164 protein-coding genes, 2 tRNA genes and 1 pseudogene (1 of these 167 cut by a window edge) are annotated in these 180,267 nt (G+C 31.8%); 80 read left to right on the top strand and 87 right to left on the bottom strand.

The window, feature by feature from the left end; genetic code table 11:
- Positions 1–35 precede the first annotated feature (35 nt).
- The 4 genes from rnr (at position 36) to ACKTSU_RS14140 (ending at position 3,853) form a co-directional block, all read left to right on the top strand.
- Positions 36–2,231, top strand: a complete 2,196-nt coding sequence (rnr, locus tag ACKTSU_RS14155; RefSeq protein WP_408037161.1) for a ribonuclease R — start codon at positions 36–38, stop codon at positions 2,229–2,231.
- Between the two features lie 15 nt (positions 2,232–2,246).
- Entirely contained in the window at positions 2,247–2,870 is a 624-nt protein-coding gene (locus ACKTSU_RS14150) for a hypothetical protein (RefSeq protein ID WP_408037160.1), read from the top strand.
- Between the two features lie 74 nt (positions 2,871–2,944).
- The gene (locus tag ACKTSU_RS14145; protein WP_408037159.1) at positions 2,945–3,622 is read left to right on the top strand and encodes a head GIN domain-containing protein; all 678 of its coding nucleotides are present in this window, start codon (positions 2,945–2,947) and stop codon (positions 3,620–3,622) included.
- A 33-nt stretch (positions 3,623–3,655) separates the two neighbouring features.
- The gene (locus tag ACKTSU_RS14140) at positions 3,656–3,853 is read left to right on the top strand and encodes a Sec-independent protein translocase subunit TatA/TatB (RefSeq protein WP_408037158.1); all 198 of its coding nucleotides are present in this window, start codon (positions 3,656–3,658) and stop codon (positions 3,851–3,853) included.
- Between the two features lie 55 nt (positions 3,854–3,908).
- Here the strand turns inward: ACKTSU_RS14140 and ACKTSU_RS14135 are convergent, their stop codons facing one another.
- Both ACKTSU_RS14135 and ACKTSU_RS14130 read right to left on the bottom strand, forming a co-directional pair.
- Positions 3,909–4,226: a heavy metal-binding domain-containing protein gene (locus tag ACKTSU_RS14135; RefSeq protein ID WP_408037157.1), complete on the bottom strand. Its 318-nt coding sequence runs from the start codon at positions 4,224–4,226 to the stop codon at positions 3,909–3,911.
- A gap of 2 nt (positions 4,227–4,228) precedes the next feature.
- Complete coding sequence (locus ACKTSU_RS14130) at positions 4,229–5,155, bottom strand: SPFH domain-containing protein (protein ID WP_408037156.1); 927 nt, start codon at positions 5,153–5,155, stop codon at positions 4,229–4,231.
- Between the two features lie 127 nt (positions 5,156–5,282).
- Between ACKTSU_RS14130 and ACKTSU_RS14125 the strand changes: the two genes are divergently transcribed.
- A complete protein-coding gene (locus ACKTSU_RS14125; protein WP_408037155.1) occupies positions 5,283–5,681 on the top strand; it encodes a DoxX family protein in 399 nt (132 codons plus the stop codon).
- A gap of 143 nt (positions 5,682–5,824) precedes the next feature.
- Here ACKTSU_RS14125 and ACKTSU_RS14120 read toward each other — a convergent pair whose 3' ends face one another.
- From ACKTSU_RS14120 to ACKTSU_RS14105, 4 genes are all read right to left on the bottom strand, one after another.
- A complete protein-coding gene (locus ACKTSU_RS14120; protein ID WP_408037154.1) occupies positions 5,825–6,682 on the bottom strand; it encodes a class I SAM-dependent methyltransferase in 858 nt (285 codons plus the stop codon).
- 119 nt (positions 6,683–6,801) lie between these two features.
- A complete protein-coding gene (gene mnmG, locus ACKTSU_RS14115) occupies positions 6,802–8,679 on the bottom strand; it encodes a tRNA uridine-5-carboxymethylaminomethyl(34) synthesis enzyme MnmG (RefSeq protein WP_408037153.1) in 1,878 nt (625 codons plus the stop codon).
- A gap of 29 nt (positions 8,680–8,708) precedes the next feature.
- Positions 8,709–9,125, bottom strand: a complete 417-nt coding sequence (gene ybeY / locus ACKTSU_RS14110) for an rRNA maturation RNase YbeY (protein WP_408037152.1) — start codon at positions 9,123–9,125, stop codon at positions 8,709–8,711.
- A gap of 89 nt (positions 9,126–9,214) precedes the next feature.
- On the bottom strand, positions 9,215–12,499 hold the full coding sequence (locus tag ACKTSU_RS14105; protein ID WP_408037151.1) for a DUF4175 family protein: 3,285 nt from the start codon (positions 12,497–12,499) through the stop codon (positions 9,215–9,217).
- A 234-nt stretch (positions 12,500–12,733) separates the two neighbouring features.
- On the opposite strand from ACKTSU_RS14105, the gene gltX reads away from it, so the two are divergent.
- Positions 12,734–14,257 carry a glutamate--tRNA ligase gene (gene gltX / locus ACKTSU_RS14100; RefSeq protein ID WP_408037150.1) on the top strand — a complete coding sequence of 508 codons (1,524 nt, stop codon included), beginning with the start codon at positions 12,734–12,736 and terminating at the stop codon, positions 14,255–14,257.
- A gap of 51 nt (positions 14,258–14,308) precedes the next feature.
- Here gltX and ACKTSU_RS14095 read toward each other — a convergent pair whose 3' ends face one another.
- Both ACKTSU_RS14095 and ACKTSU_RS14090 read right to left on the bottom strand, forming a co-directional pair.
- Positions 14,309–14,902 (bottom strand): hypothetical protein, encoded by a 594-nt coding sequence (locus tag ACKTSU_RS14095; RefSeq protein WP_408037149.1) that lies wholly within the window; start codon positions 14,900–14,902, stop codon positions 14,309–14,311.
- Positions 14,903–14,959: 57 nt separating this feature from the next.
- Positions 14,960–15,394 carry a TerB family tellurite resistance protein gene (locus ACKTSU_RS14090; RefSeq protein WP_408037148.1) on the bottom strand — a complete coding sequence of 145 codons (435 nt, stop codon included), beginning with the start codon at positions 15,392–15,394 and terminating at the stop codon, positions 14,960–14,962.
- A gap of 351 nt (positions 15,395–15,745) precedes the next feature.
- On the opposite strand from ACKTSU_RS14090, the gene ACKTSU_RS14085 reads away from it, so the two are divergent.
- The 7 genes from ACKTSU_RS14085 to ACKTSU_RS14055 all read left to right on the top strand — a co-directional run bounded on the left by ACKTSU_RS14085 (position 15,746) and on the right by ACKTSU_RS14055 (position 24,335).
- Positions 15,746–16,246, top strand: a complete 501-nt coding sequence (locus ACKTSU_RS14085) for a YybH family protein (RefSeq protein WP_408037147.1) — start codon at positions 15,746–15,748, stop codon at positions 16,244–16,246.
- Positions 16,247–16,648: 402 nt separating this feature from the next.
- Positions 16,649–16,948 carry a GIY-YIG nuclease family protein gene (locus ACKTSU_RS14080; protein WP_408037146.1) on the top strand — a complete coding sequence of 100 codons (300 nt, stop codon included), beginning with the start codon at positions 16,649–16,651 and terminating at the stop codon, positions 16,946–16,948.
- 772 nt (positions 16,949–17,720) lie between these two features.
- Complete coding sequence (locus tag ACKTSU_RS14075) at positions 17,721–18,386, top strand: hypothetical protein (protein ID WP_408037145.1); 666 nt, start codon at positions 17,721–17,723, stop codon at positions 18,384–18,386.
- A gap of 22 nt (positions 18,387–18,408) precedes the next feature.
- On the top strand, positions 18,409–19,308 hold the full coding sequence (locus ACKTSU_RS14070; protein WP_408037144.1) for a hypothetical protein: 900 nt from the start codon (positions 18,409–18,411) through the stop codon (positions 19,306–19,308).
- Between the two features lie 31 nt (positions 19,309–19,339).
- The gene (mfd, locus tag ACKTSU_RS14065; protein ID WP_408037142.1) at positions 19,340–22,708 is read left to right on the top strand and encodes a transcription-repair coupling factor; all 3,369 of its coding nucleotides are present in this window, start codon (positions 19,340–19,342) and stop codon (positions 22,706–22,708) included.
- Positions 22,709–22,719: 11 nt separating this feature from the next.
- The gene (locus tag ACKTSU_RS14060) at positions 22,720–23,277 is read left to right on the top strand and encodes an RDD family protein (protein ID WP_408037141.1); all 558 of its coding nucleotides are present in this window, start codon (positions 22,720–22,722) and stop codon (positions 23,275–23,277) included.
- 197 nt (positions 23,278–23,474) lie between these two features.
- Positions 23,475–24,335: a DMT family transporter gene (locus ACKTSU_RS14055; protein WP_408037140.1), complete on the top strand. Its 861-nt coding sequence runs from the start codon at positions 23,475–23,477 to the stop codon at positions 24,333–24,335.
- On the opposite strand, the gene ACKTSU_RS14050 is transcribed toward ACKTSU_RS14055, so the two are convergent.
- The gene (locus tag ACKTSU_RS14050) at positions 24,332–25,420 is read right to left on the bottom strand and encodes a hypothetical protein (RefSeq protein WP_408037139.1); all 1,089 of its coding nucleotides are present in this window, start codon (positions 25,418–25,420) and stop codon (positions 24,332–24,334) included. The two genes, ACKTSU_RS14055 and ACKTSU_RS14050, sit on opposite strands and share 4 nt — an antisense overlap.
- A 57-nt stretch (positions 25,421–25,477) precedes the next feature.
- Between ACKTSU_RS14050 and ACKTSU_RS14045 the strand changes: the two genes are divergently transcribed.
- On the top strand, positions 25,478–27,763 hold the full coding sequence (locus ACKTSU_RS14045) for a hypothetical protein (RefSeq protein ID WP_408037138.1): 2,286 nt from the start codon (positions 25,478–25,480) through the stop codon (positions 27,761–27,763).
- Here ACKTSU_RS14045 and dprA read toward each other — a convergent pair.
- Complete coding sequence (dprA, locus tag ACKTSU_RS14040; RefSeq protein WP_408037137.1) at positions 27,760–28,857, bottom strand: DNA-processing protein DprA; 1,098 nt, start codon at positions 28,855–28,857, stop codon at positions 27,760–27,762. The two genes, ACKTSU_RS14045 and dprA, sit on opposite strands and share 4 nt — an antisense overlap.
- 94 nt (positions 28,858–28,951) lie before the next feature.
- Between dprA and ACKTSU_RS14035 the strand changes: the two genes are divergently transcribed.
- Together ACKTSU_RS14035 and ACKTSU_RS14030 are read left to right on the top strand one after the other, a co-directional pair.
- On the top strand, positions 28,952–29,851 hold the full coding sequence (locus ACKTSU_RS14035) for an HU domain-containing protein (RefSeq protein WP_408037136.1): 900 nt from the start codon (positions 28,952–28,954) through the stop codon (positions 29,849–29,851).
- 60 nt (positions 29,852–29,911) lie between these two features.
- Positions 29,912–30,424 carry an acyl-CoA thioesterase gene (locus ACKTSU_RS14030; protein ID WP_028891640.1) on the top strand — a complete coding sequence of 171 codons (513 nt, stop codon included), beginning with the start codon at positions 29,912–29,914 and terminating at the stop codon, positions 30,422–30,424.
- A gap of 6 nt (positions 30,425–30,430) precedes the next feature.
- Here ACKTSU_RS14030 and ACKTSU_RS14025 read toward each other — a convergent pair whose 3' ends face one another.
- The 6 genes from ACKTSU_RS14025 to ACKTSU_RS14000 are packed head-to-tail and all read right to left on the bottom strand — an operon-like array spanning position 30,431 to position 37,272.
- On the bottom strand, positions 30,431–31,465 hold the full coding sequence (locus tag ACKTSU_RS14025; RefSeq protein ID WP_408037135.1) for an AI-2E family transporter: 1,035 nt from the start codon (positions 31,463–31,465) through the stop codon (positions 30,431–30,433).
- A gap of 34 nt (positions 31,466–31,499) precedes the next feature.
- Positions 31,500–32,714, bottom strand: a complete 1,215-nt coding sequence (locus ACKTSU_RS14020; protein WP_408037134.1) for a murein hydrolase activator EnvC family protein — start codon at positions 32,712–32,714, stop codon at positions 31,500–31,502.
- Positions 32,714–33,481, bottom strand: coding sequence for a DUF4292 domain-containing protein (locus ACKTSU_RS14015; protein WP_408037133.1), 768 nt, complete (start codon positions 33,479–33,481; stop codon positions 32,714–32,716). Before ACKTSU_RS14015 ends, ACKTSU_RS14020 begins: the two co-directional genes overlap by 1 nt.
- A gap of 24 nt (positions 33,482–33,505) precedes the next feature.
- Entirely contained in the window at positions 33,506–34,480 is a 975-nt protein-coding gene (locus ACKTSU_RS14010) for a tetratricopeptide repeat protein (protein WP_408037132.1), read from the bottom strand.
- Positions 34,481–34,538: 58 nt separating this feature from the next.
- Positions 34,539–35,555, bottom strand: coding sequence for a sugar nucleotidyltransferase (locus tag ACKTSU_RS14005; RefSeq protein WP_408037131.1), 1,017 nt, complete (start codon positions 35,553–35,555; stop codon positions 34,539–34,541).
- 55 nt (positions 35,556–35,610) lie between these two features.
- Positions 35,611–37,272 carry an ABC transporter ATP-binding protein gene (locus ACKTSU_RS14000; protein ID WP_408037130.1) on the bottom strand — a complete coding sequence of 554 codons (1,662 nt, stop codon included), beginning with the start codon at positions 37,270–37,272 and terminating at the stop codon, positions 35,611–35,613.
- Positions 37,273–37,578: 306 nt separating this feature from the next.
- On the opposite strand from ACKTSU_RS14000, the gene ACKTSU_RS13995 reads away from it, so the two are divergent.
- From ACKTSU_RS13995 to ACKTSU_RS13985, 3 genes are all read left to right on the top strand, one after another.
- A complete protein-coding gene (locus ACKTSU_RS13995) occupies positions 37,579–40,275 on the top strand; it encodes a GEVED domain-containing protein (RefSeq protein ID WP_408037129.1) in 2,697 nt (898 codons plus the stop codon).
- 221 nt (positions 40,276–40,496) lie between these two features.
- A complete protein-coding gene (locus tag ACKTSU_RS13990; protein WP_408037128.1) occupies positions 40,497–44,744 on the top strand; it encodes a GEVED domain-containing protein in 4,248 nt (1,415 codons plus the stop codon).
- 77 nt (positions 44,745–44,821) lie between these two features.
- Positions 44,822–46,690, top strand: coding sequence for an ABC-F family ATP-binding cassette domain-containing protein (locus tag ACKTSU_RS13985; protein ID WP_408037127.1), 1,869 nt, complete (start codon positions 44,822–44,824; stop codon positions 46,688–46,690).
- 108 nt (positions 46,691–46,798) lie between these two features.
- Here the strand turns inward: ACKTSU_RS13985 and ACKTSU_RS13980 are convergent, their stop codons facing one another.
- The 3 genes from ACKTSU_RS13980 to ACKTSU_RS13970 form a co-directional block, all read right to left on the bottom strand.
- The gene (locus tag ACKTSU_RS13980; RefSeq protein ID WP_408037126.1) at positions 46,799–46,996 is read right to left on the bottom strand and encodes a hypothetical protein; all 198 of its coding nucleotides are present in this window, start codon (positions 46,994–46,996) and stop codon (positions 46,799–46,801) included.
- 105 nt (positions 46,997–47,101) lie between these two features.
- Positions 47,102–47,818 (bottom strand): 3'-5' exonuclease, encoded by a 717-nt coding sequence (locus ACKTSU_RS13975; protein WP_408037125.1) that lies wholly within the window; start codon positions 47,816–47,818, stop codon positions 47,102–47,104.
- Positions 47,808–49,568: a DUF4153 domain-containing protein gene (locus ACKTSU_RS13970; RefSeq protein WP_408037124.1), complete on the bottom strand. Its 1,761-nt coding sequence runs from the start codon at positions 49,566–49,568 to the stop codon at positions 47,808–47,810. The genes ACKTSU_RS13975 and ACKTSU_RS13970 overlap by 11 nt, the downstream gene beginning before the upstream one ends.
- A gap of 173 nt (positions 49,569–49,741) precedes the next feature.
- On the opposite strand from ACKTSU_RS13970, the gene ACKTSU_RS13965 reads away from it, so the two are divergent.
- A complete protein-coding gene (locus ACKTSU_RS13965) occupies positions 49,742–50,440 on the top strand; it encodes a response regulator transcription factor (RefSeq protein ID WP_408037123.1) in 699 nt (232 codons plus the stop codon).
- A gap of 57 nt (positions 50,441–50,497) precedes the next feature.
- On the top strand, positions 50,498–51,544 hold the full coding sequence (locus ACKTSU_RS13960; protein ID WP_408037122.1) for a sensor histidine kinase: 1,047 nt from the start codon (positions 50,498–50,500) through the stop codon (positions 51,542–51,544).
- Between the two features lie 38 nt (positions 51,545–51,582).
- Here ACKTSU_RS13960 and purD read toward each other — a convergent pair whose 3' ends face one another.
- The 4 genes from purD to rnpA all read right to left on the bottom strand — a co-directional run bounded on the left by purD (position 51,583) and on the right by rnpA (position 56,723).
- Positions 51,583–52,857, bottom strand: a complete 1,275-nt coding sequence (purD, locus tag ACKTSU_RS13955; RefSeq protein ID WP_408037121.1) for a phosphoribosylamine--glycine ligase — start codon at positions 52,855–52,857, stop codon at positions 51,583–51,585.
- A 147-nt stretch (positions 52,858–53,004) separates the two neighbouring features.
- Positions 53,005–54,684, bottom strand: a complete 1,680-nt coding sequence (locus tag ACKTSU_RS13950; protein WP_408037120.1) for a DUF6909 family protein — start codon at positions 54,682–54,684, stop codon at positions 53,005–53,007.
- A gap of 40 nt (positions 54,685–54,724) precedes the next feature.
- Positions 54,725–56,350, bottom strand: coding sequence for a S41 family peptidase (locus tag ACKTSU_RS13945; RefSeq protein WP_408037119.1), 1,626 nt, complete (start codon positions 56,348–56,350; stop codon positions 54,725–54,727).
- The gene (gene rnpA, locus ACKTSU_RS13940) at positions 56,340–56,723 is read right to left on the bottom strand and encodes a ribonuclease P protein component (RefSeq protein ID WP_274635111.1); all 384 of its coding nucleotides are present in this window, start codon (positions 56,721–56,723) and stop codon (positions 56,340–56,342) included. The genes ACKTSU_RS13945 and rnpA overlap by 11 nt, the downstream gene beginning before the upstream one ends.
- Before the next feature lie 78 nt (positions 56,724–56,801).
- On the opposite strand from rnpA, the gene ACKTSU_RS13935 reads away from it, so the two are divergent.
- Positions 56,802–57,974 (top strand): acyl-CoA dehydrogenase family protein, encoded by a 1,173-nt coding sequence (locus tag ACKTSU_RS13935; RefSeq protein ID WP_274635110.1) that lies wholly within the window; start codon positions 56,802–56,804, stop codon positions 57,972–57,974.
- Between the two features lie 163 nt (positions 57,975–58,137).
- Here ACKTSU_RS13935 and ACKTSU_RS13930 read toward each other — a convergent pair whose 3' ends face one another.
- From ACKTSU_RS13930 to ACKTSU_RS13895, 8 genes are all read right to left on the bottom strand, one after another.
- On the bottom strand, positions 58,138–58,275 hold the full coding sequence (locus ACKTSU_RS13930) for a hypothetical protein (RefSeq protein ID WP_408037118.1): 138 nt from the start codon (positions 58,273–58,275) through the stop codon (positions 58,138–58,140).
- A 119-nt stretch (positions 58,276–58,394) separates the two neighbouring features.
- On the bottom strand, positions 58,395–58,670 hold the full coding sequence (locus tag ACKTSU_RS13925) for a hypothetical protein (RefSeq protein ID WP_408037117.1): 276 nt from the start codon (positions 58,668–58,670) through the stop codon (positions 58,395–58,397).
- 28 nt (positions 58,671–58,698) lie between these two features.
- Positions 58,699–59,241, bottom strand: coding sequence for a pyridoxamine 5'-phosphate oxidase family protein (locus ACKTSU_RS13920; RefSeq protein WP_408037116.1), 543 nt, complete (start codon positions 59,239–59,241; stop codon positions 58,699–58,701).
- Between the two features lie 10 nt (positions 59,242–59,251).
- The gene (gene glpK / locus ACKTSU_RS13915; RefSeq protein WP_408037115.1) at positions 59,252–60,736 is read right to left on the bottom strand and encodes a glycerol kinase GlpK; all 1,485 of its coding nucleotides are present in this window, start codon (positions 60,734–60,736) and stop codon (positions 59,252–59,254) included.
- 656 nt (positions 60,737–61,392) lie between these two features.
- On the bottom strand, positions 61,393–62,070 hold the full coding sequence (locus ACKTSU_RS13910; protein ID WP_408037114.1) for a response regulator transcription factor: 678 nt from the start codon (positions 62,068–62,070) through the stop codon (positions 61,393–61,395).
- Positions 62,063–64,003, bottom strand: coding sequence for a tetratricopeptide repeat-containing sensor histidine kinase (locus ACKTSU_RS13905; protein ID WP_408037113.1), 1,941 nt, complete (start codon positions 64,001–64,003; stop codon positions 62,063–62,065). Before ACKTSU_RS13905 ends, ACKTSU_RS13910 begins: the two co-directional genes overlap by 8 nt.
- Before the next feature lie 97 nt (positions 64,004–64,100).
- Positions 64,101–64,229: a hypothetical protein gene (locus ACKTSU_RS13900; protein WP_408037112.1), complete on the bottom strand. Its 129-nt coding sequence runs from the start codon at positions 64,227–64,229 to the stop codon at positions 64,101–64,103.
- Between the two features lie 111 nt (positions 64,230–64,340).
- Positions 64,341–64,871 carry an RNA methyltransferase gene (locus ACKTSU_RS13895; protein ID WP_408037111.1) on the bottom strand — a complete coding sequence of 177 codons (531 nt, stop codon included), beginning with the start codon at positions 64,869–64,871 and terminating at the stop codon, positions 64,341–64,343.
- Positions 64,872–64,975: 104 nt separating this feature from the next.
- Between ACKTSU_RS13895 and mutS the strand changes: the two genes are divergently transcribed.
- The 5 genes from mutS to ACKTSU_RS13870 all read left to right on the top strand — a co-directional run bounded on the left by mutS (position 64,976) and on the right by ACKTSU_RS13870 (position 70,545).
- Positions 64,976–67,585: a DNA mismatch repair protein MutS gene (gene mutS / locus ACKTSU_RS13890; protein ID WP_408037110.1), complete on the top strand. Its 2,610-nt coding sequence runs from the start codon at positions 64,976–64,978 to the stop codon at positions 67,583–67,585.
- 5 nt (positions 67,586–67,590) lie between these two features.
- A complete protein-coding gene (locus ACKTSU_RS13885) occupies positions 67,591–68,925 on the top strand; it encodes an MATE family efflux transporter (RefSeq protein WP_408037109.1) in 1,335 nt (444 codons plus the stop codon).
- A gap of 21 nt (positions 68,926–68,946) precedes the next feature.
- Positions 68,947–69,714, top strand: a complete 768-nt coding sequence (locus ACKTSU_RS13880; protein ID WP_408037108.1) for an enoyl-CoA hydratase/isomerase family protein — start codon at positions 68,947–68,949, stop codon at positions 69,712–69,714.
- Between the two features lie 3 nt (positions 69,715–69,717).
- On the top strand, positions 69,718–69,903 hold the full coding sequence (locus ACKTSU_RS13875; RefSeq protein ID WP_408037107.1) for a hypothetical protein: 186 nt from the start codon (positions 69,718–69,720) through the stop codon (positions 69,901–69,903).
- A gap of 192 nt (positions 69,904–70,095) precedes the next feature.
- On the top strand, positions 70,096–70,545 hold the full coding sequence (locus tag ACKTSU_RS13870; RefSeq protein ID WP_274635196.1) for a 6-pyruvoyl trahydropterin synthase family protein: 450 nt from the start codon (positions 70,096–70,098) through the stop codon (positions 70,543–70,545).
- Positions 70,546–70,590: 45 nt separating this feature from the next.
- On the opposite strand, the gene pth is transcribed toward ACKTSU_RS13870, so the two are convergent.
- The 3 genes from pth to ACKTSU_RS13855 form a co-directional block, all read right to left on the bottom strand.
- Positions 70,591–71,157, bottom strand: a complete 567-nt coding sequence (gene pth, locus ACKTSU_RS13865; protein WP_408037167.1) for an aminoacyl-tRNA hydrolase — start codon at positions 71,155–71,157, stop codon at positions 70,591–70,593.
- A 139-nt stretch (positions 71,158–71,296) separates the two neighbouring features.
- The gene (locus tag ACKTSU_RS13860; RefSeq protein ID WP_408037106.1) at positions 71,297–71,875 is read right to left on the bottom strand and encodes a 50S ribosomal protein L25/general stress protein Ctc; all 579 of its coding nucleotides are present in this window, start codon (positions 71,873–71,875) and stop codon (positions 71,297–71,299) included.
- Positions 71,876–71,891: 16 nt separating this feature from the next.
- Positions 71,892–72,833, bottom strand: a complete 942-nt coding sequence (locus ACKTSU_RS13855; protein ID WP_408037105.1) for a ribose-phosphate pyrophosphokinase — start codon at positions 72,831–72,833, stop codon at positions 71,892–71,894.
- 110 nt (positions 72,834–72,943) lie between these two features.
- Between ACKTSU_RS13855 and ACKTSU_RS13850 the strand changes: the two genes are divergently transcribed.
- A tRNA-Leu gene (locus ACKTSU_RS13850) sits at positions 72,944–73,027 on the top strand.
- A 763-nt stretch (positions 73,028–73,790) separates the two neighbouring features.
- Here ACKTSU_RS13850 and ACKTSU_RS13845 read toward each other — a convergent pair.
- The 16 genes and pseudogenes from ACKTSU_RS13845 to ACKTSU_RS13770 all read right to left on the bottom strand — a co-directional run.
- Positions 73,791–74,570, bottom strand: a pseudogene (locus ACKTSU_RS13845) (recombinase family protein); the annotation flags it as partial.
- 122 nt (positions 74,571–74,692) lie between these two features.
- On the bottom strand, positions 74,693–75,505 hold the full coding sequence (locus tag ACKTSU_RS13840) for a MerR family transcriptional regulator (protein WP_408037104.1): 813 nt from the start codon (positions 75,503–75,505) through the stop codon (positions 74,693–74,695).
- A gap of 80 nt (positions 75,506–75,585) precedes the next feature.
- Positions 75,586–78,048, bottom strand: a complete 2,463-nt coding sequence (locus tag ACKTSU_RS13835) for a S8 family peptidase (protein ID WP_408037103.1) — start codon at positions 78,046–78,048, stop codon at positions 75,586–75,588.
- A 5-nt stretch (positions 78,049–78,053) separates the two neighbouring features.
- Positions 78,054–79,049, bottom strand: coding sequence for an AAA family ATPase (locus ACKTSU_RS13830; protein WP_408037102.1), 996 nt, complete (start codon positions 79,047–79,049; stop codon positions 78,054–78,056).
- Positions 79,050–79,203: 154 nt separating this feature from the next.
- Positions 79,204–80,457: an OB-fold protein gene (locus ACKTSU_RS13825; RefSeq protein ID WP_408037101.1), complete on the bottom strand. Its 1,254-nt coding sequence runs from the start codon at positions 80,455–80,457 to the stop codon at positions 79,204–79,206.
- A gap of 295 nt (positions 80,458–80,752) precedes the next feature.
- On the bottom strand, positions 80,753–81,436 hold the full coding sequence (locus tag ACKTSU_RS13820) for a recombinase family protein (RefSeq protein ID WP_408037100.1): 684 nt from the start codon (positions 81,434–81,436) through the stop codon (positions 80,753–80,755).
- 115 nt (positions 81,437–81,551) lie between these two features.
- Positions 81,552–82,286, bottom strand: coding sequence for a hypothetical protein (locus tag ACKTSU_RS13815; protein WP_408037099.1), 735 nt, complete (start codon positions 82,284–82,286; stop codon positions 81,552–81,554).
- Positions 82,287–82,563: 277 nt separating this feature from the next.
- A complete protein-coding gene (locus ACKTSU_RS13810) occupies positions 82,564–83,037 on the bottom strand; it encodes a hypothetical protein (protein ID WP_408037098.1) in 474 nt (157 codons plus the stop codon).
- Positions 83,038–83,059: 22 nt separating this feature from the next.
- The gene (locus ACKTSU_RS13805) at positions 83,060–83,893 is read right to left on the bottom strand and encodes a TRADD-N-associated membrane domain-containing protein (protein WP_408037097.1); all 834 of its coding nucleotides are present in this window, start codon (positions 83,891–83,893) and stop codon (positions 83,060–83,062) included.
- Positions 83,894–84,092: 199 nt separating this feature from the next.
- Positions 84,093–84,623: an OB-fold protein gene (locus tag ACKTSU_RS13800; RefSeq protein WP_408037096.1), complete on the bottom strand. Its 531-nt coding sequence runs from the start codon at positions 84,621–84,623 to the stop codon at positions 84,093–84,095.
- Entirely contained in the window at positions 84,620–84,976 is a 357-nt protein-coding gene (locus tag ACKTSU_RS13795) for a hypothetical protein (RefSeq protein WP_408037095.1), read from the bottom strand. The genes ACKTSU_RS13800 and ACKTSU_RS13795 overlap by 4 nt, the downstream gene beginning before the upstream one ends.
- Before the next feature lie 338 nt (positions 84,977–85,314).
- On the bottom strand, positions 85,315–86,064 hold the full coding sequence (locus ACKTSU_RS13790; RefSeq protein ID WP_408037094.1) for a hypothetical protein: 750 nt from the start codon (positions 86,062–86,064) through the stop codon (positions 85,315–85,317).
- Positions 86,065–86,363: 299 nt separating this feature from the next.
- The gene (locus ACKTSU_RS13785; protein ID WP_408037093.1) at positions 86,364–87,527 is read right to left on the bottom strand and encodes an alpha/beta hydrolase-fold protein; all 1,164 of its coding nucleotides are present in this window, start codon (positions 87,525–87,527) and stop codon (positions 86,364–86,366) included.
- A 32-nt stretch (positions 87,528–87,559) separates the two neighbouring features.
- Positions 87,560–87,886 carry a nuclear transport factor 2 family protein gene (locus ACKTSU_RS13780; protein ID WP_408037092.1) on the bottom strand — a complete coding sequence of 109 codons (327 nt, stop codon included), beginning with the start codon at positions 87,884–87,886 and terminating at the stop codon, positions 87,560–87,562.
- A gap of 142 nt (positions 87,887–88,028) precedes the next feature.
- A complete protein-coding gene (locus tag ACKTSU_RS13775; RefSeq protein ID WP_408037091.1) occupies positions 88,029–89,057 on the bottom strand; it encodes an MBL fold metallo-hydrolase in 1,029 nt (342 codons plus the stop codon).
- A 19-nt stretch (positions 89,058–89,076) separates the two neighbouring features.
- Positions 89,077–89,454, bottom strand: coding sequence for a hypothetical protein (locus ACKTSU_RS13770; protein WP_408037090.1), 378 nt, complete (start codon positions 89,452–89,454; stop codon positions 89,077–89,079).
- A gap of 474 nt (positions 89,455–89,928) precedes the next feature.
- Between ACKTSU_RS13770 and ACKTSU_RS13765 the strand changes: the two genes are divergently transcribed.
- Positions 89,929–90,393: a nucleoside deaminase gene (locus ACKTSU_RS13765; RefSeq protein WP_408037089.1), complete on the top strand. Its 465-nt coding sequence runs from the start codon at positions 89,929–89,931 to the stop codon at positions 90,391–90,393.
- Here the strand turns inward: ACKTSU_RS13765 and ACKTSU_RS13760 are convergent.
- From ACKTSU_RS13760 to moaA, 6 genes are all read right to left on the bottom strand, one after another.
- Complete coding sequence (locus ACKTSU_RS13760) at positions 90,390–90,953, bottom strand: Crp/Fnr family transcriptional regulator (protein WP_408037088.1); 564 nt, start codon at positions 90,951–90,953, stop codon at positions 90,390–90,392. The genes ACKTSU_RS13765 and ACKTSU_RS13760 overlap by 4 nt on opposite strands.
- Before the next feature lie 196 nt (positions 90,954–91,149).
- Positions 91,150–92,259, bottom strand: coding sequence for an NTP transferase domain-containing protein (locus ACKTSU_RS13755; RefSeq protein WP_408037087.1), 1,110 nt, complete (start codon positions 92,257–92,259; stop codon positions 91,150–91,152).
- On the bottom strand, positions 92,252–92,728 hold the full coding sequence (gene moaC, locus ACKTSU_RS13750; RefSeq protein ID WP_408037086.1) for a cyclic pyranopterin monophosphate synthase MoaC: 477 nt from the start codon (positions 92,726–92,728) through the stop codon (positions 92,252–92,254). The genes ACKTSU_RS13755 and moaC overlap by 8 nt, the downstream gene beginning before the upstream one ends.
- Positions 92,725–93,129: a hypothetical protein gene (locus ACKTSU_RS13745; protein WP_408025995.1), complete on the bottom strand. Its 405-nt coding sequence runs from the start codon at positions 93,127–93,129 to the stop codon at positions 92,725–92,727. Before ACKTSU_RS13745 ends, moaC begins: the two co-directional genes overlap by 4 nt.
- A gap of 3 nt (positions 93,130–93,132) precedes the next feature.
- Entirely contained in the window at positions 93,133–94,323 is a 1,191-nt protein-coding gene (locus ACKTSU_RS13740; protein WP_408037084.1) for a molybdopterin molybdotransferase MoeA, read from the bottom strand.
- Positions 94,324–94,495: 172 nt separating this feature from the next.
- On the bottom strand, positions 94,496–95,485 hold the full coding sequence (moaA, locus tag ACKTSU_RS13735; protein WP_408037083.1) for a GTP 3',8-cyclase MoaA: 990 nt from the start codon (positions 95,483–95,485) through the stop codon (positions 94,496–94,498).
- 66 nt (positions 95,486–95,551) lie between these two features.
- Here moaA and uvrC point away from each other — a divergent pair, with 66 nt between their 5' ends.
- Positions 95,552–97,348 carry an excinuclease ABC subunit UvrC gene (uvrC, locus tag ACKTSU_RS13730; protein WP_408037082.1) on the top strand — a complete coding sequence of 599 codons (1,797 nt, stop codon included), beginning with the start codon at positions 95,552–95,554 and terminating at the stop codon, positions 97,346–97,348.
- Positions 97,345–99,534 carry a patatin-like phospholipase family protein gene (locus ACKTSU_RS13725; protein ID WP_408037081.1) on the top strand — a complete coding sequence of 730 codons (2,190 nt, stop codon included), beginning with the start codon at positions 97,345–97,347 and terminating at the stop codon, positions 99,532–99,534. The genes uvrC and ACKTSU_RS13725 overlap by 4 nt, the downstream gene beginning before the upstream one ends.
- A gap of 60 nt (positions 99,535–99,594) precedes the next feature.
- Here ACKTSU_RS13725 and ACKTSU_RS13720 read toward each other — a convergent pair whose 3' ends face one another.
- Together ACKTSU_RS13720 and ACKTSU_RS13715 are read right to left on the bottom strand one after the other, a co-directional pair.
- Positions 99,595–101,136 carry an Rne/Rng family ribonuclease gene (locus ACKTSU_RS13720; RefSeq protein ID WP_408037080.1) on the bottom strand — a complete coding sequence of 514 codons (1,542 nt, stop codon included), beginning with the start codon at positions 101,134–101,136 and terminating at the stop codon, positions 99,595–99,597.
- A gap of 295 nt (positions 101,137–101,431) precedes the next feature.
- Complete coding sequence (locus ACKTSU_RS13715; protein ID WP_028891679.1) at positions 101,432–101,722, bottom strand: HU family DNA-binding protein; 291 nt, start codon at positions 101,720–101,722, stop codon at positions 101,432–101,434.
- A gap of 133 nt (positions 101,723–101,855) precedes the next feature.
- Between ACKTSU_RS13715 and mutY the strand changes: the two genes are divergently transcribed.
- From mutY to gldD, 4 genes are read left to right on the top strand one after another with little or no spacing between them, the layout of a single operon-like run.
- Positions 101,856–102,902, top strand: coding sequence for an A/G-specific adenine glycosylase (gene mutY, locus ACKTSU_RS13710; protein WP_408037079.1), 1,047 nt, complete (start codon positions 101,856–101,858; stop codon positions 102,900–102,902).
- A gap of 37 nt (positions 102,903–102,939) precedes the next feature.
- Complete coding sequence (locus tag ACKTSU_RS13705; protein ID WP_028891681.1) at positions 102,940–103,371, top strand: single-stranded DNA-binding protein; 432 nt, start codon at positions 102,940–102,942, stop codon at positions 103,369–103,371.
- 19 nt (positions 103,372–103,390) lie between these two features.
- Positions 103,391–104,719 carry a gliding motility-associated protein GldE gene (gldE, locus tag ACKTSU_RS13700; protein ID WP_408037078.1) on the top strand — a complete coding sequence of 443 codons (1,329 nt, stop codon included), beginning with the start codon at positions 103,391–103,393 and terminating at the stop codon, positions 104,717–104,719.
- The gene (gene gldD, locus ACKTSU_RS13695; protein WP_408037077.1) at positions 104,712–105,272 is read left to right on the top strand and encodes a gliding motility lipoprotein GldD; all 561 of its coding nucleotides are present in this window, start codon (positions 104,712–104,714) and stop codon (positions 105,270–105,272) included. Before gldE ends, gldD begins: the two co-directional genes overlap by 8 nt.
- Before the next feature lie 46 nt (positions 105,273–105,318).
- Here the strand turns inward: gldD and ACKTSU_RS13690 are convergent, their stop codons facing one another.
- A complete protein-coding gene (locus ACKTSU_RS13690; protein WP_408037076.1) occupies positions 105,319–106,359 on the bottom strand; it encodes a COX15/CtaA family protein in 1,041 nt (346 codons plus the stop codon).
- 86 nt (positions 106,360–106,445) lie between these two features.
- Positions 106,446–106,925, bottom strand: coding sequence for a cation transporter (locus ACKTSU_RS13685; protein ID WP_408037075.1), 480 nt, complete (start codon positions 106,923–106,925; stop codon positions 106,446–106,448).
- Positions 106,926–107,017: 92 nt separating this feature from the next.
- On the opposite strand from ACKTSU_RS13685, the gene ACKTSU_RS13680 reads away from it, so the two are divergent.
- A complete protein-coding gene (locus ACKTSU_RS13680) occupies positions 107,018–107,890 on the top strand; it encodes a DMT family transporter (protein WP_408037074.1) in 873 nt (290 codons plus the stop codon).
- Between the two features lie 149 nt (positions 107,891–108,039).
- Here ACKTSU_RS13680 and ACKTSU_RS13675 read toward each other — a convergent pair whose 3' ends face one another.
- Positions 108,040–110,094 (bottom strand): M16 family metallopeptidase, encoded by a 2,055-nt coding sequence (locus ACKTSU_RS13675; protein ID WP_408037073.1) that lies wholly within the window; start codon positions 110,092–110,094, stop codon positions 108,040–108,042.
- A 19-nt stretch (positions 110,095–110,113) separates the two neighbouring features.
- Complete coding sequence (locus ACKTSU_RS13670) at positions 110,114–111,430, bottom strand: M16 family metallopeptidase (protein WP_408037072.1); 1,317 nt, start codon at positions 111,428–111,430, stop codon at positions 110,114–110,116.
- Positions 111,431–111,641: 211 nt separating this feature from the next.
- Here ACKTSU_RS13670 and rplU point away from each other — a divergent pair, with 211 nt between their 5' ends.
- The 4 genes from rplU (at position 111,642) to ACKTSU_RS13650 (ending at position 115,433) form a co-directional block, all read left to right on the top strand.
- Positions 111,642–112,124, top strand: coding sequence for a 50S ribosomal protein L21 (gene rplU, locus ACKTSU_RS13665; protein ID WP_028891689.1), 483 nt, complete (start codon positions 111,642–111,644; stop codon positions 112,122–112,124).
- Between the two features lie 22 nt (positions 112,125–112,146).
- Positions 112,147–112,407: a 50S ribosomal protein L27 gene (gene rpmA / locus ACKTSU_RS13660; RefSeq protein ID WP_028891690.1), complete on the top strand. Its 261-nt coding sequence runs from the start codon at positions 112,147–112,149 to the stop codon at positions 112,405–112,407.
- 362 nt (positions 112,408–112,769) lie between these two features.
- Positions 112,770–113,504 (top strand): LytR/AlgR family response regulator transcription factor, encoded by a 735-nt coding sequence (locus ACKTSU_RS13655; RefSeq protein ID WP_408037166.1) that lies wholly within the window; start codon positions 112,770–112,772, stop codon positions 113,502–113,504.
- Between the two features lie 6 nt (positions 113,505–113,510).
- Positions 113,511–115,433 (top strand): tetratricopeptide repeat-containing sensor histidine kinase, encoded by a 1,923-nt coding sequence (locus ACKTSU_RS13650; RefSeq protein WP_408037071.1) that lies wholly within the window; start codon positions 113,511–113,513, stop codon positions 115,431–115,433.
- Here ACKTSU_RS13650 and dinB read toward each other — a convergent pair.
- The 4 genes from dinB to trhO all read right to left on the bottom strand — a co-directional run bounded on the left by dinB (position 115,430) and on the right by trhO (position 119,094).
- The gene (gene dinB, locus ACKTSU_RS13645) at positions 115,430–116,512 is read right to left on the bottom strand and encodes a DNA polymerase IV (RefSeq protein ID WP_408037070.1); all 1,083 of its coding nucleotides are present in this window, start codon (positions 116,510–116,512) and stop codon (positions 115,430–115,432) included. The genes ACKTSU_RS13650 and dinB overlap by 4 nt on opposite strands.
- Positions 116,513–116,585: 73 nt before the next feature.
- Positions 116,586–116,816 carry a ferredoxin gene (locus tag ACKTSU_RS13640; protein WP_281980141.1) on the bottom strand — a complete coding sequence of 77 codons (231 nt, stop codon included), beginning with the start codon at positions 116,814–116,816 and terminating at the stop codon, positions 116,586–116,588.
- Positions 116,816–118,063 (bottom strand): peptidase U32 family protein, encoded by a 1,248-nt coding sequence (locus ACKTSU_RS13635; protein ID WP_408037069.1) that lies wholly within the window; start codon positions 118,061–118,063, stop codon positions 116,816–116,818. The genes ACKTSU_RS13640 and ACKTSU_RS13635 overlap by 1 nt, the downstream gene beginning before the upstream one ends.
- Complete coding sequence (gene trhO, locus ACKTSU_RS13630; protein WP_408026017.1) at positions 118,063–119,094, bottom strand: oxygen-dependent tRNA uridine(34) hydroxylase TrhO; 1,032 nt, start codon at positions 119,092–119,094, stop codon at positions 118,063–118,065. Before trhO ends, ACKTSU_RS13635 begins: the two co-directional genes overlap by 1 nt.
- Positions 119,095–119,323: 229 nt before the next feature.
- Here trhO and ACKTSU_RS13625 point away from each other — a divergent pair, with 229 nt between their 5' ends.
- Together ACKTSU_RS13625 and ACKTSU_RS13620 are read left to right on the top strand one after the other, a co-directional pair.
- Entirely contained in the window at positions 119,324–120,331 is a 1,008-nt protein-coding gene (locus ACKTSU_RS13625; protein WP_408037068.1) for an aspartate-semialdehyde dehydrogenase, read from the top strand.
- 65 nt (positions 120,332–120,396) lie between these two features.
- Positions 120,397–121,050: an HD domain-containing protein gene (locus ACKTSU_RS13620; RefSeq protein ID WP_408037067.1), complete on the top strand. Its 654-nt coding sequence runs from the start codon at positions 120,397–120,399 to the stop codon at positions 121,048–121,050.
- Positions 121,051–121,243: 193 nt separating this feature from the next.
- Here ACKTSU_RS13620 and ACKTSU_RS13615 read toward each other — a convergent pair whose 3' ends face one another.
- The 4 genes from ACKTSU_RS13615 to ACKTSU_RS13600 are packed head-to-tail and all read right to left on the bottom strand — an operon-like array spanning position 121,244 to position 125,122.
- Positions 121,244–122,026, bottom strand: a complete 783-nt coding sequence (locus ACKTSU_RS13615) for an enoyl-CoA hydratase/isomerase family protein (RefSeq protein WP_408037066.1) — start codon at positions 122,024–122,026, stop codon at positions 121,244–121,246.
- An 8-nt stretch (positions 122,027–122,034) separates the two neighbouring features.
- Complete coding sequence (locus tag ACKTSU_RS13610) at positions 122,035–123,447, bottom strand: sensor histidine kinase (RefSeq protein ID WP_408037065.1); 1,413 nt, start codon at positions 123,445–123,447, stop codon at positions 122,035–122,037.
- 50 nt (positions 123,448–123,497) lie between these two features.
- Positions 123,498–123,965 carry a hypothetical protein gene (locus ACKTSU_RS13605; RefSeq protein ID WP_408037064.1) on the bottom strand — a complete coding sequence of 156 codons (468 nt, stop codon included), beginning with the start codon at positions 123,963–123,965 and terminating at the stop codon, positions 123,498–123,500.
- 5 nt (positions 123,966–123,970) lie between these two features.
- Positions 123,971–125,122 (bottom strand): DNA polymerase III subunit, encoded by a 1,152-nt coding sequence (locus ACKTSU_RS13600; protein WP_408037063.1) that lies wholly within the window; start codon positions 125,120–125,122, stop codon positions 123,971–123,973.
- Between the two features lie 123 nt (positions 125,123–125,245).
- Between ACKTSU_RS13600 and ACKTSU_RS13595 the strand changes: the two genes are divergently transcribed.
- From ACKTSU_RS13595 to ACKTSU_RS13585, 3 genes are all read left to right on the top strand, one after another.
- On the top strand, positions 125,246–125,470 hold the full coding sequence (locus tag ACKTSU_RS13595) for a FeoA family protein (protein ID WP_408037062.1): 225 nt from the start codon (positions 125,246–125,248) through the stop codon (positions 125,468–125,470).
- A gap of 3 nt (positions 125,471–125,473) precedes the next feature.
- Positions 125,474–127,579, top strand: coding sequence for a ferrous iron transport protein B (feoB, locus tag ACKTSU_RS13590; protein WP_408037061.1), 2,106 nt, complete (start codon positions 125,474–125,476; stop codon positions 127,577–127,579).
- Between the two features lie 215 nt (positions 127,580–127,794).
- Complete coding sequence (locus ACKTSU_RS13585; RefSeq protein ID WP_408037060.1) at positions 127,795–128,298, top strand: DUF3575 domain-containing protein; 504 nt, start codon at positions 127,795–127,797, stop codon at positions 128,296–128,298.
- Positions 128,299–128,387: 89 nt separating this feature from the next.
- Here the strand turns inward: ACKTSU_RS13585 and brnQ are convergent, their stop codons facing one another.
- Positions 128,388–129,671, bottom strand: a complete 1,284-nt coding sequence (gene brnQ / locus ACKTSU_RS13580) for a branched-chain amino acid transport system II carrier protein (RefSeq protein WP_408037059.1) — start codon at positions 129,669–129,671, stop codon at positions 128,388–128,390.
- A gap of 39 nt (positions 129,672–129,710) precedes the next feature.
- On the opposite strand from brnQ, the gene ACKTSU_RS13575 reads away from it, so the two are divergent.
- Positions 129,711–130,484: an alpha/beta fold hydrolase gene (locus tag ACKTSU_RS13575; RefSeq protein WP_408037057.1), complete on the top strand. Its 774-nt coding sequence runs from the start codon at positions 129,711–129,713 to the stop codon at positions 130,482–130,484.
- 43 nt (positions 130,485–130,527) lie between these two features.
- Positions 130,528–131,181, top strand: a complete 654-nt coding sequence (gene upp, locus ACKTSU_RS13570) for a uracil phosphoribosyltransferase (protein ID WP_408037055.1) — start codon at positions 130,528–130,530, stop codon at positions 131,179–131,181.
- A gap of 4 nt (positions 131,182–131,185) precedes the next feature.
- Here the strand turns inward: upp and ACKTSU_RS13565 are convergent, their stop codons facing one another.
- A complete protein-coding gene (locus tag ACKTSU_RS13565; RefSeq protein WP_408037054.1) occupies positions 131,186–132,091 on the bottom strand; it encodes a DUF6427 family protein in 906 nt (301 codons plus the stop codon).
- Between the two features lie 42 nt (positions 132,092–132,133).
- On the opposite strand from ACKTSU_RS13565, the gene ACKTSU_RS13560 reads away from it, so the two are divergent.
- The 20 genes from ACKTSU_RS13560 to ACKTSU_RS13465 all read left to right on the top strand — a co-directional run bounded on the left by ACKTSU_RS13560 (position 132,134) and on the right by ACKTSU_RS13465 (position 151,245).
- A complete protein-coding gene (locus tag ACKTSU_RS13560) occupies positions 132,134–132,355 on the top strand; it encodes a DUF6341 family protein (RefSeq protein WP_408037053.1) in 222 nt (73 codons plus the stop codon).
- A 12-nt stretch (positions 132,356–132,367) separates the two neighbouring features.
- The gene (gene trmB, locus ACKTSU_RS13555; protein WP_408037052.1) at positions 132,368–133,039 is read left to right on the top strand and encodes a tRNA (guanosine(46)-N7)-methyltransferase TrmB; all 672 of its coding nucleotides are present in this window, start codon (positions 132,368–132,370) and stop codon (positions 133,037–133,039) included.
- A gap of 82 nt (positions 133,040–133,121) precedes the next feature.
- Complete coding sequence (locus tag ACKTSU_RS13550) at positions 133,122–133,445, top strand: MGMT family protein (protein WP_408037051.1); 324 nt, start codon at positions 133,122–133,124, stop codon at positions 133,443–133,445.
- The gene (locus ACKTSU_RS13545; protein WP_408037050.1) at positions 133,442–133,987 is read left to right on the top strand and encodes a DUF4269 domain-containing protein; all 546 of its coding nucleotides are present in this window, start codon (positions 133,442–133,444) and stop codon (positions 133,985–133,987) included. Before ACKTSU_RS13550 ends, ACKTSU_RS13545 begins: the two co-directional genes overlap by 4 nt.
- A gap of 161 nt (positions 133,988–134,148) precedes the next feature.
- Positions 134,149–135,279: an Mrp/NBP35 family ATP-binding protein gene (locus ACKTSU_RS13540; protein WP_408037049.1), complete on the top strand. Its 1,131-nt coding sequence runs from the start codon at positions 134,149–134,151 to the stop codon at positions 135,277–135,279.
- 6 nt (positions 135,280–135,285) lie between these two features.
- Positions 135,286–135,522, top strand: coding sequence for a NifU family protein (locus tag ACKTSU_RS13535; RefSeq protein WP_099214828.1), 237 nt, complete (start codon positions 135,286–135,288; stop codon positions 135,520–135,522).
- Positions 135,523–135,713: 191 nt separating this feature from the next.
- Positions 135,714–136,769: an NAD(P)/FAD-dependent oxidoreductase gene (locus ACKTSU_RS13530; RefSeq protein WP_408037048.1), complete on the top strand. Its 1,056-nt coding sequence runs from the start codon at positions 135,714–135,716 to the stop codon at positions 136,767–136,769.
- Positions 136,770–136,849: 80 nt separating this feature from the next.
- Positions 136,850–137,668: a sterol desaturase family protein gene (locus ACKTSU_RS13525; protein ID WP_408037165.1), complete on the top strand. Its 819-nt coding sequence runs from the start codon at positions 136,850–136,852 to the stop codon at positions 137,666–137,668.
- Position 137,669: 1 nt separating this feature from the next.
- Positions 137,670–138,200, top strand: coding sequence for a hypothetical protein (locus ACKTSU_RS13520; protein WP_408037046.1), 531 nt, complete (start codon positions 137,670–137,672; stop codon positions 138,198–138,200).
- 9 nt (positions 138,201–138,209) lie between these two features.
- Positions 138,210–138,542 (top strand): 2Fe-2S iron-sulfur cluster-binding protein, encoded by a 333-nt coding sequence (locus ACKTSU_RS13515; protein ID WP_408037045.1) that lies wholly within the window; start codon positions 138,210–138,212, stop codon positions 138,540–138,542.
- A 204-nt stretch (positions 138,543–138,746) separates the two neighbouring features.
- Complete coding sequence (locus ACKTSU_RS13510) at positions 138,747–139,904, top strand: homogentisate 1,2-dioxygenase (RefSeq protein WP_408037044.1); 1,158 nt, start codon at positions 138,747–138,749, stop codon at positions 139,902–139,904.
- An 84-nt stretch (positions 139,905–139,988) separates the two neighbouring features.
- Positions 139,989–141,149 (top strand): 4-hydroxyphenylpyruvate dioxygenase, encoded by a 1,161-nt coding sequence (hppD, locus tag ACKTSU_RS13505; RefSeq protein WP_408037043.1) that lies wholly within the window; start codon positions 139,989–139,991, stop codon positions 141,147–141,149.
- Between the two features lie 171 nt (positions 141,150–141,320).
- Entirely contained in the window at positions 141,321–142,238 is a 918-nt protein-coding gene (locus tag ACKTSU_RS13500) for a tryptophan 2,3-dioxygenase family protein (RefSeq protein ID WP_408037042.1), read from the top strand.
- A 101-nt stretch (positions 142,239–142,339) separates the two neighbouring features.
- A complete protein-coding gene (locus tag ACKTSU_RS13495; RefSeq protein ID WP_408037041.1) occupies positions 142,340–143,116 on the top strand; it encodes a DUF3108 domain-containing protein in 777 nt (258 codons plus the stop codon).
- A 98-nt stretch (positions 143,117–143,214) separates the two neighbouring features.
- A complete protein-coding gene (locus tag ACKTSU_RS13490; protein ID WP_408037040.1) occupies positions 143,215–144,495 on the top strand; it encodes a peptidoglycan DD-metalloendopeptidase family protein in 1,281 nt (426 codons plus the stop codon).
- 2 nt (positions 144,496–144,497) lie between these two features.
- Positions 144,498–146,069, top strand: a complete 1,572-nt coding sequence (pgi, locus tag ACKTSU_RS13485; RefSeq protein WP_408037038.1) for a glucose-6-phosphate isomerase — start codon at positions 144,498–144,500, stop codon at positions 146,067–146,069.
- A gap of 216 nt (positions 146,070–146,285) precedes the next feature.
- Positions 146,286–148,826 carry a TonB-dependent receptor gene (locus ACKTSU_RS13480; protein ID WP_408037036.1) on the top strand — a complete coding sequence of 847 codons (2,541 nt, stop codon included), beginning with the start codon at positions 146,286–146,288 and terminating at the stop codon, positions 148,824–148,826.
- Positions 148,827–148,930: 104 nt separating this feature from the next.
- A complete protein-coding gene (locus tag ACKTSU_RS13475) occupies positions 148,931–149,353 on the top strand; it encodes a hypothetical protein (RefSeq protein WP_408037164.1) in 423 nt (140 codons plus the stop codon).
- A gap of 142 nt (positions 149,354–149,495) precedes the next feature.
- Positions 149,496–150,224 carry a lysophospholipid acyltransferase family protein gene (locus ACKTSU_RS13470; protein WP_408037034.1) on the top strand — a complete coding sequence of 243 codons (729 nt, stop codon included), beginning with the start codon at positions 149,496–149,498 and terminating at the stop codon, positions 150,222–150,224.
- Between the two features lie 40 nt (positions 150,225–150,264).
- On the top strand, positions 150,265–151,245 hold the full coding sequence (locus tag ACKTSU_RS13465; protein ID WP_408037032.1) for an acyl-ACP desaturase: 981 nt from the start codon (positions 150,265–150,267) through the stop codon (positions 151,243–151,245).
- A gap of 31 nt (positions 151,246–151,276) precedes the next feature.
- Here ACKTSU_RS13465 and ACKTSU_RS13460 read toward each other — a convergent pair whose 3' ends face one another.
- Entirely contained in the window at positions 151,277–152,062 is a 786-nt protein-coding gene (locus ACKTSU_RS13460; protein ID WP_408037030.1) for an amidohydrolase, read from the bottom strand.
- Positions 152,063–152,130: 68 nt separating this feature from the next.
- Here ACKTSU_RS13460 and ACKTSU_RS13455 point away from each other — a divergent pair, with 68 nt between their 5' ends.
- Positions 152,131–154,887: a PD-(D/E)XK nuclease family protein gene (locus tag ACKTSU_RS13455; protein WP_408037028.1), complete on the top strand. Its 2,757-nt coding sequence runs from the start codon at positions 152,131–152,133 to the stop codon at positions 154,885–154,887.
- Here ACKTSU_RS13455 and ACKTSU_RS13450 read toward each other — a convergent pair.
- From ACKTSU_RS13450 to ACKTSU_RS13435, 4 genes are all read right to left on the bottom strand, one after another.
- On the bottom strand, positions 154,884–155,417 hold the full coding sequence (locus ACKTSU_RS13450; protein WP_408037027.1) for a GNAT family N-acetyltransferase: 534 nt from the start codon (positions 155,415–155,417) through the stop codon (positions 154,884–154,886). The two genes, ACKTSU_RS13455 and ACKTSU_RS13450, sit on opposite strands and share 4 nt — an antisense overlap.
- Positions 155,418–155,431: 14 nt before the next feature.
- Positions 155,432–155,505, bottom strand: a tRNA-Ala gene (locus ACKTSU_RS13445).
- A gap of 59 nt (positions 155,506–155,564) precedes the next feature.
- Positions 155,565–155,987 carry a molybdenum cofactor biosynthesis protein MoaE gene (locus tag ACKTSU_RS13440; protein ID WP_408037163.1) on the bottom strand — a complete coding sequence of 141 codons (423 nt, stop codon included), beginning with the start codon at positions 155,985–155,987 and terminating at the stop codon, positions 155,565–155,567.
- Complete coding sequence (locus ACKTSU_RS13435) at positions 155,987–156,448, bottom strand: hypothetical protein (protein WP_408037025.1); 462 nt, start codon at positions 156,446–156,448, stop codon at positions 155,987–155,989. Before ACKTSU_RS13435 ends, ACKTSU_RS13440 begins: the two co-directional genes overlap by 1 nt.
- Before the next feature lie 110 nt (positions 156,449–156,558).
- Between ACKTSU_RS13435 and ACKTSU_RS13430 the strand changes: the two genes are divergently transcribed.
- Entirely contained in the window at positions 156,559–157,746 is a 1,188-nt protein-coding gene (locus ACKTSU_RS13430) for a phosphoglycerate kinase (protein ID WP_408037023.1), read from the top strand.
- A 128-nt stretch (positions 157,747–157,874) separates the two neighbouring features.
- Positions 157,875–158,915: an NADP(H)-dependent aldo-keto reductase gene (locus ACKTSU_RS13425; protein ID WP_408037021.1), complete on the top strand. Its 1,041-nt coding sequence runs from the start codon at positions 157,875–157,877 to the stop codon at positions 158,913–158,915.
- Positions 158,916–158,989: 74 nt separating this feature from the next.
- Here ACKTSU_RS13425 and ACKTSU_RS13420 read toward each other — a convergent pair whose 3' ends face one another.
- The 4 genes from ACKTSU_RS13420 to trpS all read right to left on the bottom strand — a co-directional run bounded on the left by ACKTSU_RS13420 (position 158,990) and on the right by trpS (position 161,200).
- A complete protein-coding gene (locus ACKTSU_RS13420) occupies positions 158,990–159,178 on the bottom strand; it encodes a hypothetical protein (protein WP_408037019.1) in 189 nt (62 codons plus the stop codon).
- 282 nt (positions 159,179–159,460) lie between these two features.
- The gene (locus ACKTSU_RS13415) at positions 159,461–159,766 is read right to left on the bottom strand and encodes a DUF6370 family protein (RefSeq protein WP_408037017.1); all 306 of its coding nucleotides are present in this window, start codon (positions 159,764–159,766) and stop codon (positions 159,461–159,463) included.
- Between the two features lie 77 nt (positions 159,767–159,843).
- Positions 159,844–160,098, bottom strand: a complete 255-nt coding sequence (locus ACKTSU_RS13410) for a hypothetical protein (RefSeq protein WP_051435862.1) — start codon at positions 160,096–160,098, stop codon at positions 159,844–159,846.
- Positions 160,099–160,231: 133 nt separating this feature from the next.
- Positions 160,232–161,200, bottom strand: coding sequence for a tryptophan--tRNA ligase (trpS, locus tag ACKTSU_RS13405; protein WP_408037015.1), 969 nt, complete (start codon positions 161,198–161,200; stop codon positions 160,232–160,234).
- A 148-nt stretch (positions 161,201–161,348) separates the two neighbouring features.
- Here trpS and ACKTSU_RS13400 point away from each other — a divergent pair, with 148 nt between their 5' ends.
- Both ACKTSU_RS13400 and trhA read left to right on the top strand, forming a co-directional pair.
- Positions 161,349–162,119 (top strand): lysophospholipid acyltransferase family protein, encoded by a 771-nt coding sequence (locus tag ACKTSU_RS13400; RefSeq protein ID WP_408037014.1) that lies wholly within the window; start codon positions 161,349–161,351, stop codon positions 162,117–162,119.
- Positions 162,112–162,753, top strand: a complete 642-nt coding sequence (gene trhA / locus ACKTSU_RS13395) for a PAQR family membrane homeostasis protein TrhA (protein ID WP_408037012.1) — start codon at positions 162,112–162,114, stop codon at positions 162,751–162,753. Before ACKTSU_RS13400 ends, trhA begins: the two co-directional genes overlap by 8 nt.
- On the opposite strand, the gene ACKTSU_RS13390 is transcribed toward trhA, so the two are convergent.
- Positions 162,750–163,226: a CYTH domain-containing protein gene (locus ACKTSU_RS13390; protein ID WP_408037011.1), complete on the bottom strand. Its 477-nt coding sequence runs from the start codon at positions 163,224–163,226 to the stop codon at positions 162,750–162,752. The genes trhA and ACKTSU_RS13390 overlap by 4 nt on opposite strands.
- 92 nt (positions 163,227–163,318) lie before the next feature.
- On the opposite strand from ACKTSU_RS13390, the gene recO reads away from it, so the two are divergent.
- The 3 genes from recO to ACKTSU_RS13375 are packed head-to-tail and all read left to right on the top strand — an operon-like array spanning position 163,319 to position 166,841.
- Positions 163,319–164,041, top strand: a complete 723-nt coding sequence (recO, locus tag ACKTSU_RS13385) for a DNA repair protein RecO (protein ID WP_408037009.1) — start codon at positions 163,319–163,321, stop codon at positions 164,039–164,041.
- Positions 164,042–164,044: 3 nt separating this feature from the next.
- Positions 164,045–166,549, top strand: a complete 2,505-nt coding sequence (locus ACKTSU_RS13380; protein ID WP_408037008.1) for a TonB-dependent receptor — start codon at positions 164,045–164,047, stop codon at positions 166,547–166,549.
- A 10-nt stretch (positions 166,550–166,559) separates the two neighbouring features.
- A complete protein-coding gene (locus ACKTSU_RS13375) occupies positions 166,560–166,841 on the top strand; it encodes a DUF3817 domain-containing protein (protein WP_028891743.1) in 282 nt (93 codons plus the stop codon).
- Positions 166,842–166,923: 82 nt separating this feature from the next.
- Here ACKTSU_RS13375 and ACKTSU_RS13370 read toward each other — a convergent pair whose 3' ends face one another.
- Positions 166,924–167,166, bottom strand: coding sequence for a MoaD/ThiS family protein (locus ACKTSU_RS13370; protein WP_408037007.1), 243 nt, complete (start codon positions 167,164–167,166; stop codon positions 166,924–166,926).
- Between the two features lie 451 nt (positions 167,167–167,617).
- On the opposite strand from ACKTSU_RS13370, the gene ACKTSU_RS13365 reads away from it, so the two are divergent.
- The gene (locus ACKTSU_RS13365; protein ID WP_408037006.1) at positions 167,618–168,199 is read left to right on the top strand and encodes a hypothetical protein; all 582 of its coding nucleotides are present in this window, start codon (positions 167,618–167,620) and stop codon (positions 168,197–168,199) included.
- An 83-nt stretch (positions 168,200–168,282) separates the two neighbouring features.
- Here ACKTSU_RS13365 and ACKTSU_RS13360 read toward each other — a convergent pair whose 3' ends face one another.
- Entirely contained in the window at positions 168,283–170,748 is a 2,466-nt protein-coding gene (locus tag ACKTSU_RS13360) for a DUF5686 family protein (protein ID WP_408037005.1), read from the bottom strand.
- Between the two features lie 129 nt (positions 170,749–170,877).
- Positions 170,878–173,478, bottom strand: coding sequence for an AsmA family protein (locus ACKTSU_RS13355; protein ID WP_408037004.1), 2,601 nt, complete (start codon positions 173,476–173,478; stop codon positions 170,878–170,880).
- Between the two features lie 119 nt (positions 173,479–173,597).
- On the opposite strand from ACKTSU_RS13355, the gene queG reads away from it, so the two are divergent.
- Positions 173,598–174,524, top strand: coding sequence for a tRNA epoxyqueuosine(34) reductase QueG (queG, locus tag ACKTSU_RS13350; RefSeq protein ID WP_408037003.1), 927 nt, complete (start codon positions 173,598–173,600; stop codon positions 174,522–174,524).
- A 32-nt stretch (positions 174,525–174,556) separates the two neighbouring features.
- Here the strand turns inward: queG and ACKTSU_RS13345 are convergent, their stop codons facing one another.
- The gene (locus tag ACKTSU_RS13345) at positions 174,557–175,195 is read right to left on the bottom strand and encodes a PAS domain-containing protein (protein WP_408037001.1); all 639 of its coding nucleotides are present in this window, start codon (positions 175,193–175,195) and stop codon (positions 174,557–174,559) included.
- A gap of 296 nt (positions 175,196–175,491) precedes the next feature.
- Positions 175,492–176,109, bottom strand: a complete 618-nt coding sequence (locus ACKTSU_RS13340) for a PAS domain-containing protein (RefSeq protein ID WP_408037000.1) — start codon at positions 176,107–176,109, stop codon at positions 175,492–175,494.
- A gap of 227 nt (positions 176,110–176,336) precedes the next feature.
- On the opposite strand from ACKTSU_RS13340, the gene ACKTSU_RS13335 reads away from it, so the two are divergent.
- From ACKTSU_RS13335 to sov, 3 genes are all read left to right on the top strand, one after another.
- On the top strand, positions 176,337–178,637 hold the full coding sequence (locus ACKTSU_RS13335; RefSeq protein ID WP_408036999.1) for an NADP-dependent malic enzyme: 2,301 nt from the start codon (positions 176,337–176,339) through the stop codon (positions 178,635–178,637).
- Between the two features lie 68 nt (positions 178,638–178,705).
- The gene (gene ruvA, locus ACKTSU_RS13330) at positions 178,706–179,287 is read left to right on the top strand and encodes a Holliday junction branch migration protein RuvA (protein WP_408036998.1); all 582 of its coding nucleotides are present in this window, start codon (positions 178,706–178,708) and stop codon (positions 179,285–179,287) included.
- 21 nt (positions 179,288–179,308) lie between these two features.
- A protein-coding gene (gene sov / locus ACKTSU_RS13325) for a T9SS outer membrane translocon Sov/SprA (RefSeq protein ID WP_408036997.1) crosses the window boundary here: on the top strand, positions 179,309–180,267 show its 5' end (the start). 6,163 nt of this gene lie beyond the right edge of the window; the window shows 959 of its 7,122 coding nt (coding positions 1–959); its start codon is at positions 179,309–179,311; its stop codon lies off the right edge, out of view.

Raw genomic sequence — 180,267 nt, 5'->3', positions numbered from 1 at the left:
TACTTTGGTTGAAAATTAAATAAGACGAAAGATTAATGACTAGAAAGAAAAAAATCTACAAAAAAAAGGGTAAGGTAATAAAAGATCTTACCCGAAACATTTTCAAAATACTTAACGAAGACAGCAAAAAGAAGTATAATTATAAACAAATTGCTGCTAAAATGGGAATATCAGATACTGACGGTAAAACTCAAATTATTCAAAAATTAGCTGAGCTAACATCTCAAAAAAAGATAAAAGAAGTAGATAGAGGAAAATTTCAGATTAATGAAGATCGTAAATATCATGTAGGAACCTTAGATGTAACTTCTAATGGAAACGCTTACTTTATTTGTGATGATTTTGAACACGATATTTTTGTACCTTCAGTAAACTTAGGTAAAGGTTTACAAAACGATACTGTTAAAGCCTATGTGTATAACAAACGTAGAAGTAATAAACAAGAAGCAGATGTTGTTGAAATTATAGACAGAGCAAAAACTGAGTTTGTTGGAGTTTTGCAAATGAATAAAAACTTTGGTTTTGTAGTACCCGACAGTAACAAAATGTATGCTGATATTTTTATTTCACAGAGTAAATTAAATGGTGCTGAAGATGGAGACAAAGTAGTTGCAAAAATCACCGATTGGCCGGAAAACTCTAAAAATCCATTCGGAAAAATTACTCAAGTTCTTGGTAAACCAGGAGATCATGATACTGAAATTCATTCTATTTTATTAGAATATGGTTTACCTTATGAGTTTCCTACTGAAGTTGAAAAAGAAGCTTCAGAATTACCAATAGAAATCACTCAAGAAGAAATTGCCAAACGTAGAGATATGCGTGGTGATTTAACGTTTACTATCGACCCAAAAGATGCAAAGGATTTCGATGATGCTTTATCATTTACCAAGCTAGAAAATGGAAACTATGAAATAGGTATTCATATTGCAGATGTTTCACATTATGTGCAGCCTAAAACTATTTTAGATGATGAAGCTTACGATCGAGCAACTTCTGTATATTTAGTTGATAGAGTGGTACCAATGCTACCAGAAATGTTGAGTAACGGAGTTTGTTCTTTACGACCAAATGAAGAAAAATTGACGTTTTCAGCTGTCTTTGAAATGAATGAAAAAGCGCAAGTTGTGAACCAATGGTTTGGTAGAACAGTTACCTACTCTGATAAACGTTTTGCTTATGAAGAAGCACAAGCAATAATAGAAACAAAAGGTAATATAATTCCTGAAGATGTTTCCTTAACAGGTGAGTCTTATGAAGTTGATGAAACTATTGTTGAAGCTACGCTTAAATTAGATGAATTAGCTAAGAAAATGCGTAAAAAGCGTATGAAATCAGGAGCTATTTCTTTCGATAAAATTGAGGTGAAGTTTCATTTAGATGAAAATGCAAATCCTACAGGGGTATTCTTTAAAGAAGCGAAAGATGCTAATAAATTAATTGAAGAATTTATGTTATTAGCGAATAAAAAAGTAGCTGAATTTGTAGGGTTATCAGGTGGAAGACCAAGTAATAAAACCTTTGTGTATCGTGTACACGACGAACCAGATGTTGAAAAATTAGCCTCTTTACAGAATATTGTGAGTAAGTTTGGTTATAAAATCAATACTGAAACACGTCAAAAAACATCGGATAGTTTAAACAAGTTATTATCTGATGTTCACGGTAAAGGTGAAGCTAATATGGTAGAAACTTTAGCCATTCGTTCGATGAGTAAAGCAGAATATACTACGCAAAATATTGGTCACTACGGATTAGCATTTGATTATTATAGTCACTTTACTTCACCAATCCGTCGTTATCCTGATGTAATGACACATCGTTTATTACAGCACTATTTAGATGGTGGTAATTCTCCAAAAGCTGAAGTATATGAAGAAAAGTGTAAACATTCTTCAAAAATGGAAGAATTAGCTTCTAAAGCTGAAAGAGATTCTATCAAGTATATGCAAGTTAAATACATGCAAGATCACAAAGATGAAGAATTTGAAGGTGTTGTTTCTGGTGTAACTGAATGGGGAATTTATGTTGAGATAAAATCGAATAAATGCGAAGGTATGGTGCGTATTAAAGATATAAAGGATGATTATTATATCTTTGATGAAAAACAATATGCTGTGGTTGGTCAGTCGACTAAAAACATGATTCAATTAGGAGATGAAGTTGTAGTGAAAGTGAAACACACTGATTTAGAACGTAAACACCTTGATTTTAACTTAATATCACATTAATTATATATAATAACTATGAAAATTTGGATTACTAACGAAGAAGAAAAAACAAACAAGTATTTAATTGCAACAGAAAACTCAATTTGGATAACAGAAGAAAGTAAAGAAGTTAATATTACTGAACTTATAGAGAAAAATGAACTTTCTAATATGTCCATTTATAAAACCAATGACATTAAAGAGGTTCTTTTCAACGAATCTGATTCTCAAATTACTATTGAATTTAAAGATAGTAAGATTAGTGACATAGAAATAAATACAAATACTGAGGTCTTTACCGATGTTAATAATTTCTTCGTTTCAAATTTAAAAGGAGTAGAAATTAAAAATTATTCACTTTTAAAACAGGTTAAACCTTCTTTATTCGGTACTGTTCTTTTTGGCGGTATTACTTGGGTATTATACACAACTGCATTAAGCATTGAAAATGGTCAACATCTTGATACTGGAGGTAGAAGAAGCTTGATTAAAAAAATTATTGTTGGAATTGCTGATTTTTTAGGATCTACAGGTTCTTTAATTGTAGGTGGCTTACTTACTTTACTTTTTGTATATACTTTTATAAATACAATACGTAAACCAAAAGAAGGAAAAGTTATTAAAACTTTAAAGAAACAAGAAATTAAGTTTAGCTTCTAACAATAATTTTCAATATTTGTCTTTATTGTATTGGTATAATTATTGTTTTAATACAATAAACTAATGGATTTATTATGAAGAATTTAGTATTTATAAGTTTGTTTTTGATGACTGTTATAGCGTCAGCACAAACAACGATGACTAAAGAATTAGGTAGCTTTTATCAAGTAAAAGTGTACAATGGTATCGATTTAGAATTAGTTAGATCTAACGAATCTAAAATTGTTGTTACTGGTGAAAAAACTGATAAAGTAAAGATCAAAGTTGAAGGATATACGTTAAAAGTATTATTAAAATTTCCTGAAACTACTGCCGATGGAAAGGTAAAAGCAACCTTGTATTACAAAGAAGACATTGATGTAATTGATGCTAATGAAGGTGCCACTGTAACTGGTAAAGATATTCATCAGCAAAAAGTTGAAATAAAGGCTCAAGAAGGAGCTTTTATTAATCTTTCAGTTAAGGTTAAGCATTTAAAGGTAAAAAGCTCTTCAGGAGCTGTTATTAGGCTTTCTGGAACCACAAAGAACCAAAATGTTGATGCAGATTTAGGTGGTATGTACCACGGATATAAATTATCAGTAGAAGAAATGACTATTGTTAAAGCAGGTTCTGGATCTAAAGTAGAAGTACAAGCAGGTGAAACTTTAGATGCAAAAGTATCGTTTGGTGGTTCTATTTTTTACAAAGGAAAACCAGAAGTTTTTAGAGATAAAAAAGTAATTGGTGGTGTAATTGAATACAGAGGTTAATTTTGTATCTTTGTAACGCAAAATTTAATAAAAATGAATTTACTTACTATATTTTTAGGAATAATTGGACCTTGGCAAATAGCTATTGTCGTTGCATTAGTATTATTATTATTCGGAGGTAGAAAAATTCCAGAATTAATGAGAGGATTAGGTACTGGTATCAAAGAATTTAAAGATGCTACCAAAAATGATGATGAAGATACTACCGATAAAGTAGAAGACAAGAAATAAGTATATATTTATCAATAAAAAAACCGAAACATTTACGTTTCGGTTTTTTATTTGTTTATAGTTTTATGGCGGTTCCAGAGGCTGTTACCATTAACATACCTCCACTTCCACCTACGGTTTCGTAATCTAAATCGATTCCAACTATTGCATCAGCTCCAAGTCTTTGAGCTCTTTCAGTCATTTCTTTTATAGCTATTTCTTTCGCTTCTCTTAGCACTTTTTCATAAGAACCAGACCTACCTCCTACAATATCTCTAATACTTGCAAAAAAGTCTTTAAAAACGTTTGCACCTATAATTGTTTCACCAGAAACAATACCTAAATATTCTTTAGCTGGTTTACTTTCTAACGATGGTGTGGTTGATAATATCATAATTATTCGTTGTCTTTATCTTTTTGTGCTTTTTTCATAGCCTCTCCTATTTGATTACTAGCGGTAAAACTAGCCACCATATCATTTAACATATTACTTCCTACTTGTGGTGAATTCGGCAATAAAATTAAGTTACTATTTGTTTCTTCCCCTAATGATTGTAAGGTATCATAATGTTGTGTTACAACAATTAAAGCAGATGCTTCTTGACTATTAATACCTACACGGTTTAAAACTTCAACAGATTCTTCTAAACCACGAGCAATTTCACGGCGTTGATCAGCAATACCTTGTCCTTGCAAACGCTTACTCTCAGCCTCAGCTTTTGCCTTTTCAACAATTAAAATACGTTGTGCATCTCCTTCATACTGCGCTGCTGTTTTTTCTCTATCAGCTGCATTAATACGGTTCATAGCCGCCTTAACTTGTGCGTCAGGATCAATATCAGTAACTAAGGTTTTTATAATATCATAACCATAATCCATCATCGCGTCGTTTAATTCTGTTTTTACAGCAATTGCAATATCATCTTTCTTAACAAATACGTCATCTAAGCGCATTTTAGGAACTTCTGCACGAACAACATCAAAAACATACGAAGTAATTTGATCGTGCGGATAATCTAGCTTATAAAAAGCATCATATACCTTATCTTTTATTACTTTGTATTGAACAGATACTTTTAATTTTACAAATACATCATCCAATGTTTTTGTTTCAACTATTACATCTAATTGTTGGATTTTTAAACTTAATTTTCCTGCAATTCTATCCATCAAAGGAATTTTTAGTTGTAATCCTGAATGACGAATACTTTGATAACGTCCAAAACGCTCAATCACAGCAGCAGTTTGTTGTTTAACAATGAAAAAGATTGATAAGAATACAAAAAAACCGATAACGATAACCGGATACATGTAAATAGGCATAGTTTTAATTTTTAAATGTTAGTAATTTTTTTGATAAAGATACTATTTATATAGCTATCTATATGACGAACTTTTTTTGAATTGTTACAGTCCTTTTTAAAATATATATTTGTAAAAAATCAACTTTATGGAACTTATACAACAAAGCATAACAGAAATCTTGTTATTACTTTTTTTAATCGTTACTTTTTTACAATCTGGAATAGATAAGGTAAGTGATTGGAAAGGAAATTTATCTTTTATAAAAAATCATTTTCAAAACTCACCATTAAAAAATTCAGTACCACTATTATTAGCTATTATTTTAGTTTTAGAATTATTAGCAGGTGCTTTAATGTTTGTAGGAATTTTCCATTTAGCAACTACAGGAAATAATACCTATGCTTCAATTGGAGCAGAACTATGTGCATTAACTTTAATCTTTTTATTAATTGGTCAACGATTGGCAAAAGATTATGCAGGAGCAATGACATTAGCAGTTTACTTTTTAATAGCTATTTTTGCAGTGTATTTATTAAATAGTTAAAATTTATAATAAATTAAATATTTAATAATTTTAATTTATTAAAAAACCTCTTAAAAAATCAATTTTAAGAGGTTTTTTATTTTTCTTAAGGTATTTCTATGTTTTATTATTTTAAATAGAAATAACTATCCTTAAATTAAGTTTTACTTGTTTTTTAGGATATAAATCAAAGAAGAATACTCTCCGTTACTTTTTGCTTTTAAATTTGATTGTAAACCAACCAAAAATGCCTTTATGGGTTGTGATTTTTTTGTTTTGTATTTTTCTGATAGAAGTGAAACATAATATGAATCAAATTTCATTGGAAGTATTTTTTCAACATTCATATCAACTAAAGAAAATAGTTTTGAAATTGCTGTTTTAGAAAAATGCCACAAATGTCTCGGAACATCGTAAGCTGCCCAAAACTCTTTATAATGTTTTGCATCAAAACTTTTATGATTCGGAACAGCGATAATTAATACTCCGTTTGGTTTTAATAATTTTTTTAACTGTTCAATATATTCAACCAAATTAGGTATGTGTTCTAAAACATGCCAAAGCGTAATTACATCAAATTGGTTATTTTCAACTTGAGTTAAATTTTCATGTAAAATTATACTTTTACTTTCAGCAAATTCTCGCGCTTTATCTGATGGTTCTACACCTGTAATTTTCCAACCACCATTTTTACATACTTTTAAAAAATCACCTGTACCTGCTCCTACATCTAAAATAGTTTTTTCTTCTGTTTTAAATGAGTTGATTAATTTAAGTTTTTTCTTAAGGGTATGATTTTTTACTATTTGATAAACTTTATCAAATAGAGATTTTTTACTATCTGTATGTGAAATGTAATTTTCACTTAAATAGTATTTATCTAAATTATTAGGAACAGGAGAAGTTACGAGCATATCGTAAGCTTCGTTTTTCATTACTTCATAACTCTCCTCCGAAACTGTATAATCAATACAATTTAAAAAAGGTTTTAAGTTCTTATAGAACTCTTTTTCTGTAATCAAACTTTATGTGTGTTGAGTGTTCCATGTGGAACATTGGTTTTTGGTTAAACAATTATACATAAAAAAATAAAACGTTCCACATGGAACATTTTATTTTTTATGGTTCTAAATACGGTAAGTTATCTTCCCATGTATACAAGTAGTACAGAAATATCACTTGGTGATACTCCACTTATTCTACTTGCTTGAGAAATGGATGTAGGTTGTATTTTAGATAATTTTTCTCTAGCTTCAAATGATAAAGATTTTACTTTGTTGTAATCAAACGTTGAAGGAATAGGAACATTCTCTAATCTGTTTAATTTATCAGCATTGCTTTTTTCTTTTTCTATATAGCCAGAATATTTTAAATGAATTTCTACTTGTTCAATAATTTCTTGATCAATATTATTCTCTTGAATATAGTTTTCTAGTTTATCTATTGATCTAAAATCAGTAAAACTTAACTGAGGTCTCGCAGCAATTTTAAACAACTTCATCGACTGATTAATTGTTGCTAAATTTTTACTTTCTAAAATCGGATTTACTTCTTCTTTTGTAATACTTAAATCACTAATAAAATCGATTAAGTTCTGAGTTTTGTTTTTTTTCTCTTCTACTCTATCCATTCTTTCTTGAGAAGCTAAACCTAATTTATACGATTTTTCAGTTAATCGTAAATCAGCATTATCTTGTCTTAAAAGTGTTCTGTACTCAGCACGAGAAGTAAACATACGATATGGTTCTTCAGTTCCTTTGGTAATTAAATCATCAATTAAAACACCTATATAAGCTTCACTTCTTTTTAAAATGAAAGGCTCTTTTTCTTGAACTTTTAAAGCGGCATTTACACCTGCCATTAAACCTTGTGCAGCTGCTTCTTCATAACCTGTCGTTCCGTTTATTTGACCTGCAAAAAACAAGTTGTTAATTAACTTCGTTTCTAAGTTATGTTTTAATTGTGTTGGTGGAAAATAATCGTATTCGATTGCGTACCCGTATCTAAAAAACTTTACATTTTCAAATCCAGGAATAGAACGAATAGCTTTATCTTGAATATCCTCAGGAAGCGATGTTGAGAATCCATTTACATAAATTTCTACGGTATTCCATCCTTCTGGTTCTACAAAAACTTGGTGACGTTCTTTCTCTGCAAAACGATTGATTTTATCTTCTACGGAAGGACAATAACGTGGTCCTGTAGATTTAATTCTACCATTAAACATAGGTGAACGATCGAATCCTTCACGAAGTAAATCATGTACCTCTAGATTGGTATATGTTAAGTAACAAGAACGTTGTTTTGTCAATGGTTTTGTAACGGGTAAATACGAGAATTTTTCCGGATTTTCATCTCCTGGTTGTTCAGTCATTTTAGAATAATCTAAAGAGCGTCCATCTACACGAGGAGGAGTTCCTGTTTTCATTCTACCAGCTTCAAATCCTTTTATAACTAAATCTTCTGTAATACCTGTTGAAGCACCTTCTCCTGCTCTACCTCCACCAAAAGTTTTTTCACCAATATGAATCAATCCATTTAAAAAAGTACCTGCGGTAACGATTACAGTTTTAGCTTTTATTTCTAAACCCAAAGCAGTTTTTACACCTGTGATGGTATCTCCATCAAACAACAATCCGTTAACAGAATCTTGATAAAAATCTAAATTTTCTGTCTGCTCTAACATGGTTCTCCAGCACTCTGCAAATTGCATTCTGTCAGATTGTGCTCTCGGACTCCACATAGCAGGACCTTTCGATTTATTAAGCATTTTAAATTGTATAGCAGTCTTATCAGTTACAATACCACTATAACCTCCAAGTGCATCAATTTCACGTACTATTTGCCCTTTTGCAATTCCACCCATAGCAGGATTACAACTCATTTGAGCAATGTTTTGTAAGTTCATTGTAATTAACAAAGTGTGTGCTCCCATGTTTGCACTTGCTGCTGCTGCTTCGCTACCAGCATGTCCACCTCCTACTACAATTACATCGTATGTTGTATTAAATAAACTCATTTTTTAATTCAGTTCCACGTGGAACGATTTTAATTTTTATCTAAAATTTCTAAACATTCGTTTTCTTTCGAACGCATTAATTCTTTCTCTCCTTCTGTCTTATCCTTGTATTTCATATAGTGTAAAATACCGTGAATAATTACGCGGTGCAATTCGTTTTCAAAAGAAACATTAAACTCTTTAGCATTCTCTTCTACTCTTTCTACAGAAATAAAAATATCACCTCCTACTAATTTACCTAATGTATAATCGAAACTAATGATATCGGTTAAAGTATCGTGCTGTAAAAACTCAACATTTATTTTGTGTAAATATGCATCATCACAAAAAATATAGTTGATTTCTCCTAGCTCAAAACCTTCCTTTTCAATACACGTTTCTATCCATTTAGACGTGTTTTTTTCATTGTGTAATTGAAACTCGGTTTCGTAATTAAATGCAATCATTTCTTTATATTAAATACTATATGTTCTTAATCTTAAACTGTCAATTAAAAAGCTATAATATTTACTATTATCTAAGGCTTTTTAATATGTTATTTTTTGTCTTTTGGAAGACTAAAGTACTCTTGTACCTTCTTTTTGTAATTTTGGCGCAAAGGTAGTGATTGTCTGTTTAATATCTCTGTTTGGTTATAAAACAACTTTTTAAATTTTAGTTCTTTGCTAGTATTGTTGTTAAACTCTTGTAAATTGGTGTTCGATTTACGTTGTTTTTCTCTGTTTTGTTCAAAGGTAGCTTTGTCTAGTTTTAGCAATTCATAATTTAATTGCTGCATTCTATTAATGCTTTCTTGAGTAAAACCTTTTTCTAAAATCTCATTTTCTAGTTGTTCCATTTTTTTCAATGCTTTTTTAGCTTCCTTATTTTCTCCGTTTCCTTCTTTAATAGCATTTTCTAATTGCTCTCTTAACTGAGATTGCTCTTTATAAATTTGATATAATTCACCATCTAAATCGTCGCTTTTTTCGCCTTCACCCTCACCTTCTTTTTGTCCATCTTTACCGTCTTTAGGTTTACCTTGGTTTTGTTTTTGCATACCTTCTTTCATCTTTTCTGTTAGTTTATTTTGTTGTTGAATGATGTCTGGTAAGCTAAACGATTTACCTTTTCCTTTCCCCTTTCCATTCCCTGGTTTTGGATTTTGCATAGCATCTAATGTATTGCTTAACATATCTGCTAAAGTGTTTGCAGAAGTCATTACATACTGTTGGTTTGATATTCCATTCTGGAAATAATTATCTGCAAAGTTTTCTAATGATTGATCTAAATTATAATGCGCTTGTGCTAATTGATCTTGTACTTTAGATGAGATACTTGGTATACGCATAGAAAGCACAAATAAGCTATCGTCTATGTGTTCAAAATAAGTTTTAAGCTGGTGCTGCTTTTGAAGGTTTTTACCAAAGTTTGGATGTGATGAGTTGGTTGAAGAAAACTCATCCATCAGTGCTTCTTGGTCAAAAGAAAACGTAATTAGGTTTTCTAATATTTGACGTAAACCTTCCATATTCTCCTCTTCCATTTCAGCACTCATCGATTGCATTGCTTGTTGCATTTTCTGACTCATTTGCTGCATCTTCTCAGAAGCTTTTTTCTGATTTTCTTTAGCTTTTTGTTGCTGATTATTTTCTAAATTTTCATCAGCTTTGTTCAGTTCTTCTTGAGCTTTTTTTTCTAAATTTTCCATAGAAGGAATTTCCATGGGTTGTTTTAAATTTTCATTGTCTTTATGAAGCTCATTTAATTCTTTTTTTGCTTTTTGAAATTCAGTATTGATTTCTTTTTGCTTTTCTTTTGTTGTGTTTTGCTTACTTAAGTCTTCTTGTTTTTTTGATAATTCATCCAATTTATTTGCTAACTGAGACATTTTTTGCTCAACATAAAAACGCTTTGTCATTTCTAAAATACGTTCTAAACTACGTTCTTGTTGTTTGTTTTGTTCAGCTAGTTCTTTGGTCTTTTTTATGAGTTCTTCCTTATTTAGTTTGTCTGCTAACTTCTTTAACTCATCTAATAACTTTTGTTGCTTATCAAGTTTTTTAAGCTCTTCTATACGCTTTTGTAGATTTTCTTTTTTCTCCTGAAGTGTTTCATTTTCCTCTTTCTTTTCAGAGAAATTCTCTTGTAATTTTTGCGTTTGACGTTGCATCATTTCTTTATACTGCTCTTGACGCTTAACCAAATTCTGAATTTTCTTCTGGTCGTTCCAGTTGATGTTCTTTTTATTCTGTAAATCGAACTGTATTTTCTCTAATTCTTTTTTACTTTTTTGCTGTTGATCCAAAGAATTGTTAATGTTTTCAATGTAGTTTTTTTGCTCTAATAAAAATTCTTCTTCAATTTCTTCTTCAGATTTTTGACGATAACTAAACTTTTTACTCAGGGCTTTTTTACTGCCATTTACAATGTCGTTATCGTACACTTGAAAGTACATTTCATAATTTATTCCTTCTTTTAAATCTAAACTACCAGGGAATTCAAAATAAAAAGTTTGTATATTTTCCTTATTAATAGTTATTGATTTACTCTGAATAGTCTGAGTATTGTTTTTATCGTAATAGACTATTTCTAGTTTTTTAAAACCATAATCATCGGAAATTTGACCCGCAAATTGAGCATTGCCTCGAGTAATACTATCGATGTTTGAATTTACTGAAATGGTTGGATATTCATCTTTAACTACATCAATTGAAAACTGCAATTGTTCGTAATCTTTTAGGTTTTTATTAGATGTGGCAATTTGATAGTGTAAACTTTCATTCAGTTGTTTTTTAAACTCAAATTGATCGTTTTCTTTTTGTGTAAAAATTTCTCTTTTTTCTTTATTGATGAAGGTAACTGTATCGGTTTCAGAAGTTTTAATCTCCCAAGTAATGAATGTTCCTTGTGGAACATTTAAATTTCCTGTGTTACGAATAGTCTCATTCCCTTTTTTTGTGTACGACGGATATTGTAGGTGTAATGAAATGTTTTGAATCGAAGGAGTATTGATTATCGTAAGTTTATATTCTTGCGAATTAATTCCGTTTGCACTAGCAAAAAAAGAAATAGGTACTTGTACTTCTGAAAAAGTATAAGAGAACAATCCGTTTCCTTCATTTTCTAAAAAGTACTGTTGATTGTTGAAATGAATTTTTGCTTCACTAGGAATAACTTCCCCTTTCGTTTGAAAATATATGGTAATATCTTTTCCTTTAATTACACGCAAATCTTTAGCTGTTAAATCGAAATAAAATGGCGCAGGAGGATCGTAAGCCACAGAATGATTCACTACACGATTTAAACTTTGAGAAAGCTTTTCAGAAGTTCCTGTAAGTAGAGAAAGCATCCAAATAAAAATAGGAATTAATATATATTTCAAATATTTTTTATTGTTGCTAAAATCGATGGCTTTATTAAAAGAAATAGGTTGTAGTTCTTTCGATTTTTGCTCAATACTTGCAGCTAATAAATCTGATTGCAGATTGGTTTGTTGCAATTGAAGTACGTTTAATAATTTGTCTTGTACTTCAGGAAAATGGTTTCCAATAATTTTAGAAGCTTCTTCAAAAGAAATTCCTTTTTGTAACCCTATAATTTTAAAAATTGGGAAACAGATAAAACGGAATAGTAAAAACAATTCAACAGCAATAAACAACCAAAATAAAATGGTTCTAGCAGTAGGTTGTAACCAAAGAAAATATTCAATAAATAAGGTGAAAAATAGATATATCAATCCTAACGAAACAAATAAAATGCTTCCTTTTATCAATTCATTGGTGTAGTATTTTCTACTGAATTGCTGTAGCTTTTGCTGTATTTTACTAAACTCTCCCATAAGTAATTATAAAAATACGTGTTTTAAAAGGAATTCTAAGTTAAGATTTGTGTAAACATATCATTTTAGGGTGAAAACGCTTGAAAAGCGCTAAAAACTGGTTGTAAGAAGTCATAAATTAACAGAATTAGATGACTGCCTATAATTATCTTTTTTTCTTTAAGCGAAGCGATCTTGATTCTCTTTTCTATTTCTAAACATAAAACTATCTTTGCGTTTTCAAATCAATAAAAAATGACTGAGAACGTAAGAGTACGCTTTGCTCCGAGTCCGACAGGACCTTTACACATGGGTGGTGTAAGAACTGCTTTATTCAATTATTTATTTGCTAAAAAACATAACGGAACTTTTGTATTACGTATTGAAGATACCGATCAAACTCGTTATGTAGCCAATGCAGAACAATACATCATCAATTCGTTAGAATGGTGTACTATTCCTTTTGATGAAGGTCCAGGGAAAAACGAAAAATTTGGACCATATCGTCAGTCAGAGCGTAAAGAGTTATACAAACAATACGCTGATGAGTTGATTGAAAAAGGGTGGGCTTACTATGCATTTGATACTGCTGAAGAATTGGATGCACATCGTAAAGATCATGAAGAGCAAGGAAAGACATTTATTTACAATTGGCACAATCGTGAAAAAGGAAGATTGGTAAATTCATTAGTATTATCTAAAGAAGAAGTTGATGCTAAAATTAATGCTGGAGATAAATATGTAATCCGTTTTAAAACACCACAAGACGAAACGTTGATTTTACAAGATGAAATTCGTGGTACGATTAAAGTTGAAACAAATACTTTAGATGATAAAGTTTTGTTTAAGTCAGATGGTATGCCAACGTATCACTTAGCAAATATCGTTGATGATCATTTAATGGAAATTTCGCACGTAATTCGTGGTGAAGAATGGTTACCTTCTCTCCCACTTCATGAATTATTATACCGTGCTTTTGATTGGCAAGCACCAAAATTTGCACACTTACCGTTAATTTTAAAACCAGTAGGAAAAGGAAAATTAAGTAAGCGTGATGGAGATAAATTAGGTTTCCCAGTTTTCCCATTAGAATATACCAATGAAGAAACAGGTGATGTTTCTCGTGGATACAGAGAAGACGGATATTTTGCAGATGCTTTCATTAATATGTTAGCTTTCTTAGGATGGAATCCAGGAACGGAACAAGAAATGTTCAGTTTAGAAGAATTGGTTGAAGCGTTCGATTTAAGTAGAGTAAGTAAATCAGGAGCGAAATTCAGTCCAGATAAAACTAAATGGTTTAATCAACAGTATTTACAACAAAAATCAGACAAATTTTTAACCGATTTATACTTACCTATTCTTGAAGAAAAAGGAATTAAAACGGACGAAGCTTTTGCTGAAAAAGTAGTTGGATTAATAAAAGAACGTGCTACGTTTGTGGCAGATTTCTGGGAGTTATCAAATTTTTTCTTTGAAAATCCTTCAGAATACGATGAGAAAGCAGCAAAGAAACAATGGAAACCAGAAACTGGAGCTTTAATGCAAGAGTTAATTGAAGTGATTTCTAAAATTGAAGATTTCTCAATTGAAAATGCTCAAACAGAAATTAAAGGATGGATTACTTCTAAAGAAATTGGTTTTGGTAAAGTAATGCAACCACTTCGTTTAAGTTTAGTAGGTAAGTTAGCAGGACCAGATTTGTTTGATATTATGACAATGATTGGTAAAGAAACTACCATTACAAGAATACAAAATGCAATAAACGCATTATCATAACACAAAAAAAGCCGCTAATTAAGCGGCTTTTTTTATTTTATATTCTGAGGTTTAAATCATACAACCTCCTAAGTGTTTAGCTGAACTACGTCTTCCTGAAGCACCACTATTACTCCAATTTAATTTGAAAACAATACCTAAAGTTCCTTGAATATGCGAACGCATACTTTCGTATCCTTCAAAAGAGTGTTTGTAATATAATTGAGGATTGATACCTACTTTATCACTCACCCAGTAAATTCCACCACCACCAATATTCAATGTTGGAGTCATTTTACGTTCAGAATCTACTAAACTTCCTCCAACAAAAACATACGGAGCAAGTTTATCTAATACAGCATCAAAATTATAACGAAAAGAAGCATCCATAGAAAAATACTTTACTGAATTAGAGATAAAACCGATATCATCAATTGTATTGAATGACATGGCTCCATCTAAAGAAAAACGATCGCCAATAGGCATAGTTAAACTTAAGGTTGGTACTTGAAATAAGTATTGATCGCCAATAAAAGCGGCATCGCTTTCACTAAATTTTGTTATTCCCGCTCCTATACCTATTTGCCAAGAATCGTTTAAGTTTTGAGAAAAAACAGAGGTTGTTAAACAGGTTAAGATTGCTATGAATAATATTTTATGTTTCATTTGGGAGGATTTGTTTATGAGTAATAACTAGTTTAAAAGGGTTTTAGTATATTAAGTTTAATTGATATTTACATTTTTAATAGCTGCAGTAAAGTCATCTAAATCATTATCGTTTAAAACTAAATGGATGGCTTCATCACAAACTTTTTCTACATTTTTATCAGAAAAGTTTAAAGCGAGTGCTATTTTACGTAATATTCCCACTTCTTCTTTTGCTACTTCTTCATCAGCAAAAATCATTTTAGTTAAAAGATATAAACGTTCAATACGCTCATCGTAACTTACTGGTGAGTTTACAGGAAATTTTTCAGGAGTTTTTAAAATTAGTGTATACTCTTCTTCACTAATGTTTAATTTTTTAGAAGCTCTATCTAATAATTCTTGTTCACCTTCAGAAATGATTCCATCAACTTTAGCAATTTTTACGATGCTGGCAAAATGCCCTATTTCTTGTTTGTGTTTTCCGCTCGAATATAAATCTGATATCGACATAATTTTATTTTTATAAATACTATCAACAGGCAAGTTTAAAGCCCGCCAACTTTCGTCGAAAGTTAACAATTCTACCCAAAAACAATGTATTATTTTTTCTTATAGTTATTTTGTTTTATATAAAAACGAGTAATAAAACATGGTTATTTAATTGATGATTTAAGGCGTTTTTTAAAAACAGCAATACAAACACCTATGTCTTGTTATAATCGTTGTTTAAAATGGTTTTATGAGGTTTTTAGCTCTGTAAAACCAAAAAAAGAAGACCAAATAGGTATTTCTTATCATTTTGTAAAAAAGCATAAAAAAATAACTAACTTGTTGTCGAGCAAATTTTAATTGTGGTAAAAAATGAAATTAGCAGCTACTCTTTGTTTTTTTCTATTTTCAATTTTGTTTGGTTTTTCACAAAATCAACAAGACATAGAAAATGAAATTAATGCACAAGTTTGGAAACCATTTAAAACTTCTTTCGAAGCTCGAGATTGGAAAACGTTTAACAGTTTACATACTGATGATGTTTTAAGAGCAAACAAACATGGTATTCGAATAGGAGCAGAATATAAAAAATCTATTGAAGACTCTTATCAGAAACCAATTAACAGAAAACGACAGATTGATTTTTGTTTCGATCAAAGAATTTATAAGGAAGATACAGGTTATGAAGTAGGTTATTACCGAATTATTTCTACAGAAAAAGATAAAAAACCGACTATTTCTTATGGAAGGTTCCACGTGGTGTTGAAAAAAATAAACAATCAATGGTTTATAGCTCAGGATTGGGATACCAATACTATCAACGAAAAATTAATTACCAAACAAGATTTTGAAACAGGAAATTGTTTAAAGTAAAAGAGTTGTTATTTCGACCGCAGGGAGAAATCTCATTCATAAGAGTCACGACGACTCTAAAAAGTACCTAACACACGATTGTAAGATTTTTCACTTCCGTTGCACTTCAGTTCGAAATGACGTTTAGTTTATGTGTTCCGTCATTCCGAACGAAGAGAGGAATCTCAATCATGAGAGTCAGAAGCATCCTTGAAAGTACCCAACATACAACTATAAGATTTCTCACTTCCGTTGCACTCCTGTTCGAAATGACGTATAACTTGTCATTTCGAGTGATAACGAGAAATCTCATCTATGTGAGTTAGAAATATCGTTGAAAATACCTAACAAGTAACAATAAGATTTCTCAGTCGTAGCTCCTTTGAAATGACGTTTATAATTTTTTATATCTTTAAAAGAAAAATGCTAGAAAATTACGTTGTATACATAATTACAAATAAGAATAAGACCACGTTATATATTGGTGTTACCAACAACCTTCAAAAACGATTATCGCAACATTATTTTGATAGTGAACATGCTAAAAAATCCTTTGCAGGAAAGTACAACTGCTATTATTTAGTTTACTATGAAACTTTCGAGAGCGTAAAAGAAGCAATTCATCGAGAAAAAGAATTAAAAAAATGGCGCAGAGAAAAGAAAGAAAACTTGATTAATAGTTTTAATCCTGAGTGGCATTTTTTGAATAATGAGGTTTTTTAAGCAATACTTTTTTATTACTACTGTCATTTCGACCGCAGGGAGAAATCTCACTCATGGGAGTTACAAATACTCTTGAAAGTACCTAACACACGACTGTAAGATTTCTCAGTCGTACCTCCTTCGAAATGACGTTGAGGTTGCATGGTGTCCTGTCATTTCGAGCAATAGCGAGAAATCTGCTTAATTTTAGTTAGAAACACTCTTTTAAGTATCTAACACACGACTATAAGATTTCTCACCTCCGTTGCACTTCAGTTCGAAATGACGTTGAGTTTGCATGGTGTGATGTCATTTCGACCACAGGGAGAAATCTGTTTAATTTGAGTTGAAAATATCCTTTAAAGTACCTAACACACGACTATAAGATTTAGCTACGCTGAACCTTGCGGTTTCTCACTTCCATTGCACTCTAGTTCGAAATGACGTTAAGGCTGCATGGTGTCCTGTCATTTCGACCGAAGGGAGAAATCTTTTTATTTATAGTTACAAATACTCTTAAAAGTCAAAAATACCCTTACAAACTCACACACAAATAAATAACCCTTGCCTCCCTCTTCTTTTTTTACTATGTTTAACACGCTAAAAAAAGTAAAAAGTAGTACTACCCCTTATCTCAACTATTTTTTATAAACAACAAGTAAAAACATACACTTCTTTATGGGTTACCGTAAAGGTTTGTGGTTGTGTGTATTTAGTTTAGTGCCTAAAAAAGAAACATAAAATATTTTTAATAGAAGAAAAAAATTATGTGTAGTTATAATAGAAAAATAATATGGTAGAGACCTTTTGGAATTTTATTACTTCAAATTCCAGTAGTATAATAATTTCTATATCAGTAGGTTTTTTGTTTTTTGTTCTTGGTCCTTTAGGACTTTGGTTTTCTAAAAGAAAAATTAGAAGAGAAAAGACAAAAAAAGCTAAAGAGAATTTACTTGATTTGGTTGAAGGAATGTTAGTTAATAGAGAGAATATAACAGAAAGTAGATTATCTTCTTTATTTTATGCGATTAGCCGTGAAAATGGAATTAACTTAGAGATTGATAACGATATATCAGATTTAATAGAAGATTTGATTTTAAGATTTCAAAGGAGTAAACATTTATCTGCTGAACAAAAAGACGCATACATAAAGAACCTAGAGGATTTAGAAAAAACAATTTTTCAATCTGAAGAATTAGAAGAGGAACAAAGGGAAATTCCTAAGTCTTATGTAAGAATACTGAAAGAATTAGAAGAATACATTGATAATAATAATAAAGAAAAGGCTAAAAAGGAATTAAATTTACTTAAAGAAAAATTATTGGTACCAGCAAATCCTTTAGATAGGGTTTTTGGTATCTATCATAAAATGTATAAACGAAACCCTGTTTTCTTTATTTCAACTGTAATTTCTGTTGTTATAGTGTATGTTTATTTAATAATAAAATTCACAAAATAAAAAGTACTAACACAAAAATTGTATGAGTTTTATAGATAATTCTGATAGACTACAGTTTCATTATTATTTCAGAGATGAAAGCCACAGTATAGATTCTATTTTAAGAAATGAATGTGAAAAAGAAATACTTTATATATTTAAAGAAATATCTGAAACCTTAGCTCTTAATTTAGATTTAGAGTCTTTGCCCACAGAAGAAGGGGGGTTCATAGAAACATGGAAGTTTTTAGGAAAAAATTCTGCTCAAATTACATTATTGGTAAGTATAGCAGCAATAATAATTTCAAGATTTCCTGCTGAGAATAAAGAATTAACTAAACTTCAAATTGAAAATTTGAAATTAGATAATGAATTAAAAAGAAAGGAGCTAGAGAAACTTAACTTAGAATTTATTCAAGATGAAGATAAAATAAATACTAAGGTGTTAATTGATTCTGTGGAATTAGTAAACAAAAATTACAAAATTGCTTGGAGAAAATCGAATTTGTATAAAAAATTGAATACTTATAAGAAAATAGATTCTGTAGAGGTATTGAGACATAAAGAAGATAAACCCATTGGAAAACCTAGAAAAATTCCTAAAAGTCACTTTTCTAAATTTGTTTTAAAAACCGATGAGCTTCCAGATTTAGAAAAAGAAAATGCTAAAATTGATGTTATATCCCCAGCAATTAAAAACGGAAAGTTTAGATGGAAAGGATTTTATAATGAAGAGATAATAACATTTATTATGAATGATATTAATTTTAAACAATTAGTCCTAAAGGGGAATGTTCATTTTTCAAATAAATTTTCAATAGAAGTAGAAATGACACAAGAGAGAAAGATAAATTATGATGGTAATATTAAAACTACTAATACAATAGTTAATAAAGTAATAGCTTCTATTGAAGACGGTAAAAGAATAGAATACAAAAAATAATCCTCGTACATTTGCACAAAATTTTTGTACGTTGAGCAAGCAAGCAATTGTAAATCACTATCAACAATCTGAGAATGTAAAACAGATTGTAAATCAGCTTCAACAAGATCCACACCATTTTCAAATCACGAATTTGGTCGGTTCTTCGTTGTCTTTTGTCATTTCCGAAACTTTTAAACAAGCCGATAAACCTTACTTGTTAATTTTTAACGACAAGGAAGAAGCTGCTTATTATCTTAATGATTTAGAGCAGTTATTGGGCGATAAAAACGTGCTGTTTTATCCGGGTTCGTATCGCAGACCCTATCAGATAGAAGAAACCGACAATGCCAATGTATTGCTGCGTTCAGAGGTGTTAAACCGTATCAATTCTCGTAAAAAACCTGCGATTATTGTTACCTACCCTACTGCCCTGTTCGAAAAAGTGGTGACCAAAAAAGAATTGGAAAAAAACACGCTAAAAGTGGTAGTGGGTGAGCAAGTATCGCTCGATTTTGTCAACGAAGTACTGTTCGAATACCATTTTAAACGTGTCGATTTTGTGACCGAACCAGGAGAGTTTTCGGTACGTGGTGGAATTATCGATGTGTTTTCGTTTTCGCACGACGAACCCTACCGTATAGAGTTTTTTGGGGATGAGGTAGACAGCATCCGAACGTTTGATGTAGAAACGCAACTTTCTAAAGAAAAACTGAAGAAAGTGAGCATTATGCCCAATGTAGAAAACAAAACATTGCAGGAATCGCGAGAAAGCTTTTTAAAATACATCTGGTCTAAAACGGTTGTTTTTGTGAAGAATGTAGACTTATTAAGCGATTCGTTGGATAAATTCTACCGAAAAGCAGAACTATCGTTTAACGAATTATCAACCGAAATCAAACACGCAAAACCCGAAGAATTGTTTTGCAACGGCGAACTGATTCGAAATCAATTACAAGATTTTACAACGGTTGACATTGGTAAAACGGGTCATTCCGAACGTAGTGAGAAACCGCAAGGTTCAGCGGAGCTAAATCTCACCGAAATAAGTTTTAATACCCACCCACAGCCCTCTTTCAACAAAAAATTCGACCTGTTAATTCAGAATTTCAACGAGTTTTCGGCCAAAGGATTTACCAATTATATATTATGTTCTAACGAACAGCAAGCACAACGTTTCCACGATATTTTTGACGACCACGAAGAAGAGGTTTCGTATGAAACCATTGTGTTTCCGTTGTATCAAGGGTTTGTAGACATTGATAGTAAAATTGTTTGTTATACCGATCATCAAATCTTTGAACGTTATTACAAATTCCGACTCAAAAACGGATACGCGAAAAAACAATCTATTACCCTGCAAGAATTGACCAAATTAGACGTAGGCGATTATGTAACACACATCGACCACGGTATTGGAAAGTTTGGCGGACTTCAAAAAATTGATGTAGAAGGTAAAAAGCAAGAAGCCATCAAGTTAATTTATGGCGATCGTGATATTTTATACGTGAGCATTCACTCACTACACAAAATTTCCAAATTCAACGGAAAAGACGGGAAACCGCCTAAAGTATATAAACTAGGGTCGAATGCTTGGAAAAAAGTCAAGCAAAAAACCAAAGCCCGTGTAAAACATATTGCGTTCAACTTAATTCAGTTATACGCAAAACGTAAGTTACAAAGGGGATTTGCTTTCGGACCCGACACGCATATGCAACATGAGTTGGAAGCGAGTTTCTTATACGAAGACACGCCCGATCAGTTCTCTTCTACCCAAGAGGTAAAAGCCGATATGGAAAAAGAACAACCCATGGATCGTTTGGTGTGTGGTGATGTTGGTTTTGGAAAAACAGAAATTGCCATTAGAGCAGCTTTTAAAGCGGTAGATAACGGAAAACAGGTAGCGGTGCTCGTGCCAACTACAGTTTTGGCATTTCAGCACTTTAAAACCTTTTCTAAGCGATTAAAAGACTTTCCGGTTACGATTGATTACCTAAACCGTTTTAGAACCACAAAACAACGCAAAGGCGTGTTAGAAGGGGTTGCTGATGGAAGTGTAGATATTGTGATAGGAACGCATCAATTAACCAATAAAGCAGTTCAGTTTAAAGATTTGGGATTGTTGGTTATTGATGAAGAACAAAAATTCGGGGTAGCAGCAAAAGACAAACTAAAAACCATTAAAGAAAACGTAGATACGTTGACCTTAACAGCAACGCCGATACCGCGTACTTTGCAGTTTAGTTTGATGGCAGCGCGAGATTTATCGGTGATTAAAACACCACCACCCAACCGTCACCCCATAGAAACCAATGTAATTCGCTTTAGTGAGGAAACCATTCGCGATGCGATTTCGTACGAAATTTCTCGTGGTGGTCAGGTATTTTTTATCCATAACCGTATTGAAAACATCAAAGAAGTAGCAGGATTGTTGCAACGTTTGGTGCCAAGTGCAAAAATTGGCATTGGACACGGGCAAATGGAAGGAAAAAAGTTAGAAGAACTGATGCTTGGTTTTATGAATAATGAGTTTGATGTACTGGTGTCTACCACAATTATTGAAAGTGGATTGGATGTACCGAATGCGAATACGATTTTTATCAATAATGCGAATAATTTTGGACTGTCAGATTTACACCAAATGCGTGGTCGTGTAGGACGTTCGAACAAAAAAGCCTTCTGTTATTTTATCACACCACCGTATCATCACATGACCGATGATGCGCGTAAACGAATTCAGGCATTAGAATTGTTTTCTGATTTAGGAAGCGGATTGAACATTGCTATGAAAGACTTGGAAATTCGTGGTGCGGGAGATTTGTTAGGAGGTGAACAAAGTGGATTTATCAACGATATTGGTTTTGATACCTACCAGAAAATCTTACATGAAGCGATTGAAGAATTGAAGGAAAATGAGTTTAAAGACTTATATCCTACGGATGAAAATGCACCGAAAGAGTATGTAAAAGAAGTACAAATTGATACCGATTTTGAAATTCTTTTCCCAGATGATTATGTGAACTCAGTAACCGAACGTTTGAGTTTATACAACAAATTAGGAACCTTAACTACAGAAGAAGAATTGCAAACTTTTGAGACTGAAATTATCGACCGTTTTGGAGAGTATCCAACCCAAGTAGCCGATTTATTAGATAGTGTTCGTATTAAATGGTTGGCGAAAGAATTAGGTTTAGAAAAGGTGATTTTAAAGCAAAAACGATTAATTGGATATTTTGTAGCCGATCAACAAAGTGCTTTTTATCAAACCGAAGCATTTACCAAAATGTTGAGGTACGTACAGCAAAATCCGAAGAGCTGTGTAATGAAAGAAAAGAAAACCAAAAACGGATTGCGTTTACTCATCACATTTATAAAAATTGATAGTGTACACAAGGCATTAGAAACCTTACAGAAAATTTAAAAACAGTTAGGATGGACAAAGTAGAACATAAAGGGCTTTTATATGAGGAAATTGGTAAAATTCCACATAGTAATCCGAGGGTTCGTCGCATTTTGAGTATGTTATTGGATCATTTAATAATATGCTTGTCAATAGTTCCATTAGTTATTATAATTTCAGAGGTTGTTTCTCAATTTGAACATGATTCTGATAAGTTGAAAGGAAAAGGTTTATTTTTTATCCTGATGTTTATCTACATGAACAAAGATTTACTTAGAGGAAAAAGTCCTGCAAAACGAATTATGGGGTATCAAATAATTGATATTAAAACAAACAAACCAGCGAGTGAATTTCAATGTTTTATAAGGAACTTAACGATAATTGGTTGGCCTTTAGAAGTAATTTTCGCACTAATAAACCCTCAGAGACGTTTAGGAGATTTTCTTGCAAATACAAAAGTTATCACATCAGATAAAGAAAAATTAAAATTCATGTGGGATGATCTAAAAAATATAAAAATGAAAATAAATTTTATTGGAATTTTAATATTAGGAGGATTGTTTTTTTATGAGTTAAGTAAGCTGATGTAAAGAATGAAAAACGCTATATTGAAGTAAGCGAAGCAATCTGCTTGTCAGGAACTCATGACTTAGAGATTGCTTCACTTTGTTCGCAATGACGAAACAAAGAAACTGTCATTTCGAGTGAAATGAGAAATCTCACTCAATGTAGTAACTCATTTTCTTAAGATTTCTCCCTCTGGTCGAAATGATATACTTTTACTCTCATGCAAAACAACCACATCAAAAACCTATCAGGAATTATTTTAGCAACCCTGTTTATAAGCACTTCAGGAGTATTAGGTAAATATATTGCAATGCCTTCGGAAGTTATTGTATGGTTTCGATCGGTATTTGCCATGGTGATTTTGTATGTGTTTTGTCGATTTAAAAAGATTGATTTAACCATACAATCAAGAAGACATTTGTTTCCGTTTTTAATGGGTGGAATTTTAATGGGTGCACATTGGATTACCTATTTCTACGCTTTAAAACTATCGAATGTAGCTATTGGAATGTTGTCGTTGTATACTTTTCCAGTGATGATTGCTTTTTTAGAACCCTTGTTTCTAAAAATTAAATTCAATCCGATTCATATTGTGTTAGGATTATTGGTTTTGCTAGGCTTGTACATTTTAGCTCCTGATTTCGATATTAAAAACACACAGGTTCAAGGAGTGTTATTTGGTTTACTTTCCGCTTTGTCGTATGCGATTCGTATCTTAATTTTAAAACAATATGTACAGCAATACAACGGGGTAATGCTCATGTTTTATCAAACGGTAATAATTACGGTTTTATTAGTTCCAGTATTGTTTTTTATGGATGTTTCAGGATTTCAAGAGCAACTCCCCTACTTGTTGTTATTAGCGTTGTTAACCACAGCTATCGGACATAGTTTAATGGTGCATTCACTACAATTTTTTACCGCATCAACTGCAAGTATAATTAGTAGTGTTCAACCTATTTTCGGAATTATTTTAGCCTTTATTTTTCTAAAGGAAGTTCCCACGTGGAACACATTTATTGGCGGAAGTTTAATTTTGGCAACGGTTGTTATTGAGAGTATTCGAAGTAGAAATCGTTAATACAATTTTTGCTGTTGCTGTATAATGGTTTTCATACTAACATCTTCGTAATTTCTACGAACAAATGTGAGTGCACTGTCTAGTATTTCTCCCATTCCATCACTATCTCTAAAGTTGATATCTCCTGTAAAATCAAAAATCTCTGCTTTTAATCGTTCAATGTTTTTAGGAATCGAAATATTATCAGCTTTCATCGCTTTTATCAAGCGATTTAAACGAGCTCGAGACCCTAAAATTCTTTTGGCTACAATTGATCGTTCTTCTAACTGATATTGTTCTATAGATGATGAGGTAAGTTTATCTGCTACTAATTGAACCATTTTTAGGTTTTCTTTAAAAAACTGCGGATAATACACTTTAAATTTGCCCTCGTAACATTGTTGGTCAAAATCTATCGGACGGATTTTATACACGACATTTTCAAAATCGTGTGTAGGCACCACAACGTAGTTGTACGAACGCATATCACCCAATAAACGAATCATACAACGTTCGTTAAACTTAACAAACTCTTTGGCTATTTGTGCTTTTTCAATTTCAATGCAATTATCTAAATAATCATTGATAAAGACATCACCCGGAATTCCTGAAATATGCTCTTCTATCAAGGTGTCTTGATACACTAAAAAGTTCAAGTTATACGGCGATAAAATATCTTCAAGTTCTAAACCGTAAATACGAGATGCATCCGTTTTTTTTACGTAAAAATAGGTGTAGTTATCGTTTAAAATGTTTCGAACTTTTACTCGAAAAGGTTTTGAATTCCCGAAGGTGCAATAATCAACAGCATCAACATTTAAGTGCTGTATACTGGCATCAGAACCGTTAGAATGCAGAATATTATAGATTTTTTTAAGGCTTAAGTCTATTTCTTCTCGCTCAAATTCGTTGTAATATACACGTACCCACAAGGTATCGTTTTCGTGTTTATCATAGACTACAATCGATCCTTGAAAGCGTAGCAAATCATCATAAAAAATAGGAATTTGAATCGTACGATTATGTCTTTTCAAATAATTCCCTAGCTTTTTAGTAACGGGAAACGCTGGTTTTTTTTGTGATATGAGTTTGTTTTCTGTTTGCAAAAAATAAAGAAAGTAATATTAAATCCAAAAATACTAATTATTTGTTATTTTAGAGACATGAAAAAGATTCTACTTGTATTCTTAATATTGAACACCTTTCAATATTTAATTGCACAGAATAATTTTGTTTCAGAAGTAATAAACCCTTTGAAAGATAAGCCTCTTTTGTTTGAAAAAGTTTTTGTACATATTAATAAACAAAACTATTCTTTTGATGATACAATTTGGTTTAAAGCATATGTTGTAGATAATGAGAATTCCTTTTCTAGTTATACAACATTACTCTATGTAAATTTATTAAATGATGAGGGGGAAATAGTTACATCTCGCAACGTTCTAATTAATAAAGGGGTAGGGGTTAATCAAATTAGGCTAAAAGGTAATTTAGAAACAGGAAATTACTTTATACAGGCCTACACTAACTACATGAGAAATTTTGGAGAAAAAAATTATTTTCTTCAGAAGATAAAAATTGAAGGAGACATAATCAAAAGGAAAAAAAGGAAAAAAAAGAAAATTTTTTCAATAGAGTTATTTCCAGAAAGTGGTGTTATAACTGAAAATAGTTTAAATACAGTTGGGGTTTTGGTTCAATCTAATAATAGGGATAATAACTACTATGGAGAAATAGTTGACAGTAAAGGACGAAAAGTTGCAGAACTTAAAGATCGAATTAAGACTATTTCTAAAGCTACATTTTTATGTAAACCAAAGCACAGTTATTATGTTAAGGTTTACATAAACGATACTATCTTAAGAAAAAAAATAGAAGTTAGAAAGAAAAATAAAACCTCACTAAGATACCTTAGAAATAAAGACTCTATTGAGTTCATAGTTTATAAAGATTCTAATAAATTGAATAATTATAGGCTCTTTTTTCAACAAATGAATAAAAGCCTTAATCATTATTTTGAACTTTCAAAGAACAGTTCTAGCAATAACATAAAAGTAAATAAGAATATTTTTCAGCCAGGAGTAAATACCGTTACCCTATTTGAAAATAACAAACCTATTTTAGAACGAAAGTTTTTCATCTACGACAATCCAAGTTCCTTAGAAATAAAAAAAATAAGAGAAGATACTGACTCCATAACATACAAACTAAAGCTTAAAAACAGTAAAAACAAAGGTATAAGTGCAAATTTAAGCATGTCTGTTTTATTAGAGAATGAGAAAAAAGTTATTGTTAATAATAATATTAAAAACGCTTTTTTATTATCGCCTTACTTAAGAAAGCTTAAGCATGAGTCATTTTATTTTTTAAAGAACAGTGAAAAAGCATTAGACTACTTGTTGTTAGTACAAAAAATGAATTATGAAAACTTAAAAGAAATGATTTCTAAAACTAACCCAAGAAGTAATTTTAATTTTGAACTTGGCTTTAATCTTCATGGGACGGTTTCTCCTGTTTTAGCAAATGAATTGATATTGCTTTCAAACGAGGATGTGTTAATGGACAAAGTTTCATTAAGGGGTCAAAAGAAATTTAATTTCAAAAGACTGCTTGTTTATAAAGGTGATACATTAAAGATTTCCTTTTTAAAGAATGAAGATGTTTTAGTACCAAAAAAAATTATTATTGATTCTGTAAAAAGTAATATCAATTCAGATAATGTTATATTTTTAAATACTGAAAATGATTGTTTTATAAGAGAAAACCATCTGCGTTTTGATTCAAATAATATTAATTTAGATACAGTTGTAATAAAAGGAAAAAAAAGAAGCGTTAGAAGTAAAGAAAAAAAAGAGCTTATTAAAAAATACAAATCAATTGTTAAAGATATAGGAAAGTATTTTCCTTTGAAAATTGACAAGAAAGATCGAGAAAATCAATTAAGCTTAATGTTTTATCTTTTCCGAGAAGAAGGGGTTGTACTTAAAAGATGGAAAAATGTAGAAAATTACTTGAGTGTTGGGGTTAATAAAGAGGCTATTTTGTTAATTGATGGTAAAAGAATGACTTCAGACGATTTATTAGGAATTAGTTTAAAGGTAAATGATATAAAAGACATAGCTGTACAGCCTATTGGCAGAGGAAATATTATTGTTCAGGTTTTTACTACAGAAAACTACAAAAATAATGTTATAGAAGAATTTATAACCGTAATTATTAAAGACGGTTATGATAGGGAAGAAAAATATATGGTTTCTGGACTCAATTTATTTGATACAAATGAAATTCAAGAAATAGATTGGAAACCAATACTAGAGACGAATTCTTCAGGGGAAGTTCTAATCAAAATTAAAAAAAATAAGATTTTTGATAAAAAGAACATAACTTTTCTGGTTGAAGGTATTTCTAATCAGGGGTATCTAATAAGTGAAAAAATAATAACAAACTAAATCTCAAACATTTTTCCTGGTAAGGGTTTTACAACACCTTTTAATTCCAATTGAATTAAGATAGAAGAAAGTTGATAAATTGGCAATTCACAGTTAATAGCAATATCGTCTAGTAATTGCTTACCGTTTTGTTGTAAATAATCATAGATTTTTTGTTCGGAAGAATTAAGCTCAACAAATAACTTTTCTTGCTTGGCTACGGCAGCTTGCCGTATGTCCCAATTAAGCATTTTTATAATATCTTCAGCAGAAGTTAATAAATGCGCCTGATTGTTTTTGATGAGATTATTACAGCCTTTGCTATAGGTATCGGTAGCTCTTCCTGATAAAGCGAACACATCACGATTGTATGAATTGGCGATATCGGCAGTAACTAACGAACCTCCTTTTTCAGCAGATTCGATAATAATAGTCGCTTTGGAAATTCCCGCTACAATACGATTTCGTTTTAGAAAATTTTCTCTCATAGGCTGTTCATCGTGCCAGAATTCGGTGATAAAACCACCATTATTATTTACTTCGTGAATATATTTTTTATGTGTCTTCGGATAAATTTCTTCCAAACCATGTGCTAAAACAGCGATGGTTTGTAAATTGTTTTTTATAGCGGCTTTATGGGCACAAATATCTACTCCGTAAGCAAATCCGCTTACAATTATTGGGTTGTATTCTTTTAACTCTTCAATAAGTTGATTACAAAAATCACGTCCGTACGAACTCATGTTTCGAGTACCTACTATTGAGATGATTTTATCATTGTTAAGGTTTAGGTTTCCATCTTTAAAAATCAAGATAGGAGCATCGACACAATGCTTTAAGTTTTGCGGATAATCATCCTCTAAAAAATAAGAAAAAGCAATGTTGTTTTGCTGGATGTAGTTGAGCTCCTCCTCTGCCCTTTTCAAGTTATTGTCATCAAAAAGATGCTGAGTTACCTGTGTTCCAATTCCGTTGATTTTATGTAATACATGAGGCTTTTCTTTAAACACATTTTCAACACTTCCAATAGCAGTAATTAACTTTTTTGCTAAGATATCACCTACATTTTTAGTAGCCTGTAATCGTAGTACAGCAAGCAGTTTTTCAGAATTCATATAGCAATAATTTGATTATCAATATACAAAAAACTGTTAATAAAAATTGTACAATCACTTGAAACTATACATTGAAAAAGCTATATTTGTTCTTATGACATTAGCCAACTACATCAACGATTTATTATATAGATACGACTGCGTAATTGTTCCTAATTTTGGAGGATTTGTAACCAACACCATTGGTGCAAGGGTAAATACTAATACTCACACTTTTTATCCACCAAAAAAACAATTGACATTTAATGCGTATTTACAGCATAATGATGGGTTATTGGCTAACTATATTGCTTCTGATAAGAATATTTCTTTTGAAGAAGCTACTACTTTTATTGCAAGTGCAGTTGTAGAGTGGAATAAAAACTTAAAAACGACTTCAGTAGAAGTTGCGTCAGTTGGAAGTTTAGCATTAAACGAAGCTGGTCAAGTAGTTTTTGAACCAAACCTTACAAGTAATTTCTTAACAGCATCTTTCGGATTAGCAGAGGTTGTTACTCCTTCAGTAGAGAGAGTAAAAGAAGTAACTGTAAAACCATTGTCTGTTGTTTCTGAAGAGAAAAGCAAAATGATTCCTTTATATATCAGAAGAGCTGCTGCAGCTGCAGTATTTGTTGGAGTTGCCTATGTAGGTTGGAATGGAATTCAGAATCAACAACAGCAAGAATTATTGGCTAATCAGGAAGAGTCGGTACAAAAGAAAATTCAATCGGCTACTTTTGTGATTGAGAATCCGTTACCAACGATTAATTTAAACGTTAGCAAAGAGGCTAAGAATTTTCATATTATTGCAGGCGCTTTTCAAGATGTACACAATGCTGAAAACAAATTAGCAGAGTTAGAAAGTAAAGGGTATGAAGCTACAATTCTTGGAAAAAACAAGTATGGATTAACTCAAGTAGCTTTTGCTAGTTATGCAACCAAAGAAGAAGCTAGAAAAGCCTTAGAAATCATCAAAGAAAAGGTAAGCGAAGACGCTTGGTTGTTGGCTAAATAAACCCAATTTATTATTAGGTAGGTTTTTTTCTTGCTGTATCTTTGCAACAAAATGTAATTGATGAGAGCAAAAACACCTAGCGAATCGTTAACGGTACTTACCGATCTTGTATTACCAGGAGAAACCAATTATTTAGACAACCTTTTTGGAGGAGAGTTATTAGCTCGTATGGATAGAGCTTGTAGTATTGCTGCACGCCGTCATTCGAGAAGAATTGTAGTAACAGCCTCTGTAAATCACGTAGCTTTTTCAAAATCAGTTCCTGTAGGAAGTGTAGTTACCTTAGAAGCAAAAGTTTCTCGTGCGTTTAAATCTTCAATGGAGATTTATGTTGATGTTTGGATTGAAGACCGTCAATCTGGTGAGAAAACAAAAGTAAACGAAGGAATTTACACGTTTGTAGCAGTTGATGAAACGGGAAAGCCTGTACCAATTCCACAAATTGAACCAGAAACAGAATTAGAGAAAAAACGATATGAAGCTGCTTTACGTAGAAAGCAATTAAGTTTAGTTTTAGCAGGTAAAATGGATCCTAAGGAAGCCATAGAGCTAAAATCTATTTTCATGGATTAAAACCACTTATATATCATCTACATTGCCACTTTCAGATAAGAAAATGGCAATGTTTTTTGTATTTTCAAACTGAGAAAAGATAATAATCATAATTACGGTAATAGGTACCGAAAGTATCATACCTGTAATTCCCCATATTTCTCCCCAAACAGCTAGTGAAAGAATGGTAACTAGCGGGCTTAAGTTTAGCGATTTTCCAAAAACTTTAGGTTCTACAACATTTCCTACGACTACTTGTATAGCTCCTACTCCAACTAAAACAATTAAAAAAGGAGTAAACTCACCAAACTGTATTAAGCTAAATATTGCAGGAAAAGCCGTTGCTACTAAAGAACCGATAGTTGGTATATAATTCAGTAAAAAGATAAGAAATGCCCAAAAGGGTGCACCATCTACACCCACCATTAATAAAACAAAATAACTTAAGATACCAGTTAATAAACTTACATAGGTTTTCAATCTTAAATAGCTAGAAATTGAGGTCTCTACTTTTTTTAAGATAGACTGGAAACTTTTGGAGTTACCTTCTTGATGTGTAAAAACACGTTGTAGTTTTAGTTTGAAATTACTTTCTTCTAAAAAGATAAATAAGGCATAAATAATAATCATAAAGGTATCACCCAACAAACTACTAATTCCGTTCGCTATATCACCTAAAACTGACCCGTAATCGAAATCTCCAACAACCGATTGTAATGATTTAATAATATCTATATGAAAATAGGCATCTAAACGGTTTATAATAGCACCTATATTAGGTTCGTATTTTGAATACGAAGTGGTTAAATTCGAAATACTATTGGTAATAATTTCAGAAACAAAACCAAAACCTAAAACTATTAGTGTAAACACAAAGACATTGCTCAACCAAAAAGGAATAAAACGTTTTGCAAAAGGAATTTTGTAGATAGTTTTTCGAATTTCACGTGTTAAAAACCAAAAAATAAGCGCAAAAATAAACGGAATTAAAATCCCTTTTCCAATAACCAGTGTAGTTAAAATAGCTACGGTTACAATGATAAAGTTGGCTGCGTTTTTCACACGTTTAAATTTTTAATGTTCGTTTCATAAATTACTATGAACGAATCCACTGTGAAGGATTCAATCGATCTTTGTTTTTATACAGCATAAAACTAAGCTGTGTTTTACCCGTAACTTTATCGGTAAAAACTTTTCCTAATTTATCGCCTGTTTTTACAGCATCACCTTTGTTAACATACACTTCTTTTAGTTTGTTATAAGCAGAAATATAGTTACCGTGTTGTACTAAAACAGATTTTTTACCATCAGGATGTATTTGAATTACTAATACTTTTCCGTTAAAAATACTTTTTACATCGGTACCAGCTTTGGTTGCGATATACAATCCGTGACTGTTAATTTTGATTCCAGGAAATGTTGGGTGTGGTTGCACTCCATATTTTCTGGTAATAATACCACTAACTGGCCAAGGAAGATTTCCTTTGTTTTGTTCAAAATTAGCTAATAAGGCTTTTTCTTCAGCATTTAAAATAAAGCCAGAACTACTCGTTTTACCTTTATCGGTTTTTTTACCTTCATTGGCTTTGGCAATAGCGTCTCTAATTAACTTGTCTATTTTAGCAGCAATTCTTTTTTCTTCTTTTTGCTTTTGTTGTAGTTCGTTTTTATATTTTTTCTCTTCCTTTTTAATTTTTGAAATCAGTTGTTCTTGATCTTTCTTGTCTTCTTCAATTTCTTTTTTCTGATTTTTCTCATCAGAAAGTAAAGCCTCTTTTGATTTTTTTTGTACAATTAACGAATCGTTTAATTGCTCTATTTCTTTAGCTTTTACAACAATTTCTTCACCTTGTTTTCTTCTAAAATCACTGTATTGTTGCATGTATTTTAAACGCTTGTAAGCTTGATAAAAGCTTTCAGAAGAAAGTAAGAACATGGTTTTACTTTGTTGCGATTTACTTTTGTATGATTTTACAACCATATCAGCATAATCAGCTTTTAATTTAGCCAATTCATCGTTGTATTTTTTAAGCTCTTTTTCGTTTGATCTTATCTCTAAAGACAAAGCTTTCGACTCTAACTCTATTGTTTCAATTAAGCGCTCACGTACTGTAATTTTTTGGCTTAAATCTTTTAAATCGTCTAAAGCGTTGCTTTTCTTCTTATTGGTTTTAATTATAAGACTGTTAACCTGCTGTATTTCATTTTGAAGTTTTTTTCGCTTATTCTCAAGTTCTTTTCTACTTTGACCAAAAGAAGAAAGTCCCATAAAAAACAGGCATAAAAAGATGTAATAAACAGTGTGTTTCATTATAATTGAATTTCTTTATATCCGTTAGGAATAGTAAAATCTACATTTAATTTCGTGTTGTATTCAACCGAACGCGTATGAATATCAATAATAGTAAACTTATTATTTTCTTTGGCTTGTATGTTGATTTTTTCAGGGAATAAAGTACTATTTTTTTTAGAATATTTAGGATAACTAATATCTAAGCGTTGGTTTTTTAGCGGATTTATAACCGATTGTTTGTTCAGTTTGAAATGTAAAGGGTTGATGTAAAAAAACAAATCGAACAATTCCGATTGTTTTTTTGGTGATAATTGATATGAATTATCGTGAATAGCTACTTCTTGACGTTCCGATTTTACATCAACCAAAGCTTCGCCTAACAACATGTTTTGTAATTGCTGAAAGTTAATATCGGTACCTAACAGTTCTTTCAACATGGAAAAATCTCCATCAAAAAAGTTCTTTTTGTAAGGAGAATAAAATTGTACTCTAGTTGGGGTAATTTTAGCTTTAAAAACAGTAATCATTTTAGATCCTTTCAACCAAATAACCTCATCTTTTTTAATTTTCATACGAACAGAAAAACCAACATTTTCTCTGTTGTCTTTATAGTTAACCTTTAACCTAGCGTCTACCGTTTCTTTATCAAAGTTTGCAGAGCTATGTTTTTTAGCAACTTTTCGCGCAGAAAGTTCTTTAATAGCAGTGCTACTAGTAACGTTTTTTGTAGACTTACATGAAGTAATACTTAATAATACGATAAGTAAAAGAGTGATATATCTCATAAATTTATACTAACGATGTTAGTTTTATTTTAAAATTTTGGCAGCTTTATTCTTGTAAGAATTTGATTTTTTAATATCGTTCAACCCATGATAAGACCTTGCCATTTCTAAATAAAACTTTGCTTCTATTTCGTTATTGTCAATAACAAAATCAATGCCGTTTTGTAAGCTTACCAATGCTTTTTTAAAGTTTTTGTTGTCATTGTATGCTTTACCATTCATTAAGTACACGAAAGGTTGCGCTGGAAAAAGGGTTAATCCTTCTTCACTGTACTTTAATAAATCAGAATTTTTTTCGGTAGCCAATTCATCTAGTAAGGTTTTTAAATTAACAAATGACTTTTCTTTTTCAAAAAGCGATTTAGCATCGATATTTTCAGATATTTTATTTGAGGCAACTACTTTTACCGTACGAGCAGTTAAGTTTTCCTCTATTTTACGCAATTGAGCGTTTAATAATTTTGCCTCTCTTAATTCAGATAAGACAGTTTTTGCAGCTTCAACATCTTTGTTTTGAAGATGTAAATAAACCAATACTTGTTTTTTCTTAGGATGCTTTTCTACAATTTTTTGTTGTGTGATTATAGCATCTTCAAAATTAGCAAGCTTTCTTAAAATGGTGACTTTATGTTCTAACATCCATAAATTACTAGGATCGTTAGTTAAAGCCATATCAATGTAGTTTAAAGCCTCAGGGTTTCTGCCTAATTGTGTATAGTTTTTTGAAAGCTCAAATAAAACAGCGGTATTATTAGGAAGTATTTTATTACACTTTTCTAAATGTTCAATCGCATTTTTATAATTGAAAATAGCCTTATCTGAAAGAGCTCTGAAAAAGTGTTGTTGAAACTCAAAATTGTTCCTTTCATTAACATCCACAGCAGCAGGAATACTGTCTTGAGCGTTAAGGTGTTGAGGTGAAAGGTAAAAGGAGAAAGTAAAAAGAAGAAAGAAGAAAGACAGAAAAACTCTCTCTTCTCTCTTTTTAATAAAAGGCACATTATAACAAAGGTTATCCCATTTGCCTAAAACCTTTAACCTTTCCTCTTTTAAAAATTTATGTAAGCTCTGTATAATCACCTATACTTACCGATGTATAATTTGCATTGTATTTCGCATGATTTCCAATCATGGCATTATCTAAATTTGCATTTGAAATATGCACATTTGTTTGAATTAGTGAGTTGGTAATAGTTGAGTTTTCAATCACACTATTTTCACCAATTGAAACATAAGGACCAATTTTAGTATTTTTCAACACTACATTTTTTCCAACATAACAAGGTTGAATAATTTCAGCATTCTCTAATACAACGTCTTCTGATACTAAATTGTTGCCATCAGCTTGTTCAAATCCTAATACAAGTTTGTTAGTATCTACTGTTGGATCTTTTTTACCACAATCCATCCAAGTACTTACTTTACCAGGAATAAACTTAGCTCCTTTTTGTTTTAACGCTTCTAAAGCTTCTGTTAACTGATACTCACCAGAAGGTCTAATGTCGTTATCAATTAAATAGTTAATCTCATCTAGTAATTTATTAGCATCCTTAAAATAGTAAATACCTATAATAGCTAAGTCTGAGACAAATTCTTTAGGTTTTTCAACAAAATCAGTAATAAAACCATCTTTTAATTTTACTACTCCAAAAGCACTAGGATCTTCTACTTGTTTTACCCAAATAGCTCCATCAGCATTAGCATCTAAAGTAAAATCTGCTTTAAATAAAGTATCTGCAAAAGCGACTACGCACGAACCGCCTAATGATTCTTTAGCACAGTAAATAGCATGTGCTGTTCCTAATGCTTCTTCTTGAACATATACTGAACCTTTAGCACCTAAATTTTCAGCTATTTTTATTAATTTATCTTTAGTATCTGCAGGAAAACCTTTGGCAGCAGGTCCGATTATAAAAGCAATTTCTTCAATAGGTTGATCTACAACAGAAGTAATATCTTCTACTAATCGTTGTACAATTGATTTACCAGCTATAACCGTTAGTGGCTTAGGAGTTGTTAAAGTATGTGGTCTTAAACGAGACCCAATTCCAGCCATTGGTACTATAATCTTCATAATTTTCTTTTCGTTTTAACGGTGCAATATACCATTAATAACGCAGTGAAAAAAGTTATAATCCTTTTGGTATGGCGTTAATTAGCGTTTGTGTGTATTTTGTCTTCGGATGTTGGTAAATCTCATCAGCATCAGCTATTTCTTCTACTCTACCTTTGTTCATCACTACTAATTGATCTGCCATATATTTTACAACGGATAAATCATGAGAAATAAAAATATAAGTGAAGTTAAACTCTGTTTTTAACTGATTCAATAAATTCAAAACTTGTGCTTGTACCGATACATCCAGAGCTGAAACCGATTCGTCACAAATAATTAGTTTTGGTTGTAAAGCTATAGCACGAGCAATTCCTATACGTTGACGTTGTCCACCAGAAAATTCATGTGGATAACGATTAAAATGCGTTGCCTCCAACCCTACTTTTTCTAACAAGTTACATACGTATTCTTTTCGCTCTTTGTTAGAGTTTAAGATGTTATGAACTTTCATCGGTTCTAAAATTGCATTTCCAACAGCAATTCTAGGATTTAATGAAGAAAAAGGGTCTTGAAATATAATTTGAATTTCTTTTCGAAGTTTTTTAAAGTCGCTTCTAGAGAGTTTAGTAATATCTGTTCCGTTATATAGAATACTTCCCGAAGTGGCTTTTTCTAGCTGTAAAACTGTTCTGCTCAAGGTCGTTTTTCCGCAACCGCTCTCTCCTACTAGCCCTAAAGTTTCACCTTCATAAATTTTAAATGACACATCATTTACTGCTTTTACTACTGTTGGTTTTGACCACCATAAAGCATTGCTGATAAAATCTTTATGTAAATTGACAATTTCTAATAATGGGGGTCTGTTGTAAATTTTTTGATGAAAAGTAGTGCGCTCTTCATCTGTATACACTGTTGAATCAATCGTATCGTTGATAAAATCGCTAACCGTAGGTAAGGTTTTTAGTCGTTTTTTTGTGTTGGGTTTCGAATTGATTAAAGCTTTTGTATAACTTTCCTTTGGATGCAAAAAAACATGATTAGCACTCCCTTTTTCAACCAATTTTCCTTTGTGCATTACCACGACATTATCTGCAATTTCAGAAACTAACGCTAAATCGTGAGAAATAAAAATAATACCCATACCGAATTCTTGCTGCAACTCTTTCAGTAATAAAATTATTTCTTTTTGCACCGTTACATCCAACGCTGTGGTAGGTTCATCTGCAATTAAAAGTTGAGGTTTACAAGCAATTGCCATTGCAATCATAACCCGTTGTTTTTGTCCACCACTTATTTGGTGCGGATACGAATTGTAAATAGCTTCTGGTCTTGGAAGTTTTACTTTTGAAAATAAAGAAATCACTTCTTCTTTAATTTCTTTGGAAGATAGTTGCGTGTGCTGTTGCAAAATTTCAGCCACTTGAACGCCACAAGTTAACGTCGGATTTAAAGAACTCATTGGTTCTTGAAAAATCATAGCGATTTGATTTCCTCTTATTTTTTGAAAATCTGCTTCGTTAAACTCTAGTACATTTTGTTGATTAAAAAACAATTCGCCTTTTATAGTAGCTGTTTTAGGAAGTAATCCTAAAATAGCCAAAGAACTTATCGATTTTCCACTACCACTCTCTCCTACGATACCCAATGTTTTATTTTTTTTGAGTTCAAAAGAAATACCTTGAACAACTGAAGGTGTATTTTTAAAAGAGATTTCTAAATTTTTAACAACAAGCATCTATCCTAAATTTTAATAAAAGTACAATTAAAATTTTTCAAATCTTTCTAGAAAAGTAAATCATAAGTTAATTTGTTGATAATGAAAGCAAAATAAATAGTTGATACTAAGCCTAGTGTTTTACTAGGAAAAATAAGGGTTTAGGCTTTATAATATAAACAAAAACAGCAAGTTAATTATTTTAAATGTATTATTTTTTATGTTTTTTTATATATTTGTCAATGATTTAACAAAAAATTAAGAGTTATTTTTAGAGTAATTAAATAGCTCTCAATTAGTTTAATTAACATAATAAACCCTTCAAAAATGAAAAACAAAATTACCCTAGCACTTCTGTGCTTATTTTTTGTTGGTGCTTCGTATGCCCAAGAAAAAAGAAACTGTCACTCAATGGAAAATCTTGAGTACAGACAATCTCTTAATCCTTCTTTAAAAAACAAAATGCAAGAAATTGAGTCTTTTACTCAAAAAAGAATTGCAGAAAAGAAGAACTACCAAGGAAAAATAGTAGGAAATACTATTCAAATTCCAGTAGTTGTACATGTTATTTACAACAGTTCACAAGAAAACATCAGTGTAGCACAAATTCAGTCTCAAATAGATGTTTTAAATGAAGATTACAGAAGAACCAACCCAGACAAAACAACAAAATGGTCTCAAGCAGCTGATACAGAAATAGAATTTTATTTAGCTCAGGTAGATCCAAGTGGTAATCCAACCAATGGTATTACAAGAAAATCATCATCTAAAACTTCATGGGGAACCAGTGATGCGATGAAAAAATCATCACAAGGAGGAGTAGATCCATGGGATACTTCGGAATACCTTAATATGTGGGTATGTAATATTGGTGGAGGTATCTTAGGATATGCTCAGTTTCCTGGAGGTAGCGCAGCTACTGACGGAGTTGTTATGAGTCCACAATATTTCGGTAGTTCAAGTAAAGGTTCAGGATTCTATTTATCTGCTCCATTTGATAAAGGAAGAACAACAACACACGAAGTAGGCCACTTTTTAAACCTTAGACACATCTGGGGTGATGGTGCTTGTGGTGTTGATGATTTTGTTTCTGACACTCCAGAGTCAGACGCTGCAAACTACGGTTGTGCTACAAGTCATTCTTCTTGTGGATCATTAGATATGGTTGAAAACTACATGGATTACTCAGATGATACTTGTATGAACCTATTTACTTTAGGACAAAAAAACAGAATGCGTGCTGTTTTAGAATCGGGAGGAGTACGTAGAAGTTTAGCGTTATCTGATAAAACAGGAGGATCTACTTCATGTACAGCAACAGTACCAACAGGAGTAACTGTTTCTAGTGTTACTTCTTCAGGAGCATCAGTGTCTTGGACAGCTGTTTCAGGAGCAACCTATGATGTAAGGTACAAAGCAACTTCATCATCATCATGGACAACCAATGCGGTTTCTGGAACTTCAACCTCTTTAAGTGGATTATCAGCTTCTACTCAATACGAAGTACAAGTACGTAGTAAATGTTCAGACGGATCAAATTCAGCTTATAGTACCTCTTCAACTTTTACTACTCCAGCAGTTACTATTACTTATTGTTCTTCAAAAGGAAATAGTGTTTCTGATGAATATATTGGAAGAGTACAATTAGGAACTATTGATAATAGTACTGGAGGTGGAAATGGTTATTCAGACCATACAGCTATCTCAACAAATTTAGCAAAAGGAACCTCTCATACTATTACTATTACACCAACATGGACAGGAACAACATATAACGAAGGATATGGTGTTTGGATTGATTATAATCAAGATGGAGATTTTGCTGATTCAGGAGAAACTGTTTGGACAAAAGCAGCATCAAAAGATACACCAGTTAGTACATCTTTTACAGTACCAGCTTCTGCTACAGATGGAGCAACAAGAATGCGTATAGTTTTAAAATACAATGCAACACCAACAGCTTGTGAAGCTTCATTTTCTTATGGTGAAGTAGAAGATTATACAGTAGTAATCGGAGCAGGAACACCAGATACAACTGCACCAACAGCACCAACAAGTTTAGCTGCATCTAGTGTAGCACAAACTTCGTTAACATTAAACTGGTCAGCATCTACTGACAATGTTGGAGTAACAGGTTATGATGTTTACCAAGGAGCTACAAATATTGGTTCTGTAACAGGAACTACAACTAATGTAACAGGATTAACAGCAGCGACTACCTATACTTTCTCAGTAAGAGCAAAGGATGCAGCAGGAAATATTTCAGCTTCTAGTAGTGCAATAAACGTAACAACTTTATCGAATTCAGTTTCATACTGTGATTCAAAAGGAAACAATTCTTCATACGAATGGATTGATAATGTTGAATTAGGAGGAATGACTAATGCAACAGGAAACAATGGTGGATATGCTGATTTTACTTCAAAAACAGCAACATTAACTCAAGGAAGTTCAAATCAAATGGTTGTAAGCGCAGGATTTAGCAGCTCTTCATATACAGAATATTGGGCAGTTTGGATTGACTTTAACCAGAATGGAACTTTTGAAAGTAGTGAGAAAGTAGTTACAGGTTCTTCATCAAGTGCAGGAAACTTAACGTCAACAGTAGCTGTGCCATCTGGAGCTACATTAGGAACAACAAGAATGCGTGTATCTATGAAGTATAATGCTTCACAAAGTTCATGTGAAACATTTACTTATGGAGAAGTAGAAGATTATACGGTAAATATTGTTTCAAGTGCAAGACTAGAAAACCCTGTTAGTGTTGGTGGAGAAAGATTAGGAAATGAAAGTAATTCTAATTTATCTGTATATCCAAACCCAGCTGCTGACTTTGTACAAGTTAAATTAGCTTCTCAAGCTGAAAATATGACCTATAAAATTGTAAACTCTATTGGTAGAGTTATTAAAACAGGTCGTTTAGATTCATCAAATATTAACACTTCTAACTTGAAAAAAGGAGTGTACATTTTAGAAGTAAATGATGGTCAAAAAGTCTTAAAAACTAAGTTACTTAAAAAGTAAGTTTTTTTAAATAATAAAAATAATAGTCTGAGTGATTTATTCACTCAGGCTTTCTGCGTAGTTTAAATTTAATAGAACTCCTTAATCAATCAAACACACTTTACAAAAAACTAAATGAAAAGTGATAACTAAAAGTTCAATGATAATTTATTAAGAAAGAAAAGGTAAGGTGAAAAAATGCTAGAAAGGAAACAACAAATTATTTAATTAAATTAACTCAAGTGAACAACAAATTTAAATTTTTAATTGGAGGTCTGTCTATAGCAGCAGTTTCAATAATTGGTTCAGACTACCTTAAGAAGCAAGATATTGCTGATAAGTTAGCTGAAAGACGTAAAATACATAGTACTTTTTTAAATGAAAGTCCTTTAAATGAATCGTTAAAATGGGGAAAAAAAGAAAGAAAACTTAGAGGGTTACCACCTAATAGGTATTTTGATCAAATGCAATTACTTACCATGAATCCAGCTACAGGAAAAATGGAAGATGGAAGTTTAGCAGGATTGAGAGAAGACCTGTTGAAAAAAAGAGCACAACAAAAAAATCCTGGAGACAATGGAAATTCATGGACAGAAAGAGGACCTAATAATGTAGGAGGTCGTACAAGAGTTGTTTTATTTGATCCAAATGACGCTACAAACAATACCGTATATGCTGGTGGAGTAAGTGGAGGTTTATGGAAAAACACTAATATTAGTAATGCCAACTCGCAATGGACAAGAGTACAAAATGTACCAGGAAACTTATCTGTAACTTCTATTACTGTAGACCCAAGAAACTCAAATAGATGGTATGTAGGTACAGGAGAACAATATACAGCTGGTGATGTAGTAGGAAATGGAGTATATGTGACTACTGATGGAGGTACAACATGGAATGCAGTTAATATACCAGCTGCAGGAGATGCAATTATTAACTACAATGCAAGTAATGTTTTTTTATCTGGAATTCATTATGTAAACGATGTGTTAGCATGGGATAATGGGGCTTCAACAGAATTATTTGTTGCAGTTGGAGCACATGTATATGGAGACTCTTCTAGTCCTAGAAACTGGTTAGGGTTACAGTCTGCAGGATTGTACCGCTCTACAGATAATGGAGCTACATGGAACAGAATAGAATCTGCCAATATGAAGTATGCCTTCGGTGGAAAAGACTATTATTATATAGCTAATGACTTAGAAGTAAGTGCAAATAATACGCTATGGATGGGAACCATTGCTTCTGCTCTAGGAGAAGGTGGAGGTAGAGTATTTAGCTCTACAAATGGAGGTACTTGGACAGAAGCAGCAGCTTCACCTCTAACAGAATCTAATAGAGTTGAAATTGAACCTTCTGCTACCGATGCAAATAAGATTTATGCATTAACACAAGGGACAACAAGTACTGCACCTGTTCATATTTATAAAACAACGAATGCTTTTTCAACAGCAAGTGCAACATCATTACCAAATGATGCAGACACAGGAATTGCAGCAAATGATTTTTGTCGTGGGCAAGCATTTTATGATTTAGTAATTGAAGCAGACCCAACAAATGACAATATAGTGTATGTTGGAGGTATCGATTTATTTAAAACAACAAATGGAGGTTCTTCTTGGTCTCAATTATCACATTGGTACGGAGGTTTTGGTCATCAAAATGTTCATGCAGATCAACACTCGATGGCTTTTGGAAATAATGACTCTTCTAAAATATTATTCGGTAACGATGGAGGAATCTATTATTCAGGAAATGCTGGAAGTACAATTAGCGTAAGAAATAAAGGATACAATGTAACTCAGTTTGTAAAAGCAGGAATTGGTCCTGACGGAGCAGGTGATGTTAATGGAATTTTTAGTGCAGGAGCGCAAGATAACGGTACACAAGCATTTAGAAATGCAGTAGCAGGAGTTAATAGTTCAACTGAATTAAGCGATGGTGATGGGTTCTATACTTTCGTTGATAAAGATGGAGACTATATGATTGCAACCTATGTAAACAACGTAATATATAGATTCAGCTTACCTTGGAATGGTTTAGGTAGACAACAAGGAGGAGCAACAACATTATCAAGTGACCAAAACACAGGAGATTTTGTAAATCCGATGGGGTATGATAATGATGCTAATCGCTTATTATCTAATGCATCTACAAGTACAGCTAACTCAATTTTAAGTATTAATGTAGCATCAAATTCAAAAGGAAACATAACAAATGCATTATTAGATGCAAGCCCAACAGCTTTTCAAGCATCTCCTTTTACAAATAATGCATGGTTTGTAGGATTGGCAAACGGTAAACTATTAAAGTTAACAAACGTTACTAATTCTAATGCTACATGGTCAAACATAAATACACCTTTTGTTGGTTCAGTATCTTCAGTAAGATTCGGAGCTACAGAAAATGATATTTTTGTAACAATACATAACTATGGAGTAACAAGTGTTTGGGCTACTTCAGATGGAGGAGCGAATTGGGTGAGTAAAGAAGGAAACCTACCAAATATTCCTGTAAGAGATATTTTACAAAATCCATTAGATAGAACAGAAGTTATTTTAGCAACACAATTAGGAGTTTGGTCAACATCTAACTTTAATGATGCAAACCCTAATTGGAATCAAGCTTATAATGGAATGAGCGATGTTAGTGTTACTTCATTTGATTACTGGAACGTAAGTGGAGACCATGTTACTAATAAAGTAATTGCATCTACATATGGTAGAGGAGTGTTTACAGGTTCATTTACAAGTAATGCAGCTGCCGATACTGAAGCACCAACAGCTCCAACTAGTTTAGCTGCAAGTTCTATAACAGCAACAAGCTTAACGTTAAATTGGACAGCATCAACAGATAACTTAGGTGTTACAGGGTATGATGTATATCAAGGAACAACTAAAATAGGAAGTTCAACAACAACTTCATATAACGTAACAGGTTTAACAGCAAGTACAGCATATGCATTTACTGTTAAAGCAAAAGATGCTGCAGGAAATATTTCAGCAGTAAGTAATACAGCAAATGCTACTACTACAGCAGCAACAGTTACGTATTGTACCTCTAAAGGGAACAGTGTTTCAGATGAATATATTGGAAGAGTTCAGTTAGGAAGTATCGATAATTCTTCAGGAGGAGGAAATGGATACTCTGACCATACTGGAATTTCTACCGATTTAGAAAAAGGAAAATCAAACACAATTACGATCACACCAACTTGGACAGGAACGAAATACGACGAAGGGTACGGAGTTTGGATTGATTACAACCAAGATGGTGATTTTTCTGATGCTGGAGAAACGGTTTGGACAAAAGCTAAATCGAAAGATACTCCTGTAAGTACATCGTTTACGGTACCTAGTTCAGCGGTAGATGGAGCTACAAGAATGAGAATCGTTATGAAGTATAATGCAACACCAACAGCTTGTGAGGCATCATTCTCTTATGGTGAAGTAGAAGATTACACAGTAAATATTACAGCTGCTGTAGCTGATACTCAAGCACCAACAGCACCTAGTAGTTTAGCTTCATCAAACGTTGCACAAACTACATTAACTTTATCTTGGACAGCATCAACAGATAATGTAGGTGTTACAGGATATGATGTATATCAAGGAGCAACTAAGTTAACAACTGTTACAACAACATCTTACAACGTAACAGGGTTAACAGCTAATACAGCTTATACATTCTCAGTAAAAGCAAAAGATGCTGCAGGAAATATTTCTTCAGCAAGTAATACAGTAAATGTTACTACATTAGATAATGTTGTTACTTATTGTACTTCAAAAGGAAATAGAGTTACTTACGAATGGATAGATTATGTTTCTTTTGGAGGAATGACTAATACAACTTCTGCAAATGGAGGATATGGTGATTTTACGAACAAAATAGCAACAGTTACTCAAGGAACAACGAATCAAATTATTGTAAGTGCAGGATTTAGTGGTTCTTCATATACTGAGTATTTCACGGTTTGGATTGACTATAACCGTAATGGAACTTTTGAAAGTACTGAACAAACTTCTTTAGGTTCTTCTAGTACAGCAGCGAATAGATCAGCAAATATATCTATTCCAGCAACTGCATTATTAGGTCAAACAAGAATGCGTGTTTCTATGAAATATAACGGAGCATCAACAGCTTGTGAAACTTTTGCAGATGGAGAAGTGGAAGATTATACAGTTAATATTGTTAATTCATCGTCTTCAGTAGCAAATTCAGGCACAAGTGATGCGTTTGCTGAGCCATTAGATAAAGAAGCAAAATCGAGTTTAACAGCATATCCAAACCCAGCTGTAGATCATGTTACTGTAAGATTCGGAAGTAACGAGAATGTGAATTATAGAATAACCAACGCAACTGGTAAGGTTATTTTGAAAGGTAAAACAAATAATGGTACTATAAATGTCTCTAACTTAAAGAATGGAGTTTATTTATTAGAGGCTAATGATGGTAAAAAATCGGAAACGATTAAGTTAATGAAGAAGTAAAAGAAGATTCTTTTATTCTGATAAAACCCAAGCTATTTTGCTTGGGTTTTTCGTTTCTTTGCATAAAATTTTAGAGGATGAATTACCTATCAGTAGAAAATATAGCAAAATCATATGGTGAAAAAGTGTTGTTTGAAGATATTTCCTTCGGAATTAATAAAGATCAGAAAATAGCCTTTGTTGCAAAAAACGGTAGTGGAAAAACCTCTATTTTAAACATTATTGCTGGAAAAGATACACCAGATGAAGGACAAGTTATTAGCCGAAAAGGAATTAACATTGCGTATTTAGCGCAAGACGATGACTTGAATCCTGATTTAACTATTGAAGAAACTATTTTTTCTACAGAAAGTACAATTCTTCCTATAATTCAAAAGTACGAAAGAGCTCTACAAAATCCAGATGATGCTGAAGAGTATCAAAAAGCATTTGAGTTGATGGAGCAACACAATGCTTGGGATTTTGAAACGCAATACAAACAGATATTGTCTAAGTTAAAACTAGATGATTTATCACAAAAAGTAGGGAAGCTTTCTGGTGGACAAAAAAAGCGATTATCACTAGCAATTATTCTGATTAACAAACCAGATTTACTAATTTTGGATGAGCCAACGAACCATTTAGATTTAGAAATGATTGAATGGTTAGAAGCTTTTTTTGCAAAGGAAAAAATCACCTTATTTATGGTAACGCATGATCGTTATTTTTTAGAGCGTGTATGTAATGAAATCATCGAACTAGATAACGGAAAGCTTTATAAATACAAAGGGAACTATTCATATTATCTTCAAAATAAAGAAGAGCGTTTAGCTTTAGAAGCTACCAATTTAAGCAAAGCGAAAAGTTTGTTTAAAAAAGAGTTGGATTGGATGCGTCGTCAACCAAAGGCACGTACTACTAAGTCAAAATCGCGTATTGATGACTTTTTCCAAATCAAAGAAAAAGCACATCAACGAAGAAAGGAGCACGAAGTTCAGTTAGAAATTAATATGGAACGTTTAGGAAGCAAAATAGTAGAGCTTCATAAACTGAAAAAGAATTTTGGCGACAAGGTTATTTTAGACGGATTTGACTACGTTTTTAAGCGAGGAGAACGTATTGGGATTATTGGAAAAAATGGAACAGGAAAATCCTCATTTTTAAACATACTAACGGGTAAAATTCCTGTTGATGGAGGGAAGGTAATTGTAGGAGAGACTGTAAAATTTGGGTATTATACGCAGAAAGGAATCCAAATAAAAGAAGGACAGAAAGTTATTGAAGTCATTAAAGAATTTGGAGAAGAAATACCGTTAACGAAAGGAAGAAGAATTTCTGCAGCCCAGTTATTAGAACGATTTTTATTCGACCGAAAAAAGCAACACGATTTTGTAGAGAAATTAAGTGGAGGAGAGCAGAAGCGTTTGTATTTATGTGCGGTGTTAATTCAAAACCCTAACTTTTTAATTCTTGATGAGCCTACCAATGATTTAGATGTGGTAACGCTAAATGTATTAGAAAGCTTTTTACTGGATTACCCAGGGAATTTAATGGTAGTATCGCACGACCGTTATTTTATGGATAAAATCGTAGATGGATTGTTTGTTTTCAAAGGAGAAGGAGAAGTAGAGAATTTTCCAGGAAATTACTCGGATTACAGAGCATATGAGAGTTCTTTGCCACCAGAACCTAAAGAAGAGAAAACAGTTGCAGAAAAGCAAGAAAAAGCACCTCAAAAAGGAAAGCTGAGTTATAATGAAAAGCGTGAGTTTGGTCAGTTAGAGGTTGATATTGAAAAGTTGCAGAAAAAGAAGGTGAAGTTAGAAGAACAATTTACCAATGGAGAAATAGCAATGGACGATATCAATGAAAAATCGCTTGAATTACAAGAAATTATTGAGAGCTTAGAAGAAAAGGAAGACCGCTGGTTTGAACTTTCAATGAAGTTGGAGGGATATAATTATTAGAAAGTGCGTGAGTTTTTCTTATTAAAACATTCAAAAAAGATGCTTAGTTACAAAAATAGTAGTTTCTAAGCATGTTAAGATAGAAACTACTATTTACCTCATTGGATGTTAATAACATCTTAGCTCTCCCGGAACGCAGACAGATTGTTGACAACTAAATATTGTATAACAACCAGAACCATCATCTTCTACGGTATGATCATAACAATCATCAGCTGTTTCGCAATTATTAGCATAACCACCATTAATTGATTTTTGTTCCACTTTGCCTAAAATTCTCCAGTTTTTAACATCGATTTTTTTCATTATGTTATTTATTTTTAAAATTAGTTAATGTTTTAAATATAAGTTATTTAAATAGTATGTTATATGATTCTTAAAAGAAATAATCAATAAATAAGTAATATATAGTTAAACTTTTATAATATCTACATCATCTATCAAAGGCTTGTTCAAAAATCGTAATAAGAGTTGTGCAACTGCTACGGTATCGCGTTCGCAATATTCAACAATTCGAGATAAGTCTTTTTCTAGGTAATAAACATTAGCAACTTCACTGCCATCAATATCTTGTTTTGGTGACGGTATTCCTAAAATAGCAGTGAGTAACTTTAAGGATGTGTAATGTTTATAATCGCCGAACTTCCATAAATCCATGGTGTCTAAATGCGGAACTTCCCAAGGTTTTTTACCAAATAAATTGAGTTTGTTAGGTAGTTCAATTTCATTGATAATCATGCGTCGTGCGATGTACGGAAAATCAAATTCTTTTCCATTATGCGCACATAATAAATGGTTTGGATGGTTGAAATGTGTGTCTAGCAGGTTTTTAAAATCTAGTAAAAGTTTATGCTCATTATCGCCATAAAATGAAGTAACTCGTAGTTGATTTACGCCTTTTCGTTCTACAAAATAACCAACAGAAATACAGATAATTTTTCCAAACTCTGCCCAAATACCTGCTCGATGGTAAAACTCTTCAGGAGTAAATTCATCTTTTCGCTGATACTGCGTTTTTAACGCATACAACTCTTGCATTTCAGGAGATAAATCGGTAAATAATTCTACTTCTGGAACGGTTTCAATATCTAAAAACAAAATGTTTTGTAAGTTGAGTTTATTCAGCATCTTTTTCTTTAATTAAAACATAAATAGTAGCGTTAGATAAATATTCTTCTAAGGTATTATCATCAATTTTGGATAAACTAATACTTTGAAAAACAAGCTTTACATTCAACATTTCAAAATGTTGTTCAATGGTCATTAAATCAAGGGGTAAATTATAATTTAGTTCTTGATTTTTAAGATTTTTAATCATTTCAGTACAGTCGATTTCACCTATTAAATCTTCTCCTGTAGAAATTTTTAGAATATTACTTCTTTCAGTTAAAGTAAGTTGGTACTGATTTATAGAGTTTTTATTTTCGTGAAGATTGATGTACAAACGTTTTAAAAAATCATAGTTTTTAAGATCTAACGTTATATTAAAATCATCCAAATTATAATAATAGGCTCTATAAGGTTTCTCAGGATTATCTGTTACCTTAATATCTAAACTATCCATTAATTTTTCTTGTAGTTGCCAATGACTTTCAGTTTTAAATGTTGTTTTAGGGTTGTAGCCTATGGTTGTTGCAACCTTCTCTAGCTCGTCTTTTTCATTTAGGTAACGAATAATAGAACGGAGTTGATTCTTCTTTTCAAAAGTGGTTGAAAAATCAGTATTTTTAATATCGGTGTACACTTTTTCAAATCGTTGAACTTGACTTTTAGTAGATATAGAAAAAGCACCCCAAAATCCGAAGGAAACTAGCAAGGTTATAATTGCTAGATTTAGTGGGAATATTTTAATTCTTTGTTGTTTGCTAAAAATCATGTACAATGTCATGGCTAAAATCCAGAAAGCAAGCACAAGTACGAAATAGCGATTTTCGGTAATTCCATATTCATTAACACGTCTAAAAATAGCCACAAAAAGTAATCCGATTAAAGGTAATAACAAGTAATAAAACCAAGGGTGAAATCTTCTAATAGCACGTGAGTTAATTGTTTTTTGAATAGGATTGATAAGTGTTTGAACAATAAAACCTAAAAAAGACAAAGCAATTACCAAGTATGAAACCCATCCTTTAGGTAAATTCCAATTAATAACAATTTTTAAACTGTATGCATATAAAATGATGAGGTATAAAATAACCAATGGAATTAAAATATACTTTACTAAAACTTCTAAAGCCTTGGTGTAGTTAATAGCAAGTTGATTGTGAATATCCTTTGGAAAATCAGAAAGGTAAATCCATGTGTTTACAATACCTATACAAATTACAAAGACTTGTAAAAAACGGTCACCCTTAACATCAACATTGAACAAATGTTTAACAGCAAGCAAAGCTAATACAACTCCTAAATAAAGAATTAGTGAAAAGAATAGGCTTCTAACAATAGATATAAAAACAGCTTTTAAATAATTAAAATACGCCGATTTATTCCATTTTGTTATAAAAGGAGCAATCATCAGAAACAAATGACCTGCTATAAAATAAAGAAAGAATCGTATGATTGAAGTTTTATCTATCCGATATGTATCAATATCAATACTAAAATAAAAACCTATTAAGAAGCCAAGAGTAATTAAAAATACCCAATAATTTTTCTTTTTAAATTGTTCTAGAAAAAAACGTGTGGCTATCAACCAACTAATTCCTAAAGCAAAAATTAGAATAATTATTCCTGTAGAAATATTATCAAAAGTATCATTTTCGATTACAAATAAAGTAAATAATGTACCGACAATTGCCCAAGAAAGTGTTATGGGAAAACGTTTAAAAGCTTCTTTTGTCTTAGAAGTTATTTCACCAAGCGAGGGTATGAGTTTCATAGAATTTCTTTTTATAAATATACAAAAACAAAGAAAAAATGGAAAGTATTGTGCTTTATGAGGCGTTTTTTTAAGGAAAAGTTTATTAAATATTAAATGAACGTTAAGTTAAGCATGTGTATCAAGGGTTTATTATTTTATGATTACTTTTGGGTAACATAATATAAAGAACTATGAATACTAGCGATATTAAGATTCTACTAGTAGATGATGAACCAGATATTTTAGAAATTGTAGGATACAATTTAAAATCGGAAGGATATCAGGTATTTACTGCCAATAATGGGGCAGAAGCTGTAAAAACAGCAAAGAAAGTGACTCCACATTTAATTTTACTAGATATCATGATGCCAGAAATGGATGGTATTGAAGCTTGTGAAAAAATTAGAAATATAAAATCTTTGGAAGATGTTTTAATTTCTTTTTTAACTGCTAGAGGAGAGGATTATTCACAAGTAGCAGGATTTGATGCAGGAGCAGATGATTATATTACTAAACCTGTAAAACCTAAAGTACTTATAAGTAAAGTAAAGTCACTATTACGTCGTTTAAAAACAGAAGAAAAAGCAGATACAACTACTAAAATTGGAGATATTATTATCAACAGAGACGAGTATGTTGTTTTTAAAGGAGATGAAAAAATAGCGTTACCAAGAAAAGAGTTTGAACTATTTTCTTTACTAACTTCAAAACCAGGAAAAGTATTTAAAAGAGAAGTAATTTTAGATAGTGTTTGGGGAAATGAAGTTGTGGTTGGAGGTAGAACTATTGATGTACATATACGTAAACTACGCGAAAAAATAGGAGATAACTATTTTAAAACGGTTAAAGGAGTAGGATATAAGTTTGTGCTAGACGAAGCAGATAAATAATTTTAAAACTCAAAAAATAATAAGTAGATTGCTAGCTAGCAATCTATTTTTTTATCTATGGTAAAAATAAAAAAAACATACAGATACGCCCTTTGGTCGGCATTTTATTCTACGTTATTATCGTTGATAATAGCAGTATTATCGTACCTGTTTTTAGTTAATATTTTAGGAATTGGCGCAGTTATCGTTTTTGGTATTGCCATGTTTATTGTGTCGTTTTTTGTAATACAATATCGAGCAGAACACTTTATTTACCAACGAGTAAGAAAGATGTATGAAGATATTTCTATTTTAGATATCAACGATTTAAAAAGAAAGAAAGTAACGACAGATGTTGAAGAGCTTACTAAAAGCGTACAAGAATATGTTGAAGGAAAGAGTGAAGAAATAGCTCATTTAACGCAACGAGATTCTTTTCGTCGTGATTTCTTAGGAAATGTAGCACATGAGTTAAAAACACCATTATTTACGGTGCAAGGATATATTTTAACGCTATTAGAAGGTGCTGCAGATGATAAAGAAATTCTTGCTAAATATTTAGATAGAGCTAATAAGGGTGTAGAGCGATTAACCTCTATTGTAAAAGACTTAGATATGATTGCTAAGTTAGAAACAGAGGGAATGAAAATGAATATACAAACATTCAACATTATTGAGTTGATTCAAAATGTGTTTGATTTGTTTGAAATGAAAGCTAAAAAGAGAAACATCACACTGCGTTTCGATCGTGTGTACGATTTTCCTCACTTAGTAAAAGGAGATGTTGAGCGAATTGAACAAGTACTAATAAACTTGGTCGTAAACTCAATAAAATACGGTAGAGTAGGTGGTGTAACCACCGTTAGTGTTGAACCGTATAATCAGAACAAGTTTATCATTAAAATAAACGATAATGGCGAAGGAATTAAGCAAGAACACCTTTCTCGTTTGTTTGAACGTTTCTATCGTGTAGATCAAAGTAGATCTCGTGAACAAGGAGGATCTGGATTAGGGCTTTCTATTGTAAAGCATATTATTGAAGCGCATAACGAAACCATTCTTTTAAAGAGTAAATATGGAGAGGGTTCAGAGTTTTCGTTTACCTTAGAAAAGGCAATGAAATAAAAAAAGGAGTTGATTATCAACTCCTTTTTTTATTACTATTATTTTAAATCGAATCCAATGTCTCTTCGATAATTCATTTTATCAAAGGTTATTTTATCGATGCTCATATATGATTTTTCTAAGGCTTCTTCAATAGAATCTCCAAAAGAAGTAATTGCCATCACACGCCCTCCATTTGTAACTACTTTTCCTTCTTTTAAAGAGGTTCCTGCATGAAAAACAATCGAATCTTCTACTGTATCAAAACCTAAAATTTCTTTTCCGTTTTCGTAAGCTTCAGGATATCCACCAGAAACTAACATTACAGTAGTTGCAGTTTGTGGAGTTACTTCGTAAGATTTTTCTCCTAAAGTTTGCGTAGCTACCCCTTCAAACAACTCTAGTAAGTCTGATTGAATACGAGGTAATACTACTTCCGTTTCAGGATCTCCCATACGAACGTTGTATTCAACCACAGATGGATTTCCATTATCATTCATCAATCCGATGAAAATAAATCCTCTGTAATCAATTCCGTCTTTTTGTAAACCGTCAATTGTTGGTTTAACGATCAATTCTTCCACTTTCGTTAAAAAATCATCCGTAGCAAAAGGAACAGGAGAAATAGCGCCCATACCGCCTGTATTTAGCCCTGTATCACCTTCTCCAATACGTTTGTAATCTTTAGCAGATGGTAAAATTTTATAATTTTTTCCGTCAGTTAAAACAAAAACAGATAATTCTATTCCTTTTAAAAACTCTTCAATAACTACAGTTGATGAAGCACTTCCAAATTTTTGATTGGAAAGCATTTCTTCTAATTCTGCTTTAGCTTCTTTTAAATCGTTTAAGATTAAGACTCCTTTTCCAGCAGCTAATCCATCTGCTTTTAATACGTAAGGAGGATCTAACGTTTCTAAGAATTTTTTTCCTTCAGCTAAAGTTTCAGTAGTAAAAGATTGATAACGAGCTGTAGGAATATTGTGTTTTTCCATGAACTGTTTCGAAAAATCTTTACTTCCTTCTAATAAAGCACCGTCTTTTTTAGGTCCGATTACTGGAATGTTTTTCAACTCTTTATCAGCTAAGAAAAAGTCATGAACTCCTTCAACTAAAGGTGCTTCAGGACCTACAACTACCATATTGATATCGTGTTGTAAAACGGTTTCTTTTACCTGTACAAAATCAGTTGGGTTGATAGCTATATTTTTAGCAATTGCATCAGTTCCTGCGTTACCAGGAGCTACAAAAAGGTTGTTGATTTTTGTGCTTTCTGAAAGTTTTTTAGCAAAGGCGTGTTCTCTACCGCCCGATCCTAAAATTAGAATATTCATTGTGTGTGTTGTTGTATTGTGAGTGCAAATATAAAATAAAGAAAAAAGGCTATGAGCAAAACCAGTCTTTAAAATTGCATAAAAAGTAAAAAAGACCTCTTTTTAAACTAAAAGAAGCCTTTTTTATTTTTGATAGTCGTTCAACGACTAGAATATTTGCTCAAGTATTTTTTGTGTAATAGCGTAAGTTGGTGTTACTCCGCTCATTCCAAGCCCACCAGAAGCAAGTGTTGCACCAGTTTCTAACGGATTATCAGATGCGTAATATGCGTAGCGCACTTTTACATTTTCTGAAATATTCCCTCTAATTCTTGAAGCTGATTGAATGGCTTTTTGGTAGTGTGCACCTTCCATTTCTAATCCGATTACATTCCAGGTAGAATCGTGGAAGAATTTTAATAAGTCTTTGTTTTGAAGCGATGTTCCAAGTACAGTAATCATAGCTCCATCAAAAACTTGAACACCAAAACCTTCTAAATCTTCTTTTGATAATTCATTTTTAAACGGATAATTATCAGCAGTTCCTTCAAAAATATGTGAAGAAGGAATCATGATATCTCCTTTTCCGCCTTCTAAAATACCAGCTTTCCCCATAATAGAAACCGATTGAACATCTAAATGGATTGTTTTACCTCCTGTTTTATAGGGTTTTAACAATTCATCCATGGTTTCAAAAGCTTGCTCACCAAATGCGTAATCCATCACGATAATTACAGGTTTTTCTCCAACTGAATTTACTTTGTTAAAAGAGTTGGTGTCAAAATCAATTTTATCAGTGTCGATCACTTGTACATTGATATTGGTTCCTGAAGTATCTTTAATATAAATCAACCCGTTTTCCGAAGCATAATTTTTTACAGCAGATTGTAAAGCACTACTGTTAGAGTTACTTAATAATTCAAATAACTGAAAATCTTTGTGTTTTTTTGCTTCTTTAGGCAACGCGTTTTTACCATAAATACTATTCATTACACTGTGCATGTTTGCACTGATGATATGGATAGGACGTTCTATCAATCCGTTATCTAACAAGACTTTTTTGATGCTATTCGCCCATAATTCACCGTAATAATGATGACCGATTTCTTCAGTTAACACAGAGCTGAATTTTATAGAACGTTTTTGATCGTATAAAGATTCGTTAATGGCTAGTTTACCTAACCAGTAAATTAAATGGAAAAATCTATTCGGATTTTCTTCTGTAGAAAAGGTGTTATATGCGTCGTAAATTTCGTCGTAGGTTCTCCCTAAAATGTTACCAAGATGGACTACAATTACATCTTTTTCTTCATCAGTAAGAGTTTTGTTATGTAGTACGATATCTTCTAAGAGTAACCATTCGCGAATGAAGCTTTCTCCGTTGTTAATTACAACACGATCTTTTATTTTATGAGACTCGATAAATAAAAATGTCAAGTGTGTTAGAATATCATAAATTTCTGAACGACCACGCGTAATTTCGATATTCATTTGGTTTTTATCAATACGATAGCAGTTTCTCCTTCTTTTAGGAGGTACAATCGCTTTGAATTTAGAATTTCGATAGCCTTCGTCGGCGGTTAAGTAAATAAATTGACATTCTTCAATTCCTTCAGGTAAACGTTCAATAACGTACACCAATCCGTTTAATTCGGTTTTGTCTTCAGCAATCGACCCATAAATTTCTGGGCGTAATGATAAAAGTGATTTACGTAAAGTTTCACCTGAAACTCCCATCGGTTTATAAAAACCACGACTAAAGAGGTGTCGCATTGAGATGTATAAACGCTCAATAGCGCTTGTAGATTCGTGTGCTCTTGTACGTTCTTTTTGGATAGGTTTTGACATATGTTTTTAAAGTACAAATATACAAATTATATTCTGGAAGCTATTTTTCTAAAATACTGTTGTACTTTTTGGTATCGTTTAACAGCGTAACAGCATTTTTAATAGTGATATCATTTTTAAATAAATGTTTATACATTCCTTCTTTGTAGGTGTAGCGCTCAACTATTTCATTTTCAATTTCCTTTGAAAGCAAATCTTGATTTTCTACAATCTTTGCAACCTTTATAGCTTTTAATTGTTGAATGATTGTAGTGTATTCTGGAGTAATAATTTTATTGTTTTCTACCGACTTGTATGCAGACTGAAATAACCTTTCTTCATTAGAAACAAAAGCGGTGTCTTTACGAAGTAAATATTCTTTAAAGCTATTAAAATCCTTAGATGTAAACGTGTAGTTTTCGGCAGATAAATTAGGGTTTTGATAAGTGAAATCGGTTACAAAATTAAAGATGGTTCTTGATTTAAGTAATTCATCAGTCTCTTCAGTTTTTTTAGAAAAGTCATTAATAATATCAGGAGTTACACCGCCCCCATCGTATACTTTTCTTCCGTTTTTAGTAGTAAATTCATTAAGAGTAGTATCTGAAAACTTAGGCACTTTACCTGTTTTAGGATCTCTATTAGCATAATCTAATTCTTGAATACAACGCCCGCTAGGAGTGTAGTATTTAGAAATAGTAATTTTCATTTGAGTTCCGTAACTTAAATCAAAGTAACGCTGAACTAAGCCTTTTCCAAAAGAACGTTCTCCCATAATTACTGCTCGGTCATAATCTTGTAAAGCTCCTGAAACAATTTCTGAAGCTGAGGCAGAACGACCATTTATCAACACTACAATAGGAATATTGGCATCTAGCGGATCTTTGTTAGTTTTATAAGTTCTATTATTTTTTTGACTTTTACCACGAGTGTCTACAACTTTTAATCCCTTAGGTATAAAAAGGTTTGTAATATTAACAGCGTCATATAAAGATCCACCAGGATTGTATCGTAAATCAAATACGAGTTTTGTCATCCCTCTTTTTTTAAGGTCGGCAAAAGCGTTTACAACACCTTCTGTAGCTTTTTGACTTATAAATCGTGTTAAAACAATGTATCCGGTTTCAGCATCAATCATGTCGTAAAAAGGAACTGGATTTATAACAACTTTATCAAGTTCTACTGATATGTTTTTTGTTGCTCCGTTTCTATTTATTCTTAAAGAGAGTTTTTTACCAGGAACTCCTTTCAGCATTTGTGAAAATTGGCTTCTTTCTGTGCTAGATAACTCCACGTCGTTTACAGTAGTAATAATATCACCTACTTTTAATCCTGCTTTATCGGCGGAAAAGCCTTTGTATACTTCAGAAATAACAATTCCTTTGTTTGTAGTAAAAGAAGAAATACCTAAACCACCATATTCACCTTCACGACTAATACGAGCATCTTCTACATCTTGTTCGTTAAAGAAGTTTGTGTAAGGATCTAAGTTTTGAAGCGTGTTTTTTATTGCCTTATCAGTAAGATCCCCAGGATTAATTTCATCAATATAATTGATGTTTAATTCTTTAAAAAGGTTGTTATAAATTTCAATTTGTTTAGCGATCTCAAAAAAACGAGATTGAAAAGAAAAGAAAAGAGAGATGATAATGAGGGAACCTAAAATAAGTATTGTTCTATTTTTCATCTTGAGTAATTTCTGTAATAAACTGTGTTAATAATTTCTTCATTTTATGCTCAATATCAGCATATTTCCATTCATCTCTTGCAAGATAAGAAATCATAAACACATATTGTTTATCTACAGCCTCATAAATTGTATGTTTTTCTTTTCGGTAAGTTTCTCGTAATAAACGTTTAATTCGGTTTCTGTCTACTGCTTTTTTAAAATTACGTTTTGGAACAGAAACCCCTACTTGTGCAGGAAATTTAGAGGTGTGTTCGGCTTGTATATATACCATTCGAAGCGGAAAAACTTTAATAATTTTTCCTTCTTCGTAAAGCCTACCTATCAGCTTTTTACTCTTTAACCGTTCCTCTTTTCCTAAAGTAAATCTCATCGGTACAAACATACGGAAACCCTAGAAAAAAATCATTTTTTTAATTACATTTGAAAGAATTCTAAAACTCGACTAACTATGGATTTATTTCAAGCTCCAGATTATTATAACATTGATGATTTATTAACTGAAGAACATAAGCTTGTCAGAGACGCTTCTAGAGAATGGGTAAAACGTGAAGTTTCTCCTATTATTGAAGAATACGCACAAAGAGCAGAGTTTCCTAAGCAAATAATTGGAGGGTTAGCAGAAATTGGGGCATTTGGACCGTATATTCCTGAAGAGTATGGAGGAGCAGGATTAGATCAAATTTCATATGGTTTAATTATGCAAGAAATTGAAAGAGGAGATTCAGGAGTGCGATCTACTGCCTCTGTCCAATCTTCATTGGTAATGTATCCAATTTATAAATACGGAAATGAAGAGCAACGTAAAAAATACTTACCAAAATTAGCTTCAGGAGAATGGATGGGGTGTTTTGGTTTAACAGAACCAAATCACGGAAGTAATCCGGGAGGAATGGAAACTAAGTTCAAAGATATGGGTGACCATTATTTATTGAACGGAGCAAAAATGTGGATTTCTAACGCGCCGTTTGCACAAGTAGCTGTGGTATGGGCTAAAAATGAAGAAGGACGTATTCACGGACTAATTGTAGAGCGTGGTATGGAAGGTTTTACAACTCCAGAAACACATAACAAATGGTCGTTAAGAGCTTCTGCTACTGGAGAGCTAATTTTTGACAATGTAAAAGTTCCTAAAGAAAACTTGTTGCCAAACAAATCTGGTTTAGGAGCTCCGTTAGGATGTTTAGATTCTGCTCGTTACGGAATTGCTTGGGGTGCTATTGGTGCTGCGATGGATTGTTACGACACAGCGTTGCGTTATACGAAAGAACGTACTCAGTTTGGTAAGCCTATTGCACAATTTCAACTGCAACAAAAGAAGTTGGCAGAAATGATTACTGAAATAACGAAAGCGCAATTATTAGCTTGGAGGTTAGGTGTGCTTCGTAACGAAGGAAAAGCTACATCAGCACAAATATCTATGGCGAAGCGTAATAATGTAGATATGGCTATTAATATTGCCAGAGAAGCGCGTCAAATGTTAGGAGGTATGGGAATTACAGGAGAATATTCAATAATGAGACACTCAATGAATTTAGAAAGCGTAATTACCTACGAAGGAACTCACGATATACATTTATTAATTACGGGATTAGATATTACCGGATTAAATGCTTTTAAATAAAAAAAGAAGAAGAAGCACTCAAACGTTAAACCACTAACACATTATTATAGAGTGCTTCTTCAATCAACTATTAAAACTAAAGTTTACCCACTTTAAGGGTTTTAAAATACTTCCACCTTTCAAATGAAGCTATTTTATAGCTTTATTTATTTTTAGAAATAATCTAATTATCTTTTTTCTTCCCTCCGTTAACAAGAATTAAAAGAGCGGTAACTAAACCGATACAAACCAATCCGAAAACAACCATCATAATGGTTCCGTTTGTCCAAGATACTAATGGAATATTTATTAATTGTGTCATTTTTCCTTATTCTTTGTTGTCTCAAAAATATAGGGAAGAAGGAAATTAAAACATGATATTTATCAGGATTTTGAAAAAAGCGGTAAGATTACAGTAAAATAAAACTTAATTAACTTTACTTAATTAGGCCATAAAAAATAAGCTATTATAAAGAACAGTACTACTTCAATAAGGTTTAACAAAATTTTGTCCTTAACAATTTTAAATAGAATATAATCGATAAGTAAAATGAACAAACCGATTAAAATAATTGCTATAGCAATTAAAGGCCACAACCCAAAACGATCATCTTTTGTATCATAATCTACGAAGTGTATAAAAGGCACAAATGCGATAAGTATAAAAGAGAGTATTAAGAAGAAGGTAATACGTTTTGCAGAAAGTAACTTTTTCATGTCATCATAGCTAAAAATAAAGGTTAGTTTACTTTTTAAGTAGTGTATCTAATCCGTCAATGCTCGTTTGATTTTTATCGTTCCAATATTGTTCGATTCCTTCTTTACCTTTTTCAGAAGCCCAATCATTTAGTTGGTTTCGCTCTCCTTGGTATTCATAAAATGGAAGCGACATTCCGCAAGAGGTTTGTACACTTTCAACTGAAACAATAAATATTTGACGTGTACCAGGAAGGGAAGGAAACAAAGAGATATAATCATCCCATTCATCATTAATTGGAAGGACTTCTTTAGCTTTTCCGTATAGTCTTAGTATGTTAGGAGCATCTTCAAAAGCACAAAACATAATTGTTATTCGATTAGTGTCTAATAAATGAGCTGAGGTTTCATTTCCACTACCAGTAACACTTAACCAAGCTACCGTGTTTTGATCAATCACTCTAAAAGTATCCATTCCTTTAGGAGAAAGGTTAATTCTTCCATTTTTAGGGGCTGTAGCAACAAAAAATAGTTTTTGTGCTTCGATAAATTGTTGGATTCTGGTAGTTATTTTATCGTAAAATTTAGCCATGATTCTTTTTTTAGTCAATCCAATCTTTGGTACGTTCAACAGCTTTTTGCCATTTTTTGTACAATCGTTCTCTTTTTTCTTTAGTGAATGAAGATACAAATTTTTGGTCTATTTTTCTTCTATTTATAATGTCATCTTGTTTCCATAAACCCACACAAATTCCTGCTAAATAAGCAGCTCCCATCACTGTTGTTTCTATTTCTTCAGGACGTTCTACGGTCACATTTAAAATATCTGCCTGAAACTGCATTAATAAATTATTAGCGCAAGCACCGCCATCAACTTTTAAAGAAGAGAGGGGTAAAAGGCTGTCTTTTTGCATTACATCTAAAATATCTTTGGTTTGATAGGCTAAAGATTGCAGTGTGGCTTTAATTAAATGGTTTTTTCCAGTATCACGAGTTAATCCAAAAACAGCTCCTCTAGCATACATATCCCAGTATGGAGCACCCAAACCAGCAAAAGCAGGAACTACATATACAGGATTTTCATCAGTAACTTGTTCAGCAAACAGCTCGCTTTCTTCCGCGCTGTTTATTATTTGTAAACCATCACGTAACCATTGAATAGCAGAACCAGCTACAAACACACTTCCTTCGAGTGCGTAATACACTTTATCGTTAATTCCCCAAGCAATGGTAGAGATTAAACCATTTTCAGAATATTCTAGATTTTCACCTGTATTCATTAACATAAAGCAACCAGTTCCGTAGGTGTTTTTAGCTTCTCCTTTCTTAAAACAAGCTTGTCCAAATAATGCAGATTGCTGATCGCCAGCAATTCCAGCAATCGGAATTTGAACTCCGTCCAACTCATAATTTCCGAAGTGAAAAGAAGAAGGTTTTACTTCAGGTAACATAGAAAAAGGAATGTTCAACTCGTTTACAAGTGTTTTATCCCAACAGAGGTTTTTAATATCGTACAACATAGTACGAGAAGCGTTGCTATAATCGGTAGCATGTACTTTGCCATTGGTTAAATTCCATAGTAACCAGGTATCAATAGTTCCGAAGAGTAAATTTCCTTTTTCTGCTTCTTTTTGAGCTCCTTCAACATGATTTAAAATCCAGTTAATTTTAGTGGCAGAAAAATAACTATCAATAACTAATCCGGTTGTCTTTCTAACATAGTTTTCTAGCCCCGTTTCTTTTAATTGTTCACAAATATTAGCAGTACGTTTATCTTGCCAAACAATGGCATTATAAATAGGTTTTCCTGTGTTTTTATTCCAAACAACAGTAGTTTCTCTTTGGTTTGTAATTCCGATTCCTGCAATTTCAGAAGGCGAAATTTTAGCTTGTTGAATAGCTTTTTGCAGGGTGTAAAGTTGTGTTTGTAAGATTTCGGCAGCATCGTGTTCTACCCAACCAGATTGAGGAAATAATTGTTGAAATTCTTGTTGAACTTTAGCAACAATTTTTTCTTCATTATTAATAATTACGGTACGACAACTTGTGGTTCCTTGATCTAAAGCAATAATGTATTTATGAGTCATTTAAACGTAAAATGATTAAACGCCTAATTTACAATTTTACCCATAGTAACAAAAAAACCTTCTAGATTTTCTAGAAGGTTTTACACTTGTTAGTTTGGTTAGCAAACTTTTAGTGTCTCAAAGCATATCCAGCCCCTTCACCGAATTTGGTTAATACTGAAAGAATAGTAGTTAACCCTTTGCTTGTTTTACGTAGTAATAGTTTCCCCATTTTTAAAATTTAATTAATTCCCCTTTAATTAATTGTCATTAAATAATGAACACTACAAATGTATATGAGTAAGTTGTGTTAAAAAAAGGTATTTCCGCAGGAAGAAATGCAATATTCCGAAAAGACATAAAAAAAACCTTCTAGATTTTCTAGAAGGTTAGTTTTCCCCTTAAATGTCTTTTTTCCAATTAATTTTGAAAAGAAGATGTCGCAAATTTAAAAAGGTATTTTGTGTTAAAAAAAGGTATTTCCGCAGAAAAAAATGCAGATTTATGCAAACGAGTTATTTAAAATAAAAAAAAGCCTCTAGGGAACTAAAAGCTTTTACGTTTTTTCTCTTTTTCAAAATTCTCCCAACAAGATCTGAATTCTCCTGCGAAATTATAGGTTCGTTTTAAGGGAGAAAAGAGGAAAACCGTAAAATGAAATGTATTTTTCCGCAAATTTAATCTACGATACCAAGTTCTTTGGCTTTAAGAACTAAGTCTGTATTGTTATTTGCTTGTAAATCAGTTCTTAACTTTGAAAGTTTACTTTCTATAGATCTAACTTTAAGTAAAGAACCATCGTTCTTTTTTATGAGTCCTTCTAGGTTAGAAATTTTAGCATGCCTAGGAAGTTCTTTTAAAATTTGAATGGCAACATCGTCCATTTGAATTTCAACTAAGGCTCTTTTTAAGAGTTTTTGGTGTATTTCATGTGTATAATACACCTCACCTTTAAGCATTTTTTGAATAGCAAAATTTAGTTCATCTGTGCTGCAATTTCCTTTTAAAATATACGCAGAAGGATTTAAATTGTGAATTACATTAAAAACTCTGTTTGTTTCAGAGTGCCCTGTTATTACACCAACTTTAATAGATATTTCTTCTTCTTGAATTGCTTTTATCAACGCTTCACCACCATCTAAATTGCTGTTTTGACTTTGATTGTCGAAACTTAAATCAGTAAAAACAAGTTGAAAAGGGGTTATTTGTATGTTCGATTTTATTTTTGAAAAAGCCTCATCACAAGAGTTAGCTGTTTCAATTTCTAGACCATCTATATTCTTTAAACACGAAAGAATACCTTCAATTATTAATTGATGGTCATCAACTAAGAGGATTTTTGTTAGTTCAGACATTTAAGGGTATTTGAATATGGGTTTGGGTTCCTTTACCTACTTCACTAGTTATGGTTAACGTTCCGTCTAACTCTTCAACACGTTCTTGTAGGTTTTGTAAACCGATACCTTTTTTACTGATTTTGGTATTAAAACCAACACCATTATCAGTAATATTCAAATGTACATATTTTTTGTGTACCGAAAAATCGATAGTTATAGTACTTGCCTTAGCATATTTTTTACAGTTTTGAATGCTTTCACGAGTACTTAAATACAGTAATCGTTTTATAGAATTGTCAATAGTAGTCCAATCATAATCTCGAATACCGTAGACTTTTATTTTAAAATCTAACTCAAAATAATCGCTTACTAAATTGATAATTTGATCTTTAAAAGATACTTTATCAAAACTTATACTACTTAATTGATGTGATAAGTTTCTTACATTTTCTTTTACAGCGTTTAGCTTTACAGCTTCTTCTATTAAGTTTGATTTTTCTAGCTTTCTGTGTAATAAACGTAAATCACCAGCTACTTCGTCGTGTAAAGATTTAGCAATTTGTTGACGTTCTTGTTCCCTTGCTTCTACTTTTTGTAACTGGGCTTGATACAATATTTTTCGTTTACGTTGAAAGTAAAACAACACACTAAACCCTGATAATAAAAGACCACTTAAGGCAGCTAACCAACCAATGGTTTTTTGTTGTTTTTGGTAAGTAATTTCTGCTTGCTTTTGTTGGCTTTCTGTTTTTAAAACAACATTTTCTTTTTCTTTTTTATCTGTTTCATACCTGATTTTAGCAAACTGATTTTTTAACTGCCTTTCTTTTTGAAATAAACTATCGTTTAGGCTAATGTATTCTCGTAAATATTGTTTTGATTGTTCTCCTGTAGTAAGCTCGGAAAGGTTTTCCAAGGCTTCTAACCAACGTTTGTTGTTATGAGCTTGTTTAGCATATTGTAAAGCTTTATAATTATGAAATAAAACTTTATTTTTATTACCTAGCACTTTATAATAATCAGCTAAATTTACATGAGTTGTACTTAGTCCTCTCAAATTATTTTGTTTAATTCGAAAATCTAGAACTTCATTATATTGTTGTAATACCTCTTGGTTGTGATTTCCTAGTAAAAAATTACTTGAAGCAAGGTTTTCTAACAATAGAGCATGTTGAGTTGGATATTTGTATTTGATACTATCAAAAGCCAATCCTTTTTTAAAATAGCTAATAGCTTTTTGGTGTTGCTTTTGTCTTTGATAGAGAAGGCCAATATTATTAGTTATATATAAATAACCAATATTATTTTTATTGAGTTCATTGTAAGAAAGGGCTATGTTATAGTAATCTAAAGCTTCTTTTGGTTGACTTAGTTCTTCCGCTACTAAACCCAACGCGTTGTACGTTCTCTCTAAATATATATAAGAGTTTATAGGCTCTAAATATTGTAAAGCTTCAATTAAGCTAATTTCAGCTCCTAAATAGTCTTTAGTTTCTTTTTGTATGAAAGCGATGCTTAATAAACGGTTTCCAACAGCTAAAGAATCATTTAGTTTTTTTGAAATATCTCTAGATTGATGGTAATAAAAATAAGCACTATCAATATTTAATTTTACTCTTTGTTCTAAGGCTTTAAAATGTAGGTGTTTAGCTAATAAGGTAGAGTCTTTAGTATTATAATATAAATTGTAAATATTTGTGTTAGCATTTAAAATATCTTGAACAGAATTGTTATAAAAACCTTGCACTCCTAGTTTTATGTTTGTTTTCTTTATTAAAGAGTCTATTTTAGTCTTTTGTGCTAAACTGACAGCTTTTTTAAGTAAAGGTATTTTATCGCTTCCATAAACAGCATCTGCTTTTTTTAAATAAAAAGATATTGAATCTTGTTCCTTTTTTTGAGCAAGAACCAAAGAAGAATAAAGTAAAACACAAAAGAATAATTTATTCATTATAAAGTATAAAAACCATAACTTTTCAAAAGTAATGGTTTTTATTTTAAATTATTTTGTTATTTAAATCTAATAGAGTAAAAGAATAGTAGTATAACTACTTTCCATCATCACCTCCTTGGCCACCACCATCTCCTCCAGTGTCATTACCACCGCCAGTTGTAGGGTTGTCTACGGTATCAGGGTTTAAATTCATAGCCATTTCTTGTAAGTTTTTGTTTTCCATGTTATATAGTTTTTTAATGAAACAATTTTTTGGGCGGGGGATATCCAAATGCCTAAAATACTAGGTTTTTGGCAAAAGGGCAAATAATTAACATTACTTTTCGTAATTACATTATTTCTTCATCTTGGTAAACAAATCCCATAACACCACACCACAACTTACTGAAATATTCAACGAGTGTTTAGTTCCTAATTGCGGAATTTCAATACAAATATCTGAAGCAGATACCACTGCTTGCTGCACCCCTTTTACTTCGTTGCCAAATACTACTGCATATTTCTGATTGGTTTCTGGAGTAAAAGTATCTAACATCGTGCTATTTTCAACTTGTTCAATACTTAAAACATTTACGTTTTCGGCTTGTAGTTTTTCAACCAAATCCATAGTGTTTTCAATATGTTCCCAATCTACCGATTCAGTAGCGCCTAAAGCAGTTTTATGAATTTCTTTGTTAGGTGGTGTAGCAGTAATACCACACAAGTATATTTTTTCAATTAAAAAAGCATCCGAAGTTCTAAAAACAGATCCTACATTATTCAAACTACGAATATTATCCAATACTACAATGATTGGAGTTTTGTTAGTTTGCTTAAACTCTTCAATGGTTTTTCTACCTAGTTCGCTGTTTTTTAATTTTCTCATAAAATGGTTTTCAGGTTCAAAAGTTTAAAGTTGTGGATAACTTGAAACAAAAGAAACTCTAAACTTTTATATCTTCGCAAAACTAACCCAAAAAATCCATAAACTTGGCAAAAACAAAGGCAAAAAAGGTAACTCCATTAATGCAACAGTATAACGGAATCAAGGCAAAATATCCTGATGCAATGTTGCTCTTTAGAGTAGGCGATTTTTATGAAACCTTTGGAGAAGATGCGGTAAAAGCATCCGAAGTTTTAGGAATTATTTTAACCAAAAGAGGAAGTGGTAGTGAAAGCGAAACGGCCTTAGCAGGTTTTCCACATCACTCTTTAAATACCTATTTACCCAAGTTAGTAAAATCTGGGTTACGTGTGGCAATTTGTGATCAGTTGGAAGATCCAAAAATGACCAAAACGATTGTAAAAAGAGGAGTTACGGAGTTGGTAACACCAGGAGTCGCTTTGAATGATGAGGTATTACAATCGAAATCGAACAACTTTTTAGCGGCAGTTCATTTTGGGAAGAAATTATTAGGAGTTTCTTTTTTAGATGTTTCTACAGGAGAATTTCTCATAGCTCAAGGGAACGAAGAGTATATCGATAAACTCTTGCAAAACTTTACGCCAAGTGAAGTATTGGTTGAAAAAAAGAACAAACAACGATTTTTAGAAGTTTTTACTAACCGTTTTCATACCTTTTATTTAGAGGATTGGGTATTTCAAAAAGACTATGGAGATGAATTACTCCGAAATCATTTTAAGGTGAAAAACCTAAAAGGATTTGGAGTTCAGGAGTTAGAATACGGAATTGTAGCCGGTGGTGCTGCGATGTATTACCTATCGGAAACTCAACATAACAAAATTGAACACATACAGTCTATTAGCAGAATTGCCGAAGATAATTATGTGTGGATGGATCGTTTTACTGTAAAAAACTTAGAATTATACGGTGGTAATTCGGTGAACTCTGTCTCACTATTAAATGTGATTGACAAAACGATTTCTCCAATGGGAGGACGTTTGTTAAAACGTTGGTTAGCACTTCCACTAAAAGATTTAGAGCAGATTCAGCAGCGACATGAGTTGGTAAAATACCTAATTGACAATGATGTTTTCTTTGAAACGGTAAGCTACCAATTGAAACAAATCTCCGATATCGAACGATTGATATCAAAAGTGGCTACGGGGAAAGTGTCTCCAAGAGAAGTTGTCTTGTTGAAAAATTCGCTTAAAGCCATTCTTCCTATAAAAACTTCCGCAGAGAAAAGCGAAAATACTGCCGTTAAGTTATTGGGGGAACAAATTAACACTTGTGAAGCTTTAATTACAAAAATTACAGAGACCGTTTTAGAAGATGCTCCTGTAAATATCAATAAAGGAAATGCTATTGCAAGTGAAGTTTCAGAAGAATTAGATGAATTGCGCAATATTTCTAATTCAGGAAAAGAGTATTTAGATAGTATGCTGGCTCGTGAAACGGAACGAACAGGAATTCCGAGTTTAAAGATTGCTTTTAACAATGTATTCGGTTATTATATTGAAGTTAGAAATACACATAAAGATAAAGTTCCAGAAGAGTGGATTCGTAAGCAAACTTTAGTAAATGCAGAGCGTTATATTACGGAAGAGTTAAAAGAATACGAAGCGAAAATTTTAGGTGCAGAAGAGAAAATTCAGCAGTTAGAAACGGAGATTTTCGCCAAATTAGTACAATATATTATTGGTTTTGTACAACCTGTACAGCAAAATGCACAGAATATTGCAAAGATTGATGCATTATTATCGTTTGCTACGTTGGCAATGGAGAATAACTATGTGCGTCCGATGTTGGACGAAAGCACCGATATTGAAATCAAAAACGGACGCCATCCAGTTATTGAAAAACAATTACCTATCGGTGAAGAATATATTGCCAATGATGTAGTGTTAAACTGTAATCAGCAACAAATTATTATGATTACGGGTCCGAATATGTCGGGTAAATCGGCTATTTTACGTCAAACCGCATTGATTGTACTGTTAGCTCAGATGGGAAGCTATGTACCCGCACAAAATGCTCGAATAGGAATTGTAGATAAGATTTTTACTAGAGTAGGTGCTAGCGATAATATTTCGATGGGGGAGTCGACATTCATGGTTGAAATGAATGAAACCGCATCGATTTTGAATAATATTTCCGATCGTAGTTTGGTGTTGTTAGATGAAATTGGACGAGGAACTTCTACTTATGATGGAATTTCAATTGCTTGGGCGATAGCAGAATATTTGCATGAACATCCATCAAAAGCTAAAACTTTATTTGCGACACACTATCATGAATTGAATGAAATGACTACAACTTTTGAGCGTATCAAGAATTTTAATGTGTCGGTAAAAGAATTAGATCACAGTATTATTTTCTTGCGTAAATTGGTAAAAGGAGGAAGTGACCACAGTTTTGGTATTCATGTAGCGAAGTTGGCGGGTATGCCGAATATGGTAATTCACAGAGCGCAAAAAATATTAAAAGAGTTAGAAGAAAGTCACAAGCATCAAGAGGTAAAAGAAACCTTGAAAGAAGCACAGCATCAAGATATGCAAATGAGCTTTTTTCAGTTAGACGACCCGTTGTTAGAAGATATTCGAGAAGAAATTTTGACTACAAATATTGATACACTAACACCAATTGAAGCCTTAATGAAACTGAATGAAATAAAACGAATGTTGACGAAAAAGTAAACGCATTGCAACACGATATTAGCTTTAAACATATCAATAAACTAGCATTTCCTGCATTAGTAGCAGGTGTTGCAGAGCCTTTACTTTCTACAACCGATTTAGCCATTGTGGGGAATATTGAATACAATGCTACTGAAAGTATTGCTGCGATTGGTATTGTAGGCGCTTTTCTATCAATGTTAATTTGGGTATTCGGACAAACACGTAGCGGAATTTCTTCCATCGTTTCTCAATATTTAGGAGCTAATAAGCTTGAGGAAATTAAAAATTTACCTGCACAAGCCATTGTTATAGTGTTAGGGGTAAGTGCTCTTATTTTAGGATTGAGTTATCCGTTTGCTAAAGAAATTTTTGAGCTATATAATGCTTCTGGAACCATATTAGACTATTCGGTAGATTATTATAAAATCCGTGTTTTCGGGTTTCCGTTTACGCTCTTTACCATTGCCATTTTTGGTACATTTAGAGGTTTGCAAAATACCTATTATCCGATGATCATTGCTTTAGTAGGTACTGTTATAAATATAGTGTTAGATGTTGTGCTGGTTTATGGAGTTGAAGGATACATTCCTGCAATGCACATTCAAGGAGCAGCGTATGCAAGTGTAGCAGCTCAAGTTACCATGGCAATAATTTCTGCCGTATTGTTGTTGAAAAAGACAGATATTTCATTAAAATTCACACTACCATTTAATTCTGAAATTCCGAAGTTTATCAATATGGTGTTGAATTTATTTGTTCGAACTTTAGCACTAAATGTTGCCCTATATTTCGGAACATCCTACGCTACCGATTATGGCGATGCCTATATTGCAACGTATACTATCGGCTTTAATTTATGGCTTATGGGTGCTTTTATGATTGATGGCTATTCTTCCGCAGGAAATATTTTATCAGGAAAACTTTTAGGCGCAAAAGCATATAAAACCTTGGTCATTCTAGGAAATAGATTAATTAAATATGGTTTTTTCTTTGGATTGTTTTTAGCGTTGGTCGGATTTGTTTTGTATCAGTTTATTGGAAGAGTTTTCACCAAAGAAGCTGAAGTTTTAGAACAGTTCTACAATACTTTTTGGATTATTTTAATCATGCAACCTATATGTTCTATTGCCTTTATTTATGACGGAATGTTTAAAGGAATGGGAGAAATGAAATATTTACGAAACGTTTTGTTGTTAGCAACAGGATTGGTTTTTATTCCGACACTCTTATTTTTTGATTCTCTAGACTATAAATTATATGCAATTTGGATTGCTTTTTATCTATGGGTGATTGCCAGAGCAGTTCCATTAGTTGTTAAGTTTAGAAGTAAATTTTTACCGCTTGCTCAAAAAACGTAATTTTGAACAAAGAATAAACAAATGACTACAACTAGAGAAAACGGAAGTTTATATACGCATATTGAAAATAAAATAGCAACAGTTGAATTCGGGCACCCAGCAAGTAATTCTTTTCCAAGTGTATTGTTAGAGCGTTTAGCCAACGAGTTTGATAAATTATCAATAAACGATGAGGTTTCAATAATCATACTAAAATCGGAAGGAGACCGAGCTTTTTGTGCAGGTGCTTCGTTTGATGAATTGGTTGCAATTGATAACTTAATAGATGGAAAAGCATTTTTCTCAGGATTTGCGAATGTAATTAATGCAATGCGTCGTTGTTCAAAATTAATTATAGGGAGAGTACAAGGAAAAACCGTAGGAGGTGGAGTTGGATTAGCAGCTGCTTGCGACTATGTGTTAGCTACAGAGCAAGCCGCTATTAAACTTTCTGAGTTTACGATAGGTATTGGTCCATTTGTAATTGCACCTGCCGTAGAACGCAAAATAAGCGTAAGTGGATTAGCAGAATTAACCTTAGATGCTACTAGTTGGAAAAATGCGTATTGGGCGAAAGAAAAAGGTTTATACGCTCGTGTTTTTGAAACACAAAATGAATTGGATAAAGAGGTAGAAATTTTATCAGAAAAATTAGCATCGTATAATCCAGAAGCGTTAGCAGAAATGAAGAGAGCATTATGGAAAGGAACCGAACACTGGGAAGAATTATTAATTGAAAGAGCTGAAACTTCAGGAAAATTAGTCTTGTCAGATTTCACCAAAAAGGCTTTAGAAAAATTTAAAAAATAAGCTATGTTTTTAGTACAAGAAGAAAAAGGTTCTGCAGCTTACAATGCAGGATATGAAGTTGGGTATGAAGTAGGAAAGTGGGTAGCACAAAATCCGATATTAACGCTATTGATTGGAGTCGTAGTTTCAGTAGGTTTTGTGTGGATATTAACAAAAGTTGTAAAACAAATTCGTACTTTCGGCGAATAAAAACAAAATAGTATGGGCGGAGATTATTTATTTGCCATTTTAGCAGCAGGTGTAGCGGTAGTGTATTTCTTTAACAAATACAGAGCAAACAAGAAGTTTAAAAGAAAATAACGTATTACAATCTTTTAGTTGTCGCTTAAGACAAGCTAAAGTGAAGTAATCTTTCATCACTTCTTTTAAAATAGAGAACTTATGGGCAAGATTAGAATTACCAAGCAATTTAACTTCGAAACTGGGCATGCATTGTATGGTTATGACGGAAAGTGTAAAAATGTTCACGGACATAGTTACAAACTTTCGGTAACAGTAATTGGCTCACCAATTAGAGATACATCGAATGTTAAATACGGTATGGTTATCGATTTCGGAGATCTGAAAAAGATCGTAAAAGAAGAAATTGTTGATGTATTTGACCATGCAACAGTATTCAATAAAAACACACCTCATATTGAATTAGCCAAAGAGTTAAAAGATAGAGGGCATCATGTGATTTTGGTAGATTATCAACCAACCAGTGAAATGATGGTGATTGATTTTGCTCAAAAAATTCAATCGCGTTTACCAGAAAACATTAAACTACACGCAATTAAGTTACAGGAAACAGAAACTAGTTTTGCAGAGTGGTATGCAAGTGATAATTAATTAAAATAAGTAGTTATCATTGAAGAATAATTGTTCTTCAATGATTTACTTTCCGTTAAATTCATTCATTGTATTTGCTAATCCTGCATTGATAAATGAGGTAATAGCATTAACAGAAGTTGGAATGCGTTCAATCATGGCGCTTTCTTCTTCAGAAGACCATTCTCCTAAAACATAATCAACTTGTCTTCCTTTAGAGTAGTCAGCACCAACCCCAAAGCGAAAACGTGGATAAGCACCTGTGTTAAACTTGTCTTGGATGTCTTTTAATCCGTTATGACCACCTGAACTACCTTTTCCTTTTATACGAATCTTTCCAAAGTCGATATTTAAATCATCGGTAATAATCAGTAAGTTTTCAATTTGAATATTTTCTTTTTGCATCCAGTACTTAACCGATTTTCCGCTTAAATTCATATAAGTATTCGGTTTTAGAACAATGACTGTTTTTCCTTTAATTTTAAGTGTAGCAACATCACCTAGTTTTTCAGATTCAAAAGATCCATCGTATTCTTTTACGAAAGCATCTACTATTTTAAAGCCAATATTATGACGTGTGTTGTCATATTTCTCACCAATATTACCTAAACCTACTATTAAAAATTTCTTCATTGTATCGTCTTCTGTAGCTGTTGAATGTGTTTTAGAAAAACCAAATAATCTTTTCCAAAGTGTATTAAAAATCATAAGCCAAAAATAAAAAAAAGCGCTACACTTGGTAACGCTTTTTAAAAACTTAACGAGGTAAGTCTTATTTCTTTTCAGCTTCAGCTGCTGCTTTTGCCGCGTTACGAGACATACGAACTTGAGCAACTACTGTGTTATCTGGGTGTAAAATTGTGAAGTTATCGTTTTGTAACTTAGTTACATATAACTTGTTACCAATTTCTAACTCAGTAATATCAGCTTCGATAAAATCAGGTAAGTTAGCTGGTAAAGCTTTTACTTTTAATTTACGTAAGTTGTGACGTAATGCACCCCCTATCATAACACCTTTAGATTTTCCTACTAAACGTACAGGAATTTCCATAGTTACAGCTTTGTCTTCAAATAATTGATAGAAGTCAATGTGTAAGATATCATCACTTACTGGGTGAAATTGAGTGTCTTGTAATACAGCGTTATATGTAGCTCCTTCTAATTCAATCGTAGCAGTAAATACTTCTGGAGTATAAATTAATGATTTGAACGCTTTTTCATCTGCTGAAAAGTGAACAGGCTTGTCTCCTCCGTATAATACGCAAGGAACCTTTCCAGCATTACGTAAGGCTTTTGTTGCTTTTTTACCTACGCTTTCTCTTTGAGATCCTTTGATTGTAATTGATTTCATTACTTTGTTTATTTATTTACATTAAAAATTGATCGCTAATAGATGTATTGTCTTGAACTTTATGCATCACATCAGCGAATAAAGCGGCGCAAGATACAACTTTTATTTTAGAAATGTTCTTTTTTAAAGGAATTGTATCTGAAACGATTAGTTCTGTTAATTGCGAATTTTGAATTCTTTCATAGGCATTACCTGAAAGGATAGGGTGAGTACAAATAGCACGTACACTTTTTGCACCACGTTCCATCATTAAATCAGCAGCTTTAGTTAATGTTCCTCCTGTATCAATCATATCGTCTACAAGAATTACATTTTTGTCTTTTACCTCACCAATAAGCTCCATGTGCGCAATTACATTGGCTTTTTGACGTTGCTTATAACAAATAACTACATCACTTTCTAAGTATTTAGAATATGCGTAAGCTCTTTTAGAACCACCCATATCTGGTGAAGCAATAGTTAAATTGTCTAAACCTAAACTTTTTACATAAGGTAAAAAGATGGTAGAAGCAAATAAATGATCTACTGGTTTTTCAAAGAAACCTTGAATTTGATCAGCATGTAAATCCATTGTCATAATTCTAGTTGCTCCAGCAGTTTCTAATAATTTAGCCACTAATTTAGCTCCAATAGCTACACGAGGCTTGTCTTTTCTATCCTGGCGAGCCCAACCAAAATAAGGCATTACAGCAGTAATGTGTCTTGCAGATGCACGTTTAGCAGCATCACACATTAATAACATTTCCATTAAATTATCAGTAGAAGGAAAGGTTGATCCTACGATGAAAACTCTTCTTCCCCTGATTGATTCTTCGAAAGCAGGTTGAAATTCACCATCGCTAAAGTGAGTGGTAGTTACATTTCCGAGTTCAACTCCGTATGCATTAGCGATTTCCTCTGCTAATTCAATACTTTGTGAACAAGCAAATATTTTAGGGCTTAATTGATTTGTAGCCATTTAGAAAAGGATATTTTAGTTAGTGTTGTTGTTGGGGCAAAAATAAAACTATTTTAAGAGTTTAAAAGATATTTTAAGCGAAATATTTTATAGATTTGCACTCACTATAAGCCAAAGTGGTGGAATTGGTAGACACGTCGGATTCAAAATCCGATGCTCGCAAGGGCGTGTGGGTTCGAGTCCCACCTTTGGTACTGACTGGGAACTAATTAAGGAATTAGTTCCCTTTTTTTTTTTAGAACCTTTCAAGCCCTTGTTATATCTATTCATAAGGAGAATAGCTTCGTTTAATTCTACGGTTCGAAATTTCCCATCTGAAAAAGTTAACTTACCCGAAAAGTTCGAACTCAGTATTTGTCTTTTAATTTTAGTTGAAGCAGCATTATATAGTCTGTCTACATTTGAAATCATTGTAACTCCAAATGATAATAGTTTATCTATATCGCTTTGAAAATCTCCTAAATCTAACTTGCGTTGTTTTAATTTTATTTCTTCTAACTTAAACTTTTCACAAAAGGTGTTGTAGATATCATCTTCTATTTTTCCTGAAATGTATTTGTCTGTTAAAGATATTTTATCACTGTGTACCTGTTTTAGCCTGTTTTCAATATCCTTTATAGCTAATAGTCTATCAGATGTACTCTTTTTATATTCTTCTATCAAAACATCTTTAAAAAGGCTTATGATTTCTTCCGAGGGCTTTATCTTCTTCAATAGCTTATTAAATTCATGATGGATTATTTCAGCTTGATACCTTTCTTCACATTTACAATCTGATTTACATTCATAATATTTATAATATTTTGTATTCTTTCTCTTTTTCCCATTATTTGAGTTAGAACCGTAAAAAGGGTTACCGCATTTATCGCAAATGATGTAGCTGGTTAATGGAAAATTTTCATTTACTGTTCTAGTACTTCCTTTTTGATTGGTTTTACCATTTTTTATAAGTTGTACTTTTTCAAATATATCGTAAGGAACTATTGCTTCGTGCTGAGCTTCTATAACAGAATAAGGAGGGATATTATGTTCCTTTAAATCTATGTATCCTTTATATAAAACATTATCTAACATTCTACTAATTTGAGATTTAGATATCTTAAGTCCTTTTTCTTTATATTTCTTAACAAGATCTTTCTGGGTGTATAACCCTAGAGAATAATCATAAAATAGTTGCTTAATAAGTGGAGCTTTTTCATTTGGCTCAATATAAGTTTTTCCTTGAGAGTTTTTTGCCAAACTAAATCCTAATGGAGGTGTTTTAGTGTATCTTCCATCGCTTAGCGATGCTCTTTGTCCCATTGAGGTTCTTTGTCGAATTTTTTGTCTTTCTACTTCTGCAAAGGTAAAGCGTAAAGTTTTTATTATTTTAGCATCTGTTGAGTTTACATCTTCTTGCCACTCACTTACAAAGTTTACTTCTACACCTAAATTATTTAACTTTCGTGTCATAGTTAGAGCGCTTTCCGTATCTCTAGAAAATCTATCGTGTCTATCTACAAGAAGAACATCTATTTCTCCTTTATACTTTTTCAAATATTCTAATAGTTCAATAAACTTTGGTCGTTCAAAATTTGCTGCTGAGGCATTTTCTTGAAAGATTTTCATTAAAAGAATTGATTCTCTATCACAAAAATTATTGATGTTGTCAACTTGATTTTTAAGACTATTTCCAAGTTTTCTTTGCTCAGAAGTGCTTACTCTTGCATAACCAATAGCGCGTTTATACTTTTTCATCTACTTTATTTTGTTCAAAACAATCTATTATAATCCTAGCCTGAGAACGAAGAAAGTCTCTAATTTTCTTTTTATCCTCTTCAGTAAGCTTTTCAGAGGGGGATTCTACTATTTTTCTCCTCTTATTTCCCATTAGTTGTATTACCAGTATTAACTATATCAACTTCAATATAATCATCTATTATAATAGTCATATTAGAAAAGTTCCAATTGATAAGTATTTCTTTTAATTTACTGTTGTTCTCTAGTTCACTAGACTCTGTAATTAATCTAGTATCTCCTTTTTCCACAGTAATTCTAATTTCTTTGAAGGAGTTTGTTTTTAAGAAGAATAATAGTTTTGTTCTTTCAATATCATTGATGTTTTCTAGATAATTAAAATCAATACTAAAAGAATTATTTTTAAATACTTTAGTTACGTATTCTGTAAAGTTTACTGTGAGATGAATAGGGAATTTCCCTCTCTTAGTTAGTCTTTGATATGTTTCTATAGAAATAAAGGAAATTTCACCAGTTTCAAAAATTAACATATAATTTTCTTCACCAAATATTGTTTTTAAAACATTGTACTTGAAGTAAGTAAAATTTTTTACTTTGAAGTCTAATTGCTCACGTATGTGTTTGATTTTTTCGAGAGGAAAACCAAATTTCCTTAAATCTGCAATTAGATGCAGCCAAATGCTTTCTAGTTTATCAAACCTTTTGACTTTTCCTTTATCATCTTCTGAAATATGGACTATACCCTTTTTTATCCAATCATTTAAAAGTTTGGGTGTTATATTAACTTTTATTCCAGATTTATTTTCATGTAAGCAATAATTAAGAAGTTTGCTGTTAGCTAGCTCATAAAGGTTTTCAGAAGTATTATTAAGGATTTCATTTATTGCCTTCTCTTGAATTTTTGGAGATAGATCTTTTAGTTTGTTAATATCCATGTCTAGTAATATTTTATACAAATATATAAAATATTACCTTAGAGTAACAAAAAAATAAAAAAAGAAACCTTTAGGTAAAATTAAACTTCTATTTGAATCTCGTTCTCTATTCTTATTTCATTATAAATGGGTATGTTAGCACCTAAAATTTCTAAAGAAACGGTTAAGGCATAAGGGATTTCTTCTTTGTTTTTATCCCATCCTTTATGACCTAATACTGCAAAACTTATATCTTCTGAAAGATCATATGATTTAATTATTGCCCAATCCTTTTGAACAGTACTATTATTTCTGTTTATCCCCTTAGCATCTCCATAATCTGATCTATTATGTATTTTCCAACCGAAACTACTTAAACTGCCTCTAGCGTCTTTATCATATTCAGTATTTCTTTCTTCAATTTGTTTTAGGGCAAATTCTTTAAATTCTTCATATGACTCATTAATTTTAGAAGTTTTCCAATCTAACCATGTTGAAAGGTAAGACTTTGTTCTCTGTCTGGTTCTTCTAATTTTAGCAGTATATGCTAAGGTAACTTCAATTAAAATATCAAACTCATCACCTTGATTTCTGATTGATTCGGGTATTTTTAAAGAATAGATTTGACCTTCTTCTGCACTAATTAAGTTTGTGCTATAAAAAGTGATTCTGTGTTCTGTGTTTTTAGTAACCCTTTTCAACGAAGGTATGCCATACCCATAAAACCTTATTGCTTGCTCTGTAGGGCTTTTATATAAATCATGAGGTAATCTAGCTCCTTGTATAACCAAAGCTCTAAGAAGATTAACATTTTCTGTAGGATATAGTTTTTTTAATTGTCCAACTATATGACTTACTTTAGGTGCAGCAAAAGAAGTTCCTACTGAATCACTTCCAAAGGCAGAGCCTCCATGTAATGTTGAGTTAATTAACTCAATAGAAGTGCCATTAGAACTAATCATAAAATTTCCATCTTTTGAAACTTTATGAGTACCACCGTATTCTACTATCTCAGGTTTAATTTTTCCCCATATCCCTGTTCCAATTCTAGAAAAAGAAGAAATATCATCTTTATCACCAATTGAAGCCCAATTATCATTCTCTAGTGATAAGTGATTAATAGATCCAACAGATAAAGAAAAACTACTTTGAGCAGGGTTAGCAATTCTATAGTTGTTTTTTTCCAGATATTTTGGATAAGTATTACCGCTAGTGAATTGATGTTTTATTTCTATTTCAGGAATATTTCCTACTGAATTTATAAATAATACTCCTTCTTCATGGGTTAGTGTATCTAGCATTGCTGCCCAAGTACTCATATGTTTTAATCTATGGGGAGATGAAGAATTAATTGACAAGTTAAAAATTTTACAATCTTTATTTTCTTCAACTATACTTTTCATTAGTTCAGCAGGAAACTCATTACAAAGCATATTGTTTTTATCTAAAACTCTTAGGTTTCGTATAAAAAAAGGAAGTTGATATGGTTCTTCAAGATGTGTTATACCATCAGGATATAAAATCGCACCAGCTACTTTTGTACCATGTCCTCCTCCTTTAACTTCATCAGCTGTAGAGGAAGTTGAATTAACATAAGACTTTGAGTTTTTAGGGATTATAGATTGCTCTATATACTTATGGTTTTCCATTACACCACTATCAATAACCCCTATTTCTGGACTATCTTCATTAGGGCTTATTATTTCTAGATCGTAATTTGGTAAATCTGAAAAATTTCCTTTATTGCCTTTGATTTCATCTACTTCAGTTACTTCAAAAACAAATTGATAATTTATAACTAGGTCTTTTAATCCCTTTCCACTTATTTCTACTTCACAAGCAAAGCTATCTTCTAATTCAACAATTGTACTGGTTATATTTCCATAGTGGTTTATAAACTCTTCGAAGTGGTCTTGTCTTTGCAGCATTAAGACATCTCTATCAATAAGACTTTTTTCATATGCTTCTAGTTTTTTTTCATACCCTCTTTTTTCTGGGTTTGGAGCTTGGCCAATAGGCTTATCAAATGCGATAGAGACTTCAAGTTTATAGTTACTTTTATTGTCTATATTTCCCCACTTAGCATATAATTCTTCCGATAGTATGTATTTTGGTTTCCAAACATCTCTATTGCCTTCATAAATTTGCCAGAAATCAGCTATTTTAGCTGAGCCATAAGTGTTTTCTGCAAAATCGTTTATCTTTTCTTTTAATGTTCTAAAGTTATCCAGAGACGCACCAATTATGAAACCATTTTCTTCTTCGGAGATTATTTCAATACCAAAGCTTTCAAGGTTAAACCCTGTGTTAATTATATCAGGGTTTATTTGAAGAAAAATTGGTTGAATTTCAAGATTAATTGATGCGAGATCTAGTTTTTTTCTATTTTCATAGCTTTCACTCCAGTCTTGTTGGTAATTTGTGACCCAGCGTTGTAATTTTCCGCTATGTTCTTTACGGTTATTTTTATTCTTACGTGTTAGATCATTAGTCTCTCCACCTCCAAAGTTTCGAGCTGTACCAATTATTTTTTCTGAAAATTTTAAATGAGGAAATTTTTCCATCTAAATTACATATTTATAGCTTGATTTTCTTCTAAAGCTATATCTAGGTAATCAGTTGAAATTTCTTTACTTGAATTAATAACTGCTTTTTTAGCAGCATCGTTAGCTATCTTTACAATGATAGCATAAGATAATCCTAACATTTTTTTAGCATAATTCTTTAGGTTTATAGATTTACCTAATTTTAATGCTGAAAAAGTTTTAATTAGGAGTTCCGTAATTTCTTTTTCTGTAGGTTTAGGTAGTTCAATAAAATCATCAAATCTCCTAAATAAAGCTTTATCTAAACTTCCTTCTAAATTTGTTGTAGCAATTATTATACCTTCTCCGTCATATTCTTCCAATAAACCTAAAAGAATATTGACTATTCGATGTATTTCACCAACATCATTAGAAGAGATATTTCTTTGTTTTCCAATAATATCGAATTCGTCAAGTAAAAGTACGCATGGGTAACTTTCAATACTTTCAAATAACTTTTGAAGGTTTGAAGCAGATTCTCCTAGATAAGATGACATTATGGTATCAAACCTAACTTTATAAAAAGGAAGCCCTAAATTCCAAGCTAACCTCTCAGCGGTCATACTTTTACCACACCCCGATGAACCATAGAGCAAAATCTTTTTTCTAGGTTTAAGACCATATTTGGCTAATCTTTCTCTAGCCAGATATTCTTTTTCAATTCTTAGAATTTTATCTTCGATTTCTTGAGATAAAACCATATCTCTCCTTAAATAATCCCTTTCTATATGAGTAGCTAAAGGTAGCCTATATCTTCTGTCTAAAGGCATTTTATATACCTTTTCCTTAGCTAATTTTAGTTTAGGTTTTTTTTCTTTGGAAATGATATTTTCACTAATAATTGCGTCTAATTTATCAGCTAATCTATTATGACCTTTCCTTTTCTCATCCTCAATAATACTATAGGCAATTTTAATCAATGAAGTATTAGAATCTCCATCAATGGATTTAAACAGTCTTGTTAATAATGCCTGATTCATATTATTTTTAGTAAATGAAATTTATTTTAAATTATCACAAAATTACCACATTCTTATATAAATGACACCGTATAGATAGTGATTTTTTTCTTAAAAACCAAAAGCCTTTATTACATGTAATAGAGGCTTTTAATTTTTTAGATAAATTATAAGCTTAATTATACGATACCTTACAATTTTTAACTACAACGAGCATGTTTAAAGACTTTCCTTTACAAGTTCCAGCTATCGTTATTTTTTGCCCTTTCTGTAATTTGGATATTATCTTATTGTTTTCAGAACTGAAATAGCATGTAACATTTTTCAAGAAGTCTACTTTCAAGCTTACATAAGGTGCATTAGTAATGTCTTTTCCTATCTCGTTAATAATACCAGTAACAGCTATTTTTTTGTTTTTGTATTTTTCATCAGCAGCTACTTCATTTTTTTCGTAAGTGTCGAAAAGCTGTTTAGCAGTTACTTCAAAATCTACATTTAAAACATATGGACTATCTGGATATACTTTCTTAACATGTTTTTTATATTCTTTTAAGCTCGATATAGAAGGATAGAGAAATGTTTGGTCTTTTTTTATAGTAAACCACGAACTAACAGAATTATTAGCTTCAAAGAGCTTATTTAGAAAGGTCTCATTATTAGGATCTAATAAATTGAATATTCCTGTCATATCATATGGTTTATTAATTTCTTCTGTATCCTTATTTTCAGGATTATATATCTTACTAGAATTTCCAAAAAGATTATATTTTTTTCTATACCTCTCAAAAACATCTATAATTTCAGTTGGAATACCACCTTTTGTTTCTGTTGCCAATTGTATTGAAGAAACAGCAAAGCTCATTTTGTCTGAACTATTTTCTGATTTTTCAACATCTATAACCAAAGGTTCTTCTATTGTAAAGCGTTCTTGTCCATTAGGATTTGTATAGATGGATCTTACACCGTTATTTATTACTGTTAATAAAGGTAAATACTCGGAAGAAACCACCTTATTGATAACTAAATCGTTGTAGGTTTTGGTGTTTTTTATGTCATTTATGGTTTGTTCTCTATTCTGTAAGTTTTCTCTTGATAGTTTTTCTACTGAATTTTTGACCTTTTGTGCATATTCATAGTATTTAGAAGGTTTTTTTTCAGAATCAGAGGTAAAAGAATTGTCATTAAAAGAAGATCCATCATGTGTTTTAATAAATGCTCCTGAAATTAGTAATAGGAATAAATAGAAACCATAACGAATTACTTTATTATTCCACAGTTTAAAGTTTTCTTTAATTTTTAAAGAAATACTAGGAAAAATAACTAGACCTAAGAAGATTAAGAGTAGAGAAGGAATAAATTCTTTACGGATAAACCCACTTAAACCTGATAGGATTAATAAGATTGAAACAATTTTTTTAAAGATGTTCATTTGACTGAAATTTTTAAGAGCTTTCAGTCCCAAAAAGCTAAGATTAAAATTCACAAAAAAGCGTGGGTACTGTAACTTAAGGCTTAAGAGGTACCGCCAAGCACCCTGCACACAATAAGAACAGCCCACGCCGAAACGTGAGCATTAGTCCTAATCTTGTGTGCTTTTTAAAATTGGCGGTTTTCTCAAGCAAGATTCAAGCTAACGCTAATCTATATTTTTATTAAAATTATTTTATACTCTTATATTTCAATTTTTTGTTTTACTACAAAAAAAATTTTGTTGAATATCAAAATTACAAATTAATTGCTAACGAATGAGTTTTATATCTGTCATAAAGTATTAAAACTTGTGAAGCTGTAAATTCTTTGCCTCTTCGAGTCTTGTAGCCATTCTCATTAAGTTGTTTAGCAATCTTTCGATAGCTAAATTTTTGATTTTCTCGCATTCCTACTATTGCTAGTGTAGCCATTTTGTTTTGAGGGTTGTTTAAAGCGTTTTGTTTTATAGCTTCCGTTCCTTTTTGTCTTGCTTGTATGGTTAAATTTTGAGGAGAGCCAAGTTTTACCCCTTTTTTGCGAAGTTCTGTAAGTGCTAACTTTGTTCTTTTACTTATAAGCTCTCTTTCTTCCTGCGCCAATACAGCAAGTATTCCGATAGTTAAAGAATTAGCATCAGGCATATCGGCACAAACAAAATTTACATTACTTTCTTTGAGCATATAAATAAATTGTACGTTTCTAGAGAGCCTGTCCAACTTCGCAATTAAAAGAGTTGCATTTTCATTTTTGCAATGTTGTATAGCTCTAAGTAGTTCAGGGCGTTTATCCAGCTTTGCACTTTCAACTTCTTGGTATTCGAATAGTAATTTGTCGCTAGAGTTAAGAAAATGGCTCACAGCTGATTTTTGAGCTTCTAGTCCTAAACCTGAATTACCTTGTTTAATAGAGCTAACTCTATAGTAACTTATATATTTCATTTTTTGTAACGTTTCTTAATGGGACGTTTAAGAGTTTTAACGGGTATTGCTACTACCTTTAGTTTCTCTTATTTCTCCTTTTTTATGTGTTGAATTTTTGTAGAATTATTTTGTATTACTCCAAAATTTTCCTGTTGATTAAAATTACTTCCTCATTCAATACATCACAAGGGTGCTCCCAGTATTTGTAACCATTATAATAAAATACTCTATATAAAACACCTTCAAAGATTTCAGGATTACCAAAAAATCTGATATGGGACACTATTTGTAAAAAGAGTTCATTATTGTCAAAATCCTTTTTCAAAGTATAGTAATGAGGATTTTTAGGTGTTGTTTTAGCAAAAATCCATTGACTTTTTTCTAATGTTTTTCCTACTAACTCATCGGTCAAGTTATAATGTCCTCTAGCTTTATATTCATTGTGTTTCCAAAACTCTTTTTGGGCTTTTATAGAGCTTTTAATGTACTCGGTAGTCTTGATGTTGTTTTGATTAAGAAAATCGCTTAGAATATATCTATAACAAAATTCGTTAGCGATTCCGTAACCTAAAAGAGCTACTTTTGACTTACTGTGTTTGTTTAGGAGGGAGGTAATGGTAGTTTTTATTCTTTCTATCCCTAATCTTTCAAGATTGTCTCTGTATAAAAGATAGCAAGCAAAGTAATCTTTTGCTTTTTGGTTATGATAGAATCTATAAGTGTTTAAGCCTCTGATTCTTTCTATTTCTTCTTTTTGTTTGTAGTTACCGTAAACTTTACCTGTTACGCTAATACATAGGTAATTTTGAATTAACAGCTCCGATGTATACACAAACGGAGCTGTAATGATAGTTGTATCTTTTGTCATTACTAAAGATACGAAAAAAGAAGGTTTTAGAAAAGATTATTTGTGAATAAAATTGATAGTTTGTAAGCCTTCTAGTAGCTATTTAGTAACTTAAATTACTAATCTATCGGTTCTTCACTTAGAATTGAGATAGATTAAGGTGTGATCCCTCGCCTCCCTTATAATCCCTTTATAACCGTTTACTTTTTTTCTCTATACTTAATGTGTCAAAAAGACTAAGATTTTTATTTCAGGATCATATTTTTAATTTTTTATAAGTGTTCTTGATAAATTGATTTTAGTTTAAATTGTCAAACAACTCATAGTATCGTTCTATGTTTATTTCCCTATCAACATTTTCTTTTGTTTGAGTTCCTTCAAGAAGTATTTTCTTGTAAAAGGTATTAAGTTTCTCTAATAGCTTATCTAATTTTACTTGCTCAATCGGGTCAAAAGATTTTTTCTTCAGTTTAAGAATAGCTTGTAAGCTAAGTATTTTACCATCTATTTCAAATTCTTTAAACTTATTGTTTTTGTGGATAATACTTTTTATAGAACCAATGCTAACGTCCGTTTCATTATTTTTATCAACACAATCGGGATTTGGGTACATTGAGTCAACTTTGACTCTTAAAGATGAGTGTGTTACACCAATTATTTCAGAACTGTGATCAATATAATTTCCACAATATGAATTACTAAATAAAATTTCATCTCCTTTAAATGTTTTTAAAAAGGAGACTACATTAGAGAATGTTAGGTCTTGGTACATAATATTTGTTTTTAGGTATAGTTTATTTTTTTGAATTAAAATCTAATATTTTACTAACGATTTCTTTTTTAGCTCCGTCAGAGTCTTTCATTGTTTGAGCAATTCTAAAAGCAAAAAGGGAGTTATGAATAAATATTTGCCTACTGTAGAAATAATTTAATTGAGTTATCGAATTTTTATAAACCCATAAAAAGAGCCCAGAAACTAATTCTATAATTACACCACTTGAAATTGTTATAAGCTTGATTTTTTCAGAAACTTCTGTATTATTTATTTCGAGAATATCAGACGGAATAAGATAAATAATTATTCCAAAAATTATTAAAACAAATCCTGCCCACATAGCTATAATACTGTATTTATAACTTTTTTGCGTTTGACTTAGACCTAATTTGTAGTATGTTTCAAGTTCAAGTTTACTGTAAGTAATTAACGGGATTAAAAGTTCTGAATCAGTTTTTTCAAGTTTATCTTCATATGTAAGTCTTTCTTTATTAATTTCGTCAAGTTTTTTCTGAAATTCTTTTTGAGCATCGTTTGCATATATATCAAAAACATCTTCAATCCATCCAAAAAAACCACTTAATAAAGGTATAGGGATCATAATTAGCATTAATGCTCCATAAATCGCAAAAAATCCACTCCAAAAGCCGCCATTTGTAAAGCCCCAGTTCCAAAGTTTAATAAGTAAGTAGTAGCATAAAAAATAGGAAGCAGATATTATAATAGTTAAAAATAATACTGTTGTTAATATAATAGTGATTAATCTAAACCACTTGTTAGTGTATTTTAACCAAATAACAAAAGCAGATGGTTTGTTCTCTTTCTCTTTTTTCTTTTCTATTTCGTCTATCATTTTTTTGAACTCTAAATTGTACTTAATATGTTACAAAGCAATAAATATAATTCTTATCAAGTTAGTTTTCTTGTGATAAATAGAATATTTGTGCTATAACCTTATTAGACAATTAGTAAAAAATTATAGAGTTTCAAAGACTTTACCATTTGTTATTTTGATAATTACATATTATGTACTTAGTTTCAAGCGATTCTTATCATTTTTTTAAATCAGATAAATTTTTAACTACTTTACATTTCTTCATCAAAACGTTCATCATTAATCCACTACATTTACCATAGACAGTAATTCGTTGTCCTTTTCGTAATTGAGAGGCAACATTAGCATCATCAAGAAAACATTGTACACTTCCTATTATTTCGCCTGTTTTCAATGTTACATAAATGTTATCCATAAAATCTTTTTTGATATCATCAACTATTCCTTCAACATAAAACCATTTATTTTTGAAATCGTTATCTGCACTTACCTCATTTTGTTGATAAGAATAGTATAAACTTTTAGCAGAAACAGTTTGATTTTCTCTTGTTTCGATTTCTTTTTGTCTTTCAATTAATAAAAGACTGTCTTTTTGAGCTTGATTTAGACTTTTATCTGCTTGTATTTTTTCAGAAGCTGATGGCTGGTTAGAAGCTTCTGATTTATTTTCATCCATGCTACCAAAGGCAATGAATAAGAATAAAATTAAAACAGAAGTAGAAGCAAGGTGAAGTAGAATTTTTTTCATGAAATTTGAAGTTTATAATTAATTGATTTTTTAAAAAATATAAAAGGTAAAGTCATTCCGAAAGAGTAAAGTACTAAGTCGGTAAAATCGAAAGTTCCTTTTATGAGACTAAAAAGCTGACCTAACTCTGAACAGACTGCCAAAACAGGAATTATTAATATCCAAAAAATATTTTTTAAGGAAACATAATTTTTCCAAATGAATAATATTAAACAGATGTAAGAGAATATCCAAAGTCCATCAGGAAGTGAAAATAAAACCCATCTAGGAATATTTTCAGCATAAGGAATTGTATATTTTCTTAAGTTATTTAAAGCTTCGTTTATACCAATAACTTTGTACCAATTAAACATTAAAAGAGATGAAGATCGAAAAAGGATATAAATAAGCCCACCGATTAAAAGTGTGGTTATATGCCAAAAAAACAACTGTTTCCTCATTTAGTTTAATAATTTGATTAACAAATAAAATATAAAAACATATAAACTCTTTATGGTTTCCCGTATTCTGGATATCTTTTAGAATTTATTATAAACAGTCTATATTTTTCTTTGTAAATAAGTTATTACTTCTAATTATCAAATGTTTTTAATTTTTAGTGTTAGACTTTCTTATTGTCTTTAGAGAATTGAATCTCATGACTCTTATTTTCCCTTAGATCCCTTTATTACCGTTTCCTTTTTTTCATATACTAATACTTCTTAGATTTAATAATTATATTAGACTTAATAAGGTCTGCTTCTACATATCTCAGGTATTTTTTACCTTTTCTGACTCTGTTTAAATTTATATCCATTATCATCTGTAAAGAGTTCTTATGATCATTTGTTAATTTGACCCCATCAATTTCTAAAGGATTAATGTTTTTTCGAATCTCTATGTATCCATAAGCTTTAGCAAGTTGTTTGTATGTATATGCCGTTTTTTTACTAACACCAATACATTTAGCGAGATATAAACAAGGAAGAGAATAATAACCTTTGTTTCTTTTATAGGAGCGAAGTCTGGTATGACCTTTTTTTGATACCGACTTTCTATCGCACCATCTTTTGTAGTTTCTGTAATAGATTATTAAAACAGCACAACAAAAGTTTTTTAAATCTTCAAATGTATTATTCTCGTAAATTGAAGCTCTCTTAGTTTTAATATCTAAAGCTCGACATAACTTAGTATAGCTTATTATTCTTATGGATTTTATAGAGGAAAATATTACAATCCAACTTTCTTTAATTAACCAATTAAGACAGTTTTTAATAGTCTTTTCATTGAGGTTTAAGTACTCTGCAATTTCTTTAGTTTTTTCAAAAGGATTACTTATGTACTTCACATGACCGCTTGAAGTAAATTTTAAGTATAGGTATACTTTAAGATGATTTATCTTTCGGTTGTATATACAATATTGGCATAAGCCTACGGGTATGGAAGTATAAAGTTCTTTCATACCTTAAGCTTGTTTTCTGCTGTTATTTGATATTATGGACAGTAATCCAGCCTCTTTTAAAACAGGCTTTAACTCATATAATTTTTTAAAGCCTAAGTAAACTTGGTTCGAAAGTAGTTTCGGGCTGGGTACTAATACTTCGCAGTAAGTATATTCAGTATAATTATCTTAAGTAAAAATAAAAAGCTAAGAAAAAATTGAGACATAAAACCCTTTCTTTCAAAAAATTAAAAAAAGAAGGATGAAAAATGTTAAATTCTCTCAAACTCCACTAGTAAATTTATAAATTATTGTGAAATCTAATTTTCATTTAGACTTTCTATTTTCATCGTTGCGTTTTCGTTATTAGGATTTAGTGATAAAGATTTTTTGTAATTATTAATAGCATTTATTTTATCTCCAAGTACTTCATAAGCCTCCGCTAAACTATCAAAAGCATTATACGAATTAGGGAAGCTTTCTGTATTCAAAAGAAAAAAAGATAATGCTTTTACTTTATCTTTTTTATTGCTGCTTTGAAGCATACGGTAACCAACTCGGTTCACGAGAGCTTCTGGTGGTTTGAAACTCCAAGAAAGTTGCTGGGAAAGTATCTGGAAGTGTTGTTTAAGTTGTTCTACAGTTTCTATATTTCGATAGTAAATTCTATATCCATCAAAAATAGTAGAGATACCATTGTAAAAAGCAATCAGTGAAATTGAACTATGGTTTTCATTTTCAAAGTATTCTAGTTTTGCAGGGAAATAGCCTTCACATTTACGATTTAATGACTCATATAACCTCATATGACGATCTCTGTTTGTAATATTTCTTTTCCCCCAATTGGCAGTAGCTATATATAAAAATCTTTTAAACGATTTTTGAGTTATGGCATCTAATTTAGTATCCATGGTCTTGGAATCCCACGTTCCAAAGCTAGGGTCAACGACAATGAAGGAGTTAAAAACAGTATTTTTTTTCATGTAGGCATGTGTGGTTATTAATCCACCTAAAGAATGCCCAAACAATATTCGATAAGATGCTGTCCTATAATTTTCATCTAGTTCTTTTATGAGTTCATCTTCTAGAAAACGTAAAAACTTTTCGCCACCGCCTGTATTGTTTTCTCTTACGGTAATTATTTTATCTGGTGTAAAATCTCGCCTTCTATCAATATTTATGACACCGACTACAATCATTTCCGGAATTTTAAGGTTATAAGCAGAGCTCATATAATCTACCATACCAGTTATAGCCTTAAAATGTATGTTACTATCTAGTATAATAAGTAATGGATATTTTTTGTGTGAAGATGCTTGGTCATTGTAAGACTCGGGAAGGCTAACCCAAAACTTCCTATCTTCATTTAGAATATTGGAATGGAGGCTATGTTTAGTGCCAACAATTACTTGTTTAGCATCTTGTGATGTAGCTTGTTTAAAACAGAAAATTAAAAGTAGTGTTGAAATAATATATTTATTCATGTTGCTTGATTTTATCGCTTATTGAAAAGCTATTACCAATATTCTTCTATACAATAAATTTTACCATTCCTAAATTTAAAAAGAGTCATTTGCAATTTGCTTTCTACAATCATACCATCCTTTTTTTCTACGAATCTTTTTTGAACAGCTGCCGCTTTTAAACCTATCATTTTACTTTCGATTTTAAAGCCTGTAACCCGACCATCATAATTGCCTTCATTTAGGTTTCTTAAAGCACTTTTATACAAGCTCTCACGAGTATAAAACCCATTAAATTTTGAATGTGTATATGTAAAATCATCAGTAAATAGATTGAATGCGTTATCAACATCTTTAACAGTAGAACCTGCTTGAAACATTTTTAAGTTAAGATCGTAATATTTGGTTAGTATTGTGTTTGTTGAATCTATATGTGCTTTGGTAACTTCTTGAGCAACAATAGTATTGATTTTAATAAAAATTATTAAAATGAATGAAAAATAGATTCTTATACATGGATAGTTAGTTGTTTTGTGAATTAGTTTTAGTAGAAGCTTTGTTTTGTAAAGAATACATATGTTTGACATATCGTTCAATTTCTGTTGTATAATTTTTGTATAAAGACTCATATTTAGGTTTTAATTCAGTCTTAATTCTTAAAAGTGTTTTGTCAGGCTTATTTCCATTTTTATAATCAAGTATTACCTGCTCCCATAAACTAGATAATAAAAAGACATCCCGTTCAATTGATTTTACTGTGGTTGTATTACCATGCCCTGTTAATACTTTGTTTGGATTTAATTCAGTGATAGAATTAAGTGTATTGATTAAACTTGGGATATTTACCTCGTCAGTGATTATCGGCATCCAGTCTGAGCTTAAAACATCTCCTCCAAAAATAATTTTTTGTTTTGGTAGCCACATTATAATGTCTCCAGACGAGTGACTTCCGTTGACTAAAATAAACTCAACTTCAATACCTCCAAAATTGCGTTTTAGAATTTGGTCTAATACTAAGGTGGGTAATATGAGTTTAGTCGAACCTATTTCACCTTTAGTAACTTTATTGTAAAAAGCAATATCATCTTTTCCGTTTTTTTTCATTTCAGTTAATGCGTGTCTACTTGTGATAATTTCAGTTGCAGTATCAGTAAAGGCGGCATTACCTAGCCAATGATCTGCATGACTATGGGAGTTTACCACCCAACGAACAGGAAGGTCAGTAACAGATGCAATAGTTCTTTTTATTTTGTGTCCTATTGATTCAGACGAACCCGTGTCAAAAAGTAAAACACCATTTTTGGTAATGATAAAATGAGCATTAGAATTCCATCCTTTGTTTTCGGGAGTTGGTAACCCAAATGATGGCGAAATAATGCTGTAAATATTTTCTGTTATACGAACAGCATTAAAGATTTCAGAGTTTATTTCTTTTTTAGTCGATTTTTCTGTTTTTGAACTTTTGTTATTGCAAGAACAAAGCAGTAAGCAAATAATTAAAATTCCTAGATTGTTCTTAAACAATAAAAACTTATTTAATATTAGTGTCATTTATTTGATTTATAATGTTTTAATAATGATGTCTGTTAACTATTTGACTAAGGGTTAAGTGCTCTTTTTCCCAGTTCCAAACAGACATCCCAAAGTTTCCTGAGTCTTCAATAACTTTCATTTGTACTTCACTTATTATTTCAATAATTATTCTACCATTTAAATTGTCGCTACCAATAGGTATATCTGCCCATTCTAAAGTTATTAGGTTATCCTTTATTTTTCCATTCCCAACATGGCACCAATTTTCAGCTAATTCAGTTTCAGGTGTTTTGTTGTTCATTCCTAACCAAAAAACGTTTTCATTAACAATATTAATCCAAAAGAGGTTTCCTCCAGTAGATTTCCACGCCCCTTTTTTGGGTAAAATTTTTTCCTTTTTTACTTCGTCTTTCATAAGAGTGTTGTTATAATATCTTTGTTTATAGCTGAAAATAGAAATAAGAAAACCAAGAATCATTATTTTTTTTAAATAGGTCATTTTTTTAATCTAAGTTGTTATTAAGCTTATTTATAGCCTTTACTATATGACTTAAGTTATGACAGATTTCCATTCTAAATGTATCTCCTAACTTTAGTTTAAGTAATTCACATATACTAATTACTGTTTTAGTTTTGTTTTATGGTTGATGAGTTTAATATTATCTATTTCAATTATAAAGTCAATTTGTTATTTTTTTATGACATCAGAATAATTTTAAATTTCGAATAAATTACAAAATTCAATCTTTTAAAGTTTATCTAAAAGGACAATTGTCCTTTGTCAAAAAATCTAAAACTATTTCATTTGCTTTAAGAAATTAAAACAATGAAAACACAAAAAGGTTTTTTGAGTTATTGATTATTTTGGTGACATTAACAAATTGTAGTTATGCCTTTATATAAAAATGGAATTGAGAGAGCAATTATAGTAGCCCAACAAGCAAAAGAAAAAGGGAATTTACCTTATGGGTGTATTTTAACAGATGCGGACGGAAAAGTTTTACTAGAAGGAGAAAATACAATTAATACGGATAATGATTGTCTGGCACACGCTGAAATAAACTTAATTAGAGAAGCTTGTAAACTTTATGATTATAATGTTTTAAACACATGTGTTATATACACCAGTGACGAGCCATGCGCAATGTGTTCATCAGCAATTTATTGGAGTGGTATTGGTAAACTAGTTTTTGGATTAAGTAAAAAAACTTTCTATGATAACGTAGGTAGAGAAAATCTTAATTGGGTCTTTGAACTTGGTTCGCGTGAAGTACTTAGTAAGGGAGGTCGTGAAGTAAAAGTTGTTGGTCCAATATTAGAAGATGAGGTCTTGAAGATTCATGAAAAAAATTAAGATTGAATTTGATTTTTTAAAGCTCTGTTTAGACTCCTTAATGTTACTCCTAGATAATTAGCAATATCTTTTTTAGATATGACTTGTGTTAATTCAGGAAAAATCTTTTTTAGTCTTATAATATTAGAGGATATAGAATTAAATTGATTATAAGAATGCCTATGCGCTTTATAAGCAATTTTATTAGTAAGTGTTTTTAAAATTAAATCATTAAAATTCTTGTCATTACTTAAAAGTTTTTTAAAATAACTTTTATTTATTGCATAGACTTGAACTTCATTAATACTTTCTACAGAACAAACACTTATAATGTCATGTATAGCTTCTACCTCTCCAAATAGTTGGCCTTCTCCAAAAAATTCTTGAATATAAACATTTCCGTCTTCAGTAGTTAAATAACATTTACAAATCCCACTTTTTAATACATAAACATGAGATGTGTTATGATCTTGCTTTACAATCTTATTTCTTGGTTCGACTTGCTGCAAAATAATATATTCACTCGATTTTTTTTCTAAAGATAAAATATAATTTAAAATATTTTTGTCTACTCTAATCATATAGATGTTATGTTTTTTTTACTAAAGAGACAAAATTAACTGATTTAAAATTTAGGTTTTTTCATGACGTGAAGAATTACACACAACGGTCTCGTATAAGAATAGTAGCGGATTTTTACGTATTAACTTTTCGGTCAAACATAGACTTTTTATTTACTTACATTTTTTTTAAGCTTATTGTTATAAACAAAGCAAATCAATATTCTATCTTTTTCTTAACCTGTTCAAACTCTTCAGGGGTATTAATATTTCTAATTAAATTATCATCAACTTCAATAATCTCAATATCAGAATTAATTAACATTTTACGAGGACAAGAATAACCTTGTGCTAAATAGGCTAATAATTTCCCGTAAGCTTTTGGTTCGTAAATTGTAATTAAAGGTTCAGGAAATTCTTTGTTTTTCCCTTTTACAGTAGTTGCTATTTTAGACGGATTTCTCTTTTGTAATAACAATTGAATAAGCTCATTATTTACAAACGGAACATCTGTAGCTATAACAAACCATGCTGAGTTTGGGTCTTTTTGAAAAGCAGAGCAAATACCTCCAAAAGGTCCCAAGTTTAAGAACGTATCATGAATTTCATTCTCTTTTTCTGAGGAGGCTTGAACAGAATAAAAAGTTTTTAAAGAACAGCTTTCTAACAACTCTTTTACATGTTCTTTTTGAGGTTTTTTATAGTACACTAACTCTGATTTGTCACGTCCCATTCGAGTGCTTTTTCCGCCTATTAAAACCAATCCTTTTACGGGTGCAATATTTTCTTTAATGAGATTATGTATATGATTAGATATTTTATCAACCTCATTAATTGTATAAGAGGTTATATTTTTGATGTTTGGAAAACGTTCTAGTAAACAATCAAAATACCTTGAGTCTTCATTCAACTTAATTATAAACTGGATGTTTGTTAATTGGTCTAACCTTTTTTTTACAGAAGCTTCTTTTTCGTCATCTAAAATCAAAATTTGTTTCGCTCCTTGGTAATGATTTCCATTAATAAAGACAAAATCGTGATTGTAAAACTGTAAACGTTGTTCGTATTTGTTTACAGGTGATGAAGTGTTTATTTGTAAATTTCCTTCATGATGAAAGGTATATTCAGCTAACGTATTTTGCTCGACATCTTTAGCATGTGAAGCATCAAAATACCCTAAGTTATAGTTCGATAATCTTTTTGAAACTTTATGAACTAAATTAGCAATAACTCCGCATTTTGTACCCAAGAATGCAATTTCATTAGGCGCAAAATTATCATTATACTTCTTAACTAGATTCGTATGCTTAGTATGTTTTTTATCCATTTTTAATATCCGATTTACCACCAGTTTTCTCTACCAATTTCACTTCTTGAATCACCATTTTTTGACTGATAGCTTTACACATATCGTAAATGGTTAAACAAGTTGCTGAAGCACCTGTAAGTGCTTCCATTTCTACTCCTGTTTTTCCTTCAATGGTCACTTTACAAAAAACCTCTACATGCTCATCGTCTACAACATTGATGTCAATATCCACTCCGTTGATTAACAAAGGATGACACATTGGGATGATATCTGAAGTTTTTTTTACTGCTTGAATTCCAGCAATGATAGCGGTTTGAAAAACAGGTCCTTTTTTAGTAATGAGTTCATCGTTGGTAAAATGACTCACAATTTCTGAACCTAAAAACATAGTTGCTTTGGCAATAGCGGTACGTTTCGTGATTTTTTTATCAGAAACATTTACCATTTTAGGTTGGTTTTGTTCGTTTATGTGGGAAAAGTTGCTCATTTATTCTTTTGCTTAAAACCTTTAAAAATTATTATAATAGCTAATAGACTTAAGATAGTACCAGATGTGAAATTGTTGTTTTTTTCAATCTCATCTAAAAAAATAAAACGACTTAGTTGCTTATTGCTTAACATTATAATTTCTTCATTTTTGGAAACACTATTACAGTAATAAGCTTTAGTTCTTTTTGTAAATGTTTTTTTATTGAATTCAAATTTTAAAAAATAATTATTATTTGTCGTTTTATAACAATCAATTACTTTAACTTTTACTTTGTTGCTTTCTTGAGCTATTTGTTTTTCTTTTAGTCCGTTATTTATAATTAAAAGGCCGATTATAAGTATTAAGGTTCCTCCGGTTATTAAGCCACGGTCATGCAAAAAACTAAAAAACCTATTCATATTTTATCTGAATTTAATAATCGGAAAGACACTTCCTTCTTTAAATGCTACTTCTTCGGTTTTCGGGAACTCGATAAAACCATCTGCTTCTACTAAGCTAGCCAAATCTCCTGAGCCATTTCCTTGTATTGGAGTTGCATATACTTGTCCGTTTTCAGAAGTTAATTTTACTTGTAAAAAACAGCTTAGATTAGGTTTAAAAGTAATGTCTTTTACTAAAATTGCTGTTTTTTCTTCGGAAGAAACTGCAACAGATTTATAATACCAAGGGTAAAAATAGACCAAACAATTTACAAAGGTTGAAACTGGATTTCCAGGGAATGCAAACACATTGCAGTTATTTGTAGTGCCGAACCAAAATGGTTTCCCAGGTCGTTGCGAAACTCTGTGGAATAATTTTTTAACACCCAATTCATCTAAAACTTCAGGTAAAAAATCAAACTTCCCCTTGCTAACAGCTCCACTAAATAATAGCACATCATATTCTTTTAAGTAAGATTCTATTTTTTCTTTTAAGATTTGTTTTTCATCAGTAATATGGGCTGTTTCTGCTGGAATTTTTAAATCGTTTAATAAGGAAACTAATGTGTATACATTACTTCTACGAATTTGATGATCTAACGGGTTTTCATTTACATCAACCAATTCATCACCCGTAGAAACAATCATTACTTTAGGTTGTTTAGCTACTTTAACTATAGCTTTGCCTACAGTTGCTAAAACCCCTATTTCAGCAGCAGAAATTATAGTGTTCTTTTTTATTAAAATAGTATCCTTGCTTTTATCAGAACCTTGTACATGAATATTTTGCCCTTCAGTAATTTCGTCAATATTGATGGTAGCCATTAAGGTATTAATATCAACATCTTCATAGCGAATTACTGTATCAGTATTGTTAGGTAATACAGCTCCTGTCATAACCTCATAACAGTTGGCTGCATTATCTAGTGTTTGTTGCGGACTTCCAGCAGCTTGGATTCCTTCAATTTTAAAATCGCGAACACCATATTCAAAAAAACGATGATTGATAGCAATACCATCCATAGCCACTCGGTTGAATGGAGGAAAATCTCTATCAGCAACAATATCTTCCTTTAAAACTCTTCCGGCAGCTTCTAAAAAAGGAATTTCTTCAATTCCGAAATTTTGCGTGTTTTCTAAAATTATATGTTTAGCATCTTCTACTGTAATCATTTCCATCCTTTAAATAAAGTTATTAAACCTACAGTGATAAGAACTAACCCACCTACAAGACCTTTCAATGAAGTTGAAATATCCCATAGATTATCGTCTTTTTTGTGGAGTTTAAAAACAAAAAGTAAAGTTATAACTCCAATTAATATAGAAAGTAAACTATATATCATAATTATCCGCCTATTGTACTCATACTTTCGGTTACATTGCCTTTTCTACTAGCCTCAGCCACAAAACCATTTTCAGGCTTTTCCTTTATGAGTGATAAAAACAAGGCTTTTAAATCTTCATTGTTGGCACCATTTCTAATAAAATCTCGTAGGTTGAAAACACCATCATCAAACAAACAGTTTTTAAAAGTTCCTGTAGAGGTAATTCTAATTCGGTTACAATCATTACAAATAGTACGAGTGAATGCAGGTATTATCCCTATAGTTCCCTTATGATTCTCTATAGAAAAGTTTCTAGAAGTAGATGATTTTTTTGAGGGAAGTTCAGTAACAGTAAACTTAGATTGTATCTTATCTAAGATTTTGTTATAGTTCCAAACCTCTTCTGCATTTCGTTGTCCTTTTCCATTAAAAGGCATTTCTTCAATAAAACGAACTGCAATATTTTTATCTTTAGTAAGCTGTACAAAATCGTTAATCTCATCAGTGTTAAAACCAGATTGGACTACTACATTCAATTTTAAATTCAACGAACTTTTTTCTAGTAATTCAAATGTTTTATATACTTCGGGAAATACATCACGACGTGTAATTTTGGCAAACTTATCGGCATGTAAACTATCAATACTTAAATTGATGGTTTTTATTTTTTCAAGTTTTTCTAGGTCTTTGATGTGTTTAGAAACAAGCGCTCCATTGGTGGTAATATTGATAGCATCTAGTAAATCGTTGTACGATAACATCTCTAAAAACGACATAAAATCTTTACGTGCAAAAGGCTCGCCACCTGTTAAACGAACTTTGTTCACCCCTAATTCTGTAAGCACACGAATTATACGGTACATTTCTTTGTAGGTAAGCAGTTCTTTACGAGGCACAATATCAATACCGTGTGCAGGCATACAATATTGGCAACGCAAGTTACAGCGGTCAGTTACCGCTAACCGAACATAACTAATTTGTCTACCAAAATTATCAATAAGTTTACCCATATCGTAAAGGTACTAAAACTAGCGTTGATACCTTTTTAAAAGGCTAAAAAATCGTATTTTCGTTGTATGCCAACACCGCTAGAACTTCAAATACAAACACTGCCTAATTCACCCGGAGTTTATCAATATTTTGATAAAGAAGATGTGATTATTTATGTAGGAAAAGCTAAGAACTTAAAGAAACGCGTTTCGTCGTACTTTACCAAGAATCATGAGAATGGAAAAACACGTGTATTAGTTAAAAAAATTGTTCGGATTGAACATGTGGTGGTTGATACGGAAACAGATGCATTATTGCTTGAGAATAATTTAATCAAGAAATATAAACCACGATACAATGTGTTGTTGAAGGATGATAAATCGTATCCGTGGATTTGTATTAAGAAGGAGCGATTTCCACGTGTGTTTTCTACACGAAGAGTTGTGAAGGATGGTTCAGAATATTTTGGTCCATACACGAATATGCGAACGGTACATGCTTTATTAGATTTAATTAAAGAACTGTACCCACTGCGCACCTGTAATTACGATTTAAGTCAGGATAAGATAGATGCTGATAAATACAAAGTCTGTTTGGAATATCATTTAGGGAATTGTAAAGGACCTTGTGAAGGATATCAAACTGAAGAAGATTATCTAGAAGACATAAGAGCTATTCGAAACATCATCAAAGGAAATTTCAAAGAAAGTTTACAGCAATTTGAAAAATTAATGCTCGATTTTGCTGCCGATATGCGCTTTGAAGAAGCACAAAAGATTAAAGAAAAATTAGCGTCGCTACAGAATTATCAGGCGAAATCAACGATTGTCAACCCGTCGATTAACAATGTAGATGTGTTTTCTATTATTTCTGATGAATCGCATGGATATGCTAATTTTTTCAAGGTGATGAACGGTTCCATAGTACAGTCATACACCACAGAAATTAAGAAGAAATTAGACGAAACCGATAAGGAGCTATTAGAGTTATTTATTATTGAAACTCGACAACGTTTTAATTCTTTGTCGCGAGAAATTTTTGTGCCTTTTAAAGTTAGTGTTGGTAACGATGTTAAGGTTACTATTCCAAAACTAGGAGATAAAAAGCGTATTGTAGAACTGTCTGAACGCAATGCAAAATTCTACCGTCAAGAACAGTTTAAACAAATAAAAATTGTAGATCCTGATCGTCATGTAAAAAGAATTATGGCACAAATGCAAAAGGATTTGCGATTAGGAAAAGAACCACGTCATATTGAATGTTTTGACAACTCCAATATTCAAGGAACGAATCCTGTGGCTGCTTGTGTGGTTTTTAAGGATGGAAAACCAAGTAAGAAGGATTATCGTCACTTTAATATCAAAACAGTAGAAGGACCTGACGACTTTGCTTCGATGGAAGAAGTCGTATACAGAAGATATAAACGATTGTTAGATGAAGAGCAACCATTGCCTCAATTAATAGTTATTGATGGAGGAAAGGGACAATTATCATCTGCTTTAAAAAGTTTAGATGCTCTCGATTTAAGAGGGAAAATAGCTATTATAGGAATTGCAAAACGCTTGGAAGAAATTTATTATCCGGGAGATTCAGTTCCCTTGTATTTAGATAAAAAATCAGAAACACTTAAAATAATTCAGTATTTACGTAACGAGGCGCACCGTTTCGGAATCACTTTCCACAGAAATAAACGAAGTAAAAGTGCTATTCAATCAGAGTTGGAGCAAATTCCTGATATTGGAAAGCAAACAATCACCAATTTATTGCGTAAATTTAAATCAGCCAAACGAGTTAAGAGTGCTAGTTTAGAAGAATTGAAAGAAGTTGTAGGAAATGCAAGGGCTCAAAAAATATATCAATATTATCAAAAAAAAGAAGAATGAAAAAGTTGCTAATTTTATTATTATTTCCAGCACTGATGCTGGCCCAAGAACAACCTAAAGTAGGTTTGGTGCTTAGTGGTGGCGGTGCAAAAGGTATTGCCCATATAGGAGTGCTAAAAGAGCTTGAAAAAGCAGGCGTTCAGGTAGATTATATTGGAGGTACAAGTATGGGGGCAATTGTAGGAGGTTTATATGCTGCCGGTTATACGGCCGATCAAATAGAAGAAGCTGTTTTCGAAACAGATTTTATGAGTTTGTTACAAGATAAAGTTCCAAGAAAAGAAAAACCTTTTTTCAGCAAACTTCATGGTGAAAAATATGCGGTATCTCTTCCGATAAAGAAGGGTAGTTTAGGATTGCCTTTAGGTTTATCTAAAGGACAAAACGTCTTAAATTTTTTAACTGAATTATTAGCGCCAGTAGATGAAATTAGTGATTTCTCTAAATTGCCAATACCTTTTTATTGTATAGGAACAAACATAGAAACAGGTGAAGAGGAAGTTTTAGAAACAGGTTCGTTACCGCTAGCACTTAGGGCAAGTGCCGCCTTCCCATCTTTATTAAACCCTGTAGATATTGAGGGGAAATTATTGGTTGATGGAGGTGTTGTAAATAACTTTCCTGCCGACGTTATGAAAAAAAAGGGAGTTGATATTATTATTGGAGTTAGCGTTCAAGGAGAATTATTAAAAAAAGATGAGTTAGTTTCTGTAGCCTCTTTGTTGTTACAGATTATTAACTTTCAAATGTATAAGAAATCTGACGAGCAAATTGAGTTGCTAAATGTTTATATACGTCCAAATGTTATAGATTATAGCGTTATAGGTTTTGATCAAAAAAATGAAGTTTTAGCTGAAGGATATAAAGAAGCAAAAAAGTACAGAGTGGTTTTTGATAGCATTGCAAAAATGCAGCCTATCAAAAGAAAACTGCCTAAGGTAGAGCTAAAAGAAAAAAAGTTTATTGTTGATAGAATTATTATTAAAGGAAATAAAAACTATACCAATAATTATATTTTAGGAAAGTTGCAATTACGTGAAGGAGATAGTGTTTCTTATAAGGAGATTTCTAAGAAAATAAACACTCTAACGGCGACTAAGAATTTTAATAGAATTGATTATCATTTTGATAAATCTTTCCATGGAAAAAAGCTAGAACTAACAGTAAAAGAAGAAAAAATTCAGTCTTATTTACGTCTTGGTTTACATTATGATTTATTATACAAATCAGCGGTTTTGTTGAATTACAATCATAAAAAACTGCTTTTTCAAAACGATGAACTTTCTGTTGATGTTGGTATTGGTGATAAAATCAGATATAACTTAGAATATTTTGTGGATAATGGATTTTTAACAAGCTATGGTTTTAGTACAAGATACAATTCTTTTAATAGTGATTTTATTTATGATACAGGACTTATAAATGGAAAGTATTCAGACTTTTCAAGCTCTTTATATTTCCAAACGACCTTTGATAAAAAGTTTGCAATTGGTATTGGAGCAGAGCATAAAAATATTGAAGGAAGTACTCAAAACATATCAACAGACGGAAAAGAAGATTTTTTTGATAGAAGTAATTACATAAATGCTTACTCATACTTAAAATTAGACACCTACAATAAAGAAATGTTTCCAACTAAAGGTTTTTATGCTGATATAGGTTTTAAATGGTTCCTATGGTCTGATAGGAATAGTAGGCTAGATGGATTATTGCCAAATAGCGAGCCATTTCATCAATTTTCGCAGTTGGGAGGAACGATAGGATTTGCTACTACTTTTTATGATAAACTGACTTTTCAATACACATCACAAGCAGGATATACTTTAGGTAAAAAGTCGTTTGAAATTTTTGACTATCACTTAGGTGGCTACAATCAAAACTATATTAATAATTTCATTCCTATGTATGGTTATGATACAGGAGGTTTAAATAATCAGTCTTATCTAAGGTCAGAATTTAATTTGCGTTATGAGGTTTTAAAAAATCATTACGCAATGTTTATTGCAAATTATGCTCGTGTAGAAGAAGATGTTTTTGAAAATGGAGATTTATTTAAGGATACAAAATCAGGTTATGCTTTAGGGTATAGTATAGAAACTTTTATGGGGCCTGTTGAATTAAAATATACATGGTCACCAGATCACTCTGAACATTATTGGTTATTTAACCTAGGATTTTGGTTTTAAACATAAAAAAACCCGTATCAAGTGATACGGGTTTTTTATTTCATAATAAGATTGCCTTACTTACTTTTTTTTCTTCTTTTTAAAATAGAATTTATATTGTAAGTACTGGTAAGCATCTCTGGGTAATACTTTAATCCACTTTTTGTGTTGCACAAACCATTTAAAACGGATAGAATTCACGCCTTTTGTTAAATAAGCAGCTATAAAAGGATGTACATTTAAAGTAATATCCTTGTAGTTTTTACCGCTATTTATCAGACGTTCAAGTTCTGCTTCTATTTTATCTAATAAAACAATAGGAGCTTCTACTTCTCCATTTTTATTTGGATTTGGTTCACGCGTTTTTATCTCTAACTCAGGTCGTACACGTTGTCTTGTAATTTGTACTAAACCAAATTTACTCGGAGGTAAAATTTTGTGTTTAGTACGATCTAAAGCCATCGCGTCTTTTAAGTGCTGATATAATTTCTGTCTGTTTTCGGCAGATTTCATATCAATAAAGTCAACAACTATAATTCCTCCCATATCTCGCAATTGTAATTGACGAGCAATTTCACTGGCAGCAATTAAATTAACTTCTAAAGCAGTTTCTTCTTGGTTTAAAGACTTATTAGAGCGGTTACCACTATTTACATCAATTACGTGTAAAGCTTCGGTATGCTCTATAACTAAATAAGCCCCTTTACTCATAGAAACTGTTTTACCAAACGATGTTTTAATTTGACGTTCTATACCATATTTTTCGAAAATAGGTACTTCAGACGCATGAAGTTTTACAATGTTTTCCTTTTCAGGATATATTTCTTGTAAATACTCTTTAATTTCAACTTTTAAAGTTTCATCGTTGGTTACAATGCTTGTAAAAGAATCGTTCATTACATCTCTTAGAATTGAAGATGCTCTGTTTAACTCACTTAATATTTTAGTTGGGGTGTTATTATTAGCAATGCGTTTACACATTGTTTTCCAACGGTCAAGTGAGTTTTGTAAATCTTTGTCAAGTTCTGCTACCTTTTTACCTTCGGCAACAGTACGTAAAATAAGTCCAAACCCTTTTGGTCTGATACTTTTTGCTAATTTTTTTAAACGCTCCTTTTCTTTCGGATCTGCTATTTTTTGTGATACCGATATACGGTTAGAAAAAGGAACTAAAACTAAAAACCTACCTGCTATTGAAAGTTCCGAACTAATACGCGGACCTTTGGTAGATATTGGTTCTTTTACAATTTGTACTAATAAATTTTGACCTGATTTTAGTACATCGTTAATACTTCCGTCTTTGTTGATGTCTTCTTCAAAACGAAAGTTTTTTAAAGTGAACTCTTTGTAATTACCTGTGCTTACTTTCTTAATGAATTTGTTTAAAGATTGTACTTGTGGTCCTAAATCGTGATAGTGTAAAAAACCATCTTTAGGATAACCAACATTTACAAAAGCGGCATTTAAGCCAGTCATTACTTTTCCTATTTTAGCAAGAAAAATATCACCGACTGAAAAATTATGGTCGCTTGTTTCTTTGTTTAATTCAATAAGTTTACCATCTCTTAGTAAGGCGAAATCAATATCAGAAGAATTGGAACGAATTATTAATTCTGTTTTCATTCTGAATATGGTTTTATGCCGTCGTAATTGCTTACGAAGACGGATTAAAATTTGTAAACAGGTATAATTTATACCATTTTAAGGTGTTAAAACCTTAATGTCAATGAACGTAGCTTATAAAAGCAACGAAAAAGTAAGCTACTGCTTACTTTTTCTTCTTATGACGATTTGCTCTCGCTCTTTTCTTTCTTTTGTGTGTAGAGATCTTAGCTCTCTTTCTTTTTTTACCACTTGGCATAGTTAAAATGTTTTGTAAAACCTTAGTTAATAAGGCTTTTGGTTAATACTTTTTTAATTATTTTACGGCTACTTTAGTTTTTACACCTTCAGTAAATACCTTAGAAGGTTTAAAAGCAGGTATGTTGTGTGCAGGAATCTTGATAGTAGTATTTTTAGAAATGTTTCTACCAGTTTTTTCTGCTCTAGTTTTAATGATAAAACTACCGAAACCTCTTAAATATACATTATCTCCATTCTCTAATGCATCTTTTACTTCGTCCATAAATGCTTCAACAGTCGCTAAAACATCTGCTTTTTCAATTCCACTCTTATCTGAAATTTTAGATACGATATCTGCTTTTGTCATTCTATATATTTTTTTGAAATTACTTTTTGAAATTTTGAGGGTGCAAATATATGATAATTAATCTATTCCGAAAAAAATAAGAATAAAAATATCTAAATAAAATATGTTAATTTTGCTGGCACAATTTACATAAATGTCTTTATCTAAACAATTAATTTTCTGGTATTTACAAAATAAAAGAGAACTTCCTTGGAGAAAAACTAAAGATCCGTATCGTGTTTGGTTAAGTGAAATTATGTTACAACAAACCCGTGTTGCACAAGGGTTGCCGTATTTTTTGAAGTTTACAGAAACTTTTCCAACAGTATTTGATTTAGCAAAAGCTGAAGAAAGTGAAGTGTTAAAATTATGGCAAGGTTTGGGTTACTATTCAAGGGCGAGAAATTTACATTTTACAGCTAAATATATTTCGGAAGAGTTTAAAGGCGTATTTCCTAAAAGCTATAAAGAATTATTACAATTAAAAGGAGTAGGCGATTATACCGCCTCAGCAATTGCATCTATTTGCTATGATGAGCCTGTTGCTGTGGTAGATGGTAATGTATATAGAGTGTTATCTCGCTATTTTGGGGTTGCTACACCTATTAATTCGACTAAAGGAATTAAAGAGTTTAAAGAGTTGGCACAAACTGTAATTGATGCAACACAACCAGGAGTGTACAATCAAGCTATCATGGATTTTGGTGCATTACATTGCAAACCTCAAAATCCGCTGTGTGATGAATGTCCGCTAGCTGAAAGTTGTGTAGCGTTGGCAAGTAATAGCCTAAAAGAATTTCCTGTAAAAGAAAAGAAAATCAAAATCAAGAAACGTTATTTTAATTATTTGGTGCCAGTTACAGAGGATAATCAAACAGTATTAGAAGAGCGCGTAGGAAAAGGAATTTGGCAAGGATTGTATCAATTTCCACTTGTGGAAACCAAAAAAGAAACGGATGAAAAAGAGTTGATAGAGCATGATCAATTCGTAAAATTATTCCCTGAAGAAACCACCATATCGCTTTTTAATAAAGAAGATATTGTTCATAAATTGTCACACCAACATTTAGTTACGAAGTTTTGGGTAGTGAAAACGACCAATGTTAGTGAGAATACAATGAGTTGGTCAAAAGTAAAAGAGCAACCTGTGCCAGTGCTGATTGATAAGTTTTTGGAGGAATATTTAAACGAGGAGTTCTAATTTTTGTATATTTGATTTTACACTAAACTATAATGCTATGGCAGGAACAATAAACAAGGTTATTTTAATAGGACATTTAGGTGATGAGGTTAAAATGCACTATTTTGAAGGAGGAAATTCGATAGGGCGTTTTCCATTAGCTACTAATGAAACATATACCAATCGTCAAACCGGAGAAAAAGTAACCAATGTAGAATGGCATAATATTGTAGTGCGTAATAAATTGGCTGAAATTTGTGAGAAATATTTAACCAAAGGAGATCGTGTGTATTGCGAAGGTCGTATAAAAACGCGTCAGTATGAAGTAGATGGTCAAAAACGATATGCTACCGAAATTCATGTACAAGACATGACGTTTTTATCTACTAAAAAAGACCCAAATAGTCCTCAACCAGACGTACAGCCAATGCAAGGAAATCCTACACCGCCAAGTGTAGCTCCAGAAGAAGATGACGATTTACCATTTTAGTATAATTAAATTTTAAAAATTGGATCCAGAACCCGAACCTTTATTTTTATTATTATCAAGTTTTGATTGGTTAACAACCGTTAACCTTTTGCTTTTACTGCTTTTATTAATTTGTTCTGCACTAGTTTCAGGAACTGAAGTAGCGTTTTTTTCAATCTCTCAAACTGAGTTAGATGAGTTATCATCAAATTCGAAAGAAGAAAATACAGTAGTAAAACTATTAGATGATCCCAAAAAATTATTAGGTACAATTTTAATTACCAATAACTTCATTAATATTCTTATTGTTTTGTTATTTGCCAATATTGGTAAGGTATTGTTTACGGGGTTAGATTATGAGCTGGATTTTTATTTCTTCAATGTTTCTGTACTTTTTTTGATTGAAATTGTACTGATTACCTTTTTAATTTTATTGTTTGGAGAAGTACTTCCAAAAGTATACGCAAGTAGAAAATCATTGCAGTTTGCCGAAATGATGGCAAAACCAATTCAGGTTTTAAACACCTTGTTAACTCCGTTAAGTTTTCCGCTTATAAAGTTAACTAGTGTTATAGAAAATAGATTAGGAAACAAAAACAACAACCTTTCAGTTGAGCGTTTATCACAAGCGTTAGAGCTAACTTCAGATGATGCTACAACTAAAGAAGAACAAAAAATTTTAGAGGGAATTGTAAGTTTTGGAAATACTGAAACAGTGCAAATTATGAAACCTCGAACCGATGTTTGTGCCATTTCAGAAGATGCAAGTTATGAAGAGGTACTGCAAATGATTTTAAAGAACGGTTATTCAAGAAATCCTGTATATCGTGAAAATATGGATACCATTGTTGGGGTGTTGTATGCAAAAGATTTATTGGAGCATTTGAATAAGAAGACATTTAAATGGCAAAATCTATTAAGGGAAGCGTTTTTTGTGCCTGAAAACAAAAAGTTAGACGATTTATTAATTGAGTTTCAAGAAAAGAAAAAACACCTAGCCATTGTGGTTGATGAATACGGAGGAACAAGTGGAATTGTAACCTTAGAAGATGTTATTGAAGAAATTGTAGGTGATATTAATGATGAATTTGATGATGAAGATTTGACCTACTCGAAACTTGATGAAAATAATTATATTTTTGAAGGAAAAATAACCATCAAAGATTTTTGCCGTGTCTTAGATGATGAAGATGAAGAGAAATTTGAAGAGGCTAAAGGAGAAAGTGAAACCCTAGCAGGTTTTCTTTTAGAAGTCTCAGGAAAATTCCCTAAAAAAGGCGAAAAAATAAACTTCAGTAATTATACGTTTACTATTGAAGCGTTGGCTAAAAAACGTATAAAACAAGTAAAAGTTACCCGAAATGCGTAAATTCTTTTTGCTGGCATCAGCAATATTTTTGATAAGTTGTAATGAAGAAATCTTACCTAAACCTAAAGCATATTTAAGTTTAGAGTATCCTAGTAAAAGGTATAGTAAAATGCCGCTTCAAAAACCATATTCTTTCGAAACAACTCAAATAACACAATCTAAAAACTTACAAAAAAATTGGATGAAGATTGAATATCCGACCTTAAAAGCTTCTGTTGATATTACGTATCGTCCAATTGAAGGAAATTTAAGAGAGTTGTTAATGGAGTCGGAAAAATTAGTGTTTGAACATGCAATAAAAGCAGATCAAATTACAGCACCTGTAGAATATGTAAATCCAAATACGAAAGTTTATGGGAGTTTATATCAAATTTTAGGTGATGCTGCTTCGCAAGTGCAGTTTCATGCAACAGACAGCTCTAAACACTTTTTAAAAGGTTCTTTATTCTTTTATACCAAACCCAATTACGATTCTATTTTACCAGCAGTTGAATACATTAAAAAAGATATGATTCATATGATGGAAACATTGGAGTGGAAAGATAATCAATAAGTGAATTAAGTTAATGAGCGAATGATATAATTAGCTCATTAGACTACTAATTCATTATCTTATTAGAATCATTGTTTCTCCTCGATTGCAACCACAAATAAAACTGCAATCCGAATAAAATAGCACCCGATAATAAATGTACAGCTTGGGTTCCTAAAGGGAATTCAGCATAGTACATTAAAATACCTGTAATCGTTTCTAAAAAGATTAAAAAGATCACCCAGTTTACCAGTTTATATCCTAAATTCTTTACTTGATTTAAGTAAAATAATCCCAAGTTTACCAATACAATTGCTATGGTAAACGAGCGATGAATGTAAAATTTAAGGTTAGGATCCATTAAGCTGTAGTGCTTGTTTTCAAATCCGTGTAATTTTACTTGCTCGTCGATAAATTGACGTACTTGTGTTCCTAAAGCAATTTGAATTAAAGAAAATACAGCAGAAAGAATAACTAATTTACTGAATAGTGAATTGTATTTATATGATGCTTTTTTACGATCAGAAACGATGTAAAGTAACCATAATAACAAAGCAATAATAACTAAACCTCCAACCATGTGAATGGTGATAATTGTAGGTTTTAAGTTTGAGTCTACCACCGTTTTTCCAAGCCACGCTTCAAAGAGCATTAAAAAGAAAGCTCCAAATGATAAAAGGGTGATTTGTTTATTTTCTTTCCAAAATTTAACAGAAACAAAAATTAAAAATAGAAAAGGAATTCCAGCTAAAGCAGAGCTTAATCGGTTGATGTACTCCGTCCAAGTGTGAAATTTGTTAAACTTAGCGTAATCGTGTTTGGTGTACTTTTCCCAGTTGTTAGCGTTAAATTCATCCGTGGTTTTAATGTTATGACCCGCAACAAATAACGCTTCATCTTTTACGATAATCATTCCTTTTTTGTACTCGTAATTAGGTTGCCAAGTAATTTCTTCTTCAGAAGTTGGCGGAATGTAATATCCGAAACACTTTGGCCAATCAGGACAGCCCATTCCAGAACCTGTCATACGAACAACAGAACCAGCTAAAAAAATAACATATACAGCAATTAACGAGATTTTTACAATGAGAGGAAAATGTTTCTTCATCTGATGAAAAGTTTTAGCAAAGATACTTAAAAGCCATAAAAAAAGCTCCTAATTTAGGAGCTTTCAATATTGTTTAAAATAAGCAATTATGCTTTTTTTGTTTCAGCACAACAAGCCATAGTGCAATTTTCTTTGCAAGTAGCTTTTTCAGCTTCTGTTTTTGTACAGCATTCTTTTTTGCAATCAGCCTCACAAGCTTTCTCATCTGCTTTTTTAGTAGCTTCAGCAGCTTTGTACATATCACCGCTACCAATTCCTTCAACAAAAGCAATTAATTCAGCTTTGTTAGTTTTGTTAGCATCGTATTTTATAGTTGCAATACTGTCGTTAAATACAACGTTAGCTTCTAAAACGCCATCCTTTTTATTTAAATCAGAAGCTATTTTTCTAGCACAACCTATTTCACAAGTCATTCCTGAAATGTTTAATGAAAGTTCTTGCGGATTAGCTTCAGCTACTGTTTCGGTTTTTTGTTCTTGAGTTCCTTCTTTTTTAGCTTCATTTTTACAAGAAACCATTGCTAAACTTACAAAAGCAACCACAAAAAATATTTTTAAAAATTTCATCATTTTTATTTATTGGATTATTCAGCAAATTTATTAATAAAATCAAAATTTAAAATATAAATAAGCGACTTTTGTTACTAAAATACTTGATAATGAATAAGCAACAACAAAAATGGTTGTTTTTAATTGTGCTTTCGCTAGTTTGGGGAAGCTCTTTTATTTTGATGAAAAAGGCGCTTATTGGTTTAACCCCAGTACAAGTAGGAGCTTTACGAATGTTAATTTCAGCAGTTTTTTTATTGTTAATTGGGTTTAGAAGTATTCGGAAAATTGAAAAAAGACACTGGAAGTATATTGTTATAACCGCCGCTTTAGGAACTTTTTTTCCAGTCTTTTTATTTGCTTTTGCTATTAATGGAATTGATAGTTCTATCGCAGCTATTTTAAACTCCTTAACGCCTTTCAATACATTTATGTTTGGAGCATTAGTGTTTGGTTTTGCTTTTAAAAAGAAACAACTTATCGGAATCTTAGTCGGATTAATAGGTACGTTGGTGTTGATTTTAAAAGGAGCAGAACTAAATCCAAATCAGAATTATTGGTATGCTTTGTTGGTAATCATTGCTTCTGTAGGGTATGCCTTTAATGTAAATATGATTAAAAAATACTTGTCAGATTTAGATGCTTTGGCAATTACGACAGGACATTTTCTGTTGTTATCGGTTCCAGCATTATTGGTATTGACTTTTTCTGGTTTTTTCTCAACGTTTGAAGTAACTCCTATCACGACAAGTTCCTTAGGTTATGTAGCTGTTTTAGCCATTTTTGGAACAGGAATAGCTAAAGTGTTATTCAATAAATTAATACATATTTCTTCACCTGTGTTTTCTTCTTCAGTAACGTATGTAATACCTGTTGTAGCAGTTATGTGGGGCGTTATTGATGGTGAAAAATTAAGTTTTATACAGTTCTTTGCTGGCGGAATAATTTTATTAGGTGTTTGGTTGGTGAATAAGGCGAAGTAAGGTTTCTTAGTAGTCAGTAGTCAGTAGTCAGTAGTCAGTAGTCAGTAGTCAGTAGTCAGTAGTCAGGTGTAAGGGGTTAGTTTTTACAAAAAAAGAGAACCAAAACTTGCGTCTTGGTTCTCTTAATTTTAAACTAAAAAGTTTACTTATTATTGAAAATCAGCGTCAGTAACTCCTTCGTTGATTTTAGCCTCTTTTAAAATGAATTGTACTTTTTGTGGACCTAAACTTCCTGTTTTTTTAGTAGCAAACTTTACTCCACCAAAATCTTTATAATCACTGTATAAAGCTTCTTGATTTTGTGTTTGTCCACCCATGTTAATTGTTTGGGTTTCTTTTAATTTTAAACCATTATTAACATCATAATAAAAAGAAGTAGAAACAACAGCTCCTTTTTTAGCAACTACATATACTTCTTTACCGTTAATAGTTTCGATACCTGTTAATTTAGCATCAGCATTAGCTAATAAACCAATTTCAGGAAAAACTCCTAAAAGTTGTGTCATATCATTTGCCATAGCAGGAGGTAACGCTTGTCCGTTCATTTTTACAGCACTTTTATCCATTACAACTTTCATCATAATGCTTCCATTCATTGCTGTTGTATTAGCATAATGTGTAGCATTTCTTTTTTCAGTGCTTTCAATTTTTGTCCCTTGCATTTCTGTACCATAAACAACCATAGTTGTTTTTAAACTCTTAATTTTATCAGCACCACCAATAGCATCAAAATACTTGTTAAGTACAGTTTCTTTAGTTACACCAGCAGGAACTGTTTTTTTCATCGCAGGCTTTTCAGTAGGATTTCCGTTTTTATCAAAATAAGTGATTTTGTAATCAGCTGTTTTTTCTAAATTCTTTAAAACATCAATTCCTTTACCAGTAATGATAATACGAGCTTTATCTCCTTTAAAATATTTAATAGCTGCATTTTGAACATCGTCTAAGGTTACAGCGTTAATGTTTTTTAAATAGTTTTGGTAATAATCTTCAGGTAAGTTATTCGTTAAAATATTTAATGCATAATTCGCTACAGTTTGAGGTTTTTCAACATTACGAACAAAGCTTCCAATGTATTTTGCTTTAGCAATATCTAACTCTTCTTGAGTTGCTTTTTGATAACGAATTTTGTTGATTTCTTTCATCGCTTCAACCATAGCACTATCCGTAACCATGTTTCTTACCGATGCTGAAGTTTTAAAACGAGACGCATATCTATCAGCTCCAATTCCTGAGTAAGCTCCGTAAGTATATCCTTTATCTTCACGAAGGTTTTTGTACAATCTACCAGTACCACCACCACCAAGAATTTGGTTAGCTAATAAAGCAGCATAGTAATCTTTATCACCCATTTTTAAATTAACAGCATTTACAACGGCTAATTCTGACTGAACAGCATTTGGCATATCGATAAAGTTGATTTCAGTAGTTGTAGGGTTCTCAACTTTTGGTAAAGTTTGAGCTGCTAACTCTCCTTTTTTCCATCCGTTGAATAAGTTTTCAACTTGAGACTTAGCATCCTTAAAAGTAATATCACCAATAATGATTAAATACGCATTGTTTGGTTTATACGTGTTGTTGTATAAATCTTTTACATCTTGAAGCGTAACATTTTTTAACGTTTCTTCTGTTGTAAATTCTCCATAAGGATGGTTTTTACCATAGGTTAAAGCACTTTCTACTCTACCAGCAATAGCAGAAACATTGTTTTCGTTCGATTTAATCCCGTCAAGTGTTTGCTTCATTTGCTTGTCAAACTCCTCTTGAGAAAAAACAGGGTTAAAAGCAGCATCTGCCATTAAACCTAATACTTTTGGAAAGTATTTAGATAAAGAGCTTGCTCTTGCACCTTCATTCCAAAAAGAGATGTTTGCTCCTAAAAAGTCAACTTCTTCGTCAAATTTAGCTTTTGGAGTATTTGTAGATCCAGTTCCTAACATTCCGCTTAACAAACCTTCAACGCCTTTTTTATTTCCGTAAGACATTGGTGGATTGTCAATTGTTAAAGTTGCAGTTACTCTAGGTAATTTGTTGTTTTCAACCACTAAAACTAGCAACCCGTTAGGTAACGTAAATTTCTTAGGAGTTCCTAAATTAATTTTAGGAGCAGGTCCTGGTTTTGGTTGTTGGGTTCTATCAATCTGCGCTGAAACAGTTAATGATAGAAATAATATTGTGATTATTGAAAATATTTTCGTTTTCATTAAAATTCAGTTTAGATGATTATTTCTTTTTTGGTAAATATTCGATAACAACACGACGATTTTTAGCTAAGTATTTTTTAGCTACGTCTCTAATTTCTTCTTTGGTGATAGAGTTGATAACTTCTAACTCTTTGTTAATTTGATTGGTATCACCTACTAACATGTAGTTTCTTGCTAAAGAGTTTGCAATACCTTGAATGCTTGAGTTTGAAGCAACGAATTGGTTTTCGAACTTGTTACGTACCTTTTGTAAGTCTCTGTCAGAAATTAATTCAGTTTGTAATTTTTCAATTTCTTCATCCATTTCTTTAATTAAATCATCTAAAGAAGTTTCTCCTAAAGGAATGGCGCCGATATTGTACACACTATAATCTTCTAAAGTTCTTGCAAAAGAGAATACTTGTAACGCTTTTTTCTTATCGTCAACTAACTTTTTGAATAAACGAGAGCTTTTCCCATTGCTTAAAATAGTAGAAATAACGTCTAATACCTTAGCGTCTCTTTCTTTCATTGAAGGAGTTTTGTGTGCTAATAAAATAGCAGGTAACTGAATGTTAGAATCGTATTCTTTTACACGCTTTTCTTGTGTTCTTTCTGGCTCAACAACTTTTACACGTTTAGCAAGTGTACGTGCAGGAATTGGTTCAAAATAATCTTTAATCATTTTTTTAGTACTAGCTTTTTCGAAATCACCAGCTACTACTAACACTGCATTGTTAGGCATGTACCATTTGTTGTAAAAATCTTGAAATTCTGCTAAAGTAGCAGCATCTAAATCTTTAATGTAACCAATCATTGGTCTACCGTAATTGTGCTTGTCAAAAATGTGGTTGTAAACATCTCCGTAAATAATTTTTCCATAAGGAGCATTATCCATACGTTGACGCTTTTCTTCTTTTACAACCTCGTTTTGTGTATCAACTGCTTTTTGGTCGATAATTGGGTGTAATAAACGTTCAGACTCCATCCATAACCCTAATTGTAAGTTGTTAGAAGGGAATGTTTCGTAGTAATATGTTCTATCCCAGTTGGTATTTGCATTTCCAGTTCCACCGTTGGCAGCTTCAATTTTATTCCATTCACCACGACCAATATTTTTTGTTCCTGTGAATAATAAATGCTCGTAAAAATGCGCCATTCCTGTCTTACCAGTTTCTTCATCTTTCGATCCAACATGGTACATTACAGCTACAGTAACTACAGGAGCAGAATTGTCTTGATGCAAAATAACATGCATTCCATTGTTTAAATCGTACTCTTCAAACTCCACTTTTTGTGCATTAGCAGAAAAACCTACTAATAAAGCCGAAGCTAGAGTGATAACCCTTTTTCTCATTGATTGAAATTTAATTTTGAATTGTTTTAATTAGCCTATGTGACGTTAAATTATTTGTTTTGTTACAGAATTAGGATGAGAAATGAGAAAAATTACGTTAAGAGAGTAATTTTCTGATGAATAGATTGTTTCTTGAAGTAAAAAACGTATATTTGCACCCGCATTTTCAATAAGAAAGTGTGAATAAAAGTATAAACGCAAAACAAATAGTATGTACGCAATCGTAGAGATAGCAGGGCAACAGTTTAAAGTAGCTAAAGACCAAAAAGTATACGTACACCGTTTACAAGAGGCAGAAGGATCAAAAGTAACTTTTGATAAAGTAATGCTTGTTGAAGATAATGGAAACGTTACAATTGGCGCCCCAGCTATAGAAGGTGCAGGAGTAACTGCAAAGATTTTAGGTCACTTAAAAGGTGATAAAGTAATCGTTTTCAAAAAGAAAAGAAGAAAAGGTTACAAGAAGAAAAATGGACACAGACAGTATTTAACTGAAATCCAAATTGAAGGAATTGCTACTTCTGGTGTTAAGGCAGCTGCTAAAAAAGAAGCTCCTAAAGCAGAAGCAAAGACTGAATCTAACGATTTAAGTTCTATGACTGTTGCAGAATTAAAAGCTTTAGCTAAAGAGCAAGGTATTTCAGGATACACTTCTTTAAAGAAAGCAGAATTAATTGAAGCATTAAGTAAATAATTAACTTTAAAAACTTACAAAGATGGCTCATAAGAAAGGTGTCGGTAGTTCGAAGAACGGTCGTGAATCGGAATCGAAACGATTAGGAGTAAAGATTTTTGGAGGACAAGCTGCTATTGCAGGTAATATTATTGTTCGTCAAAGAGGAACTCAACACAATCCAGGTGAAAACGTTTACATGGGTAAAGATCACACTTTACATGCTAAAGTAGATGGTGTTGTAAAATTCCAAAAGAAAAGAGATAATAAATCATACGTTTCTGTAACTCCATTCGAGGCTTAAGAAACTAACTGATTAGATAAGATAAAAGCTCAACTATTTTTTAGTTGAGCTTTTTTTGTATATAAACCGAACATTAAAATTTATACAAAAAAACACCGCTTATAAAGCGGTGTTTCATAACTTAATATCATTATTGATTAATCCCCCAATTTATCAATATGATTCCCCTTGTGTATTACGCAACAAATATCAGGGTAAAAAAGCAGTTTTATGAAGGTAGATGTATAAATGGTTGTTTTTTTTGTGTAAATGGTAATTATTTTGTGATTCTGTAAATGTTTAGTTACACATTGTTTAAATGATAACCTATGGATTTTATTTTTAAGATATTATCTGTTACATTTGGTACAAATCTACATACAATGTTAAGAGCTGTAATAGTTGATGATGAACCAAAAGCGATACAAGGCCTTTCGTGGGAATTGTCAAATTTTAATGAAGATATAGAAGTTATCGAAACATTTACTGAGGCAGAGAAAGCAATTAAATATATTAATGAAAATGATATTGATTGTCTTTTTTTAGATATAGAAATGCCTACGATGGATGGATTTCAATTGCTAGAAAAATTAGATAACAAAGATTTTGCTATTATAATTACCACTGCATATAATGAATATGCTATTAAAGCATTAAAAAATCAAGCAATAGACTATCTTCTAAAACCAATTGATTCAGATGATTTAGAAGAAACCATAGGAAGAATAAAACTTCACCACAAAAAGTATAACAATACAGAAAAGGTTGAAAAGATATTATCGAGCTTCAATAAAAAATTCAATAGAAGAAAGATTACGATAAACACCGATGGAAAACTGGTTTTTTTATCTGAAGATGAAATTCTGTTTGTAGAATCTGACGGAAATTATTCAACCATATATACTTCAGGAAATAAAAAAATTGTAGTAACTAAAAAATTGAAAGAAATTGATTCGTTACTTCCTGAAGATCATTTTTTTAGAATACACAATTCCTACATTATCAACTTAAATAAAATTAAAGAATTTTTAAAGTCTGATGGTTATGTTGTGTTAGAGAATAATCATAAAATTCCCGTATCTCGTCAGAGAAAATCAGATTTCTTAGAAAAATTTTAGTTGTAAATGAAGCAGTTAGTAATTATCCCTTTTCTTTTTTTTATAATTTTTTCCAGCTATGCTATAAATGATAGAGGAAGCAAAGATAGTCTCATTCATATAGCAGTAAATAAAAAAATTGATAATTATTACGAGCTGTATCGTTTTTTTGAAAAAGGTAGATTTGATAGAGAAGAAATAGACTTACTTTTAGAAGAAAGTAAAAAAAACGAATACAAATTAGGAGAGGTTTACGCGTATAATCTATTGGGGAGAAGTTATAGAAATAACTCTTTTTTTGATAAGTCTATAGAAAATCATTTAAAAGCTTTAGAGCTTGCAAGAAAAATAAATGATGTAAATGCTGAGATTGTTACTCTTAATCAAATAGGTGTAGTTTACAGGCGTCAAGACAAGGTTAGAAGTGCTTTAAATTATCATCAAATGGCTTTGGAGTTAGCTGATAAAATAGAGAGGCCAGATATTGATACTAAGATAAGTATAAGTATTTCTAACAATAGTATTGGTAATATTTACTTGGCTTTAAAACAATATCAATTAGCATTAGAAAAGTTTAAAAAATCAATTTTAATACAAAGTAGAACGGGAGATAAAAGAGGGCTCGCAATAAATCATCAAAATATAGGGCTTGCTTTTCAAAACTTAGGAGAAATTGATGCAGCATTAGAGCACTACAATAAGTCATTAGAGTATAATATTCAAAATAACTCAAGTATAGGAAAGGTTATTTGTCATACTAGTATTAGTAATGTTTTATTGTTACAAGGAAAATATAAAGAAGCATATGAATATATAAACGAAATAGTACCCCTTTCGGAAAAAATAGGTAATCAGTATTACACTTCAGAGGTTTATGTTACTTTAGGAAACGTACAGTTAAAGTTAGATAGTTTAGACAAAGCAGAAAAGTATTTAAATGAGGGTTTAACAATAGCAAAAAAACATAAAATTCCGTCAGGAATTAACCAGTCTAATCTTTACTTATCTGAGTTGTATGAGAAAAAAAAGGATTATAAAAAAGCGTATACTTTTTATAAAAAATCAATAGAAGGAGAACGTAAAACATTTAACGACAAAAATATTTCATATGTAAATAACCTTATTAATAAGTACGATAATGAAGTAAGTAAAAATAAAATAAAAGGTTTAGCAAAAGAAAATGAGATTGCTAAACTAAAACTGCTTCGAAATAGAAACGTTTTAATTATTGCCTTAGTTTCTATAGCATTATTAGGGGTGTTGTTGTATTCTATGTACAGACAACGTTTGTTAAATAACGATAAAAAAATATTGAAACTAGAACAAGAAGCATTGAGAATTCAAATGAATCCACATTTTGTTTTTAATGCTTTAAATTCAATAAAGTTATATGTTATCAATAATGAGCAAAAAAATGCTGTACATTACTTAAATAAATTTTCAAAACTAATTAGAAGTATTTTAGAATCTTCATCAGTAAAAGAGGTGACTCTTAGTGAAGAGCTAAAAACCATGAATTTATATATGAGTATTGAAAATATCCGATTTTCTAATGAGATAAACTATATAGAAAAGGTTGACCCTAGTGTAAATATTGAAAGAATTAAAATACCACCATTAATTTTACAACCCTTCTTAGAAAATTCAATTTGGCATGGTTTATCATCTAAAAAAGGTGAAAAAGAAGTGACTTTATCTGTAAATAAAATATCTGATGAATTCATTCAAATAGACATTATTGATAATGGGATTGGAAGAGATGCAGCGTTGAAAATTAGAAAAAATAAATCGTTAAATAGAAAATCTATAGGAATTGATTTGACAAAAGAAAGATTACAAAACTTTGCTAACGAATACAAAAATAATTTTTCATTGGTTTACTCAGATGTAATTGACGAAAAAGGGAACACAAGCGGAACTAAGGTTACATTAAAGATACCTATAATTTAAAAATCGAATTTTAATTGAACCCAAACGGGTTCTTTTTTTTCTGTATTCAAATTACTAAAAGAAATTCCTAATAAGCGAACAGAATTATTAAGAGTGTCTTGATACAATAACTCTTTTACGATAGGATAGAACTCTTTTTTTAACTGTAGAAAGTGATTGGTAGTTTTACTACGGGTTTGTTGTGTAAAATCGCTGTATTTGATTTTTAAGGTAACTGTTTTTCCTTTGGTGTTAGATTTTTTCATTCGACGCTCTAGCTCATCAGCAATTTTATCAAGCCGCTCTAACATAAATACTTCGGAAGATAGATTTTCACGGAAAGTAGTTTCAGCAGCAATTGATTTTCGAATACGGTCAGGTTTTACAGCAGAGTTGTGAATTCCTCGAACAATGTGGTAATAATGCACTCCAGATTTTCCAAATAATTTAGAAAGTTCTTCCAACGATTTCTGTTTTAAATCTAAGCCTGTAAAAATGCCTAAATTATGCATTTTAGCAGCGGTAACTTTACCTACTCCATAAAATTTATTAACAGGTAATTGTTCTAAAAACTCAAGAACTTCTTCTGGATTGATGGTTTTTTGTCCATTAGGTTTATTAATGTCAGAAGCAACTTTGGCTATAAATTTATTAATAGAAATTCCAGCCGATGCTCGTAATTCCAGTTCCTCCCAAATTCGCTGACGAATTTCTTGAGCAATCATACTAGCCGATGGATTTCCTTTTTTGTTTTCAGTAACATCTAAGTAGGCTTCGTCCAACGATAAAGGTTCTACCAAATCGGTATAATCGTAAAAAATCTTTCTAATTTTAGATGAAATTTCTTTGTAGCGATCAAACCTTGGAGGGACGAATATAATATGTGGGCACTTTTGTTTTGCCAAAACACCACTCATGGCGGAACGTACTCCAAACTTTCGAGCTTCGTAACTAGCAGCAGAAACTACGCCTCGTATTTCACTACCACCAACAGCAACTGGTTTTCCTCGCAATTCAGGATTATCCAATTGCTCCACAGATGCATAGAAAGCATCCATATCTACATGAATAATTTTACGAAAAGGAGGTTGTAATTCCATTCTGTAAAAATAATAAAAGCCCTCTTAAGATTAAGAGAGCTTTATAATATGTCTTTGTTCTTTTGGTATAAAGTTATACTTGTTTTACCTCAATAATTTTAACTGGACATGCTTTCTTGGCTTCGTGCGAAGCTTCAAAAATACTGTCGTCGTGTGATTTTATGGTAAAGAAACCTTTTTTTTCAGAAGAATGTAATAAAACCGATTTCCCATCCTTTTTTGACATTTGAAATTGTGCAGGAGCTAGCTCCACGCAATAATTACAGCCAATACACTTGTTTCTTTGTAACGTAATTACAACCATTAGTTTTTAGCAAATTCGGTTTTTACAATTTTGTATAATTTATCTGATGGACGAATCCTGAAATCTAGTTTCATAGTAACTTCATCACCCTTGGTAGCAGTTTGTGCTTCCTTATCATTTACAAACATGCTTTTTAATTCCATTTCTTGAGCACCTGTGGTAGGTCCTGTAATTAAAATAGTATCACCTACAGCTAAATCATATGCTTCAATTTTAAATTCTCCAATTTCAGCTTTAGGGAAATAGTGTATCCCCTTTCCTAAATATACTTTCTTTTGAGTAGCATGAGAACCAGGTTCTTTACTCCATTCCCCTAATTTCTGACCTAAATAATATCCATTCCAGAAACCACGATTGTATACTTTTTCAAGTTCTTGCATCCAGCTAATTACTTTCTCTTTGTCGTAAGTTCCATTATATAAACTGTCAATAGCATCACGATAACACTTGATAACTTTGGCAACATATTCTGGTGCGCGACCGCGTCCTTCAATCTTCAACACTTTAATTCCAGCATCCGCAACTTGATCTAAAAAATCGATGGTGCATAAATCTTTAGGAGACATAATGTACTCATTGTCTAATTCCATTTCAAAACCAGATTCCTGATCAATTACCGTATATTTTTTACGACAATTTTGTTTACAAGCTCCTCTGTTTGCAGATGAATTATGCGAGTGTAAACTCATATAGCATTTTCCGGAAACGGCCATACATAAAGCACCGTGACCAAAAATTTCAATTTCTAACAAACGACCAGATGGTCCTTTGATTTCTTCTTTTTCAATTTGCTCAGTAATCTTTTTTACCTGACGTAAACTCAACTCCCTACTCAATACTACGGTATCAGCAAACATGGCATAAAACTTAACCGTTTCGATGTTGGTAATATTAATTTGCGTAGAAATATGTACTTCCATACCCTCTGCTCTTGCCATGGCAATTACAGCTTGATCCATTGCAATCACAGCAGTAATGTTCGCTTCTTTAGCTCTTTTGATTAAGGTTTTTACAATAGATAAATCATGATCGTAGACAATCGTATTTAAGGTTAAATACGTACGAACATTTTTTTCAGAACACCTACGAGAGATTTCTTCTAAATCATCTAAGGTAAAATTAATAGATGCTCGAGCACGCATATTTAATTGCTCTACACCAAAATATATTGAATCACATCCGTTATCTAAAGCTGCCTGTAACGATTCAAAATTACCAGCAGGAGCCATTAACTCAATCTTTTGCATTACTTTTTAAATTTTAAAGCTTCTGAACGTCCTTTTTTAAATATTTTATTGCTTGCGTGTTTTCCTTTACGCAATTCTTTTTGCTCTTCGTAGGGTAAATGAATGATGTCTTGGCATTCAGGAGAACAGGTGTTTTCCATTTTTTCAGCACAGTCATCACACTGAATGAATAATAAGTGACAACCTTCGTTGGCGCAGTTGGTATGTGTGTCACAAGGTTTTCCACATTGATGACAATTGGCAATTACATCATCAGAAATTTTTTCAGCTCTTCGGTGGTCAAAAACAAAATTCTTTCCTAAAAACTTGTTTTCTAAACCTTCATCTTTTACCTGACGAGTATATTCAATAATTCCTCCTTCAAGTTGGAAAACATTTTTAAAACCTTTGTGTTTGTAGTAGGCAGATGCTTTTTCACATCGAATTCCACCTGTACAATACATTAGTAAGTTTTTATCTTCTTTATGGTCTTTTAAATCTTCTTCAATAATATCTAATGAATCTCTAAACGTATCAACATCTGGAGTTACTGCACCGTCAAAATGTCCAATTTCACTTTCGTAATGGTTACGCATATCTACACAAACCGTATTCGGATTTGCTAGCATTTCATTAAATTCCTTTGCATTTAAATGTACTCCTTTGTCGGTAACATCAAAAGTGTCGTCATTTAATCCGTCAGCAACAATTTTGTTACGAACTTTTACTTTTAGTTTTAAAAACGATTTATTATCGTGCTCAATAGCTACGTTTAAACGAATTCCATTTAAAAAAGAAATACTATCTAGTTGTTTTTTTAAAGCTAGAAAGTTTTCTGAGGGAACAGATATTTGAGCGTTGATTCCTTCGTATGAAACATATGTTCTTCCTAAAACATCTAATTCATTCCATTCAAGGAATAATTTATTTCTAAATAAAGTAGGATTTTCTATCTTATGATATTGATAGAATGAGATTGTAATACGGTCTTTACCCGCATCATCAATTAATTTAGCGCGTTCTTCTGCGCTTAACTTGTTGTACAGTTGCATGCTATACTTTTTTAAGTTAAACAAACATGTTGAGGTTTTTCCAGAAAACCGGTGCAAATGTACTGATTTTTTGAGTTTTACTGTTTAAAACAATACTATTTAAGCCTAAATGGTATATTTTTTAAATTTTAACGTATTTTTTCTAACAAATGAGATACAACCAATTTGTTTTTTTTAAACCTTTGTAGCTGACAAACAATAAATTTTATACTCAAATAGCAAAAAAAAAATGAGAGTAGCAGTGGTAGGCGCTACCGGAATGGTAGGTAATGTAATGTTACAAGTATTAGCAGAACGTAATTTTCCAGTAACAGAATTAATTCCTGTTGCTTCAGAGCGTTCAGTGGGAAATCAAATTGAATTTCAAGGAACAAATTATACAATTGTTGGTTTAGAAACCGCAGTAGCTATGCGACCAGACATTGCGTTGTTTTCTGCTGGAGGAGAAACTTCTTTAGAGTGGGCACCGAAGTTTGCAGCTGTTGGAACAACAGTAATTGACAATTCTTCTGCTTGGAGAATGGATCCAACAAAGAAGTTAGTAGTTCCAGAAATTAATGGAGATGTATTAACTAGCGAAGATAAAATTATAGCAAATCCAAACTGCTCTACTATTCAGTTAGTAATGGCGTTAGCTCCGTTACATAAAGAATATACAATGAAACGTGTGGTGATTTCAACTTATCAATCTGTTTCTGGAACTGGTGTTAAAGCTGTTCAGCAATTAGATAATGAACAAGCAGGCGTTAAAGGAGAAATGGCGTATCCGCACCCTATTGGAAGAAATGCATTGCCACATTGTGATGTGTTTTTAGAAAATGGTTACACTAAAGAGGAAATGAAGCTGGTAAAAGAGCCTAAAAAGATTTTACGAGACGATTCTTTTAGTGTTACAGCTACGGCAGTTAGAATACCAACTGCTGGAGGACATTCTGAGGCTGTAAATGTTCAATTTGAAAATGATTTTGAATTAGACAAAGTACGCGAGTTACTTACACAAACTGATGGTGTTGTTGTACAAGATGATGTACAAAATAATGTATACCCAATGCCTATTTTAGCAAACAATAAAGATGAGGTTTTTGTAGGTAGAATTAGAAGAGATGAATCTCAACCTAATACTTTAAATATGTGGATTGTTGCTGATAACTTACGTAAAGGAGCAGCAACTAATACCATTCAAATAGCAGAATATCTAGTAGCTAACAATTTGGTGAAACCATCGGTTACTGCTTAAAAATATTTAATAATAATACTTTAAAAATCCTGTGCTTGTAAGTGCAGGATTTTTATTTTTGGATTATGAACAAAGAACAAATAATACAAAACACAATTGAGTTTGTAAAAGACACCTTAAAAGGAGCAGAGGGAGGGCATGATTTTTTTCACATTGAACGCGTATACAAAAATGCATTGTTGATAGCAGAAGATGAATATGTAGATATGTTTGTGGTTTCTTTAGGAGCTTTACTACATGATATAGCGGATAGCAAATTTTACAATGGAGATGAAACTGTTGGTCCGCAAAAAGCCAGAGTGTTTCTTGAGAGTCAGATGGTTCCTGAAGAAATAATTACTCATATAGAAAAGATAATTACTAACATTTCTTTTAAAGGAGGAAATTTTGAGCAAAAGTTCACTTCTCCTGAACTAGATGTAATTCAGGATGCAGACCGATTAGATGCTATAGGAGCTGTTGGAATAGCTCGTTGTTTTAATTATGGAGGATTTAAAAATAGGGAATTGTACAATCCAGAGATTCGTCCGAATTTAAATATGACAAAAGAAGAGTATAAAAAGTCTACAGCACCAACTATTAATCATTTTTATGAAAAACTATTGTTATTAAAAGATAAAATGAACACGCAAGCAGGTAAAGCTATTGCAGCAGAACGACATGCGTACATGGAGGGCTTTTTACAACAGTTTTATAATGAGTGGAATGGAAAGGTTTAATGTTTTTTAAGGTAATAATGTAAAAATATCGTTATTTTAATAAAAAATTTACGTTAAAATTTGGCTATTATTGAATTTAATATATATTTGCCTCAGTTAATAACCCCCTAGCTTATTAATGTAATCCCCTTATTGTAAAAAAAAGCATCTAAACTCAGGTTAGATGCTTTTTTTGTTTGTATGATATAGCTTATTATTTCCCAGGAAAATCTGGTTTACGCTTTTCTAAAAACGCAGTAGTTCCTTCTTTAAAATCTTCGGTTCCAAAACAGTTTCCAAATTCAGTAATTTCTGTTTCAAAACCATTAACTCCATCTTTAAAATTATCGTTTACAGCTTTAATTGCTGCACTGATTGCTACAGAAGAATTTCGCATAATTTTAGAGGCAATTTTTTCAGCTAGAGAAAGTAGTTCTTCTTGTGAAGTTACATGGTTAACTAAACCAGCGTCTTTTGCTTCATCAGCAGAAATCATACCTGCTGTCATAATTAATTCCATAGCTTTTCCTTTACCTACTAATTGTGGTAATCGTTGTGTACCTCCGTATCCGGGAATAACTCCTAAAGATACTTCAGGTAAGCCCATTTTAGCATTGTCTGAAGCTACTCTAAAATGACAAGCCATTGCTAATTCTAATCCACCACCTAAAGCAAAACCGTTAACAGCAGCAATAACAGGAGTAGATAGGTTTTCAACAAAATCAAATAAAATTTCTTGTCCTTTTTTTGCTAACATTCCTCCTTCTTCAATAGAAAAATGAGCAAATTCAGAAATATCTGCACCGGCAACAAAAGCTTTTTCACCACTTCCTGTAATGATAATTGCTTTAACAGCTGAATCATTCTCTAAAGCTTTAAAAACACTGTGTAATTCTTCAATTGTAGCTTTGTTTAAAGCGTTTAATTTCTTTGGTCTGTTAATGGTTACAGTTGCTAATCCGTTAGCTTGTTCAACTAAAATATTTTCAAAATTCATGATACTATTTATGTTTTTGGTAAAATTACGGTAAAAACGGTTCCTACTCCTTTGGTTGAAGTAAAGGAAATAGACCCGTCATACGCTTCAATTATATTTTTTATCATCGATAAACCTAAGCCCATTCCACTTGTTTTTGTGGTGAATTTAGGTTCGAAAATAAGTTCTTTGTTTTTATCACTAATCCCCTTACCGTTATCAGAAACCGTAATTTTTACACTGTTTCCTTCTGAAGCCACTTTTACTTCTATTTTAGGGTTTTTATCAGTTTCTTTTATTGCTTGTATTGAATTTTTAACCAAATTGGTAACAATTCGTATTAATTGTGTTTTATCAAGACTCGCATAAAGTTCTTCTTCTTGCGGAAGGTATTCTATATAATCTTCCGTAAAAATATCTAATGAATGCTTAACAACATCAACAACATTCATTTTTTCACGACGCTGTGTTGGCATTTTAGCAAAGTCAGAAAAAGCAGAGGCAATAGAGCTCATCACATCAATTTGCTGAATAAGAGTTTCACTGTATTCAGAAAGCTTTTCTTTTATATTTGGATCGTTGGGGTCAAATTTTCTTTCAAAACTTTGTACCGATAAACGCATAGGAGTTAGCGGATTTTTAATTTCATGCGCTACTTGTTTTGCCATTTCTCTCCAAGCTTGCTCACGTTCACTTTTAGCAAGTCTAGCAGCACTATCTTCTAGCTGATCTATCATATTGTTGTAGGCAGCTACTAACGAGTTAATCTCTGAACTAGCAGAGTTCAACGTAATTTTTTCGTTGCGCTTGTTTAAGCGTGTTTCTTTAATTTTTTCTGAAATTGTCTGAATAGAACGCGTAATATATGTTGATAAGAAATAGGCCAAAACAATTGCGATGATGAGCATTAATAAATACACCAATGACAAACGCGAAATAAATTCGCGAAGTTCGTGCTGTTGTTCTTCGTTGTCTTGAGCAATTTGTAATTCTAAAATTCCAATTCGTTTAAAACGAGGATCATTAATATATGAGTATGAAGATTGGTAAGTAATTCCTTTTTCTGTTCTACTTTTTAAGATTTTATGATTAGAATTATTTGCAAGATCCTTTATGGTTTCTTTAGGTAGATTTGAACCTTCTTTTTTGTCGAAATTATAAGGAATAGAGGACTTTAACAAGTTACCACCCATATCATACATCGAAACAGTAAGTTTATGTACATAAGCAATGTCATAAATTCTGTCTTGAAATATTTTAGATAAATTTTGAGTAGTTACAGGATACGTTGTTCTACGTTTTAACTCTATTTCTATATCTTGTTTTGTAGATGCTTCTTTACGTTCAAACCTTGAGATGTTATAATCTTTAGTTTGTTCATCGTACTGGTAAATTGTGACTAATACAATTAAAATAGAAGCCAATAATACTAAAAGTATCATTGACAAGAATATTCTAATTCGTAGCGATATGTTGTTGAAAATGCGCAATTTTATAGCTTAATTCTTTTTGTTTTCATTAATAGAGTATCGTCCTTTTCACCATCGTTGTCCCAATCGTATGTAGAGGTAGCTTCAAAACCATTTTCAGCTATTTTTATTGTATACCAAGCTTGTACCTGATTTCCTAAATATAAATAATCTACGAACAAACTATCTCCTTTGGTTTCCCATTTTCCGGTCGTTTCACCTACTTTTTGTCCATCAGGCTGTACGAACCAAGCAACAAAAGTTCCATTATTTTTATAAGAAGATTGTGCTTTTCCTGACGATGGCTTGCTAAAATCGTCTTCAAAAACAGATGTGCTATCCGTTTCGTTAGCTGTTAAATATTCTATTTTTAAATAAGTGGTTTCCCAATTACCAATCAAATAATCTTTCAATAAAGGTTCTTTTTCTTGTTTACAGGCAACAAAAAATATTCCGAAAATTAACGCAGCAATAAAATATTGTGTTCTCATAATTCTTATGATTGAAGTTTTTCTTCTTTAGTATGCAACAAACGTGTTAGTTTTATTGATAAATCTAATAAAATAATTTTAGCGTTTCCGTTTCTTTCAATGTGGTATTGGGCATCACTTACTTCTTTTTCAATAGTCATGATATTTCCACTATGGATAAACGGAGCAAATTTTGATAACTCGAAATTGGCTGATTGCGTTTCTAAAAAAACTAAATCTGGAGTTCCGTAATTAAGTAATAAGGCTTGTCTGAAAAACTGTAAACAATATTGTAAAAACTGCTTTTGTGTTTCACGACCTGTTTTTGAAATCTCTTCTGACCAACCAATTAAATCTTGAATAATAGCAGCATTTCCTTTTGCTCTAAAGGCAGCACGAATCCAAGTAATAAACCATTGTTCGAAAATTAAATCGTTAGAGTCGTTGTTTAACAGAAGTAAAGCTTTGTTGTAATTTCCTTCAGATTGATGGGCAATTTTAATCGCTTCATTTTCTGAAATTCCTTTTTGTTGCACTAAATTGGTTGCAATGTCGCTTTCACTTAACGCAGGAAAATGTAAAGCTTGACATCTAGATTTTATAGTGTTTATAATTTGCTCTTCATCTTCAGTAACTAAAATAAATACTGTTTTACTTGGTGGTTCTTCTATTAGTTTTAATAATTTATTTGAAGCTGCAACATTCATTTTTTCAGCCATCCAAATAATCATCACTTTAAAACCTCCTTCGTACGATTTTAGTTGTAGTTTTTTTACGATGTCTTCTGCCTCGTCAACTCCAATTTGTCCCTGTTTGTTTTCTACGCCAATGTATTGTAGCCAATTAAACAAACTTCCGTAAGGTTGTTTTTCGATAAAAGATCTCCAATCATCTAAAAACAAATTACTAACAGGATGTTTTTTTACCGAATCGTTTGTAGTAACAGGAAAAGCAAAATGTAAGTCAGGATGTTGTAATTTATTACATTTAATGTTGCAAGCTTCCGTATTGTCTGAAAAACTACACAACAAGTATTGAGCATAGGCTATTGCCATAGGTAAGGTTCCGCTACCTTCTTTACCAACAAAGAGTTGCGCGTGCGGAATTCTGTTGTTTTCAGCGGATTGCTGTAAGTGTTTTTTAATGTGTTCTTGCCCAATAATTTCGTCGAAAGTCATACCACAAATATAAGACAACAAACAAAGAGAACAATCGATTGTAAGTAAATGATATATTGTATTGATATATTGTTTAGAATGATTCTATTTTGGTATATTTGCTAGCTAAAAATACGTGTTTTTTTGAGTACAATTGCATCATTACAAATCGGAGAAAAAGGAATTATATCTGAAGAGTGTTTAGATAAGATTCCGTTAAAGTTGTTAGAAATGGGATGTTTGCCAGGAGCAGAGGTTGAATTACTTCAAGTAGCTCCGTTAAAAGACCCTCTGTACATCTGTGTAAATGGGAGTCATTTAGCAATTCGAAAAGAAACAGCTTGTCAAATATCAATACTTAAACTATAGCCGATGAGCAATCGTATTAAAGTAGCATTAATTGGGAATCCGAATACAGGAAAAACATCATTATTCAATCAACTTACAGGGTTAAACCAAAAGGTAGGAAACTATCCAGGTGTCACCGTTGATAAAAAACAAGGGGTCTCTAAATTACCCAATGGTAAAAGCGCTACGATTACTGATTTACCAGGTACATATAGTATTAATCCAACTTCTTTAGATGAAAGTATCGTTTTAAAAACTTTGATGACAGCGCATCGAGATGATAAACCTGATATGATTGTTGTGGTTGCTGATATTGAAAATTTAAAGCGAAACTTATTGCTGTTTTCTCAAATCCAAGATTTAGAAATTCCGACGGTTTTGGCTTTAAACATGGCAGATCAGCTACAACGTAAAGGAATTTCGATAGATATACCTGCTTTAGAAAAAGAATTGCACACCAAAGTAGTGTTAATGTCGGCAAGAAATAATGAAGGGATTGATGATTTAAAAAGTGTAATTGCCAATTATGAATCGTTACAAGTTCATTCTAACTTTAATGAGTTAGCAGAAAAAATAGATGTTACTTATTTTAATAAGTTATCTTCAGTAAGTGATGAATTTACAGCTTATGAAATGTGGATGTTGCTTACCAAAAAACACATTTCATTACTTTCTGACGAAGAAAAGGAGAAAATAAAGGAGTTTGAAAGTGAAGAAGCAACACAAAAAAAGCATCAACATAAAGAAACAATTTACAGATATCAGAAAATAAATAACATCTTAAAGAAAACATATCAGGTAGATAAATCAAAAGCTAGAGATGTACGTAGTAGGCTCGATAGAGTTTTTACACATAAAATATTTGGGTATGTAATTTTCTTCGGATTATTACTACTGATATTTCAATCAATTTTTGATTGGGCGTCTACTCCAATGGATTTTATAGATGGTTTATTTGCTGAAATTGCTGAATTTACCAAAGCACAATTACCTGCAGGAATGTTTACCGACTTACTTACCGATGGTATTATTCCAGGAGTTGGTGGAGTAGTAATCTTTATTCCACAGATTGCCATTTTATTCCTGTTTATTTCTATTCTTGAAGAGACAGGTTATATGAGTAGAGTAGTGTTTTTAATGGATAAGATTATGCGTAAGTTCGGAATGAGCGGTAAAAGTGTAATTCCATTAATTTCAGGAACTGCCTGTGCAATACCAGCAATTATGGCAACTCGTACTATTGGTAGTTGGAAAGAGCGTTTGATTACCATTTTGGTAACACCCTTTACAACTTGTTCGGCACGTTTACCTGTATATGCAATCTTAATCGCATTAATAATTCCTGATACTAAATTGTTCGGTTTTTTAAGTTTACAAGGTTTTACTTTGTTAGCGCTGTATATTTTAGGGTTTGCAGCGGCGATCATAGCGGCATATGTTTTACACAAAACATTAAAAATTAAAAACAATTCACTTTTTGTAGTTGAAATGCCTAATTACAAAATACCATCGGTAAAAAATGTGTTTTTTGATGTGTTAGATAAAACAAAAGCATTTGTTTTTGGAGCAGGAAAAATCATTTTAGCAATCTCAATAGTATTGTGGTTTTTAGCATCTCACGGACCGTCAGCTTTTGAAAATGCAGAAAAAAATGTAGTTGAAAATGTAGCGAATCAGCAATTGTCAGAAGAAGAATTATCGAAAAAAGTAGCTTCAGCTAAGTTAGAAAATTCGTATATTGGAATAGCAGGTAAAACTATTGAACCTATTGTTAAACCGTTAGGTTATGATTGGAAAATAGGAATCGGATTGATTAGTTCTTTTGCTGCTCGCGAAGTGTTTATTGGTACACTGGCTACTATTTATAGTGTTGAAGATGATAGCGAAGATTCAACTACGATTAAGCAAAAAATGGAGTCAGAAATAAATCCAGATACTGGTGAAAAACGATTCAATTTTGCAACAGGAATGTCGTTATTGTTGTTTTATGCATTTGCAATGCAATGTATGGCAACCTTGGCAATTGTAAAACGTGAAACAAAAAGCTGGAAGTGGCCATTGGTTCAATTAGTGAGCATGGGTATTTTAGCTTACTTATCTGCTTTTGCAGCCTATCAAATTTTAAGCTAATGCAAGAAGTTTTAACATATTTAGTTGTTTTAGGGGCGGTTGTTTTTTTAGTTAAAAAGTTTTTCTTTAAGACTAAAAAAGATAAATGTGATACCAATTGTAATTGCTCTTAATAACGTTTAACAATACCTTATTACTGCAATTTTAGCAGAAGGTGTAAGTTTGTGGTATTATACTTGATATATACAAAAGGGAAGTAATCAGTAAAATTTAATATGAAAAAAATACTTTTAGTAGCTGTAGTTTTTGTCAGCTCTTTTGCACAGGCACAACAAGAAATTAAGGCAGATTTATTTGATGCTTTAGCTTTTAAAACATTAGAATTATCGTACGAGTATTATACAACAGAAAGGTCGTCAATCGGTATTTCAGCATTATTCAATTTTGAAAAAAGATCGGTTGATTTTAAGTACAACGAAAAGCAAATGTTTACTCCTTTCTTCCGTCATTATTTTAGTGATAGTAGTAACTGGAATTATTTTGGAGAAGTTTTTATGGGAATAAATACAGGAGAAAGAGAAGTTACAGTAGAAGGAACAATGCTTAAACAATATAAAGAATATACGGATGGAGCTTTGGGTATTGCATTCGGATCAAAATATGTGTCGTCAGGAGGTTTTGTACTTGATATCTACGGAGGTTTAGGTAGAAATTTATTTACTTCGGAATCTCGTGCAGTTGTACCTAGGGTAGGAATAAATTTAGGATATCGTTTTTAAGATATTCAACTTAGATAAACTAAAAAAGCTCGCAATCGCGAGCTTTTTTAGTTTATGATAATGTCATTCAAAAAGCGTAATTAAATAAACTACTCTGTTAGAACAGGTTTTTTCTTTTGAATCAAATTAGCGATTACAAAACTTAAAATAGCAGGTAATACCCATCCTAAATTTTGGTTGGCAAACGGAATGGTGTTTTTTATTCCAGATAAATATTCAGTATCAACAATATATCCTAAAAAGTCTGGAATACTGAATAGAAAAGTAACTGCAACCACAATTTTAAATACGGTAGTTGAAGTGTATCTTTCTGGAAGTACATTCAATATAATTAAAATGATGGTTATTGGGTAAATAAACATCAATGCAGGTAAAGCAATATTTATGATATATTTTACATCAAACTGTCCAATAGCAATTCCTAATAAGCAACCAATAATAGCAGTGATTATAAAAATTTTTTGAGAATTGTTATTAATTCCTTTAAAATAATCAGCAGTACCTGTAATAATTCCAACTGCTGTTGTAAAACAAGCTAAAGCAACTAAAACACTTAAAAAAACACTACCTATATTACCAAGTGTTTGGTAGCTTAAAGAGTTTAAAATTTCTGTTCTCGTAGCATCTTCACCAAAAGTAGAACTAAATAAAACTCCGTTATAAATAAGTCCAGCATATATAATTAACAAGCCGAAACCTGCTATTAATCCAGCTTTGGTAATTAATTCTTTTTTCTCTTCAAACGAAGTATTGGTGTTAAAGTTCATCGAAACAACTAAAACTCCACCAACGACTATTGAAGCGATAGCATCAAAAGTTTGATACCCTTCTAGCAAACCATCTACAAAAGGCATTTTAAAAGATGATGGGTTTACAGCTTCAGGAGCGATGAAAATTCCAACAAAAATAATCGCCAATAGAATAAAGATGATGAGTGGAGTTAAGAACTTACCTAACAATTCTAATACTTTTGAACGGTTTATTGAAAAGATAAAAACCAACCCAAAGTAAACAGTACTAGTAAGTAAAGAACTACTATCAAAATAAGGAGCAATAGCCATTTCATGAGTTACAGATGCTGTTCTAGGTGCAGGTAAAGCAAGACAAATAGCATACATAACAAAGCAGTAAACAAGGCTAAAAGGATGAGATACTTTTTTACCAAAATCGTACATGGTACCTTGTAACTTAGCATGTGCTAAAATTCCTAACATAGGAATAAATACTGCTGTAACAAAAAAACCAAGTGTAACCCAAATCCATAAATTTCCTGCGTTTTTACCTAAAAGAGGAGGTAAAATTAAATTTCCAGCTCCGAAAAACATTGAAAATAAAGCAAACCCGTTTATAAATATCTCCTTAGTTTTGTGCATCGTTTAGCAAATTAATAGGCGACCAATATACATTAAAAAATGATTGTAAAATTTAAGGAAACCACGGTTTTTTACACAGATACTGGTAAAGGGAATAGTGTTGTTTTGTTACATGGATTTTTAGAAAATAATACCATGTGGGATGCTGTTGTTGAGGAAATTTCTAAAAGAAACCGTGTGATTTGTATCGATTTGTTGGGGCATGGAAAAACAGGGTGTATTGGATATATTCATTCGATGGAAGAAATGGCAGAAGCAGTAAAAGCTGTGTTACAAGAATTAAAAATTCGCAGAGCTATTTTTGTAGGGCACTCAATGGGAGGCTATGTTGCCCTTGCTTTTGCAGAAAAATACCCGAAGAATGTAAAAGGATTGTGTTTGCTAAATTCTACTTCTCAAGCAGACAGCGAAGAAAGAAAAAAGTTACGTCTTAGAGCTAATAAGATGGCAAAAGAAAATTATGAAACTCTGGTAAAAATGTCTATAGGCAATTTATTTGCTGAACAAACTCGAGAGCAATTTTCCGAAGTAATAGAAAAAGTAAGGGAGGAAGCATTAAAAACTACTGTGAGAGGATATATTGCTGCAAGTGAAGGAATGCGTTTGCGTGAAAACAAAGAAGCAGTTTTACAAACAATTGATAAACGATTGATGATTGCAGGTAAACAAGATTCAATATTAAATTATGATGCTGTTGTAAAAGAATCGAACAGAACAAATACACCTTTGGTTGAATTACCCAACGGTCATATGAGTCATATTGAAGCAAAAGAAGAACTGTTAAAAGCGTTAGCTAACTTTGTGAAATCCTAATAATTTTCTGTTACTTTTGTAAAGTTTTAAAAGATTTAAGTTAATGAAAGTTCATCATTTAGCAAAGCAAAATTCTATTCTTAATAAATTCTTAGCAGAACTTAGAGATGTTACGGTTCAAAAAGATTCAATGCGTTTTCGTAGAAATATAGAACGAATAGGTGAAGTTTTAGGGTATGAACTTAGTAAAAAATTGAATTATGATACTAAAGAAATAACAACTCCTTTAGGTACAAAACAAACAAACTTACCAACTAATAATATTGTATTGTGCTCAATTCTTAGAGCAGGGTTACCGTTACATAACGGAATGCTGAATTATTTTGATGATGTAGAAAATGCCTTTATTTCGGCGTATCGTCACCATCCAAACAATGATGAAGAGTTTGAAATAGTGGTAGAATATTTTGCTGCACCATCAATTGATGGGAAAACATTATTGTTAGTAGATCCTATGTTAGCAACAGGTCGCTCAATGGTTGAGGTTTACGAAGGAATTAAAAAATATGGAACACCTAAAGAAATAATAATCGTATCGGTAATTGGGTCAGAAGAAGGTGTTGAATATGTAGGGAAACATTTTCCTGAAGGAACAACTTTATGGATTGGTGATATTGATGAAAAGCTAAACGATAAAGGATATATTGTTCCAGGTTTAGGTGATGCAGGAGATTTAGCTTATGGAGCAAAGTTGTAGAACTTTACATAAATGCACTTACAGCAAAAGAAGCAAGTAAAAACAAAGCAATAATAGCATCTGCATACCATTTTTTCTGAAAAAACTCAATTCCGTTAGCTAGAATAACAGATACAGGGAAAAACACATATAAAAACTCAGTTCCAGAGCCATCTTCAACTAAAAGAAAAATTATAGTTGAAATTACAAACTGTGTCAGTACTAAAATCCAGTTTTTTCTAAATTTATTAGGTACAGAAAGAGCTCTTGGACTTTTTAAAAGTATAGAGGCAATTAAAAAGAAACTAATAAAAAGTATAGGGAATAATGATTTTTGATGCGAGTAAAAACTCAAATCAGGATATAAATTCCAGTTAAAAAGAGCCGTAAACTTTTCAGTTTTATCATACCAAAAACAATAGGTAAAGTATAAAAAAACAGGTCCAAAAATTCCGATTACAGGAATCAACAAGGTTTGATACGTAAATCGTTGGTGTAGAAAAATTGATAGGTAAAGCAGTATGATTAACAAAGCTGTGTAAGGCTCTATCAAAAAAGAAATACCTAGCCACAAACCACCATCAAACAATTTATGGAAAACATTCTTAGATGATTGCAAGCTATATACTTTTCGTAAGAAGAGTAGTACAGTTAAATTCGCATAAAAAGTTTTGTTTATGTTAATAACATCAGGAAAAAAACCAATTAGTATTACAAAAAACAGAAAAGCAAAAGAGTTATCGTAGGTTAATAAGTTTTTGGCAATGATAAAATTATAAACAGAAAAAACGACTAAAAACCACCCTAGTTCTGTAAGAATGTTCAATGACAATTCTTTAGAAAAAATACTTAAAACAAAATACCCTAAAAAAAGTACAAAGAGTACAATAAAATTTATGGGTTTAGATTTACCGAAAAAATTGGCTAACATTGTTTCTTTTTATATTTTTGCAGCTGTAAAGATACTTAAGATATGATAGCAGGCAATATTTTTAAATGGATTGGTAGTTTATTTACCGACTTTTTATTCGCTCCATTCAACTGGTTACGTTTAACAATCGCTAAATCAGATGGTGGTTGGTGGACTTCTAACGCTGTAAACTGGTTCTTTTTATTAATCCTATTAGTGTTATTTGCTTATTGGATGAAAGAAGCAGCACGTTTCAAAAAAGAAGGAACAGAAGATAGAGCCTAATTTCTATACACTTTGGGAAGTAAAAACAAATTAAAACGTTTCAAAGAAAATGAAACGTTCGCTAATGTTATTCAGCCAACTAGAGAAGAGGTTGTAAACGATTTTCAACATAAAGGAAAGTGGAAAGACTTCTTTAAAAACGACAATCCGATAGTTTTAGAATTGGGTTGTGGTAAGGGTGAATATACGATTGCGTTAGCAGAAAAAAATCCTGATAAAAACTTTATTGGTATTGATATTAAAGGAGCACGTTTTTGGCGAGGAGCTAAAACCGCTCTTGAAAACGACATGAACAATGTTGCGTTTATCAGAACCCAAATAGAGTTGGTCGATTATATTTTTGCTGAAAACGAAGTTTCTGAAATTTGGATAACTTTCCCAGATCCACAAATTAAGTATAAACGTACTAAGCACCGTATGACGAATTCTGAATTTTTAAAGAAATACCATGGTATTTTAAATTCAGAAGGAACAGTCAACTTAAAAACAGATAGTGAATTCATGCACGGTTACACTTTAGGTTTATTACATGGAGAAGGACACGAAATTTTACACGCTAATCACGATGTTTATAAAAATGTGTATAGCCCAGAAGAGGTAACCGGTACGCAAACATTTTACGAAAAACAATATTTAGAAATCGGAAAACCGATTACCTATATAAAATTCAAACTAAATTATTAATCCTGCTAATTAGCAGGATTTTTTGTTTTAGGTGTTCTTTATACATTCCAATTTAATTCTAAAAGAAAGCTATCTTTACCAAATGACAGATAAAAATTTCTTCGAAAAAGTGTATGAAGTAGCTCGTTTAATACCACATGGAAGAGTAACAAGTTATGGAGCCATAGCTACCTATTTAGGAGCAGCTCGTTCGGCAAGAATGGTTGGTTGGGCAATGAATAATTCTTCAGAAAAAGAAGTGCCAGCACACCGAGTAGTTAATAGAAAAGGATTGTTAACAGGAAAACACCATTTTGAAGGGACAAACCTCATGCAACAATTGTTAGAAAGCGAAGGAATAGAAGTTATTGAGAACCAAATTCAAAATTTTGAAAAGGTGTTTTGGAATCCAAGCGAAGAGTTGTGATAAACTTTAAAGATATAACATACTTAAAAGAAGGAACTGTCCGGCAAAAAGAAGCTCTTAAAGTATTATTAGAGTTAAATCTTTTTGAACTATTAAAAAACTTTAACCCTATTTTGGTAGGTACAATACCTATTAATATTGATATAGAATCAAGCGATTTAGATATTATTTGTCAAAGTAAAAATCATGAAGACATTTTAAAAGTTGTGCGTGAGAAATATGAAAAACTTCCAGAGTTTGAGGTAAAGACAATTCCATCATATAAAAACTTAAAAACAACTATCATTACACTTGAATATAAAACCTTTCCAATAGAGATTTTTATACAAAATAAACATCCAGAAAAGCAAGACTCTTACCTGCATATGCTTGTTGAGTACCAAGTGCTGTTAGAGGAAAGAACAGAATTCAAATCAAAAATAATAGCCTTAAAACAACAAGGAATTAAAACAGAACCTGCTTTTGCACAACTCTTAGGATTGGAAGGAGATCCGTATCAGGGTTTATTAAATTATGGATATGAGAAAGGCTATATTTCTTAGTTTTTAAATGAGATTATGTTTATAGATCAAGCTTATGAGTTCATAAATATTCACTATCTAAACACTTTATTTTCTGCGGTCTAAAATGTATCTTTGCAGTTAGGATTAAATACAAATAAGTAGAAGGTTTATTATTAGCTACTTAAAGCATATAGCATAACATGAGTTTTAAAAAACAAGATATATACAAAGCGTTAGAAACAATTACAGCGCCAGGAGAAGGTAAAAGCTTAATTGAAAACGAAAATATAACTAACGTGGTGAGTTTTGGTGATGAGGTAATTGTAGATGTAACAATTTCAAATCCTTCACTACAAGCAAAAAAGAAAGTTGAAGTTGAGATTATGAAAGCAATTCACGAACACGTTGATCAAAAAATCGATGTAAAAGTGAATGTGAAGGTGGAGGTTCAACAAAAAGAAAACCCAAATCAAATTAGAGGAAAAGAAATTCCTAATATTCAAAACATTATTGCGATAGCTTCAGGTAAAGGAGGAGTAGGAAAATCTACTATTACTTCAAATATGGCGGTTTCATTAGCAAAAATGGGCTTTAAAGTTGGAGTGTTAGATGCCGATGTGTACGGACCGTCACAACACTTAATGTTTGATGTAGAAAGAGAAAAACCATTAGCGGTAAATGTAAATGGACGCTCAAAAATGAAGCCTATTGAAAGTTACGGAGTAAAATTATTATCATTAGGGTTCTTTACAGATCCTAATCAGGCAGTAATTTGGCGTGGACCAATGGCTTCAAAAGCATTAAATCAACTAATATTTGATGCAGATTGGGGAGAGTTAGATTTCTTATTAATCGACTTACCTCCAGGGACTGGTGATGTGCATTTATCAATAGTGCAAGCAGTGCCAATTAACGGAGCAGTTGTAGTAAGTACACCACAAAACATTGCCTTAGCAGATGCTAAAAAAGGAGTAGCAATGTTTAAACAAGAAAGTATTAACGTACCTGTATTAGGTATCGTTGAAAATATGGCGTATTTTACACCAGCAGAACTTCCTAACAATAAATATTATATTTTTGGAGAAGGAGGTGCTAAAAATTTAGCAGAAGATATTGAAACAAGTTTCTTAGGAGAAATACCATTAGTACAAAGCATACGTGAAGCAGGAGATGTTGGACATCCAGTAGCTTTACAAGAAAACACACCACTAGCAGAAGCTTTTACAGAGGTAACCAAAGAAATGGTTTCACAACTATTAAAAAGAAATGCAAACTTACCACCAACAGAAGTAGTACGAATTACTACTATGAGTGGTTGTAGCTCAAAATAAGCAGTTATGGCAACAGCAGACATAAGAAATAATGTAGAAAAAGCGTTGGAAGAAATCCGACCTTTTTTAGTAAGTGATGGAGGTAATATTAAATTATTATCTATAGAAGACAGTACAGTAAAAGTACAATTAGAAGGAGCTTGCAGCGGTTGTTCAGTCAATCAAATGACCTTGAAAAACGGAGTAGAAGCAACGATTAAAAAATACGCACCAGAAATTACAGAAGTAATTAACGTAGCTTAACTGATAAAAGTCAGGTTTTAAGTAAAACAATTGCTTTAATTTTGGGCGTTCGGGCGTGCTTTCGTTACTCGCTTCCCAATTAAAAAAATTGGGAGAGCTCAAACAAGCCACTCAATCACTAACGCATAAATATTCCTGCCTTACTTCAAAAGGTGGGAATCTCAGTATAAATAAGAGAATTTTGTTACAAAATGATACAAACAGACATATTAATTATTGGAGCAGGACCTACAGGATTATTTACGGTTTTTGAAGCAGGATTATTAAAATTACGTTGTCATTTAATTGATGCCTTACCACAACCAGGTGGGCAGTGTTCAGAAATTTATCCAAAGAAACCTATTTACGATATCCCAGCTTATCCAGAGATTTTAGCAGGAGATTTAACCGATAAATTACTAGAACAAATTAAACAATTTGAGCCAGGGTTTACCTTAGGAGAACGTGCAGATACTATTGAAAAACAAGATGACGGAACGTTTATTGTAACAACTAACAAAGGAACAAAACATCAAGCACCTGTAGTTGCTATTGCAGGAGGATTAGGAAGTTTTGAGCCTCGTAAACCACCTATTCCTAATATCGCAAATTTTGAAGATAAGGGAGTGGAATACATGATTAAAGAACCAGAAATTTATCGTGGTAAAGACGTGGTAATTGCTGGAGGAGGAGACTCTGCTCTAGATTGGTCTATTTTCTTAACCGACGTAGCAAAATCAGTAACCTTAATTCACAGAAGAAATGAGTTTAGAGGAGCCCTAGATTCTGTTGATAAAGTACAAGAGTTAAAGAACGAAGGAAAGCTAATGCTAATAACACCAGCAGAAGTTAAAGGAATTATTGGTGATGATAAAGTTGAAGGTGTATTAGTAGAGCAAAAAGATAAAGAACCATTTACATTACCTTGTGAGCATTTTATTCCATTATTTGGTTTGGCACCAAAGTTAGGTCCGATTGCTAACTGGGGGTTAGAGATTGAAAAAAATGCCATTAAAGTAAACAACGCTTTAGACTACCAAACCAATGTTGAAGGAATTTATGCAATTGGAGATGTAAATACCTATCCAGGGAAGTTAAAGTTAATTTTATGCGGATTCCACGAAGCAACGTTAATGTGTCAGAGCGCTTATAAACGTATTCATCCAGACAAGAAATATGTGATGAAATACACAACGGTTGGTGGAGTTGATGGATTTGATGGTACTAGAAAAGAAGCGCCTAAAGCTGTAGTTAAAGCGATTAATTAAGCGTGACATTAACCGAATACATACAACAATTATCCGAAGACAAATTATTGTACTTCGCCTTGCCTATATTTTTCATTTCCATGTTCGTGGAATACCGAGTTGCAAAAGAAAAATATCATGGTAAAGACACTGGAGTATCAATGTTAATGATGGTGTTTTCGGCTATTGTTGAGTTTATTCCAAAGGTTTTAGCATTTGTTGCTTTTTTCTATTTATATGAAATAAGTCCGTTAAAAGGTATAGTGCAACGTCAATGGTGGGCTTGGATTCTATTATTACTTGCAGATGATTTTGCGTATTACTGGTTTCATCGATTAAATCACGAAGTACGCTTGTTTTGGGCAGGTCATGTACCACATCACTCGTCGGTACACATGAATTTAGGAACCGCATTACGTCAAGGAGTTGGTGAGCGTATTCATAAATTTTTCTTTTGGATGTGGATTCCGTTATTAGGATTTGATCCATTAATGATGTTTACGATGATGGGAGTTAGCTTAATTTATCAGTTTTTTGTACATACAGAATTGGTAGATAAATTGCCAAAACCAATCGAATTAATTTTCAATACACCATCGCATCACCGAGTGCATCATGCTTCCAATATTCGATATTTAGATTGTAACCATGCGGGAATTTTAATTATTTGGGATCGTATATTTGGTACCTTTTCAGAAGAATTAAAAGAAGTTGATAAACCTGTATATGGTCTTACAGTTAATATTGAAACTTTTAATCCAGTGAAAGTCGCAACGCATGAATACGCTGCTATCTGGAACGATGTCAAAAGAGCTGATAAATGGAGTGACAAACTGAATTATATATTCAATTCACCGGGTTGGACGCATGATGGAGAAGATAAAAGAGCAAAAACACTTCGAAAAAAAATGAATTTGTAAGATGAATGTTTTAGAGTTAAGAAAAGAAATAGGTATCTATAACAAAACCTTAAACAATTATCTAAAAACATTTAATTTTTTTCCTTTATCAAAAGAAAATATACCTGAAGGTTCTAATGGGAATGATTTGAGAGATTACCATTTAATTTCAAAAAAACTTTATGATTCCATTTTGGTCAAAAGAAAGTCGATTATTGAGTACGAAAAAGATTTTTATGAATGGAAAACAATAGAATATATCTCAAAAAAAATAGGTTTAAAGACACTGGATGTCATCGATTTTTTTAATCAAGATAAATTATCTTTAACTATAATTAATTCCAAAATTAAATTTAAAAGTAGAGAAAAAAATATTTCAGAATTTATTTATGGAGAATGGTCAGGTGAATTGTATGGTAGTGAATTCGTTTATAATAAAATACCAGAACTTTATAAATTGTATGAAGGAAAACAATTATTTAAAAAAGATACAGAATTAAAATATATTTCATCTTATCAATTGCATAAAGAAATAGTTGAGTTTAAATATTAATATTTAAGTATGGAACAAGATATTACTATAAAAATTACCGATCGTGACGGAGTTACTCACGAGGTACAAGCACCAACAGACATGGCAATGAACTTAATGGAAGTAGTTCGCTCGTACGAATTAGCCCCAGAAGGAACTATTGGTATTTGTGGTGGAATGGCAATGTGTGCTTCTTGTCAATGCTATGTGAAATCTGATCATGTATTACCAGAAATGGGAGATGAAGAAGAAGCCATGTTAGCAGAGGCCTTTTATGTAGAAGACAATAGCCGATTGGGTTGTCAAATACAAATGACTCCTGATTTAGATGGATTAGAAGTAGAATTAGCACCTGAGAGTTAGTATTTCAGCCTTACTTTTCTTATATTTGTTGGGCAACAACTAAATCTCTAAAAATAAATGTATTGGCTAGGTCTTTTAGCTCATTTAAAGTTTATGATAAAGCGCAATCCTGAGTGATTGTTTTAATGTAATTATTACACAATTGCTGAATGCGACAATTTATTTGTTGTTGCGTTATTACATTAACCTATTAAATTAGAACATATGCCTTTTTATCATAAATTAGGAAAAATTCCACATAAACGACATATACAATTCCGTAAAGAAGACGGAAGTTTATATTACGAACAATTATTTGGTACAATTGGTTTCGACGGAATGTCAACCAACAGCTACCATGAATACAGACCAACAATGGTCAAAGAAATTCGTAAGCAATACTCTATTGCGCCTAAAGTAGCGAAAGAAAACAATATTCAATCGTATCGCTTCAGAGGATTTCAAGTTCCAGCAGAAAATGATTACTTAAAAAGTAGAAAAGTAGTTCTTACCAATTCTGATTGTAATATCATTTTATCGGCTCCCAAAGAATCTACCAAAGATTACTTTTATAAGAATACAGATGCAGATGAGGTAATTTTCATCCACAAAGGAACCGGAAAATTACGTACGATGTTAGGTAATTTAGATTTCAAATATGGTGATTACTTAGTAATTCCTCGTGGAATCATTTATAAATTAGATTTCGATACGGAAGATAACAGGCTATTTATTGTAGAATCATATCGTCCGGTATATACTCCGAAAAGATACCGTAACTGGTTTGGACAATTATTAGAACATTCACCATTTTGTGAGCGCGATATCCGTAGACCAGAAGAGTTAGAAACGCATGATGAAAAAGGAGATTTCATTATCAATGTAAAAAAACAAGATGAAATTATTGAGATGGTATACGCAACGCATCCATTTGATGTTGTTGGATACGATGGATATAACTATCCGTATGCATTTTCAATTCACGATTTCGAGCCTATAACAGGACGCATACATCAACCGCCACCAGTGCATCAAACTTTTGAAACAGATGCTTTTGTAATCTGTAGTTTTGTGCCAAGGTTATACGACTACCACCCGCAGGCTATTCCAGCACCATACAACCACAGTAATATTGATTCTGATGAAGTGTTATATTATGTAGACGGAGATTTTATGAGTAGAAACGATATTGCTCCAGGGCATATATCGTTACACCCAGCAGGAATTCCTCACGGACCGCATCCTGATGCTACTGAAAGAAGTATCGGTGAAACTGTAACTGAAGAACTAGCCGTAATGGTAGATACTTTTAAACCGTTAAAAGTAACCGAAGAAGCTATGAAAATAGCAGATGAAGATTATTACAAATCTTGGTTAGAATAGTTCAAAGTATCAATGTGACAATTTGAAAATGTATTTATTCAATTTTCAAATTAACTAATTATCAAATTTTCAAAATAGAGAGACATGTCAAAAGAAATAAAATCAGTAAACTACGGTTTAGAAAAAATATTTGAAGGAGCTCAAGACTTCTTACCACTTTTAGGAACAGATTATGTAGAGTTTTATGTAGGAAATGCGAAACAAGCAGCGCATTTTTATAAAACAGCATTTGGATTTCAATCCTTAGCCTATAAAGGACTTGAAACTGGTTCAAAAGAAGAAGTGAGTTATGTGTTAGTACAAGATAAAATCCGATTAGTATTAACGACTCCTTTAAACAGTAAGTCACCAATTAATGAGCACATTGTAAAACATGGTGATGGTGTTAAAGTGGTAGCGCTTTGGGTTGAAGATGCAAAAAAAGCTTATGAAGAAACAACTTCAAGAGGGGCAAAATCTTATATGGAGCCTACTGTTGAAACAGATGAGCACGGAGAGGTTGTAAGAGCAGGTATTTACACATACGGAGAAACAGTTCATATGTTTGTAGAGCGTAAAAATTACAACGGAACATTTTTACCAGGCTTCCAAAAATGGGAATCAGATTATAATCCACCAACAGCAGGATTAAAATATATCGATCATATGGTCGGTAATGTAGGTTGGAATCAAATGGATGTTTGGGTAAAATGGTATGAAGATGTAATGGGATTTGAAAACTTCTTATCATTTGACGACAAGCAAATTCATACAGAATACTCTGCTTTAATGAGTAAAGTAATGTCTAACGGAAACGGAAGAATCAAATTCCCAATTAACGAGCCAGCTGAAGGAAAAAAACGTTCTCAAATTGAAGAATATTTAGATTTTTATGAAGGAGCAGGAGTACAACATATTGCTGTAGCTACTGATGATATTATAAAAACAGTAAGTCAATTAAGATCTCAAGGGGTAGAGTTTTTATCGACTCCACCAGAAGAATATTATAAAGCAGTTCCAGGAAGATTAGAAGAATTTAGTCACGAGTTAAGAGAAGATATTGAAAAGCTAAAATCTCTAGGAATTATGATCGATGCTGATGAAGAAGGATATTTATTACAAATCTTTACAAAACCAGTAGAAGATCGTCCTACGTTATTCTTTGAAATTATCCAACGTATGGGGGCTCGTGGTTTTGGAGCAGGAAACTTTAAAGCGTTGTTCGAATCAATCGAAAGAGAGCAAGAATTAAGAGGAACGTTATAAAATAATAGTTATAAGAACAGCAAATTAAATACCAAGATTCAAGACAATTCATGCCTTGTTTCTTGGTTTTGTTTTATATGATGGATAGGTATTTACATATAAAATCTCCTTTCTCATAAGTTTACTTTGTAGCAAAGTGAATTTAAATTAATCATAAAAGAATATTCAAAAATGAGTAAAGAAGAAATATTAAAAGCAATAGAAGAAAAATACGATAAGTTAGGTGTTCCTGTAGAAGCAATGCTTGAAGGACTGCTTTGGAGTGAGCCAATAACCTATTGGGATTATATACAAACAGATGCACTTTTAGGGTTACAAATTCCTAGAACAACATTACCTGATGAAATGGTGTTTATCATGTATCATCAAGTAAACGAATTATTGTTCAAAATGATTTTGTGGGAAATTGATCAGGTAGCTAAATCTTCTGAAATTACTGCTGAAAAGTTCTCAAAGCATCTAATGCGCATTAGTCGTTATTTTGATATGTTGTGTAGTTCGTTTACGGTAATGGGTGAAGGAATGGATGTAGAGCAATACTTAAAATTCCGCAATACACTTACACCTGCAAGTGGTTTTCAAAGTGCACAATATCGTAAAATTGAGTTTGCATCAACAGATTTAATTAATTTGATAGATGCTCGTTACAGAGATACGATTGATAGAAATTCATCATTTAAAAATGCTTACGATCATTTGTATTGGCAAGCAGCAGGAAAAAACTATACAACAGGTCAAAAAACCACCTTATTAACGTTGTTTGAAAAGAAATACATGGGGGATTTCATCGATTTTATGGAAGATTACAATGATTGTAATCTTTCAAAAAAATTCAAACAATTACCTGATGATGTTCAAAAAGATGAAGTGTTAATTAAAGCAATGCGTCATTACGATTATACAGTAAATGTAAAATGGGTAATGGCTCATTACAATGCCGCAGGAAAATACCTTGGAGGAGAAGAAGGCGATATAGAAGCTACTGGTGGTAGTAACTGGCGTAAGTATTTACATCCTAAATATCAAAGAAGAATTTTCTTTCCATACCTATGGAGCCAAGAAGAATTAGAAAACTGGGGAACTTTTTAACCAGTATAACAATAAAATAAAAGCTGTTTAATGTTCTGTTAAACAGCTTTTTTGATTTTTGGAATAGTAATTGTTTATCAATTTTCATAAGTTTGAACATTATGAGAAAAAGAATATTATTTTTTACGTTTTTGATTATAGCACAAAGTTTCTTTGCGCAAGAAAATCCTGTAGCATACAAGAGTGGTGAGTGGTTACGATTCGATATGAGTTATAGCGGATTTTTAAAAGCAGGAACGGCTGTTTTACAATTAAAGGAGAAGAACTTAAATAATAAAAAAGTGCTTCATGCAGTAGGAACTGGAAAAACAACAGGAGTTATTAGTTGGTTTTTTAAGGTTGAGGACAGGTATGAGAGTTATTTTGGAATCGATAAAGTTCAACCTTATTTATTTAAAAGAAAAATAGATGAAGGTGGACATAAAAAGAATCGTCATATAACTTTTAATCACCAAAAAAATACGGCATATGTTCAAGATTTTCGTAAACAAAAAGATACACTAATATCAGTGAAGTCTCCTCAAGATATGATTTCTACTTTTTATTTTTTAAGAAGTCAAAACACAAAAAACATGAAAAAAGGAGAAGAAATTAAGCTTGATATGTTTTTTGATAATAAAAGTTATCCATTTAAATTACGTTTTTTAGGCAACGAAACGGTTAAAACAAAGTTTGGTAAAGTAAAAACCCAAAAGTTCAGGCCATTAGTTCAAGCAGGTAGAGTTTTCAAGGAAAAAGAGAGTGTAACCATTTGGATTTCAGCAGATGATAACAAAATCCCAATAAAGATGAGAGCTTCTTTAGCAGTAGGTTCATTACGTGCAGATTTAGACGCATATAAAGGTTTAGCAAACCCTTTTGAAATTGTTGTAGATTAAAAAAGTAATATATGCTGTTTATGAATTGTTAAAGTGTAAGAAAAAATACTATTTATTTGTACTTTTGCGCATAAACTCAAATTTAAAGCAGCTTTTTTTTGAAAAAAATAATCCTTCCATTTATTATCGCCTTACTTCTGTTCTCTTGTAAAGAAGAAAAGAAAGCAGTTATAACAGAACCCGTTGAAATAAAAGAGCCAGAGCCAGTTATAGCTTTTGGGTTTAATTTAGATAATTTTACTGTTATTAACGATACGATTAAGGAAGGTGAAAGTTTTGGAGTAATTATGGATAGACATCGTGTGATGTATCCTAAAATAAATGAAATCGCTACAAAAATTAAAGACACCTTTGATGTAAGAAGAGTTCGATCTGGAAGAGCATACACTATTTTAGCATCTAAAGATACCTTAGAACAAGCCAAAGTTTTTATTTATAAACATAACAGAGTTGAAGCTACAATTATTGATTTTAAAGATTCTATAATTTCAGCGTACAAGTACAGAAAACCGATTAAAACGGTACAGAAAGAAATAGCAGGCAAAATTTATTCAAATCTTTCGGTTACGATGGATAGTTTACAATTAAAACCTACGCTTACAAATACGGTTGCAGATATTTATGCTTGGACATTAGATTTTTACCGATTACAAAGAGGAGATAAGTTCAAGTTAATTTATGAAGAAAAATTTATAAACGACACTGTTTTTGTAGGTTATGGAGAAGTAAAAGCAGCTGTTTTTAGTCATGGAGGAGAAGATTTATATGCGTATAAATTCGTTGCTGATTCAATTAAACAAATTCCTGAGTATTACGATCAAGATGGGAATATGTTGCGTCGAGCTTTTTTAAAATCTCCAATTAAATTTCAATACAGAATTTCTTCACGATATAATTTAAGAAGGAGAATTAAGTTGTATGGTAATAAAGTAAGAGCCCACAAAGGAACTGATTTTGCGGCACCTTATGGAACAGAAATTATGACCACCGCTAGCGGAACGGTTGTAGAATCTGCCAGAAGAGGGGGTAACGGTAATTATGTAAAAGTAAAGCATAATAGTACCTATACAACTCAGTATTTACACATGAAGAGAAGGAATGTACGCGTTGGAGATTACGTAAAACAAGGAGATATAATAGGTTGGGTAGGAATGACAGGAAATACGAGTGGTCCGCATGTATGTTATCGTTTCTGGAAAAATGGTAGACAAGTAGATCCGTTTAGAGAAAAACTACCTTCAGCAGAACCTTTGGCTGCAGAAATTAAACCTACGTATTTAGAGTTTATAAAACCATTGAAGAGACAATTAGATAGCATAAAGTTTCCTCAACCAGAGCCTCTTTCATTTAAAGAAAAAGAAATATTAGCTACGAATTAACTATGCCTTTACTTAACATAAAGCCAACTGAAACTGTTGCTTGGGAAAAATTAACAAAACACTTTCAACAAGCCAAAGAGTATGAGTTGAAAGAATTGTTTCTTGAAAATAAGAACAGAAAAGAAGAGTTTTCTATTAGTTTAGATGAATTACAAGTTGATTTTTCTAAAAATAGAATTACTCAAGAAACGATAGACTTGTTAGTTTCATTGGCTAAAGAAGCAGAGCTAAAAGATGCTATTGAAAAATATTTTTCTGGAGATAAAATTAACGTTACTGAAAATAGAGCAGTATTGCACACAGCTTTAAGAAGTAGTTCTGATTTTTCGGTTTTTGTAGAAGGAAAAGATGTAAAGCCTAAAATCCAAACGGCTTTACGTAAAATGAAAGCCTTTAGTAATAAGGTTATTTCAGGGAAATGGAAAGGTTTTACAGGAAAACCTATTACAGATATTGTTAATATAGGCGTTGGAGGATCAGACTTGGGACCTCAAATGGTTGTTGAAGCACTTCAGTTTTATAAAAATAAGTTAAACACTCATTTTGTATCTAATATTGATGGAGATCATGTTTTTGAGATTTTAAAAAAAGTTAACCCAGAAACCACTTTATTCATTGTTGTTTCAAAAAGTTTTACGACTCAAGAAACAATGAGTAATGCAAATACCATTCGAGATTGGTTTTTAAAATCAGCCACAGTTTTTGATATTTCTAAACATTTTGTCGCAGTTTCATGTAATATGAAAGCTGTTGATAGTTTTGGAATTGATAAGAAAAATGTATTCCCGATGTGGGATTGGGTTGGAGGCAGATTTTCTCTTTGGTCTGCAGTAGGTTTGTCAATTTGCTTATCTGTTGGATTTGATAATTTTAAAGAGTTATTGAAAGGAGCAGAAAAAGTTGATGAACATTTTAGAATAACTGATTTTGATGAGAATATTCCGGTTTTACTGGCTTTACTAAGTATTTGGTATAACAATTTTTTTTATGCTGAAACAGAATTGGTATTGCCTTACAGTCAATATTTGGCAAAATTTCCAGAGCACTTGCAACAAGCTATAATGGAAAGTAATGGTAAAAATGTAGATAGAAATGGAGAGGAGATTGATTACCAAACTGGAACCATTATTTGGGGAGGAACAGGTGTAAACTCTCAACATGCGTTCATGCAATTACTACACCATGGTACCAAATTAATTCCAACTGACTTTATTGGTTTTAGAGAACCATTATATGCTTTGGAAGATCATCATGAGAAATTGATGGCAAATTATTATGCTCAACAAGATGCACTAGCTTTTGGAAGAACAAAAGAAGAAGCTCATCTGGAGTTGAAATTAAATGGTCAAGCAGGTCAAATAAATCAACTTTTACCGTATAAGGTTTTTAAAGGGAATCATCCAAGTAATTCTATGTTGTTCAATAAACTGTCGCCCTATACTTTGGGAATGTTATTAGCTATTTACGAACATAAAATTTTTACTCAAGGAGTAATATGGAACATTTTTTCATACGATCAGTTTGGAGTTGAATTAGGAAAAGAATTGGCTCAAAAGAATCTAGTTAACGATTAAACCTCTGTTAATCGTATTGATTTTTATTTCTTTAACTTATAATTAGGTTTTGTTAACAACTCTGTTGATGTGTAATAAACTGATAATCAGTTTTTTTTTGATTTATGTTAACTTAAAGCGTCTTAAATTCTTGTTAAAACTTAACATTAATTTAATATTAGAGATGTGTAAAAGCAGGATATTTGCACCTGCATTTAATAACAATTAGATTAAAAAATGAAAACATTTAAAAATGTATTACTTGTAGCTTTGTTTTTTGCAACAGCTACGGTTTTAGGTCAAACAAAACTTACTGGTAAAGTAGTTGACGAAATGGGGGAACCATTACCAGGAGCTAACGTTGTAGTTAAAGGAACTACAAATGGATCAGCTACTGATTTTGATGGAAAATTTATACTAAACGCTAGCTCAAATTCTGGAGCAGTAGTAGTATCGTTTGTTGGATACAACAAAAAAGTTGTTTCTTTTTCAGGAGCTTCTGATTTAGGAACTATTGCTCTAGCCCCTTCTAACGTTTTAGAAGAAATCGTTGTTACTGCATCAGGAGTAATTGATTTAGCTGAAGATAGAAAGACTCCAGTAGCAGTATCTACTATTAAAGCTTCTGAAATTCAAGCTAAGTCGGGAGCATGGGACTTACCTGAAGTATTAAAATCTACTCCTTCTGTTCAGAATATTAAAGCGGGAGGTTTTGGAGATGGTCAAATGTTCTTACGTGGATTTGATCAAACTAATACGGCTTTCTTATTAAATGGACAGCCTATTAATGGAATGGAAGACGGTAAAATGTACTGGTCTAACTGGTCAGGAGTTATGGATGTTGCTAACGCAATTCAAGTTCAACGTGGTTTAGGTTCTTCTAAATTAGCTATTTCTTCAGTTGGAGGTACTGTAAACATTGTAACAAAGACTATTGATAATAAAGAAGGTGGTTATGTGAGACAAACAGTAGGTAACAATGCTTATACAAAAACAACTGCATATTATTCTACAGGAGTGTCTGAAAAAGGATGGTCTTTCTCAGGAATGTTTGGGCACTGGCAAGGTGATGGTTATGTAGATAATACTCATGGTCAAGGTCAAACATATTTCTTATCAGTAGGATACCAACCAAACGAGAACAATACATTCAATTTCTTATTAACTGGAGCTCCTCAATGGCACGCTGCTGCTGGAAGAGGAACTATACAAACATTCTTAGATAATGGAATTAGATATAACGACTGGAATACAGATAACGTAAATAGTCCTAATACATTAGGTGGTTCGAAAGTTTATCCTGGAGGACGTAACATATACCACAAACCAGTAGCGAACCTTTCTTGGGACTGGACAATTAACGAAAAATCATCTTTGTCTACAGTATTATACGGATCATTAGGTAGAGGTTCTTTCGCTTCTTTAATTACAGATAGAAATACCGGAGAAGCATTATATGCTAGAGGTTCATATAATAACCATAACTGGTATGGTTTAGTATCTAATTATTCTACAAAGTTAACTGAAAACCTTGATTTTAACGTAGGTGCTGATGTAAGAGCATATAATGGTATTCATTTTAGAGGTGTAAATGAGTTTATAGGAGTTTCTTCATTAGACCAGTCTAGTGTTTTCTCTGGTAACTATACAATTACAAACTCTTACGGAGGTATCAACCCTTGGTCTGCAGTATTTAACCCAAATTCAGATCATGATCAAAGATTAGGGTATGATTATGAGGAAGATATTACTTATTATGGATTATTTACACAATTAGAATATTCTAAAAATGCATTCTCTGCTTTCTTCCAAGGAGCTGTTTCTAATCAAGATCACGTAAAAACTGATTATTATAACTTTACTGAGGCAACTGATTCTGAAAAAGTTTCTAATTTTGGATACAATTTAAAAGTAGGAGCAGCATACGAAATAAATGAAAACCATAAGGTTTTTGCTAACGCAGGTTATTATTCTCGTCAACCATTCCATGATGATCTTTTTGATAATATCAGAAACTCTAATGATTTAATTATTCCAGCAGTAGATAATCAAGAGATTACAGGGTTAGAATTAGGTTACCAGTTTGGTAGTGAGTATGTTTCGGTTAATTTAAACGGTTACTATACAAAATGGGCAAACAGAACATTATTAGATAATAATGGTGAAGTTTTTGATACTCCTGCTTATGAGTCTTACCAAACATTTGGTGTAACACAGCTTCACTCTGGAGTTGAGTTAGAAATAATGACACGTCCTTTACCAGGTTTAAAACTAGATGGTTATGTGTCTGTTGGAAACTGGGAGTTTGATGGTAATGGAAATCAAAGAACTTTTAACTCAGATGGAAATCAAATTGGTACAGAACAAGAAGTAGTATTAGATGGATTTAAAGTTGGTGGAGCAGCTCAAACAACTGCAGGTGTTATGGCTAGCTATAAAATTTTACCTACTTTATCTATAGATGGTAACTGGAATTTTTATAAAGATATGTATTCTATAGGTTCTTTAACACAAGCAACATTTAAATTACCAACTTATAATTTAACTGATTTAGGTTTATCTTTTAGTCCTAAATTAAAAGAAGGTACTTATTTAAAAGGTATTAGCTTTAGAGTTAATGTAGATAACGTATTTGATGAATTATATTTAGAGTCTGTAAATGGAAATACTCAAGCTTCTAGTAATCCATCAGAAAACTGGAAAGGTGTAAATACAAGCAATAATGGACGTTTTGGTTATGGTAGAACATGGAACGCATCTGTTAAATTAAGCTTTTAATATCTATAACAGATTAAAATAAATTTAAAAACCACCTCATATGAGGTGGTTTTTTTATGCAGAAAATTCAGTATTTTTACACAGACAAAACTTTAAAAATCATGATGAAAACATTACACTCTTATTGGGCATACGTTGTATTAGCAGTTTTAATATTTGCGGTGGTAAATGCTATTATAGGATTAGTACAAAAAAAAGAATTTACCCATAAAGAGTTCCGTTTAGGACTATTCACGTTAATAACAGCTCATATTCAATTATTAATAGGTTTAGGATGGTATTTTATGTCTCCTTGGTATAAAGCTCTAAAATCGAATGGAAGTGAGGTTATGGGAGAGCCAATGGCACGCTTATTGGCAGTAGAGCATCCATTAATGATGATTATTGCTATTGTATTAATAACCATAGGATGGTCAAAACATAAAAAACAAGTAAAAAGCGAAGCTAAGTTTAAAACCTTTGCCATCTTTTACGGATTGGCTTTGTTGCTAATTCTCTCAAGAATTCCTTGGAATAATTGGTTTTAAGATAAAATTATAGTCCCGCTTCCGCGGGATTTTCTATTTTTGCGCACTAGTAAAGTTTTAATAATGAAATCAGTATGTTTTAATAACAGGTTTTTAATTATTAAATGACAAGACTAAGCAAATAACAAAACAACTAAATAGAATGAAAATCTTAAGCTATTTACTTTCATCAATCTTTGGATTGGTGTTTTTCTCTTTACTGTTAATTTTCCATCCATTACAATGGTTAGGGCTAAAACTTTTTGGTCAAGAAGGACATCAAAAAGTAGTAAACATCATGAACTGGTTTCTGATAAAATCACTTTTAATACTAGGAATTCGTGTTCAATTTGAGAGCAAACAAGAGTTACCAGAAAATACTACACTAATTTTTGTAGCAAATCATCAAAGTACATTTGATATTCCGCCAATTATTTGGTATCTTAGGAGACACTACCCAAAATTTGTATCAAAGAAAGAACTAGGAAAAGGAATTCCTAGTATATCTTTTAACCTAAAACACGGAGGTGCTGCTCTAATCGATAGAAAGGACGCTAAACAAGCATTATCTGAATTAGGAAGATTCGCCAAAAGTATTAATAAAAATAAATGGTCTGCAGCGATTTTTCCTGAAGGAACGAGAAGTAGAACCGGAAAACCTAAACCGTTCTCTGTAAACGGGCTTAAAATGATTGTTAAGTACAATCCAGAAGCCTTTGTAGTCCCTATTTCAATTAACAACTCATGGAAAGTATTTAAATACGGAAAATTCCCATTGGGAATTGGAAGTCCGATAAAAATAAGAACTCACAAACCAATAAAAGTAGACAGCTTACCGTTTGATGAGTTAATTACCAAAGTAGAAACAACTATAAAAGAAGCAATTTACTAAACAAAACAAACAACAATAAATATAACCTTTAAATTAAATTATGTCAATACAAAACATTAGAAAGGAAGTAATGCAAACGCTGGAAAAAAACATTGACAGTTTTGTAGACAGATTCTTGATGCCAATAGAAAAAATTTGGCAACCGACCGATTTTTTACCAAACTCACAACAAGATTCTTTTATTGATGAAGTAAAAGAAATTCAAGAGCTTTCAAAAGAACTTGATGATGATTTTTGGGTAGTTTTAGTTGGAGATACTATTACTGAAGAAGCTTTACCAACGTATGAGTCATGGTTATTAGACTTAGATGGAGTTACACAACAACCAGATAATGGTTGGGCAAAATGGGTGCGTGCTTGGACAGCGGAAGAAAACCGTCATGGAGATGTATTAAACAAGTATTTATATCTTTCAGGAAGAGTAAATATGCGAGAAGTAGAAGTATCTACGCAGCATTTAATTGCTGATGGATTTGATATAGGTACAGCTACTGATCCGTATAAAAACTTCGTGTATACAAGTTTTCAAGAGTTAGCAACGTATATTTCGCATAATAACGTAGCTAAAATTGCAAAAAAACAAGGGCATAAAGCTTTAGCAAAAATGTCTAAAATCATCGCAGGAGATGAAATGCGTCATCACTTAGCTTATACTGAGTTTGTAAAAGAAATCTTTAAGATAGATCCAAGTGAAATGATGTTGGCTTTTCAACATATGATGAAACACAAAATAGTAATGCCAGCAATGCACTTAAGAGAATCATTTGGTGAAAAAGGAAGTTTATTTGATGATTTCTCTACAGTAGCGCAAAGAATAGGGGTATATACTGGTTTTGACTATGTTGACATCCTTAAAAAATTAAATGAGACTTGGGAGATTGATAAAATAACCAATTTAACTCCAGAAGCAGAAAAAGCACGTGATTTCTTAATGAAATTACCAGACAGAATGTACCGAATCACCGAACGTATTGTAGTACCAGATACAAAGTTCAATTTTAAATGGATGATTCCTGCATAAAAATAAAAAAGCAACCAATTTGGTTGCTTTTTTATTGTAATATAAACGTGTCTTGATCATCCAAAAAACGAAATCGATCACGTGTTTTTATTTGTGCTTCTTTGTCTAACTCAACAAGTAATATTTCTTCGGTTCCTTGATTGTTTTTAGCCAAACAGTTTCCTAAAGTATCATAACAAACTGTGTTTCCAGTATACTCATAGTCGTTAGCATCAACACCTACTCTATTCACACCAATGGCATAGCTCATGTTTTCGATAGCACGTGCTTTTAATAGGGTATCCCAAGCTTCAATACGAGGTTTAGGCCAACTGGCTACGTACAACAATAAATCATAATTTTCAGTATTTCTAGCCCACACAGGAAAACGTAAATCATAACATATTAACGGGCAAATTTTCCATCCTTTATAGTCAACGATGATTCTTTCAGTTCCTGCAGAAAATACTTCATGTTCACCTGCCAGTGTAAAGGTGTGTTTTTTGTTATACGAATCTATTTTTCCTGAAGGATGCACAAATAATAAACGATTATAAAAACAATCATTTTCACGAATAACAATACTTCCAGTAATTGCAATAGCCTTTTTTTGAGCCAAATCTTGTAGCCATTGTATCGTTTCACCTTCCATAGTTTCAGCAACAGCTGAAGCATTCATGGTAAATCCTGTAGTAAACATCTCAGGTAAAACGACTAAATCAATTTCACTTGATAAACTATTGATTTTTTCTTCAAATTGTTTTCTGTTTTCTGTTGGGTTTTCCCAAACCAAATCCGATTGAATCAAAGCTACTTTTAAAGTATTCGTTGTGTTCATGACTAAAGGTTGTTTGTACTATCAAAAGTAGGATAAAAATTGTACTTTGCTTACAAGAAAACCAAGGTATGCAGTCTTTTATTTCAGAAACGTTAGATACTATTTTACAAAACACCAAATCGTTTGAAAATGTTGTCTTTATATTGCCTTCACAAAGGGCAGGAGTTTTTGTAAAAGAAACATTTAAAAAGAAAATTTCGGCAGGTTTTTTACCGGAGATTATCAATATTGGTGATTTTGTTGAAGAAATTTCTGAAATGAAAAAGATTGATGCAGTTCAGCTCCTTTTCCATTTTTATACCATTTACAAAGAACAAGAAGAGAATCCAGATTCGTTTGATGTGTTTTCGTCGTGGGCATTCACGCTTTTACAAGATTTTAATGAAATCGATCAACATTTAATTAATTCGAGAGAAATCTTTGTGTATTTGCGAGATATACATCGTTTACGAAAATGGTCGGTAAAAGGAGAGTTTAAAGAAACCGAATTGATGAAAGATCACTTTTCATTTATGGAAAAGTTGAATAAGTATTACGATGCTTTTTATCAATTTTTGGTTGAAAACAATATCGGATATCAAGGGGTTTTATATCGAGAATCAACTAAAAAAGTAGCGGATTTCATCCATAGAAATCAACAAAAGAAATACTTTTTTATAGGGTTTAATGCGTTAAATGCTGCGGAAGAATTGTTATTCGAACAATTTTTGTTGAATGGAAATGCAGAAGCCTATTGGGATATTGACAAAACGTTTTATGAAAGCCAACACCAAGCGGGAAGCTTTTTAAGAAAGTATAAAACTCGTTGGAAATACTATCAGCAGCACCCAATTCAAACGATTAAAGACTACTTTTCAGAAAGTAAACATATTGAGGTGATTGGAGCTTCTAAAAACATCACGCAAATAAAGTATGCAGGAGAAATTCTAGAAAAACTTCCTAACTATAATAACACAGCGTTGGTTTTGGCAGATGAAACCTTATTGCCAATTACGTTGAATTCATTGCCGGCAACTGTAAATGCGATCAATATTACAATGGGATATCCATTAAAAGATATTCCAACAACGAGTTTAATCTTTGCCATTTTTCAATTATTCCTGAATCAAGAAAAGTTAGAAAAGAAGGAAGAAAACTTTTTTTATCATAAAGATGTGGTTCGCTTGGTAAAGGATGCTACTATTTATCGATTATTACAGGTAGATGATCAAACAAACATCGCGGACGTACTTTCAGAAACGATAGCTAAAGAGAATAATACCTTTATTAATCAAGAAGAAATCATAACATTTCTTTCTCCAGTTAGTAAGGAGATTAAAGAAAGAATAGTCACTATTTTCAATTCATTTGTATCAATTAGTGAGTTTTTAAACAGAATTATTGAGTTAATCAACTTGTTGAAAGAAAATGCTAACGAACTAGAAAAAGAATATTTATTCCGTTTTTACACAGCCTTTACTCAGTTGCAAAATTTACATAATGAGTTTGGTTATGTACAAGATTTAAAAACGTTGCATCAATTTTTTAGGCAACTAATACAATCAGAAAGTTTATCATTTCAAGGAGAACCGTTACAAGGATTACAGTTAATGGGAGTATTAGAAACACGTGTGCTAGATTTTGAAAATGTAATCATCACTTCAGTAAATGAAGGAGTTTTGCCAGGAAATCATCAACAGAACACATTTATTCCGTTTGATGTAAAAATAGAGTTTGGTTTACCAACATACAGGGAGAAAGATGCACTGTTCTCCTACCACTTTTTCCGATTGTTACAACGTGCCAAAAACATTTACATTTTATACAATACCGAGCATGATGTGTTTGGAAGTGGAGAAAAAAGTCGTTTTGTAACACAGCTAGAAATGATGCGAGATGATATTACTGAAAAAATCATCAGCCCAAAAGTAGTTACGTCACCTATTCAATTAAAGGAAATTCAAAAGGACGAAAAAGTGTTGGAGCGTTTACAAGAATTAGCTCAAAAAGGAATTTCTCCATCGGCATTGACCAATTATTTATACAACCCGATTGCTTACTATAAACAGAAAATTTTAAAAATAAATGAGCTAGAGGATGTAGAAGAAACAGTTGCAGCGAATACAATGGGAACAGTAGTACACGATACATTAGAAGAGTTGTACAAACCATTTATAGGGAAGTTTTTGCAAGCGAATGATATTGAAGACATGCAGCAAAAAACTAAAAAACTCATCACTTTTTACTTTTCGAAACATTTTAAAAATGGTGATGTAACCACAGGTAAAAACCGATTGATTTTTGAAGTAGCCAATCGTTTTGTAGAGAATTTTCTATTGAAGGAAAAACAATTGCTGAAGGATGAGAATAACCAACTAAAAATAATTGCTACTGAGCAGGAGTTATCTTCAGAAATAAAGGTGGAAGGAATTGATTTTCCTATAAAAATAAAAGGAATTGTCGATCGAATTGATGAGCTCAACGGTGTTACTCGAATTATCGATTATAAAACAGGGATGGTTGATAGTACAAACTTAAAAGTAATCGACTTTGAAGTGATACGTGATTTAAAATACCACAAAGCTATTCAGGTAATGTTGTATGCATTTTTGTATACCCAACACACACAATTTAATTTTGAGAAACCCTTAGCAGCTGGAATTATCTCATTTAAAAATTTAAAAAGTGGCTTTTTACAAATGAATTTTTCATCCAATTATCGAAAACCTGATAATGCTATTACAGAGGAAAGGTTAGAAGAGTTTATGACCGAAATAAAAACAGTGTTAACAGAATTATACAATCCTGCACTCAGCTTTGTAGAAGCTACTAATTTACCTTATTAAATAGCTAAATAAACAATTTCCCAATCTTGGTTGTTACTCGTGTAGGTTTTTAAAGTTTTAAAACCAATCGCTTTATGTGCATTCACAGATCGAGTATTCTTTTTGTCAATTTCAGTAATAATAGAGTCGTATATTCCAGAGAATTCTTCTTTCATTTTTGCATACAAACCTCTAAAAACACCCTTACTTCGGTAATGTTTGTCTATACAAACCTGTCCCATTAAAATATAAGGTTTAGTACCTTCTGAAGTAGTATCTATTTCATCAAACATAGGAATGAGAATAGGGATGTCATTTCTGAAAATTTTAGACATTGATAGAGCATAACCCACAACAATGCCATTGCTTTTTGCGATGATATGCGGGTGTATCTCGTTCATTTTTTTCAATAACTCAAAATCATGACGAACCGTAACAAAACCTTGTTCTTTTTTATCAATTTCTGATAAACTTTCAGGTAAATTTTGTTGTTGTAGCTCTAATATTTGAAGCAGTTCTGTTGGGTTGGTTGTGGTAGTGAACTCAAGCATAGTTTTAAAAATAGTGGAGCATATCGGAGTCGAACCGATGACCTTTTGACTGCCAGTCAAACGCTCTAGCCAACTGAGCTAATGCCCCAATAAAGATTGTTATATATTTACATTATTAGAAATGACTTAATACCAAATATAGTATTTTTAAGGATGCGCATTCACCCAAACTTCACCATCTTCAAAAAATTCTTTTTTCCAAATAGGCACCGTTTCTTTTAAGGCGTCAATGGCATACTGACAAGCTTCAAAAGCGGCTTTTCTGTGTGGAGAAGAAACCGTAATAATTACGGGAATATCACCAATAGTTAACAAACCCTCAGCATGATGAATGGCAATCTTTTTTACTCCAAATTTTTCCAAAGCAGCATCCGCAATTTTTTGCATTTCCTTAATTGCCATAGGCTTGTAGGTAGAAAAATCAAGCTGAGTAACCTCTTTGTTTTGAGTAGCATTTCTTACAGTACCTACAAAAACAGCGATTCCACCACAAGATGGATCGGCTACAAAATCATAACATTCTTGTATATTAAGTTTATCTGAAGTTATTTTTATAAATGTAGACATAATCACTTAAATCTTAAATAAATAGTTTTATTATTAGTGTTTGACCACTTAATTTTTAAGGTGTCTTTGTTTTTTGCCGTAACAATTCCTGTTTGAATAAAATCGTTATAAAAAACAGTTAACTTATTTTTGTTTAAAGTATAAGGCATATCTCCATCCCCATCATAATCAACTATAAAAAAAGAGTTTTTAGATATTTCGAAATCAGCATGAGGAGAATCTAGGTCGCTTACCCATATACCAAAAAGATTAATTGTGTCAATTTCAGAATTTCTAATAACTGATTTTTCTGGTCTTTTAATATTTTCAATTTCTGGATTATCTGTATTATATTCTGAGATTGGTAATATTTTTTTTTCAGAAGGATTTGATAGCTCATTATATTTTGTGTTATGAACACTTTTTTGCTTTTTACAAGATAAAATAACTAGTAATGCTATAAATACAAATAAACCCTTTTTCATAAAGACAAAGATATAAGATTGAAAGCTCAAAAAGAATAGAAACCAATCAGATTTAAATAATTATTTTTGTTTGCTGAAACAAAGAACACAACTATAGAATACAACTTAAAATGAAAACATTGAACGATTTCAATTTCGAAAATAAAAAAGCATTAATCCGTGTAGATTTTAACGTGCCTTTAAACGATAGTTTTGAAGTAACAGATGATACAAGAATTCAAGCGGCAAAACCAACGATTATTAAAATATTAGAAGATGGAGGTAGCTGTGTGTTAATGTCGCATTTAGGGCGTCCGAAAGGTAAAGAAGATCAATTTTCGTTATGTCATATTGCTAGTAAAGTAACAGAAGTGTTAGGTGTACAAGTGAAATTTGTTGATGACTGTATTGGCTCAGCAGTTGAAGAAGCTGTAACTAATTTAAAAAGTGGAGAGATTTTACTACTAGAAAACTTACGTTTTTACTCAGAAGAAAAAGCAGGAGATGTTGCCTTTGCTGAACAATTATCTAAATGGGGTGATATGTATGTAAATGACGCTTTTGGTACTGCACATAGAGCACATGCTTCTACTGCAATTATTGCACAATTTTTTCCAGAAAATAAATGTTTCGGAAATTTATTAGCAACAGAGATTGAGAGTATAGATAAGGTATTAAACAATTCAGAAAAACCAGTAACTGCTATTTTAGGAGGTGCGAAAGTGTCGTCTAAAATTGGTGTGATTGAAAATATTATTGAGAAAGTAGATCACATTATTGTTGGTGGAGGTATGACGTTTACGTTTATCAAAGCTTTAGGAGGGGAGATTGGAAACTCCTTAGTTGAAGAGGATAAATTAGCCTTAGCGTTAGAAATTTTAGCAAAAGCAAAAGAGAATAATACAGAAATTCATTTACCAGTAGATGCAGTTATCGCAGATGCTTTTTCAAACGATGCTAATACGCAAGTAGTAGACACAAATGAAATTCCTGATGGATGGATGGGGTTAGATTGCGGACCTAAAACCGTTGAAAAGTTTGCTGAAGTTATTGCAAAATCTAAAACTATTTTATGGAATGGTCCTTTAGGAGTTTTTGAAATGGAAAAGTTTGCACAAGGAACCATTGGTTTAGGAAACGCTATTGAAGAAGCAACTAAAAATGGAGCGTTTTCGTTAGTAGGTGGAGGAGATTCGGTTGCTGCGGTAAAACAATTCGGATTTGCTGATAAAGTGAGTTATGTGTCTACAGGTGGAGGAGCAATGTTAGAAATGTTAGAAGGACGTACTTTACCAGGAATTGAAGCGATTTTAAAATAATTTGTCATTTCGAGCGGTAGCGAGAAATATCATTAAAGGGAGTAACTTTTCAAATTAAAGATTTCTCAATCGTGCCTTTTTCGAAATGACCTTTGGTTTATAGTAAACCTATAAAAATTACATAATAAATGAAATATACAACACTACCCAATACCGATGTAAAAGTTTCTAAAATTTGTTTAGGAACGATGACATGGGGGAGACAAAATACAGAAGCAGAAGGTCACGAACAAATGGATTATGCCTTAGAACAAGGTGTGAACTTTTTTGATACTGCGGAACTGTATTCTGTGCCTGCAACGCCAGAAACATATGGAGCTACTGAGAAAATTATAGGTTCTTGGTTCAAAAAAACAGGAAATAGAGATAAAGTAGTGTTAGCATCTAAAATTGCTGGAGGAGGTGATTATACTGCACATATTAGAACAGGAGGATTTAATAGAAAGAATATAAGTGAAGCCATTGAAGGTAGTTTAAAACGTCTACAAACCGATTATATTGATTTGTATCAGTTACACTGGCCAGACCGTGGAGTGAACTGTTTTGGAGTACGTGATTATCCGTATAAAACTTCTGCTGAAGAAGCTGAAAAGCATTTAGAAATTTTAGAGACCTTGAATGACTTCGTAAAAGAAGGAAAAATAAAGCACGTAGGTTTGTCTAACGAAACGCCTTGGGGAACGATGAAATATTTGCAAACAGCTGAACAACATGGTTTACCAAGAATGGTTACGATTCAAAACTCATACTCGTTAATTCACAGAGGATATGAAGTGGGGATGTCTGAAGTCTCTATGAGAGAAAATATTGGTTTACTGGCTTACTCTCCTCTAGCACAAGGAGTATTAACGGGAAAATATATTGATGGGAAAACTCCAGAAGGAGCGAGAGGAACATTATTTCCAAGGTTTATAGCTAGATATAAAAATGAAGGTTCAGAAAAAGCAGTTTTAGAGTATCAAAAAATAGCAACTAAACATGGACTGACATTAACAGAGTTATCATTAGCATACATTAACCAGTTACCATTTGTAACGAGTAATATTATTGGAGCGACTAAAATGAGTCAGTTAAAAGAGAATATCAATTCTATTAATATTGAATTGTCAGAAGATATTTTAGCAGAGATAGAAGCGGTACATACAATGATTCCTAATCCAGCACCGTAGTTGAATTAAAAATAAAAAGTAAGCCGCCTGAAAAATATTTTCCAGGCGGTTTTTTATATCAATATATTTCAATACTAACAAACACAGTGAGACCAATCTAAACCATATTTTTCCATTTGATCCTGAATGTAAAAATCTCTATCGCCTTCACGCCAAGCAGTTCTACAAAAGTCTGCACAATCATAAAACATTCTTCCTCCTTTAATTTCTTGTTGGTCTTTTCTGTTTAATCTTTTTCCTAGATTTAAAATTTGTTTTTTCATAATAATAACGATTTAATTAAATTGATTAAATCCCTGAACATTTTTATAGACACTCAAGGTTTATGTCTGTTTTCTCGCGAAAGAATTTTAATGAGCTTAAAAATACTGTTTTTATTAAAAAGTTTCACGAAATCAGTGATTTAATTCTGTTGAAATGTCGTTTAAATAGGATGGTAAAGGAAGTTAATATAAAAATGAAAGGTTTTTTAAGGAGCAAAAAAAATCCGAAGTAGTTCTTTACTTCGGTTTTTTTATTTCTTATTAGTTTTTAAAACTTTGATTTTATTCTTCAACTATTTTAAAAGAAGAAGCCTTAAATCTTCCGTCTTCAATTTTTCCTGTAACTTCTGCTTTTCTAACCACATTACAAAAGCCAGTATTTAGATCATGAGAGTCTCCATAGTCGTCTATATGAGCGCCATCAACAAAATAGGCTTGTCCGTCTATTTTTATGGCTAAATCACATCCATTTTGACTATCTAAACCATACAAACACTGTCCACAAGAAGCTTCAACTATTTGTGTTTTTTCTTTTGGAGTATTACAAGCAACAATTCCTAAGAATACTAAGATTAATATTTTTTTCATGTTGTCAATTTATAAAAAATAAAAATAAAAAACCAGAGTAATTTTTACTCTGGTTCTTAGTTTACTATTTTTATATTCTAACTTTCCTCTTCACCAACAGGCTCTCCTTGTGTGGTAACAGAACCAGTACTTGCGTTTCCGTATACTGGTGTTTCGTTTCTTAGAATATCAATTACTCTTGCAAAGTTATCTGCCGTCATGTATGGGGTTTCTTCTCTTTTTCCTTGAAATGTTGTAAAGTAAAATTTACCCAAATCAATTTTAGGGTCCCATAATGCTTGGTAACTCTTAAGTTTTGTCCATCCTGTTGTTCCTTGTGCATAATGTGGCATAATGATTTTATTTTGAGGTTAATAGTTGTGTAAAACTATTAAAAGCTAAAATCAAAATATTATCTCAATTCCCTATTTCTAAACGGGAGATACTCCTAAATTTTTCAGGATAGAAAAGCTCAATTTAATAAGACTAATATCCTATTTTACCACGTACTCTTTGCAAAACATCTTTAGCAATTACTCGTGCTTTTTCAGCTCCTACGGTTAAAGCTTCATCAATTTCATGACGGTTTTCCATGTAGTGGTTATATTTTGCGCGTACGTCAGCAAACTTATCAATAATTAGTTCATAAAGTGCTTGTTTAGCATGTCCGTAACCATAACCTCCATTTTTGTAATTAGCACGCATTTCGGCAATCTGTTCTTCCGAAGCTAATAATTTATATATAGCAAAAACATTGTCAGTATCTGGATCTTTTGGGTCTTCTAACGCTTTACTATCCGTTTGAATAGCCATAATTTGCTTACGTAGCTTTTTGTCTGGTAAGAAAATATTGATGAAGTTATTTCGAGATTTACTCATCTTTTCACCATCAGTTCCAGGAACTAATTTGGTGTCTTCATTTATTTTTGCTTGAGGCGGAACTAAAGTTTCACCTACAATGTTATTAAATCTGTTTGCAACATCACGCGTCATTTCTAAGTGCTGTAACTGGTCTTTTCCTACAGGAACAACTTCAGCATCGTACAATAAAATATCTGCAGCCATTAACATAGGATAGGTAAATAAACCAGCATTTACATCAGCTAAACGATCGGCTTTGTCTTTAAAACCATGTGCTAAGGTTAAGCGTTGATAAGGAAAGAAACAACTTAAATACCATGTTAATTCAGTAGTTTCTGGGATGTCGCTTTGACGATAAAAAACGGTTTTGTTAATGTCAATTCCACAGGCAAGCCAAGTAGCTGCTACACTATAGGTGTTTTCGCGCAATTCGTTACCGTCTTTAATCTGAGTTAAAGAGTGCATATCTGCAATGAAAATAAACGATTCGTTTTTTGAATCATTAGCCATTTCAATAGCAGGTAAAATTGCTCCTAATAAATTTCCCAAATGTGGGGTTCCTGTACTTTGTACACCTGTTAAAATTCTTGACATAAATCTGTTTTGAAAATTTTTTACTTAAGTAAGCAAAAATAAGCTTAAAATTCATCAAACAAAAGAAATTACTACATTCGCACTTCTATTTACTCTCCTTTGTTAAGTTGATGAGAAAAAAGAGTTATCCATTTTTAATTTTAAAGGCTTGAAGTATATTTTTTTTCCTATTCGATTTATTTGGCGTGTTTGGTTTTACGTGTTAATTATCGCTTCAATTTTGTTAATGGCTCCTTTTATGTTGATTTTAACATCAGATGAAAAGTACTATCCAGTTTTTTGGAAAGTTGTTAGAGCTTGGGCTTTCTTTTTAATTTACGGGATGGGTTTTCGATTGAAAGTTGAAAAAGAGCAAGAGATTGATCGAAATAAAAGTTATATGTTTTGTGCAAATCATGCATCGTTTTTAGATCCTTGGGTGTTAATAGCCATGAGTAAAAATCCAATTGTTTTTGTAGGAAAAAAAGAATTGGTAAAGTTTCCTGTTTTCGGTTTCTTTTACAAAAAAGTGGTTATTATGGTTGATAGAAGTGATGCAGAAAGTAGAAGAAAAGTATATGAGCAAGCACATAGTAGATTGAAAAACGGAACAAGCGTTGCTATTTTTCCTGAAGGATTGGTTCCTGATGAAGATGTTGTTTTAGCTCCGTTTAAAAATGGAGCGTTTAGTTTAGCAATTGAACATCAGATACCGATAGTTCCTCAAGTATACTACGATGGAAAACGTTTGTTTTCTTGGGATTTTTTCAAAGGATCTCCAGGAACATTTAGAGTAAAACAATGCAGTTTTATTGAAACAGCAAACTTAGTTCAAGAAGATAAGAAAAAACTTAAAGAGCAAACTTACAGTGTTATATACAATGAATTGATTAATGATGAGTTGTATATGAAAGATACAAACCGATTAAATAATGAGTGAGAAATTAAATCATCGTTATAGTGATAAAGAGGAAAGGCTTAATGTGTTTTCACATGGTTTAGGATTATTGCTAAGTATTATTGCTTTTCCTGTGTTACTGCAAAAATCATTTGAATATAATGCTTTTTGGAAAGGTATTAGTTTGGTGATTTATGGAATAAGTATGATTGTTTTATACGCGGCATCTACTTTTTATCATGCTGCTAAAGAGCCCAAGCTTAGACGAAAGCTTAATATTTTTGATCACGCTGCTATTTATGTGCTCATAGCTGGAACATATACTCCCTTTTGCTTGCTGGTTTTATCACCGAATTTAGGTTGGTATTTATTTATTGTTGTTTGGAGCTTTGCGTTAACAGGAGTCATTTTAAAATTGTTTTTTACAGGGAGGTTTGACAAATTATCAACAGCGTTATACTTATTAATGGGTTGGCAAATAGTCTTTTTAATTAAACCGTTAATTGATAGTTTTTCTAGCGAAGGTTTATTCTATCTTTTTTTAGGAGGAGTTTTTTATACTGTTGGCGCTGTTTTTTATTCGATTAAAAAGCTAAAATACAATCATGCAACATTTCATGTCTTCGTATTATTAGGAAGTTTAAGCCACTTTATAGCTGTTTACTTCTGTATTTAAGAAGTCCAACTAATAAAAGGATGTTTGCTTAAGTTTGAGTTGTAATATTTTGCGATACCTGTAACTTCTTCTCCTAACCATTCTGGTTTTTTGAAATTTTCATTTTCATTTTTTAGTTCAACTTCGGCAATTAGTAAACCGTTATTTTCTCCTAAAAACTCATCTACTTCAAAAGTATGATTATCAATTTTTACTAAGTATCGGTATTTTTCTATAATCCCTTTTTCACAAAGATTGAAAAGACTTTTAGCCTCATTTTTGTCAATTTCTTTTTCCCATTCAAAACGGGTTGTTCCACTAGTATTTGAAGCTCCTTTTATAGTCAAAAAACCTTTGTCGTCTTTTATTCGAACTCGAACTACTCGTTCTTTGTCTGAATTTAAAAACCCTTGTTTTATATAATTTTTTTGAAATGAACTTTCTTTAAAAGCTTCTGATTTTACTAAGAATTTTCTTTCTATTTCTACAGCCATACCAAAGTGCGTCAAATTTGTACGAAAGTACCATTTTTATAGTCAATATTAAATATCTTTGATTGATGATTTTAACTGATAAATTCGATTAAATGGCGGTTGTTGCTACCAAAGCTATTGTTTTAAGTTCGCTAAAGTATGGTGATACAAGTTTAATTGTAAAGTGTTTTACGTTACAAGAAGGGGTAAAATCGTATATGTTAAAAGGGATTTTAAAAGCTAAAAAAGGAAAATTAAAGGCAGCTCACTTTCAACCATTAACACAATTACAAATCACAGCAAATCATAGTACTAAAAGTTCTTTACACTCTATTAAAGAAGTGCAGGTAATTCATCCGTATGAAACAATACACACTTCAATAGTAAAGCAATCTATCATATTGTTTTTGTCTGAAATATTATCAAAAATCATTCAAGAAGAAGAAGAAAATATTTCATTGTATCAATACTTAGAAACCTCTTTAGTTTGGATAGATACTCATGATGAGGTAGCTAATTTTCATCTATTGTTTTTATTAAATTTATCAAAGTATTTAGGGTTTTATCCAGATACTTCTGAATCTGATAAAAAAGCCTTTAGTTTGTTAGAAGGAAGTTTTACCGATTTGGTATATGAAAAAGGGAATTTAACAGGAAAAGAAATTAATCTTTTTAAAAGCTTGTTAGGCATAAATTTTGATGCAATAAATTCAATTTCCTATTCAAAAAATGATAGACAAATTATTCTTCGAATTATCATAAAATATTATGAATTACATTTGGAAGGATTTCGGAAACCTAAGTCGTTAGACGTGTTAGAAACTGTTTTTAGTTAATTTATGAAACAAATAATTACTGTATTTTTTTTACTAATTGTAACCACAAATTTTTCACAAAACCTTACTGTTATTGATGCTGAAACAGGAAAACCTGTTGAATCAGTTACTGTATTCAATAAAAATAATACAACATATGCTGTGAGCGATGAGTTAGGAAAAGTTGATATTTCAGCTTTTTCAAAAAATGAAGTGCTAATTTTTTCGCATGTTTCGTATGCAGAATATCAAGAGAAAAAATCAGCTTTAAAGGCAAACAACTATCATGTGTATTTGTCAAAAAACTCAGAACAATTAGATGAGGTGGTCGTTTCGGTATTTAAGAACAGAGAAAAAACAAATCGTATAGCAGAGCAAATTGCTGTAGTTTCATCAAAAGAGATAGAAAAATTATCACCACAAACATCAGCAGATTTATTATCGAGCGTACCTGGAATAAAAATTCAAAAATCACAATTTGGAGGAGGAAGTCCAGTAATGCGGGGGATGGAAAGTAATCGAGTATTGTTGGTGGTTGATGGTGTTCGTATGAATAATGCAATTTATAGAAAAGGACATTTACAAAATTCAATTACAGTAGCTCCAAATTTACTAGACAGAACTGAAATTGTTTTTGGTCCGTCATCAGTAATTTATGGTTCAGATGCTCTAGGGGGAGTAATTCACTACTACACAAAAACACCAAAAATATCAGAAAAAGGTAGCGAAATTAAAGGAAGTATTTTTTTACGATACAGCTCTGCAAATAATGAGGTAACCAATGTGGTTTCTACCGAGCTTAGATTTAAAAAATGGGCTTCATTTACCAGTGTAGCTCACAGTAATTTTGGTGATTTACGAATGGGAAAAAATCGCTCTCATGGTTTTGATGACTGGGGCAAAGTACCTTTCTACTCTAATAATACTGATAGTTATTACAACGATACACCAGTTGCAAATTCTAATTTAAATATTCAGAGAAATACTGGTTACAGTCAAACAGATGTATTGCAGAAGTTTTATGTTCCTTTTTCAAAAGACACCGATTTTAAGTTAAATATCCAATATTCAAACTCTTCAAATATTCCACGTTTTGATAAGTTAACAGAGTTAAAAGGAAATGGAGATTTAAAATTTGCAGAGTGGTATTACGGGCCGCAAGAAAGATTATTAGTTTCGCCACAATTACTTATCAGTCCGAAGAAAAAATGGATGGATAAAGGAACAATTACCTTAGCATATCAAAACATAAAAGAGAGTCGTGTTCAACGAAAATTTGGAAGTTTAGACAGATCGTATAGAAAGGAAGCTGTAGATGTTTTTAGTTTGAATGGAGATTTTACAGTTCCGTTAGCAGCGCATAGAAACTTAGGGTATGGAGTTGAGCTTGCTTATAATGATGTGGCTTCTAATTCTTACGGAAAAACATTGCGATTAAACGGAAATGAAATTATCGGATTTGATGGTGATTTTGCAGTGCAATCTCGTTATCCTGATGGAGGAAGTAGTTATTTAAGCTCTGCTTTTTATGTAGATTATCGTCAAGATATCAATGCTAAATCTACTTTGAATACAGGGATTAGAGGTACACATACAGTATTAAAAGCTAAGTGGATCGATGAAACATTCATAGATATTCCACAAAACAATATTCGATTAGATAATCAATCAATTACTGCAACGATAGGTTATGTATATAAGCCAACAAGAAATTGGCAATTAAACGGAGTTATTTCTTCAGGGTTCCGTTCTCCAAATATTGATGATGTAGGAAAAATTAGAGAAAAAAGTGGTAGGTTAACGGTTCCTAATACGAAGTTAGGACCTGAATACGCATATAATTTTGAAATAGGACTTCAAAAGTATTTTAATAATAGAAAGTTTAGAGTAGGAATGAATGCCTATTACACAATACTAGATCAAAATATCACTCGAATTCCGTATGAATTTTTTGGACAAAGTACTGTGTTCTACGATGGAGATGAGTACAATACTGCTGATGGAGAAATTTTAACGAATTATAACAGAGGAAGAGCTTATATAACAGGATTTACTGCAAGTTATGAAGGTAAAATCTCTAAAAATTGGAAAACATCAGGATCAATAACGTACACAAAGGGAAATACTATCGATTCTGGTAAAGGAGAAGATATTCCAGATGAACCACTATCATCTATTCCACCATTATTTGGTCGTTTCGATTTAAGTTACGTAAATAAGAAGTTTGAAGGAGGAGCTAACCTAGTTTTCAATGCTAAAAAAGATATTTCTGATTATAACCTAACCGAAGGCATAGATAATCACCAACAAACACCAATTGTGAACCCTGATGCAACAAATGATATTGATATGTACTACGGAACTCCTAGTTGGATGACTGTTGGATTGTACGGAAAATATCAGTTCACTAAAAACATAGCAATACAAGCGCAATTGTCTAATTTATTTGACGAACATTATAAAGAATTTGCCTCTGGAGTATCTTCTGCAGGACGCAATATTTCAGTATCTTTGCAAACGAATTTTTAAGCGCAAACAAATGATTAATTTTTTCAGATTAGTAAGTTTATTAGAAGGATTATCTTACATTTTATTGCTTTTTATAGCAGTTCCAATTAAATACATGCAAGGAAATCCTGAATATGTAAAAATGTTAGGAATGCCTCACGGATTACTATTTGTAGGGTATATCGTATTAGCAATTATGTTGAAATACGAGTTAAACTGGAATGGAAAAACTTTCGGAATCGTTTGTTTGTTATCTATTTTACCTTTCGGAACCTTTTTCGTAGGGAGGTATCTAAAAAAAGAAGTAGCATAACAAGCTAATAATTTAATGGTATGATGTAAAAATGGATTGTAAACGAATGTATTCTATTTTACATCATATCTTATAACTACAATTACCCTCCGCTTACTGGAGGTATAATGGCTATTACATCATTTTCTCGTATGAGTGTATCATCGCTTGCATAACTCTCATTAATAGCCACAGCATACGAACTCATTTTTCGAAATTCAGGAAACTCATTAAAAAGAAATTCTTTAAAACTAGCAACAGAGCTTTTGTTAGGTAGTTCTAGGGTTAATGAAGAACTATCAGCTAAATCTGTGGCGATACCAAAAAGTAATAAGGTTGTTTTCATAAAGTAAAAGTAGTCTTATTTTTATAGAAAAGCTTCAAAATTTATTTTTAACAAAACCTTAACACTTGTTTTAAGTTGTTGATTATCGGTGTTAAAAAAACTAAATTAGGGAAAACCCTGAGAATAAAATGCTATCAACTCAGGGTTATCCCTGATATACTTTAACATTTGTAAAAAAACAAAATCATACGTTTGTCGCAAGTAATAAGGGGAGTCTGATCACTTTTCTTAATTATGTACTAGCTAGTAAAAAAGAAAAAAATGTTTAATTAAAAATTAAAAAAATGAATATTATTTTATGGCAAATTTTGAACTTAGTAGGAATTGTCATTATTGTATTTTTACTATTGAAAATTTTAAAAAAAAGTAAGAAATGAAAAAGAAATTAAACCGATTTTTATTGTCTTTATTGACAATATTATTCTTATCCTGTTCTCAAAGCGAAACGGCTATGCAAGAAGAAGATTTGCGTAAAGAACTAGGCTTAAGGCCTAATTCTTTATCAGTTGCTGAAATCAATAATATAGAGGAAAATACAGAACCTATATATTTTAATAGTATAGAAGAAGCAAAAAAATTCTTAGATAATTCTTTGAAAGGATTCGAAAACTCTAATAAAAACTACGTTTCAAAAAACGCTGTAAACTTAAATAAATCTTCGAAGAGTTTTTATGAGCCTTGTGGACAAGGGAGTGTTAATCTGCAAACAGGTAATATGTCTATTAATATGCACCTTAATATGTCATTTAATTATGATGGTAGCAATATAAGTAATGTTAATTCTCATTTATCTGGTTTTACTTTAGGAGTAAGCTATAGTCATATATCATCTACACACAATGTAGTAGGTAATACTATAAATGTTACAGTTAGAGGAACTCTTAATTACAACCTTTTTGTAGAAGGAGTGGGTACTTATTATAAAGAAAATGTTACGTTAGTAGGAACCTATGATCCTTGTTCAGGATCAGGAGGAGTGGCTTATTGTCCACCTTCTAAATGTGCAGAAGAGGAAATAAGAGATAGAGAATAATTTAACATATATAATGATTACAAGGTAGTTGAGAAACTACCTTGTAATTGTATTAAACTTTATAAAAAAGGTATTGCATAAGCTTACAATTTTATCCCGAAAACTACTCTGTTTTCAGATTTTCCATTAAAGTAAGAGCGAGCAAAATCGACACGTAAAAAACGCCATTTTCCAATACCAACATTATCTAAACCAATAGCAAATTCAGAATAGGGTTTGTCGTCTGCTGTAAATAATCCTTTTGCACCTGTAACTAGATGAAAGTTAAGCTTATTTAACAAAGGAACTTTGCTTAACAATGCTCCTTTGAAATTGTATTCTCCATGAAGTTCAGCGTATTTATCATTAGAATTTAATTTATAATATGGAAGCATGTAAAAGTTGTTTAAATAATTGTCTTTTGGAGTTATTAATAAGCGATTTCCGTTAAAATGAGCATAATCGATAAACGGAATGTCTTTTTGCTCTAAAAACATGCCTCCTCTTGCTTTGTAGGAAAATTCTCCCCAGTTGCTTAAATTAACATGTTGATACAGTTGTGAGAATATGATATCTGAATTCCACTCAGAATTTCCAGACCCGAAGTTTTTTTGATAACCAATATACAACGATGGATATTTACGACTGGTAATATTGTATTTTCCATCAGGGTATGATAAATACTTTTGACCAAAATTGATGTTAGCTCCCACCGAAAATGTCCACATATGATGCGGAGTAAATCCTGAAGTAAAATTGTTTGATTCTTGTGGATTGTTAGAAGTGTAATCAACATCTTTTTTAGGAAACATTACATAGTCTGAGGTATTGAACAGCGGTTTTCTGTCGGCAAATTCTAGAGAAGAAAACATACGAATTCCGTTGGTTACTTCTTGTGAAAAAGAAGCTTTTGCATAGGTTTTTTCGTAGATTTTCAGGTAATTTCTTTCAAAACCAATTGAACTTATGGTATTCCAAAACTTAGAAATAGGTTCTTTTTGGTTGAATTGTGGTGTGGCAATTCCTCCAGAAACATGCAGGTATGGTCTTGTTGTATTATTCCACTGGTAGTTGAAGTGGACGGTAGGACGTGCTTTTTTTTCTGAAAAACCATAATTAACATTGGCTCCCATACCAAATCGTTTTCCTTTTTTATTTAGAGTTTTTCGGTAGTTAATTCCTAAAGAAGAATTCCAGCCTTGTACGGTGTTAAAATTGATGTTTTCAATGGGAGAAGAAATGCTTAACGACCATTTGTTGTAAGAATCTCGGTAGGTATAACCAGAAAGAATATCTAGCGGTTTAAATTTGTTGTTTTTGGTGTCTATTGAATCTAAATATTTTTCTGATTTTCGAATAGTTTTAATACTGTCTTTCAGTTTGTAATCTGATATCTCTTCTACTGTTAGAGCTACTGGACGAATAGTGTTCCAATATGTAGAATCTTTTTCTGTAGCATTTTCAGCAAAGGAAAGTATTTCGTTATTGAAAGTTTTTTCATTAAAATCAGGAGAAAAATTATAATTTGAATAAGCAGCAAAAAAGCGTCCGTTAAAATGAAATCCGAACATACCTGCTTTAAAATCGATAGTTTGAGTTGTGGGAACCCACGCTTTATTTTTTGTTGAAAAATTATAGTTCTGTTTAATATGTAAAGAATCAACCATTGGCAAGCTTATTTGCGCTCCTGTTACAATAACATCGGCTCCATACACAGCCCAATCATCTTCAACGATATAAATATATCCACTAAAAACACGGTCATTTTTACGTTTAGGTAGTAGTTGAATTTTGTTAATTAATTTTCCGTTTTCATTGTAAAATACTCCTGCTAGCTTGTAATTATAATACCCGAAAGCTCCGTTTGCAATTGGAGAAATTATACGAACATCCGCTAGATTAAAAGAATTTTCATAAAAATTAAAGTTAACATCTTCAGCTTGGTTAAAGCTAATGCCATTGTCTTCACCACTAACTTTTGAGGCTATAATGTGTTCTTTAAAATTTTTAGGTCTTTTTTGAAATGCAATTTTAGAAACCGTTTCAGAAAGATATACTACCCCACTTCGGGTAGAATCCAATCCACCACCCATATCACCAATATCTTGCCCTAAAAACTTTTTAGGAAGATCTTTTACTTTAAACAAACCTCTAGAGTAAAAATCGGCAGTATATTCAGCAAACTTATCGGTGTTTTTACTTTTGCTATCGATAGCATTTCTAATAATTTTGTTGGCGGGGTTTTCTTCTGAAGAAACCACAACTTCATCTAAAACCACTTCTTCTTCTGTTAAAGAAACATCTAATGTGAAAGGAAGAGAATTAATTTCAACCGTTTTTTTTATGGTTTTGTAACCTAACATTTGAAAAATTAGGGTGTAATTTCCTGTTTTGGAGAGTGCTAATTCATAATCTCCATTGGTGTTGGTAGTTGTACCTGTAATCGTGTTTTCTAAGTAAACACTTACAAAAGAAATAGGTTGTTTTTTTGTGTCTGTAACTCTTCCTTTAACTTGAGAAAAGGTTATTGACGAGCATATTAGAAATAAAAAAGTAGTTATATTTTTCATAGTCAGTTAGTTGATGGTAACAAACATAAAAGAAGAACTTTGTAAAGTGTATTTAAGAAGTGTTAAATAACTTACAAAGTTCTCTTAATTAATTGTAAGACTATGAGGTAAAAGAAATGTTACAAAAGATTATTTAACCGTATCTTTTTGCTGTGTTTTTTTCTTTTTTCCGAATAACCCACCTAATACGTCGGTCACTTTTTTAACAGTTTCATCCTTTTTGGTGGTTGTAGAAGTACTGTCTTTCTTTTTACCTCCTAATAACCCACCTAAGGCATCATTGACTAATTTATCTTTTTGTTGATCGATTAGTTTTTGACTTAATTTGCTAACCGATGAAGACATGTCTGTTTTTACAGAAGGACTCATCATGTTACCCGTAATATTAGCCGTAACAGGAACTGTAATATTTTGCTGATCTTTTGCGCTTAATTTAGAAAGTAATCCTTCAGCTTCATTACCTAAGTATTTAGCAGGTACATTTAAAGTAACATTATAGTTCATTGTTTTGTCAAAACCATGACTTCCGCCAACAGTAATTCCAATGTCGTTATACTTTAAATCGAAAGGTTTTACAACTACTTGTCCGTCTTTAAAAGATAAATATGTTTTAATATCTGATAGGTCTAGTTTTGTTAAATCCATAAATGATAATTTATCATTTAGTAAGCTTAACGCTTTAGTTTTTTCAGGATTGATGCTAGTCGTTAATAATTCAGCTAATGCTTTACCAGAAACAGAAGCTAAGTTCAGTGTAAAATCATCGTTTAAACTACCAGATAAATCAATGTCAGAATTTAATTTACCACTCATAGCACCCGCAATAGGACTCAATGATTGTAACAAATCTAAACTAGTAAAGGATTGAGCAATGTCAAAAGATTTGATACCTAACTTCATATCGAAAGTAGGTTTTTCCTTTTGTGTATTAACTTCTCCATTTAAAGCAATTTGACCATTAAAAATACCAGCATTCATGTTTTGTAAGATGGCTTTTTCGTCTTTTAAAAGAAGTGTTCCGGTAACATTTTGTAAAGTTAAGTTATCATAATGTACTGTTTTTGCATTTGCCTTTACTGAACAGTCTAAGAAAGCAGGAATTTTTAGAGATTCACTAGGTGTGTTTTCTTTAGAAGTTTCTTCTTTTTTCTCTGAAGTCTCTGGATTTTCTTGCATAAAATCGCTTACATAAAAAGCATTTGAATTTAGGTTGAAGTTCCCTTGTAATTTGTTGTCAGAAAGTAAAAAACCTAATAAGTTTTTTAGAGTTCCGGTAGCATTTAAATCACTTTTCCCTGTAGTAGCATCAAACTTAGTTAATGAAACAGTACTTGGGGTAAAGGTAACAACGGTGTTTTTAATATGAAGAGGATTTACAACATCTTCTGAAGAAAAAACAAAATCGCTAACCTCCAATTTTCCGTTGTTTTTAATACGGCTTACAACACTATTTTCAATAGCTTTCATATCAAATTCGGTATGTAAATCTGCTTTTAAGATACCGCTTAATTCATTTTGTAAATCAATAGGATATGCTTGGTTTAGTTTAGCAAGGTTTAATGTTCCTTTAACTGTAGCATTTACTTTAGGGTTAGTTGTTAAATTATACACATTACCTTTTGTAGAAAAAGTATCTTCATCAATTTTAAATGATAAATTGTTAATAGAAACAAAGGTGTTTTCAACTTTACCTGTAGTATTCTTTATTTGAGTATCTATGTTGATGTTTTGAACACTTTTTGGTAAATCAGGATATTTAAATGAAGCGTTGTTAGATTTCATAGTGATATCTAACTTTGGAATATGATTGTTGTCAATGATTCCGTTTACTTTTCCGTCAACACTAAAGTTACCAGTAGTAGAAACGTTAGCAATACTTTTGGTGTAAGTTTCAGGAATCAATCCTAAAAAGTTTTTAAAGTCAGACGATGGTGTTTTAAAGTTAATATCAACCTCTTGGTTATTTTCGTTTATTTGAACATATCCATCAAAAATTAAAGGTAAATTATTCAATTTAGCTTCATTTTTTAAGAAAGAAAACTTCATGTTGGTTAAATCCATTCCTAAAATAGCATCTAATTCTATTTTTTGATTCTTTGCGTACGAATTTCCATCCATTCCAAAAGAAACTAAGGTAGAAGTTTGAGTGTCTAACTCTGTGTTTGATTGAGAAAAATCACCGCTACCGCTGTGGTTTAACTCAGTTAATTCAAGATTTAGCTTACCTTGTTTATCATTATATTTTATCGTAGCATTGTTAATAGCATATGAGTTAATTGATAATCCAAAAGTTGATGGTTCTTCATCTTTTACCTCTTTAGTATCTGAAGGTTTTGCAATATCGTAGTTTGCATTTCCTTTTTCATCTACCATTACATTTACCAAAGCTTCGTCAATAGTAAATGATTTGATATTTAACTGTTCAGAAGAAGCTTTAAAAAGTTCGGTAAGTTTTAAGGCTAAGTTTACTTCTTTAGCATACACTAAAGTATCTCCTTCAAAAGGAGCATTGTTAATAACCGTTAGGTTAGATAATTGTACTGATGCGTTTGGGAAATTTCTAAGCAAGCTTAAACTCGAGTCGCTAAAATCAACTTTAGCATTTACGTTGTTGTTAATGGTAGTTTTTACCAAGTTCATTACTTTATCTTGGAATAACAGAGGAATGCTAACCAATAGGATAAAGAAAAAAACTACTATACCTATTATTATTTTATAGATCTTTTTCATAAAGAATAAAGTTTGTTATGTAATACTAATGAACAAAGTTCAGCAATTATTTGTAAATAGAAAGTCAATGAAATGATAAATTTTCTTTTGGTAATTTTGCGCTGATAAAATCACGTATTTTGAATCAGAAACAACAATATTCTAACTTTATAAAAACACAAGCAAAACGCTTGGGTTTTTTGGAATGCGGTATTGCAAAAGCTGATTTTTTAGAAGAAGAAGCTCCTCGGTTAGAAAAATGGTTACAGAACGGATATCATGGAGAGATGCACTATATGGAAAACCATTTTGACAAACGTTTAGATCCAAGGTTATTGGTTGATGGGGCGAAATCGGTGATTTCTTTGTCTTATAATTATTTTCCTTCGGAAGTTCAGCAAGAAGGAAGTTATAAGATTTCTAAATATGCTTACGGACAAGATTATCATCATATCATAAAAGATAAATTACGAGTATTATTACAGTTGATTAATGATGAAATAGGCGAAGTTTCAGGGCGTTGTTTTGTTGATTCTGCTCCTGTGTTAGAACGTGCTTGGGCAACAAAATCAGGATTAGGTTGGAATGGAAAACACTCATTATTAATCCAAAAGCAACAAGGATCCTTTTTCTTTTTAGCTGAATTGATAATCGATTTAGAACTGGAATATGATGTCCCTTTTAAAACAGATCATTGTGGAAGTTGTACTCGTTGTATTGATGCATGCCCAACACAAGCTATTTTACCTAATAATACAGTGGATGGAAGTAAATGTATTTCATATTTAACAATTGAGTTAAAAGATGCAATTCCTACTGGATTTGAAGGGCAACTACAAGATTGGATGTTTGGTTGCGATGTGTGTCAAGATGTGTGCCCGTGGAATCGTTTTTCAAAACCACATGAAGAGTCATTGTTTGCACCACAAGAAAGTTTATTAGATATGACAAAACGGGATTGGCAAGAGTTGACGCAAGAAACGTTTAGCAAAGTTTTTAAAAAATCGGCAGTAAAGCGCACTAAGTTTTCAGGACTGACAAGAAATATTAGTTTCTTAAAAAAATAAAAGCAGGTTTTAAACCTGCTTTTATTTTTAATCTATTTAGGATTGGTTTCTCCAAAGAAAAACCAATTAATTCCTTTTTTAATCTTGCCTCCTTCTTTAGGAGTGTCTTCTATTGCTCCATTTGATCCAGCAGCTCCACTATCTTCAAATAACTTTACAACAAAATCTTCATAAGAAGAGTTTACTTCTTCTTGTAAGTATGAATTGAAGTATAATTCACTGGCTTTTTCTCCTTTTATTTTTTCTATCTCTAAAAGAGTTTTGTACAAAGGCTCTATTTTTTGAATTACACTTTGAGGTAAAGCTTTTCTTCTTCCTGTGTAGCCAGTAACTTTTCCTTTATCATCTTTTTCAACATCAAAATCGGTAATAACCCAATAGTATCTACCAGTTCTTGTTAAGTTTTTTACAATAGCATGGAAATTGTTTCCTTGTTTTAGGTTATCCCATAATACCTTAAATACAACTTTAGGCATATCAGGATGTCTGATAACGTTGTGAGGTTCTCCAATTAGTTCTATTTTATTGTACTCAGATGCTTCTTCAAAAGTATCATTCATGTACAAAATAGTTCCTACAGGATCTGTTTTACTAATAATAGTTTTAGACTTGTCCCATTTTACCTCTTCGTCTATGATTTTTGAAGGTCTAAGAGCGTTGTTTGCGTCCATTTTTTTTGTTTTAATAGTTATTCGGGATGGTTTACTTGTAATGGAGGCAAAGATACTGTTTTTTGTATCAAAAAAGTTTTTGGTTTGTTTTGAAAGGGTTAAAAATTGTTAAAAGGAGTAATATTTATTTAGTCTTGTTTAAATGTCAATATAGTAATGTGTTAGTTTTGTTTTTAAAAACATAGAATTGTGTTATTTTATTAAAAAAACAAAGATTAATAGAAGAGAAAAGGGCTGAAACAGAAGTTTCAACCCTTTCGAAAAAAACATTTTAAAGGGGGTTTGGGGATATGTTTTTATGTTGGGTTGGTGTCTCCAAAGAAGAACCAGTTTAATCCTTTTTTTAGTGGGTTTGTCTCTGCTTTAACTTTTTCAGCTTCTTCTTTAGATAGCTCTTCGTTAAATAAATCAACAACAAACTCGTTATAAGATTTACCTACTTCTTCATTTAAATAGGCTTCAAAATACATTTCGCTAGCTTTTTCTCCTTTTAATTTTTCAATGTTTAAAAGGGTTTTATAAATAGGTTCAATCTTTTTTACTACACCATCAGGTACTGCTTTTCTTCTTGCTGTATACCCTGTAATTTTGCCTTCATCATTTTTGTCAATAGTAAAATCGGTAATAACCCAGTAGTATCTTCCAGTTCTTGTTAGGTTTTTAACGATAGCATGAAAGTTCTCTCCTTTTTTTAACGCATCCCATAATACCTTAAAGGCTACTTTAGGCATGTCTGGGTGGCGAATAATGTTGTGAGGCTCTCCTACTAATTCAATAGTACTATATTCACAAGTATTAGAAAAAACATCGTTAGCATATAAAATTGTTCCGTAGATATCGGTTTTACTTACGATGGTTTTAGTCTTGTCCCACTGTACTTCTTCGTCAATAATGTGTCTTTGTGTAGTTTCCATGTTTTATTTGGTTTAAGGTTAGGGCAAATTTGGGGAGAAAAAGAAAGACTAAATATGACTTTTGTCAGGTTATTAATTATTTTTTTGATTGTTTTATGAGTCTTAAAATTAGTGCCAATATTAAACAGGTGTTTAAGGAGATAATATAACTTTAATCAGGTAGTAAATTATTTTTACTTAACAAACAAAATGTATATTTGTAAGTTCAAACAAACAAGAACGAACCTATGAGAGATTCTAGAAAAAGGCATGAAGCTTTACTTTATCATGCCAAACCGAAGCCAGGAAAAATAGCAGTAGTACCTACCAAAAAATACGCAACTCAACACGATTTATCATTAGCGTATTCACCAGGTGTTGCTGAGCCTTGTTTAGAAATAGCAAAAGATACAAACAACGTTTATAAATATACTTCAAAAGGCAATTTAGTAGCTGTAATTTCAAACGGAACAGCTGTTTTAGGATTGGGTGATATTGGTCCCGAAGCGTCTAAACCAGTAATGGAAGGAAAAGGATTGCTATTCAAGATTTTTGCTGATATTGATGTTTTTGATATTGAAGTTGACGCAACAGATGTAGATAAGTTTGTTGAAACAGTAAAAGCAATTGCTCCTACTTTTGGAGGAATTAATTTAGAAGATATCAAAGCTCCAGAAGCTTTTGAAATAGAACGAAGGTTAAAAGAGGAATTAGATATTCCTGTAATGCACGACGACCAACACGGAACTGCAATTATTTCTGCAGCAGCCTTAAAAAATGCATTAGAGATTAATGAAAAAAACATCGAAGATGTTAAAATAGTGGTGAATGGAGCAGGAGCAGCTGCTATTTCATGTACACGTTTGTATGTAGCTCTTGGAGCTAAACGCGAAAACGTAATCATGTGCGATAGTAAAGGTGTTATCAGAAAAGATAATGAGAATTTAACTTCTCAAAAAGCTGAGTTTGCTACACATATAGATGTAAATACTTTAGAAGAGGCCATGTTAAATGCAGATGTGTTTATTGGTTTATCTAAAGGAAATGTGGTTTCTCCAGAGATGTTATTGTCTATGGCAAAAAACCCTATTGTTTTTGCAATGGCGAATCCTGAACCAGAAATTGATTACGATTTAGCAATTGCTACAAGAGATGATATTATCATGGCAACAGGAAGGTCAGATCATCCTAATCAGGTGAATAACGTATTAGGATTTCCATTTATTTTCCGTGGAGCATTAGATGTTCGTGCTAAAAAGATTAATGAAGAAATGAAGATGGCTGCGGTACATGCGTTGGCAGATTTAGCGAAGCAATCAGTACCAGAGCAAGTAAATATTGTATATGATGAGGTAAGTCTTTCCTTCGGAAAAGAATACATCATTCCAAAACCATTTGATCCAAGACTAATTTATGAAATTCCACCAGCAATTGCGAAAGCTGCGATGGATTCTGGTGTAGCTCAAGAACCTATTGAAGATTGGGACAAGTACCGAGAAGAATTAATGGATCGTTCAGGAACTGGAAGTAAAGAAGTACGATTATTACACAACCGAGCTAAGAAAGATCCAAAACGATTAGTGTTTGCTGAAGCAGATCATTTAGATGTGTTAAAAGCTGCACAGAGAGTTTATGAAGAAAAAATTGGACATCCAATTTTATTAGGAAGAAGAGAAATCATCTTAGAGTTAAAAGCTGAGTTAGGTTTTGATGCTGATATTCCGATTATCGATCCTAAAACAGATGAAGAAGAAGATAGAAGAAATCGTTATGCTGAAGCTTTCTGGAAAACAAGACAACGTAAAGGAGTTACGTTTTTAGAAGCTCAAAAATGGATGCGTGAGCGTAACTATTTTGCGGCAATGATGGTGAATTCTGGTGAAGCAGACGCATTGATTACAGGATATTCAAGACCATATCCATCAGTAGTAAAGCCAATGTTAGAATTGATTGAGAAAGATCAAGGAGTAACAAGAGTGGCGGCTACCAATATGATGTTAACCAAGCAAGGGCCTATGTTCTTGGCAGATACGACGATTAATATCAACCCAACAGCAAAGGATTTAGCTAAGATTACACAATTAACATCAGTATTAGCTAAAATGTTTGGAATGAAGCCAAATGTAGCAATGTTAGGTTTTTCAAACTTTGGTTCTTCTAAATCTGAAAGTTCAGCCAAAATAAGAGAAGCAGTTTCATATATTCATCGCAATTTTCCTAATGTTGTTGTTGATGGTGAGTTACAAGCAGATTTTGCGTTGAATCCTGAGTTATTAGCTAAAGAATTCCCGTTTTCTAAATTAAATGGAAAAAGAACCAATGTTTTAATCTTCCCTAACTTAGAATCAGCAAACATTACGTACAAATTAATGAAAGCTGTAGATGAAGTAGAGTCTATCGGGCCTATTTTATTAGGAATGAGTAAACCAGTGCACATTTTACAATTAGGTGCTAGTGTAGATGAAATGGTAAACATGGCTGCCGTAGCAGTTGTTGACGCTCAGAACAAAGAAATGAAAGCTAAAAAGAAAGCTCTTCAGAACTCTTAATAGGGTTAGGAAACTTTTTTTAAAAAATAATTTTGTCTATTTTAGGCAAATAGAAAAAAAATCGCTGGATGATAACACAAATTAGGGGGAAGCTTGTGGAGAAAAATCCTACATACGCCGTTGTAGATTGTAACGGGGTAGGGTATTTACTACACATTTCACTAAACACATATTCATCATTACCAAATGATGAATATGTGTTGTTATACACACACTTATCTATTAGAGAAGACGCACATACGTTATATGGTTTTTCAACCAAAATGGAACGAGAAGTATTTTTATTATTAACTTCAGTTTCTGGTGTAGGACCAAGTACTGCAAGAACTATGTTGTCTTCAATGACTTCTAAAGAAGTTCAACAAGCTATTGCTTCAGAAGATGTAAAACTAATACAATCAGTAAAAGGAATTGGAGCAAAAACAGCGCAACGCGTTATTGTCGATTTAAAAGATAAAGTTTTAAAAACCTTTGATCTTGATGAAGTTTCTGTAGTACAGAACAATACAAATAAAGAAGAAGCGTTATCTGCTTTAGAGGTTCTTGGCTTTGTTAGGAAGCAGGCCGATAAAGTAATAGGGGGAATATTAAAAGAAACACCTGATGCAAGTGTTGAAATACTTATAAAGCAGGCGTTGAAAAAATTATAAAAAAGTTTGGAAAAAACAGTTATGAATAGACTATTAACAATACTTACTTTTTTAGTAAGTATTGTTTCGTTTTCACAAAATACGCAAAACGATAGTACAAAAACTGTTAAGAAAGATACTGTTGTTCCTCTCAAATATAATTTTAAAAACAATCAAAATGGCGCTCTTTTTTTAAACAATCCTAGTCAAAAAGTAGTTACTTATGATAAGGTGTTGAACAAATTTATGATTGTTGAAAAAGTAGGAGATTACTATGTGGGAACTCCTATTTTTATGACACCAAAAGAGTATGACGAGTATCGTTTAAAAAACGATTTAAAAGATTACTTCAAAGAAAAGGTAGATGCTACCAATCCGAAGAAAAAAGGAAGTGATGCTGCTCGTAAAAATTTACTTCCTAAATATTATGTAAACTCTAAGTTTTTTGAATCTGTTTTTGGTGGAAATACAGTTGAGGTAAATCCAACAGGACAAATTAATATTAAATTAGGAGGTGTTTATCAAAATAACGAGAACCCTCAAATTTCTGTAGAAAACCAAAGTAGTTTTACGTTTGATTTTGATCAACAAATTAGTGCGAGTATACAAGCTAAAGTAGGGAAACGATTAAAAGTAACCGCAAATTACGATACACAATCTACTTTCGATTTTCAAAATGTTATAAAATTAGAGTACACACCAACCGAAGACGATATTATCAGAAATATTGAAGCAGGTAATATTAGTATGCCGATAAAAAACTCTTTAATTAACGGAGCGCAATCGTTATTTGGAGTAAAAACACAATTGCAATTCGGTAAAACTTATGTTACGGCTGCTTTTTCACAGCAAAATTCACAGTCTAAAACGGTAATAGCCGAAGGAGGGGCAACGATTGAACCTTTTGAGTTACGAGCTTCTGACTATGATAATGATCGCCACTTCTTCTTATCACAATATTTTAGAGAAAATTACTCAAAAGCATTAGAAAGATACCCGCT

Source organism: Tenacibaculum aestuarii, assembly GCF_964510395.1.
Taxonomy (GTDB): Bacteria; Bacteroidota; Bacteroidia; order Flavobacteriales; family Flavobacteriaceae; genus Polaribacter; species Polaribacter aestuarii.
The sequence above is the reverse complement of the archived record's forward strand: the minus strand, read 5'-3'. Positions and strand labels throughout refer to the sequence as shown.

What these genes read in the sequence shown, in the direction of transcription:
- rnr (WP_408037161.1), top strand. Translation starts at nt 36, where the DNA reads ATGACTAGAAAGAAAAAAATCTACAAAAAAAAGGGTAAGGTAATAAAA.
- ACKTSU_RS14150 (WP_408037160.1), top strand. Translation starts at nt 2,247, where the DNA reads ATGAAAATTTGGATTACTAACGAAGAAGAAAAAACAAACAAGTATTTA.
- ACKTSU_RS14145 (WP_408037159.1), top strand. Translation starts at nt 2,945, where the DNA reads ATGAAGAATTTAGTATTTATAAGTTTGTTTTTGATGACTGTTATAGCG.
- ACKTSU_RS14140 (WP_408037158.1), top strand. Translation starts at nt 3,656, where the DNA reads ATGAATTTACTTACTATATTTTTAGGAATAATTGGACCTTGGCAAATA.
- ACKTSU_RS14135 (WP_408037157.1), bottom strand. Translation starts at nt 4,226, where the DNA reads ATGATATTATCAACCACACCATCGTTAGAAAGTAAACCAGCTAAAGAA.
- ACKTSU_RS14130 (WP_408037156.1), bottom strand. Translation starts at nt 5,155, where the DNA reads ATGCCTATTTACATGTATCCGGTTATCGTTATCGGTTTTTTTGTATTC.
- ACKTSU_RS14125 (WP_408037155.1), top strand. Translation starts at nt 5,283, where the DNA reads ATGGAACTTATACAACAAAGCATAACAGAAATCTTGTTATTACTTTTT.
- mnmG (WP_408037153.1), bottom strand. Translation starts at nt 8,679, where the DNA reads ATGAGTTTATTTAATACAACATACGATGTAATTGTAGTAGGAGGTGGA.
- ybeY (WP_408037152.1), bottom strand. Translation starts at nt 9,125, where the DNA reads ATGATTGCATTTAATTACGAAACCGAGTTTCAATTACACAATGAAAAA.
- ACKTSU_RS14105 (WP_408037151.1), bottom strand. Translation starts at nt 12,499, where the DNA reads ATGGGAGAGTTTAGTAAAATACAGCAAAAGCTACAGCAATTCAGTAGA.
- gltX (WP_408037150.1), top strand. Translation starts at nt 12,734, where the DNA reads ATGACTGAGAACGTAAGAGTACGCTTTGCTCCGAGTCCGACAGGACCT.
- ACKTSU_RS14095 (WP_408037149.1), bottom strand. Translation starts at nt 14,902, where the DNA reads ATGAAACATAAAATATTATTCATAGCAATCTTAACCTGTTTAACAACC.
- ACKTSU_RS14090 (WP_408037148.1), bottom strand. Translation starts at nt 15,394, where the DNA reads ATGTCGATATCAGATTTATATTCGAGCGGAAAACACAAACAAGAAATA.
- ACKTSU_RS14085 (WP_408037147.1), top strand. Translation starts at nt 15,746, where the DNA reads ATGAAATTAGCAGCTACTCTTTGTTTTTTTCTATTTTCAATTTTGTTT.
- ACKTSU_RS14080 (WP_408037146.1), top strand. Translation starts at nt 16,649, where the DNA reads ATGCTAGAAAATTACGTTGTATACATAATTACAAATAAGAATAAGACC.
- ACKTSU_RS14075 (WP_408037145.1), top strand. Translation starts at nt 17,721, where the DNA reads ATGGTAGAGACCTTTTGGAATTTTATTACTTCAAATTCCAGTAGTATA.
- ACKTSU_RS14070 (WP_408037144.1), top strand. Translation starts at nt 18,409, where the DNA reads ATGAGTTTTATAGATAATTCTGATAGACTACAGTTTCATTATTATTTC.
- ACKTSU_RS14060 (WP_408037141.1), top strand. Translation starts at nt 22,720, where the DNA reads ATGGACAAAGTAGAACATAAAGGGCTTTTATATGAGGAAATTGGTAAA.
- ACKTSU_RS14055 (WP_408037140.1), top strand. Translation starts at nt 23,475, where the DNA reads ATGCAAAACAACCACATCAAAAACCTATCAGGAATTATTTTAGCAACC.
- ACKTSU_RS14045 (WP_408037138.1), top strand. Translation starts at nt 25,478, where the DNA reads ATGAAAAAGATTCTACTTGTATTCTTAATATTGAACACCTTTCAATAT.
- dprA (WP_408037137.1), bottom strand. Translation starts at nt 28,857, where the DNA reads ATGAATTCTGAAAAACTGCTTGCTGTACTACGATTACAGGCTACTAAA.
- ACKTSU_RS14035 (WP_408037136.1), top strand. Translation starts at nt 28,952, where the DNA reads ATGACATTAGCCAACTACATCAACGATTTATTATATAGATACGACTGC.
- ACKTSU_RS14030 (WP_028891640.1), top strand. Translation starts at nt 29,912, where the DNA reads ATGAGAGCAAAAACACCTAGCGAATCGTTAACGGTACTTACCGATCTT.
- ACKTSU_RS14020 (WP_408037134.1), bottom strand. Translation starts at nt 32,714, where the DNA reads ATGAAACACACTGTTTATTACATCTTTTTATGCCTGTTTTTTATGGGA.
- ACKTSU_RS14015 (WP_408037133.1), bottom strand. Translation starts at nt 33,481, where the DNA reads ATGAGATATATCACTCTTTTACTTATCGTATTATTAAGTATTACTTCA.
- ACKTSU_RS14005 (WP_408037131.1), bottom strand. Translation starts at nt 35,555, where the DNA reads ATGAAGATTATAGTACCAATGGCTGGAATTGGGTCTCGTTTAAGACCA.
- ACKTSU_RS14000 (WP_408037130.1), bottom strand. Translation starts at nt 37,272, where the DNA reads ATGCTTGTTGTTAAAAATTTAGAAATCTCTTTTAAAAATACACCTTCA.
- ACKTSU_RS13995 (WP_408037129.1), top strand. Translation starts at nt 37,579, where the DNA reads ATGAAAAACAAAATTACCCTAGCACTTCTGTGCTTATTTTTTGTTGGT.
- ACKTSU_RS13985 (WP_408037127.1), top strand. Translation starts at nt 44,822, where the DNA reads ATGAATTACCTATCAGTAGAAAATATAGCAAAATCATATGGTGAAAAA.
- ACKTSU_RS13980 (WP_408037126.1), bottom strand. Translation starts at nt 46,996, where the DNA reads ATGAAAAAAATCGATGTTAAAAACTGGAGAATTTTAGGCAAAGTGGAA.
- ACKTSU_RS13975 (WP_408037125.1), bottom strand. Translation starts at nt 47,818, where the DNA reads ATGCTGAATAAACTCAACTTACAAAACATTTTGTTTTTAGATATTGAA.
- ACKTSU_RS13970 (WP_408037124.1), bottom strand. Translation starts at nt 49,568, where the DNA reads ATGAAACTCATACCCTCGCTTGGTGAAATAACTTCTAAGACAAAAGAA.
- ACKTSU_RS13965 (WP_408037123.1), top strand. Translation starts at nt 49,742, where the DNA reads ATGAATACTAGCGATATTAAGATTCTACTAGTAGATGATGAACCAGAT.
- ACKTSU_RS13960 (WP_408037122.1), top strand. Translation starts at nt 50,498, where the DNA reads ATGGTAAAAATAAAAAAAACATACAGATACGCCCTTTGGTCGGCATTT.
- purD (WP_408037121.1), bottom strand. Translation starts at nt 52,857, where the DNA reads ATGAATATTCTAATTTTAGGATCGGGCGGTAGAGAACACGCCTTTGCT.
- ACKTSU_RS13950 (WP_408037120.1), bottom strand. Translation starts at nt 54,684, where the DNA reads ATGTCAAAACCTATCCAAAAAGAACGTACAAGAGCACACGAATCTACA.
- ACKTSU_RS13945 (WP_408037119.1), bottom strand. Translation starts at nt 56,350, where the DNA reads ATGAAAAATAGAACAATACTTATTTTAGGTTCCCTCATTATCATCTCT.
- rnpA (WP_274635111.1), bottom strand. Translation starts at nt 56,723, where the DNA reads ATGAGATTTACTTTAGGAAAAGAGGAACGGTTAAAGAGTAAAAAGCTG.
- ACKTSU_RS13935 (WP_274635110.1), top strand. Translation starts at nt 56,802, where the DNA reads ATGGATTTATTTCAAGCTCCAGATTATTATAACATTGATGATTTATTA.
- ACKTSU_RS13930 (WP_408037118.1), bottom strand. Translation starts at nt 58,275, where the DNA reads ATGACACAATTAATAAATATTCCATTAGTATCTTGGACAAACGGAACC.
- ACKTSU_RS13925 (WP_408037117.1), bottom strand. Translation starts at nt 58,670, where the DNA reads ATGAAAAAGTTACTTTCTGCAAAACGTATTACCTTCTTCTTAATACTC.
- ACKTSU_RS13920 (WP_408037116.1), bottom strand. Translation starts at nt 59,241, where the DNA reads ATGGCTAAATTTTACGATAAAATAACTACCAGAATCCAACAATTTATC.
- glpK (WP_408037115.1), bottom strand. Translation starts at nt 60,736, where the DNA reads ATGACTCATAAATACATTATTGCTTTAGATCAAGGAACCACAAGTTGT.
- ACKTSU_RS13910 (WP_408037114.1), bottom strand. Translation starts at nt 62,070, where the DNA reads ATGTCTGAACTAACAAAAATCCTCTTAGTTGATGACCATCAATTAATA.
- ACKTSU_RS13905 (WP_408037113.1), bottom strand. Translation starts at nt 64,003, where the DNA reads ATGAATAAATTATTCTTTTGTGTTTTACTTTATTCTTCTTTGGTTCTT.
- ACKTSU_RS13900 (WP_408037112.1), bottom strand. Translation starts at nt 64,229, where the DNA reads ATGGAAAACAAAAACTTACAAGAAATGGCTATGAATTTAAACCCTGAT.
- ACKTSU_RS13895 (WP_408037111.1), bottom strand. Translation starts at nt 64,871, where the DNA reads ATGAGAAAATTAAAAAACAGCGAACTAGGTAGAAAAACCATTGAAGAG.
- ACKTSU_RS13880 (WP_408037108.1), top strand. Translation starts at nt 68,947, where the DNA reads ATGACTACAACTAGAGAAAACGGAAGTTTATATACGCATATTGAAAAT.
- ACKTSU_RS13875 (WP_408037107.1), top strand. Translation starts at nt 69,718, where the DNA reads ATGTTTTTAGTACAAGAAGAAAAAGGTTCTGCAGCTTACAATGCAGGA.
- ACKTSU_RS13870 (WP_274635196.1), top strand. Translation starts at nt 70,096, where the DNA reads ATGGGCAAGATTAGAATTACCAAGCAATTTAACTTCGAAACTGGGCAT.
- pth (WP_408037167.1), bottom strand. Translation starts at nt 71,157, where the DNA reads ATGAAGAAATTTTTAATAGTAGGTTTAGGTAATATTGGTGAGAAATAT.
- ACKTSU_RS13860 (WP_408037106.1), bottom strand. Translation starts at nt 71,875, where the DNA reads ATGAAATCAATTACAATCAAAGGATCTCAAAGAGAAAGCGTAGGTAAA.
- ACKTSU_RS13855 (WP_408037105.1), bottom strand. Translation starts at nt 72,833, where the DNA reads ATGGCTACAAATCAATTAAGCCCTAAAATATTTGCTTGTTCACAAAGT.
- ACKTSU_RS13840 (WP_408037104.1), bottom strand. Translation starts at nt 75,505, where the DNA reads ATGGATATTAACAAACTAAAAGATCTATCTCCAAAAATTCAAGAGAAG.
- ACKTSU_RS13835 (WP_408037103.1), bottom strand. Translation starts at nt 78,048, where the DNA reads ATGGAAAAATTTCCTCATTTAAAATTTTCAGAAAAAATAATTGGTACA.
- ACKTSU_RS13830 (WP_408037102.1), bottom strand. Translation starts at nt 79,049, where the DNA reads ATGAATCAGGCATTATTAACAAGACTGTTTAAATCCATTGATGGAGAT.
- ACKTSU_RS13825 (WP_408037101.1), bottom strand. Translation starts at nt 80,457, where the DNA reads ATGAACATCTTTAAAAAAATTGTTTCAATCTTATTAATCCTATCAGGT.
- ACKTSU_RS13820 (WP_408037100.1), bottom strand. Translation starts at nt 81,436, where the DNA reads ATGAAATATATAAGTTACTATAGAGTTAGCTCTATTAAACAAGGTAAT.
- ACKTSU_RS13815 (WP_408037099.1), bottom strand. Translation starts at nt 82,286, where the DNA reads ATGACAAAAGATACAACTATCATTACAGCTCCGTTTGTGTATACATCG.
- ACKTSU_RS13810 (WP_408037098.1), bottom strand. Translation starts at nt 83,037, where the DNA reads ATGTACCAAGACCTAACATTCTCTAATGTAGTCTCCTTTTTAAAAACA.
- ACKTSU_RS13805 (WP_408037097.1), bottom strand. Translation starts at nt 83,893, where the DNA reads ATGATAGACGAAATAGAAAAGAAAAAAGAGAAAGAGAACAAACCATCT.
- ACKTSU_RS13800 (WP_408037096.1), bottom strand. Translation starts at nt 84,623, where the DNA reads ATGAAAAAAATTCTACTTCACCTTGCTTCTACTTCTGTTTTAATTTTA.
- ACKTSU_RS13795 (WP_408037095.1), bottom strand. Translation starts at nt 84,976, where the DNA reads ATGTTTAATTGGTACAAAGTTATTGGTATAAACGAAGCTTTAAATAAC.
- ACKTSU_RS13790 (WP_408037094.1), bottom strand. Translation starts at nt 86,064, where the DNA reads ATGAAAGAACTTTATACTTCCATACCCGTAGGCTTATGCCAATATTGT.
- ACKTSU_RS13785 (WP_408037093.1), bottom strand. Translation starts at nt 87,527, where the DNA reads ATGAATAAATATATTATTTCAACACTACTTTTAATTTTCTGTTTTAAA.
- ACKTSU_RS13780 (WP_408037092.1), bottom strand. Translation starts at nt 87,886, where the DNA reads ATGTTTCAAGCAGGTTCTACTGTTAAAGATGTTGATAACGCATTCAAT.
- ACKTSU_RS13775 (WP_408037091.1), bottom strand. Translation starts at nt 89,057, where the DNA reads ATGACACTAATATTAAATAAGTTTTTATTGTTTAAGAACAATCTAGGA.
- ACKTSU_RS13770 (WP_408037090.1), bottom strand. Translation starts at nt 89,454, where the DNA reads ATGAAAGACGAAGTAAAAAAGGAAAAAATTTTACCCAAAAAAGGGGCG.
- ACKTSU_RS13765 (WP_408037089.1), top strand. Translation starts at nt 89,929, where the DNA reads ATGCCTTTATATAAAAATGGAATTGAGAGAGCAATTATAGTAGCCCAA.
- ACKTSU_RS13760 (WP_408037088.1), bottom strand. Translation starts at nt 90,953, where the DNA reads ATGATTAGAGTAGACAAAAATATTTTAAATTATATTTTATCTTTAGAA.
- ACKTSU_RS13755 (WP_408037087.1), bottom strand. Translation starts at nt 92,259, where the DNA reads ATGGATAAAAAACATACTAAGCATACGAATCTAGTTAAGAAGTATAAT.
- moaC (WP_408037086.1), bottom strand. Translation starts at nt 92,728, where the DNA reads ATGAGCAACTTTTCCCACATAAACGAACAAAACCAACCTAAAATGGTA.
- ACKTSU_RS13745 (WP_408025995.1), bottom strand. Translation starts at nt 93,129, where the DNA reads ATGAATAGGTTTTTTAGTTTTTTGCATGACCGTGGCTTAATAACCGGA.
- ACKTSU_RS13740 (WP_408037084.1), bottom strand. Translation starts at nt 94,323, where the DNA reads ATGATTACAGTAGAAGATGCTAAACATATAATTTTAGAAAACACGCAA.
- moaA (WP_408037083.1), bottom strand. Translation starts at nt 95,485, where the DNA reads ATGGGTAAACTTATTGATAATTTTGGTAGACAAATTAGTTATGTTCGG.
- uvrC (WP_408037082.1), top strand. Translation starts at nt 95,552, where the DNA reads ATGCCAACACCGCTAGAACTTCAAATACAAACACTGCCTAATTCACCC.
- ACKTSU_RS13725 (WP_408037081.1), top strand. Translation starts at nt 97,345, where the DNA reads ATGAAAAAGTTGCTAATTTTATTATTATTTCCAGCACTGATGCTGGCC.
- ACKTSU_RS13720 (WP_408037080.1), bottom strand. Translation starts at nt 101,136, where the DNA reads ATGAAAACAGAATTAATAATTCGTTCCAATTCTTCTGATATTGATTTC.
- ACKTSU_RS13715 (WP_028891679.1), bottom strand. Translation starts at nt 101,722, where the DNA reads ATGACAAAAGCAGATATCGTATCTAAAATTTCAGATAAGAGTGGAATT.
- mutY (WP_408037079.1), top strand. Translation starts at nt 101,856, where the DNA reads ATGTCTTTATCTAAACAATTAATTTTCTGGTATTTACAAAATAAAAGA.
- ACKTSU_RS13705 (WP_028891681.1), top strand. Translation starts at nt 102,940, where the DNA reads ATGGCAGGAACAATAAACAAGGTTATTTTAATAGGACATTTAGGTGAT.
- gldD (WP_408037077.1), top strand. Translation starts at nt 104,712, where the DNA reads ATGCGTAAATTCTTTTTGCTGGCATCAGCAATATTTTTGATAAGTTGT.
- ACKTSU_RS13690 (WP_408037076.1), bottom strand. Translation starts at nt 106,359, where the DNA reads ATGAAGAAACATTTTCCTCTCATTGTAAAAATCTCGTTAATTGCTGTA.
- ACKTSU_RS13685 (WP_408037075.1), bottom strand. Translation starts at nt 106,925, where the DNA reads ATGAAATTTTTAAAAATATTTTTTGTGGTTGCTTTTGTAAGTTTAGCA.
- ACKTSU_RS13680 (WP_408037074.1), top strand. Translation starts at nt 107,018, where the DNA reads ATGAATAAGCAACAACAAAAATGGTTGTTTTTAATTGTGCTTTCGCTA.
- ACKTSU_RS13675 (WP_408037073.1), bottom strand. Translation starts at nt 110,094, where the DNA reads ATGAAAACGAAAATATTTTCAATAATCACAATATTATTTCTATCATTA.
- ACKTSU_RS13670 (WP_408037072.1), bottom strand. Translation starts at nt 111,430, where the DNA reads ATGAGAAAAAGGGTTATCACTCTAGCTTCGGCTTTATTAGTAGGTTTT.
- rplU (WP_028891689.1), top strand. Translation starts at nt 111,642, where the DNA reads ATGTACGCAATCGTAGAGATAGCAGGGCAACAGTTTAAAGTAGCTAAA.
- rpmA (WP_028891690.1), top strand. Translation starts at nt 112,147, where the DNA reads ATGGCTCATAAGAAAGGTGTCGGTAGTTCGAAGAACGGTCGTGAATCG.
- ACKTSU_RS13655 (WP_408037166.1), top strand. Translation starts at nt 112,770, where the DNA reads ATGTTAAGAGCTGTAATAGTTGATGATGAACCAAAAGCGATACAAGGC.
- ACKTSU_RS13650 (WP_408037071.1), top strand. Translation starts at nt 113,511, where the DNA reads ATGAAGCAGTTAGTAATTATCCCTTTTCTTTTTTTTATAATTTTTTCC.
- dinB (WP_408037070.1), bottom strand. Translation starts at nt 116,512, where the DNA reads ATGGAATTACAACCTCCTTTTCGTAAAATTATTCATGTAGATATGGAT.
- ACKTSU_RS13640 (WP_281980141.1), bottom strand. Translation starts at nt 116,816, where the DNA reads ATGGTTGTAATTACGTTACAAAGAAACAAGTGTATTGGCTGTAATTAT.
- ACKTSU_RS13635 (WP_408037069.1), bottom strand. Translation starts at nt 118,063, where the DNA reads ATGCAAAAGATTGAGTTAATGGCTCCTGCTGGTAATTTTGAATCGTTA.
- trhO (WP_408026017.1), bottom strand. Translation starts at nt 119,094, where the DNA reads ATGCAACTGTACAACAAGTTAAGCGCAGAAGAACGCGCTAAATTAATT.
- ACKTSU_RS13625 (WP_408037068.1), top strand. Translation starts at nt 119,324, where the DNA reads ATGAGAGTAGCAGTGGTAGGCGCTACCGGAATGGTAGGTAATGTAATG.
- ACKTSU_RS13620 (WP_408037067.1), top strand. Translation starts at nt 120,397, where the DNA reads ATGAACAAAGAACAAATAATACAAAACACAATTGAGTTTGTAAAAGAC.
- ACKTSU_RS13615 (WP_408037066.1), bottom strand. Translation starts at nt 122,026, where the DNA reads ATGAATTTTGAAAATATTTTAGTTGAACAAGCTAACGGATTAGCAACT.
- ACKTSU_RS13610 (WP_408037065.1), bottom strand. Translation starts at nt 123,447, where the DNA reads ATGATACTTTTAGTATTATTGGCTTCTATTTTAATTGTATTAGTCACA.
- ACKTSU_RS13605 (WP_408037064.1), bottom strand. Translation starts at nt 123,965, where the DNA reads ATGAGAACACAATATTTTATTGCTGCGTTAATTTTCGGAATATTTTTT.
- ACKTSU_RS13600 (WP_408037063.1), bottom strand. Translation starts at nt 125,122, where the DNA reads ATGACTTTCGACGAAATTATTGGGCAAGAACACATTAAAAAACACTTA.
- feoB (WP_408037061.1), top strand. Translation starts at nt 125,474, where the DNA reads ATGAGCAATCGTATTAAAGTAGCATTAATTGGGAATCCGAATACAGGA.
- ACKTSU_RS13585 (WP_408037060.1), top strand. Translation starts at nt 127,795, where the DNA reads ATGAAAAAAATACTTTTAGTAGCTGTAGTTTTTGTCAGCTCTTTTGCA.
- brnQ (WP_408037059.1), bottom strand. Translation starts at nt 129,671, where the DNA reads ATGCACAAAACTAAGGAGATATTTATAAACGGGTTTGCTTTATTTTCA.
- ACKTSU_RS13575 (WP_408037057.1), top strand. Translation starts at nt 129,711, where the DNA reads ATGATTGTAAAATTTAAGGAAACCACGGTTTTTTACACAGATACTGGT.
- upp (WP_408037055.1), top strand. Translation starts at nt 130,528, where the DNA reads ATGAAAGTTCATCATTTAGCAAAGCAAAATTCTATTCTTAATAAATTC.
- ACKTSU_RS13565 (WP_408037054.1), bottom strand. Translation starts at nt 132,091, where the DNA reads ATGTTAGCCAATTTTTTCGGTAAATCTAAACCCATAAATTTTATTGTA.
- ACKTSU_RS13560 (WP_408037053.1), top strand. Translation starts at nt 132,134, where the DNA reads ATGATAGCAGGCAATATTTTTAAATGGATTGGTAGTTTATTTACCGAC.
- ACKTSU_RS13550 (WP_408037051.1), top strand. Translation starts at nt 133,122, where the DNA reads ATGACAGATAAAAATTTCTTCGAAAAAGTGTATGAAGTAGCTCGTTTA.
- ACKTSU_RS13540 (WP_408037049.1), top strand. Translation starts at nt 134,149, where the DNA reads ATGAGTTTTAAAAAACAAGATATATACAAAGCGTTAGAAACAATTACA.
- ACKTSU_RS13535 (WP_099214828.1), top strand. Translation starts at nt 135,286, where the DNA reads ATGGCAACAGCAGACATAAGAAATAATGTAGAAAAAGCGTTGGAAGAA.
- ACKTSU_RS13530 (WP_408037048.1), top strand. Translation starts at nt 135,714, where the DNA reads ATGATACAAACAGACATATTAATTATTGGAGCAGGACCTACAGGATTA.
- ACKTSU_RS13525 (WP_408037165.1), top strand. Translation starts at nt 136,850, where the DNA reads ATGTTCGTGGAATACCGAGTTGCAAAAGAAAAATATCATGGTAAAGAC.
- ACKTSU_RS13520 (WP_408037046.1), top strand. Translation starts at nt 137,670, where the DNA reads ATGAATGTTTTAGAGTTAAGAAAAGAAATAGGTATCTATAACAAAACC.
- ACKTSU_RS13515 (WP_408037045.1), top strand. Translation starts at nt 138,210, where the DNA reads ATGGAACAAGATATTACTATAAAAATTACCGATCGTGACGGAGTTACT.
- ACKTSU_RS13510 (WP_408037044.1), top strand. Translation starts at nt 138,747, where the DNA reads ATGCCTTTTTATCATAAATTAGGAAAAATTCCACATAAACGACATATA.
- hppD (WP_408037043.1), top strand. Translation starts at nt 139,989, where the DNA reads ATGTCAAAAGAAATAAAATCAGTAAACTACGGTTTAGAAAAAATATTT.
- ACKTSU_RS13500 (WP_408037042.1), top strand. Translation starts at nt 141,321, where the DNA reads ATGAGTAAAGAAGAAATATTAAAAGCAATAGAAGAAAAATACGATAAG.
- ACKTSU_RS13495 (WP_408037041.1), top strand. Translation starts at nt 142,340, where the DNA reads ATGAGAAAAAGAATATTATTTTTTACGTTTTTGATTATAGCACAAAGT.
- pgi (WP_408037038.1), top strand. Translation starts at nt 144,498, where the DNA reads ATGCCTTTACTTAACATAAAGCCAACTGAAACTGTTGCTTGGGAAAAA.
- ACKTSU_RS13480 (WP_408037036.1), top strand. Translation starts at nt 146,286, where the DNA reads ATGAAAACATTTAAAAATGTATTACTTGTAGCTTTGTTTTTTGCAACA.
- ACKTSU_RS13475 (WP_408037164.1), top strand. Translation starts at nt 148,931, where the DNA reads ATGAAAACATTACACTCTTATTGGGCATACGTTGTATTAGCAGTTTTA.
- ACKTSU_RS13470 (WP_408037034.1), top strand. Translation starts at nt 149,496, where the DNA reads ATGAAAATCTTAAGCTATTTACTTTCATCAATCTTTGGATTGGTGTTT.
- ACKTSU_RS13465 (WP_408037032.1), top strand. Translation starts at nt 150,265, where the DNA reads ATGTCAATACAAAACATTAGAAAGGAAGTAATGCAAACGCTGGAAAAA.
- ACKTSU_RS13460 (WP_408037030.1), bottom strand. Translation starts at nt 152,062, where the DNA reads ATGAACACAACGAATACTTTAAAAGTAGCTTTGATTCAATCGGATTTG.
- ACKTSU_RS13455 (WP_408037028.1), top strand. Translation starts at nt 152,131, where the DNA reads ATGCAGTCTTTTATTTCAGAAACGTTAGATACTATTTTACAAAACACC.
- ACKTSU_RS13450 (WP_408037027.1), bottom strand. Translation starts at nt 155,417, where the DNA reads ATGCTTGAGTTCACTACCACAACCAACCCAACAGAACTGCTTCAAATA.
- ACKTSU_RS13435 (WP_408037025.1), bottom strand. Translation starts at nt 156,448, where the DNA reads ATGAAAAAGGGTTTATTTGTATTTATAGCATTACTAGTTATTTTATCT.
- ACKTSU_RS13430 (WP_408037023.1), top strand. Translation starts at nt 156,559, where the DNA reads ATGAAAACATTGAACGATTTCAATTTCGAAAATAAAAAAGCATTAATC.
- ACKTSU_RS13425 (WP_408037021.1), top strand. Translation starts at nt 157,875, where the DNA reads ATGAAATATACAACACTACCCAATACCGATGTAAAAGTTTCTAAAATT.
- ACKTSU_RS13420 (WP_408037019.1), bottom strand. Translation starts at nt 159,178, where the DNA reads ATGAAAAAACAAATTTTAAATCTAGGAAAAAGATTAAACAGAAAAGAC.
- ACKTSU_RS13415 (WP_408037017.1), bottom strand. Translation starts at nt 159,766, where the DNA reads ATGAAAAAAATATTAATCTTAGTATTCTTAGGAATTGTTGCTTGTAAT.
- ACKTSU_RS13410 (WP_051435862.1), bottom strand. Translation starts at nt 160,098, where the DNA reads ATGCCACATTATGCACAAGGAACAACAGGATGGACAAAACTTAAGAGT.
- trpS (WP_408037015.1), bottom strand. Translation starts at nt 161,200, where the DNA reads ATGTCAAGAATTTTAACAGGTGTACAAAGTACAGGAACCCCACATTTG.
- trhA (WP_408037012.1), top strand. Translation starts at nt 162,112, where the DNA reads ATGAGTGAGAAATTAAATCATCGTTATAGTGATAAAGAGGAAAGGCTT.
- ACKTSU_RS13390 (WP_408037011.1), bottom strand. Translation starts at nt 163,226, where the DNA reads ATGGCTGTAGAAATAGAAAGAAAATTCTTAGTAAAATCAGAAGCTTTT.
- recO (WP_408037009.1), top strand. Translation starts at nt 163,319, where the DNA reads ATGGCGGTTGTTGCTACCAAAGCTATTGTTTTAAGTTCGCTAAAGTAT.
- ACKTSU_RS13380 (WP_408037008.1), top strand. Translation starts at nt 164,045, where the DNA reads ATGAAACAAATAATTACTGTATTTTTTTTACTAATTGTAACCACAAAT.
- ACKTSU_RS13375 (WP_028891743.1), top strand. Translation starts at nt 166,560, where the DNA reads ATGATTAATTTTTTCAGATTAGTAAGTTTATTAGAAGGATTATCTTAC.
- ACKTSU_RS13370 (WP_408037007.1), bottom strand. Translation starts at nt 167,166, where the DNA reads ATGAAAACAACCTTATTACTTTTTGGTATCGCCACAGATTTAGCTGAT.
- ACKTSU_RS13365 (WP_408037006.1), top strand. Translation starts at nt 167,618, where the DNA reads ATGCAAGAAGAAGATTTGCGTAAAGAACTAGGCTTAAGGCCTAATTCT.
- ACKTSU_RS13360 (WP_408037005.1), bottom strand. Translation starts at nt 170,748, where the DNA reads ATGAAAAATATAACTACTTTTTTATTTCTAATATGCTCGTCAATAACC.
- ACKTSU_RS13355 (WP_408037004.1), bottom strand. Translation starts at nt 173,478, where the DNA reads ATGAAAAAGATCTATAAAATAATAATAGGTATAGTAGTTTTTTTCTTT.
- ACKTSU_RS13345 (WP_408037001.1), bottom strand. Translation starts at nt 175,195, where the DNA reads ATGGACGCAAACAACGCTCTTAGACCTTCAAAAATCATAGACGAAGAG.
- ACKTSU_RS13340 (WP_408037000.1), bottom strand. Translation starts at nt 176,109, where the DNA reads ATGGAAACTACACAAAGACACATTATTGACGAAGAAGTACAGTGGGAC.
- ACKTSU_RS13335 (WP_408036999.1), top strand. Translation starts at nt 176,337, where the DNA reads ATGAGAGATTCTAGAAAAAGGCATGAAGCTTTACTTTATCATGCCAAA.
- ruvA (WP_408036998.1), top strand. Translation starts at nt 178,706, where the DNA reads ATGATAACACAAATTAGGGGGAAGCTTGTGGAGAAAAATCCTACATAC.